Annotated in this window: 185 protein-coding genes and 1 tRNA gene (1 of these 186 running past the window's edge); 47 read left to right on the top strand and 139 right to left on the bottom strand. The window is 70.0% G+C overall.

Annotated features, from left to right (window positions below):
* Positions 1-400: 400 nt before the first annotated feature.
* The 21 genes from ACWIBS_RS12005 to infC all read right to left on the bottom strand — a co-directional run bounded on the left by ACWIBS_RS12005 (position 401) and on the right by infC (position 21499).
* Complete coding sequence (locus ACWIBS_RS12005; protein ID WP_376128173.1) at positions 401-1213, bottom strand: DUF4184 family protein; 813 nt, start codon at positions 1211-1213, stop codon at positions 401-403.
* 3 nt (positions 1214-1216) lie between these two features.
* A complete protein-coding gene (gene tyrS, locus ACWIBS_RS12000; protein ID WP_376128174.1) occupies positions 1217-2521 on the bottom strand; it encodes a tyrosine--tRNA ligase in 1305 nt (434 codons plus the stop codon).
* A 45-nt stretch (positions 2522-2566) separates the two neighbouring features.
* A complete protein-coding gene (locus ACWIBS_RS11995; RefSeq protein WP_376128176.1) occupies positions 2567-3277 on the bottom strand; it encodes a hypothetical protein in 711 nt (236 codons plus the stop codon).
* A complete protein-coding gene (locus ACWIBS_RS11990) occupies positions 3274-3921 on the bottom strand; it encodes a SatD family protein (RefSeq protein WP_376128178.1) in 648 nt (215 codons plus the stop codon). The genes ACWIBS_RS11995 and ACWIBS_RS11990 overlap by 4 nt, the downstream gene beginning before the upstream one ends.
* Positions 3922-3981: 60 nt before the next feature.
* Positions 3982-5427 (bottom strand): argininosuccinate lyase, encoded by a 1446-nt coding sequence (gene argH / locus ACWIBS_RS11985; protein WP_376128179.1) that lies wholly within the window; start codon positions 5425-5427, stop codon positions 3982-3984.
* Positions 5428-5436: 9 nt separating this feature from the next.
* Positions 5437-6552: a heparan-alpha-glucosaminide N-acetyltransferase domain-containing protein gene (locus ACWIBS_RS11980; protein ID WP_454137021.1), complete on the bottom strand. Its 1116-nt coding sequence runs from the start codon at positions 6550-6552 to the stop codon at positions 5437-5439.
* A 7-nt stretch (positions 6553-6559) separates the two neighbouring features.
* Positions 6560-7483, bottom strand: coding sequence for an ornithine carbamoyltransferase (gene argF / locus ACWIBS_RS11975; RefSeq protein ID WP_376128183.1), 924 nt, complete (start codon positions 7481-7483; stop codon positions 6560-6562).
* Positions 7480-8676: an acetylornithine transaminase gene (locus ACWIBS_RS11970; RefSeq protein WP_376128185.1), complete on the bottom strand. Its 1197-nt coding sequence runs from the start codon at positions 8674-8676 to the stop codon at positions 7480-7482. The genes argF and ACWIBS_RS11970 overlap by 4 nt, the downstream gene beginning before the upstream one ends.
* The gene (argB, locus tag ACWIBS_RS11965) at positions 8673-9572 is read right to left on the bottom strand and encodes an acetylglutamate kinase (RefSeq protein WP_376128187.1); all 900 of its coding nucleotides are present in this window, start codon (positions 9570-9572) and stop codon (positions 8673-8675) included. Before argB ends, ACWIBS_RS11970 begins: the two co-directional genes overlap by 4 nt.
* Positions 9573-9585: 13 nt before the next feature.
* Positions 9586-10743, bottom strand: a complete 1158-nt coding sequence (gene argJ / locus ACWIBS_RS11960) for a bifunctional glutamate N-acetyltransferase/amino-acid acetyltransferase ArgJ (protein ID WP_376128189.1) — start codon at positions 10741-10743, stop codon at positions 9586-9588.
* On the bottom strand, positions 10740-11915 hold the full coding sequence (locus tag ACWIBS_RS11955) for an N-acetyl-gamma-glutamyl-phosphate reductase (RefSeq protein ID WP_376128191.1): 1176 nt from the start codon (positions 11913-11915) through the stop codon (positions 10740-10742). The genes argJ and ACWIBS_RS11955 overlap by 4 nt, the downstream gene beginning before the upstream one ends.
* 251 nt (positions 11916-12166) lie before the next feature.
* A complete protein-coding gene (gene pheT, locus ACWIBS_RS11950) occupies positions 12167-14677 on the bottom strand; it encodes a phenylalanine--tRNA ligase subunit beta (RefSeq protein WP_376128193.1) in 2511 nt (836 codons plus the stop codon).
* Positions 14677-15726: a phenylalanine--tRNA ligase subunit alpha gene (gene pheS / locus ACWIBS_RS11945; RefSeq protein WP_376128195.1), complete on the bottom strand. Its 1050-nt coding sequence runs from the start codon at positions 15724-15726 to the stop codon at positions 14677-14679. Before pheS ends, pheT begins: the two co-directional genes overlap by 1 nt.
* A gap of 46 nt (positions 15727-15772) precedes the next feature.
* The gene (locus tag ACWIBS_RS11940) at positions 15773-16693 is read right to left on the bottom strand and encodes an amino acid ABC transporter permease (RefSeq protein WP_376128196.1); all 921 of its coding nucleotides are present in this window, start codon (positions 16691-16693) and stop codon (positions 15773-15775) included.
* Positions 16690-17337 carry an amino acid ABC transporter permease gene (locus ACWIBS_RS11935; protein WP_376128198.1) on the bottom strand — a complete coding sequence of 216 codons (648 nt, stop codon included), beginning with the start codon at positions 17335-17337 and terminating at the stop codon, positions 16690-16692. Before ACWIBS_RS11935 ends, ACWIBS_RS11940 begins: the two co-directional genes overlap by 4 nt.
* Positions 17338-17397: 60 nt before the next feature.
* Positions 17398-18306 carry a glutamate ABC transporter substrate-binding protein gene (locus ACWIBS_RS11930; RefSeq protein WP_376128200.1) on the bottom strand — a complete coding sequence of 303 codons (909 nt, stop codon included), beginning with the start codon at positions 18304-18306 and terminating at the stop codon, positions 17398-17400.
* A 61-nt stretch (positions 18307-18367) separates the two neighbouring features.
* Entirely contained in the window at positions 18368-19156 is a 789-nt protein-coding gene (locus ACWIBS_RS11925; RefSeq protein ID WP_376128202.1) for an amino acid ABC transporter ATP-binding protein, read from the bottom strand.
* Between the two features lie 72 nt (positions 19157-19228).
* A complete protein-coding gene (locus tag ACWIBS_RS11920; RefSeq protein WP_376128204.1) occupies positions 19229-20023 on the bottom strand; it encodes a TrmH family RNA methyltransferase in 795 nt (264 codons plus the stop codon).
* Positions 20024-20210: 187 nt separating this feature from the next.
* On the bottom strand, positions 20211-20594 hold the full coding sequence (gene rplT, locus ACWIBS_RS11915) for a 50S ribosomal protein L20 (RefSeq protein WP_376128206.1): 384 nt from the start codon (positions 20592-20594) through the stop codon (positions 20211-20213).
* A gap of 30 nt (positions 20595-20624) precedes the next feature.
* Entirely contained in the window at positions 20625-20819 is a 195-nt protein-coding gene (gene rpmI / locus ACWIBS_RS11910) for a 50S ribosomal protein L35 (RefSeq protein ID WP_376128208.1), read from the bottom strand.
* Positions 20820-20887: 68 nt separating this feature from the next.
* Positions 20888-21499, bottom strand: coding sequence for a translation initiation factor IF-3 (infC, locus tag ACWIBS_RS11905; RefSeq protein WP_376128227.1), 612 nt, complete (start codon positions 21497-21499; stop codon positions 20888-20890).
* A gap of 249 nt (positions 21500-21748) precedes the next feature.
* Here infC and ACWIBS_RS11900 point away from each other — a divergent pair, with 249 nt between their 5' ends.
* Entirely contained in the window at positions 21749-22165 is a 417-nt protein-coding gene (locus ACWIBS_RS11900) for a DUF1844 domain-containing protein (protein ID WP_376128210.1), read from the top strand.
* 3 nt (positions 22166-22168) lie between these two features.
* Here ACWIBS_RS11900 and ACWIBS_RS11895 read toward each other — a convergent pair whose 3' ends face one another.
* The 6 genes from ACWIBS_RS11895 to ACWIBS_RS11870 form a co-directional block, all read right to left on the bottom strand.
* Positions 22169-22951, bottom strand: a complete 783-nt coding sequence (locus ACWIBS_RS11895) for an SseB family protein (protein ID WP_376128212.1) — start codon at positions 22949-22951, stop codon at positions 22169-22171.
* Positions 22935-23681, bottom strand: coding sequence for a bifunctional 1-(5-phosphoribosyl)-5-((5-phosphoribosylamino)methylideneamino)imidazole-4-carboxamide isomerase/phosphoribosylanthranilate isomerase PriA (gene priA / locus ACWIBS_RS11890; RefSeq protein ID WP_376128213.1), 747 nt, complete (start codon positions 23679-23681; stop codon positions 22935-22937). Before priA ends, ACWIBS_RS11895 begins: the two co-directional genes overlap by 17 nt.
* A gap of 51 nt (positions 23682-23732) precedes the next feature.
* Positions 23733-24383: an imidazole glycerol phosphate synthase subunit HisH gene (gene hisH, locus ACWIBS_RS11885; RefSeq protein WP_376128214.1), complete on the bottom strand. Its 651-nt coding sequence runs from the start codon at positions 24381-24383 to the stop codon at positions 23733-23735.
* Complete coding sequence (gene hisB / locus ACWIBS_RS11880; protein WP_376128216.1) at positions 24380-24994, bottom strand: imidazoleglycerol-phosphate dehydratase HisB; 615 nt, start codon at positions 24992-24994, stop codon at positions 24380-24382. The genes hisH and hisB overlap by 4 nt, the downstream gene beginning before the upstream one ends.
* Complete coding sequence (locus ACWIBS_RS11875) at positions 24991-26028, bottom strand: histidinol-phosphate transaminase (RefSeq protein WP_376128229.1); 1038 nt, start codon at positions 26026-26028, stop codon at positions 24991-24993. Before ACWIBS_RS11875 ends, hisB begins: the two co-directional genes overlap by 4 nt.
* Positions 26029-26121: 93 nt before the next feature.
* A complete protein-coding gene (locus ACWIBS_RS11870; protein ID WP_376128218.1) occupies positions 26122-26478 on the bottom strand; it encodes a LysM peptidoglycan-binding domain-containing protein in 357 nt (118 codons plus the stop codon).
* Positions 26479-26709: 231 nt separating this feature from the next.
* On the opposite strand from ACWIBS_RS11870, the gene lexA reads away from it, so the two are divergent.
* Both lexA and ACWIBS_RS11860 read left to right on the top strand, forming a co-directional pair.
* On the top strand, positions 26710-27390 hold the full coding sequence (lexA, locus tag ACWIBS_RS11865; RefSeq protein ID WP_376128220.1) for a transcriptional repressor LexA: 681 nt from the start codon (positions 26710-26712) through the stop codon (positions 27388-27390).
* A 34-nt stretch (positions 27391-27424) separates the two neighbouring features.
* Positions 27425-29341, top strand: a complete 1917-nt coding sequence (locus tag ACWIBS_RS11860) for a S9 family peptidase (protein WP_454137020.1) — start codon at positions 27425-27427, stop codon at positions 29339-29341.
* A 9-nt stretch (positions 29342-29350) separates the two neighbouring features.
* Here the strand turns inward: ACWIBS_RS11860 and hflX are convergent, their stop codons facing one another.
* Positions 29351-30877, bottom strand: a complete 1527-nt coding sequence (hflX, locus tag ACWIBS_RS11855; protein WP_376131384.1) for a GTPase HflX — start codon at positions 30875-30877, stop codon at positions 29351-29353.
* A 118-nt stretch (positions 30878-30995) separates the two neighbouring features.
* On the opposite strand from hflX, the gene ACWIBS_RS11850 reads away from it, so the two are divergent.
* Entirely contained in the window at positions 30996-31637 is a 642-nt protein-coding gene (locus tag ACWIBS_RS11850; protein ID WP_376131382.1) for a class I SAM-dependent methyltransferase, read from the top strand.
* A gap of 6 nt (positions 31638-31643) precedes the next feature.
* On the opposite strand, the gene dapF is transcribed toward ACWIBS_RS11850, so the two are convergent.
* The 15 genes from dapF to ACWIBS_RS11775 form a co-directional block, all read right to left on the bottom strand.
* Positions 31644-32498: a diaminopimelate epimerase gene (dapF, locus tag ACWIBS_RS11845; RefSeq protein ID WP_376131379.1), complete on the bottom strand. Its 855-nt coding sequence runs from the start codon at positions 32496-32498 to the stop codon at positions 31644-31646.
* Positions 32499-32507: 9 nt separating this feature from the next.
* Positions 32508-33428, bottom strand: a complete 921-nt coding sequence (gene miaA / locus ACWIBS_RS11840) for a tRNA (adenosine(37)-N6)-dimethylallyltransferase MiaA (protein WP_376131376.1) — start codon at positions 33426-33428, stop codon at positions 32508-32510.
* Between the two features lie 143 nt (positions 33429-33571).
* On the bottom strand, positions 33572-35119 hold the full coding sequence (gene miaB, locus ACWIBS_RS11835; RefSeq protein ID WP_376131374.1) for a tRNA (N6-isopentenyl adenosine(37)-C2)-methylthiotransferase MiaB: 1548 nt from the start codon (positions 35117-35119) through the stop codon (positions 33572-33574).
* A 55-nt stretch (positions 35120-35174) separates the two neighbouring features.
* Positions 35175-35870, bottom strand: coding sequence for a regulatory protein RecX (locus ACWIBS_RS11830; protein WP_454137019.1), 696 nt, complete (start codon positions 35868-35870; stop codon positions 35175-35177).
* A gap of 57 nt (positions 35871-35927) precedes the next feature.
* Positions 35928-36980: a recombinase RecA gene (gene recA, locus ACWIBS_RS11825; RefSeq protein WP_376130570.1), complete on the bottom strand. Its 1053-nt coding sequence runs from the start codon at positions 36978-36980 to the stop codon at positions 35928-35930.
* Positions 36981-37221: 241 nt separating this feature from the next.
* Complete coding sequence (locus ACWIBS_RS11820; protein ID WP_454137018.1) at positions 37222-37446, bottom strand: DUF3046 domain-containing protein; 225 nt, start codon at positions 37444-37446, stop codon at positions 37222-37224.
* Positions 37447-37467: 21 nt separating this feature from the next.
* Complete coding sequence (locus ACWIBS_RS11815) at positions 37468-37776, bottom strand: helix-turn-helix domain-containing protein (RefSeq protein ID WP_376130564.1); 309 nt, start codon at positions 37774-37776, stop codon at positions 37468-37470.
* Between the two features lie 136 nt (positions 37777-37912).
* On the bottom strand, positions 37913-38380 hold the full coding sequence (locus tag ACWIBS_RS11810; protein WP_376130561.1) for a CinA family protein: 468 nt from the start codon (positions 38378-38380) through the stop codon (positions 37913-37915).
* Positions 38377-38943 carry a CDP-diacylglycerol--glycerol-3-phosphate 3-phosphatidyltransferase gene (gene pgsA, locus ACWIBS_RS11805; protein ID WP_376130558.1) on the bottom strand — a complete coding sequence of 189 codons (567 nt, stop codon included), beginning with the start codon at positions 38941-38943 and terminating at the stop codon, positions 38377-38379. Before pgsA ends, ACWIBS_RS11810 begins: the two co-directional genes overlap by 4 nt.
* 29 nt (positions 38944-38972) lie before the next feature.
* Positions 38973-41645, bottom strand: coding sequence for an FtsK/SpoIIIE family DNA translocase (locus ACWIBS_RS11800; protein WP_376130556.1), 2673 nt, complete (start codon positions 41643-41645; stop codon positions 38973-38975).
* Between the two features lie 106 nt (positions 41646-41751).
* Positions 41752-43428, bottom strand: a complete 1677-nt coding sequence (locus ACWIBS_RS11795; protein WP_376130553.1) for a ribonuclease J — start codon at positions 43426-43428, stop codon at positions 41752-41754.
* A 94-nt stretch (positions 43429-43522) separates the two neighbouring features.
* Positions 43523-44500 (bottom strand): 4-hydroxy-tetrahydrodipicolinate synthase, encoded by a 978-nt coding sequence (gene dapA / locus ACWIBS_RS11790; RefSeq protein WP_376130550.1) that lies wholly within the window; start codon positions 44498-44500, stop codon positions 43523-43525.
* A 48-nt stretch (positions 44501-44548) separates the two neighbouring features.
* Positions 44549-45310 (bottom strand): SDR family NAD(P)-dependent oxidoreductase, encoded by a 762-nt coding sequence (locus ACWIBS_RS11785; RefSeq protein WP_376130547.1) that lies wholly within the window; start codon positions 45308-45310, stop codon positions 44549-44551.
* 9 nt (positions 45311-45319) lie between these two features.
* A complete protein-coding gene (locus ACWIBS_RS11780) occupies positions 45320-45820 on the bottom strand; it encodes a dihydrofolate reductase (protein ID WP_376130544.1) in 501 nt (166 codons plus the stop codon).
* The gene (locus tag ACWIBS_RS11775) at positions 45817-46626 is read right to left on the bottom strand and encodes a thymidylate synthase (RefSeq protein ID WP_376130541.1); all 810 of its coding nucleotides are present in this window, start codon (positions 46624-46626) and stop codon (positions 45817-45819) included. Before ACWIBS_RS11775 ends, ACWIBS_RS11780 begins: the two co-directional genes overlap by 4 nt.
* Before the next feature lie 125 nt (positions 46627-46751).
* On the opposite strand from ACWIBS_RS11775, the gene ACWIBS_RS11770 reads away from it, so the two are divergent.
* Together ACWIBS_RS11770 and ACWIBS_RS11765 are read left to right on the top strand one after the other, a co-directional pair.
* Positions 46752-47177, top strand: a complete 426-nt coding sequence (locus ACWIBS_RS11770; RefSeq protein WP_376130539.1) for an OsmC family peroxiredoxin — start codon at positions 46752-46754, stop codon at positions 47175-47177.
* Positions 47170-48090, top strand: a complete 921-nt coding sequence (locus ACWIBS_RS11765) for a TIGR01777 family oxidoreductase (protein WP_376130536.1) — start codon at positions 47170-47172, stop codon at positions 48088-48090. The genes ACWIBS_RS11770 and ACWIBS_RS11765 overlap by 8 nt, the downstream gene beginning before the upstream one ends.
* On the opposite strand, the gene ACWIBS_RS11760 is transcribed toward ACWIBS_RS11765, so the two are convergent.
* The 5 genes from ACWIBS_RS11760 to ACWIBS_RS11740 form a co-directional block, all read right to left on the bottom strand.
* Positions 48091-48531, bottom strand: coding sequence for a hypothetical protein (locus ACWIBS_RS11760; protein ID WP_376130533.1), 441 nt, complete (start codon positions 48529-48531; stop codon positions 48091-48093).
* A complete protein-coding gene (gene dapB, locus ACWIBS_RS11755) occupies positions 48528-49268 on the bottom strand; it encodes a 4-hydroxy-tetrahydrodipicolinate reductase (RefSeq protein ID WP_376130530.1) in 741 nt (246 codons plus the stop codon). The genes ACWIBS_RS11760 and dapB overlap by 4 nt, the downstream gene beginning before the upstream one ends.
* A gap of 92 nt (positions 49269-49360) precedes the next feature.
* Entirely contained in the window at positions 49361-49963 is a 603-nt protein-coding gene (locus tag ACWIBS_RS11750) for a histidine phosphatase family protein (protein ID WP_376130527.1), read from the bottom strand.
* Positions 49964-50048: 85 nt separating this feature from the next.
* The gene (locus ACWIBS_RS11745) at positions 50049-51089 is read right to left on the bottom strand and encodes an aldo/keto reductase (RefSeq protein WP_376130525.1); all 1041 of its coding nucleotides are present in this window, start codon (positions 51087-51089) and stop codon (positions 50049-50051) included.
* Between the two features lie 234 nt (positions 51090-51323).
* Positions 51324-53582, bottom strand: a complete 2259-nt coding sequence (locus tag ACWIBS_RS11740; protein WP_376130522.1) for a polyribonucleotide nucleotidyltransferase — start codon at positions 53580-53582, stop codon at positions 51324-51326.
* A 322-nt stretch (positions 53583-53904) separates the two neighbouring features.
* On the opposite strand from ACWIBS_RS11740, the gene ACWIBS_RS11735 reads away from it, so the two are divergent.
* Together ACWIBS_RS11735 and ACWIBS_RS11730 are read left to right on the top strand one after the other, a co-directional pair.
* Complete coding sequence (locus tag ACWIBS_RS11735) at positions 53905-54081, top strand: DUF5302 domain-containing protein (protein ID WP_376130519.1); 177 nt, start codon at positions 53905-53907, stop codon at positions 54079-54081.
* A 12-nt stretch (positions 54082-54093) separates the two neighbouring features.
* Entirely contained in the window at positions 54094-54228 is a 135-nt protein-coding gene (locus ACWIBS_RS11730) for a hypothetical protein (RefSeq protein ID WP_376130516.1), read from the top strand.
* A gap of 98 nt (positions 54229-54326) precedes the next feature.
* Here ACWIBS_RS11730 and ACWIBS_RS11725 read toward each other — a convergent pair whose 3' ends face one another.
* Positions 54327-54986: a CE1759 family FMN reductase gene (locus ACWIBS_RS11725; protein WP_376130513.1), complete on the bottom strand. Its 660-nt coding sequence runs from the start codon at positions 54984-54986 to the stop codon at positions 54327-54329.
* A gap of 1 nt (position 54987) precedes the next feature.
* Positions 54988-56220, bottom strand: a complete 1233-nt coding sequence (locus tag ACWIBS_RS11720) for an LLM class flavin-dependent oxidoreductase (RefSeq protein ID WP_376130510.1) — start codon at positions 56218-56220, stop codon at positions 54988-54990.
* 155 nt (positions 56221-56375) lie between these two features.
* On the opposite strand from ACWIBS_RS11720, the gene ACWIBS_RS11715 reads away from it, so the two are divergent.
* Positions 56376-57554 carry an acyltransferase family protein gene (locus ACWIBS_RS11715; protein ID WP_376130507.1) on the top strand — a complete coding sequence of 393 codons (1179 nt, stop codon included), beginning with the start codon at positions 56376-56378 and terminating at the stop codon, positions 57552-57554.
* On the opposite strand, the gene ACWIBS_RS11710 is transcribed toward ACWIBS_RS11715, so the two are convergent.
* A complete protein-coding gene (locus ACWIBS_RS11710) occupies positions 57542-58006 on the bottom strand; it encodes a hypothetical protein (protein WP_376130504.1) in 465 nt (154 codons plus the stop codon). The two genes, ACWIBS_RS11715 and ACWIBS_RS11710, sit on opposite strands and share 13 nt — an antisense overlap.
* A gap of 74 nt (positions 58007-58080) precedes the next feature.
* Here ACWIBS_RS11710 and ACWIBS_RS11705 point away from each other — a divergent pair, with 74 nt between their 5' ends.
* Positions 58081-59097 (top strand): isopenicillin N synthase family dioxygenase, encoded by a 1017-nt coding sequence (locus tag ACWIBS_RS11705; protein WP_376130501.1) that lies wholly within the window; start codon positions 58081-58083, stop codon positions 59095-59097.
* A 185-nt stretch (positions 59098-59282) separates the two neighbouring features.
* Here ACWIBS_RS11705 and rpsO read toward each other — a convergent pair whose 3' ends face one another.
* Positions 59283-59552: a 30S ribosomal protein S15 gene (rpsO, locus tag ACWIBS_RS11700; RefSeq protein ID WP_376130499.1), complete on the bottom strand. Its 270-nt coding sequence runs from the start codon at positions 59550-59552 to the stop codon at positions 59283-59285.
* Positions 59553-59773: 221 nt separating this feature from the next.
* On the opposite strand from rpsO, the gene ACWIBS_RS11695 reads away from it, so the two are divergent.
* Positions 59774-60715 carry a DMT family transporter gene (locus ACWIBS_RS11695; protein WP_376130496.1) on the top strand — a complete coding sequence of 314 codons (942 nt, stop codon included), beginning with the start codon at positions 59774-59776 and terminating at the stop codon, positions 60713-60715.
* 63 nt (positions 60716-60778) lie between these two features.
* Here the strand turns inward: ACWIBS_RS11695 and ACWIBS_RS11690 are convergent, their stop codons facing one another.
* The 3 genes from ACWIBS_RS11690 to ACWIBS_RS11680 all read right to left on the bottom strand — a co-directional run bounded on the left by ACWIBS_RS11690 (position 60779) and on the right by ACWIBS_RS11680 (position 63257).
* Entirely contained in the window at positions 60779-61339 is a 561-nt protein-coding gene (locus ACWIBS_RS11690) for a YceI family protein (RefSeq protein ID WP_376130493.1), read from the bottom strand.
* Positions 61340-61490: 151 nt separating this feature from the next.
* On the bottom strand, positions 61491-61859 hold the full coding sequence (locus tag ACWIBS_RS11685; protein WP_376130490.1) for an FKBP-type peptidyl-prolyl cis-trans isomerase: 369 nt from the start codon (positions 61857-61859) through the stop codon (positions 61491-61493).
* 186 nt (positions 61860-62045) lie between these two features.
* Positions 62046-63257, bottom strand: a complete 1212-nt coding sequence (locus tag ACWIBS_RS11680; protein ID WP_376130487.1) for a PrsW family intramembrane metalloprotease — start codon at positions 63255-63257, stop codon at positions 62046-62048.
* A 64-nt stretch (positions 63258-63321) separates the two neighbouring features.
* On the opposite strand from ACWIBS_RS11680, the gene ACWIBS_RS11675 reads away from it, so the two are divergent.
* On the top strand, positions 63322-64188 hold the full coding sequence (locus ACWIBS_RS11675) for a fumarylacetoacetate hydrolase family protein (RefSeq protein ID WP_376130484.1): 867 nt from the start codon (positions 63322-63324) through the stop codon (positions 64186-64188).
* 47 nt (positions 64189-64235) lie between these two features.
* On the opposite strand, the gene ACWIBS_RS11670 is transcribed toward ACWIBS_RS11675, so the two are convergent.
* The 5 genes from ACWIBS_RS11670 to ACWIBS_RS11650 all read right to left on the bottom strand — a co-directional run bounded on the left by ACWIBS_RS11670 (position 64236) and on the right by ACWIBS_RS11650 (position 68894).
* Complete coding sequence (locus ACWIBS_RS11670; RefSeq protein WP_376130727.1) at positions 64236-64625, bottom strand: DUF4190 domain-containing protein; 390 nt, start codon at positions 64623-64625, stop codon at positions 64236-64238.
* Positions 64626-64699: 74 nt separating this feature from the next.
* Entirely contained in the window at positions 64700-66172 is a 1473-nt protein-coding gene (locus ACWIBS_RS11665) for an aspartate ammonia-lyase (protein WP_376130730.1), read from the bottom strand.
* A 117-nt stretch (positions 66173-66289) separates the two neighbouring features.
* Positions 66290-67258: a phosphodiesterase gene (locus tag ACWIBS_RS11660; protein ID WP_376130733.1), complete on the bottom strand. Its 969-nt coding sequence runs from the start codon at positions 67256-67258 to the stop codon at positions 66290-66292.
* 29 nt (positions 67259-67287) lie between these two features.
* Positions 67288-67620, bottom strand: a complete 333-nt coding sequence (locus ACWIBS_RS11655) for a peptidase (RefSeq protein ID WP_376130736.1) — start codon at positions 67618-67620, stop codon at positions 67288-67290.
* Positions 67617-68894 carry an inorganic phosphate transporter gene (locus ACWIBS_RS11650; protein WP_376130739.1) on the bottom strand — a complete coding sequence of 426 codons (1278 nt, stop codon included), beginning with the start codon at positions 68892-68894 and terminating at the stop codon, positions 67617-67619. The genes ACWIBS_RS11655 and ACWIBS_RS11650 overlap by 4 nt, the downstream gene beginning before the upstream one ends.
* 157 nt (positions 68895-69051) lie before the next feature.
* Here ACWIBS_RS11650 and ACWIBS_RS11645 point away from each other — a divergent pair, with 157 nt between their 5' ends.
* Positions 69052-71166 carry a S9 family peptidase gene (locus ACWIBS_RS11645; RefSeq protein WP_376130742.1) on the top strand — a complete coding sequence of 705 codons (2115 nt, stop codon included), beginning with the start codon at positions 69052-69054 and terminating at the stop codon, positions 71164-71166.
* A 222-nt stretch (positions 71167-71388) separates the two neighbouring features.
* Here the strand turns inward: ACWIBS_RS11645 and ACWIBS_RS11640 are convergent, their stop codons facing one another.
* From ACWIBS_RS11640 to coaBC, 7 genes are all read right to left on the bottom strand, one after another.
* Positions 71389-72363, bottom strand: a complete 975-nt coding sequence (locus tag ACWIBS_RS11640; RefSeq protein ID WP_376130745.1) for a hypothetical protein — start codon at positions 72361-72363, stop codon at positions 71389-71391.
* A 426-nt stretch (positions 72364-72789) separates the two neighbouring features.
* On the bottom strand, positions 72790-73818 hold the full coding sequence (locus tag ACWIBS_RS11635) for an ATP-dependent 6-phosphofructokinase (protein WP_376130748.1): 1029 nt from the start codon (positions 73816-73818) through the stop codon (positions 72790-72792).
* Between the two features lie 98 nt (positions 73819-73916).
* On the bottom strand, positions 73917-74975 hold the full coding sequence (locus ACWIBS_RS11630) for a hypothetical protein (protein WP_376130751.1): 1059 nt from the start codon (positions 74973-74975) through the stop codon (positions 73917-73919).
* A 24-nt stretch (positions 74976-74999) separates the two neighbouring features.
* Positions 75000-77162 (bottom strand): DEAD/DEAH box helicase, encoded by a 2163-nt coding sequence (locus ACWIBS_RS11625; protein ID WP_376130754.1) that lies wholly within the window; start codon positions 77160-77162, stop codon positions 75000-75002.
* A gap of 195 nt (positions 77163-77357) precedes the next feature.
* On the bottom strand, positions 77358-77999 hold the full coding sequence (locus tag ACWIBS_RS11620) for a hypothetical protein (RefSeq protein ID WP_376130757.1): 642 nt from the start codon (positions 77997-77999) through the stop codon (positions 77358-77360).
* Positions 78000-78033: 34 nt separating this feature from the next.
* Positions 78034-78933, bottom strand: a complete 900-nt coding sequence (locus ACWIBS_RS11615) for a glycerophosphodiester phosphodiesterase (protein WP_376130760.1) — start codon at positions 78931-78933, stop codon at positions 78034-78036.
* A gap of 75 nt (positions 78934-79008) precedes the next feature.
* Positions 79009-80229 carry a bifunctional phosphopantothenoylcysteine decarboxylase/phosphopantothenate--cysteine ligase CoaBC gene (coaBC, locus tag ACWIBS_RS11610; protein ID WP_376130763.1) on the bottom strand — a complete coding sequence of 407 codons (1221 nt, stop codon included), beginning with the start codon at positions 80227-80229 and terminating at the stop codon, positions 79009-79011.
* 44 nt (positions 80230-80273) lie between these two features.
* Here coaBC and ACWIBS_RS11605 point away from each other — a divergent pair, with 44 nt between their 5' ends.
* Complete coding sequence (locus ACWIBS_RS11605) at positions 80274-80990, top strand: NRDE family protein (RefSeq protein WP_376130766.1); 717 nt, start codon at positions 80274-80276, stop codon at positions 80988-80990.
* Positions 80991-81477: 487 nt separating this feature from the next.
* Here the strand turns inward: ACWIBS_RS11605 and ACWIBS_RS11600 are convergent, their stop codons facing one another.
* The 8 genes from ACWIBS_RS11600 to truB form a co-directional block, all read right to left on the bottom strand.
* Positions 81478-82341: an aldehyde dehydrogenase family protein gene (locus ACWIBS_RS11600; RefSeq protein WP_376130769.1), complete on the bottom strand. Its 864-nt coding sequence runs from the start codon at positions 82339-82341 to the stop codon at positions 81478-81480.
* Positions 82338-83780, bottom strand: coding sequence for an aldehyde dehydrogenase family protein (locus tag ACWIBS_RS11595; RefSeq protein WP_376130772.1), 1443 nt, complete (start codon positions 83778-83780; stop codon positions 82338-82340). The genes ACWIBS_RS11600 and ACWIBS_RS11595 overlap by 4 nt, the downstream gene beginning before the upstream one ends.
* Positions 83781-83835: 55 nt before the next feature.
* Positions 83836-84843: a deoxyribose-phosphate aldolase gene (deoC, locus tag ACWIBS_RS11590; protein ID WP_376130775.1), complete on the bottom strand. Its 1008-nt coding sequence runs from the start codon at positions 84841-84843 to the stop codon at positions 83836-83838.
* A gap of 119 nt (positions 84844-84962) precedes the next feature.
* Positions 84963-85685, bottom strand: a complete 723-nt coding sequence (locus tag ACWIBS_RS11585; protein ID WP_376130777.1) for a hypothetical protein — start codon at positions 85683-85685, stop codon at positions 84963-84965.
* Positions 85682-86641 (bottom strand): bifunctional riboflavin kinase/FAD synthetase, encoded by a 960-nt coding sequence (locus tag ACWIBS_RS11580; protein WP_376130780.1) that lies wholly within the window; start codon positions 86639-86641, stop codon positions 85682-85684. The genes ACWIBS_RS11585 and ACWIBS_RS11580 overlap by 4 nt, the downstream gene beginning before the upstream one ends.
* Entirely contained in the window at positions 86638-87075 is a 438-nt protein-coding gene (locus ACWIBS_RS11575; protein WP_376130783.1) for a hypothetical protein, read from the bottom strand. Before ACWIBS_RS11575 ends, ACWIBS_RS11580 begins: the two co-directional genes overlap by 4 nt.
* A 49-nt stretch (positions 87076-87124) precedes the next feature.
* The gene (locus ACWIBS_RS11570; RefSeq protein ID WP_376130786.1) at positions 87125-87493 is read right to left on the bottom strand and encodes a hypothetical protein; all 369 of its coding nucleotides are present in this window, start codon (positions 87491-87493) and stop codon (positions 87125-87127) included.
* Complete coding sequence (truB, locus tag ACWIBS_RS11565) at positions 87490-88518, bottom strand: tRNA pseudouridine(55) synthase TruB (RefSeq protein WP_376130789.1); 1029 nt, start codon at positions 88516-88518, stop codon at positions 87490-87492. The genes ACWIBS_RS11570 and truB overlap by 4 nt, the downstream gene beginning before the upstream one ends.
* Positions 88519-88671: 153 nt before the next feature.
* On the opposite strand from truB, the gene ACWIBS_RS11560 reads away from it, so the two are divergent.
* Positions 88672-89538 (top strand): HhH-GPD family protein, encoded by an 867-nt coding sequence (locus ACWIBS_RS11560; protein ID WP_376129884.1) that lies wholly within the window; start codon positions 88672-88674, stop codon positions 89536-89538.
* Positions 89539-89722: 184 nt separating this feature from the next.
* Here the strand turns inward: ACWIBS_RS11560 and rbfA are convergent, their stop codons facing one another.
* The 6 genes from rbfA to ACWIBS_RS11530 all read right to left on the bottom strand — a co-directional run bounded on the left by rbfA (position 89723) and on the right by ACWIBS_RS11530 (position 97341).
* Positions 89723-90154, bottom strand: a complete 432-nt coding sequence (gene rbfA / locus ACWIBS_RS11555) for a 30S ribosome-binding factor RbfA (protein WP_376129887.1) — start codon at positions 90152-90154, stop codon at positions 89723-89725.
* 56 nt (positions 90155-90210) lie between these two features.
* The gene (gene infB, locus ACWIBS_RS11550; RefSeq protein ID WP_376129890.1) at positions 90211-92991 is read right to left on the bottom strand and encodes a translation initiation factor IF-2; all 2781 of its coding nucleotides are present in this window, start codon (positions 92989-92991) and stop codon (positions 90211-90213) included.
* A 56-nt stretch (positions 92992-93047) separates the two neighbouring features.
* Entirely contained in the window at positions 93048-93320 is a 273-nt protein-coding gene (locus ACWIBS_RS11545) for a YlxR family protein (protein ID WP_376129893.1), read from the bottom strand.
* 32 nt (positions 93321-93352) lie between these two features.
* Complete coding sequence (nusA, locus tag ACWIBS_RS11540; RefSeq protein ID WP_376129896.1) at positions 93353-94342, bottom strand: transcription termination factor NusA; 990 nt, start codon at positions 94340-94342, stop codon at positions 93353-93355.
* Positions 94343-94429: 87 nt separating this feature from the next.
* Positions 94430-96265, bottom strand: a complete 1836-nt coding sequence (locus ACWIBS_RS11535; RefSeq protein WP_376129898.1) for a lipase family protein — start codon at positions 96263-96265, stop codon at positions 94430-94432.
* A gap of 41 nt (positions 96266-96306) precedes the next feature.
* Entirely contained in the window at positions 96307-97341 is a 1035-nt protein-coding gene (locus ACWIBS_RS11530; RefSeq protein ID WP_376129901.1) for an LOG family protein, read from the bottom strand.
* A 63-nt stretch (positions 97342-97404) separates the two neighbouring features.
* Here ACWIBS_RS11530 and ACWIBS_RS11525 point away from each other — a divergent pair, with 63 nt between their 5' ends.
* Both ACWIBS_RS11525 and ACWIBS_RS11520 read left to right on the top strand, forming a co-directional pair.
* The gene (locus ACWIBS_RS11525; RefSeq protein WP_376129904.1) at positions 97405-98235 is read left to right on the top strand and encodes a DUF1206 domain-containing protein; all 831 of its coding nucleotides are present in this window, start codon (positions 97405-97407) and stop codon (positions 98233-98235) included.
* A 62-nt stretch (positions 98236-98297) separates the two neighbouring features.
* Complete coding sequence (locus ACWIBS_RS11520; RefSeq protein ID WP_376129906.1) at positions 98298-98813, top strand: pyridoxamine 5'-phosphate oxidase family protein; 516 nt, start codon at positions 98298-98300, stop codon at positions 98811-98813.
* A gap of 15 nt (positions 98814-98828) precedes the next feature.
* On the opposite strand, the gene ACWIBS_RS11515 is transcribed toward ACWIBS_RS11520, so the two are convergent.
* Genes ACWIBS_RS11515 through ACWIBS_RS11500 form a run of 4 tightly spaced genes read right to left on the bottom strand, consistent with a single transcriptional unit; the run spans position 98829 to position 104969 of the window.
* A complete protein-coding gene (locus ACWIBS_RS11515) occupies positions 98829-100583 on the bottom strand; it encodes a proline--tRNA ligase (protein ID WP_376129909.1) in 1755 nt (584 codons plus the stop codon).
* A gap of 32 nt (positions 100584-100615) precedes the next feature.
* Positions 100616-101560 (bottom strand): DMT family transporter, encoded by a 945-nt coding sequence (locus tag ACWIBS_RS11510; protein ID WP_454137017.1) that lies wholly within the window; start codon positions 101558-101560, stop codon positions 100616-100618.
* A gap of 28 nt (positions 101561-101588) precedes the next feature.
* Positions 101589-103952 (bottom strand): transketolase-like TK C-terminal-containing protein, encoded by a 2364-nt coding sequence (locus ACWIBS_RS11505; protein ID WP_376129914.1) that lies wholly within the window; start codon positions 103950-103952, stop codon positions 101589-101591.
* 9 nt (positions 103953-103961) lie between these two features.
* A complete protein-coding gene (locus ACWIBS_RS11500) occupies positions 103962-104969 on the bottom strand; it encodes a 1-aminocyclopropane-1-carboxylate deaminase (protein WP_376129917.1) in 1008 nt (335 codons plus the stop codon).
* Between the two features lie 119 nt (positions 104970-105088).
* On the opposite strand from ACWIBS_RS11500, the gene ACWIBS_RS11495 reads away from it, so the two are divergent.
* The gene (locus ACWIBS_RS11495) at positions 105089-105742 is read left to right on the top strand and encodes a GntR family transcriptional regulator (protein WP_376129920.1); all 654 of its coding nucleotides are present in this window, start codon (positions 105089-105091) and stop codon (positions 105740-105742) included.
* A 12-nt stretch (positions 105743-105754) separates the two neighbouring features.
* Here ACWIBS_RS11495 and ispG read toward each other — a convergent pair whose 3' ends face one another.
* On the bottom strand, positions 105755-106906 hold the full coding sequence (gene ispG / locus ACWIBS_RS11490) for a flavodoxin-dependent (E)-4-hydroxy-3-methylbut-2-enyl-diphosphate synthase (protein WP_376129923.1): 1152 nt from the start codon (positions 106904-106906) through the stop codon (positions 105755-105757).
* A gap of 193 nt (positions 106907-107099) precedes the next feature.
* On the opposite strand from ispG, the gene ACWIBS_RS11485 reads away from it, so the two are divergent.
* Complete coding sequence (locus tag ACWIBS_RS11485) at positions 107100-109127, top strand: anthranilate synthase family protein (protein ID WP_376129926.1); 2028 nt, start codon at positions 107100-107102, stop codon at positions 109125-109127.
* Between the two features lie 66 nt (positions 109128-109193).
* Here ACWIBS_RS11485 and ACWIBS_RS11480 read toward each other — a convergent pair whose 3' ends face one another.
* Positions 109194-110513 carry a M50 family metallopeptidase gene (locus ACWIBS_RS11480; protein ID WP_376129928.1) on the bottom strand — a complete coding sequence of 440 codons (1320 nt, stop codon included), beginning with the start codon at positions 110511-110513 and terminating at the stop codon, positions 109194-109196.
* 79 nt (positions 110514-110592) lie between these two features.
* On the opposite strand from ACWIBS_RS11480, the gene ACWIBS_RS11475 reads away from it, so the two are divergent.
* From ACWIBS_RS11475 to ACWIBS_RS11465, 3 genes are all read left to right on the top strand, one after another.
* Positions 110593-111168, top strand: coding sequence for a hypothetical protein (locus ACWIBS_RS11475; RefSeq protein WP_376129930.1), 576 nt, complete (start codon positions 110593-110595; stop codon positions 111166-111168).
* A 93-nt stretch (positions 111169-111261) separates the two neighbouring features.
* The gene (locus ACWIBS_RS11470; RefSeq protein ID WP_376129933.1) at positions 111262-111972 is read left to right on the top strand and encodes a YcnI family copper-binding membrane protein; all 711 of its coding nucleotides are present in this window, start codon (positions 111262-111264) and stop codon (positions 111970-111972) included.
* 70 nt (positions 111973-112042) lie between these two features.
* On the top strand, positions 112043-113701 hold the full coding sequence (locus tag ACWIBS_RS11465; RefSeq protein WP_376129936.1) for a Mur ligase family protein: 1659 nt from the start codon (positions 112043-112045) through the stop codon (positions 113699-113701).
* A 507-nt stretch (positions 113702-114208) separates the two neighbouring features.
* Here the strand turns inward: ACWIBS_RS11465 and ACWIBS_RS11460 are convergent.
* Together ACWIBS_RS11460 and ACWIBS_RS11455 are read right to left on the bottom strand one after the other, a co-directional pair.
* A complete protein-coding gene (locus ACWIBS_RS11460) occupies positions 114209-115297 on the bottom strand; it encodes a 1-deoxy-D-xylulose-5-phosphate reductoisomerase (protein ID WP_376129939.1) in 1089 nt (362 codons plus the stop codon).
* A gap of 53 nt (positions 115298-115350) precedes the next feature.
* Positions 115351-116298: an FKBP-type peptidyl-prolyl cis-trans isomerase gene (locus ACWIBS_RS11455; RefSeq protein ID WP_376129942.1), complete on the bottom strand. Its 948-nt coding sequence runs from the start codon at positions 116296-116298 to the stop codon at positions 115351-115353.
* A 112-nt stretch (positions 116299-116410) separates the two neighbouring features.
* Here ACWIBS_RS11455 and ACWIBS_RS11450 point away from each other — a divergent pair, with 112 nt between their 5' ends.
* Positions 116411-117187 carry a lysophospholipid acyltransferase family protein gene (locus ACWIBS_RS11450; protein WP_376129945.1) on the top strand — a complete coding sequence of 259 codons (777 nt, stop codon included), beginning with the start codon at positions 116411-116413 and terminating at the stop codon, positions 117185-117187.
* Here ACWIBS_RS11450 and ACWIBS_RS11445 read toward each other — a convergent pair.
* Entirely contained in the window at positions 117156-117653 is a 498-nt protein-coding gene (locus tag ACWIBS_RS11445) for an OsmC family protein (protein WP_376129948.1), read from the bottom strand. The genes ACWIBS_RS11450 and ACWIBS_RS11445 overlap by 32 nt on opposite strands.
* 51 nt (positions 117654-117704) lie before the next feature.
* Between ACWIBS_RS11445 and ACWIBS_RS11440 the strand changes: the two genes are divergently transcribed.
* Positions 117705-118694, top strand: a complete 990-nt coding sequence (locus ACWIBS_RS11440) for an asparaginase (protein ID WP_376129951.1) — start codon at positions 117705-117707, stop codon at positions 118692-118694.
* 55 nt (positions 118695-118749) lie between these two features.
* Positions 118750-119865 (top strand): alanine dehydrogenase, encoded by a 1116-nt coding sequence (gene ald / locus ACWIBS_RS11435; protein WP_376129953.1) that lies wholly within the window; start codon positions 118750-118752, stop codon positions 119863-119865.
* Positions 119866-120023: 158 nt separating this feature from the next.
* On the opposite strand, the gene ACWIBS_RS11430 is transcribed toward ald, so the two are convergent.
* From ACWIBS_RS11430 to prmC, 17 genes are all read right to left on the bottom strand, one after another.
* Positions 120024-122894 (bottom strand): FtsK/SpoIIIE domain-containing protein, encoded by a 2871-nt coding sequence (locus ACWIBS_RS11430; RefSeq protein ID WP_376129956.1) that lies wholly within the window; start codon positions 122892-122894, stop codon positions 120024-120026.
* Positions 122895-122987: 93 nt separating this feature from the next.
* Positions 122988-123758 (bottom strand): PP2C family protein-serine/threonine phosphatase, encoded by a 771-nt coding sequence (locus ACWIBS_RS11425; protein WP_376129958.1) that lies wholly within the window; start codon positions 123756-123758, stop codon positions 122988-122990.
* Positions 123759-123931: 173 nt separating this feature from the next.
* Entirely contained in the window at positions 123932-124924 is a 993-nt protein-coding gene (locus ACWIBS_RS11420) for an aldo/keto reductase (protein ID WP_376129961.1), read from the bottom strand.
* Between the two features lie 128 nt (positions 124925-125052).
* Entirely contained in the window at positions 125053-125925 is an 873-nt protein-coding gene (locus tag ACWIBS_RS11415) for a large exoprotein (protein WP_376129768.1), read from the bottom strand.
* Between the two features lie 152 nt (positions 125926-126077).
* Positions 126078-126827 (bottom strand): YaaA family protein, encoded by a 750-nt coding sequence (locus ACWIBS_RS11410; protein ID WP_376129765.1) that lies wholly within the window; start codon positions 126825-126827, stop codon positions 126078-126080.
* A 67-nt stretch (positions 126828-126894) separates the two neighbouring features.
* Positions 126895-127155 (bottom strand): F0F1 ATP synthase subunit epsilon, encoded by a 261-nt coding sequence (locus tag ACWIBS_RS11405; RefSeq protein ID WP_376129762.1) that lies wholly within the window; start codon positions 127153-127155, stop codon positions 126895-126897.
* 2 nt (positions 127156-127157) lie between these two features.
* On the bottom strand, positions 127158-128606 hold the full coding sequence (gene atpD, locus ACWIBS_RS11400; protein WP_376129758.1) for a F0F1 ATP synthase subunit beta: 1449 nt from the start codon (positions 128604-128606) through the stop codon (positions 127158-127160).
* Between the two features lie 22 nt (positions 128607-128628).
* Positions 128629-129525 (bottom strand): F0F1 ATP synthase subunit gamma, encoded by an 897-nt coding sequence (locus ACWIBS_RS11395; RefSeq protein ID WP_376129755.1) that lies wholly within the window; start codon positions 129523-129525, stop codon positions 128629-128631.
* A 20-nt stretch (positions 129526-129545) separates the two neighbouring features.
* Positions 129546-131186, bottom strand: a complete 1641-nt coding sequence (gene atpA, locus ACWIBS_RS11390) for a F0F1 ATP synthase subunit alpha (RefSeq protein WP_376129753.1) — start codon at positions 131184-131186, stop codon at positions 129546-129548.
* A gap of 83 nt (positions 131187-131269) precedes the next feature.
* Positions 131270-132061 carry a F0F1 ATP synthase subunit delta gene (locus tag ACWIBS_RS11385; RefSeq protein ID WP_376129750.1) on the bottom strand — a complete coding sequence of 264 codons (792 nt, stop codon included), beginning with the start codon at positions 132059-132061 and terminating at the stop codon, positions 131270-131272.
* A complete protein-coding gene (locus ACWIBS_RS11380; RefSeq protein WP_376129747.1) occupies positions 132061-132612 on the bottom strand; it encodes a F0F1 ATP synthase subunit B in 552 nt (183 codons plus the stop codon). The genes ACWIBS_RS11385 and ACWIBS_RS11380 overlap by 1 nt, the downstream gene beginning before the upstream one ends.
* Positions 132613-132640: 28 nt before the next feature.
* Entirely contained in the window at positions 132641-132877 is a 237-nt protein-coding gene (atpE, locus tag ACWIBS_RS11375; RefSeq protein ID WP_141882353.1) for an ATP synthase F0 subunit C, read from the bottom strand.
* Between the two features lie 46 nt (positions 132878-132923).
* Positions 132924-133697, bottom strand: a complete 774-nt coding sequence (gene atpB / locus ACWIBS_RS11370; protein ID WP_376129744.1) for a F0F1 ATP synthase subunit A — start codon at positions 133695-133697, stop codon at positions 132924-132926.
* 148 nt (positions 133698-133845) lie between these two features.
* Positions 133846-134373: a hypothetical protein gene (locus tag ACWIBS_RS11365; protein WP_376129741.1), complete on the bottom strand. Its 528-nt coding sequence runs from the start codon at positions 134371-134373 to the stop codon at positions 133846-133848.
* Positions 134370-135530 (bottom strand): MraY family glycosyltransferase, encoded by a 1161-nt coding sequence (locus ACWIBS_RS11360; protein WP_376129739.1) that lies wholly within the window; start codon positions 135528-135530, stop codon positions 134370-134372. The genes ACWIBS_RS11365 and ACWIBS_RS11360 overlap by 4 nt, the downstream gene beginning before the upstream one ends.
* Positions 135527-136222, bottom strand: coding sequence for an L-threonylcarbamoyladenylate synthase (locus tag ACWIBS_RS11355; protein WP_376129736.1), 696 nt, complete (start codon positions 136220-136222; stop codon positions 135527-135529). The genes ACWIBS_RS11360 and ACWIBS_RS11355 overlap by 4 nt, the downstream gene beginning before the upstream one ends.
* Positions 136223-136266: 44 nt before the next feature.
* The gene (gene prmC / locus ACWIBS_RS11350) at positions 136267-137136 is read right to left on the bottom strand and encodes a peptide chain release factor N(5)-glutamine methyltransferase (protein WP_376129733.1); all 870 of its coding nucleotides are present in this window, start codon (positions 137134-137136) and stop codon (positions 136267-136269) included.
* 101 nt (positions 137137-137237) lie between these two features.
* Between prmC and cysK the strand changes: the two genes are divergently transcribed.
* Positions 137238-138176, top strand: a complete 939-nt coding sequence (cysK, locus tag ACWIBS_RS11345) for a cysteine synthase A (protein ID WP_376129781.1) — start codon at positions 137238-137240, stop codon at positions 138174-138176.
* Positions 138177-138186: 10 nt separating this feature from the next.
* Positions 138187-138747 carry a serine O-acetyltransferase EpsC gene (epsC, locus tag ACWIBS_RS11340; RefSeq protein WP_376129730.1) on the top strand — a complete coding sequence of 187 codons (561 nt, stop codon included), beginning with the start codon at positions 138187-138189 and terminating at the stop codon, positions 138745-138747.
* 466 nt (positions 138748-139213) lie between these two features.
* On the opposite strand, the gene ACWIBS_RS11335 is transcribed toward epsC, so the two are convergent.
* The 11 genes from ACWIBS_RS11335 to ACWIBS_RS11285 form a co-directional block, all read right to left on the bottom strand.
* Positions 139214-139618: a hypothetical protein gene (locus ACWIBS_RS11335; RefSeq protein ID WP_376129779.1), complete on the bottom strand. Its 405-nt coding sequence runs from the start codon at positions 139616-139618 to the stop codon at positions 139214-139216.
* A gap of 162 nt (positions 139619-139780) precedes the next feature.
* Positions 139781-140752, bottom strand: a complete 972-nt coding sequence (locus tag ACWIBS_RS11330; protein WP_376129727.1) for a hypothetical protein — start codon at positions 140750-140752, stop codon at positions 139781-139783.
* Between the two features lie 439 nt (positions 140753-141191).
* Complete coding sequence (prfA, locus tag ACWIBS_RS11325; protein WP_376129776.1) at positions 141192-142268, bottom strand: peptide chain release factor 1; 1077 nt, start codon at positions 142266-142268, stop codon at positions 141192-141194.
* A gap of 180 nt (positions 142269-142448) precedes the next feature.
* A complete protein-coding gene (rho, locus tag ACWIBS_RS11320; protein WP_376129724.1) occupies positions 142449-144704 on the bottom strand; it encodes a transcription termination factor Rho in 2256 nt (751 codons plus the stop codon).
* A 183-nt stretch (positions 144705-144887) separates the two neighbouring features.
* Positions 144888-145826, bottom strand: coding sequence for a homoserine kinase (thrB, locus tag ACWIBS_RS11315; RefSeq protein ID WP_376129721.1), 939 nt, complete (start codon positions 145824-145826; stop codon positions 144888-144890).
* On the bottom strand, positions 145823-146911 hold the full coding sequence (thrC, locus tag ACWIBS_RS11310) for a threonine synthase (protein ID WP_376129718.1): 1089 nt from the start codon (positions 146909-146911) through the stop codon (positions 145823-145825). Before thrC ends, thrB begins: the two co-directional genes overlap by 4 nt.
* A 1-nt stretch (position 146912) precedes the next feature.
* On the bottom strand, positions 146913-148256 hold the full coding sequence (locus tag ACWIBS_RS11305; RefSeq protein ID WP_376129715.1) for a homoserine dehydrogenase: 1344 nt from the start codon (positions 148254-148256) through the stop codon (positions 146913-146915).
* Positions 148253-149683 carry a diaminopimelate decarboxylase gene (gene lysA / locus ACWIBS_RS11300; protein ID WP_454137022.1) on the bottom strand — a complete coding sequence of 477 codons (1431 nt, stop codon included), beginning with the start codon at positions 149681-149683 and terminating at the stop codon, positions 148253-148255. The genes ACWIBS_RS11305 and lysA overlap by 4 nt, the downstream gene beginning before the upstream one ends.
* Positions 149684-149806: 123 nt before the next feature.
* A complete protein-coding gene (locus ACWIBS_RS11295; RefSeq protein WP_376129712.1) occupies positions 149807-150583 on the bottom strand; it encodes an LmeA family phospholipid-binding protein in 777 nt (258 codons plus the stop codon).
* Between the two features lie 4 nt (positions 150584-150587).
* Positions 150588-152285: an arginine--tRNA ligase gene (gene argS / locus ACWIBS_RS11290; RefSeq protein ID WP_376129709.1), complete on the bottom strand. Its 1698-nt coding sequence runs from the start codon at positions 152283-152285 to the stop codon at positions 150588-150590.
* Positions 152286-152309: 24 nt separating this feature from the next.
* A complete protein-coding gene (locus ACWIBS_RS11285; RefSeq protein WP_376129707.1) occupies positions 152310-154826 on the bottom strand; it encodes a LuxR C-terminal-related transcriptional regulator in 2517 nt (838 codons plus the stop codon).
* A gap of 174 nt (positions 154827-155000) precedes the next feature.
* Between ACWIBS_RS11285 and ACWIBS_RS11280 the strand changes: the two genes are divergently transcribed.
* Positions 155001-155076: transfer RNA gene (locus tag ACWIBS_RS11280), tRNA-Arg, on the top strand.
* 86 nt (positions 155077-155162) lie between these two features.
* Positions 155163-155645 carry a hypothetical protein gene (locus tag ACWIBS_RS11275; RefSeq protein WP_454137005.1) on the top strand — a complete coding sequence of 161 codons (483 nt, stop codon included), beginning with the start codon at positions 155163-155165 and terminating at the stop codon, positions 155643-155645.
* A 152-nt stretch (positions 155646-155797) separates the two neighbouring features.
* On the opposite strand, the gene ACWIBS_RS11270 is transcribed toward ACWIBS_RS11275, so the two are convergent.
* From ACWIBS_RS11270 to ACWIBS_RS11240, 7 genes are all read right to left on the bottom strand, one after another.
* Complete coding sequence (locus ACWIBS_RS11270; RefSeq protein ID WP_376129702.1) at positions 155798-155920, bottom strand: hypothetical protein; 123 nt, start codon at positions 155918-155920, stop codon at positions 155798-155800.
* A complete protein-coding gene (locus ACWIBS_RS11265; protein ID WP_376129699.1) occupies positions 155901-156671 on the bottom strand; it encodes a nucleotidyl transferase AbiEii/AbiGii toxin family protein in 771 nt (256 codons plus the stop codon). Before ACWIBS_RS11265 ends, ACWIBS_RS11270 begins: the two co-directional genes overlap by 20 nt.
* Positions 156664-157314: a type IV toxin-antitoxin system AbiEi family antitoxin domain-containing protein gene (locus ACWIBS_RS11260; protein ID WP_376129696.1), complete on the bottom strand. Its 651-nt coding sequence runs from the start codon at positions 157312-157314 to the stop codon at positions 156664-156666. Before ACWIBS_RS11260 ends, ACWIBS_RS11265 begins: the two co-directional genes overlap by 8 nt.
* A gap of 301 nt (positions 157315-157615) precedes the next feature.
* Positions 157616-158788, bottom strand: a complete 1173-nt coding sequence (locus ACWIBS_RS11255; RefSeq protein ID WP_454137002.1) for an amidohydrolase family protein — start codon at positions 158786-158788, stop codon at positions 157616-157618.
* A 109-nt stretch (positions 158789-158897) separates the two neighbouring features.
* Positions 158898-159719, bottom strand: coding sequence for a CPBP family intramembrane glutamic endopeptidase (locus tag ACWIBS_RS11250; protein ID WP_376129770.1), 822 nt, complete (start codon positions 159717-159719; stop codon positions 158898-158900).
* A 71-nt stretch (positions 159720-159790) separates the two neighbouring features.
* Positions 159791-160528 (bottom strand): tRNA (guanosine(46)-N7)-methyltransferase TrmB, encoded by a 738-nt coding sequence (gene trmB, locus ACWIBS_RS11245; protein WP_376129691.1) that lies wholly within the window; start codon positions 160526-160528, stop codon positions 159791-159793.
* A 30-nt stretch (positions 160529-160558) separates the two neighbouring features.
* Positions 160559-161395 carry a DUF3097 domain-containing protein gene (locus ACWIBS_RS11240; RefSeq protein WP_376129688.1) on the bottom strand — a complete coding sequence of 279 codons (837 nt, stop codon included), beginning with the start codon at positions 161393-161395 and terminating at the stop codon, positions 160559-160561.
* A 189-nt stretch (positions 161396-161584) separates the two neighbouring features.
* Between ACWIBS_RS11240 and ACWIBS_RS11235 the strand changes: the two genes are divergently transcribed.
* The 4 genes from ACWIBS_RS11235 (at position 161585) to ACWIBS_RS11220 (ending at position 165861) form a co-directional block, all read left to right on the top strand.
* Positions 161585-163600 (top strand): TPM domain-containing protein, encoded by a 2016-nt coding sequence (locus tag ACWIBS_RS11235; RefSeq protein WP_376129685.1) that lies wholly within the window; start codon positions 161585-161587, stop codon positions 163598-163600.
* A 73-nt stretch (positions 163601-163673) separates the two neighbouring features.
* Positions 163674-164411 carry a PspA/IM30 family protein gene (locus tag ACWIBS_RS11230; RefSeq protein WP_376129682.1) on the top strand — a complete coding sequence of 246 codons (738 nt, stop codon included), beginning with the start codon at positions 163674-163676 and terminating at the stop codon, positions 164409-164411.
* A 143-nt stretch (positions 164412-164554) separates the two neighbouring features.
* Complete coding sequence (locus ACWIBS_RS11225) at positions 164555-165376, top strand: arginase family protein (protein WP_376131141.1); 822 nt, start codon at positions 164555-164557, stop codon at positions 165374-165376.
* Entirely contained in the window at positions 165373-165861 is a 489-nt protein-coding gene (locus ACWIBS_RS11220; protein WP_376131143.1) for a Fe-S oxidoreductase, read from the top strand. Before ACWIBS_RS11225 ends, ACWIBS_RS11220 begins: the two co-directional genes overlap by 4 nt.
* 8 nt (positions 165862-165869) lie before the next feature.
* Here the strand turns inward: ACWIBS_RS11220 and ACWIBS_RS11215 are convergent, their stop codons facing one another.
* From ACWIBS_RS11215 to ACWIBS_RS11205, 3 genes are read right to left on the bottom strand one after another with little or no spacing between them, the layout of a single operon-like run.
* Positions 165870-166352 (bottom strand): SIP domain-containing protein, encoded by a 483-nt coding sequence (locus ACWIBS_RS11215; protein ID WP_376131146.1) that lies wholly within the window; start codon positions 166350-166352, stop codon positions 165870-165872.
* A 55-nt stretch (positions 166353-166407) separates the two neighbouring features.
* Positions 166408-167139, bottom strand: a complete 732-nt coding sequence (locus ACWIBS_RS11210) for a tyrosine-protein phosphatase (RefSeq protein WP_376131149.1) — start codon at positions 167137-167139, stop codon at positions 166408-166410.
* A 5-nt stretch (positions 167140-167144) separates the two neighbouring features.
* Complete coding sequence (locus tag ACWIBS_RS11205) at positions 167145-167621, bottom strand: carboxymuconolactone decarboxylase family protein (RefSeq protein WP_376131152.1); 477 nt, start codon at positions 167619-167621, stop codon at positions 167145-167147.
* Between the two features lie 192 nt (positions 167622-167813).
* On the opposite strand from ACWIBS_RS11205, the gene ACWIBS_RS11200 reads away from it, so the two are divergent.
* The 7 genes from ACWIBS_RS11200 to ACWIBS_RS11170 are packed head-to-tail and all read left to right on the top strand — an operon-like array spanning position 167814 to position 174148.
* Positions 167814-169316: an ABC transporter substrate-binding protein gene (locus ACWIBS_RS11200; RefSeq protein WP_376131154.1), complete on the top strand. Its 1503-nt coding sequence runs from the start codon at positions 167814-167816 to the stop codon at positions 169314-169316.
* The gene (locus ACWIBS_RS11195; protein WP_376131157.1) at positions 169313-170263 is read left to right on the top strand and encodes an ABC transporter permease; all 951 of its coding nucleotides are present in this window, start codon (positions 169313-169315) and stop codon (positions 170261-170263) included. Before ACWIBS_RS11200 ends, ACWIBS_RS11195 begins: the two co-directional genes overlap by 4 nt.
* The gene (locus tag ACWIBS_RS11190) at positions 170260-171165 is read left to right on the top strand and encodes an ABC transporter permease (protein ID WP_376131160.1); all 906 of its coding nucleotides are present in this window, start codon (positions 170260-170262) and stop codon (positions 171163-171165) included. Before ACWIBS_RS11195 ends, ACWIBS_RS11190 begins: the two co-directional genes overlap by 4 nt.
* The gene (locus tag ACWIBS_RS11185) at positions 171162-171950 is read left to right on the top strand and encodes an ATP-binding cassette domain-containing protein (protein WP_376131163.1); all 789 of its coding nucleotides are present in this window, start codon (positions 171162-171164) and stop codon (positions 171948-171950) included. Before ACWIBS_RS11190 ends, ACWIBS_RS11185 begins: the two co-directional genes overlap by 4 nt.
* On the top strand, positions 171947-172753 hold the full coding sequence (locus ACWIBS_RS11180; RefSeq protein ID WP_376131166.1) for an ABC transporter ATP-binding protein: 807 nt from the start codon (positions 171947-171949) through the stop codon (positions 172751-172753). Before ACWIBS_RS11185 ends, ACWIBS_RS11180 begins: the two co-directional genes overlap by 4 nt.
* A 38-nt stretch (positions 172754-172791) precedes the next feature.
* Positions 172792-173856 carry a M4 family metallopeptidase gene (locus ACWIBS_RS11175; RefSeq protein ID WP_376131169.1) on the top strand — a complete coding sequence of 355 codons (1065 nt, stop codon included), beginning with the start codon at positions 172792-172794 and terminating at the stop codon, positions 173854-173856.
* Between the two features lie 4 nt (positions 173857-173860).
* A complete protein-coding gene (locus ACWIBS_RS11170) occupies positions 173861-174148 on the top strand; it encodes a protealysin inhibitor emfourin (RefSeq protein ID WP_376131172.1) in 288 nt (95 codons plus the stop codon).
* 74 nt (positions 174149-174222) lie between these two features.
* Here ACWIBS_RS11170 and ACWIBS_RS11165 read toward each other — a convergent pair whose 3' ends face one another.
* Together ACWIBS_RS11165 and ACWIBS_RS11160 are read right to left on the bottom strand one after the other, a co-directional pair.
* Positions 174223-174933 carry a uracil-DNA glycosylase gene (locus ACWIBS_RS11165; protein WP_376131175.1) on the bottom strand — a complete coding sequence of 237 codons (711 nt, stop codon included), beginning with the start codon at positions 174931-174933 and terminating at the stop codon, positions 174223-174225.
* Between the two features lie 8 nt (positions 174934-174941).
* The gene (locus tag ACWIBS_RS11160) at positions 174942-175730 is read right to left on the bottom strand and encodes an SDR family oxidoreductase (RefSeq protein ID WP_376131178.1); all 789 of its coding nucleotides are present in this window, start codon (positions 175728-175730) and stop codon (positions 174942-174944) included.
* Positions 175731-175865: 135 nt separating this feature from the next.
* Here ACWIBS_RS11160 and ACWIBS_RS11155 point away from each other — a divergent pair, with 135 nt between their 5' ends.
* Entirely contained in the window at positions 175866-177188 is a 1323-nt protein-coding gene (locus tag ACWIBS_RS11155; RefSeq protein ID WP_376131180.1) for a bifunctional o-acetylhomoserine/o-acetylserine sulfhydrylase, read from the top strand.
* Between the two features lie 150 nt (positions 177189-177338).
* On the top strand, positions 177339-178541 hold the full coding sequence (gene metX / locus ACWIBS_RS11150; protein WP_376129785.1) for a homoserine O-acetyltransferase MetX: 1203 nt from the start codon (positions 177339-177341) through the stop codon (positions 178539-178541).
* On the opposite strand, the gene ACWIBS_RS11145 is transcribed toward metX, so the two are convergent.
* Genes ACWIBS_RS11145 through ACWIBS_RS11125 form a run of 5 tightly spaced genes read right to left on the bottom strand, consistent with a single transcriptional unit; the run spans position 178542 to position 182986 of the window.
* Positions 178542-179285 (bottom strand): NUDIX hydrolase, encoded by a 744-nt coding sequence (locus ACWIBS_RS11145; protein ID WP_376129788.1) that lies wholly within the window; start codon positions 179283-179285, stop codon positions 178542-178544.
* On the bottom strand, positions 179282-180529 hold the full coding sequence (locus ACWIBS_RS11140) for an MFS transporter (RefSeq protein WP_376129875.1): 1248 nt from the start codon (positions 180527-180529) through the stop codon (positions 179282-179284). The genes ACWIBS_RS11145 and ACWIBS_RS11140 overlap by 4 nt, the downstream gene beginning before the upstream one ends.
* A gap of 50 nt (positions 180530-180579) precedes the next feature.
* Positions 180580-180894 carry a thiamine-binding protein gene (locus tag ACWIBS_RS11135; protein ID WP_376129791.1) on the bottom strand — a complete coding sequence of 105 codons (315 nt, stop codon included), beginning with the start codon at positions 180892-180894 and terminating at the stop codon, positions 180580-180582.
* Positions 180891-182129, bottom strand: coding sequence for a glycosyltransferase 87 family protein (locus ACWIBS_RS11130; RefSeq protein WP_376129794.1), 1239 nt, complete (start codon positions 182127-182129; stop codon positions 180891-180893). Before ACWIBS_RS11130 ends, ACWIBS_RS11135 begins: the two co-directional genes overlap by 4 nt.
* 32 nt (positions 182130-182161) lie before the next feature.
* Complete coding sequence (locus tag ACWIBS_RS11125; protein WP_376129797.1) at positions 182162-182986, bottom strand: ADP-dependent NAD(P)H-hydrate dehydratase; 825 nt, start codon at positions 182984-182986, stop codon at positions 182162-182164.
* Between the two features lie 27 nt (positions 182987-183013).
* Between ACWIBS_RS11125 and ACWIBS_RS11120 the strand changes: the two genes are divergently transcribed.
* Complete coding sequence (locus tag ACWIBS_RS11120; protein WP_376129800.1) at positions 183014-184087, top strand: NADH:flavin oxidoreductase/NADH oxidase; 1074 nt, start codon at positions 183014-183016, stop codon at positions 184085-184087.
* Positions 184088-184114: 27 nt separating this feature from the next.
* Here the strand turns inward: ACWIBS_RS11120 and ACWIBS_RS11115 are convergent, their stop codons facing one another.
* Positions 184115-185173: a hemolysin family protein gene (locus ACWIBS_RS11115; RefSeq protein WP_376129802.1), complete on the bottom strand. Its 1059-nt coding sequence runs from the start codon at positions 185171-185173 to the stop codon at positions 184115-184117.
* Positions 185170-186501: a hemolysin family protein gene (locus tag ACWIBS_RS11110; protein ID WP_376129878.1), complete on the bottom strand. Its 1332-nt coding sequence runs from the start codon at positions 186499-186501 to the stop codon at positions 185170-185172. The genes ACWIBS_RS11115 and ACWIBS_RS11110 overlap by 4 nt, the downstream gene beginning before the upstream one ends.
* Positions 186502-187286: 785 nt before the next feature.
* Between ACWIBS_RS11110 and ACWIBS_RS11105 the strand changes: the two genes are divergently transcribed.
* Positions 187287-188237: a hypothetical protein gene (locus tag ACWIBS_RS11105; RefSeq protein WP_376129805.1), complete on the top strand. Its 951-nt coding sequence runs from the start codon at positions 187287-187289 to the stop codon at positions 188235-188237.
* Between the two features lie 197 nt (positions 188238-188434).
* On the opposite strand, the gene guaB1 is transcribed toward ACWIBS_RS11105, so the two are convergent.
* Positions 188435-189889, bottom strand: coding sequence for a GMP reductase (guaB1, locus tag ACWIBS_RS11100; RefSeq protein ID WP_376129808.1), 1455 nt, complete (start codon positions 189887-189889; stop codon positions 188435-188437).
* 186 nt (positions 189890-190075) lie between these two features.
* On the opposite strand from guaB1, the gene ACWIBS_RS11095 reads away from it, so the two are divergent.
* Positions 190076-193777, top strand: a complete 3702-nt coding sequence (locus ACWIBS_RS11095; RefSeq protein WP_376129811.1) for a multifunctional oxoglutarate decarboxylase/oxoglutarate dehydrogenase thiamine pyrophosphate-binding subunit/dihydrolipoyllysine-residue succinyltransferase subunit — start codon at positions 190076-190078, stop codon at positions 193775-193777.
* Positions 193778-193834: 57 nt separating this feature from the next.
* Here ACWIBS_RS11095 and ACWIBS_RS11090 read toward each other — a convergent pair whose 3' ends face one another.
* Entirely contained in the window at positions 193835-194497 is a 663-nt protein-coding gene (locus ACWIBS_RS11090; RefSeq protein ID WP_376129814.1) for a response regulator, read from the bottom strand.
* Between the two features lie 252 nt (positions 194498-194749).
* Here ACWIBS_RS11090 and ACWIBS_RS11085 point away from each other — a divergent pair, with 252 nt between their 5' ends.
* A complete protein-coding gene (locus ACWIBS_RS11085; RefSeq protein ID WP_376129817.1) occupies positions 194750-195913 on the top strand; it encodes a sensor histidine kinase in 1164 nt (387 codons plus the stop codon).
* Between the two features lie 54 nt (positions 195914-195967).
* Positions 195968-196059, top strand: the 5' end (the start) of a protein-coding gene (locus tag ACWIBS_RS11080) for a GOLPH3/VPS74 family protein (RefSeq protein ID WP_376129819.1). 586 nt of this gene lie beyond the right edge of the window; only the first 92 of its 678 coding nucleotides appear in the window; the start codon lies at positions 195968-195970; its stop codon lies off the right edge, out of view.

Below are 196059 nucleotides of genomic sequence, written 5' to 3'. Positions count from 1 at the left end.
GGTAATTTGGCATTTGACAAGTGCACGCTGTTGAGTTCTCAAGGATCGGATGCTCCTGCTACTCGGCCTCTCAGCTCCGCCCGCAGGGCAACTTCTCTATCTTACCCCTCTCGCTCTGCTTGTCAAATCGGCTCACCGTGACTGTTTCAGAGTCTCCGGTCAGCACTCTTCGCAAGCTTCGAGGAGTGGGATCCTCCATCCTAGACCCGAAGGCCGCGATCCTCAAGAGGATAAGAATGGGGCTGGTTCTCCACTTGAGGGGGGTAAGGCTCTCGGCCTCTCCGCTTCCCTGTGGGGCGAACGAGTACTAAGTTACGTGGCTCCCAGAGGTACGGCAAATCTTGCTCGCATCCCGGGCGTGTCGCCGCATGATTCCGCGATTTCCCGCCGGCACACTCGATCACCGGCCGACACGGCGCAGGGCTGACCGCCGTACCTGGGCGAGGATCGCCAACGCGACAGTGGCCGCACCCCACACGGCGCACGCGGGCGGAAGCACGCGGTACGCCAGGTGCGCCGCCGTGAAGTCCTCGTCGAGCGGCCCGAACTGCGCGAGCCCCCAGCACCATCCGCCGATGAGGATCGCCGGCAGCGAGAGCCACCACGCTCCGCGCACCCACGCGGGGAGAACGCGCACGACCGGTGCGACAGCATCCGCTCGAACGAACCAGACGAGCATCCAGGCACCGATGATCGCGAGTCCGAGCACGCTGGATCCGTGCTGGAGCCAGGCATACCCCGCCAGCGGACCCCACCGCTCGTCGAGCATCGGGACGAGGTCCACGCCCCAGCGCCCTTCGTGGGTGAACAGGTCCCACACGATGTGGGTCACGACGCCGAACACGAGCGAGAGGATCGTCATCGTGAGCGCGCGCCCCGAGAAGCCGCCCGATCTCGCGTATCCGATGGTCTCGCGCAGGGCGCCGGCCACGGGGGCATCCCATTCGCCGGGAAGCCTCTCGGCGAGCCGGCGCGGTGACAGCTCGCGCACCGCCGGCCGCAGCAGGCAGCGCCAGACGAGCAGAAGGACGAAAGCGAGCAGGACGGTCGCCGCGATCCAGGTCAGGTCATGCGTGCGGCCGTAGTGCAACGGCAGTCCCCGGACGAACAGCGGCAGATCCGGGGTCATCGCCCCGATCGCGATCGCCGCCGGCACGAGCGGCGTCCGTACGAACGGCAGCGCGACGACAGCGTGGCTCGGGGTGAACGGCATTCCTCAGGCGTCGACGAAGACGCCGGCCAGCGTCTTCTTGCCGCGGCGCAGCACAGACACCCCGCCGGGAAGCGCCCCCGTGATTTCGGCATCCTCGCCCGCGACCTTGACGCCGTCGACCGAGACACCACCCTGCGCGATGGCGCGGCGGGCTTCGGACAGGCTTGCGACGAGTCCCGTCTCGACGAGCGCCTGGGTCACGGCGGTCCCGCGGGGAACGCTCGTGTTCGGCAGCTCATCGAGCGCCGTGCGCAGCGTCGCCGCGTCGAGCGCGTGCAGATCCCCCTGACCGAAAAGCGCATCGGATGCCGCGATCACGGCCGACGTCGCCTCGACACCGTGCACGTAGGTCGTGACCTCGCGGGCGAGCCGGCGCTGCGCCTCGCGGCGGAACGGTTCGGCGGCGACGAGCCGCTCGTACTCCTCGATCTCGTCGCGCGTGAGGAACGTGAACACCTTGAGTCGCGAGACGACGTCGGCATCGTCGGTGTTGAGCCAGAACTGGTACATCCGGTACGGGCTGCACATCGTGGCATCCAGCCAGATCGCATTGCCTTCGCTCTTGCCGAACTTGGTGCCGTCGCTGTTGGTGATCAGCGGCGTGCCGATGGCGTGCACCGCCACACCCTCGACGCGGTGGATCAGATCCGTGCCGCTGGTGAGATTGCCCCACTGGTCGCTGCCGCCCGTCTGCAGCACGCAGTCGTACTGGCGGTGAAGCTCGAGGTAGTCCATGCCCTGCAGGATCTGGTAGCTGAACTCGGTGTAGCTGATGCCGGCCTCGGAGTTCAGACGGGCCGCGACGGCATCCTTCTTGAGCATCGTGCCGACGCGGTAGTGCTTGCCGACCTCGCGAAGGAAGTCGATCGCGCTCAGCGGCGCGGTCCAGTCGAGGTTGTTGACCAGGCGCGCCGCGTTGTCGCCGTCGAAGCTGAGGAATCGCTCGACCTGCGAGCGCAGACGCGTGACCCACTCCTCGATCGTCTCGCGCGTGTTCAGAGTGCGCTCGGCCGACGGACGCGGATCGCCGATGAGGCCCGTGGACCCGCCGACCAGTCCGAGCGGCTTGTGGCCGGCCAGCTGCAGTCGGCGCAGCAGAAGCAGCTGGACGAGATTGCCCAGGTGAAGACTCGGCGCGGTCGGATCGAAGCCGCAGTAATACGTGATCGGGTCACCCGAGAGCAGCGCGCGCAGCGCATCCTGATCGGTGGACACATGCACGAGTCCGCGCCAGACGATTTCGTCCCAGACGTTCTCGAACGTCGGATCGTTGGCAGGCGCGGTCGCGCTCACGAGGCTGGATGACACGCGTTTCAGGCTATCAGCGGCGACGGATGCCACGGACAGAGGTCGTCAGCGCGCCGCCCACCAGACGAGCAACGCCGCGGCGAGGGCGAGCACCCAGCTGACGAGACTGCCGACGAGGAAGAACTCGGCTCGGTTGCCGTCGGTGCTGTCGCGCGAGATCTCGGGGAAGCGGACGATGCCCTTCGCCGCGAGGACGGCGGCGATGAGGGTGTACGCGCCCGTGAGCATGAGTGCGAAGACGATCACGCGCTCCAGCGGCCCGATGAGACGCCCGCCTTTGAGTCCGCCTGCAGCTGGGGCCTCGGTCTCGTCCGGGACCGCCGTGTGCTCGGCGCGCAAAGCCGTGCGCACGACGATGTTGCTGGATTCGAGCAGGAACGCCACGGCGCCGACAACGAGCACGAGCAGGTCCACAGGCACGCTCTCGCCGGGTGCCGGCAGCGCCCACAGCGTGTCGAAAGCGGTCGTCGCCGCTCGCGGACCGGCGACGATGACGGCCCCCGCCAAGGCGGCCCCGAACAGACCGACGGGCCACAGCCCGGCCCGGGCCCCGCCTCGAGCGGGCATCGTGAGCACCCACGCCGCCGCGACGGCGAGCGCGACCAGACCCCAGACGGCGGCGTCGACGAGCACCGCGACGAGGAAGATCACCACCGCGGCGAGCGCCATTGCGATCCAACGGCGCCGCGTGGTCTGGAATTGGCGGATCAGGTCGGCGACGCCGACCGCAAGGAGCGCGAGGCCGGCCGCGATCATGTGCGCACCTCGCGGGCGAGCTGCGCGAGCCCCTCGATGATCGAGCCGGCGCCGGCGGTCGCGAGGGCCTGTGACACGGCCGATTGGCTGATGCCCTCCGCCCGCGCGAGGTCGGCCTGCGTCTGACCGCGACACCGGCCGTAGGTCAGGCGACGGGCGCGTGCGCTCATGGCGCCCACGACGTGGTCGCGCGACAGCGCGTAGGCGTTCGCGAGCCGGACGGTCTGTGCCATGGCGGCATCATGCCCTGCCGCGGCGGCGACCCACGTGCGCGCGCTCGGCGCGGTGCGCTTCTGCAGGCCGTGGACGATCTCGATCGCGTCGCGCGCCGCCCACCAGCCGGGACCCTCGGGGATGCTGCCGGCGGCAGTCCGCACGACCTCGAGATCGCCGACCCCGACGCCGAAGCGGCATTCGATGCCCTCGGGCAGCGCGAGCCGCAGCAGCAGGAGCGAGGTGAGAGCGGCGTCCAGCGTCGGATAGGTCGCCTGCTGTTCATCACCGACAGTCGGGTGCAGGGGGTCCAGCGCGAGAGGGAAGTGGGCGTGCACGCCCGCGATCGTGTCGTCGAGATCGCGCTGCGCATGGTCGCGGTCGGGAAGTCGGCGCGACCCGATGATGTCGGCGATGACAGCGATCTGCATAGGATCAGGCTATAGCTTATGTATGCAAATGAAAAGCCTAGGGCTTATTTATCTGGATGATCAGTTCAGACCGAGAACGCGGGCTGCGGACTGCACGCGCTCGACCAGCTGTGCACGTTGCTCGGCGACCCGCTCGGGCGCTGTTCCGCCGACCCCATCGCGGCTCGCGACGGAGCCCTCGATCGTGAGCACGCTGCGTACGTCGGGGTTCAGATGCGCCGACACCTCGGCGAGAAGGTCGTCCGAGGCATCCTCGAGTCCGATCCCCCGCGTCTCGCACGCGCGCACGAGCGAACCCGAGATCTCATGCGCGTCGCGGAAGGGGACTCCGCGCTTGACGAGCCACTCGGCGACGTCGGTCGCGAGTGAGAAGCCCTGCGGTGCGAGCTCCGCCATGCGATCGGTGTCGAACCGCATGGTCGCGACCATGCCCGCGAACGCCGGCAGCACCGTCTCGAGCGTGCGCACCGAGTCGAACACGGGTTCCTTGTCTTCCTGCAGGTCGCGGTTGTACGCCAGCGGAAGAGCCTTGAGCGTGGCGAGGAGACCGGAGAGGTTGCCGATGAGCCGGCCGGCTTTGCCTCGCGCCAGCTCGGCGATGTCGGGGTTCTTCTTCTGGGGCATGATGCTGGAGCCGGTCGAGTAGCGGTCGTCGAGCGTGACGAAGCCGAACTCCCGCGTGTTCCACAGGATGATCTCTTCGGCGAACCGCGACAGATCGACGCCGATCATCGCCGCGATGAAGGCGAACTCCGCCACGACGTCGCGGGCCGACGTTCCATCGATCGAGTTCTCGGCGGGCCGATCGAGGCCGAGTTCGGTCGCGACGAGCTGAGGATCGAGCCCGAGGGTCGATCCCGCGAGGGCGCCTCCGCCGTACGGCGAGACGGCGGCACGGGCCGCCCAGTCGCGCAGCCTCTCGACCTCGCGCACGAGCGGCCAGGCATGCGCCTGCAGGTGGTGGGCGAGCAGGACCGGCTGCGCGTGCTGCAGGTGCGTGCGTCCCGGCATGATGGCCGCGGAATGGGCCTCTGCCTGCGCGACGATCGCGTCGACGACGCGCAGGATGTCGCGCGCGATCGTGCGCGCATGGTCGAGCAGATACATCCGCACGAGCGTCGCGATCTGGTCGTTGCGGCTGCGGCCGGCGCGCAGCTTGCCGCCGAGCTCGGGACCCAGCTCGGCGATGAGCGCCTGCTCCAGTGCGCCGTGCACGTCTTCGTCCGATTCGGCAGCGACGAGGGTGCCGTCGGCGACACCGCGCGCCAGTGCGTCGAGGCCCACGTGCATCGCGTGCTCTTCGTCGACGGTGAGGTACCCTGCCGCGGCGAGCGCTTTCGCGTGCGCGTGCGATCCCGCGATGTCGTACAGTGCGAGGTCCCAGTCGAAGTGCGTCGAGCGGCTCAGCACGACCAGCTCGGGGGCCGGTCCCGAGGCGAATCGCGCTCCCCACAGTGCGCCCTCGTTGGTGCCGTGGCCATCGGTCGTCGGGGTGTCGTCGCTCACTCCGACAGCCTATCGGCGCGACCGCGGGCGATCGCCGCCGGAGCGCACGACGAGCCGGGCGACGCGGTCGAGCACCCACTCGAGCGGACCGCGCCCGATGAGCAGCGCCCACACCGTGCAGGCGGCGACGAGGATGAGCGTCATGGGCCAGAACGGCTCGAGCGCCCGGAAGCCGCCGAGATCCCCCGCGCGCCCGAGGACCACGGTCGCGATGACAGCCCAGGCGACCAGCTGAGCCGTGTAGGCCGTGAGCGGCATCGCCCCCACCGCCCGCAGCGGCAGCACGACCCAGGTCACGGCCGTGCGGCACAGCAGCAGGCATCCGCCGATCACCGCGATGGCGAACCCGCCCGACCCGATCACCTCGAACAGTCCGCTCGAATGGGGATCGACCCGCAGCGCTCCCTCGGTCGCCTCGATGCCGCGCCCGACACCGTAGCCGAAGAGAGACAGCACGCTCCCCCACAGCAGCATCCGGAATTGGACACGCGCGCGGCGGATGTCGGCTCGCGCGACGCCGAGCCCCGCCAGGACGAAGGCGATCCAGACCGTGAAGGGATAGTGCCAGCCCAGGGCGAGCGACAGGTCGTTGCCCGCAACGCTCGACCACACGGGCAGCCCGTCGAGCAGGAACTGCACGAACGGCATGATGACGCCGAGCGCTCCCGCGAGCACGAGCAGGGTGCGGGCGCCGAACGACACGAAGGCGAGCGCGACCAGGAACATGATCGCGTAGGCCGGCAGAATGACGTAGACGGGGACACCTGTCTCGATGAGCAGGATGCCGAGGATCCACAGCAGCCCCGCCCGCACGGCGAGGCGCAGCCGCGCGATCATCATGGGCGATCCTCGCAGCGGCGTCGCTCCCCCGGTCACGAGGCCGATCGAGACGCCCGCGAGGGTCGCGAACAGGATCGACGAGCGCCCGTCGACCACGGCGATCCACGAGTCGGGTTCGGGCCACTCGAACGCGACGTCGATGGCGATGAGGTGGGCCGTCAGCATGCCGATCACGGCGAGGCCGCGAGCGAGGTCGATGCCGGCGACTCGCGCCGCGCCGTTCAACCGCTCCCAGCGCGACGCGAGCCACGCGCGGGAGGCCGTCGAAGACCGGTTCACCGTCATGAGCGGATCAGGGCTGCCGGAGCAGCCAGACCAGGAGGGCCTTCTGCGCGTGCAGGCGGTTCTCCGCCTCGTCCCAGACGACGCTCTGCGGGCCGTCGATGACCTCGGAATCGACTTCGTAGCCGCGATCGGCCGGCAGGCAGTGGATGAAGATGGCGTCGGAATCGGCGAGCTGCATGAACTCCTCGGTCACCTTGTAGGCGCCGAGATCGCGCAGCCGCGCGAGCTTCTCTTCTTCTTTGCCCATCGACACCCACGTGTCGGTCACGATGACATCGGCACCTGCGGCCGCCTCGTTGGGATCGGTATACAGAGTCACCGACCCCCCGGTCTCGGCGGCACGGCGGTCGGCATCGGCGACGACGTCGTCGCGCGGAGCGTACTCTTCGGGCGATGCGACGCGGACGTGCATTCCGGCCGTCGCCCCCGCCAGGACGTAGGAGTGCGCCATGTTCGACTTGCCGTCCCCGAAGAAAGCGAGGGTCAACCCCTTCAGCTCGCCCTTGTGCTCGCGGATCGTCAGCAGGTCAGCCAGCAGCTGGCACGGGTGGAAGTCGTCCGAGAGTGCGTTCACGACGGGCACGCGCGTGCCCCGCGCCATCTCCTCGAGACCCGATTGCGCGTAGGTGCGCCACACGATCGCGGCGACCTGGCGTTCGAGGACGCGCGCCGTGTCGGAGGGGGTCTCCTTGCCGCCGAGCTGACTGTTGGCCGTCGAGATGATGAGCGGCGATCCGCCCAGATCGGCGATGCCGACCGCGAAGGAGACCCGCGTCCTCGTCGACGACTTGTCGAAGATGACGGCGACGGTCTGCGGCCCCGCGAGGCTCTTGTCGGCCCAGCGGTCCTGCTTGAGAGCGAGGGCGAGATCGAGGATCTCGCTCTGCTCGGCCTGCGTCAGATCGTCGTCGCGGAGCAGATGACGGGTCATGCGGTTCCTTCCAGGTCTGCCTCGACGGCCGACAGGGCTGCCGCGAAGAGCGTCTCGAACTCGTCGAGCTCGACGTCGCCGATGTTCAGTGCCGGCACGAGCCGGATAGTGGAGTCGTTCGGGGCGTTGACGATGAGCCCGCGGTGCAGCGCGGCGTCGACGACCTGCTTCGCGACGGGATGCCGCAGGCTCACGCCGATGAGCAGCCCGAGGCCGCGGCATCCGGTCACGAGCGGTGAGTCGATGCCCGCGATGATCCGCCTCAGCTGCGCGCCGCGCTCGGCGGCGTTGGCGAGGAGGTCCGCCCGCTCGATCTCGCCGAGCACGGCGTTGGCCGCAGCGGTGCCGAGCGCGTTGCCGCCGAACGTCGTGCCGTGCGTGCCCGGGTAGAACAGCTCGCTGGCCGGCTCGAACGTGATGAGCGCGCCGATGGGGAAGCCGCCGCCGATGCCCTTGGCGACCGTGATCGCGTCGGGCACGATGCCGGCGCGCTGGAAGGCGAACCACTCCCCCGTGCGCCCCGCGCCGGTCTGGATCTCGTCGATCACGAGCAGCGCGCCGTGCCGAGCGGTGAGCTCACGGGCCGCTTCGAGGTAGCCGGCGGGAAGCTCGACGACGCCCGCTTCGCCCTTGACCGGTTCGATGAACAGGGCGGCCACCCGATCGTCGATCGCCGCTTCGAGCGCTTCGACGGTCGAGTCGATGAACTCGACGCCCGGCGTCATCGGCAGGAACGGCTCCTGCATCGCGGGCTTGCCCGTCAGTGCGAGCGTGCCCATCGTGCGACCGTGGAAGGCGTCGGTGAGCGCCAGGATGCGCGGACGTTCCGCGCCGCCGTGCAAACGGGCGAGCTTGAAGGCGGCCTCGTTGGCCTCGGCACCGGAGTTGCCGAAGTACACCCGGCCCGCGTCGCCCGTGCCCGCGAGGCGCTTGAGCCGCGCGGCGAGCTCGAGCTGCGGCGGCGTGGCGAAGAAGTTCGAGACGTGCGTGAGGGTCGCCGCCTGCGACGCGACGGCGTCGACGAAGACGGGGTGCGCATGGCCGAGTGAGGTGACGGCGATGCCCGCGAGGAAGTCCAGGTAGCGGCGGTCGTCGGCGTCCCACACGTGCGAGCCCTCGCCGCGGACGAGCATCGCCATCCGCGGTGCGAAGCTGCGGACGAGGTCTCGTCCTTCGTCGTCCTGCCAGGTCATGCGCTGACCACCTCTGTTCCGATTCCTTTGCTGGTGAAGATCTCGACGAGCACCGAGTGCGGCACCCGTCCGTCGATGATCGCGGCGGTCTCGACGCCGCCCTCGACCGCCTCGAGGCACGCGTTCATCTTCGGGATCATCCCTGATTCCAGCTGCGGCAGCATGTCGCGCAGCGCGGTCGAGGTGATGTGCGAGACGAGCGAGTCGCGGTTCGGCCAGTCGGCATAGAGGCCGGCGACGTCGGTCAGGATGACGAGCTTCGCGGCGCCCAGAGCAACGGCGAGCGCGGATGCCGCGGCATCCGCGTTCACGTTGAGCGAGTGTCCGGCCTGGTCGAGGTCGGGCGCGATCGATGAGACGACGGGGATCCGTCCCGCGGCGATCTGGTCGAGCACCTGCTGCGGGTCGACATGGACGACATCGCCGACTCGGCCGAGGTCGTGTTCGATCCCCTCGATCACGACGCCGCGGCGCCGTCCGCCGAACAGCCCCGCGTCCTCACCGCTCAATCCCGTCGCGACGGGGCCGTGCGCGTTGATCTTGCTCACGAGCTGCGGATTGATCTGCCCGGTCAGCACCATGCGCACGACCGAGATGGCCTCCGTGCTCGTGACACGGTAGCCGCCCTTGAACTCGCTCGGGATCTCGAGGCGATCGAGCATCGACGAGATCTGCGGGCCTCCCCCGTGCACGACGACCGGCTTGACCCCGACATACCGGAGATAGGCGATGTCGGCGGCGAAGGCGTCCTGCAGCTCCTCGGAGACCATCGCGTTGCCGCCGTACTTGATGACGATGATCTGGTCGCGGAAGCGGCGCAGCCACGGCAGGGACTCGATGAGCGTCGCCGCCTTCACGCTCGCCTCGGCGGGGTCGGTGTCCTGGATGTCGGTCATGAGGCCTGCTTGTTCATGAGGAGTACGCGCTGTTCTCGTGGACGTAGTCGTGCGTGAGGTCGTTCGTGTAGATCGTCGCCGCGGCAGCGCCCGTCTTGAGGTCGATCAGCAGGGCCGTCGCGCGCGGCGTCAGGTCGACGTCGTCGCGCGGCCGGTCGGGTCCGCCTTGCGTGCACACCCGCACGCCGTTCATCCACACGTCCACGTCGTACGGATCGAAGGCCGCGGCGGTCGTGCCGATGGCGGCGAGCACGCGTCCCCAGTTCGGGTCGTTGCCGAAGACCGCCGCTTTGAAGAGATTGTTGCGGGCGACCGAGCGGCCCACCTCGACCGCGTCGTCTTCGGATGCCGCGCCGATGACCTGGATCGTGATGTCGTGCCCCGCGCCCTCGGCGTCACCCTGCAGCTGCACGGCGAGGTCGGTGCACACGTCGATGAGCGCCTGGCGGAACGCATCCGGATCCGGCGTCACGCCGGAGGCCCCGCTCACCATGAGGGTGACCTGGTCGTTCGTGGACATGCAGCCGTCCGAGTCGAGCCGGTCGAAGCTCATGCGCGTCGCCGCCCGGAGGTGGGCATCGGCTTCGGCGGCCGTCAGGACGGCGTCGGTCGTGAGGACCACGAGCATCGTCGCGAGGCCGGGTGCCAGCATCCCGGCGCCCTTCGCGATCCCGCCGATGGCCCAGCCGTCACCGGCGACCGAGGTCGTCTTGGCGCGCGAGTCGGTCGTCATGATGGCTTCGGATGCCGCGGCTCCGCCGTCGTCCGAGAGTTCGGCGATCGCCTGCTCGGTGCCGGCGAGCACCTTCGCGCGGAAGACCTCGTCGCCCGTGCCGATGAGCCCCGTCGAGCACACCTGGATGTCGCCCGCGCTCACTCCGAGGAGCGTCGCCGCCTTCTCGGCCGTCTCGTGCGTCGTCTGGAACCCGAACGCGCCCGTGAAGCAGTTCGCGCCGCCGGAGTTGAGCACGATCGCCTCGACGACACCGTCTTGGATGGCCCGCTCCGACCACAGGATGGGGTTGGCCTTCGCGCGGTTGCTCGTGAACACCGCCGCGCCCACCTTGAGCGGACCGCGGTTGACGACGACGGCGACATCGGGCTTGCCCGTCGATTTGAGTCCGGCGGCGACTCCGGCCGCTTCGAAACCCCGGGGTGTCGTGACGCTCACGGCGCGACTCCGTTCACGCTCAGCGCCGTGGCTTCGGCGAGCCCGAGCGCGATGTTCATGGACTGCACGGCGGCACCCGCCGTGCCCTTGGTGAGATTGTCGACGGCGGTGACGACGACGACGCGGTTCGCCGGCCGATCGATCGCGAGGCCCATGAGGGCGGTGTTGGCGCCGATGACGTCGGCGGTGCGCGGGAACTGCCCCTCCGGCAGGAGCTGCACGAACGTCTCACCGCCGTAGGCCGCCTGCCACGCGTCGCGGATCGCCGCGTCGGACGCTCCCGGCACGATCGGCGCGGTCGACGTCGCGAGGATGCCGCGCGCCATGGGCACGATGACGGGCGTGAACGAGACGCGGATCCCCTCGTCAGCCGCCCCGGCCCCTGAGCGTGTTGCCCCGGTCCCTGAGCTTGCGCCCCCGGTCCCTGAGCTTGCCGAAGGGTCGCCCCCGGTCCCTGAGCGTGCACCCCCGGTCCCTGAGCTTGCCGAAGGGTCGCCCCTCCGCGCCGCGGCGAGCGCCTGCCGGATCTCGGGGATGTGCCGGTGCGTGCCGCCGACGGCGTAGGGATTGGCCGTGCCGAGGATCTCGCTGGCCAGAAGGTTCGTCTTGAGGCTCTTGCCCGCGCCGCTGGGTCCGACCGCGAGCACGGTGACGATGTCGGACGGGTCGATGACGCCCGCTGCGACCCCGGGCGCAAGACTCAGGCTGACGGTCGAGGCGTTGCAGCCCGGAGCGGCGATGCGCGTCGCACCGACGAGCCGGTCGCGCTGCTTCGTACCGGCAACCGGCAGCTCCGGCACCCCGTACACCCACGGCTCGTGGAAGTCGCCGCCGTAGAAGTGGTCCCAGTCCGTGACGGATTCGAGCCGGTGGTCGGCGCCGGCGTCGATCACGAGCGCCGTGTCACCGAGGGCGTCGGTGTACTGGCCGGACTGACCGTGCGGCAGGGCGAGGAAGACGATGTCGTGCCCCGCGAGGACCTCGGGCGTCGTCTCGCGCAGCGTCAGATGCGCGAGCGAGCGCACGTGCGGCTGGTGCTGGATGAGCGGCTGTCCCGCGTTCGAATGCGCGGTCACGGTGCGGATCTCGACGTCGGGATGCGCGGCGAGTATCCGAAGGATCTCACCGCCCGCATAGCCGGATGCGCCGGAGACGGCGACCGAATATGTCATGGATTCCACCTTAGAGTCTGGGGTCGGGTGCCGGTGGCGGCGACGCCCGCGTCCCACGACATCGTCGGGGGCCCGCCGCACGGCGGATCGCGGGGTCGTCTAGAGTCGGCGGCCGCCCAGACGTCGGCGCGCGGGTGCCGGGCCCGCGCCGTTCAGCGCGCTCGAGAACCGCGTGAGGAGCGGGAGCATCGCCGAAGGCATGCGCCGACGATAGCCCTCGAACCGCGGCATCCGCAACTCGCCGTTGCGGGTCACTCGCGCAAGGTCGCGCCGAAACGGTCGGCGGCGATGGCGAGGCCCGCGAGCTTCGCGTCCGTCGCCTCGGCGGCCGTGAGTGTGCGATCGGGCGCCCGGAAGCGCAGCGCGAACGTCAGGCTCTTACTCCCTTCGGGCACACCCGCGCCGCGGTAGTCATCGACGAGGCGCAGCGATTCGAGCAGCTCCCCCGCCCCTTCGACGAGCGCCGCGCGCACCTCGGCGGCGGCGAGGTCGTCGGCGACGACGAGTGAGATGTCCTGCGTCGCAGCCGGGTATCCCGAGAGGGATGCCGCGACCACGCGCTCGCCCGCGAGCTGCAGCACGAGGTCGAGGTCGAGCTCGGCGACGACGACGCGGCCATGCAGGTCGACCGCCTCGGCGACGGCGGGCAGCACTTCGCCGACGTAGCCGACCGCGGTGCTTCCGACCGAGAGGATGCCGGTGCGACCGGGGTGCAGGGCCGCACGCTGAGCCTGGGCGACCTCGATATCGACGCCCGCCGCGTGCGCGATCGTGCGGACGGCGTCGAGGGCGTCAGCGATGCCCGCCGTGACGGCGGGCTGTCCGGGCTGCTTCGCGACGACCGTGCCGGTGAGCAGCACCGCGACGTGCCGAGGCTGCGCGGGGATCGATGCGTCGATCTCGGTGAGCGTCGCTGCGTCGGGACGAACCGCCAGCGGCGGTACGGCCGTCGTGCCGTAGTCGCGACCCGGCTCGGGCAGGAACACGGTGCCGGTCTCGAACAGAGCGAGGTCGGTGAGACCGCGCGACTGGTTGCGGTGCGCGACCTGCAGCAGAGCGGGCACAAGCGAGCGGCGCAAGAACGGATGCTGTCCGTCGAGCGGGTTCGCGAGCTTGACCGAAGGCACGTGCTCGCCGGACGCCGACCCGTGCAGGTCATTGTCGGCCTCGGTCGTGAAGGGGAAGGACGGGGTCTCGACATAGCCGGCCGCGGCGAGCGCGTTCGCGACGCGGCGGCGGCCCTGCTGGGCGAGCGTGAGCCCGCGACCCGACGGCGGCGTCGGCAGCACCGAGGGGATGCGGTCGTACCCCTCGATGCGGGCGACCTCTTCGGCGAGAGTCCACTTGTCGGTGAGGTCGGGGCGCCAGGACGGCGGGATGACGATCCACTCCCCGTCACGCTCGGTGACGTCGCATCCGATCATCTCGAGGGCCGCGACGATCTCCTCACGGGTGTAGTCGACGCCGATGAGCCCCTCGACGAACCCGGCCGGAAGCGCGACTCCCGCGATCTGGACGTCAGCGAACAGCGCGCCGCCGACGGCGGTGTCCAGCGTGCCGCCGGCGTACTCGACCATGAGGTCGGCAACGCGTCGCGCCGCCACGAAGGGCACGAGCGGGTCGACGCCGCGCTCGAAGCGCCGCGACGCTTCGCTGGGCAGCTTGTGACGACGGGCCGTACGCGCGATCGAGACGGTGTCGAAGATCGCCGCTTCGATGAGCACGTTCCGCGTGGCATCCGACATCTCGGTCGTGCCGCCGCCCATGACGCCGGCCAGACCGATGGGACCGGACTCATCCGTGATGAGCAGGTCCTCCGTGCTGAGCGTGCGCACCTTGCCGTCGAGCGTCTCGAGCGTCTCGCCCTCGGTCGCGCGGCGCACCGTGATGCCGCCCGTGAGCCGGTCGAGGTCGTAGCCGTGGATCGGCTGGCCGAGCTCGAGCATGACGTAGTTGGTGATGTCGATGAGGACGCCGAGCGAGCGGATGCCGGCGAGCGTGAGCCGTGCGACCATCCATGCCGGGGTGGGCTTGGTCGGGTCGACGTCGCGCACGATGCGCACGGCGAACTCCGACGCGCCGACGCGCCCGCGGATGGGCGCATCGTCGCGAACGGCGACCGCGAAGCCCTCGGCGGGCTGCTGCAGGTCACCCCACTCGCGCAGACCCGGGTCGCGGAACGCCGCGCCCGTGGCGTGCGCGTACTCGCGGGCGATGCCGCGCAGCGAGAGGGCGTACCCCCGGTCGGGGGTCACGTTGACCTCGACGGCGACATCATCGAGTCCGAGCAGGGCGATCGCATCCGTGCCCGAGGGCGCATCGATGCCGAGCTCGACCAGGCGCAGGATGCCGGCGTGCTCGTCGCCGAGTCCGAGCTCCTTGGCCGAGGCGATCATGCCGTCCGAGACGTGCCCGTAGGTCTTGCGCGCCGCGATCGGGAAGGGTCCGGGGAGGACCGAGCCCGGCAGGGTCACGACGACCTTGTCGCCGGCGAAGAAGTTGTGCGCGCCGCACACGATGCCGCGCACTCCCCCGTGCTCGGTGCCGACGTCGACCTGGCACCAGCGGATCGTCTTGCCGTTGGACTGCGGTTCGTCGACGTACTCGACGACCTCACCGACGACGATGGGGCCGGACAGCTCGAATCCGTGCACGTCCTCCTCTTCGAAGCCGACGGACACGAGCGCCGCCAGGACGTCTTCGGGCGTGGCATCCGCCGCGACATCGACGTACTCACGCAACCACGAAAGCGGGACGCGCATCAGACCACCATTCCGAACTGCTCACTGAAGCGGACATCGCCCTCGGCCATGTCGCGCATGTCCTGGACGTCACTGCGGAACATGAGCGTGCGCTCGATGCCCATGCCGAAAGCGAAGCCGGAGTACTCCTCCGGGTCGATCCCCGCCGCGCGCAGCACGTTGGGGTTGACCATGCCGCATCCGCCCCACTCGATCCAGCGCGCGCCGCCCGTGAAGGTCGGGTGCCACAGGTCGAGCTCGGCCGACGGCTCGGTGAAGGGGAAGTAGTTGGCGCGGAAGCGCGTCTTGGCCTCGGGGCCGAAGAGCACCTTCGCGGCGTGATCGAGCGTGCCCTTGAGGTGGGCCATCGTGATGCCCTTGTCGATGACGAGGCCCTCGAACTGCGTGAACACCGGAAGATGCGTCGCGTCGAACTCGTCGGTGCGGTACACCCGCCCGGGGCACAGCACGTAGATCGGCAGGTCGCGCTCGAGCATCGAGCGCACCTGGACGGGGCTCGTGTGCGTGCGCATGACGAGATGCCGGGCGACCGGGTCGACGAAGAAGGTGTCCTGCATCTGACGTGCCGGGTGGTCGACGTCGAAGTTCAGGGCGTCGAAGTTGTACCACTCGTGCTCGAGCTCGGGGCCCTCGGCGATCTCCCACCCCATGCCGACGAAGATGTCGGCGATCTGCTCCTGCAACAGCGAGATCGGATGCCGCGCACCGACGCGGGCACGCGCGGCGAGGGCCGTGATGTCGATCCGCTCGGCTTCGAGCTGAGCCGCGGTCTCGGCCGCGACGAGCTCCTGCTCGCGGGCGGCGAGCGCCTGCGTCACCCGCCCGCGCGCCTGCCCGACGAGCTTGCCGAACTCGGCCTTGCGCTCGTTCGGGACATTGCGCAGCTGGGCGTTGAGCCGGGCGAGCGGTGAGCCTTCGGCGGAGTGCGCCGATCGGGCGGACTTCAGCGCGGCGGTGTCACCCGCTGCGGCGATGGCTTCGAGCGCGGCCTGCACCGCGGCATCCACCGCCTCGGGCGTGATCGTGGGGTTCTCGGGTGCGTCGGACACGAGAACCGAGTCTACCGACGCGCGGCAGACGTCAGCGCGCGGCGGGTCAGGCGCCTCGGGTGTCGTTGCGCTGCGTGTCGCGTTCGCGCTGCGTGATGATGAGCTCGGTGTCGGTCGTCTCCTGCAGCAGCGGATCGATCGTCGTCTGAGCCGCAGCGATCCGCGGCGAGCGGCGCATGCGCACCTCGAGCCACTTCGCGAAGCCGGACAGGATGAGGCAGAACGAGATGTAGATCACCGCGATCACGATGCCCGCCTGCAGGATCGGGCGGTCGTACTGTGCCTGGCTTCCCAGCAGACGGCCGAAGTAGAGCAGTTCGTTGTAGGTGATGATCGAACCGAGAGCCGTGTCCTTGAGCGTCACGACGAGCTGCGCGACGATGACGGGCAGCATGGCACGCACCGCCTGCGGCAGCAGGATGAGGCGCATGACGCCGTTCTTGCGCAGACCGATCGCATAGCCCGCTTCGCGCTGGCCGCGTGGGACGGACTCGACGCCGGCGCGGAAGACCTCGGCCAGCACCGAGCCGTTGTAGACCGTGAGCGCGATCACGACCGCCCAATACGGGTCCATCTTCACCCCGATGACGGGGAGCCCGTAGAACAGCAGCATCATGAGGATCAGCACGGGCACCGCCCGGAAGATCTCGACGAGGAAGACGAAGGGCGCACGCACCCACGCGTGATCGGACAGCCGGCCGATCGCGAGCGTGAACCCGACGACGAGGCTGAGCACCGCGGCGAGGGCGAAGGCGGCGAGCGTGCGGCCGGCGGCGGCGGCGATCTGCTCCCACACCGAGGCGAAGGTGAAGATATACCACTTCTCGGGCGACAGCTGCCCCGTGATGAACATCTGATAGACGACGAATCCGATGACGGCGACGATCGCGAGCACCGTCACGATGCCGAGGATCCGGTTGCGGATGACAGCCCGAGGGCCGGGCAGGTCGTACAGGACGGAACTCATCGCACGATCCTCCAACGGTTCTCGAGTGTTCGCTGCAGCCAGGACAGGAGCAGTACCAGGACGACGAAGACCGCCGCGACCCAGAGCAGGACGACCAGCGCGTTCTCTCCGCGCTCGGAGAGGTTGGCCCGGATGATTCCGAGCTCAGCCACCGAGAAGCCCGCCGCAACCGTCGTGTTCTTCAGCAACGCGATGAGCACGCTCATCATGGGCGGCACGACGGAGCGGAACGCCTGGGGAAGCACGACGAGCGTCATCACCTGACCGAAGCCCAGACCGAGCGCACGGGCGGCTTCGGCCTGACCGAGAGGAACGGTGTTGACACCGGCGCGCAGCACCTCGGCGACGTAGGTCGCCGTGTAGATGCCCAGCGCCCATATCGCCAGAACCGTGTATCCGGGGTTCCACAGACCGAGCTGCGGGTAGGCGAGGGCGAAGAAGAAGAAGACCAGCGTGAGAGGGGTGTTGCGCACGACATTTACGTAGAGCGTGCCGACGCCGCGCGCGATGGGTATGGGCGAGACGCGCATCGCGCCCACGAGGGTTCCGAGGACGAGCGCCATCACGCCACCCGCGAAGAACAGCAGGAGCGTGTTGCTCAGCGCCTGTCCCCAAAGGTCCCAGTTGTCGAAAATGACGCCCACGTGCGTCCCCTCTTCAGAGTGGGTCGGGCGCCCGCGGAACGGACGCCCGACCAGGATCGATCAGTACGCGTCTACCGCGGGCTGCTCGACCACGATGCCGGATGCGCCGAGGTTCCGGTCGAAGATCGCCTGCCAGATCTCCCCGCCATCCGTGAACAGCGTGTTGATGTGCGAGCGCAGCGCGTCGTCGCCCTTGGGCACGCCCACGCCGTAGCGCTCCTCGCTGAACGGTTCGCCGACGACCTTGATCTCGTCGGGGTACAGCGCGGCGTAGCCGATGAGGATGGCCTGGTCCGTCGTGACGGCGTCGACCTGTCCGTTCATGAGGGCTTCGACGCAGAGCGAGTAGACGTCGAACTCCGTCGTGGGGACATCAGGGAAGTTCTCCTTGATGTTCTGGATCGGAGTCGAACCCGTTGCCGAGCACACGTTGGTGTCGGAGCCGAGGTCGTCCTCGCTGGTGATGTCGCTGTCGGCTGCCACGAGCAGGCCCTGACCGGTGATGAAGTACGGTCCGGCGAAGTCGATCGACTCCTTGCGGCTGTCGGTGATCGAGTAGGTGCCGACGTAGTAGTCGATGTCGCCGTTCATGATCGCCTGCTCGCGGTTGGCCGAGGCGATCGGCTTGAACTCGATGTCCGCTTCGTCGAAACCGAGCGAGGCGGCGATCCAACGCGCGATGTCGACGTCGAAGCCGCTGCGCTCGTTCGTCGTGACGTCGAGGAAGCCGAGACCCGGCTGGTCCTCCTTGACACCGACGACGACGCCACCGCGGCTCGTCATGGCATCGAACGTGGGGCTGTCGTCGATCGAGACGTCTTCGGCGACGGTGAACCAGGCCGTGCCTTCGTCAGTTCCGTCTCCGCCGTCTTCGGGGGCCGTGCCCGGCGTGCCGCTGTTGCACGCCGTCAGGGCGAGCGCCGCGATGGCGAGTCCGGCGAATGCGCCGCCGATACGTGTTCTGCGCATGTGATCCTCCTGGGTTTCGTATGCGTTTTGTGCGCCGCGCCCGGTGCTGGGGGCGCGGGGTCTAGTGGGTGAGCAGCTTCGAGAGGAAGTCCTTCGCCCGGTCGCTCCGCGGGTTGGTGAAGAACTCCTCGGGCGTGCCCTCTTCGACGATGAGCCCGTCGGCCATGAACACGACGCGATCGGCCGCCTTGCGGGCGAAGCCCATCTCGTGCGTCACGACGATCATGGTCATGCCGTCGTGCGCGAGGCCGACCATGACATCGAGCACTTCGTTGATCATCTCGGGGTCGAGCGCGCTCGTCGGCTCGTCGAACAGCATGACCTTCGGCTGCATCGCGAGGGCCCGCGCGATCGCCACGCGCTGCTGCTGCCCGCCCGAGAGCTGTGCCGGGAGCTTGGACGCCTGGTGGCCGACCCCCACGCGATCGAGCAGCTGCGTGGCGAGCTTGTCGGCATCCGCCTTCTTCATGCCCTTGACCTTGAGCGGGCCGAGCGTGACGTTCTCGAGGATCGTGAGGTGCGAGAAGAGGTTGAACGACTGGAACACCATGCCGACGTCTGCGCGCAGCGCGGCGAGCCCCTTGCCCTCTTTGGGCAGCTCTTTGCCGTCGATCGTGATGCTGCCGCTCGTGATCGTCTCGAGCCGGTTGATCGTGCGGCACAGCGTCGACTTGCCCGAGCCGGACGGCCCGATCACGACGACGACCTCACCGCGGTTCACGGTGAGGTTGATGTCGGTGAGCGCCTGGAAATCGCCGTAGTGCTTCTGCACGTCGGTGATCTCGACGAGCGGGTCACCCCGCCTGACGCTGATGTTCGACGTCTTCGGCGCAGCATCGGAGGTCGTCATATCGACACCCTACGGGTGCGTGCCGACGCGATGCAGGTGTCGCCACCGAGCTTTATCGATCCGTGACCGGAGTCACGCGCGCTGCGCGAAGGCCGTCTCGTACAGGCAGACGCTCGCGGCGGTCGCGAGGTTCAGCGATTCGGCGGCACCGTAGATGGGCAGTCGCAGCGACAGATCGACCAGGGCGAGCGCCTCGTCGTCGAGGCCGCGCGCCTCGTTTCCGAACAGCCACGCCGTGGGTTCTGCCAGCAGCGTCCGCGCCGCGAGGAAGTCCTCTCCTCCGACGTCGGCCGCGATGACGCGCACGTCCGCCGCGCGTGCCCGTTCGATCGCCACGCTGAGGTCGACGCCGACGGCGACGGGAAGGTGGAAGAGCGAGCCGGTCGTGGCGCGGACGACCTTGGGGTTGTAGGGATCGACCGTGCGACCGGTCAGCACGACGGCGTCGGCTCCGGCGGCATCCGCTGCTCGGATGATCGTGCCGAGGTTGCCGGGGTCGCGCACTTCCTCGCAGATCACGACGAGGCGGGGGGATGCCGCGAACACATCGCGCACCGATGTCGGCGTCTGGCGGGCGACGGCGACGATGCCCTGCGGCGTGACCGTGTCGGCCATGGCGTCGAGCACGGCTTCGGTCGTGAAGACGACCTCGACGCCGGCGTCGGTCGCGGCGTCGCGGATGTCGGTGTGCTTCTCGAACGCCGTGGGTGTCGCGAACACCTCGACGAGCGTGTCCGGGCGGTAGGCGAGCGCTTCGCGCGCGGCCTGCGGTCCTTCGAGCAGGAAGAGCCCGGTCTCCTGGCGCGCACTGCGTTTGGTCAGCTTGGCCACCGCGCGTACTCGGGGCGACCGCGGGTTCTCGAGCACGCTCTCAGCATAGATCCCGCGGTGACCGCGAGACCGCATCGGAGCGCCGAGACCGTGGGGTTCACCCGCAGTCTCGGCCTCCCCCTGCAGTCTCGCGGTCATGGGGACGGGGAACGGCGAAGGGCGCCCTCCCGGAGGAGGACGCCCTTCGATGTGCGCCTGCGGCGCTCCGCGATGACCGGGTCGGTCAGGCGCTCTTGGGCGCGTTGACGTTCTCGGGCAGCGCCTTGCGCGCGGTCTCGACGAGCGACGCGAACGTGGCCGGCTCGTTCACCGCGAGCTCGGCGAGCATGCGGCGATCGACCTGCACGCCCGCGAGGCCGAGGCCCTGGATGAAGCGGTTGTACGTGATGCCGTTCTGGCGGGCAGCGGCGTTGATGCGCTGGATCCACAGGCGGCGGAAGTCGCCCTTGCGCTTGCGGCGGTCGCGGTACGCGTAGACGAGCGAGTGGGTGACCTGCTCCTTCGCCTTGCGGTACAGGCGCGAACGCTGACCCCGGTATCCGGAGGCGCGTTCGAGGATGACGCGACGCTTCTTCTGGGCGTTGACGGCCCGCTTGACTCTAGCCATTTCGTTTCGTTCCTATTCGTGCGAGAGCGCTCAGAGACCGAGGAGCTTCTTGGCGACCTTGGCGTCGCCGGGAGCCAGGATCTTGTCGGCGGACAGACGGCGCGTGCGCTTGGTCGGCTTGCCCTCGAAGTTGTGGCGGAGGTTCGCCTGCTGCCTCATGATCTTGCCGCTGCCGGTGACCTTGAAACGCTTCTTGGCACCCGAGTGGGTCTTCTGCTTCGGCATTTCTCTTCCTTCGTTGTCTTTCCCGCCGGGGCGGGAGTCGTAACCCGCCGGAGCGGGAATCTGCGGGCCTATGCGGCGTCGGTGTCTTCGTCCGACGAGCCCGAGCGAGAAGAACGTGCTGCCTCTTTGTTGGCGGCGCGCTGGGCGTTCTGCTCGGTCTTCACTTCGGACTTGTTCTTGTGCGGTGCGATCACCATGACCATGTTCCGCCCGTCGATCGTGGGGCTCGACTCGACCGTTCCGAACTCGGCGACATCCTCGGCGAACTTGCGCAGCAGACGCACGCCCTGCTCGGGACGCGACTGCTCACGACCGCGGAACAGGATCATCGCCTTCACCTTGTCGCCGGTCTTGAGGAAGCCCTCGGCGCGCTTGCGCTTGGTCTGGTAGTCGTGCGCGTCGATCTTCAGCCGGAAGCGGACCTCTTTGAGGACCGTGTTCGCCTGGTTGCGACGTGCTTCCTTGGCCTTCTGCGCTGCCTCGTACTTGAACTTGCCGTAGTCCATGATCTTGACCACGGGAGGCTTCGAGTTCGGGGCCACCTCGACGAGATCAAGGTCAGCCTCCTGCGCCAGACGCAGCGCCACTTCGATGCGGACGACGCCGACCTGCTCTCCGGCGGGACCCACGAGACGGACCTCGGGGACGCGGATGCGGTCATTGGTACGGGGATCGCTGATGCGGAGCTCCTCTTATCGTGCGGGGTGTCGGCACCGCGGCACGGGTGTGTCGCGGGCGGAAGAGGAGCATTCCACCCAGACGGCGCGAGCGCCGGCTTGCTGCACCCTGACTGCCCCGTGCGTTTGTGCGCGCGGGGCGGAGTGCAAGACCCGGTAGCCTGGAGCGGCAAGCGCGGGTGGGATGTGATCCACTTTCCACTCCGGAGCAGAACGCTCCGAAGACCGCCACAGTCTAGCAGAAAGAGTCGCGTGAACACGATTCGGGATGACGAAGCACAGGATGCCGCGCGCGGTGACGACGACGACGAGCGGCACCGCCGCTGGGAGGAGCAGGAGCGCGCAGCCTCGTCGGCGACCCGCGACATCGCCGACGTCCCCGCCGTCGAGATCATCACGACGGCGGCCGTGCACCTCATGAGCGCCGCAGCGGTCAAGGTCGGCCTCGCCGACGATCCCGCGGCGCAGACCGACCTCGACGAAGGGCGCAAGCTCATCAACGCGCTCGCGGGCCTCATCACCGCCGGCGCTCCGGAGATCAGCGACATGCACGCGCGCTCGCTGCGCGACGGTCTGCGCTCGCTCCAGCTCGCCTTCCGCGAGGCCTCGGTCATCGAAGACCCGATCGGCAAGGGCCCCGGCGAGAAGTGGACCGGCCCGGTCACCTGACGATCAGCCGCGGACGAGCTTGACCGTCAGCGAGTCCACGAGCACCGCGATCCGGTCATCGGCTGCCCATCGGGATGCCAGCCGGGACAGCACGGCGTCGAGGGCGCTCGCGTCGAGCCCGTCGATGAGGTGCAGTCTCACGACGAGCTCCGGGCCGCGCAGCCTGGCCGTGGGATCGCCGGGCTCGACGGACAGGTCGAGCACCGCGAGCTCTCCCCCGATGCTCTCGGCCAGCCCCGCGAAGACCTCGGGCGACGAGAAGCTCGGCTCCCACGCGTGCCCCTGCGCGATCGCCCACACGGCGGGGCGGCGCAGCACGAGCTCGGTCGGCGAGGTCGGGTCGATCACGATCAGGTCGGTGTCATCGTCGACGGCGGCCACCGCCGTGCGCACGCCGTCGGCCGGCACGGGCCGAGCCGCGGCATCCCATCGGGACATCGTCTCGACCGAGGTGAACACGGGCAGCACACGTCGTCCGTCAGGAGCTGCGACCGTGACGATCGAGAGCTCCTGCGTCTTGTCGACGACGTGGCCGTGCGGTCCGATCCCCTCGTCGCCCTTCTCGGCGACGAGCGGGATCAGCAGGCGGGCTCGGCGGTACGCTTCGACGATCGCCGTCTGATCGCCGGCGCCGGCGCGGAACGCCTGCAGCGCCGCGAGCAGCTGCGGGTCGGCGGACCCGTCGTCGTGCGTGTGCGGATTGGCCTGGAAACTGCGCCCCTCCCACGGAACCCCCGCGGAGTCCGACAGGTGCGCGTCGTGGCAGCCCTCAGCGTCCTGCGACATCCAGCGCCTCGGCGAGCGTGAACGCTCCCGCGTAGAGCGCCTTGCCGACGATCGCGCCTTCGACGCCGAGCGAGACGAGCTCCCGCAGCGCCGCGATGTCGTCGAGGCTCGAGACGCCGCCCGAGGCGATGACCGGTTTGGGCGTGCGCGAGGTCATCTCACGCAGCAGCTCGAGGTTCGGGCCGTTCAGCATGCCGTCCTTCGTGACGTCGGTCACGACGTAGCGGCTGCACCCGGCCTCTTCGAGACGCTCGAGGACGGCCCACAGGTCGCCGCCTTCGCGCGTCCAGCCGCGCGCGGCGAGCGTCGTGCCGCGCACGTCGAGGCCGACGGCCACGAACTCGCCGTAGCGGCTGATGACCGACGCCGCCCATTCGGGGTTCTCGAGCGCCGCCGTGCCGAGGTTGACGCGGGATGCACCGGATTCGAGCGCCGATTCGAGCGAGCGGTCGTCGCGGATACCGCCGGACACCTCGACCTGCACGCCCTTGACGTGCTTGATGACCTTGCGCAGCACGGCGGCGTTGCTGCCGCGCCCGAAGGCCGCATCGAGATCGACCAGGTGAATCCACTGCGCGCCCTGCTCGGCCCAGTCGTGGGCCGCGTCGATCGGGTCGCCGTAGCTCGTCTCGGTGCCGGCCTCACCCTGGGTGAGCCGGACGGCCTTGCCGCCTGCCACGTCGACGGCGGGAAGCAGGATCAGTTCGGGTGTGGACGCGAAATCGTTCATGGCTCCTCGTGTGGGACTCTCACGCGGCCGGACGGCGCGGACGACACGACTTCAGAGGCTAGTCGCGCCGAGGCCGTCGACCCAATTCGACAGCAGGCGGATGCCGGCGGAGCCCGACTTCTCGGGATGGAACTGCGTCGCCGAGAGCGGGCCGTTCTCGACGGCGGCGAGGAAACGCCCGCCGTGCGTCGCCCACGTCAGGGTCGGCGCCGCGAAGGGCTCCTGCGGCTCGAGCTGCCACTGCTGCGCGGCGAAGGAGTGCACGAAGTAGAAGCGCTCCTGCTCGATCCCGGCGAACAGCCGCGAGCCGGGCGCGGCATCGACGGTGTTCCACCCCATGTGCGGCAGCACGGGCGCATCGAGCTCGGTGACCGCACCGGGCCACTCCCCGAGACCCTCGGTGACGGTCCCGCGTTCGAGGCCCCGCTCGAACAGCACCTGCATCCCGACGCAGATCCCGAGCACGGGCCGGCCGCCGGCCAGCCGTCGGTCGATGATCTCCTCGCCGCGGATGGCGCGCAGTGCCTGCATGACGGCGGCGAACGCCCCGACGCCGGGCACGAGCAGCCCGTCAGCGTCGAGCGCGAGACCGCGATCGGCGGTGAGTCGCGCGTCGGCCCCCGCGAGCGTCAGCGCTTTGACGGCGGAATGGACGTTTCCCGAGCCGTAGTCGAGGACCGCGACGAGCGGGCGAGAGGTCACAGAGCACCCTTCGTGCTCGGGATGCCCTCGACGAGCGGGTCGCGGGCCTTGGCCTGGCGGAATGCGCGCGCGAACGCTTTGTACTCGGCCTCGGCGATGTGGTGCGGGTCGCGCCCGGCCAGGAGCCTGATGTGCGTCGTGAGCCCCGCGTGGAACGAGATCGCCTCGAACGTGTGGCGCACCAGCGAGCCGGTGAAGTGACCGCCGATGAGGTGGAGCTCGAAGCCCGCGGGCTCGCCCGTGTGCACGAGGAAAGGACGCCCGCTGATGTCGACGACCGCCTGCGCGAGTGCCTCGTCGAGCGGCACGAGCGCGTCGCCGTACCGCGAGATGCCCGCCTTGTCGCCGAGCGCCTCACCGATCGCCTGCCCGAGGACGATCGAGACGTCCTCCACGGTGTGGTGGGCGTCGATGTGGGTGTCGCCCGAGGCGCGCACCGTCAGATCCGTCAGGGAGTGCTTCGCGAACGCCGTCAGCATGTGGTCGAAGAACGGCACCGTCGTGTCGATGTGACTGCGCCCGGTTCCGTCGAGGTCGAGCTCGAGCTCGACGGTGGACTCGCTCGTCGCGCGTCGGGCGGAGGCGACGCGGTGGTCGTCAGGACGGGTCATGCGGTCGATTCTATCGAGGCCAGCGCGTCGAGGAACGCCGTCGTCTCGTCTTCGGTGCCCGCCGTCACCCGCAGGTGGTGCGGGATCCCGACGTCGCGGATGAGGACACCCTGCTCGTACAGTGCACGCCACACGGCCGCGGGGTCATCGACTCCCCCGAACAGCACGAAGTTCGTCCAGGATTCGTGCGGCGCGTACCCGAGCGCCTCGACCGTCGCCGAGATGCGATCGCGCTGAACGATGATCTCGTCGACCATGCTGAGCATGACGGGAGCGTGGCGCAGCGCGGCCGTCGCCGCCGCCTGGGTGAGAGCGCTCAAGTGATACGGCAGCCGGACGAGACGCAGCGCATCGATGACGGCCTCGTCAGCGGCGAGGTATCCCACTCTCGCGCCGGCGAAGGCGAACGCCTTGCTCATGGTGCGCGAGACGATGAGTCGCTCGCGCCCGGGCAGGAGCGTCACGGCCGAGGCGGACCCGTGGGGGGCGAACTCCTGATAGGCCTCGTCGACGACGACGACGCCCGCCGTGGCGTTGTAGACGGCCTCGACGACGTCGAGAGGCAGCGGAGTGCCCGTGGGGTTGTTCGGTGCGCACAGGAACACGACGTCGGCCTGGGCCCGTGCGACCTGGGATGCCGCGTCGTCGGCCGTGATCGTGAAGTCCGGCTCGCGCGTGCCGCCCGTCCACGATGCTCCGGTCGCGCGCGCGAGCAGCGGGTACATCGAGTACGTGGGAGCGAAGCCGAAGGCCGTGCGCCCCGGCCCGCCGAAGGCCTGCAGCACGTGCTGGAGCACTTCGTTGGATCCGTTGGCGGCCCAGATCTGGTCGGCGGTGAGCCCGTGCCCGAGGTACTCCGCGAACCCTTCGCGCAGTCCGACGAACTCGCGATCGGGGTAGCGGTTCACATCGTGCAACGCGATCGCGACGGAGTCGAGGATGTCGTCGGCGACCTCTTGCGGCACGGGGTGCGTGTTCTCGTTGACGTTCAGCGCGACGGAAAGCGGCGCTTGCGGTGCACCGTAGGGCGTCATGCCCCGCAGATCGTCTCGGATGGGCAGTGCGTCGAGGCGGGAGGTCACGCAGGCAATCGTAGGCCGCTTCACGCGCGGTGGCGCCTCGGAGCGTCAGCCGGCGGGTGCGTACTCGGCGGGAATCGCGAGCGACTGGCCGAGCTCGATCGCGCCGCCCGGCAGCGCGTTCAGTCGTGCGATCGCATCGACGACGTCGCGCGGATCGTGTTGCGGAGCAACGGACTGCGCGATCGACCAGAGCGTGTCGCCGTACGTCACGGTCACGGTCGCGAACGTCGCCGACGCGCCACCGCTGTCGCGCGACGCGACAGCCGAGCCGCCGCTCAGCACGGCGAGCGCCAGCAGTCCGGCCAGAGGCAGCGCTGCCGCACTCGCGAGCACGCGGCGGCCGCGCGCCGTGGTGCGCAGACGGGTGCGGGACGAGGGAGCGGGGATGGCGATGGCGGTCATGCGGTTCCTCCTGGTGGGAAGGTTCGCATCCGACTTTCGGCCGGGAAAGCCGGATGCGAACTCCTGTTCCGAAGCTATCTTCGATGCTGGACGGTGTCAACCCCGAGCCGGATCGTGCGATGTTCGAACGCGACACGCGGAACTCGTGCCCCCTGAACCCCGCAGAACCGGATACGGTTTCGATGTGGCCACCCCACCACGGGCCTCCGACATTCGAAGACAGGAGTCGATATGAGCGACGCAGGCGGGCGCGAGAAGCCGCAGACGCGACGACGGAAGAGTCTCAGCGACAAGCAGCTGGCGATCCTCGAGGTCATCCAGCGGTCGATCGCGCGGCACGGCTACCCCCCGAGCATGCGCGAGATCGGCGACGCCGTCGGGCTCAAGTCGCTCTCGAGCGTGACGCATCAGCTCAATCAGCTCGAGCTGAGCGGGTACCTGCGCCGCGATGCCGGGAAGACCCGCGCGATGGAGGTGCTCATCGACCTGCCCGGCAGTGCGGCCGAGAACCCCGCCGATGCTGCGCCGTCGGTGGGCGACGCCGCGCTCGTACCGCTCGTCGGCCGCATCGCGGCGGGCGTGCCGATCACCGCTGATCAGCACATCGACGAGATCTTCCCCCTGCCCCGGCAGCTCGTCGGCAAGGGCGACCTGTTCATGCTGCGCGTCTCGGGCGACTCGATGATCGATGCCGCGATCTGCGACGGCGACTGGGTCGTCGTGCGTTCGCAGGCGACGGCCGACAACGGCGAGATCGTGGCGGCGATGCTCGACGGCGAGGCGACCGTGAAGACCTTCCGTCAGCGCGACGGTCACACCTGGCTCCTCCCCCGCAACTCCGCGTTCGAGCCGATCCTCGGCGACGACGCCGTCGTGCTCGGCAAGGTCGTCGCGGTCCTGCGCGCCGTCTGAGCCGCTTGTCCGCGGCACGGCTTAGCGTGGAGGGGTGACGACTCCTTACGGCTCCTGGCCTTCCCCTCTGACCGCTGCGGCCGTGTCCGCCGCTTCGCCCCGCATCGAAGGCGCCCGCCTCGTCGGCGACGACGTGTGGTGGGGTGAGGGCGTCCCCGAAGAGGCCGGCCGCACGACGGTGCGCAGACGCACGGCATCCGGCGGAGTGGAAGACCTCCTCCCGGCACCCTGGAGCGCGCGGTCGAGCGTGCACGAGTACGGGGGCGGGTCGTGGACGGCCACCGACGACGGGGCGCTCGTGTTCGTCGAGAAGACCGACCAGCGCGTCCGGCTGCTCCGTCCCGGGGGTGAGCTCCTCGCGCTCACGCCGCCGGGTGACGTCGACGTGCGCTTCGGCGGCCTGACCGTGCAGTCGGGTCGGCTGCTGGCGGTGCGCGAAGCGCACGGGGCCGGCCCGACCCCCGCGCGAGACATCGTCGAGATTCCTCTCGACGGGTCGGCGGGCGACGACGCCGCTGCGATCGTGTCGCTCGCGGGAGGCACCGATTTCGTCGCGCATCCGGCGCTCAGCCCCGACGGGACGCACCTCGCGTGGGTCGCGTGGAACCATCCCGACATGCCGTGGGATCGCGCACAGCTGCGCGTCAGCGCGCTCGACGGGGGCGCCGCGACGGTCTTCGACGAAGGCGCCTCCCCCCTCCAGCCCGTGTGGCTGGGCGACGACGAACTGCTCTACGCCGATGACCCGACCGGGCGCTGGAACCTGTACCGTCGCCGGCTCGGCACCGCGCCGAGCCCCGTGGCCCCCGTCGACGCCGATACCGGCGGCGGTATCTGGGTGCTCGGCACCCGGTGGTTCGCCCCCGTCGACGGCGGTCGCGTCGTCGCCGTGCGGACGCACGGCGGCGACGAGGTCGTCGTCGTCGACCTCGCGGACGGCACGGCGACTCCGCTCGGCCTGCCCGTTTCGGCGAACGCGTCGATCGAGGACGTCTCGGGAACGCGCGTGCTCGTGAGCGGTGCCGACACCGTCTCGGGACCGGCGCTGTGGCTGGTCGACGTCGACGACCCCGCCGGCGCCCGAGTCGTCCGCGGCGGTGAGACCGCGTGGGGACGCGAATGGATGCCGCAGCCCCGCGCCGTCACGTTCGACGGCCCGCACGGCCCCGTGCACGCGTTCGACTATCCCCCGACGAATCCGCGGGCGACCGCCCCCGCAGACGAGCTGCCGCCGTACGTCGTGTTCGTGCACGGCGGCCCGACGGCGCATTCCGGACCGGCGGCCTCCGGCAAGGTCGCCTACCTCACGAGCCGCGGCATCGGCGTGCTCGACGTGAACTACGGTGGCTCCACGGGATACGGGCGCGCCTACCGTGAACGGCTGCGCGGACAGTGGGGCGTCGTCGACGTCGATGATGTCGCGGCGGCGGCCGCCGGGTTGGCAGCATCCGGTGTCGCCGACTCCGCGCGCATCGCGATCGCGGGAGGATCGGCCGGCGGGTGGACGGTGCTCGCCGCCGTCACGCGCACCGACGCGTTCTCGGCGGGGATCTCACGCTACGGCGTGGGAGATGCGCGTTCCCTCGCGGCCGACACGCACGACTTCGAGGCACGCTATCTCGACGGGCTCATCGGCCCCCTGCCCGAGGCCGAAGACGTCTACATCGAGCGATCGCCGCTCAGCCGTCCCGCACTGTTCCGTGTGCCGCTGCTGCTGCTGCAGGGCGCCGATGACCGGGTCGTGCCGCCGGCGCAGTCCGAAGCGGTGCGCGACGCTCTCGCGGCGCACGGCGTGCCGCACGCGTATGTGCTCTACGAGGGCGAGGGCCACGGTTTCCGCAAGGCCGAGACGGTCGTGCACGCGCTCGAGACCGAACTGGCGTTCCTGGGCGCCGTGTTCGGCTTCACGCCGCCGGATGTGCCGCCCGTCACACTCGCGACGGGCGACTGACGGCGCCGCTCAGGCGGGGAAGACCGCGAGTTCGGCGGCGAGGCGCTCGTTCACGTGCGCGTGCAGATAGGTCCCCTCGCCACGGTGCTCCTGGTCGAGGATGATCCCCGTCTCGTGGGCGGCCGAGATGAGGTCGCCGCGGTCGTAGGGCACGATCGCGCGCACTTCGACGGCGGGCAGAGGCAGCGCCTCTTCGATCACGGCGCGCAGCTCTTCGAGGCCCTCGCCCGTGCGGGACGAGACGAAGTGCGCATTCGGCTCGAGGCCGCGCAGCACGAGACGGCTGTCGTCGTCGACGAGGTCGGCCTTGTTGAACACCACGATCTCACGCGTCTCGCGCGCCCCCACGTCGCCGATCACGTCGCGGACGGTCGCGAGCTGCGCGGCGGGATCGGGGTGGGAGGCGTCCACGACGTGCAGCAGCACATCCGCTTCGCCGACCTCTTCGAGCGTCGAACGGAACGCCTCGACGAGCTGGTGCGGCAGGTTGCGCACGAACCCGACGGTGTCGGTGAGCGTGTAGACGCGTCCGTCCGAGGTCTGCGAACGTCGCACCGACGTGTCCAGCGTCGCGAACAGCGCGTTCTCGACGAGTACGCCGGCGCGCGTCAGCCGGTTGAGCAGGCTCGACTTGCCCGCGTTCGTGTAGCCGGCGATCGCGACGGCGGGAATCGTGTTGCGCTTGCGCTCGGCGCGCTTGGCATCGCGCGCGGGAGCGAAGTCGCGGATCTGGCGGCGCAGCTGCGCCATGCGGGTTCGGATGCGACGCCGGTCGAGCTCGATCTTGGTCTCGCCCGGACCGCGTGAGCCCATGCCGGCCCCGCCCGCGCCGACCTGCCCACCGGCCTGACGGCTCATCGAGTCGCCCCAGCCGCGCAGTCGCGGCAACAGGTACTCGAGCTGAGCCAGTTCGACCTGGGCCTTGCCCTCACGGCTCTTGGCGTGCTGGCTGAAGATGTCGAGGATCACCGTCGTGCGGTCGATCACCTTGACCTTGACGACGTCCTCGAGCGCACGGCGCTGGCTGGGCGCGAGCTCGGTGTCGGCGATGACCGTGTCCGCGCCGACGGCGGCGACGATGTCACGCAGCTCTTCGGCCTTGCCGCGTCCGACATAGGTCGCGGGGTCGGGATGGGGTCGGCGCTGCATGACCGCGTCGAGGACGACGGCACCGGCGGTCTCGGCGAGCGCAGCGAGCTCGCGCAGCGAGTTCTCGGCATCCGCCTGCTCTCCCTGCGGGTGCACGCCCACGAGTACGACGTTCTCGAGACGCAGCTGCCGGTACTCGACCTCGGTGACGTCGTCGAGTTCGGTCGACAGGCCCGGAACGCGGCGCAGCGCTGCGCGCTCCTCACGGTCCCACTGCTCGCCGTCGGCGTCGGTCCGGGCGACGGTCGTGTCATCTTGCAGCGCCTGCGCGGAACCGAACACGCGAACCCCCGACCGCGCATCGGCGCGCGCCAGCACGCGATCCACCGCGTCGATCTCTTCGAGCGGCGTCTCGTCGGTGCTGCCGGGTGTCGTCGTATCGGTCATGTGTTCCTTTCGGATGCCGCCCGGAAGGGGCGGCATGTGATTCGTCATGCACGGCGGGCGATCGCCCGAGGATTCTAGCCTCCCCCCTGTGAGGCCACCTCCGCTACGCTCGTCACTCATGGGGAGCGAGCATTACTTCAGCGCCACCCCCGCAAGTCCCGAGAACCTGCGTCGGATCCGCGCCACCCTCGCGGGCAGGGAGGTCGAGGTCACGACGGCCGGCGGAGTGTTCAGCCCCGCGCACGTCGATGCGGGAACGAGCGTCCTTCTGGCGAACAGTCCTGCCGCGCCGCCGGGCGGCCAGCTGCTGGATCTCGGATGCGGGTGGGGGCCGATCGCGCTGAGCCTCGCGCTGGAATCGCCGCACGCGACCGTGTGGGCCGTCGATGTGAACGAGCGCGCCCTCGATCTCGTGCGACGAAACGCCCAGTCGCTCGGGCTCGAGAACGTCAACGCCGTGCGCCCCGAAGATGTTCCCGACGATGTCGTCTTCCGCACGATCCGCTCCAACCCGCCCATCCGCGTCGGCAAGAGCGAACTGCACGGACTGCTCGAGCGGTGGATCCCCCGGCTGGACGATCGCTCGGACGCGTGGCTGGTCGTGCAGCGCAACCTCGGCTCGGACTCACTGCAGCGCTGGCTCGCGGCGACGTTCGCGCCGGGCTACAGCGTGCATCGTGCCGCGACGGGACGCGGGTTCCGCGTCCTCCGGGTGCGCCGGCACGGGATGCCGCCGAGCGAGCCCATCACGCTGCCCTGAGCAGGCTCAGGCCAGCGTCACCTCGCCCGAGTAGACGAGCGTCGCGGGACCCGCGAGATAGACCCGGCCGGCGCTCATCCGCACGCCGAGACGGCCACCGGGCACGTCGACCGTCCACTGGTCGGGCGCCGTCGGTCCTGCCCATTCGCGCACCGCGAGGGCCGAGGCTGCGACCCCCGTGCCGCAGCTGAGCGTCTCGCCGACGCCCCGTTCGAACACGCGCATGCGGATCGAGCCGACGCCATCGTGCACGAGCGGGTCGCTCGGCACGACGAACTCGATGTTCGCGCCCGCCGGCGGCTCGGGGTTCAGCTGCGGGCGCGCCGTGAGATCGAGGGCGTCGAGCTCCTCGGTGTCGGGCAGCGCGACGACGACGTGCGGATTGCCGACGTCGATGCCCATCCCCGGGCGCGGCGCGCCCACTCCGCGCGCTCGCACGAGCACGTCGGGTTCGACGCGCCAGGTGCCGAGATCCACCTCGAAGCCGCGATCGCTGCGGGTGACGGTCTTGGTGCCCGCGCGCGTTGCGACCGGCAGCGGGTCAGCGGCATCCGCCCAGCCGACCTCGGTGAGGTACCGCGCGAACACGCGCACCCCGTTGCCGCACATCTCGGCCTTCGAACCGTCGGCGTTGCGGTAGTCCATGAACCAGGTGACCCCGGATGCGGCCGCCTCGACGCCCTCGTCGATCGCATCCGTGCGCACGACACGCAGGATCCCGTCGGCGCCGATGCCGAAGCGTCGGTCGCAGAGCACGGCGATCTGGTCGTCCGAGAGGTCGAGGGCACCGTCCGGGTCGGGGATCACGACGAAGTCGTTCCCCGTGCCGTGGCCCTTCGTGAAGGCGATCGTCTGGGGCACCGGTTCAGCCTAGCGGCGCACGGCCACGCCGGCGGCGGGAACGCCGGGCTCGACCCAGGTGACGTCGTCGTAGCGCCGGAACCACGAGACCTGGCGGCGGGCGTAGCGCCGCGTGAGCGCCTGCGTCTGCGCGATCGCCTCTTCGCGCGTCAGATCCCCGGCCAGCTCGGACAGCGCCTGCGCGTAACCGATCGCCCGACGGGCCGTGACGCCCTGCTCGAGGCCCTGGTCGCGCAGCATCCGCACCTCGTCGAGGAGCCCGTCGCGCCACATGCCCTCGACGCGGGCATCCAGACGTGCGACGAGCAGCTCACGCGGCACCCCGACGCCGATCACCCGCGTGTGCGGATGCCACAGCACGGGCGCGTCGGGAAGCGCGGCGCCGTGCGTGCGCTCCCCCTGCTCGAGCACCTCGAGGGCGCGCACGACGCGTCGGCCGTTGCGCGGGTCGACCTTCGCAGCGGTCGCGGGGTCGGCCTCGCGCAGCCGTGCGAACAGCACTCCCGGTCCGTGCTCGTCGAGCTCGGCCTCGAGTCGGGCCCGCACGGCGGCATCGCGCGGCGGAAACCGGAAGTCGTACAGCACGCTGGAGACATACAGCCCCGAGCCGCCCACGAGGATCGCATCGGCCCCGCGTGCGTGGATCGCCGTGATCGCTGCGCGCGCGGCTTCCTGATACCAGGCCACCGCCGCTTCATCGGTGACCTCGAGCACGTCGAGCAGATGATGCGGGATGCCGCGCCGCTCTGCCGCGGGCAGCTTGGCGGTTCCGACGTCCATCCCGCGGTAGAGCTGCATCGCGTCGGCGTTGACGATCTCGGCGGAACGGCCTTGCTCGGCGAGCTCCTCTGCCAGCGAGAGCGAGAGCGCCGTCTTTCCGGTTCCGGTCGCCCCGACGACAGCCCACAGCCGCGCGGTCGTTTCAGGCATTCGGGGTCGCTTCCGTCCCGCGCGCGCTCAGCGAACGTGCGCGCGCGCGGGGTACGGCCTGGCCGGGCGCCCGGCCACCGGCGGGGTGCGGGTGCCGGGCGCGAGAGCGAGCGTGCCGGGCCTGGGCGGGCGAACGCACGGTCCTACGCGGGTCGCAGGGTGGGCAGCCCGAGCGCGACGGGGCGCGGAGCTCCACCGGCACCCGCGGGGGCGGGCACGCCGCACGAGTCGGCCTGGGCGCGGTCCCACGCATCGCCCGAGCGGGTGCGCCGGATACGCAGCGGCGCGCCGTCGGGCGAGTCCGCGAGCAGGTGGAACGGGGCGGCGTGCGTCACGACGACCGAGACGACGTCGCCCGGACGCGGCGTCTCCGACCCGTCCGGAACCTCGAAGTGCACGAGCCGGTTGTCTTCGGCGCGGCCCGTGAGCCGGTGCGTCGCGGCGTCCTTCTTGCCCTCACCCGTCGAGACGAGCACCTGCAGCTCACGACCCAGCTGCTTCTCGTTCTCTTCGTGCGAGATACGGTCCTGCAGCGCGGCGAGCCGCTCGTAACGCTCTTGGACGACGGCCTTGGGCACTTGGTCGGGCATGGTCGCTGCGGGCGTGCCCTCGCGGATCGAGTACTGGAAGGTGAACGCGCTCGCGAAGCGCGCCTGCTCGACGACGCGCATCGTCTCTTCGAAGTCCTCGTCGGTCTCGCCGGGAAAGCCCACGATGATGTCGGTCGAGATCGCGGCGTCCGGAATCTTGGCGCGCACGCGGTCGAGGATGCCGAGGAACCGCGCACTGCGGTACGACCGACGCATCGCTTTGAGGATGCGGTCGCTGCCGGACTGCAGCGGCATGTGCAGCTGCGGCATGACGGCGGGGGTCTCGGCCATGGCGTCGATGACGTCATCGGTGAACGCGGCCGGGTGCGGGCTCGTGAAGCGGATCCGCTCGAGGCCGGGGATCTCCCCCGCCGCACGCAGCAGTTTGCCGAAGGCCTGACGGTCGCCGAACTCGACGCCGTACGAATTGACGTTCTGTCCCAGGAGGGTCACCTCCATCGCTCCGTCGTCGACGAGCAGTCGGATCTCACCCAGGATGTCGCCCGGGCGGCGGTCCTTCTCTTTGCCGCGCAGGCTCGGCACGATGCAGAACGTGCAGGTGTTGTTGCAGCCGACCGAGATCGACACCCAGCCGCTGTAGACGCTGTCGCGCTTGGTGGGCAGCGTCGACGGGAACACCTCGAGGGCCTCGAGGATCTCCAGCTCGGCCTCACCGTTGTGGCGTGCGCGCTCGAGCATGCCCGGCAGCGAACCCATGTTGTGCGTGCCGAAGACGACGTCGACCCAGGGCGCCTTCTGCAGCACGGCGTCCTTGTCCATCTGCGCGAGACACCCGCCGACGGCGATCTGCATGCCCTCGTGCTTGTCCTTGCGGGACTTCAGGTGTCCCAGCGTGCCGTAGAGCTTGCCCGCGGCGTTGTCGCGCACGGCGCACGTGTTGATGACGATGACGTCGGCCTCGGCACCCGACTCGGCACGGACGTAGCCGGCGCTCTCGAGCGACCCCGAGAGCCGCTCGGAGTCGTGCACGTTCATCTGGCAGCCGAAGGTGCGCACTTCGTAGGTGCGGGCGCCGCCGTCGGCCGCGCGCGCGGCGTCGGACGGCGCGATGAGCGTCGGGGTGGTGGAGGGGGTCGTCATGATCCGCCCATTCTACGATCCGGCGCGGCGCGTGGCGCCGCCGGGACGCTCAGCGTCAGCGGAACCGCACGCCCGATGCCGAGCCGGTCTCATCGAGGGCCTGCTTCGCCGCGCTCAGCGCGGTGCTGCCGGAGTATCCCCTGCGCGCCAACTGCCCCATGAGCCGCCGCACGGCGGTGTCGCGATCGAGTGAGGCGAGGCTCCTGGCCTTGCCGCGGGCGAACTCGAGTGCGCGCTCGGCGTCGTCGTCGGGAAGCGAGGCGATCGCGACGTCGGCGATGTCGCGGGGAATGCCGCGCTTGGCAAGGGTCTGGGCGATGACGTGTCGTCCCTGCCCCTTGCGCTCGACAGCCGTGTACACGAGCTGATCAGCCAGCGCGGCATCGTCGAGGTAGCCGCGGCGAAGGAAGAGCTCCAGCAGGCGATCGACGGCGGCTGCATCGAGATCCTGCGCCACGACGACAGCGCGTGCTTCGCGCACCGACAGCGAGCGGGTGCGCAGCTTCTTGAGCAGCACCTTCTCTGCGGCGTCGGCCGCGGCCGACGCGTCGTCGCCCTCGTCATCGCCGATGTCGTACGGGTTCGGCTCGACCCACGTGGCATGCCACGCCGGCTCATCTGTCACCGTCTCGACCGAAGGCGGCGGCGCCGGCTGTTCCGGCGCCGCCCGCACCGTGTTCGGCCGTGCCGTGTCACGACCGAACAGCGGGATGACGGGGGCGAGCGCATCCCGCTCGCCCCCGTCACTCATCGCTCAGCCTGGTTGTCGACCGACGTCGAGGCATGGTTGCCGAGCTGCGCCGAGGCATCAGGCCGGTCGCCGCGCGGCCAGTTCGTCAGCGGCCGCCGCATCGACGGATTTGGGCTGGCCGATGCCGAGCTTCGCCTTGATCTTCGATTCGATGTCGGCTGCCATGTCGGGGTTCTTGAGAAGGAAGTTGCGGGCGTTCTCTTTGCCCTGCCCCAGCTGCTCGCCGTCGTAGGTGTACCAGGCGCCGGACTTCTTGACGATGGCGTGCTCGACACCGAAGTCGATGAGGCTTCCTTCGCGCGAGATTCCGACGCCATAGAGGATGTCGAACTCCGCCTGCTTGAACGGCGGGGCCATCTTGTTCTTGACGACCTTGACGCGCGTGCGGTTTCCGACCGCATCGGTGCCGTCTTTCAGGGTCTCGATCCGGCGGATGTCGAGACGCACCGACGCGTAGAACTTGAGCGCCTTGCCGCCCGCGGTCGTCTCGGGCGAACCGAAGAAGACACCGATCTTCTCGCGCAGCTGGTTGATGAAGATCATCGTCGTGTTGGTCTGGTTGAGACCACCCGTCAGCTTGCGCAGGGCCTGCGACATGAGGCGCGCCTGCAGACCGACGTGCGAGTCGCCCATGTCGCCCTCGATCTCGGCCTTCGGCACGAGGGCGGCCACCGAGTCGATCACGACGAGGTCGATCGCACCGGATCGCACGAGCATGTCGGCGATCTCGAGCGCCTGCTCGCCCGTGTCGGGCTGCGACACGAGGAGGGCATCGATGTCGACGCCGAGCTTCTGCGCGTAATCGGGGTCGAGCGCATGCTCGGCATCGATGAACGCGGCGATTCCGCCCGCGCGCTGCGCGTTGGCGATCGCGTGCAGGGTGAGCGTCGTCTTTCCCGACGACTCCGGGCCGTAGATCTCGATGATGCGCCCACGGGGCAGACCGCCGATACCGAGCGCGACATCGAGCGCGATGGAGCCGGTCGAGACGACCTCGACGGGCGCGCGCTCGTCGCTGCCCAGGCGCATGACCGAGCCCTTCCCGAACTGTCGGTCGATCTGGGCGAGGGCCGATTCGAGGGCCTTCTCGCGGTCAGCGGGTGATGGCATGGCGTGCTCCTTGTGCTCTGTCCGTCTCCGGAGGTCCGTCGCCTGTAGGCTGCCGCGCCCCGAACCGGGAGGCTCGAGAACTGCGGCAAGGCGTGTGGTGTCGTTCGACGTGTTCCACGGTAGGCAGGGGCTCCGACATCGGCCGGGGCTCTCGGCGTTCCGTGGAAGACACGCCCTCGACACCCGCTGTGGAGGAGCCTACGTCGACATCGAACGAATCTTCGACGACACGCCGGTGCGCTCAGTGGCGCTTCGGCTCCAGCCGCCCCACGCCATGGCGCCGTTCGAGGGGAACGTCCATCTCGGCGCACAAGGCGAGCCAGATGTCCTTCGGCGGCACGCCGGCCGCGAGCGCATCAGTGCCGGTGCGCCCGCCCACTCCGCCGAGCGACAGGTCGGAGAGCAGCGACTCACCGCGCGCGCCGAACTCGTCGGCGACGGCGCGCAAGAACTCACTGCGTCGCACGAGCGCGGTCGATCCCGCGCGTCAGCGCAGCGAGAGCTCGGGGCCGACCTCGGCGACGAGATCGTCGGGAACGACGTCGGGGAAGCCGTGCAGTCCCTCGAGGACTGAGATGCGATCGCCGACCTCGCGCATGATGGTCGAGATGGGCACGTCCAGTGCCTCGGCGACCGAGGCGAGGATCTCGCTCGATGCTTCCTTCTGGCCTCGCTCGACCTCGCTGAGGTAGCCGAGCGCAACGCTCGCGCGACCGGCAACCTGACGGAGGGTGCGGCCCTTCTGCTGGCGGAAGTCACGCAGGACTTCGCCGATCTCTTGGCGAACCAGGATCATTTTCAGGCCCCCTCCCTTTCGCATTCCGTCCGATGTCCGGGTGGACAACGGTACAACATCGGCTGTTTCCAATCTAATCCCGCGGGCTGTGGAATGGGTGGGAATCGCCGTACAACGAAGAGCCTCGACGAGGCGGTCACAGCTCCTGCAGACAGGTCGCGAGCGCCTTGCGGACGGCTGCGGCGCGGATCTCCGCGCGGTCACCGGGCACGTGCGTCCGCACCGCCGTGCTGCCGGCCGGCGTGACGACCGAGATGCACACCGTGCCGACCGGCTGGCCGTCCTGCGGCTCGGGGCCGGCGACACCCGTGGTCGCGACGCCGACATCCGCGTCCAGCAGACGACGCGCCCCCTCGGCCATCTGCTGGGCGACGGCCGGATCCACGGCGCCGCGCGATGCCAGGAGGTCGCCGTCGACACCGAGCACATCCCGCTTGACGTCGGTCGCGTACGCGACGACGCCGCCGCGCATCGACGCCGACGCTCCCGGAACGTCGATCAGCGCCGACGCGACCAGCCCGCCCGTCAGCGACTCCGCCACGGCGATCGTCCAGCCGCGGGCGGCGAGCCGTCGCAGGATCGCAGGCGCAGCGGCATCCGTCATCGCCGTCGCGCGCGTGCGCCGCGCACTTCGGACACGATGTAGTCGATCCCGCTCGCGATCGTCAGCGCGACCGCGATCGCCATCGTGACGCCGTTGACCCAGAAGATCCACTCCCCCACGAGCGTCCACAGCGGCAGCAGCGCGAGCGAGAGCGCCACGGCTTGAGCGACCGTCTTCAGCTTGCCCATCCAGGCGGCCGCGAGCACGTGGTCGCTGACGACGGCGAAGCGATAGACCGTGATCCCGACCTCGCGCACGAGCACGACGATCGTGATCCACCACGGAAGCTCACCGAGGATCGACAGCCCGACGAACGCCAGTCCCGTGAGCACTTTGTCGGCGATGGGGTCGAGCAGCTTGCCGAGATCCGTGACGATGTCGTGCTTGCGTGCGAGATACCCGTCGATCCCGTCGGTCGCGATCGCGACGATGAACAGCGCGGCAGCCCACCACCGGAGTGCGCCGTCGGCGCCCCCGTCGGCCAGCAGCATCCACAGGAAGACCGGAGCGCACAGGATCCGCACGATCGTGATCGCGTTGGGCAGTTGCCTCGGGATCGCCATGCGCCGAGCCTACCGGCCGCGCCGCGAGGTCAATCGCGCCCCGTGAGTCCCCACGCGTCTTCGGAGCCCTCGTCACTCTCGACGACCTCGTAGCCGTCGAACTGGGTCTCTGCCGCGTCGGGCCCGTAGGGATCGGATGCCGCCGGTTCGGGCACGTCGTCACCGCGAAGCCGTGCGAGCACGCCCGGCAGCTGCTCGTTCGTGACGAGCACGTCGCGGGCCTTGGACCCCTCGGAGGGGCCGACGATCTCGCGCGATTCGAGCAGATCCATGAGTCGCCCGGCCTTCGCGAAGCCGACCCGCAGCTTGCGCTGCAGCATCGAGGTCGAGCCGAACTGCGTCGAGACGATGAGCTCGGCCGCCGCCAGGAGCAGCTCGAGGTCGTCGCCGATGTCGGCATCGATCTCTTTCTTCTCGACGACGGCCGCGACATCGGAGCGGTACTCGGGTCGCGCCTGGTTCGTGACGTGCTTGACGACCTTCTCGATCTCGGCTTCGCTCACCCACGCGCCCTGCACACGCAGAGCCTTCGACGTGCCCATCGGCAGGAAGAGCCCGTCACCCTGCCCGATGAGCCGATCGGCACCGGGCTGGTCGAGGATGACGCGCGAATCCGTGACGCTCGTGACGGCGAAGGCGAGACGGGAGGGGACGTTCGCCTTGATGAGCCCCGTCACGACGTCGACCGAAGGCCGTTGCGTCGCGAGGACCAGGTGGATGCCGCTCGCTCGGGCGAGCTGCGTGATGCGGACGATCGAGTCCTCGACGTCGCGGGGAGCCACCATCATGAGGTCTGCGAGCTCGTCGACGACGACGAGCAGGTACGGGTACGGCTTGAGCACGCGCTCGCTGCCCGCGGGCAGCTGGATCTCGTCGGCGACGACCGCCTTGTTGAAGTCGTCGATGTGGCGGAAGCCGAACGACGCGAGGTCGTCGTAGCGCATGTCCATCTCTTTCACGACCCACTGCAGCGCCTCTGCGGCCTTCTTGGGGTTCGTGATGATCGGGGTGATGAGATGCGGTACGCCGGCGTACGAGGTCAGCTCGACCCGCTTCGGGTCGATCAGCACCATGCGCACGTCGGTCGGCTTGGCGCACATGAGCAGACTCGTGATCATCGAGTTCACGAAGCTCGACTTGCCCGACCCGGTCGAGCCCGCGACCAGCAGGTGGGGCATCTTCGCGAGGTTCGCCACGACGTAACCGCCGCCGACGTCCTTTCCGACGCCGATCGTCATGGGGTGCGTCGATCGCACGGCGTTCTGCGAGCGCAGGACGTCGCCGAGCGTCACGATCTCGCGGTCGGCGTTGGGGATCTCGACGCCGATCGCGCTCTTGCCGGGGATCGGCGCGAGGATGCGCACCTCGTTCGAGGCGACCGCGTAGGCGATGTTGTTCGTGAGCGCTGTGATGCGCTCGACCTTGACGCCGGGACCGACCTCGATCTCGTACTGCGTGACCGTCGGCCCGCGGGAGAAACCCGTGACCTTGGCGTCGACGGAGAACTGCTCGAAGACGTTCGTGATGGCACGCACGACGGTGTCGTTGGCCTCGGACCGCGCCTTGTGCGGCGTTCCCGCCGCCAGCGCATCGACCGAGGGCAGCCGGTAGTCGGCCGAGGACTGCGGGCCGTCCGTGCCCACGCCGTCGAGTCCCGGCAGCATGCCGTCGTCGGCCTGGTCGTGCGTGTCGTCGTCGCGCAGGCCCGTGCCCGAGCGCTTCGCAGCCTTCGCCGCCGACAGCACGGCAGGGTCGATGACCTCGGTGAGGGCGTCGGTCGTCGGCACCGGCGGCGGCGGCGAGGGCGGTGCGATGGCCTGCTCGAACCCGCCCTGGGGCGATCCGACCGGCAGCAGCTCGGTGAGATCCTGCGACCCGAGGCCGTCTTCGGGGTCTTTCTCGCGACCGGTCTTGTTGCGACGCCACCACGGCAGTGCCGAATCTTCCCCGTCGCCCTCGGGGGTCTCGGTGAACTCGACGGTGGACTTGGGGGCACGCGGTTCGGCGCCGAACATCCAGGCGTAGAGCTCGCCCAGGCGGTGGCCGATCCGGTTCGGCGGCGTCTTGGTGATGATCAGGATGCTCAGCACGGCCAGCAGCGACAGCACGATGTACGCGCCGACGTCGGTCAGCAGCATCGCGACGGGCTCGCCGATCATCCAGCCGAACAGGCCTCCCGCTTCGCTGAGAGCGGGCAGTCCGGAGTTCGGCTGCGGGCGGCCTCCCGCGACGTGGCAGAAGCCCGCGACGGTCCATACGAGCAGGCCGAAGCCGATGCCGATGCGGCCGTTGTCATGGACGGAAGACGGATGCCGGAAGAGCCAGCCGGCGAGCACGAGAAGCAGGACGGGCAGCACGAACGCCTCGCGGCCGAGCAGTCCGCCCACGCTGTAGGCGCTGATCGTCGCGGCGACGTCGCTGCCGATGAAGAACCACTCGTTGACGGCACCGGCGACGGCGAGCAGCACGAGCAGGAACGGGAAGCCGTCGCGGCGCTGGTCCTTCTCGAGCGTCTCGGGGCCGAACGTGCGGAACAGCCCGCCCGTCGCGTGAGCGACGGCGAGCCAGGCGCGGACGAATCCGGACGGTCGTTCGTCGTCGCCGACGTATCGCTTGGGCGCCGGCTCGGGTTTGCGGGCGCGCGACGACGATCCGCGTGCGGGCGCACGACCATTCTTGGTCGGGCTTGAGCTCCTGGCCATTCCCCCACGGTACGCGCCGCCTCGGACAATTCCGGGAGCGACGCGACCCTTCGGGACGGTCGGGGAGCCGCGAATCAGTCGACGACGCGCTGGGCGCGCGGCATCCTCACGCCTCGATGACGAGCGGAACGATCATCGGTCGGCGGCGCAGCGACTGGTTCACCCAGCGCCCGATCGTGCGGCGCACGACCTGCGCGAGCGCGTGCTGATCGCGCACGCCCGACTGCGCCGCCTCGGCGAGCGCTGCCGCGATCTTGGGCTTGACGCTGTCGAACACGGCGTCGTCCTCGGCGAAGCCGCGGGCGTGGATGTCGGGTCCCGAGATGACCTTGCCCGTCGTGGCGTCGACGACGACGATGACCGAGATGAAGCCCTCTTCGCCCAGGATGCGGCGGTCCTTGAGGTCGGCGTCGGTGATCTCGCCGACGCTCGAGCCGTCGACGTAGACGAAGCCGAGATCGAGCTGGCCGACGACCTCGACGTCACCGTCGCGCAGATCCATCACGGTGCCGTTCTCGGCGATGATCGTGCGCTCGGGGGCGATCCCCGTCTCCTGCGCCAGGCGGGCGTTGGCCATGAGGTGGCGGTACTCGCCGTGCACGGGCAGGACGTTGCGGGGCTTGAGGATGTTGTAGCAGTACAGCAGCTCGCCGGCGGCGGCGTGACCGGACACGTGCACTTTGGCATTGCCCTTGTGCACGACGTTGGCGCCGAGCTTGGTCAGCCCGTCGATGACGCGGTAGATCGCGTTCTCGTTTCCCGGAATGAGGCTCGAGGCGAGGATGACGGTGTCGCCCTCGCCCGGCTCGATCTCGTGATCGAGGTTCGCCATGCGGCTGAGCACGGCCATCGGCTCGCCCTGCGACCCCGTCGACATGTACACGATCTCGTTGTCGGGCAGGTGGCGCGCCTTCTTGTAGTCGATCAGCACGCCCTCGGGCACCTTGAGGTAGCCGAGGTCTTCGGCGATCGTCATGTTGCGCACCATGCTGCGACCCAGAAGTGCCACGCGGCGACCGTGCGCCGCCGCGGCATCCAGAACCTGCTGCACACGGTGGATGTGGCTGGAGAAGCTCGCGACGACGACGCGTCGCGGGGCACGGCCGATGACCTGATCGAGGACCGGTCCGATCTCACGCTCGAGCGGAGTGAAGCCCGGCACATCGGCGTTCGTCGAGTCGACGAGGAACAGGTCGATGCCCTCTTCGCCGAGCCGCGAGAAGGCCCGCAGGTCGGTCAGCCGGCCATCGAGCGGCAGCTGGTCCATCTTGAAGTCGCCGGTCGCCAGCGCCATCCCCGCGGGGGTGCGGATCGCGACGGCGAGAGCGTCGGGGATCGAGTGGTTCACCGCGACGAACTCGAGGTCGAACGGTCCGAGCTGCTCGCGCTCGCCCTCTTTCACCGTGAGGGTGAAGGGCTTGATCCGGTGCTCTTTGAGCTTCGCCTCGGTGAGGGCGAGCGTGAGCCCCGATCCGATCAGGGGGATGTCGCGCTTGAGGCGCAGCAGGTACGGCACGGCGCCGATGTGGTCCTCGTGACCGTGCGTGAGCACGACCCCCACGACGTCGTCGAGTCGATCCTTGATCGGCTCGAAGTCGGGCAGGATCAGGTCGACGCCCGGCTGGTGCTCTTCGGGGAACAGCACTCCGCAGTCGACGATGAGGAGCTTGCCCTCGTATTCGAAGACCGTCATGTTGCGGCCCACCTCGCCGAGGCCGCCGATCGGCGTGATCCGCAGGGTCCCCTTCTCGAGAGCGGGCGGGTCGAACGGACTGTTGGGCATGGTGTGCCTCCTCGGTTGTCGACGACCTCTTCAGGCCGACGAGCCGGATGCCGCGGCATCCGGGAATGTGTCTGTCACCGCCGTCGCGGCGGAATCATCTGGTCGTTCCGGACACCTTCGGCAGCGCGCCGCCGGCGGCGGCGTTGCGGTCGGGGCGGAAGTTCGAGAAGTCGGTGCCGGGCACATCGGACACGAGCGCGAGCTCGTCTTCGATCTTGGCGGCCTCCCACTCCTCGGGCCCCACGAGCGGGAGCCGGACGCGCGGACTCGAGATGCGACCGAGCCCGTGCAGGATGTACTTCGCCGCGACGGTGCCCGGCACGTGCGTCATGACGGCGCGCACGAGCGGCTCGAGCTGCTTGTGCGCCGCCGTCGCCTTGTGCAGGTCCCCCGCGTTGACGGCGTCGATGATGACGCGGTACGGTGCTGCCGCGACGTTGGCCGTCACGCCGATGAGGCCCGCCGCACCGATCGCCAGGTGCGGCAGCACGTTGGCGTCGTCGCCCGAGAAGTACATCAGGTCGGTCTGGTTGAGCACGCGGCTCACCTCGCTGAAGTCGCCCTTGGCGTCTTTGATCGCGAGGATGTTGGGGTGCTTGGCCAGGCGCAGGATGGTCTCGTACTTGATCGGAACCCCCGTGCGCCCGGGGATGTCGTAGAGGATGACCGGCAGATCGGTCGCGTCCGCGACGAGGCGGAAGTGCGTCAGGATGCCCGCCTGCGTGGGCTTGTTGTAGTACGGCGTGACGATCATGATGCCGTCGGCGCCCGCGCGCTCGCTCGCCTTGTACAGCTCGATCGCATGGGCGGTCTCGTTCGAGCCGCCGCCCGTGATGATCTTGGCGCGGCCGGCGGAGACGTCCTTGCCGACCTCGACGAGGCGGATCTTCTCGACGTCGGTGAGGGTCGAGGTCTCGCCCGTCGTGCCGGTGACGACGATGCCGTCGGCGCCGGCGGTGATGACGTCGTCGATGTGCTTCTCGACGGCGGGCCAGTCGACTTCGCCGTCGGCCGTCATGGGGGTGACGAGCGCGACGAGCACCTGACCGAAGGGATTGCCGGAGTGCGTCATGCATTCAGGCTAGCGGGAGCACGAGCCGCCCGGCGACGCACTGCCCGGTCAGCGCCCCGTGCTGCCGGCCCTGGCGGCGAGCGGTGCCGGCACGAACCGCGTCAGCGCGACGAGCAGCTTGTACTTCAGCGAAGGCACCGACACGGCCTTGCTGCGCGCCGCGTCGCGCAGCGAGGCCGCGACGACCTGCCGCGCATCGAGCCACATCCAGCCCGGCACGCCCTCCCGCCCCGGCGGCAGGCCCGCGCGCTCGTGGAAGTTCGTGTGGGTGAACCCGGGGCAGACCGCCGTCACGGTCACACCGCGAGGCGCGTAGACGCCGTTCGCCCAGCGGCTGAAGCTCACGACCCAGCCCTTCACCGCACCGTACGTCGAACGCGGGATGAACGCCGCGACCGACGCGATGTTGATGATGCGCCCGCTCCCCCGCGCCAGCATCGGCCCCAGTGCCGCGTGCATCAGCCGCATCGGCACCTCGACGTGCAGCTCCAGGTGCCGGGCCTCGTCGTCGATGTGGTTGCGCTCGAAGGCGAGCGGCAGGCCGTATCCCGCGTTGTTGACGAGCAGCTGGACGGGCCTGGTCGCATCGAGCAGCCGCGCCTCGACCTTCTCGCGCTGGCGAGGCTCGAGCAGGTCTGCGACGAGCACTTCCACCGCGACGCCGTTGACGCGCCGCTGTTCGGCCGCGAGCGCCTCGAGCGCGTCGCGGTCCCGTGCGACGAGCACGAGGTCCGCACCGCGGGCGGCCAGCTGACGCGCGTATTCGGCGCCGAGACCCGAGCTCGCTCCGGTGATGAGGGCGATCGTCATGCCGACAGCCTACGAGCGCGGCTCCAGCTTCAGGAAGCGGAACCGGATGCCGGTGCGCGAGGTGCGCCATCCCTCGGCCGGCTCGACGTCGACGACCCGCCACCCCTCGCGGTCCGGCGCGAACGTGTCGCCGTCGACCTCGAGGTCGAGCTCGGTGACCTCGAGCAGATCCGCCCGCGCGATGGCTTCGCGAAAGAGCGCTCCCCCGCCGATCACCCACGCGCGTTCCGGCCCCGCGAGCGCGAGGGCCTCGTCGAGGGATGCCGCCCGCTCAGCGCCGTCGGCCCGCCACTGCCCGTTGCGGGTCACGACGATGTTGCGACGACCCGGCAGCGGCCGGAACCGGTCGGGAAAGGACTCCCACGTGCGCCGGCCCATGACGACGGGCGATCCCATCGTGACCGCCTTGAAATGCGCGAGGTCCTCGGGCACGTGCCACGGCATGCCGCCGTCGGCGCCGATCACGCGGTCGGCCGCCTCGGCCCAGACGAGCCCGACGCGCGCGGTCATACCGCCACCGCGGCGCGGATGGCCGGGTGGTGCCGGTAGTCCTCGACGGCGAAGTCCTCGTACGTGTAGTCGAAGATCGACTCCGGTGTGCGCGTGAGGCGCAGTGCCGGAAGCGGGTACGGGTCGCGGCTGAGCTGCTCGCGCACCTGCTCGAGGTGGTTGTCGTAGATGTGGCAGTCACCGCCCGTCCACACGAAATCTCCGGGTTCGAGCCCCGTCTGCTGGGCGATCATGATCGTCAGCAGCGCGTACGACGCGATGTTGAACGGCACCCCCAGGAACATGTCGGCGCTGCGCTGGTAGAGCTGGCACGACAGCTTGCCGTCGGCGACGTAGAACTGGAAGAGCGCGTGGCACGGTGCGAGCGCCATCTCCGGGATGTCGGCCGGATTCCACGCCGACACGATGAGGCGCCGCGAGTCCGGGTCAGCGCCGATCTGCTCGATGACCTCCGAGATCTGGTCGATCTGACCGCCGTCGGGCGTCGGCCACGACCGCCACTGCACACCGTAGACGGGGCCGAGTTCGCCCGCGGCATCCGCCCATTCGTCCCAGATGGTGACGCCGTTGCTCTGCAACCACCCGACGTTCGACTCGCCGCGCAGGAACCACAGCAACTCGTAGGCGATCGACTTGAAGTGCACGCGCTTGGTCGTGATGAGCGGGAAGCCCTGCGAGAGGTCGTAGCGCAGCTGACGCCCGAAGACGCTCGTCGTGCCCGTGCCCGTCCGGTCGTCCTTGTGGGTCCCGTGGTCGAGCACGTCGCGGAGCAGGTCTTCGTAGGGGGTGGGGATCGCCGTCGTCACGGCTGCCACGATACCCGCGCCACGGTGCCCGCGGGCTGTCGCCCACCGTCGCGCCGCCGCGCGGGGGTCGTTAGGCTGGCGACGTGGCGTCCGGAGCGCGGAGGCCCCGACCATGGGAGGTTCTGATGACTGTCACGAGCGAAGCCACCACCGCATGGAGGGGCGGTCTGACCGACGGATCCGGCGAAGTCACCTTCGTCTCGTCGGGCCTGGGCACCTTCGACATCAACTGGAAGGCCCGCAGCGAGGGCTCGACGTCGGTCACGACGCCCGAAGAGCTCATCGCCGCGGCGCACGCGTCGTGCTTCAGCATGGCGCTCTCGCACGCTCTGGCGGGCAACGGCACTCCTCCCGACTCGGTCGACACGACGGCATCCGTCACGTTCAAGCCGGGCACGGGCATCACGGGAAGCCACCTCAACGTCAACGCCGTGGTCCCCGGCCTTTCGAGCGAGGACTTCGAGCGCCTCGCCGAAGAGGCGAAGACGGGATGCCCCGTCTCGCAGGCCCTCGCCGGGATCGACATCACCCTCGAGGCGACGCTTGCCTGATTCTCCGACGAACCCGCGGCGCATCGTCGTCGCGGGTTCTTCCGGGCTCATCGGCACCGCCCTCGTCGACAGCCTGCGCGCCGACGGCGTGGAGGTCACCCGCCTTGTGCGGCGGGCGCCTCGCGCGGCCGACGAGATCGAATGGCTGACGGATGCCACGCCCCTCGATCCGGCCGTGCTCGAGGGCGCCGACGCCGTCGTCGGCCTCAACGGGGCGAGCATCGGCCGCTTCCCGTGGACGAAGCGGTATAAGAACACACTGCTGTGGTCGCGGATCACGCCGACCCGCGCGCTGGCCCGCGCCCTTCGCGACCTCGGCGCCGACGCGCCCGCGTTCGTGTCCGCCTCGGCCGTCGGCTGGTACGGCTCCGCCCCCGGCGTCGCGCTCACCGAGGATGCGCCGCGCGGTGAGTCGTTCCTGGCCGATCTGTGCGGCGAGTGGGAGTCCGCGGCGCGTGCGGCCGGAGCGCAGGCGCGCGTCACGACGCTGCGGACCGCGCCCATCGTGCACGCGCGCGGCGTGCTGGCGCCTCTCCTGCTGCTCACGAAGCTCGGGATCAGCGGACCGATCGGCCGCGGCACGCAGGCCTGGCCGTGGATCTCGCTCGATGACGAGGTGCGCGCGATCCGGCACGTGATCGATTCGGGCACGACGGGACCGGTGAACCTGACCGGGCCGACGCGAGCCACGGCGAACGACCTCGGCTTCGCCCTCGCGATGCGCATGAATCGGCCGTACCTGCTGCGCGCGCCGGTTCCGGCCATCAAGCTCGTCCTGGGCGCGGATGCCACGGACGCTTTGCTCACGGCGGACATGCACGTCGTCCCCGATGTGCTCGAGCGCAGCGGATTCCGTTTCCGGCATACGACGGTCGAAGAGGCGGTCGCGGCGGCGGTGCCGGCCGCGATGTGATCAGGCTCGGCGTTCGAGCCGCACCGCGCTGCGCACGGCCTCGCGCGCCCGCTTGCGGTCGCCGGACGCGTCGTACGCGAGGCCGAGGCGGTACCACGCTCGCCAGTCGTCGGGGTGCGCCTCGACGTCGGCGCGGTAGACCGGGAAGACGGCATCCGCTTCGTCGCGCAGCACCCGCCCGCTCGGACGCACGGCGACCTGCTCGGCGGGCAGCGCGTCTTCTTTCTCGAGGCGAGTGCCGAGCTGCTGCGCGCGCACACCGAACCACAGCTCGCGCCCGAGCGCCCACATCGCCACGAGCGGAACGACGACGAGCGCAGCGCCCATCGCGACCCCCAGGGGGTGACCGCTGAACATCAGCTGCACGCCGCGGTATCCGGCGATGACGATGTACAGCACGAGCAGCACCGCCATGACGGCGACACCCAGACGCGCGCTCATGCGCCGACCTTCATGTTCAAGAACGCATCCAGCCCCACGACGACACCCGTCGCGTCGCGGGCAGCGGTCAGGGCGATCCGGATGCCGGGGCCATAGGCCTGCGCCGGCTCGACGGTGTCGTGCACGATCGTGAGCGACTCACCGGGTCCGGACAGGACCGACTCTTGCCGGGCGATGACGCCCGGCCGCCGCAAGGAGTGGACGGGAACGCTCGCGACCTGCTGGCCGCGCGCCCGCTGGTCCACGTGCGGTGCTTCGACGGGGCCGACCTCGGAGCGCGCAGCGGCGATCAGCTCGGCCGTGCGCACGGCCGTGCCGCTGGGCGAGTCGATCTTGGTGTCACGGTGCGCCTCGATGATCTCGGCCGAGGGGAAGAACGGCGCGGCGGCGGCGGCGAGGGCCGACCCGAGCACGGAGCCGATCGAGAAGTTCGGGATGAAGACGGCGCCCGTGCCGGCGGCCTCGACGAGCGGTCGCACGAGCGCGATGCGCTCCGACGACCAGCCCGACGTGCCCACGAGCACGTTGACGCCGCGCTCGATCGCGGCGCGCACGACCTCGATCGAGACGGCCGGGGTGGACGCGTCGACGACGAGGTCGGTGTCGTCGATCTCGTCGAGGGACGATGCCGAGGACAGCACGGCGGTGACCTCGAACCCCTCTTCGGACTCGACCACCTCGCGGATGATGGCACCGAGCTTGCCGGTTCCCCCCACGATGGCCACACGCGTCGTCATATCTTCCATCCTAGGCTTCGGCCCGCGCCGCGGATTCCTCCACGACGCCCCGACGCCACCCGCGGGCACGGCGGCGTGCTCGATGCTGCAGGCTAGATCGGCGGCGGCTCGGGCAGACCGGTGCGCAGTTCGAAGGGCAGGTGCTCGAGGTCGTTGTGCGAGAGCAGCGTCCAGGGTCGGCCCTGCTTCTGCGAGAGCACCGTGAGCCCGCAGTTCGCCTGGTTGAGTGTCATCCAGCGCCACTCCGGCGCTTGCAGCACTTCGCGGACGAACCAGGCGATGACGAAGTTGTGCGTGATGAGCAGTTCGTGCACCTCGCCGCTCTTGCGCACGAGGTACTCGGCGACCGCGTCGCCCATCTGCGCACGGCCCGCCTCGACCTCGGCCTCGGTGACGGCCCCGAAGAAGGGTTCGTAACCGGCAGGGGTGTCCTCGGTCATGCCGGTCGGGAAACAGTCGAACAGCAGTGCCGACGGCTGCGGCGAGAGCGCGGGCATCCGCTCTGCCACGACGCTCGCCGTCTCGGCCGCGCGCATCAGCGGCGAATGCCAGACGGCGTCGAAGGGGACGCCCGATAGCCGGTCGGCGAGCAGAGCCGCCTGACGGCGACCGCGCGGCGACAGCGGGCCATCGGTGAGGCCGTGTTCCGCATCCTGATGCTCGCCATGCCGCACAAGATAGATGTAGTGCGTCACGCTCATCACTCCGTTGAGGGTTTGGGGCCCTGCAGGGCGCCCTTCCACCCTATGTCACGGTTCGCGGGGCACGGCCGCTCATGACTTACTCCGACGCGCGGGCGATGTCGGCCAGCTGCGCACGATTGAGGTTGACGCCGACGCCCTGCACGAGTTCTTCGACGTGGCTCGGGGCGTAGGCGTTGATGATCGGCGCCGTGACGAGCTTCTGCGCGAGCAGCCACGCCACCGCGACGGCGGCATCGGGCACGCCGAGCTCGGCGCCGACGAAATCGAGTGCCCGCAGAGTGCGGTTGCCCCGGCGGTTGAGGTTCGCGGCGATCTGCGCGCCACGCACCGACTGACTCCCGCGCGTGCGCGTGCGATGGCGCCCCGCGAGGAAACCGTGCTCGAGCGCGTGCGACGGCGTCACGGCGATGTTCTGCGCTCCCGCGACGAGGCGCAGGTCGTGGTCGAACTCGTGGCGACGCACGATGTTGAACGGAACGTCAAGCACCGTGACGCGCGGGAACCCGGCCGAGGCGAAGATGCGGGCCTCGACGAGTTGTGCGGCCGTGTATCCGACGGCGCCGATGGCGCGGACCTTGCCCGCCCCGATCAGCCACTCCGCCGTCGCGAGGGTGTCGTCGAGCGGCGCCGTCGCATCCGTCGTCGCGTCGAGGTAGAGCACGTCGATGCGATCCGTGCGCAGTCTCGCGAGCGAGGCTTCGACGGAGCGGACGAGGCTCACCGCGCCGAGGCCGGGATTGTCGGGGTGACCGCCGACCCGCACGGCCAGCACGACGTCGTCTCGCAGTCCGCGGGAGTGCGTCCACTGGCCGATGATGTGCTCGCTGCGCCCGCCCGAGAACCGATCGGAGGTGTGCACGATGTTGCCGCCGCGCTCGACGTAGGCATCGAGGATCTCGTGGCTCGACTCGAGATCGACGTTCCAGCCGAACTCGGCCCCGCCGAGGATCAGCGGGAAGACATCGAGTCCCGACTCGCCCAGCGGCACCCGCACGCCGTGCCCGATGGGCGGGCCCTGCACGGGAATCGGAGCGGAGGGATGCAGGAACGGTGAACCCGGGACCGTGGTCCGGGCCCTCGGCGCGGAGACCTCAGGGCCGCCGCCGAACGCATTCATCTTCCACCCCCGTACACCGGCGTACCGTCGAGGAACCTGCGTGACGTTCGCCCGCTGCACCCCCCGGCGCGTACTTAGAGGGTAAGGCAGAGCACGGACACGACCGCGAGGACGGGCATCCGGTCGGTAAACATTTCATAACGTTCTCGTTGCCGGTGTCGGCGCACACCCCGAAGACGACGGATGCCCGCCCCCGATGTGGGGAGCGGGCATCCGGTCGGACAGCGGAAGGACTCAGTCCTCGGCGGGCGCCTCGGCGGCGGCCTCGGCGGCCTCCTCTTCGACGACGGGCTCGAGCGAGAGCTTGCCGCGGTCATCGATCTTGGTGATGCGGACAAGCAGCTTCTGACCCACCGACAGCACGTCGTCGACGTTCTCGACCCGCTTGCCGCCGGCGAGCTTGCGAACCTCGCTGACGTGCAGCAGGCCGTCCTTGCCGGGCAGGAGCGAGATGAACGCGCCGAACGTCGCGATCTTGACGACGGTTCCGAGGAACTGCTCGCCGATCTCGGGGTTCGTCGGGTTCGCGATCGCGTTGACCTGTGCACGCGCGGCCTCGGCCGCGGGTCCGTCGGTCGCACCGATGTAGACGGTGCCGTCCTCTTCGATCGAGATCTGCGCGCCGGTCTCGTCCTGGATCGCGTTGATCGTCTTGCCCTTGGGCCCGATGAGCTCACCGATCTTGTCGACCGGGATCTGCACGCTGATGACGCGCGGAGCGGTCGGCGCCATCTCGTCGGGGCCGTCGATGGCCGCGTTGAGCACACCGAGGATCGTCAGACGCGCTTCCTTGGCCTGCGTGAGCGCCGCCGAGAGCACCGACGACGGGATGCCGTCGAGCTTCGTGTCGAGCTGGATCGCCGTGACGAACTCGCTCGTGCCGGCGACCTTGAAGTCCATGTCACCGAGGGCGTCTTCGGCGCCGAGGATGTCGGTCAGCGCGGCGTAGCGCGTCTGCCCGTCGACCTCGTCCGAGACGAGTCCCATCGCGATGCCCGCGACGGCCGCGCGCAGCGGGACGCCCGCGTTGAGCAACGACAGGGTCGAGGCGCAGACGGCACCCATCGAGGTCGAGCCGTTCGAGCTCAAAGCCTCGGACACCTGACGGATCGCGTACGGGAACTCCTCGCGCGTGGGCAGCACGGGCATGAGCGCGCGCTCGGCCAGGAAGCCGTGCCCGATCTCGCGCCGCTTCGGGCTGCCGACCCGGCCGGTCTCACCGGTCGAGTAGGGCGGGAAGTTGTAGTGGTGCATGTAGCGCTTGCTCGTCGTGGGCGACAGCGAGTCGATCTGCTGCTCCATCTTGAGCATGTTGAGCGTCGTGACGCCGAGGATCTGCGTCTCGCCGCGCTGGAAGATCGCCGAGCCGTGCACGCGCGGGATGACCTGGACCTCGGCATCGAGCGCGCGGATGTCCGCGAGACCACGACCGTCGATGCGGGCGCCTTCGGTGAGGATGCGGCCGCGCACGATCTTCTTCGTGACGGACTTGTACGCCGCCGAGAACTCCAGCGGAGCCGCGGCGGGAAGCTCGTTCGCTTCGGTCGCCGCGATCAGCTCAGCCTTGACGCGGTCCTTGAGGGCGTCGTCAGCGGAGTTGCGCTCGGTCTTGTCGGCGATCTGGTAGATGCCCGCCAGCTCGTCGTGCGCGCGGGTCGCGACGAAGTCGTAGACCTCGGAGCTGTACGGCGGGAAGACGGGGTAGGGCTGGATCTCCTTCGCCGCCGAGTTCGCGAGCACGTTCTGCGCCGCGACCAGCTCGGTGATGAACGGCTTGGCCGCTTCCAGACCCTCGGCCACGACCTCTTCGCTCGGCTTGGTGGCGCCGGCCTTGATGAGGTTCCAGCTGTTCTCGGTCGCCTCGGCCTCGACCATCATGATCGCGACCTCGCCGTCGGGGCGAACACGGCCCGCGACCATGAGGTCGAAGACGGCCTGCTCGACCTGCTCGGCGTTGGGGAACGCGACCCACTGGTCGGCGTGCTCGCCCTGGCCCGGGATGAGCGCGAGACGCACGCCGGCGATCGGGCCGGAGAACGGCAGGCCCGAGATCTGAGTGGACATCGACGCGGCGTTGATCGCGAGGGCGTCGTAGTACTCGCCCGGTGCGATCGAGAGCACCGTGATGACGATCTGGACTTCGTTGCGCAGCCCCTCGACGAACGACGGGCGCAGCGGCCGGTCGATCAGGCGGCAGACCAGGATCGCCTCGGTCGAGGGACGACCCTCGCGCCGGAAGAACGAGCCGGGGATCTTCCCGGCGGCGTACGAGCGCTCCTCGACGTCGACCGTCAGCGGGAAGAAGTCGAAGCCTTCGCGCGGGTGCTTTCCGGCACTCGTGGCCGAGAGGAGCATCGTCTCCTCGTCGAGATAGGCGGCGACTGCGCCCTGTGCCTGCTGTGCGAGGCGTCCGGCCTCGAACCGGATCGTGCGGGTGCCGAAGCGTCCATTGTCGAGGACGGCTTCGGAAGCGGTGATTTCAGGACCTTCCAAGAGGTCTCTCCTTCTTTGTTTAGGCTCGCGGGTCCGTGTGACGCGCGAGCTTCGCGAAGGAGCAGGAACAGGCAGATTATCGGCGCACGCGAAGATTCCGCGAGACCGCCTGCGCTGGCCACCAGGAGAAAGTCACCCGGCGCACGATGCGACGAGGAACCCACTACAGGGGACCAGCTTGCTGCCGGCCTGCTCCATGAGCTCATGTTGAATTGAGCGGATGCCGCATGGGCAACCTCATCGAGCCTACCAGTGCGGCGGGGCGGTATCCTCTGCGCGTCCCGTGTGGCGTCGTGCTGTCGGCCGTGGGAAGGTGGGGAGCATGAGCACCGACGACGCAACCACCCCCTCCGAGGAGATGAAGCGCAAGTTCAAGGAGGCGCTCGAGAAGAAGAACGCGCATCATCGCGAAGGCGAGGCGCACCTGGACGGTGATTCGGCCGTCCACGGCACGCACTCCGCGAAGACCAAGCGCGAGTTCCGGCGCAAGAGCGGCTGAGGAGGCACGACCGTGGTTTTCGATCCCACCTTCAACGAGATCTCGAAAGAGGCAGACGAGCTGCCCGACCTGAACGGTTCGGACGGCGAGCCGCCGTTCGAGGGCGAACAGCCCGCCGACGATCTTCCGCCCTTCGGCAAGGAGTGACGGCGCCTCTGTCGCCGACCGCCCGTGAGTCCAGCCTCCCACGGCTCGAGAGCGCGTGGGAGAGCTGAACAGCGGGTGGCGGTGAACCTCGCCGCGGACTACTCCCCCGCGAGACCACCCAGCAGGTGTCCGAAGGAGCGGCCTTCTCCGAGGTAGTTCGCGGGGTCGAACGGATCGCTCGATGTCGCCGGCGCCTTGCGTGCGATGGCCTCGGCCAGCTCGCGCGCACCGCGCTCGATGCGTGCGGCCAGCGGCGCGACGTCGTCTGCCGCCGCGCCCCAGTCGCTCGACGCGGCGAAGACCCCCGTCGACACGGGCTCGGTGTGCAGGTAGGCGAACAGCGGCCGGATCGCATAGTCGATCGCGAGCGAATGACGGGCCGTTCCGCCGTTGGCCCCGATGAGCACGGGCTTTCCGGCCAGGGCGTCGGGATCGAGCACGTCGATGAACGACTTGAACAGGCCCGAATAGCTCGTCGAGAAGATGGGCGTCACGGCGATGACCGCGTCGGCTGAGACGACGGTGTTGATCATCGACTCGAGCGGAGCCGGCGCGAAGCCGGTGAGCAGGTTGTTCGTGACGTCGTGCGCGTAGTCGCGCAGCTCGAACGTGTCGAACGTCGCCTCGATCTGCTGCCCATCGCGCAGCGCCGTCGCGGTCGCGGCGACGAGCCGGTCGGCGAGCATGCGCGTCGACGAGGGATTCGACAGTCCTGCCGAGACGACGGCGATCCGTCGAGGTGCGGTGCTGCTGGTCATGTCAGGCCTCCTGCCGTGTCGCGGCCGCGCCGAATGCCGAACCGACCGGCGCCGGGGCGTCCTGGTACGGCGAACCGCCCGTGAGGTTGTCGCCGCGGTTGGCTGCGGGTCGCGCTTCGCGCGCCGGCCCGTCGCCGTAGATCGCCGTGACGCGCGCCGCGTGGGTCGGTGCATCCGGAACGTCGGCGGGGCGGTTCTGCTGGAGTTCCCGGCGCAGCACGGGCACGACCTCGCCGCCGAGCAGGTCGAGCTGCTCGAGCACCGTCTTGAGCGGGAGCCCCGCGTGGTCCATGAGGAACAGCTGACGCTGGAAGTCGCCGTACAGGTCGCGCATGCCGGCGTACCGGTCGATGACATGCTGCGGCGACCCGACCGTGAGCGGGGTCATCTCGCTGAAGTCCTCGAGGCTCGGTCCGTGGCCGTAGACGGGGGCGTTGTCGAAGTAGGGGCGGAACGCGCGCACGGCGTCCTGCGAGTTCTTCGCCATGAACGCCTGCCCCCCGATGCCCACGATCGCCTGTTCGGGCGTGCCATGGCCGTAGTGCGCGTAGCGCTGTCGATACAGCGCGATGAGGCGCTGGTAGTGCTCGGCCGGCCAGAAGATGTTGTTCGCGAAGAAGCCGTCGCCGTAATAGGCCGCCTGCTCGGCGATCTCAGGCGTGCGGATCGAGCCGTGCCAGACGAACGGCGCGACGCCGTCGAGCGGGCGCGGCGTCGACGTGAAGCCCTGCAGGGGCGTGCGGAACTTGCCTTCCCAGTCCACGACGTCCTCGTGCCACAGGCGGTGCAGCAGGTTGTAGCTCTCGATCGCGAGCGGCAGGCCCTGCCGGATGTCCTTGCCGAACCACGGATAGACGGGGCCGGTGTTGCCGCGCCCGAGCATGAGGTCCATGCGGCCGCCCGAGAGGTGCTGCAGCATCGCATAGTCCTCGGCGATCTTCACGGGGTCGTTCGTCGTGATGAGCGTCGTCGCCGTCGACAGCACGAGCCGCTCGGTCTGCGCCGCGATGTAGGCCAGCGTCGTCGTGGGGCTCGACGACCAGAACGGCGGGTTGTGGTGCTCGCCCAGCGCATAGACGTCGAGTCCGACGGCTTCGGCGTGGCGGGCGATCGTGACGGCGTCGCGGATCTTCTCCGCTTCGCTCGGGGTCTGTCCCGTCGTCGGGTCCTGCGTGATGTCGCTGACCGAGAAGATGCCGAACTGGATGCCCGACCCGGTGGTGTTGTCGCTCACGATCCCTCTTCCGTCTCCGAGTGTCTTCGACACCCATTATGTATGCACGTGAATGTAATCGGTCCAACGCGGTGGCGCACGGGATATTCCCGACGGATGCCGCGACCCCCGGCATCCGCGAGATGTCGGGCCCCAGGATAAGCTGACGACGCGTCATGACGGATCCCTCGAATGCGGCCGCCGCCGCCCAATCGCGCTCCCCCGCGACGGGGACGATCGATTCCCCGCGCCCGAAGCCGCGCACCCCGTTCTGGGACAACGCCCGCTTCGCGTGCATCGTGCTCGTCGTGCTCGGCCACGCGATCCAGCGGCTGACGTACGACTCCGACATCGCGCTCGGCCTGTATCTCGTCGTGTATGCGTTCCACATGCCGGCGTTCGCCATCATCTCGGGCTACTTCTCGAAGTCGGATTCGCCGGGCGCCCGGCAGATGGCGCGCGTCATCACCGACATCCTGGTGCCGTACGTCATCTTCGAGACGCTGTGGACCCTGACGAAGTGGCTCGTCGAGGGGCAGGCCAATCCCAACCCGACGCAGCCCTCGTGGACGCTGTGGTTCCTGCTCGCGCTCGGGATCTTCCGGCTCGTTCTGCCGTACCTCGCGCTGCTGCGCTGGCCGCTGGCGTGGACCGTCGCGATCTCGATCGGCGCGGGGTATCTGCCCAACGTCGATTCGACCTTCTCACTGTCGCGCACGCTCGGACTGCTGCCGTTCTTCGCGCTGGGCTGGTGGCTGCGCGAACGCGGCATCGTCGAACGGCTCGGACTGCTGCGGCGGCGCCCGTGGTGGACGATCGCCGCTTCGATCGCCGTGTTCGTCGTCGCGGGGCTGACCGCGTGGCTGCTGATCGACACGTGGCGCGACATGAACCTGCGCGAGTGGCTGTTCTACAACGACAACTACGCCACGCTCGGCGGCACCGAGTGGTGGGCCGGCGGCGTGCGCCTCGCCCTGATCGCCGTCGCCCTCGTGCTGTGCACGGCGTTCTTCGCGCTGCTCCCCCGCGAGGCGCGCTTCTGGACGCACTTCGGCCAGTACACGATGTACGTGTACCTGCTGCACTCCTTCGTGCTCTACCCCTTCCGCGAGTCGGGCGTGCTGCGCAACCTCGAGCCGACATGGCTGTGGTTGCCGATCGTCGTCGTCGCATCGGTGCTCATCGCGCTGGGCTTGGCGACCAAGCCTGTGCGATTCGTGTTCCGGCCGCTCATCGAGCCGCGGCCCGCGTGGCTGTTCGCCGACAGGTCGCTCGCCCGCCGCGAGAAGCGTGGGACCGACCCGACCGGATCTCGCCGCTCACGCAAGCGGCGGCATCCGCTTCACGAGCGCTGAATCGCCTCGGGCGCGAGTCGGATGCCGCGGGCCACACGCACGATCCACACGACGAGCAGCAGCACGATCGCGACATCGGCGGCGATGTAGCCGTAATGAAGCCACGACGGCCCCGGGTCGCCGCCCGCCATCACGATGTCGCTGCGCGCGTTGAGGGCCGGCCGGATGAGCAGTGTCTGCACCGCGAGCACGACCCACAGGGCGCCCAGCTGCGCCCAGCCGGCGCGGTCGATGCGCGGCACGGGGATCGCCACGAGCGTGAGGGCGACCAGCAGTACCCAGCCCGCGATGGCGAGCGCCGTGAAGACGAGGCGTCCGACCCCGAGCCCCAGCGGAAGAGTGATCCCGGGCGCGAGGAACTTCAGCGGCGTCTCGATGAACGACAGCCCCACGATGAGGCCGAGCCACAGCGTGGGGACGATGAGACGCAGAACGAGCAGCAGACGGGGCATGACTTCCACGGTACTGCGCCATCCGGAGGTGAAACATTGGCCCGCGGGGTGGCGAATCCATTTACGCTCGACACATGAGCGACCTGAACCTGCCCGTACTCGACCTCTCCGAGCTCGACAAGGGGCCCGAAGCGGCGGCGTGCTTCCGCGACGACCTGCGGGCCGCGACGCACGAGGTCGGCTTCTTCTATCTGGTCGGCACCGGGATCCCGGCCGATCTCGAGGCACGCCTGCATCAGGCGGCGATCGACTTCTTCGCCCTTCCCGAAGAGGACAAGCTCGCGATCGAGAACCTCAAGAGCCCGCACTTCCGCGGCTACACCCGCATCGGCGGCGAGCTGACGCAGGGGCGCATCGACTGGCGCGAGCAGATCGACATCGGGCCCGAGCGCGAGGCCGTGACCGACCCCGACGCGCCCGACTTCGCCCGCCTCATCGGACCGAACCTGTGGCCCGCGGCTCAGCCGGAACTGCGCACGGTCGTCGAGGAGTGGCAGGAGCACCTCAGCCGCGTCGCCCGCAAGCTGCTGCGCGCGTGGTCGCTCGCGCTCGGCGCCGACGAGACCCACTTCGATCAGCATTTCGGTGAGCCGGCGACGCTCATGAAGATCGTCCGCTACCCCGGCAAGGACGACCCGACGCCGCAGCAGGGAGTCGGCGCGCACAAGGATGCCGGCGTGCTGACGCTCCTGTGGGTCGAGCCCGGCAAGGGCGGCCTGCAGGTCGAGCGCGACGACGAATGGGTCGACGCGCCGCCCGTGCCCGGCGCCTTCGTCGTCAACATCGGCGAGATGCTCGAGTACGCCACGCAGGGATACCTGACCGCGACCAACCATCGCGTCGTGTCGCCGCAGGCGCCCGACCACCGCATCTCGGTGCCGTTCTTCTTCAACCCCGCCCTCGACGCGCAGCTGCCCGTCATCCAGCTGCCGCCCGAGCTCGCCGCCGAGGCCCGCGGCGTGGCCCAGGACCCGGACAATCCGATCCACGACCTGTACGGCGAGAACGCGATCAAGTGGCGCCTGCGCGCTCACCCCGATGTCGCGGCCATCCACCACGCCGACCTCGTCGCCGCCCGCTCCTCCTCCTGACGCCGCCCCGCGGCATCCCGCACCTGACCGCGGGTGGAACGAACGAAGGCCTCCCCACACCGTGGGGAGGCCTTCCAAGAATGTTCTGCGCGATTGAACGCTGGTCGAATGCCTTATCGACGCAGACCGTGTCTCGATACGCGCCTCAGAGAGGCACGACTCGACGAACAGTCTCGGTCTTCGCCTTAGCGGCGCAGACCGAGACGCTCGATGAGCGAGCGGTAACGGTTGATGTCGATGTCCTGGAGGTAACCCAGGAGACGGCGGCGCTGACCGACGAGCAGGAACAGCCCACGACGCGAGTGGTGGTCGTGCTTGTGCTGCTTCAGGTGCTCGGTGAGGTCCTTGATGCGCTGCGTCAGCATCGCGACCTGCACCTCGGGGGATCCGGTGTCACCGGGGTGCGTCGCGTACTCTTCGATGATCGCCTTCTTGACGTCTGCTTCCAGTGCCATAGATTCGATCCCCTCTCTGCTTGTTGCGCGGTGCCCGTCACCTGATGTGCGAGCTCTCTTCATCCGCGGCCGATCCAACGGCAACCTCCAGAGTCTACCAGCGTTGGCGGACGAGCGGATGCCGCGCCCCGGCCGCAGCCGGACGGACACGCGACAGCGGATTTCGGACGACGCATCCGGGGCCGGACCGGTACCGCCCCGGCGGGCCCTAGAGTCGCTCCGTGACCACGACGCTGTCCTCCCCTCCTGATGCGCCGACGACGAGCTCGAACGCCTCGATCGCGGTGCAGTTCGTGCTGTGCGGCCTGGTGTGGGGATCGAGCTTCCTGTTCATGAAGGTCGCCCTGGAGGGGATCTCGCCCGCGCAGGTCGTGTGGTCCCGGCTCATCCTGGGCGGCCTCACGCTCGGACTGTTCGTGCTCCTGCGTCGCGACCGGCTCCCCCGCCGGATCGGCGTGTGGCTGCACATGACGGTACTCGCCGTGTCGTTCTGCGTCGTGCCGTTCATGCTCTTCTCGTGGGCGCAGCAGCACGTGACGAGCGGTCTCGCGAGCATCTACAACGCCACGACGCCGCTCATGACGGCGGTCATGGCCTGGCTCGTCTTCCGTGTCGAGAAGCTGCGCCCGGGCCAGATCGCGGGCATCGTGCTCGGCATCCTGGGCGTCATGCTGATCATCGCGCCGTGGCAGGGGCTCGACTTCTCGCAGAGCGTGATCGCCCAGCTCGCGATCCTCGGCGCGACGGCCTGCTACGGCTTCAGCCTCGCCTACATGCGACGGTTCGTCTCGAACACGGGCATGAGCCCGCTCGTGTTCTCGTTCCTCAACATCGGGATCGCGGCCGCGATCATGGCACTGCTCACACCCGCTCTCGTACTGACCCCCGTCGCCCTCGATCCATGGGTCGTCGCGAGCGTCCTGCTCCTCGGCTGCGTCGGCACGGGCGTCGCATACGTGTGGAATCAGAACACGCTGCGCGCGTGGGGGCCGACGCGCGCGTCGACCGTCACCTACATGTCACCCGTCGTCGGGGTCGTGCTGGGCATCATCGTGCTCGGCGAATCGCTCGGCTGGAACGAGCCGATCGGAGCGCTCGTCGTGTTCGCCGGCATCCTGCTGGTGCAGGACCGCCTGAAGCCCATCCGACGCGCCCGGACATGACGAACGGGCGGATGCCGCTCCTCGGCGCCGTCGGCGCGCTGCGGCATCCACCCGTTCGAAGGCTCACTCGCCCTGGAGTGCACCCTGCAGGTCGAGCGTGATCGTGACGTCCTTGCCGACGAGCACGCCACCGGTCTCGAGCGCGGCGTTCCAGGTGAGGCCGAAGTCCTCGCGGTTGATGACGGTCTTCGCCGTCGCACCAGCTTTGTAGTTCCCCCACGGGTCCGACCCGAAGCCGCCGAAATCGAACTCGAACGTGACGGGCTTGGTCGTGCCGCGGATCGTGAGGTCGCCGTCGACCAGGAAGTCATCGCCCTCGAGGCGGACACCCGTCGAGACGAAGTCGATCGTGGGGTAGGTCTCGACGTCGAAGAAGTCGGCGGAGCGCAGGTGCTGATCGCGGCCGTCGTCCTTCGTCGACAGCGACGCGGCATCGACCTGGGCCGTGACGGTCGTCTCGAGAGGGTTCTCAGGGGCGACGATCGTGGCGCTCTTGACGCCGAAGGCGCCCCGGACCTTGGAGATCATCATGTGGCGGACGCTGAATGCGACCTCGCTGTGGGACGGGTCGAGGACCCAGGTCCCGACCTTGTAGCCGGGGATCTCGGTGGTGGTGACGGACATTCTTCTCCTCCATGTGCTCGGCCGACGATTGCGGCATGTGAAGGTCAACGCCCCGGCGCGGCAGATCTATTCCCCTGCATGGAAATTTCTTTCCCGCGGAACGACGAAGGCGGATGCCGCGTGGGCACCCGCCTTCGTCGAGGTCAGGTCGTCAGGCGACGTCGATGAGGTCGATGACGAAGATGAGCGTCTTGCCGCCCAGGAAGTGGCCTCCCGCGGGACCGTACGCCAGGTGCGGCGGGACGACGAGCTCGCGACGACCGCCGACCTTCATGCCCGGGATGCCGTCCTGCCATCCCTGGATCAGCCCGCGCAGCGGGAACTGGATGCTCTCGCCGCGGCCCCATGACGAGTCGAACTCCTCGCCGGACTCGTACTCGACCCCCGCGTAGTGGACGGTCACGGTGTCGCCGGGCTGGGCCTCGGCGCCGTCGCCGGTGATGATGTCACGGATGACGAGGTCGGTCGGAGCCGGACCCTCGGGTGCGTCGATCTCGGGCTTGGTGCGGTCGTCAGTCATGCATCCATCCAACCGTGCGAGCACGCGGTGGTCAATGTGAGCAGCGGGACGAACTCAGCGCCCGGTGCCGCGGCGATGCCTGCGTGTCCAACCGGGCGCTGAGTTGATCTGCCCTCAGCTTGCCCAGCGCTCCAAACTCTGTCAATACCCCCTCGGCGGCCGTCGCCTGCCGTCGCGTGATGCGGATCAGGGTGCGAACAGCGCGGCGCGCGCGGCGGCCGTGCGGGCGAGCAGGACGTGCTCGTCTTCGCGGGCGTGCGGATCCCGGCCCGTGATCGCCCGCTGCCGCGCAGCCGCAAGGGCCGTGGCATCCGAGATGAAGTCGCGCATGAGGGGTCGCCGATCGCCGCGCAGCGTCGCCGCCCATGCGAGAGCGGCTCTGCGCCCGGCCGATGTCGCCAGCATGTCGGCCTCTTGCGGCGTGAACCACCCGGCCGTGGCGTAGTCGCCGAGGCGCGCACGCGTCAGCCGCGCTTCTTCTCGTCGCAGGGCGACCACCCCGAGGATGAACACGACGAAGAGGGGCACCTGCAGCGTCCAGTACAGCGCGAAGAAGTCGCCGAGCAGCGCCGAGCCGTTCCACAGGGCGTGCAACACGATCGCGCCCGCGAGACCGAGCAGCAGCGGGCCGAGGGCGGCACGCGCCGGCACTCCGCGGCGGGCGGCGAGGCCCAGCGCGAAGCCCGTCACCGCGGTGAACATGACGTGGGCGAACGGCGAGAGGATGCCGCGCACGAAGAACGTGACCGACGTGTCGGCTGCGCCTCCCTCGATCAGACTGACCGCGAAGTACTGGATGTTCTCGGTGAAGGCGAAGCCGGCGCCGACCAGCGCGCCGTAGACGACACCGTCGACCGGTCCGTCGAACGCCCGGCGCGCCGAGGCGAAGATGAGGAACAGGCCGAGGCCCTTCGCGACCTCCTCGACGATCGGCGCCTGGATGACCGCCGACGCGACATCGGAGTCGAACACGCTTCCCGCCCCGAAACCGACCACGAGCAGCAGGTCGACCCCGAGCGCGATGCCGACCGCGGCGATCGCACCCCACGCGACGGCGAAGACCACCAAGCTCATCGGCTCGGGCTCCCAGCGGTCGACGATGCGGATCGCCACGAGCACCCCGGCGAGCGGGATGAGCGCGAGCACCATGCCGACGATCGACGCACCCGGGCCGAGGGCATTCAGAAAGTACGCGACGAGGGCGACGAACACGACGATCAGCAGCCCGATCGCCCAGACGGGCGCCGAACGGCCCTTGCGAGGCCGCACCGGAAGAACGGCCGGGATCGCCTCGACGGGAGGGATCGCCGCCGGTGCCGCGTGGGGCGGTTGAGCCAGTGACGACGCGAACTCGGGCGGCGTCAGCGAAGGGCGCGGACGGGTGGGGTCCATCGTCATGCGCACCAGCCTATGTGCCCGCCACACGCGGCCGATGTCGCTGCCGGCGCGGTAGTTTAGAAGGATGCGTTTTGCCCACGTGGTCGCTTCTGGCGCCACTCGACCCCAGCTCGCCATCGTGGAAGACGCGGAAGCCGTCATCGTCGAGGACCTCTTCCCCGGAGCCCCCCGGGTGCTCGAGGACCTCATCGCGGGCGGAGACGACCTGCTCGACCGGGTGCGCGAGGCGAATCGCACGTCAGCCACGCGGCATCCGCTCGTCGATGTCGGTTTCGCGTCGGCGCTGCTCACCCCGCCCGTCGTGCTCGCGGTCGGGCTCAACTACGCGGCGCACTCGAGCGAGCTGGGGCTGAAGACGGACTCGACGCCGACCGTCTTCGTGCTCTGGCCGAATTCCCTCGCGGCGCACGACGCGACCGCCGTGTGGCCGCGCTCGCTGAGCGAGTCCGTCGACTACGAGGCCGAGCTCGGCGTCATCATCGGCCGCGCGGCGAAAGACGTCTCTCCCGAGGACGCCCTCGACCACGTGTGGGGCTACACCGTCGTCAACGACATCACGGCGCGCGACATCCAGTACTCCGAGGCGCAGTGGTCACGCTGCAAGTCGTTCGACGGCTTCACGCCGACGGGCCCGTTCGTCGTGACCGCCGACGAGATCCCCGATCCGCAGGATTTGCGCATCTGGACGGTGCTGGACGGCCACACGATGCAGGATGCCACGACCGGCCAGATGGTCCGGCCCGTGTCCGCCCTGGTCTCGCACCTGTCGAAGTCGGCGACGCTTCTGCCGGGCACCCTCATCTCGACGGGGAGCCCCGGCGGTGCGGGCTACAGCCGCGACCCGCAGGTGTTCCTGCGCGACCGCTCCACCGTCACGGTCGGCATCGACGGGATCGGCGAGCTGACGACCCACTGCCGCATCCTGGACTGACGTGAAAGGGCGACCCGCTCACGCGGGTCGCCCTTCTCGTCGGCGAATCAGTCGCAGGTGATCGTGCCACCCGTGCTGAGCTCGTACACGCCGGGTTCCATGCCGTTGCACAGATCCGCGACGGCGTTCAGCGAGAACATGATCACGGCGATCACGATGATGGCCGAGACGACGAGCAGCACGGCGCCGACGATGATCGCGGCGATCGCCCAGCCGTTCTTGTGGCCGGCCTTCTTGCTCTGCACGAGCGCGATGATGCCGAGGATGATCCCGACGATCTGCACGAAGAAGGCCACGGCGAACGCGACGATGCCGAGGGTCTTTCCCGGCACGGTCGGCTGTGCGGGCGGAGCTGCTCCGGGCGGAGGAGCGGGCGCGTACTGCGGTGCGCCTGCCGCCGGCGGCGGCGTGGTTCCGGGCGTGTTCGGATCGGTCATGCGATTCCCCCTGGTTGGATCTGACGTCGTCCAGCGTATCGAGGGCGACACCCCCGGTGTGGGATGCGGGGCGGTCAGGCTTCTTCGGACGCGACGATGTCCTCGGCGCTCTGCACGATCGGGATCGCCGCCGTGACCGCCTCGAGCCCCGACAGACGCGCGGGCGAGAGCTGCTTGGCCACCTCTTCGGCCGACATCAGCTCGGCCTCGACGACGAGGTCGGCGACGCTGCGGCCGGTGAGGAGGGCGGTCTTGGCCAGCGCTGCGGCCGCGGAGTAGCCGATGAACGGCGTGAGGGCCGTGATGACGCCCACCGACGACCCCACCATGGCGCCCAGCCGGGCACGGTTGGCCGTGATGCCGTCGACGCAGTTGACGCGCAGGGTCCACATCGCGCGGCGCATCCAGGTGATCGACTGGAAGATCGAGTGCGCCATGACAGGCTCGAAGGCGTTCAGCTGCAGCTGCCCGCCCTCGGCCGCCATCGTGACGGTGAGATCGGCGCCGGCGACCGCGAAGGCGACCTGGTTGACGACCTCGGGGATGACCGGGTTCACCTTGCCGGGCATGATGCTCGAGCCGGCCTGCTGCGCGGGCAGGTTGATCTCGCCGAGGCCGGCCTGCGGCCCTGACGACAGCAGACGCAGATCGTTGCAGATCTTCGAGAGCTTGATCGCGTTGCGCTTGAGCGAGGACGAGAACGACATGAAGGCGCCCGTGTCGCTCGTCGATTCGACGAGGTCGGTCGCGAGTTCGATGTCGAGTCCGCTGATCTCGCGCAGGTGCCGCAGGACCGTGTTGCTGTACTCGGGGTGAGTCGTGATCCCCGTGCCGATCGCGGTGGCGCCGAGATTGATCTCGTGGAGCAGCTTCGCGTTCTCCGTGAGGCGACTGTGGTCTTCGGTGAGCGTCGTGGCGAACCCGTTGAACTCCTGCCCGAGCGTCATCGGAACGGCGTCCTGCAGCTGCGTGCGCCCGACCTTGAGGATGTCGTGGAACTCGTCGGCCTTGTTCAGGAACGCGTTGCGCAGCAGGTCGAGCTCGTCGAGCAGCGTCTTGAGGTCGAGGCTCAAGCCGATCTTGATCGCCGTCGGGTACACGTCGTTGGTCGATTGGCTGCGGTTGGTGTGGTCGATCGGCGACAGGAACGCGTAGTCGCCCTTCTCGCGCCCGGCGAGTTCGAGCGCGATGTTGGTGATGACCTCGTTCGCGTTCATGTTCGTCGACGTGCCCGCGCCACCCTGGATGACGCCCACGACGAACTGATCGTGGTGCTGGCCGTCGATGACGAGCTGCGCCGCGCGGTCGATGAGGTCGGCTCGCTCGTGATCGAGCACGCCGATCTCGCGGTTCGCGCGCGCTGAGGCCTGCTTGACCATCGCGAGCGCGACGACGAGGTCGCGATACACCGAGATGGGACGCTTCGAGATCGGGAAGTTCGCCAACGCACGGGCGGTATGCACGCCCCAGTACGCATCGGCGGGGATCTCGAGCGATCCCAGCGAATCGGTTTCGGTACGGGTGAGCGGCGTCGCGTCGGCAGTCATTCGGGCGTCCTTGTAGGTCACGACTCTGTGGGAGGGGATGCCCCCGAGCCTACCCGCGCGCCGGTGTCCGCGAACCGTCCCGGGCGGCGGGTCGCTCGCCTCGACTGTACGAGGCGGCTACGGCGCGCGCTTGCGGGAGAACGCTTCGAGCCGTTCGGCCGGCGACAGCGCCGCCATGCGGTCGAGCCACTCCTGCGAGAAGCCGTCGGACGTCGGGGAGTCCAGCACGGGGACGACCGAATGCGTGATCGTCTCGTCGTACACGTGCACGAGGTGGAAGGACTGCCCCGCATCGGTGCCGTTGACCTCGGCGGCGGGCCGGGTGAGGTTCATCGTGTAGCACGTCGCGGCCGCGACGCTCACGGGAATGCCGGCGAACGTGCCGCTCGTCGAGTAGTGCAGGTGGCCGCCGAGGACGGCCCGCACGTCGGTGCCCGCGATGACCTCGGCGAAGCGGTGCTGTTCACGCAGTTCGAGGATGTCGAACAGCCGCACGTGCGATGGCAGCGGCGGATGATGCAGAGCCAGGATGGTGCCCAAGGGTGCCGGTTCGGCGAGCACATCGCGCAGCCAGGCGAGCTGCGCATCGTCGAGCTCGCCGTGATGCCAGCCGGGCACGGTCGTGTCGAGGGCGACGAGGCGCAGCCCCCCGAGGTCCCACGCCCCCGTCACGGCGTCTTCGGTCGGGGCGAGGCCGAGCAGCGCTTCGCGCAGCGCGGGGCGCTCGTCGTGGTTGCCGGCGACCCACACGATCGGGGCGCCCAGACGCTCGGCGACGGGCTCGACCGCAGTGCGCAGCGCGCGGTAGGCCTCGGGCTCGCCGAGGTCGGTCAGGTCGCCCGTGAAGACGATCGCGTCGGGCCGCAGTCGCATCCGCTCGACCGCTTCGAGCGTGCGCACGAGGTTCGCCTCGGTGTCGATCCGGCCCGCGAGCGGCGCGTTGCCGGCGAGCAGGTGCGTGTCGCTCAGGTGCAGGATCGTCCGCCGGGCGGGCGGGTACTGGCCGAACTGCACGGGCGCCGAGTCCCCGGTGGCAGCGTCCTCGGGCGACGCGAGCGGGGCGCCTGGAGGTGGGGTCGTGACCATGAGGTCAGCCTACGGCGACCCTGCGACGCTCAGTGGTTGAAGACGATGAGCAGGATGCCGCCGAGCACGGCCAGCGAGCAGAGTCCGAAGCATCCGTAGGCGCCCACGAGCGCGAGGCGCTTCTGCCCCTCGGTCAGTGGGCTCTTTCGGGCGGCCTTCGCGGCGGCCTTCTCGGCCCGGCGTGCCTCCTTCTCGGTGATCACCGTGATCGCGTCGGTGAACTCGGCCGGCGCGACGACCGGCGCCCTGCCGGCGCGCACGAGCAGGCGCAGCCCGACGGCGTACGAGGTGACGACGAGCACTCCGGCGATGAGGCTCGCGGCGAAGACCTCGAGGAAGGCGATCCAGTCGATCGTGATCACCGGTTCTGCTCCTTCTTCGCCGCCGCGCGCTTGGCCTTGCGTTCTGCGTGCTCGACGGCGGCGACGCGGCGGGCCTCTTCGCGCGCGACCGCCCGCTGCCGGCGGGTGGGGGGCGGGTTGCGCTTGACCTTGACGGCCCGGCCGGACTCGGCCACATCGCTCATCGCGTTGGCGGAGTCGACGACGTTCCGTCGCGAGCGCCAGAACAGTCCGAGGATGATGACGAGCGCGATCACGGCGTCGATCAGGACGCCCCACGTGCCCAGCCACACCACGACGAGAGCCGCCAGCGCGCCGACCGCTCCCGAGGCGGGGAGGGTCAGCAGCCAGCCGATCATGATGCGGCCGACCGTGCGCCAGCGCACCTTGGATCCGCGCCTGCCGAGCCCCGAGCCGATGACCGAGCCCGAGGCGACCTGCGTCGTCGACAGCGCGAAGCCGAGGGCGCTCGAGGCGAGGATCGTCGCCGCCGTCGACGTCTCGGCCGCGAAGCCCTGCGCGGGCTTGACGTCGGTGAGGCCCTTGCCCAGCGTGCGGATGATGCGCCAGCCGCCCATGTAAGTACCGAGCGCGATCGTGACGGCGCACGCGACGATGACCCACAGCTGCGGGTCGGGGTTCGCGGTGGACTGCCAGCCGACCGTGATGAGCGCCAGGGTGATGACGCCCATCGTCTTCTGGGCGTCATTGGTGCCGTGGGCGAGCGCCACGAGCGAGGACGTGAAGATCTGCCCCCACCGGAAGCCGTCGCGTCCGTCGGGCTTGGTGTCGTAACGGCGCGTGATGGCATACGCGAGCTTCGTCACGGTGTAGGCGATGATGCCGGCCGTCAGCGGTGCGATGAGGGCGGGCAGGATCACCTTGCTCATGACGACGCCGAAGTCGATCGCCATGGCGCTCGCGCCGACGAGCGTGGCTCCGATGAGTCCGCCGAACAGGGCATGCGATGACGACGAGGGAAGCCCGAGCAGCCACGTCAGCATGTTCCAGGTGATGGCGCCGATCAGTCCCGCGAAGATGATCGAGGGAAACACGGTCGCCGAGATCTCGTCTTCGCGGATCATTCCGCCCGAGATGGTCCGCGCGACCTCGGTCGACAGGAACGCGCCGACGAGGTTCAGGATGGCGGCGAGCAGCACGGCGGTGCGGGGCTTGAGCGCGCCCGTCGCGATGGGCGTGGCCATCGCGTTCGCGGTGTCGTGGAACCCGTTGGTGAAGTCGAAGAAGAGTGCCAGTGCGATGACCAGCACGATGATGAGGGCTGCGGCTTCCACGTTCGCTTTCGTATGAGGATGTGATGCCGAAGATATCGACGTGACGAACGAACAGTTCACCCAGAATTCAGGAACCGGCAACCGGCCAGAAAGAATCCTGACACCGGGTCCGCCCGCGGTCAACTCGACTCGTCGCGGCGGCGGCTAACGTTGTGCCGTGACCGCTCACGAATCCGCCCTGCCTGCCCCCGTCGCGTCGCCGCGTGTCTCGGTGCGCTCGCACCACGCAGACGCTGTGGAAGACCGCTACGAATGGCTCCGCGACAAGGACGATGCCGATGTCATCGCGCATCTCGAAGCCGAGAACGCCTACACCGATGCACGCACGGCGCATCTCGCCGATCTGCGTGAGCGGATCTTCGACGAGATCAAGGGCCGCACGCTCGAGACCGATCTGTCGGTGCCGGTGCGGCGCGGGCAGTGGTGGTACTACGGACGCACCGTGGAGGGCGAGCAGTACGGCATCCAATGCCGCGCTCCCCTCGCCTCGCCCGACGACTGGACGCCGCCGTCGCTCTCTCCCGACACCGATGTGCCCGGCGAGCAGGTGGTGCTCGATGGGAACGCCGAGGCCGAGGGCCACGAGTTCTTCTCGCTCGGCAGCTTCGAGGTCACGTCCGACGGCACGCGCCTGCTGTACGGCATCGATCACGCCGGAGACGAGCGCTACACGATCCGCGTCCGCGACCTCGTGACGGGCGAGCAGCTGCCCGATGAGATCCCCGACACGTTCGCCGGCGCGACGTTCTCACCCGACGGCCGCTTCATCGTCTACACGACGGTCGACGACGCCTGGCGGCCCGACACGGTGTGGCTGCACGAGCTCGGCACGCCCGTCTCCTCCGACCAGAAGCTGTTCCACGAGCCCGACGAGCGGTATTGGGTCGGAGCGGGCTTCACCCGCAGCGACCGCTACCTCGTGATCGGGCTCGGGTCCTCGATCACGTCCGAGGAGTGGCTCCTCGACGCCGACGACCTCCGCGGCGAGCCCCGCGTCGTGTGGCCGCGCACCGAGGGCATCGAGTACGACTCCGACCACGCGGTGATCGACGGCGAGGATGTGCTGTTCATCCTGCACAACGACGAAGCCCTCGATTTCGAACTCGTCCGCGTCGCGGCATCCGACCCGGGCGGCGAGCGCACGGTCATCGTGCCGCATCGCGCGGGTGAGCGCCTGCTCGGCCTGTCGACCTTCCGCGACTGGGGCGTGCTCGGGTACCGCCGCGGCGGACTCGCGCGGCTCGGCCTGCTCGACTACGCCACGGGCGACGTCGACGAGATCGCGTTCAACGAGCCGCTGTACGCCGCGGGAGCGTCGGGCAACCCGGAATGGGCGCCCCCGATGCTGCGCATCGCCTTCGCGTCGTTCGTGACGCCCGGCACTGTCTACGACTACGACCTCGCCTCGAAGCGGATGCACCTGCGCAAGCGGCAGCCGGTCCTGGGCGGCTACGACCCCGCCGACTACGCGCAGGCGCGCGTGTGGGCGACGGCGCAGGACGGTGCCCGGATCCCCGTCTCGCTCGTGTGGAAGCGCTCGTTCGGCGAAGCCGGTGCCGCGCCGCGCCCCGTGCACCTCTACGGGTACGGCTCGTACGAGCACTCGATCGAGCCGGGGTTCTCGGTCGCACGTCTGTCCGAGCTCGACCGCGGTGTCATGTTCGCCGTCGCACACGTGCGCGGCGGCGGCGAGATGGGACGCCAGTGGTACGAAGACGGCAAGCTGCTGAACAAGCGCAACACGTTCACCGACTTCGTCGCCTGCGCCCGCCACCTGATCGACGAGGGGTACACGACACCGGCGCAGCTGATCGGTGAAGGCGGCTCGGCGGGCGGGCTGCTGATGGGCGCCGTCGCCAACCTCGCCCCCGAGCTGTTCGCCGGCATCCTCGCCGACGTGCCTTTCGTCGACGCGCTCACGACGATCCTCGACCCGTCGCTGCCCCTCACCGTCATCGAGTGGGACGAGTGGGGCGACCCGCTGCACGACCCCGGCGTGTACGCGTACATGAAGACGTACTCGCCGTACGAGAACGTGCGGGAGGGGGTCGCCTACCCCCGCATCCTCGCCGTCACGTCGCTCAACGACACGCGTGTGATGTACGTCGAGCCGACGAAGTGGGTCGCCCGCCTGCGCGAGGTGGGAGCCGACGCGCTCCTCAAGTGCGAGATGGTCGCCGGTCACGGCGGCGTGAGCGGTCGCTACAACGCCTGGCGCGAGCGCGCGTTCGAGCTCGCGTGGATGCTCGACGTGGTCGGCGTGGCCGACTGACCGGCCCCGGGTGGCGGCCCGCGCGGGCGGGCGGGCGGGCGGCACGCGGGCGTCGGCGCCGGGCGGGCGATCCGGCCCCGCGCGGGCGCGGCGTCGCGCGGGCGGATCCGGCCCCGCGCGGGAGCCCGTGAGGGCGTCGGGACCGCGCGGGCGGGCTCGGCGTCGCGCGGGCGCGCAATCCGGCCCCGGATCGCCGAACCGTACCGTTTCCGTCGAACCCGACTACGACGACGTCCCGTTCGACGAAACAGGTCGGGTTCGTTTCGGCGGCAGCGAGCGCGGGTTGGCGGCGAGCGTCGCGAGCATCGAAGAGTGCCGCGGACGAACGGGCGCGAGGCCTGCAGCGCGCAGCTTGGCGTCCAGCGGTTCGACTCGGAGCGTATCCGCCCAATCCCAGCGGCCGAAGCCGTTGACCCGGGGTCGCAGGCGGTCCTCACGCTTCTTCTCGCGGACGAAGTGCGCCCTCATCGCCGCGCGATTCGAGGCGTCGTACTTGCCATACCCGTCCGACTCGCCGATGACCCGCGCCGTTCGGAAGAAGAAGTCCACGCGGTCTGTACCGTCGTCGTGTTCGAACTCGACCTGCAGTTCGGGCCGTTCGTACCCGAGCCACTCGATCACCGCACGGCTGACGGACTCACCCGACGATTCCGCTTCAGCTGTCGCGCGCTCTTGGACCCAGTCGAGTTGACGGATGCCGCGGCGATTCGCCTGCGCTCGACCGGCGGCGCTGAAGTCGATCGCCGCATCCGTGCCGCCGTGTCGCAGCGCGGCATCGGCGACGGCGAGCGCAAACGCGGGCGGAAGCACCCGCACCAGGTCGACGGCGGTGTCCGTGAGCGCGGTCGCGCACACGCCTTCGACGACGTCGATTCGGCGGCCGTCGCGAGCTCCGTGGACGATGACATCACCACGGCGACGGGTGGTGGCATCCGGACTCAGCAGGTGGATGTGACGGGCTTCTCCGAAGGTCGGAAGCCCATGAAGGGCCGCGGCAGACTCGAGGCAGAACACCGGCTCGTTCCACGTGATGGCGACAGCGTGTACGCGCAGCAGGTACCGATCCCACGGTTGCAGCGCTCGCCACACCGCTGCGTCCACGTAGACACCCGGGCGCACGCGGTGGTGATCCCTTCGACGCACGAGAGCCGGGTGCTCGCGCGCGAGCACAAGTGTGGCGGGCGGAGTAAGCAGCATCCCTCCACTATCGCCGCGCGGGATCGCGATCTGCTTCCCCGTCCGCCATCTGTGGCCGCTCTGCTCTCGCGCACACCTGTGGAGGAACACACGCGGTGACATCGAACCGCACCGACCCCGTCGAACCGTACGTCGACGAAGTCCGGTTCGACGGAATGGGTCGGGTTCGTGGCATACCCGGAAACGGGCGACGGATGCCGCGGCTCGCGCGACGCGCAGGGCCGCGCAGGCGAGGCCCCGAGCCATGGTGCTAGATACCCGAACCGTACCGATCTCGTCGAACCGCACGTCGACGAAGTCCGGTTCGACGGAATGGGTCGGGTTCGGCGCCAGATGCCCGACGCCCGACGCCCGACGCCCGACGCCCGACGCCCGACGCCCACCCGGCGCCCAAGCCCGACGCCCGCCCGTCCCGCCCCCGCAAGGTCAGCCGAAGAGGGCGGCGGCCTCTTCGTAGCGGTACAGCGGCACGGTGTTGAGCTCGCCGAGGGCCTCGGCGAAGGGTACGCGCACGATGTCGGTGCCGCGCAGCGCCACCATCTGCCCCCACGCCTCGTCGACGAGGGCGTCGGCGGTGTGCAGCCCGAGCCGCGTCGCGAGCACGCGGTCGAAGCCCGACGGCGACCCGCCGCGCTGGATGTGGCCGAGCACCGTCGAGCGCGTCTCGATGCCGGTCAGGCGCTCGATCTCGGGCGCCAGGACCTCGCCGATCCCGCCGAGCCGGGGGCGGTTGAAGGCGTCGAGACCCTTGTCGCTGTAGGCCTCGTCCATGCCCTTGAGGGTGAAGCCCTCCGACACGACGACCAACGGCGCGCGACCGCGGTCGTGCGCGCGCATGACCTGCGCCGTGATCTCGTCGATCGACAGCGGCACCTCGGGGATGCAGATGACGTGGGCGCCGGCCGCGACGCCGGCGTGCAGCGCGATCCAGCCGACGTGGCGGCCCATGACCTCGGCGATCATGCAGCGCTGGTGCGAGTCCCCCGTCGTGCGCAGACGGTCCATCGCGTCGGTCGCGATGTTGACGGCGGTGTCGAACCCGAAGGAGTAGTCCGTCGCGCGCAGGTCGTTGTCGATCGTCTTGGGCACGCCCATGACGTTGATGCCGTCCTTCGCGAGCCGGTCGGCGGCGGCGAGCGTGCCCTCGCCTCCGATCGCGACGATGCCGTCGATGCGGTGGCCGTACAGCGTCTTGGCGATGTTCTCGGCGCCGCCGCGCGGCCCCTCGTACGGGTTCGTCCGCGACGTGCCGAGGATCGTGCCGCCGACCTTCGACAGACCCTTGACCTCGTGCCGCGTGAGCGGGAAGAAGTCGGCGTCGACGACGCCGCGCCACCCGTCGCGGATTCCGACGAACTCGAGATCGTAGGTCGTCGTTCCCTTGAGCACGATGCCGCGGATGACGGCGTTGAGCCCGGGGCAGTCGCCGCCGCTGGTCAGGATGCCGATCTTCATGCTGTGGTCCTTGCTGTCGGTACGTGGGTACGGCGACGGTGCCGGTTCGACACTATCGCCGCTCGAGCAGAGGATGCCAGACGTCCGGCGTCGCGCGATCAGGCTCGGTGCCAGTCATCCGCGTCGCGCATCCATTCGACGGACGGACCCGCCACCAGGGTCCGGGCGAACCAGTACGTCGCGTCGGGCGCCCACCCCGCGATGACGCTCCCCCACCCGTCATCGACGTCGAGCAGCCGCGTCGCCGCCTCGAGATACCCGGCCACCGTGAGGTGCACGCCGTCTGCCACGGCGGCGACGAACTCCCAGTCCGGCTGCACCCACCCGCCGTCGCGCCCCGTGACCCGGTGCCAGTCGTGTCGCCGCGACGCGGTCACGATGAGCGGATGCCGCCGGCACAGGTCGATCCACGCGTCCGCGCCGTCGATCTCGAGGACACGAGCGGATGCCGGCAGCACGGGCGACGCGATCGCGGTATCCCAGCCGCCGAAGTCCTCGACGGACCACAACTCCGACGGGCCGATGCGCCCGAGGCTTCGCGTCGAGTGCAGGACCGCTGAGGGCGTGGACCACCACGTGCCGCTGAAGCGCGCGGTCGCGTCGGCCGGCCGCTCGCGCGCAGCATCCACCTCTTCGGCGCGAACAGCGGAGCCCCACGCGGCGAGCGCCGCCGCGGGATCGTCGTTCGTCGCCGACCCGGCGCCCCAGTGCACCGCCCACTGGTCGCTCAGCGCAACGCCCGAGCGCCACCACTGCGCGTGCGGCGAGGCGGCGATCATCTCGGCGACGCGCGTGAGCACCGGACGCAGCTCATCCGTCGCGGCGAGCGCGTCTGCGCCGTTCGGAGCCTGCCAGTACATCGCATGGTCGACGGATGCCCTCAGCGCCAGACGCAGTGAGCGCTCGGTCGGCTCTGGAGCATCGAGTGTCGCGAGGGCGGATGCCGCTTCCTCCGGCGAGACCACGATCTCGGTGGGCTTGGCGTCACCGCCGATCGTGAACAGCGTGCCGGGATCCGGGTCGAGCGCACGCGTCGCCCAGAAGTAGGCCGTCGTCACCGCGTCGTCACCGCCGGACCACGCGCCTTCGAGCAGGTACTCCAGGCACAGCCGCCGCCCACGCGGACCCGCGAGCAGGGCCGAAGGGTCGAGAGCCATGCCCTCGACCCTAGCGACGCGAGGTCACTCCCCGCCGAGCGCCTGACGCAGCAGGTGCATGAGCGCCGACAGCTGCACGGAGTCGCTCGATTGCGGGTCGAGCGCTTCGCCGTCGAGGGCTCGCGCGGCGAGACCCTGCTTCGAGTCGATGAGCTCGGCGATCTTCGTGTCGATCGTGTGCGCCGCGATGATCCGCCACGCCGTGACGGGCTCGTCCTGACCGATGCGGTGCACGCGGTCGATCGCCTGCGTCTGCTCGGCAGCCGTCCACGACAGCTCCGCGAGCACGACGTTCGACGACGCCTGCATGTTGACGCCGACGCCGGCGGCCGTGAGCGAGCAGACCGCGATGCCGACCGAGGGGTCGTTGTTGAAGTCGTCGATCGCCTGCTGGCGCGCCGTCGTCGTCTGATCGCCGCGCAGCGACACCGTCTTGAGTCCCGCCGCGGCGAAGTGCGCCTCGGCGGCATCCATCACATCGATGTGCTTCGCGAAGAAGACGACCTTGCCGACCGAGCGCTGCAGCTGCGCGGCGTAGTCCGCCGCGAGCACGGCCTTGGCCTGGCCGATCCGCCGCACCATCGTGAAGACGTTCTCCGACCCCGTGCCGGCGGCTTTGGACTCTTCGAGCTCGTTGTGGGCGACCAGACGCACGATGTCGTCGTCGACCTCGCCGGGTGCGAGGCCCCGGTCGCCGCGAGCCTCGATGATGCGGCGGTACTTCGCCGCGAGGCGCTCGCCGAGCTCGCGCTCGGCTTCGCGGATCGACCGGCCGAAGTCGTCGTCGAGCTCGACCGGAAGGTCGGCGACGAGCTTGTCGGGAAGGTCGGCTGCGACGTCCTTCTTGCGGCGGCGCACGATCCCCATCGAGATGACGGCCTCGCGCGCTTCGGGATAGAACGCCTTGTCGGCCGGGGTGAGTCCCGTGTCGTCGAGCTTCTCCATCAGCAGAGGGCCCGGCTTCTCACCGTTGGTCCACCCCAGGAAACGCCAGATCGCGTCGAAGTCCTCGACGTCGTTGATGAGCGGCGTTCCGGTGAGGGCCATGAGCAGCGGGTCGCGCACCTGCTCGCGGATGCGCGTCGCGAGGGCGAGCACGTTCTGCGAGCGCTGCGACGACAGGTTCTTGATGAAGTGCGCCTCGTCGACGACCATGCCCTGCAGCCCGATCGACGAGAGCCACGACAGGTGCCGGTCGAGGATCTCGTAGTTGACGATGAAGACGTCGGCGAACGCGTCGATGTCCTCGCCGTCGCCCGAGATGACGGTCGCCCGGCGCTGCGGCGTCCACCGCTCGACCTCGCGGGCCCAGTTCATCTTGACGACGTTCGGCACGACGACCAGCAGCGGGTAGGCGCCGGCGACGGATGCTGCGAGCACCGACTCCGCCGTCTTGCCCAGGCCCGGCTCGTCGGCGAGCAGGAAGGTGCGGTGCCCGTCGCGCACGGATTCGAGGAAGCGCGACTGGTGCACCATGACCTCGAGCCCCTTGGGCGAGATCCGGTCGAACTCGGGCACGGGCGGGAGGGGCATCGTGGCCGATCCGCCACCGGCGCCGGTCTCGAAGGCCTTGTACAGGGGGCCCATGAGCTCCCATCCGTCGAGTCGGCGGCGCGGCGTCTCTTTGGGCGCGCGCAGCGTGAGGTCCGGCTCGAGGAAGGGGCTGGCTTCGCGGCGGGCCTCGACGCGCGGCGGGATCACCTGCCGCTCGGCGAGAGCGGCCGGGACCACGGGGGCCGCGACGGGTGCGGCATCCGTGATGATGAGCTCGTCGGGTGCGAGCTCGGCACCCGACTCGAGCAGCCAGTCGCGGCGCATGCGCTTGGCGACCGGCGACGTCGCCTGGTCGACCTCGAGCAGCTGGATGAGCGATGTGTCGCGCGCCGCCGTCTTGGCGAGGATCGTCGCGACGCCGTCGAGCCGCTTGAGCAGTTCGGAGCGCGGGCTGTCGCCGAGCGACGTGTCGGCCTTCACTCGCGCGCGCTCTTCGCGCACGAGGAACGCGATGACCTGGAACTTCACACGGTTGGTCGGGCCGAGCTTGCCGCGCTGCGACTTCGCCTCGACCTCGCGCACCTTGCGAGCGAGGATCGGGATGATGGGCGCTTCGTCATCGCGCCGAGATGACGAGGCGGGCTTGCGTCGCCGCTGCGACGACTTGCCGGTGGTCGATGCCGTGGTCGGCATGCTCCTCCTGAGGATCTGCGCCGGATACTCCGGCGGAACCGGTCGAGACCGGCGAGGCTTGTGCTTCCGCGGGCGGCTGGGCTGCCGTCACTGACACGGACGGGATCTCGCCACCTCCGGCCGCGGGCACTCGCTTCTGCGAGCTGCGACATCGGGGGCGGGCTCCCCGGCGACCATCCTAGCGCGTCGAGACGCTCAGTCCCACAGCGACCGGACGATGTCTTCCGTGTACCCCTCGGGCGAGACATTGATCCAGCGCGTCGAGATCCACCCGTCGCCGCCGATGTAGTGCGTCTCGCCGAGCCTGACGATCTCGTCGTCCTGCGTGATCATCTCCTGCTCGATCCGGTGGATCGTGCCCTCGCCGAGATCCTCGGCCGCGAACCCCTCCCGCTCGAACGCCTGGAAGAGGGCATCGCGCTGCTCGGCGGTCACGATCGTCACGTTCGTCGCGATCCCGCGCTCGGACGGCGGGCCCCACGTGCAGCGCAGCGTCTCGGCGGCGGCGGACAGGATCTCGATCGCCTCGACGTTCTGGGTCGACAGCATCGTGATGCCGGGGTCGTTGAGCGGTGGGACCTCGGCCTCGAGGGTCGCGAGCATCTCGGGCGAGTAGATCGCCTCGCATGCCGACGGCAGCACGAGGTCGCCGATGGGATCGCCCGTGACGGACGGCGTGGCCGAGGGAGTCGTCGTCGCGGTGGGCGAGGTCGACGGCGACGGCGACCCGGACGAGGTCGGACCGGGCTCGGGCTGGCACCCGGTCGTCAGGATCGCGAGGGCGATCGCCGAGACGACGGCCGAGACGCGCACGAGGGGACGGCGACGCGATGACATGGGAACCTCCCGAGGCGGATGCGACGCCCCGACCCTACCGCTCGCCGGCGACCGCCTGCTGCCACTCGGACAGCGTGCCGGGATCGTCGGTCACGATCCCGTCGACGCCCAGGGCTGTGACGGCGTCCCAGTGCGTGTCGGAGTTGAGCGTGTAGACCACGACCCGCAAGCCCTCGGCGTGCGCTTCGTCGACGATGCCGGGCTGTTCGAGCACGGCGCTGCGGCTCACGACGATGCCGCGCGCTCCCGCCTCGGCCGCCGCGCGCACGACGTCGGGGGGAAGCTGGCGCAGGATGAGCAGCCGCGGAGCCAGATCGGAGGCGTCCGCCGCGAGCGCAAGGGTGCGGGCGTCGAAGCTGGACAGCGCGACGCGGCGCTCGATGTCGCGCGCTTCGAGTTCGTCGACGAGACGGGCGAGGGATGCCGCATCCCACTCCCCCTTCAGCTCGAGCAGCGCCCGTTGCGGCGTCTCGGCGAGCACATCGAGGAACTCCGCGACGGTCGGCACACGGGTGCCGGCGTAGTCCGGGTGGAACCAGGCCCCCGCGTCGAGCTCGCGGATCTGCGCGAGCGTCAGCGCCTCGACCCGCCCCTGCCCGTCGGTCGTGCGATCCACCGTCGCGTCGTGCATCAGCACGGCGTGGCCGTCGAGCGTCAGTGCGACATCGACCTCGACGTAGTCGAACCCGGCGGCGAGCGCCGCCGAGATCGCCGGCAGCGTGTTCTCGGGCGCCGTCGCACCACCACCGCGGTGGCTCGCGATGAACGCCGCATCCCCCGGCGCGCGCGGATCTCCGAGCAGCTCGGTCGTGCCGACCCGCGCGGGAGTCGCCCCCACGAGCGCGATGAGCACGCTCACGATCGACAGCACGCAGACGACGACGAGCGCTCGCATCCGATCGCCCTGACGGGCGGATGCGGATCGGTCGGGCATCGGGCGGGTCCTCCTGCTTCGCGGCATCGTCTTCGACGCCGTGCGACCACCCTAGCCCCAGTCGTTACCTTTTCGTTATGTCTTTTCTCGCGAACTGCGGATCGTGTCCCAGAGCGCGTCGGCGACGGCGCGCTTGGACCCTTTCGCGCTCGCGGCGATCCGGCCCGCGGCATCCAAGATCACGACATCGTTTCCCTCGGCCTCGAAGCCCTTCTTCCAGCCGACCTCGTTGACGACGAGCAGGTCGGTGCCCTTGCGCGCGGCCTTGCGGCGCCCGCGGTCGAGCAGCGAGTCCCCGTCACCGGGCGTCTCCGCCGCGAACCCGACGATCGTCTGCCGCTCGCGGCGACCACGCGCGAGCGCCGCGAGGATGTCGTCGTTCTCGACGAGATGCAGGGTCATGCCGCCGTCGGCGTCCTCCTTCGCGAGCTTGCGGTCCGCCACGTCGGCGACCCGGTAGTCGGACACCGCCGCTGCCATGACGACGACGTCGGCACTCGCGGCCGCCGGCCCCATGGCGTCCTGCAACTCGGCCGCCGTGCCCACGCGCACGATCCGCACGCGGGGATGAGCGGATGCTGCCGCCAGCACGCCGTCATCGACGTGAGCCGCGACGAGCTCCACCTCGGCACCGCGGTCGGCGGCGGCGAGGGCGACGGCGACCCCCTGTCGACCGCTCGACCGATTGCCGATGAAGCGCACGGGGTCGATCGGCTCGCGTGTGCCCCCCGTGCTCACGGCGACCCGCAGCCCCGCGAGATCGCGCGCATCGGAACCGACCGCGGCGAGCGCCGCCGCGACGATGGCCTCGGGATCCGACATCCGGCCGGGACCGGTGTCGCCGCCCGTGAGCGCCCCGTCATCCGGCCCGACGATCGTGACCCCGCGCGCCTGGAGGGTCTGGATATTGGCGACGGTCGCGGGGTGCCGCCACATCTCGGTGTGCATGGCGGGCGCCACGACGACCGGTGCCACCGTGGCGAGTAGGGTTGTTCCGAGGAGATCGTCCGCGAGTCCCGTGGCCATCTTCGCGAGGCTGTTCGCCGTCGCAGGCGCCACGATGACGAGGTCGGCCGACTGGCCGAGCGAGACGTGACGCACGCGGGCGACATCGTCGTGGACGGAGGTCGTCACGGGATTGCGGCTGATCGACTCCCAGGTCGGCAACCCGACGAACCGCACGGCATCGGCCGTCGGCACGACGTGCACGTCGTGCCCCTCCAGAACCAGGAGGCGCACGAGATGCACCGTCTTGTAGGCGGCGATCCCGCCGGTGACTCCGACCACGACGAACATCATCCGATCTTGGCACGACCGCGCCCGACGAGACAGGAGACCGCATGTGCACCGTCGTCATCCGTGTACCCGATGCACCGGGTGAGGCGATCCGTCTGCTCGCGATCCGCGACGAAGACCCCGCGCGTCCCTGGAATCCACTCGGGCGCTGGTGGCCCGAGCAGCACGAGGGCGTCGTCGGCGTCCGTGACGTCCGGGCGGGCGGGGCATGGCTCGCAGCCGACGCCGACACGCGGCGGCTCGCCGTGCTGCTCAACCGCGCCGACGTCTCGGCGCGACCCGAGTCCGAGCTGGAGTCGCGCGGCGGCATCGTGCTGGATTCGGTCGCGGGCCGCTCCCCCGCCAGGTCCCCCGCGACGCACGGGTTCAACCTCGTCGAGGTCGGACCGGGGAGTGCGCGGGTGTCATCGTGGGACGGCGATCGCCTGCGCACGCAACGGCTCGCTCCCGGCACGCACATGATCGCGCACGGCGACGTCGACGATGCCACGACACCGCGCATCGCGCATTGGCTCGACCACTTCCGCGCGGCCGAACCGGGCGCGGACGCCGCGTGGTGGCATCCGTGGCTCTCGGTCCTGGAGCGCTCGACCGAGCTTCCGAGCACCGACGACCGCGCGATCATCCGCGACAACCGCCCGTACGGCTATCCGACGCTGTCGCTGCTCGCGTGCGTCGCGCAGGTCTCACCGGCAGGTCTTGACGTGCACTACGGCGAACTCGCCGTTCCCGGCGCCTGGGGCGGCCTCACCCTCTCGTAGCCGCTCCCTCTACCCTCTTGGGCGCCGAACTACCCCCCTTGGTCGCCGAACCGTACCGTTCCCGTCGAACCGTACGTCGAGGCGGTGCGGTACGACGCGATCGGTACGGTTCGACGGATGCTGCCGGTCCGTCTACCCCCTGGGCGCCGAATTACCCCCCTTGTTGGCCGAACCGTACCGTTCCCGTCGAACCGTACGTCGAGGCGGTGCGGTTCGACGGGATCGATATGGTTCGACGGATGCTGCCGGTCCGTCTACCCCCGTGGTCGCCGAATTACCCCCCTTGTTGGCCGAACCGTACCGTTCCCGTCGAACCGTACGTCGAGGCGGTGCGGTTCGACGTGATCAGTACGGTTCGACGAATGCAGCCGCTCCGGACACCGACGCACGGCGCAATCGATACGGTTCGACGGATGCCGCCGCTCCGGACACCGACGCACGGCGCGATCGGTACGGTTCGACGGATGCCGCCGCTCCGGCGGACGCGTCAGATGAGGGACTTGGTGTGCCAGACGGTCTTCGTCTCGGTGAAGGCGGCGATGCGCGCGAGCGCGGGAGCCGCGGCATCCGGACCGTTCTCGGGAGGGAGCACGCGCGTCAGCGTCTCGGCGGCGGCGATCTGCAGATCGATCCAGTCGAGATCGCCCGCACCCACGAGGTCGAGGGCGTTGACGTCGGGGTGCGACGCGAGCCACGGCGCGATCTCGGCGGGCGAGCCCGTGAGCACGTTGACGACTCCTCCTGGCACGTCCGACGTCGCGAGCACCTCGGCCAGCGAGATCGCCGAGAGCGGGAAACGCTCGGATGCCACGACGACGACCGCGTTGCCCGTCACGAGTGCGGGCGCAATGGCCGACACGAGTCCGACGAGCGCGGTGTCCTGCGGAGCGACGACGCCGACGACGCCCGTCGGCTCGGGCACCGAGATGTTGAAGTACGGACCGGCGACGGGATTGCCGTTGCCGGCGACCTGGGCGAACTTGTCGCACCAGCCCGCGTACCAGACCCAGCGGTCGATCGCCTCGTCGACCTCGGCGCCGGCGGCCGACGACGACACCCCGGTCTGCGCGATGATCTCGTCGATGAACTGCGCGCGGCGTCCCTCGAGGATCTCGGCGACACGGTAGAGCACCTGTCCGCGGTTGTAGGCGGTCGCCCCCGACCAGCCCTTCACGGCTCCGCGGGCGGCGACGACGGCGTCTCGCGCGTCCTTGCGGGATCCGAGCGCGGCATTCGCGAGGAAGTCGCCCTTCTTCGAGAGCACCTCATAGGTGCGCCCGGACTCGCTGCGCGGGAACTTTCCGCCGATGTAGAGCTTGTACGTCTTCGGCACAGTCAGCCGCTTGCTCACGCTGTGCCTCCCTTCAGGTAGGCGAGGAGGCCGTGCCGGCCGCCCTCACGGCCGTAGCCGGACTCCTTGTATCCGCCGAACGGCGACGACGGGTCGAAGCGGTTGAACGTGTTCGCCCACACGACGCCGGCGCGAAGGCGATCGGCGACCGCGAGGATGCGGGACCCCTTGTCGGTCCAGATGCCGGCGGACAGCCCGTACGGCGTGTTGTTGGCCTTGTCGATCGCCTCGGCGGGCGTGCGGAAGGTCAGCACCGACAGCACCGGTCCGAAGATCTCGTCGCGCGCGATGCGGTGCGACGCCTGCACGTTCGTGAAGATCGTCGGGGCGAACCAGAAGCCGTTGTCGGGGATGACGCACGGCGCGCTCCAGCGTTCGGCGCCCTCTTCTTCGCCGATGCTGCTGAGCTCGCGGATGCGCTCGAGCTGCTCGCGCGAGTTGATCGCGCCGATGTCGGTGTTCTTGTCGAGCGGATCGCCCAGACGCAGCGTCGACAGTCGCTCCTTGAGCCGATCGACGACCTCGTCGTGCACCGATTCCTGCACGAGCAGACGGCTGCCCGCGCAGCAGACGTGCCCCTGGTTGAAGAAGATGCCGTTGACGATGCCCTCGATCGCCTGATCGACGGGCGCGTCTTCGAAGACGATGTTCGCCGCCTTGCCGCCGAGCTCGAGCGTGAGCTTCTTGTCGGTTCCGGCGACCGCCTTGGCGATCTCACGGCCGACGGCGGTCGAGCCGGTGAAGGCGACCTTGTTCACGTCGGGATGCCGCACGAGTGCCGCGCCCGTCGCTCCCGCGCCCGTCACGATGTTGACGACACCGGGCGGCAGGTCGGCCTGCTGCAGGATCTCGGCGAAGATGAGCGCCGACAGCGGAGTGGTCTCGGCGGGCTTGATCACGACGGTGTTGCCGGCCGCGAGCGCCGGGGCGATCTTCCACGCGAGCATGAGCAGCGGGAAGTTCCACGGGATGACCTGCGCCGCGACGCCGAGCGGTCTCGGGTTCGCGCCCAGCCCCGCATGGTCGAGCTTGTCGGCCCAGCCCGCGTAGTAGAAGAACCATGCCGCCACCAGCGGCACGTCGACGTCGCGGCTCTCCTTGATGGGCTTGCCGTTGTCGAGGCTCTCGGCGACGGCGAGCTCCCGTGCGCGCTCCTGCACGAGCCGGGCGATGCGGAAGAGGTACTTGCCGCGGTCGCGGCCGCTCATGCGGGACCAGGTCTTGTCGTAGGCACGGCGTGCGGCTGCGACGGCGGTGTCGACATCGGCCTCGGTCGCCGCCGCGATCGTGGTGATGTGCGATTCGTCGGCGGGTGAGATCGTCGCGAACGACTCCCCCGATCCGTCGCGGAACTCGCCGTCGATGAAGAGCCCGTAGGCGTCTCGCAGGTTGAGCACCGCGCGCGACTCCGGCGCGGGTGCGTACTCGAGGAATGTCATTTCTCTCCCGGGTGCTGCTCGTCGGCAGGCTCGGGGACCGCCCGTGCGGTGCCCATCAGTCGATCGTCACGTAGTCGGCACCGGAGTAGTGTCCGGTCGTCAGCTTCTGGCGCTGCAGCAGCACATCGTTGAGCAGGCTCGATGCGCCGTAGCGGAAGAGGTGGGGCTGCAGCCACTCCTCGCCCACGGTCTCAGCGACCGTCACGAGGTACTTGATCGCGTCTTTCGACGTTCGGATGCCGCCTGCCGGCTTCACGCCGATCTTCTCGCCCGTCGCGCGATACCAGTCGCGCACGACCTCGAGCATGAGAAGAGTCGTCGGCAGGGTCGCGGCGGGCTGCACCTTGCCCGTCGACGTCTTGATGAAGTCACCGCCCGCGAGGATGGCAAGCCACGACGCGCGCTTGATGTTGTCGTAGGTGTTGAGCTCACCCGTCTCGAGGATGACCTTGAGCGACGCGAACGTGCCGTCTTCGCGACGGCACGCCTGCTTGACCTGCGCGATCTGGTCGAAGACGAGGCCGTAGCGCCCCGCGAGGAACGCACCGCGGTCGATGACCATGTCGATCTCGTCGGCGCCGTGCGCGACCGCCTCTGCGGTGTCGGCGAGCTTGATCGCCAGCGACGCGCGGCCGCTCGGGAACGCCGTGGCGACGGCCGCGACGCTCACTCCGCCGTCGTCGGGGTCGCCGTGCGCGGAGCCGAGGGCCGAGACGGCGTCCGGCACCATGTCGCCATAGACGCACACGGCCGCGACGCGCGGGCAGGTCGGGTCCGCGGCATCCGGGTTCAGGGCTTTCGCGACGAGGGAGCGCACCTTGCCGGGGGTGTCGGCGCCCTCGAGCGTCGTCAGATCGATGAGCGAGATGATCTTGTCGAGGGCCCACGCCTTCGACGACGTCTTGATGGACCGCGTGCCCAGCGCCGCCGCGCGCTGTTCGAGCCCCACGGCGTCGACACCCGGAAGCCCGTGCAGGTAGCGTCGCAGCGTCGTGTCGTCGGGCTCGCCGCCGAGCAGTTCGACGGCGCGCTCGGGGAGCGTCTGCAGGTCGGATCGGCTCATGGTTCTCCCTGTGGCGTGCGGTGCGACGGACCGGCCCGTTCGCAAGCGTCGAGCCTACCCGCCGTGGACGGACGAGAACGCTGTCTGGCCTCGATCGTAGAGCCGCCTCGAGCGCAGGTCTATGCGCGCGGAGCAGCCAGCAGCTCGTCGACGAGAGCGTCCGGGGAGATACCGCGTCGCGCGGCTTCCGCGTCGAGGCGCTCGACGGCCTGCCGCGACAGCGAGCCGGCGGTCGGCCGTTCCCGCAGCAGCAGCGAGATGACCGGCACGACGATCGCGCCCAGCGCCGCGAGGATCGCGAAGATCCCCAGCACTCGTGCGTACGCGTCGTCGTCGATCGTCTCGCCCCACCAGATGAGGTAGACGGTCAAGCCGAGCACGACGGCGAAGAAGCCGAGGGTGATGATGAGACCCCATCGCACAGCCGGCTGCCGGCGATCTGCGAGCAGAAGGAGCAGCGAGGCCAATGCGAACGCCGCGGTCATGGCGATGCCCGTCCCGGCCACACGCCACAGGTTGTCGGACACCTCCCACGACGCCGGTTCGTACCAGAGCAGGAGCACCACGAGCGCGGCGGCGATGACCGACACCGCCGCACCGATCAGGCCGAAGGCCTGCAGGCGGCGCCCCGCGAGGGCGACGCAGCAGAGGACCGCGACGCTGAAGGCTCCGATGACCGCCGTCGTGCCGAGCACGCGTGCGCCCATCTCATCGAGCGAGCCGCCGAGGAGGACCGCGATGCCGCCGACGGCGGCCGCGCCGAACGAGACGACGATGATGCCGACGATGATCTTGCGCGCGAGGGAGACTGTGCCGCGGTTCGTGCGCTCGTCATCGGTCATGTCAGTGTTCGCCTCACCCGTTCGACGTCATCGGTCATCTGATCGATGAGGGCGTCGATGCCCTCGAACGCGACCATACCGCGCACGCGGTCGGTGAACTGCACCTCGACGCGGTGACCGTACAGATCGAGGTCGGTCTCGTCGAGCACGTGGGCTTCGACCTGCCGCACGGGCACATCGTCGAATGTCGGGTTCGTGCCGACGCTGATGGCCGCAGGATGGCGGACACCCGGGCGCAGGCCGTCGGCGGAGGTCTCATCGACGAGCCACCCCGCATAGACGCCGTCGGCGGGCACGAAGCCCTCGAGGTCGGGGGCGAGGTTCGCCGTCGGAAAGCCCATCTCGCGACCGCGCTTGAGCCCATGCACGACCTCTCCCCACACCGCGTGCGGCCGGCCGAGCAGCTTCGCCGCCGTCGCGACCTCGCCCTCGGCGAGGAGCTCGCGCACCCACGTCGACGACACGCGCCGGTCGCTCTCGACGGCGCGCACGTCGTCGACGACCTGCATCTCGAAGCCGAACTCGCGGCCCAGCTCGCACAGCACCTCGACCGTGCCGGCTCCGCCGCGGCCGAAGCGGAAGTCGCCGCCCACGAGAACCACCCGCGCGCCGAGCGCATCGACGAGCACCTGCTCGACGAAATCGCGCGGGGTGAGGTCGGCCAGAGCGCGGTCGAACGTCAGCATGAGGGTCGCGTCGACCCCGGTCCGCTCGATCAGCTGCAGCTTCTGGTTGACGCCGACGAGCGTCGGGGGGCAGATGTCCGGCCGCAGCAGAGCGAGGGGGTTGCGGTCGAACGTCACCGCGACGACGCGCGCGCCGCTGGCGGCAGCATCCACTCTGGCCCGATCGATGACGGCGCGATGACCCGCGTGCATGCCGTCGAACTTGCCGATCGCGACGATCGACGGGCCGAACCCGGCGGGCACCTCGGCTGGGGAGCGGAAGATCATCATGGCGCGGCCACGACCCGGTCGGCGGCCGTCTGACGTGTGCGGTGGGTGATGAGCCACCACAGTCCGAGGAAGGGCAGAACGAGCGGCACGAAGACGTAGCCGAGTCCGAACCACGACCACACGGTCGGGTGTCCGAAGATCTCGGGGACGACGAGCGACAGCGTGCCCACGACGAGCACGCCGAGCAACTCGAACACGATCGCAGCCCAGGCGATGCGATACCACGTGCGCGATCGTGAGAACACGAGCGCGAGCGTCGCGAGGATGTAGACGACGGCCGCCAGCGCGGACAGCGAATACGCGAGCGGTGCCTCGTCGAATTCGCGGACGATCTGGACGAAGGAGCGACCGGTGGCGGCGAGCGCCATGACCGCGTAGACGATCACGAGCACGCGGCCGATGCCGGTCATGCGGGGGCGAGCAGGCGACGACATGACTTGTCAATCCTAGGGCGGATGCCGCACCCTCGCGGCGCGCGCGGTTTCACGCGACCTGAACCGTCCAGATGACCTGCATGCGCCACACCATGACGGCGACCGACAGGGCCGCGACGCCCATGATGACGGTGCTCCAGCGGCTGCGCTCGAGGAGGGCCCAGAAAGCTGCGGCCGGCGGCAGGATGACGGCCGAGACGAGGTACACCCACAGTTCGAGAAGGCTCCCCGTCGGGGGGTTGCCCGCCAGCGGCGAGACGATCGCGCTGACGACCTGCGCGATGAGCAGCAGTTCGATCAGCGCCAGCGCGCCGACCGTCAGGTCGCTCGGACGCCGCCCGGCGAGCCCCAGAACGACGCACAGCAGCCCCGCCACGACGGCGACCGCCACCTGAGCGATCGAGAACCACAGGATCATCCGGCTGCCTCCTCGGGCATGTTCATGGTGCTCTTGACGTCGGCCCCGCGCTTTTCGACGATTCCGACGAGGCCGCCGTCGGGCGCGACGGCGGCCGTAGGCGATGCGGGCAGACGGGATGCGGCATCCGCGAGTCGCTTGCCGTGACGCAGGTCGCGCGCCTCGTCCTCGGTCACGTCGAGGCGACCCAGGACGGCGACCGCCGCGGCGGCGGGGGTCAGCGCGTCGGCTTCGGCGAGATCGTCGATGAGCGCCGCCTGCGCGAGGGGGAACGGCCCGATGCGGGTGCGCCGCAGCGCGGTGAGGTGCCCGCCGACGCCGAGAGCCGCACCGAGGTCACGCGCGAGGGCGCGGATGTACGTGCCGCTCGAGCAGTCCACGACGACATCGAGGTCGATCGCCCCCTGGGGCGACCCTGGCCCGGTCCCTGAGCCCGTCGCGTCCCCGGTCCCTGAGCCGGCGTCCCCGGTCCCTGAGCCGGCGTCCCCGGTCCCGGAGCCGGCAGCCCCGGTCCCTGAGCCGGCTTCCCCGGTCCCTGAGCTCGTCGAAGGGCGGCGCACCTCGTGCACGTCGAACCGGGACACGGTGACCTCGCGCGACTTCAGCTGCACCGCTTCACCGGAGCGAGCGAGGTCGTACGCCCGCCGGCCGTCGACCTTGATCGCCGAGTACGTGCTCGGCACCTGCGAGATCAGTCCCGTGAGGCCGGCGACGGCGCCCGCGATGGCGGTGTCGTCGAGGCCCGCGGCATCCGTCGTCGCCATGATCTCGCCCTCGGCATCGTCGGTGTCCGTCGAGACCCCGAGCCGGATCGTCGCCTCGTAGGTCTTGTCGAGGCCGACGATGTAGGTGAGCAGGCGCGTGGCGCCCTCGACGCCGAGCACGAGGAGCCCCGTCGCCATCGGGTCGAGCGTGCCGGCGTGCCCGACCTTGCGCGTGCCGAAGGCGCGGCGGGCGCGCGCGACGACGTCGTGGCTCGTGATCCCCTGCGGCTTGTCGACGAGGACGATGCGGGGCGCGGGCATACCCTCCAGCTTACGACGCCCTCCGGGGCCGACAGACGTGACCGCGAGACCGCAACGGCGCGCCGAGACCGTGGGTATCACCCGCAGTCTCGGCGCGCCGTTGCAGTCTCGCGGGTAGGGGGTGGGGGTGGATCGAGGCTTAGGCTGGCGGGCGTGCCCGACCTCACGACGCCGCTCATCGCGTGGTACCGGCTGAACGCGCGCGACCTGCCGTGGCGCCGGACGGGATACGGCGCGTGGGGCATCCTCGTCAGCGAGTTCATGCTGCAGCAGACGCCGGTCGCCCGTGTCATTCCGCTCCTGACCGCCTGGCTCGAGCGCTGGCCGACCCCCTCGGCACTGGCCGCGGCCGCGCCCGCCGACGCCGTGCGCGAGTGGGCCAACCTCGGGTATCCCCGGCGCGCCCTGTGGCTGCACCGCGCCGCGACCGAGATCCGCGACCGCCACGACGACACCGTGCCCCGCGACGTCGACGCCCTCCTCGCCCTCACCGGCATCGGCGACTACACGGCGCGCGCCGTCGCCGTCTTCGCGTACGGCGACCGGCACCCCGTCGTCGACACGAACACGCGACGAGTGCTGGCCCGCGCCGTCGACGGTCGAAGCCAGCCCGGACCTCCGTCCACGCGCGATCTCGCTGCGATGGAGGCGATCCTCCCCACCGACGACGCGGAAGCCGCGATCGTCAACGCCGCGACGATGGAGCTCGGCGCCGTCGTCTGTACGGCGCGGGCACCCCGGTGCGGCGTGTGCCCCGTCGCCGACCGGTGCGCCTGGCGCGCTGCGGGATACCCCGACACGGGCGACGCGCGTCGCCGGCAGGCGCGTTACGAGGGCAGCGACCGGCAGGCGCGCGGCGCGGTCCTGAAGACACTGCGGGATGCCGCCGGCCACAGCGCGCCGCTGGCCGAGGTGATCCCCGACTGGGCGGACGCGCTCCAGCGCGACAGAGCGATCGACTCGCTCATCGCCGACGGCCTCGTCGAGGCCGCGGACGGCGTGCTCGCGCTCCCCCGCTGACTGCTGCGCAGCATCCGCTCTCCGTCTGACGAACGGCGTGGGCTCGGTTCAGCTGCCCCGGACTGCCGCAGGACAGCCGATTGAGGCGACCGAGCGGCCGAAGCGGGCATCGGGCGGCACGCACGCCACCCGGAAACGACGAGAGAGCGGATGCCGCGTGGCATCCGCTCTCATCGCGACACAGCTAGTCCTCGTCGTGCTCGCGCGGTTTGAGGTAGGGGTCCGCGTCCCCCGCGTACGTCGCGGAGTCCGCGAGTCCCGCGACGGCTTCATCGCGTTCCCGCGCTTCACGCAGCAGGTCGGCGATGTGGCCGGCGTTCTCGGGGATCGCGTCGGGGATGAATTCGAGCGACGGCGTGAGCCGCACGTTGAGGTGCTTGCCCACTTCGGAGCGCAGCATCCCCGTCGCCGACTTCAATGCCTCGGCCGAAGCGGCACGCTCCTCATCAGAACCGAGCACCGTGTAGAAGACCGACGCGTGCTGCAGGTCGCCCGTGACGCGCACGTCGGTGATCGTGACGAAGCCCAGTCGCGGGTCGCGCAGGCCCTTCTCGAGGCGCTCGGCGAGGATCACGCGGATCCGGTCACCCAGACGTGCCTGACGTTCCGATGCCATGTCTTTCCCTCCCTACGAGTGAGGGGACGCCCGAAGGCGCCCCTCACCACGTGTGACTAGCCGCGAGGCTTCTCGACCATTTCGGTGGTCTCGATCTCGTCGCCCACCTGGATGTCGTTGTACTTGCCGAGGCCGATACCGGCTTCGAAGTCCGTGCGGACCTCGGTGACGTCGTCCTTGAAGCGGCGCAGCGAGTCGATGGCCAGGCCATCGGCGATCACGACGCCGTCGCGGATGACGCGCGCCTTGGCGTTGCGCGTGATCGTGCCCGAGCGGACGATGACACCGGCGATGTTGCCGTACTTCGAGGAGCGGAACACCTCGCGGATCTCGGCGACACCCGACTGGACCTCTTCGTACTCCGGCTTGAGCAGGCCCTTGAGCGACTGCTCGACATCGTCGATCGCGTTGTAGATGACCGAGTAGAACCGGACGTCCACGCCTTCGCGGGCGGCGCGCTCGCGCGCCTTCGTGTCGGGGCGAACGTTGAACCCGATGACGATCGCGTTGTCGATCGTCGCGAGGTTGATGTCGGACTCGGTGATCGCGCCGACGCCGCGGTGGATGATCCGCAGCTGGACGGAGTCGTCGACCTCGATCTTGAGCAGCGATTCCTCGAGCGCCTCGACGGCACCCGACACGTCGCCCTTGATGATGAGGTTGAGCGACTCGACCTTGCCCTCTTCGAGAGCCCGCGTGAAGTCCTCGAGCGAGATGCGCTTGCGAGCCTTCGCGAGCTGCGCGTTGCGCTCGGCGGCCTCACGCTTCTCGGCGATCTGGCGGGCCATGCGGTCCTCGTCGGTGACGATGAACACGTCACCGGCGCGGGGCACCGAGTTCAGACCCTGCACCTGGACCGGACGCGACGGGTATGCCTCGTCGACCGCATCGCCGTTCTCGTCGATCATGGCGCGCACGCGGCCGTAGGCCGTGCCCGCGACGATCGCATCGCCGACGCGCAGCGTGCCGGACTGGATGAGCACGGTGGCCACGGAACCGCGACCCTTGTCGAGCTTCGCTTCGATCGCGATGCCGCGCGCAGCCTTGTTCGGGTTCGCCGTGAGGTCGAGACCTGCGTCGGCGGTGAGCAGCACGGCGTCCAGAAGCTCCTGGATGCCGGTGCCGTTGCGCGCCGAGATGTCGACGAACATGACATCGCCGCCGTACTCCTCGGCGACCAGTCCGTACTCGGTGAGCTGCTGACGCACCCGCGCGGGGTTCGCCTCGGGCTTGTCGACCTTGTTGACCGCGACCACGACCGGCACGTTCGCCGCCTGAGCGTGGTTCAGAGCCTCCACCGTCTGGGGCATGATGCCGTCGTCGGCGGCGACCACGAGGACCGCGATGTCGGTGACCTGCGCACCACGGGCACGCATGGCGGTGAACGCCTCGTGACCGGGGGTGTCGATGAAGGTCAGCGCGCGCTCGATGCCGTCGTGCTCGGTCCAGACCTGGTACGCACCGATGTGCTGCGTGATGCCTCCGGCCTCACCGGCGACCACGTTGGTCTGGCGGATCGCGTCGAGGGTACGGGTCTTACCGTGGTCGACGTGACCCATGACCGTGACGACGGGCGGACGGATCTCGAGGTCGTCTTCGCTCTCCGCCTCGAGTTCGGCCTCGAGGTCGAGACCGAAGCCTTCGAGGAGCTCTTTGTCCTCGTCCTCGGGCGAGACCATCTGGATCTTGTAGCCGAGTTCGGCACCCAGAACCTCGAACGTCGCCTCATCGAGCGACTCGGTGGCCGTGGCCATCTCACCGAGGTTGAACAGGATGGTCACGAGCGTGCCGGGCTGAACGGTGTAGCCGCGCAGCGCCTCGAGCTTGTCGGCGAAGTCGGCGATGGATGCACCGCGGCGAAGGCGGATGATCTCGCCGTTGCCCTTCGAGACGTTGACGCCGCCGACGACCGGCGCCGACCGCATCTCGAATTCTTGCCGCTTCGCCCTACGCGACTTGCGCTGCTTGGACTTGCCGCCGCCCTTGCCGAAGGCGCCCGCGGTTCCACCGCCGGGGCCACGGCCACGACCGCCACCGCCACCGGGACGACCGGCGAAACCGCCGACCGGACCACCGGGACGCTGGAAGCCACCGCCGGCGCCGCCCGGACGGCCGGGACCGCCGGGACGCTGCTGGAACGGTGCGCCGGGACGACCGCCACCGCCGGGACGACCGCCCTGACGGGGGGCGCCGGGACGCGGCGCGCCGGGACGCGGAGCCTGCGGACGCGGGATGTTGCCGGGGTTCGGGCGCTGGCCCATGCCCTGCGCCGATGCGAACGGGTTGTTGCCCGGACGCGGGCCGGCGGGCCGCTGGCCCATGCCCTGCGCCGACGCGAACGGGTTGTTGCCCGGACGCGGCGTGCCGCCCGGACGCGGCGGCTGCGGCGTCGCTGCGCCGGGGGTGCCGGCGCCGGGGTCGGTCGGCGCGGCGGGCGCAGCGGGAGCCTCGGCGGCCGGAGCCGCGGGAGCGGCCGGAGCCGGAGCCGCCGGAGCGGGAGCGGCCGGAGCCGGTGCTGCCGGAGCGGGAGTGGCCGGAGCCGGTGCTGCCGGAGCGGGGGCTGCCGAAGCAGGGGGTGCCGGAGCGGGCGCCGCGGGGCGCGCCGGGCCGGGACGACCCGCGGGACGTGCGGGAGCGGGCTTGCTCTCCGCCGCCTCAGCGGGTTTGGCGCCGTCTGCTTGCAGAGCGGCGCGAAGCTTGCGGGCCACGGGGGGCTCGATCGTCGACGAGGGGCTCTTGACGAATTCGCCGAGCTCCTTCAGCTTGGCGAGGGCCGCCTTGCTGTCGACACCGAGTTCCGATGCGATCTCGTGGACGCGGGGTTTGGCGTTTGCCACAGTTCTCCTGTCTGGGATCTGCCCAGACAGGACAGACCATTACTCGCGGACGGGTCTCATTTCGAGCCGTTCACTTTGTTTCCATAGCCATTCAGCCGTTTCTCGATGGTCTGCGTGTCAGGCTGCCCTGACACACGGAGTGCACGCACGAAGGCACGGCGCCGAAGGGCGGCATCCATGCACTCATGTGTGTCGTGCACCCAGGCGCCTCGCCCCGGAAGAATCGCCCGCTCGTCGGGGACGAGGGTTGATTCGATGGAAACCACCCTGAGAAGAGTGGACCGTGGCGCGCGCATGCGGCATCCGACACACGTTCGTACGGGCTCCATGGTACACCTCGGGGCTGAACGCCCGGTGCGCGTCAGCTCTCTTCCAGGATGGAGTCGGGCTGGATGTCGATCTTCGCGCCGGTGAGCTTCGCGGCGAGGCGCGCGTTCTGCCCCTCTTTGCCGATCGCGAGCGACAGCTGATAGTCGGGAACCAGCGCGCGCACGGCTTTGCTGGCGACATCGAGCACGAAGCTCGAGGTGACCTTGGCGGGCGAGAGCGCGTTCGCGACGAACTTCGGCAGCTCGGGGTCGTAGTCGACGATGTCGATCTTCTCGCCGCTCAGCTCTTCGGTGACGGCGCGTACGCGCCGTCCCAGTTCGCCGATGCAGGCGCCCTTCGCGTTGATCGTGGGGTCGTTCGCCTTGACCGCGATCTTCGTCCGGTGTCCGGCTTCGCGGGCGAGTGAGACGATCTCGACGAGGCCGGAGGCGATCTCGGGAACCTCGAGGGCGAAGAGCTTCCGCACCAGGCCCGGGTGCGTGCGCGAAACGGTGATCTGGGGGCCCTTCGTGCCCCGCGAGACCGACGTGACGTAGACGCGCACGCGCGTGCCGTGCGCGTAGTCCTCGCTGGGCACCTGCTCTTCGGGCGGCAGGATCGCCTCGACGGTGCCGAGGTCGACGTGCACCATGCGGGGGTTCGGCCCCTGCTGCACGACACCGGCGACGATGTCGCCTTCGCGCCCGCGGAACTCGCCCAGCACGGCGTCGTCGGCGATGTCGCGCAGACGCTGGCTGATGACCTGCTTGGCGGCGAACGCGGCGATGCGCCCGAAGTCCTCGGGCGTGGATTCCTCTTCGCCGATGACGACGTCTTCCTCATCGAGCAGCGGAACGAAGACCGAGACGTGACCCGTCTTGCGGTCGAGCTCTGCGCGCGCACCGGCGGGGAGCTCGCCATCGGGCGAAGTGTGCTTGGCGTAGGCGGTCAGGATCGCCTGCTCGATGATGCGAACGAGTTCGTCGAAGGGGATCTCCTTCTCGCGTTCGACGGTCCTCAGCAGTCCGAGATCGATGTCCACGATGGGCCTCCGTATTCAGCTCTCACCGGCGCGTCGAGCATGCCGGAACCATATGACTTTACCGGATGCCGCGACGCCCGGCCACGCTCACCGGTGGCAGTCATCGAGCGGCAGGTCCCGCCCGCCCAGCACCGCATCCGTCCACGAGATGAGCAGCGGCAGGAACCGCGAGCGCGGCAGCAGGGTGCCCAGATGGTCGTATCCGCTGTACACGGCCCAGCGCACCTGCTCGCCGTCGGCGCACAGCCGCTGCACGAACTCCTCCTGCAGTCGCGGGGGGATGACCTCGTCGCTGTCGCCCCACGTGACGAGGATCGGCGTGTCCCACGGCCCCGTCGCGGCGTTCTCGGCGAGCCGCTCGCCGAGGGCGCCCGCCGTCAGGTCGCCGATGTACAGCGGCCGGTCCTCGGACACCCCCAGAGCCGTCGCGACCGACACGATGACGCCCGGCTCTTCGGGGCAGCGCTGCGTCATCTCGCGCACGATCGTCTCGGCCCCCGTCGCGACGTACCGCGTCAGGTCGACGTCGGCGTACGTGTCGGCGTACGGCACGAGAACCCACGACGTGAGGATCGTCAGCAGCGCGTCGCCGCCGCTCTGCAGCATCTCTTCGGCGAGCGCGAGCGGCTCGGCGACGGGCGCGAGCACGGCCGTGCCGCGGATGTCGATCTCGGGCGCGTACTTCTCGGCGATCTGCGACATCCACAGAGCCGCGTGCCCGCCTTGAGAGTGGCCCCAGGCGACGGTGCGGGGCGAGAGGATCGATCCCTCGAGCTCGCGTGCGGCCAGCACGGCGTCCAGCGACGAACGCGCTTCACCGCGACCGATCAGGTACGGGAAGGTCCCCGGCGCCCCCTGGCCCGAGTAGTCCGAGGCGACGACGATCCAGCCGTTCGCGAGCGCCCGATCCAGACCCGGGATCGCCCAGCGCGTCGCCGACGCGTCGCGCAGGCTCGGGGCGCAGCCGCGCGCGACGCCGGTCGTGCCGTGATTCCAGGCGATGACAGGGCGCGCTCCGGGCGGACGATCCTCGGGCACGATGACGAGCGCGCTCGCCACGGCCGCGCGGCCGAGGGCGTCGCTGGTGGTGTACAGGATGCGGGTCACGTCAGCCCCGGGCGGATGCTGCCCCACGAAATCGTCGGAGCGGATGAGACGACCGTGGTCGTACGGAACGAGATCGGGCGGGTCGTAGAACGCGTCGACGACGTTGGCGCCATCCTGCAGCCAGTCGTTGAGCCACCATCCGCCCGACGCCGTGACGACGAGGAGGGCGGCGAGCGCATAGCGGCCCGCGGCCGCCCAGACGCGCACCCGCCGGCTGCGCCGCTGCCCCGTCTCGCCCGCCGGCGCCGGTTCGGACGTGCCGTGCCGGAATCCCCGCACGGCGCGCACGAGGGTCGTGATGCCGAAGAGGATCGTGCGCACACCGAACACGAGCGCGACGACGAGCACCGTGACATCGGGCCAGGTCAGGGCGAGCACGCCGAACGCGATCTGCGCCCCGGCCCAGGCGAACGCGAGGACGCGCCTGCTCGCACCGCCCCGGGTGAACGCATCGAAGAGCGACGCGAGTCCGCCGAGGATGAGCAGGTAGGCGAGCACGACGGGAAGCAGCTCGAGCGTCCGCCCGAACCCGACGAGCACCGCGACCCCGAGCACGATCCACACGCCGGCGAACACTTTGCGCGGCCATGTCGTCGCGCGGCGGCCCGCGAGGTCGGCGACACCCGAGACGACAGCGCTCAGCCCGACGTACACCGTCAGGATGACCAGCGACGTGAGCGGTCGCGTGACGATGAGCAACCCGAGCAGCAGCGCGAGCGAACCGACGAGCATGAGCACGAGCGGCGGCGCGTTCGCCACGAGGCGCGGCAGTGCGCTCCACCGGGCGGCGGTTCCCGCCTCACGCTCGCGAGTCACCGTCCCGATTGTAGATCGGCTCGCGCGTCTCGGAGTCTGCGTCAGCCGGCCGTGCCGAACGCGTTGACGGCGCGGATCAGCCGGTACAGCGAGCCGACCTGGAACTGGTCGAACACCAGCACGAGGCGCGGCAGGTCGACGCGGTCGTCGTCTTCGCGCTCCGGCCGCAGGGCTTCCGTGCGCTCGATGCGCCCTTCGGCCGCGAGGAATCCGAAGCGTTCGTTGAGCTCGTCGATCTCGGCATCCGTCGGCTCGTTGCGCAAGCGCAGCACGAGCCGGTGGCCGACCCAGCGCAGCGAGTCGTAGTTGCGCCAGAAGCCGGTGATCTCGGAGGCGGCGACCTCGACGGAGTCGGTGATCAGCACGCGGTCGAAGTCGTCGGGCGAGATGACCCCCGATGCGACGAGCTCGTCCTCGACGAAACGCCGCAGACCCGCCCAGAACGTGCCGCCGGGAGCGTCGAGCAGGACGATCGGCGTCGGGTCGGCTTTGCCCGTCTGCTGCAGCGTGAGCAGCTCGAACATCTCGTCGAGTGTGCCGAATCCCCCGGGAACGCAGACGAACCCGTGGGACTCCTTCACGAGCATGAGCTTGCGCGTGAAGAAGTACTTCATCGTGACGTTGTTCGCCGCGGTCGAGATGACGGCGTTCGGCTTCTCTTCGAACGGCAGCCGGATCGACACCCCGAGGGATCGCTCGACGCCCGCGCCTTCGGCGGCGGCCTGCATGATGCCCGGCCCCGCGCCCGTCACGACCATCCACCCGCGCTCCGCGAGCGCTGCCGCGACATCGGATGCCTGACGGTAGAGCGCGTCCTCGGCGCGCGTGCGCGCCGAGCCGAAGATCGTCACCTTCGGCACGTCCTCGTAGGGAGCGAAGAGACGGAACGCCGTGCGCATCTCGGTGAGCGCCGCCGACGTGATCTTGAGGTTGAGCCGGTCGGACTCGTCCAGCCCGAGACCGATGCCGGTCACGAGGATGCGCGCGACGAGGTCCTCGTTCTCACGGATGCCGGCATCCGCGATCGCCTCGCGGATGCGGTCGGTGACTTCGGGGGGAACGGCGGTGTCGGACATGACTCCAGCGTCGCATGATCCGGCGCCGCTGGGCTCGCCCGAGGGCCGATCTATGCTGGCCCCGTGCCCTCCGCGCCCGCTGTGAAGTCCGCCGCCCGAGAGGCGGCATCCAATCCGGTGCTGCGCTTCCTCGCTCGCGCGGGGTATGTCGCCAACGGAATCGTGCACGTGCTCATCGGGGCCATCGTGCTCGCGATCGCCTTCGGGGCGTCCGGTGAAGGGGACCAGGCCGGCGCTCTCAAGGCACTCGCCTCAGCGCCGCTCGGATTCATCCTGCTGTGGGTCATCGCCGTCGCGCTTGCGGCCCTGGGCGTCTGGCACGCTTTCGCGGGGATCATCGCCAGGGCTCCACGCGACGACGTGAAGGGCGCGGCGAAGAAGTGGGCTCGGCGCGTGTCGGAATGGGGCCAGGCCGTGGTCTTCCTCACGCTCGGGGTCATCACCGCCGCCGTCGCACTGGGGGCTCGCCCCGACGCCGAGAAGACGGCGGAATCGGCGAGTCGCGGCGTGCTGCAGCTTCCGGGAGGGCCGTTCGTGCTCGGCCTCACGGGGCTGGGGATCGCCATCGGAGGCATCGCCTTCATCGTGATGGGCCTGCTGCGCAGCTTCCGGAAGCGCATGGACCTGCCCGACGGCAAACGCGGCCGCGGGCTCACGGTGGCCGGGATCGTCGGGTTCATCGCGAAGGGCGTCTCACTGGGGGTCGTGGGGGTCCTCGTGCTCGTCGCCGCCGTGCGGCAGGACGCCGACGCCGCGGGCGGGCTCGACGGCGCGATCGACGCCCTCCTGGAGCTCTACCTCGGCCCGCTTCTGGCGGGCCTGGTGGGTGCCGGCTTCGTCGTGTACGGCGTCTTCACCGTGTTCCGCGCCCGTTACGCGCGCCTGGACGGGTAGGCGGCGCCGCCCGGGCTGTCAATCCCCTCGCACCGGTACGACCATGCCGCGAGGGTGGAGTCATGACAGACAGCGAAGCGCAGGAAGTGACCGGAACCGAGGCGATCGCGCGTGTGAAGGAGCTCGTCGAGGACATCGATCTGACGATGCTCACGACTCAGGATGCCGCGGGGCACCTCGTGGCCCGGCCGATGAGCACGAGACAGATGGACGACAGCGGAGCCATCTGGTTCTTCACCCTCGAGGAGACCAAGAAGGTCGATGAAGCGGAGGCCGAGCGTGATGTGGGCCTGTCCTACATCGACCCCAAGGGGCACCGCTATGTGTCGATAGCCGGCAAGGCGAGCGTCATCGGCGACCGCGCCAAGATGGAGGAGCTGTACACCTCGTCGCTCGACATCTGGTTCGAAGACGGCCTGCAGACCCCCGGCATCACCCTGCTGCGGGTGACCCCCGTGGAGTGCGAGTTCTGGGAGCCCAAGAACGGCGTGCTGGTCACGGCGGCGGGCATGCTGAAGGCGCTCATCACGCGCGACGCCCCCGACGACACGATGCGCCACGGGCGGGTGCGGTTCTGAGCGACCGACCCCGACTCAGCCGCGCAGGCGGCTGACCGCCTCGTCCGCCAGAACGACCTCGCGGTCTCCCGTGCGGCGGTCCCACAGCTCGACCTGGCCGTCGGCGGCACCGCGGCCGACGATCACGATGCGGGGCACGCCGACGAGCTCTGCGTCGCCGAACTTGACACCGGGTGACACCTTCGGGCGGTCGTCGTAGAGCACGTCGAAGCCCGCGGCCTCGAGATCGGCGGACACTGTCTCGGCGAGCTCGAAGGCTGCGGCATCCCGCCCTGTCGCGACCACGTGCACGTCGAACGGCGCGACAGAGGTCGGCCAGACGAGGCCCTTGTCGTCGTTGTTGAGCTCGGCGATGATCGCGAGGATGCGGGTGATGCCGATGCCGTACGAGCCCATCGTGACGGTCACGAGCTTGCCGTTCTCGTCGAGCACCTTGAGCCCGAGCGCTTCGGCGTACTTGCGGCCGAGCTGGAAGACGTGGCCGATCTCCATGCCGCGCGCGAGCTCGACGGGACCGGAGCCGTCCGGCGCGGGGTCGCCCTCGCGCACCGTGGCGACTTCGATGAAACCGTCGGCTGTGAAGTCGCGGCCCGCGACGAGCGAGTGCACGTGCTTCTGGTCGATGTTGGCGCCGGTGATCCAGCTCGTGCCGTCGACGACGCGCGGATCGAGCAGATAGCGGATGCCGGTGGCCGATTCTTCGCCGAGGATCGGACCCGTCTCGGACCACGGCCCGATGTACCCCTTCACCAGCAGCGGGTGGCGCTCGAAGTCCTCGGGGCTCGCCTGCTCGACCTCGGCGGGGGCGAAGGCGACCTCGACGCGTTTGGCGTCGACGTCGCGGTCGCCCGGAAGCCCGATGACGACCATCTCGCGGGTGCCATCGAGGTGCTTCAGGGTGAGCACGACGTTCTTGAGGGTGTCTGCTGAGGTGTACTCCCCCTCGAGCACGGCGTTCGAGTGCGCGACGAGGGTGTCGATCGTGGGGGTGTCGGGCGAGTCGAAGATGACCGGGGCGGGCAGTCCGTCGAACGGAATCGGGTCGGGCACGATCGTCGTGAACGCCTCGACGTTGGCGGCGTAGCCGCCGGCCGAGCGGACGAAGGTGTCTTCGCCCACGGGCGTCGGGTGCAGGAACTCCTCAGATCGGGAGCCGCCCATGGCACCGGCATCCGCCTGCACGATGACGTATTCGAGGCCGAGGCGCTGGAAGATGCGCTCGTACGCGTCGCGCTGCGCCTGGTAGCTCGTGTCGAGACCGGCGTCACTCGCGTCGAACGAGTACGCGTCCTTCATCGTGAACTCGCGGCCGCGCAGGAGTCCCGCGCGGGGGCGGGCTTCGTCGCGGTACTTGTCCTGGATCTGGTAGATCGTCAGCGGCAGGTCCTTGTACGACGAGTACAGGTCCTTCACGAGCAGCGTGAAGACCTCTTCGTGCGTCGGTGCGAGGAGGTAATCGGCGCCCTTGCGGTCCTGCAGGCGGAAGAGCGCGTCGCCGTACTCCTCCCATCGGCCGGTCTGCTCGTAGGGCTCCCGCGGCAGGAGTGCCGGGAAGTGCACCTCGTAGGCGCCCGCCGCCGCCATCTCGTCGCGGACGACCTGCTCGATCTTGGCTTTGACCTTCAGACCGAGCGGCAGCCACGCGAACACGCCCGGCGCCTGACGCCGGATGTATCCGGCGCGCACGAGCAGCCGATGGCTCGTGACCTCGGCATCGGCGGGATCTTCGCGGAGCGTGCGGAGGAAGAAGTGCGAGAGACGGGTGACCACGAGCGACAAGCTTAGTTGCGGCGGGTGTGCGGCTACTGACCGGGACCGGAGATGGCGGTCGGCGGGGACTTCGCGAGTGACAGCACACCCGCGACGGCACCCGCGCCGGCGAGAAGGAAGACCGGGATGCTCCACAGCGGCGCGCCCGCGGCCTCCTGCAGCACCGTGATCCCGAGCACCACCGCGACGAACGGGTCGATCACCGTCAGACCGCCCACGACCACTTGAGGGCTGTTTCCCGTGTGCGCCGTCTGGACGTAGTAGATCGACAACCCGCCGGCGACCACGATGCCCGCGACACAGCCGAGCGTGAGGAAGTTCGCGGAGTCGATCGCGAAGTCGTGCCCGTGCAGCATCGTCTGGATCCGAAGGATGACGGTCTTTCCGAGCGTCGCGACGAACGCCGAGAACACGCCCCCGAGGATGACGAAGACGATCGGCGCGACACGGTGACCGCGACGCCACAGGCGCACGGCGGCCGTCCCTGATCCCACGAGCGCGAGCACGACGCCGAGCACGACGAGGACGGCGATCAGCTGCCCGTCGGTGATCGTGGTCTGCCGGCTGACGACGGCCGCGACGGTGACGAACGCCGACAGGCTGACAACGCACAGCGCGATCGACAGCACCTCCCGGCGCGAGGGGGCGCGCTTGGTCGTCCACGCCGCGAGCAGCGACGAGAAGACGAGGGCGACGACGCCGACGGGCTGCACGACCATGAGCGGCGCGAAGGCGAGCGCGCCGAGCTGCACGAGGATCGACAGCACGTAGAGCACGGTTCCGATGAGCCAGACCGGCGTGCGGATGAGCCCCCAGAATTGCCCCGCGCTGAGGGTCTGCCCGGCGTTCGCGCGCTGACTGACCCCTCGCGCCTGCAACATGTTGCCGACGCTCAGGAGCGCAGCGGAGAGGACGGCGAGTGCGATGCCGACGACCGGCAGAGACGTGATCGTCGACACAACGCTCCGTTCGGGCAAGCGGGGATCTCAGGATACCCGCCGCGGCTCACCGTCCGAGCAGGTCCAGCGCCGCGTTCACGATGCTGTCCGCGTCGATGCCGTGCAGGACATATGCATCCTCGAGGCTCGACGACTGGCCGAACTCGCTCACGCCGAGACTGCGCATGCGGTCCCCGCGGATGGCCGACAGGAACGACAGCGTGTGCGGATGCCCATCCATGACCGCGACGATCGGCGCCGCCCGAGATGCCGGGAAGAGCTGATCCGCGATCGCGCTGCGCGACGAGGGGTCGATCGTCTCGCGGTTCTGCAGCGAGCGGAACACCAGGTCGGGGCTCGTGAGACATACGACACCGGCGGCGATGCCCGCCGCCTCGAGCGTCTCCGCCGCGGCGAGCACCTCGGGCATGATCGCTCCGACGCCGACGAGCGTGACCCGCTCGTCCGGGCCCGCGTCGACGAGGCGATACCCGCCCGCGACGACCTGCCGCCGCCGGCGCTCCCGCAGCACCGCATCCTCGGGCAGCTGCGCGAGCGCCTGATCGATCGGCCGTGTCGTGAGCCGGAAGTACGCCGACGTGCCGCCGGGCGTGCCGATCCGGCTCATCGCCTCGAGCATCGTCCACTCGAGGTCTTGCGCGAACGCCGGCTCCCAGGCGATGCAGCCGGGCTGCTCCAGACCGATCGACGGGGTCGTGATCGACTGGTGCGCGCCGCCTTCGGGCGCGAGCGTCACCCCCGACGGCGTTCCCACGAGGATGGATTGGCCTCCCGCGTAGATGCCGTACGACCACGGCTCCAAGGCACGGTTGACGAACGGGTCGTAGATCGTCGCGATCGGGATGACGGGCTGTCCCCACCTGCTCCACGTCGCGCCGAGCTCTCCCGCGAGGCTCACGAGGTTGACTTCGGCGATGCCCAACTCGATGTGCTGGCCGCTCGGGGTCTCGGACCACTTCAGCAGCCGGTCGGCGTCGTCGGCGAACCAGTCGCGACGCTCCCCCACCGACCAGACGCCCGTCTTGTTGATCCAGCCGCCCAGGTTCGTCGAGGACGCGACGTCGGGGCTCAGCGTCACGACGCGCCGCGCCGCGTCGGGGGCGGCGCGGGTGAAGTCCGAGAGGAACCGACCCAGAGCCGCCTGCGTCGAGATGACGGCACGGTAGCCCCACGGCAGCGACGGCGGCACCGCGACCGGCTCGGCGAGCGCGATCTCGGGGCGGCGGAGCCGCTCGGCGGCCGCGGCGATGACGGTCTGCTCGTCGGTCCCTTCACCGAACGCCCGCCACGGGTCGTCGAGCGTCGTGCCGGACAGTGTCGCGAGCTCATCGAGCTGTGCTGCGTTGAGCTGTGCGGAATGGTTGTTCGGGTGCCCCTCGGTCGCGAGGCCACGGCCCTTCACGGTGTACGCGAAGATGACCGACGGGCGCGAGGGATCGATCTGCTCGTAGGTGTCCAGCAGCATCCGGATGTCGTGTCCGCCGAGGTCGCGGATCGCGGCCGCGAGCTCCTGCTCTCCGAGGGCGTCGATGCATGCCCGCAGCCCGTCCGACGGCTCGGCACCCGCGACGCGCGCCGCGAGTTCTGACGGATGCGACCGCAGCAGGCGCTGATACTCCTCGTTCGGCATCGACTCGAGCCGCTCGCGAAGCTCGTCGCCGCCCGGCCGCTCGAAGATCTCGCGGATGCGCCGACCCCATTTGACCGTGAGCACCTGCCAGCCCGCCGCGGCGAACATGCCCTGCAGCCGCTGGATCTGGATGTCGGGGATGATGCGGTCCAGCGACTGCCGGTTGAGGTCGACGATCCACAGCAGCTCCCCCATGCGGGAGACCTGCGGGTCGCAGATGGCCTCCCACACGGCGCCCTCGTCGAGTTCGGCGTCGCCGAGCAGCGAGATGAAGCGGCCCGATCGTGGCGTCTCGGGAAACTGGTCGCGCAGGTACCGGTGCGACAACGCCGCCCAGATCGGTGCCGTCGCGCCGATCCCGACACTGCCGGTCGAGAAGTCGACCGTGTCGGGGTCCTTCGTGCGGCTCGGGTAGCTCTGCAGTCCGCCCTTCTCGCGCAGCCGGGGCAGGTACGACGCGTCGAGCCCGCCGAGGAGGTAGTTGATCGCGTGCAGCGCGGGTGACGCGTGCGGTTTGACCGAGATGCGGTCGTCGGCGGTGAGCTCCGAGAACCACAACGACGTCATGATCCCCACCATCGACGCGCTCGACGCCTGATGGCCGCCGACCTTGACTCCGGAGGGATTCGGGCGTCCGCGGTTCGCGCCGTCGACGATCGCGGTCGACAGCCACAGCACGCGCTGCGCGATGCGATCGAGCACATCGTCGCCGAGCGAGGCGGCGGCCGAGAGCGGGCGGTCGTTGACGGAAGGGGCGACGGCGTCGTCGATGTCAGTCACCACGGAAGACTAACGAAACAGTCCGCTGTATGCGTTGAGCGCCAGCTGGCCGCCGAGGTGCGCGTAGAGCACGTTGCTCGTCGCGGGGATCTCCTTCGACGTCACGAGGTCGATGAGGCCCGCGAGCGACTTGCCCTCGTAGACCGTGTCGGTGATCATCGCCTCGAGCGAGCCGCCCAGCCGGATCGCCTCGAGCGTCGATTCGACGGGGATGCCGTAGAGGTCGCCCGCCCACCCTTCGAGGACCGTGATCTCGTCGTCGCGCAGCTCGCGGCCGAGCCCGATGAGTTCGGCGGTGTTGCGGGCGATGCGCTCGACCTGCGCGCGGGTCTTGTCGATCGTCGCGGACGCGTCGATCCCGATGACGCGGCGGGGGCGGTCCTGACCGGCGAACCCGGCGATCATGCCGGCGTGCGTCGACCCGGTGACGGTGCAGACGATGATCGTGTCGAAGAAGACGCCGAGGTCGCGCTCCTGCTGCTCGACCTCGGAGGCCCAGTTCGCGAAACCGAGGCCGCCCAGCGGGTGGTCCGACGCTCCCGCCGGGATCGCGTAGGGCTTGCCGCCCTCGGCGACGACCTCGTCGATCGCCTGCTGCCAGCTCGATCGGATGCCGATGTCGAAGCCCGCCGCGTCGAGGGTGACCTTCGCGCCCATGATGCGCGAGAGCTGGATGTTGCCGACCCGGTCGCTCAGGGGGTCGGGCCACTCGACCCAGTTCTCCTGCACGAGGCGGGCCTTGAGGCCGAGCTTCGCGGCGACGGCCGCCACCTGGCGCGTGTGGTTGGACTGGTAACCGCCGATCGAGACGAGGGTGTCGGCGCCCTGCGCGAGGGCTTCGGGCACGAGGTATTCGAGCTTGCGCGTCTTGTTGCCGCCGAAGGCGAGGCCGCTGTTGACGTCTTCGCGCTTGGCCCAGATCTGCGCGCCCCCGAGGTGCTGCGTCAGGCGGGGCAGGTGCTGGATGGGGCTGGGCCCGAAGGTGAGCGGGTACCGCTCGAAGTCTGTGATGGCCATGTCGTCCTCGTCAGGTCGTGGGGTGAATTGCGGCCACCGTAGCGCAATATCCTGGATATTGCATTTCGGATGCCGCATCCTGACGTAGAATGCGAGGACCGACCGTCCGGAGGCGCCCTATGCCCGTCCCCTCTGCCAGCCCTGTGCCGGCGCGCGAACTCCTGCGCGACAACGTGTACGCCGCGCTGCGGGACGCGATCGTCGACGGCACGCTCGCTCCCGGCGAGCGTCTGCGCGACACCGAGATCGAGGCATGGCTCGGGGTCAGCCGCACTCCGATCCGCGAGGCGCTGCTGCGCCTCGAACGTGCCGGCCTCGTCGTCTCGCAGCCGGGACGCGCGACGATCATCGCCCCGTTCGACGCGGGCTCGACGCGCAGCGCACAGCAGGTCGCGGCATCCATGCACGAACTGGCCGCGCGCCTGGCCGTGCCGATCATGACGTCGGCTCAGCTCGACGAGCTGTCGGCGGCCAACGAGGCGTTCGCCGCGGCGATCGGCGCCGGCGACACCGAGACGGCGCTCGCAGCGGACGACCGGTTCCACGACGTCTTCGTGCGCGCATGCGGCAACCCCATGGTCGCCGAGGTGCTCGAGATCGCCACTCCCCTGCTGCGTCGCGTCGAGCGGTTGCGTTTCGGGTCCCTCTCGGGACGAGACTCCGTCGATCAGCACGCCGACATCATCGCCGCGGCCGGCGCGCGCGATGTCGAGGGCACGGCCAGGCTGTGCCGTGAGAACTGGCTGTCGCTGAGCTACGTCAGCGAGGAGTGAGCGCGGTCGGCGTCAGCTCGTGACGACCTGCGCCGTTCCCACCGCCGCATCCGGCCCCATCTCGGCGGCGATGCGGTTCGCCTCTTCGATGAGGGTTGCGACGATCTCGGACTCGGGGACCGTCTTGATGACCTGACCCTTGACGAAGATCTGCCCCTTGCCGTTGCCGGAGGCCACTCCGAGGTCGGCTTCACGCGCTTCGCCGGGACCGTTCACGACGCAGCCCATGACCGCGACGCGCAGGGGAACCGTCATGTCCTTCAAGCCTTCGGTCACGCTGTCGGCGAGCGAGTAGACATCGACCTGGGCACGGCCGCACGACGGGCACGACACGATCTCGAGCTTGCGCTCGCGCAGATTGAGCGACTGCAGGATCTGGTGGCCGACCTTGACCTCTTCGGCCGGCGGCGCCGAGAGGGACACGCGGATCGTGTCGCCGATGCCCTCGGCGAGCAGGATCCCGAACGCCGTGGCGGACTTGATCGTTCCCTGGAAGGCTGGGCCGGCCTCGGTGACGCCGAGGTGCAGAGGCCAGTCGCCCCGCTCGGCGAGCAGGCGATACGCCTTGACCATGACGATCGGGTCGTTGTGCTTGACCGAGATCTTGAAGTCGTGGAAGTCGTGCTCCTCGAACAGCGACGCCTCCCACACGGCGCTCTCCATGAGGGCTTCAGGGGTCGCCTTCCCGTACTTCTCGAGCAGACGCTTGTCGAGCGATCCCGCGTTCACGCCGATGCGCAGCGACACTCCCGCAGCCTTCGCGGCGGCGGCGATGTCGCCCACCTTGTCGTCGAACTGGCGGATGTTGCCGGGATTGACGCGCACGGCGGCGCAGCCGGCGTCGATCGCCTGGAAGACGTACTTCGGCTGGAAGTGGATGTCGGCGATGACGGGGATCTGGCTCTTCGCCGCGATGATGTGCAGCACGTCGGCGTCATCCTGCGACGGCACCGCGACGCGCACGATCTCGCAGCCCGATGCGGTGAGCTCGGCGATCTGCTGCAGCGTCGCATTGATGTTGGTCGTCGGAGTCGTCGTCATGGACTGGACACTGACCGGCGCGTTGCCGCCGACGAGCACCTTGCCGACCTTGATCTGGCGGCTCTTGCGACGCGGGGAGAGGAGTTCCGGCACGCGTGGCATTCCGAGGTTCACTGCTGGCACGCTCTCAAGCCTACGGCGCGGGGGGCGAGGTGGCCTGACAGGGCGCCGAGAGAGGCGGCTGTGGTAGTTTCGGCGCATGCCCGCGAACCTCACTTGGTGGCCCGTCTCTTAGGCGGGTGTTCGTGCGACGACAGACCGCCCCCGGGCGGTCTTCTTCGTGTAGGGCGACCGCCCGCACGACGAAAGACCGACGATGACCGGGTCCGATTCCTCCACCATCGGGGAGCTCGCAGCACGCGGCATCCCCTTCGCCCTCCTCGCACGCGACGGCGAGACCGTCGAGCTGCTCACGGGTGACGTCGTCGACGTCGAGCTTCTCGCGGACATCCCTCTCGAAGACCCCGACGGAGCGCCGCGCGAAGTGCTCGCGCTCGTGCCGTACCGCCAGGTGCGCGAACGCGGCTTCACGTGCCACGACGACGACGCGCCGCTGCGCTGCCTCGTGGTCGCGGCGCACGAGCACCTGCCGCGCGATGAGGTCATCGCCGCGCTGCCGTCCGCACCGGTCCCGCTCGGCGATGCCGGGTTCGACATCTCCGACGACGACTACGCCGACATCGTGCGCCGCGTCATCTCGGACGAGATCGGCAGCGGAGAGGGCGCGAACTTCGTCATCCGCCGCGACTTCACCGCGAGCGTCGAGACGGATGCCGCGACGGCGGCCCTCACCTGGTTCCGTGCCCTGCTCGAGCACGAGCGCGGCGCGTACTGGACGTTCGCCGTCGTGACGCCCGGGCACGTGGCCGTCGGCGCGAGCCCCGAGGCGCACGTCAGCGCACGCGGCGGCATCGTGACGATGAATCCGATCTCGGGCACATTCCGCCACCCCGAAGGCGGTGCGACCGAGGAGTCCCTCGCCGAGTTCCTGCGCTCGACGAAAGAGACCGAAGAGCTCTTCATGGTCGTCGACGAAGAGCTCAAGATGATGAGCGCCGTCTGCTCGGACGGCGGGCGCATCACGGGACCGCACCTGAAGGAGATGTCCCGCCTCACGCACACCGAGTACGTCCTTCGCGGGCGCAGCACGATGGACCCGCGTGACATCCTGCGCGAGACGATGTTCGCGCCGACGGTCACCGGGTCGCCCATGCAGAACGCGTGCACGGTCATCGAGCGGCACGAGCAGACACCGCGCGGCTACTACTCGGGCGTCGCGGCGCTGTTCACGCCCGCGAGTTCGGTCGCCGACCCTTCGACAAGCTCAGGGACCGCTCCGACGAGCTCAGGGACCGCTCCGACAAGCTTAGGGACCGCTCCGACAAGCTCAGGGACCGCTCCGACGAGCTCAGGGGCCGCGTCGCCCCCCGAACCGCGACCGACGCACGATCTCGACGCGCCGATCCTCATCCGCACGGCCTATCTCGCCGACGGGCGCCTGCGCGTTCCCGTGGGCGCGACGCTCGTGCGGCACTCCGACCCCGACGGTGAGGTCGGCGAGACGCACGGCAAGGCCGCCGGAGTGCTCGGTGCCATCGGAGCCGTCGCGCGCGCAGGCGCCGTGCAGGCGGCATCCATCGACGAAGACGAGCCCGCCGCCGAGCCCCGCCGACTGTCGGACGATCCCGAGATCAGCGCACTGCTGCAATCCCGCAACGCGCGCCTCGCGCAGTTCTGGCTCGATCCGCAGGATCCCGACGGCGACGGCCCGTTCGCCACGCGCACTGCCATCGTCGTGGACGCGGAGGACCGTTTCACGACGATGCTCGCCCACCAGCTGAGGCGACTCGGCCTCGTCGTCGAGATCGCCGCATGGGATGCCGTCACCGACGCGCAGTTCGACGAAGCAGAGCTCGTGGTCGCGGGACCGGGGCCCGGTGATCCCCGCGACGCCGGCAGCCCGCGCATGACGCGCATGCGTGAGATCGTCGCGCGGCGCCGCGTGCAGGGGCGTCCGCTCCTGGCCGTCTGCCTCAGCCATCAGATCCTGGCCGATTCGCTCGGGATCGAGCTCGCGCCGCTCGCCTCACCGCACCAGGGCATGCAGAAGACCGTCGACGTCTTCGGCGAGCCCGCGTCGATCGGCTTCTACAACACGTTCACGGCACGCGTGCCCGCGGGCACGACGCGCGTCGGAGAGGCCGAGATCGCCGCCGACGCCACGGGCGACGTGTACGCGCTGCGCGGCGCGGGTTTCGCCTCGGTGCAGGGCCACCTCGAGTCGATCCTGTCGCGCGACGGCATCGCGACGCTCGAGCGTCTCGTCGCCCACGCCCTGCGCTGACGCGCCGCTGGCGACGCGGAGGGTCACGCGGCGCCGGGGCCCGGCTGACCGATTCGGTCACGCAACTCAGAACAGCGATATGGGGTTGAACAGGTCGGCGAGGATCAGCACGCCGCCCATCACGAGCAGCGCGACGAAGACGGCGAGCGTCACGGGCACGAGCTTCGTCGCATCGACGGGCCGGGGTGGCGGGCGCCGGAAGAGCTTCGCCCACATGCGCTTGAGGCCGTCCCAGAGGGCGACCACGACGTGCCCGCCGTCCAGCGGCAGCAGCGGGATCAGGTTGAAGACGAAAAGCGCGATGTTGAGCGATGCGAGCAGCCCCAAGAAACCCGACACGCGGTTGAGGATCGGAGACTCCGCCGCCGCGACCTCTCCGGCCAGGCGCCCGGCCCCCACGATGCTGAGAGGACCGTTGGGATCACGCTCCTCCCCCGTCACGAGCGCGACGCCGGTCTCCCAGATCTTCACCGGCAGCTGCCAGATGATGCCGGCGACGGCGCCGACGTTCTCGACGGCGGCCTGCGGCCCGGCCCAGATCGGCTGACGCACGTAGTCGACGGTCGGGCCGATGCCGACGAAGCCCACCTCGGCGTACTGCACGTCGCCGGCGGCATCCAGAATCGGGTATCCCCGGTCGTCGGTCACGGGCTGCTCGACCGACAGCGGGGTCACCCGCAGAGTCTGCTCGGCGCCGTCGCGTTCGATCAGGATCGGGATCGTCGTGCCCGCCGAGGCGCGGATGATGTCGGATGCCTCGGCGAAGGTCGACACGGGTGTTCCGTCGACAGCGAGGAGCACGTCGCCCGGCAGCACCCCGGCATCGGCCGCGGGCGCGCGCGGATCGGACGGCTCGCACTGCGTGCGCTCGGACGACGCGGGGATGACGCACTCGCTGACGCGGGCGATCGAGGTCGTGGCGCTCTGTACGCCGATGCCGCTCAGCAGGATCGCGAAGAGCACGATCGCGAAGAGGAAGTTCATGATCGGTCCGCCGAGCATGATGACGATGCGCTTCCACACCGGCAGGCGGTAGAAGACGCCGTCCTCGGCACCCGCCTCGAGCGTCTCGTCGTTCGCGGCACGGGCATCCTGCACCATCGTCGCGAAGAAGCCGCCGCCGGCGCGACCGCTGCGCTCCGCTGGCGAGGGCGGGTACATGCCCGCCATCGAGATGTAGCCGCCGAGCGGGATCGCCTTGACGCCGTACTCGGTCTCACCGCGGCGCCGTGACCACAGGGTCGGCCCGAATCCGACCATGTACTGGCCGACGCGTACGCCGAACCGCTTGGCCGGCACGAGGTGCCCGATCTCGTGGAGGGCGATCGACACCGCGAGCCCGACGACGAGCAGGACGACGCCGATCACGAACGCGAGGAACTCCACACGCACACGGTACCGGCGCGCGCCTTTGCGTTGGCTCGGAACCCTCCCGTGCTCTACTCTGACGATCGGAGAGGATCCCATGCACGCGCGCCACACCCGAACGCTGCGCGGCGCTGCCGCTTCGGCGGTCGCGACGTGGACGGCCGCCGTGTCGCACACGGTCGGTGGCGGCGAAGCGCCCGCGCCTCTTCTGCTGCTGGTGATCACGATCCTCGCCGTCCCGGTCGCGGTCGCCCTCGCCGGGCGCAGGCTCGGCCTCGTCCGCCTCTCGCTCACGGTTCTGGCCGCACAGGTGCTCCTCCACGTCGCCTTCGCAGCGACGGCGGGCACGGGCGGCACGGTGCTCGGCCACGTCCACGGCCGCACGGAGACGTTCGGTCCTGGTGCGGCATCCGTCGCTCCCGATGTCGCCATGCTGATCGCACACGTCGCCGCGGCGATCTTCACAGTCGCGCTCCTCCACCGCGGCGAACGGATGCTGCGGGCTCTGGGCCGCGGCATCGCCCGGCTCGTCGCGCTGCCGAGCGAGGTCGTGATCCCCTCGTGGCCTGCCGTGCGGACGCGCGCCGCTCTTCGCCGCGTTGCGCCCCTGCGGCGCCTCCTCACCGACGTCGTCTCCCCGCGGGGCCCACCCGCCGTCGTCACCGCAGCCTGAGGGCTGCACAGCTCCTCGTCGCGTTGCGACGAGGAAACCCTCGCGCACGCCCGCATCCGGGCGGCGCTCACCGACGACGAAAGAGACCATCGCATGACCACTTCCCGCTTTTCCCGCCTGCTCGCCACCGGAATCATCGGCGGCGTCGCCCTCGCCGTGGCGATCCCCGTCGCCGCATCCGCGCACGTGCACGTCAATCCCGGCGCGGTGTCGGCCGGCGCGACCGAGACGCTCACGTTCTCGTTCTCGCACGGCTGCGACGGCTCGCCCACGACGGCCCTCGTGATCACGATCCCCGACGGCGTGGGCAACGCGACGCCGATCATGCAGGGCGGCTGGAGCGTCTCGCGCGAGGACGGCGCCGACGGCATCCCCGAGACGATCACCTTCACGGCCGACTCGCCGATCGACGACGCGATCAAGGCCACCGTCTCGTTCGACGCGCTCTTCAACGAAGACACCGCGGGCACGACGCTCGCCTTCCCGGTCCGCCAGGACTGCGTCGAAGGCGTGAACGACTGGAACGAGATCGCCGAAGAGGGTCAGGACCCGCATGACCTGCCCTCACCCGCGCCGCTCGTCGAGGTCGGAGAGGTCGCCGCGGGCGACGACGGTCACGGGCACGGCGACGCGGAGGACACGCACGCCGAAGAGGAGACCGCCAACGCTCACGACGGGGAGGCCGTTCCGATCTCCGCTCCCGCCGACGACACGACGGCGCGCTGGCTCGCGGGCGGCGCGCTCGTCGCGGCCCTCGCGGCGCTCGGCGTCGCGCTCGTGCGCGGCCGCTCACCGAAGCGCTGAGCCCGTCCCGGGAAGGCCGAACACCCGGCCTTCCCGGGTTGCTCCGCGCGGGTGCTTAGATGGATCTGCCATGCCCAGCGATGCCCCTTCCCCGAACCTTCCGCCCGTCCTCCGCCCGGACGCCCCGCCCGCCCACGCGCTCGATGATCTCGCGGCCCGTTTCGACGCCGACGTACGCGGCTCGACGGCCGGCATCCTGCTCACGGGCCTGACGCTCGCGACAGCCGACCTGCGCCCCGGCGACCTGTTCGTCGCCGCGCAGGGCGGCACGCGACACGGCGCCGAATTCGCCGCCGCGGCAGCGGCGAAGGGCGCGGTCGCGATCGTGACGGATGCCGCCGGAGCCGACCGCGCCGCGGCATCCGATCTTCCCGTGCTCGTCGTCGACGACCCGCGAGGGCTGCTGGGCGACCTGTCCGCCTGGGTCTACGGGACAGGGCGCGACGATGACCTGCCGATCCTGTTCGGCACGACCGGGACCAACGGCAAGACGAGCGTGTCGCACCTGCTCGAGGGGATCCTCGGCCAGCTCGGCGTGGTGACGGGGCTGTCGTCGACGGCGGAGCGTCACATCGCGGGGCAGGTCGTCGTGTCACGGCTGACGACCCCCGAGGCATACGAGATGCACTCCCTGCTCGCCCTCATGCGCGAACGGGGGGTCGAGGCGGTCGCCGTCGAAGTGAGCGCGCAGGCGCTCAGCCGCCGTCGCGTCGACGGACTCGTGTTCGACGTGGCCGGCTTCACGAACCTCACGCACGACCACCTCGACGACTACGCGGACATGCGCGAGTACTTCGAGGCGAAGATGCCGCTGTTCCGGCCCGACCGGGCGCGGCGCGCCGTCATCTGCATCGACCATGCGTCGGGGGCCGAGATCCTCGCGCGCAGCGAGATCCCCGCACTCACGGTCGGCACGCCGGCTGTCGCAGCCGATCCGGATGCCGCGCGCGCGGCCGACTGGGTCGTCGAGGTGCTCGCGGAGCGCCCGGACGGCACGCGCTTCCGTCTCACGGGCCCGGAGGGACGCACCCTCACCACGGTGGTGCCGGTCATCGGCACGCACATGGCGGCGAACGCGGCGCTCGCGATCGTCATGATCCTCGAGGGCGGATACGCGTGGGAGCGCGTCCGCGAAGCCCTCGACGGGGGTCGCATCGAGGCGTACCTGCCCGGCCGCACCGAGCTCGTCTCGGGCGAGCGCGGTCCCGCCGTGTACGTCGACTTCGGGCACACGCCCGACGCCTTCGAGAAGACGCTCGCGGCGGTGCGCCGCGTGACGCCCGGCAAGGTCGTCATGGTCGTCGGAGCCGACGGGGACCGCGACGCGACCAAGCGCCACGACATGGGCCGCACGTCGGCCGAGGGCAGCGACATCCTCGTCATCACCGATCACCATCCGCGGTTCGAGGACCCCGAGTCGATCCGCGCCACCCTCATCGAAGGCGCGCGACGCGCGCGGCCCGACGCCGAGATCCACGAATACACGCCGCCCGAGCGAGCGATCATCGAGGCGATCGCCCTCGTCGGAGAAGGCGACGGCATCCTGTGGGCGGGGCCGGGGCACCAGGACTACCGGGACATCCGCGGCAACCGTGCGCCGTACTCCGCTCGCGAGCTGGCTCGTCGCGCCCTGCGCGCCGCCGGCTGGCCCGTGCCCGAACCGCGATGGCCCGTGCCGTACCCCGACGACGAGACTCCCCCGTCGGATCCGCTGCGCCCCGCCTTCTGACCCTGACTCCCTCGGCCCGCGCCCGCGCGGTCGCGGCGCCGCGCCGCCGTAGCGGTACGGCGGCCGCGCCCCGCACCGCCGTAACCTCTCTGTTCACTTGCGCCCTGTGTCAGCGCCCAACGGCGTGTCGCCGACAAAGCACGCAAGTCAACGTGAGGGGATGCACCGCACCCGCACCCGCACCGCGCGCCGCGCCCGCACCGCGACCCGACGCGCCGACGCCCGCCGCGGCGCCGTACTCTCTCTGTTCACTTGCGCCCTATGTCAGCGCCCAACGGCGTGTCGCTGACATAGGGCGCAAGTCAACGTGGGGGGGGGAAGCCGGCCGCACCTGCCCCCGCGACGCACGCCGCCCGCGCGCCGCGCCCGCACCGCGACCCGACGCGCCAGCGCGCACCACGCCGCGGCGCCGTACCCTCTCTGTTCACTTGCGCCCTATGTCAGCGCCCAACGGCGTGTCGCCGACAAAGCACGCAAGTCAACGTGAAGGGAGAGGGAGGGGGCGCCTCAGCGAGCGGATGCGGCGATCGCGCGATCTGCCGCCGCCCTCGCCCACGTCTCGGCGTCGGTGAGCGATGCCCGGGTGAGCTCGTCGGGCGCTTCGTGCAGCTCGACGACGCGCTCGACGGTCTCGACGATGCCGGGAAACGACAAGCGCCCCTCGTGGAACGCATCGACGGCCTGTTCGTTGGCCGCATTGAAGACGGCAGGGTACGTACCGCCCGCGCGTCCGACGCGCTTCGCGAGCGAGACCGCAGGAAACGCGTCGCCGTCGAGCGGCTCGAACGTCCAGGACACGGCGCTCGACCAGTCCAACGGCGCCCCGACCCCCGCGATGCGGCGAGGCCAGTCCAGACCGAGCGAGATCGGCAGCCGCATGTCGGGCGGAGACGCCTGCAGGATCGTGGATCCGTCCGTGAACTCCACCATCGAGTGCACGATCGACTGGGGATGCACGACCACGTCGATGTCGCCGTAGGGCACGCCGAACAGCAGGTGCGCCTCGATCACCTCGAGGCCCTTGTTGACGAGCGTCGCAGAATTGGTCGTCACGACGCGTCCCATGTCCCACGTGGGGTGCGCGAGGGCCTCGGCGGGGGTCACGGCGCTGAGCGCGTCACGCGAGCGACCGCGGAACGGACCACCGGATGCCGTCAGCACGAGGCGGCGCACTTCGTGACGCTCGCCGGCGCGCAGCGCCTGGGCGATGGCGGAATGCTCCGAGTCGACCGGCACGATCTGACCGGGCGCGGCGATCGATGTGACGAGCTCACCGCCGACGATGAGCGATTCCTTGTTGGCGAGTGCGAGCGTACGCCCGGCTTCGAGCGCGGCGAGCGTGGGGCCCAGTCCCACCGACCCGGTGATGCCGTTCAGCACGACGTCGGCGTCGACGTCGCGCACGAGCTGCTCCGCCTCGACGGCGCCGAGCGCTGTGTGCTCGACACCGAACTCGTCGGCCTGCGCCGCGAGTGTGACGCGATTCGAGCCCGCGGACAGTCCGACCACCTCGAAGCGGCCGGGGTTGCCGCGTATGACGTCGAGGGCCTGGGTGCCGATCGAACCGGTGGAGCCGAGGATCAGGACGCGACGCATCCCGTCAGCTTAGACGCGGGCCGGCGCGGTCACCCGCCCGACCCGCGTCGAGGTCACTGAGTGGCGGGGGTGGCGACGGCGAGGATGTCGACGACGAACACCAGGGTCTGACCGGTCAGATCCTCTTCATTGATCTCGCCTTCGCCGTACGCGGCCGAGGGCGGAAGCACAGCGATGACCTGAGAACCGACCGTCTCGCCGATGACGGCGTCCGCGAAGCCCTGCACGACACCGCCGCTCGTCGAGAAGCTGAACGGCTGGCTGCCCCAGCTCTGGTCGAAGACCTCGCCGTCGTTCCACGAGACGCCGTGGTACTGCACGAGCACGGCGTCGCCTTCCTTCACCTCGACGCCGTCGCCCTTCTTGAGCGTGGCCTTGTCGAACTCGGTCGGGATGTCACCCTCGGGCAGCGTCACGGTCGGTGCACCCGACTCGTCGAGCTCGACGGTCGGGAAGCCGTCGACGGGGTCCTGCTCTTCGCCCCAGGCGACCGACTCACTCGTGCCGAGCACGTCGAGAACCCAGATGGCGGCAGGCGAGCCCTGCGACTCGGGAAGCGACATCACGATGCGCGAGCCGACGGTGGCGCATCCGAAGAACTGGTCGGGGCCGGTGCCGACCGAGACCTGGACGGGCAGCAGGTCTTCGCCGTAGCCCTCGGTTCCGGTCTCTTCACCGGTCGACGCGTCGAAGACGGTCAGAGCGTAGGTCACGAGGTCGCCGTCCGAGAGCGGGTCACCGTCGCCCTCCGTGAGCACGAGGCGCTCGGCGGTCTCGACGGTCAGCGGCGCATCGAACTCGAGCGTCGCGGACTCGCCGACCTCACCACCCACCTCGAGCGATTCGACGATCGGTCCGGAGGGCTGTGCCACCGAGCACAGGTCACCGCCCGCATCCGCGGACGACGTCGGCGTGGCTTCGGGATCGGCCGAGCCACAGCCCGCGAGGGCGAGCAGCGCGACGGCGGAGACGGAAAGAGCGGCGAGGGAGCGGATGCGCACGGAGGAACCTCGTGTTCGATAGGCGGGAGGTCCCATCTTTCCGCATTCTTCCTTTGCCCCGGCTGTGAAGGACATGCCCAGCCCGGCATGCGGCCGGGAGTAGCCTCGTCCGGTGACTTCTGCCGACGTACCTGAGCCCGCCGACAGCGCTGCCGGTGAGCCGGCGCGTCGCATGGGCGCGACGTACGCGCTCGGACGCATGGTCCTCACTCCCCTCGCGCGCGTCATGTACCGCCCGCGGGTCATCGGCAAAGAGAATGTGCCCCGCACGGGCCCGGTCATCTTCGCGAGCAATCATCTGTCGTTCATCGACTCGATCGCGATCCCGGTCGCCGCTCCCCGTCCCGTGCACTTCCTCGCCAAGTCGAGCTACTTCGACGGCACGGGCGTCAAAGGGTGGGTCTCGCGCACGTTCTTCACGGCGATCGGCGCGATTCCCGTGCAGCGCGGTGCCGGACAGGCCGCACTCGATGCCCTCGATCAGCAGCGGCAGCTGCTGGAGGACGGTCGCGCCGTCGCGCTCTATCCCGAGGGCACACGGTCGCTCGACGGACGCCTGTACAAGGGCCGCACGGGTGTCGCCTTCCTCGCCCTGCAGACGGGCGCTCCGGTCGTTCCCGTCGGCCTGATCGGCACCGACAAGGTGATGCCCGTCGGCGCCTCGGCGCCGTCACTCAAGCACCGCGTGACCGTCAAGTTCGGCGAACCGCTCGATCTCTCGCACGCGGGCCCCGCGACGTCGGGCCGCGCGCGTCGTGTCGCGACCGACGAGATCATGGCGGCGATCCACGCGCTGTCGGGCCAGGAGCTCGCGAACGCCTACAACGAGATGCCCGCGCAGAACCCGATCGAGCGGATCAAGCAGGTCCTTCCGCACGAGCGTCGCTGACGACCTCGATCGTCGGCTCGTGACGCACGGGGAAGTTCACGGAGTTCGCGATGAAGCACCACTCCGCCGCTTGCGCGTGGGCCGCTGTCGCAGCATCCGTCATCGATGCGTCCGCAACCGTGACGCGCGGACGCAGCACAACCTCGCGGAACGCTCCCCCGCCGCGGCCGTCCTGCACCATGACGCCCGTCGCGTCGTCCTCGTACGCGACGACGACGACTCCGGCCTGAACGCACGCGTGCAGATAGGACAGCAGGTGACATTCGCTCAGTGCGGACAGCAGCAGGTCCTCGGGGTTCCAGCGCGACGGGTCTCCGCGAAAGGGCTTGTCCGCCGACGCGAGCAGCGGGGGCTTCCCGTCGATCTCGAGGGTGACGCTGCGGTCGTAATCCCGATATCCCGACGTGCCCGTTCCACGGTCGCCCGTCCACGTGCTTCGCACGGAGTATCGATGCTCGCCCCACATGCGACACAGTCTGGCACGCGCTCGCCCTCCTCGCGGCGATAGGATTTTCGGATGCCGCAGACCTTTCCCCTGACGGGAGCCGTCGAGCTCGCCGTCGTCGAACGCAGCGGCTTCGTCGAGTCCCGGCACGCCGGGGTCGCCATCACGCTGGCCCCCGACGGCACCGTCGTCGACAAGTTCGGCGACGTCTCGGCGCTGTTCCTCCCCCGCTCCAGCCTCAAGCCCCTGCAGGCGCTCGCGTGCCTCACCGCGGGGGCCACGCTCGAGGGCGAACAGCTCGGGCTCGCGACGGCGAGCCACTCCGGCACGGACCGTCACGTCGACGTCGTGCGTGACATGCTCTCGGCCGTGGGGCTCGGTGAAGACGACCTCGGCTGCCCGCCCGCGTGGCCGATCGACCCCGCCACGCGCAACAGCCTGGTGCGCGACCTCGGCCAGCCGGCATCCGTGCGCATGAGCTGTTCGGGCAAGCACGCGGCAATGCTCGCCGCGAGCGTGGCGAACGGCTGGGACCCTGCCTCGTACCTCGATCTCAATCATCCCGTTCAGATGCATATCCGCGAAGTGATCGAACGCCTGACCGGTGAGAAGATCGCGGCGAGCGCCGTCGACGGCTGCGGGGCGCCGATCTACGCTCTCACCGTCTTCGGATTCGCGCGCGCGCTGCACCGCATCGGAACGGCGTCGACGACATCGCCGTTCGCGCTGCACCGCAGCGCCGGGGCGCTCGTGCAGGCGGTGCGCGCGCACCCGTGGACGATCGATGGTCCCGGGCGTCCCGACACCGTGGCCATCGAGCAGCTCGGCGTCTTCGCCAAGAGCGGCGCGGAGGGTGTCATGGCGATGGTCGCTCCCGACGGCACGACGACGGTCGTCAAGGTGCTCGACGGCTCGGGTCGCGCCGGCACCGCGGTCGCGCTGCGGCTGCTCGAGCGTGCCGGCTCGCTGTCGGCGCAGGATGTCGCCGACACCATGTCCAAGCTTCCGCTCGCCGTGCACGGCGGCGGTACCACCGTCGGGGCCATCCGCCCCTCGGTCTGACCGCTCTCACCCAGAGCATCGAGCGCTCCAACGGCGGAGCGGAGAGGAATACACGATGCGCATCAGCATCCCCACCGAGATCAAGAACAACGAGTACCGCGTTGCGATGACGCCCGCGGGCGTCCACGACCTGGTCGCCGCGGGCCACGAGGTGTTCGTGCAGCGCGGCGCCGGGGTCGGCTCGTCGATGCCCGACACCGAGTACGAGGCTGCCGGTGCCACGATGCTCGACGATGCCGCCGAGGTCTGGGCGCGCGCCGAGCTGCTCCTCAAGGTCAAGGAGCCCATCGCGAGCGAGTACGGCTACTTCCGCGACGACCTCGTGCTCTTCACCTACCTCCATCTGGCGGCGGATCGGCCGCTCACCGAGCGCCTCGTCGCCGACGGCGTGACGGCGATCGCCTACGAGACCGTGCAGCTCCCGGGCGGCGGACTACCCCTGCTCGCGCCGATGAGCGAGGTCGCCGGTCGGCTCGCGCCGACGGTCGGCGCGGCCACCCTCATGCGCTCGGCCGGCGGGTTGGGGCTGCTCATGTCGGGAGTGCCGGGCACCCGCCCCGCCGCCGTCACCGTCATCGGCGGCGGCGTCGCCGGAGCCAACGCCGCCGTCATCGCCGTGGGCATGGGCGCCGACGTCACGATCTTCGACACGAACGTTCAGCGCCTGCGCTACCTCGATGATCACTTCCAGGGTCGCGTCAAGACCGCGGCATCCAATCCCTTCGATCTGGACCGCGCGGTCGTCGGATCGGATCTGGTCATCGGGTCGGTGCTCATTCCGGGGGCGAAGGCGCCCAAGCTCGTCACGAACGACATGGTGGCGCGGATGCGCCCCGGTTCGGTGCTCGTGGACATCGCCGTCGACCAGGGCGGCTGCTTCGCCGACACCCGTCCGACCACGCACGCCGACCCGACGTTCCCTGTGCACGGCAGCGTCTTCTACTGCGTCGCGAATATGCCCGGCGCCGTGCCGAACACGTCGACGTCAGCCCTCACGAACGCGACCCTGCCGTACATCCGGCAGATCGCGCGGCACGGCTGGCGCGATGCGCTCCGCGCGGATGCTGCGCTCGCGGGCGGGCTCAACACGGTCGGCGGCAGCGTGGTCAACGCCGGCGTCGCGAACGCCCACTCGCTCGATCTCGCGCCTCTCGCCGACGCACTGGTCTGACCACGGTGATCGCGTTGTCGAGGATCGAGGCGTCGGAGAGGTAGGCGTTCCACGGCGCGAGCCGCATCGGCGCGCAGAGCGGTGCGATCGACGTCATCGCACAGGCGTACGGAGCGCGCCTGCGGTCCTCGAGCCGTCCGGACCCACTGCGCGTGCGCTCACCGGACGCCGGGTCCGGGTCCGGGTCCGGGTCCGGGTCCGGGTCCGGGTCCGGGTCCGGGAAGGACGATCCGCACGGCTTCGCCGCCCTGCGACAGCAGCCACGCGCGGCCGGCACCGGGCAGCGCGTACGGCGGCAGGTCGCGGCTTCCGCTCAGCGCGCGATACTCGGCGGCGCACGACGTGTCGATGACGAGGTCGTGATCGGCGCGCACGCGCGCGAGCAGCCGCCACTCGCGCTGCCATTCGTCGGGATCGCCCATGAGCACGACGGGCCCGTACGCGGTCACGGACGGGTCGGCAGCGTATTCATCGAGCGAGAGCGAGCGGATGCCGCTGTCCGACCACACGTCGAACGCGGGCCGCGCCGCGGCACGACGCCGCGTCACGAACCCCGTCAGGGACGCGTGCGGCGTCCACGGCGGGGCGGGCACCGCGGGGGCGGCTGCCGTGACCTGGACGCCGTCCGGCACGGCGACCTGTACGGCGAGAGCGCCGAGCCGTCCTCGCCCGGGCGGCGCGTCGACCGTGTGATGCGCGGGGTCCCCGCCCGCCGCGAGGTGCTCGGCACGCGATGCCGTCGCCAGGACGAGGCGCCGCGGCAGAATCTCGCCGAGCCGCGCCGCGGCGCCCGTGAGGCGCTGGGTCGTCGCGACGATGAGGTTTCCCGTCGCCCCTGCGCCGCGGAACAGCAGCTCGAGGCGTTCCAGCACGACCTGCGCGTGGTCCGGCGAGAGACGGGCGGGCACGGTGTCGAGATCGTCGACGATGATGACGGCGCCGTGCGGCGGCGGGTCGTCGATGAGTGCGGCGACGGAGTCCCACGTGGACTCGCCGTCGCCGGCCACGCGACGCACGACTCGAGCCTGCTCCGCGATCGTGTCGAGCACCGTCGTCTTTCCCGAGCCAGGTCCGCCGACGACGAGCAATCCACGATCGACGAGACGGAGTCCGACCGCGCGCTGCCGCTGGCGTTCCGGCTCATCCGCGATGCCGATGAGCAGCTGAGACTCTTCGCGGTCGCCGGCCATGACCCTCGCGTCCGCGAGCGAGATGGATTCGGGCAGGTCCGGCAGCCAGGGGCGGCGCGGTGCCGGACCTGTGGCGCGTCCGGCCACGGCTGAGATGTCGGCCGCGCACGTCAGCGCGATGCGGACGCGGTGCGGGCTCGCGTCGGCTGCCCGCCGGATCAGTGCGAGACCGCGCGAGGCGACGCCACCGGGGAGCACCGCCGCCTCGTCGGTGCCGATCAGCGCACGACTGTCGGCGGCATCCGTCACCCGCAGGCTGAGACGCAGCGGACAGTTCGCCAGCAGGCTGTCGCGGATGACACCGGCCGCCCGCTGCGTGCCGAGGATGAGATGCAGTCCGAGTGCTCGTCCGCGCGCGGCGATGTCGCCGAAGACGGCGTGGAGTTCGGGATGCTCCGCGAGCAGTGCCGCGAACTCGTCGACGACCACGACGAGTCGCGGCAGCTCGACGCGCTCGTCGAGGATGTCACGGGCACCGCACCGCGCGAGTTCGGCCTCCCGCCACCGGATCTCGGCGCGCAGGCTCTCGATCGCCCGGCGGGCACCCGACCCGTCGAGGTCGGTGATGACGCCCGTGACGTGCGGGAGACCCCGCAGCGCGTCGAATGCCGTGCCGCCCTTGAAGTCGGCCAGCAGAAAGCTCACGTCGCGCGTCGAGCGGCCTGCGGCCAGTGCCAGCACCCACGTGATGAGCAGCTCGCTCTTGCCCGATCCCGTGACACCCGCCACGACGGCATGCGGACCGTCCGCGACGAGATCGATCGCGAACGGCTGCCGCCCTGCGACACCGACGACCGCGTCGAGCGCGCTCCGCCCCGCAGCGGAGGGACCCGGTGCGACATCGGCGAAACGTACGGGCTCGTCACGGTGGGACGTGAGGCCGAGGGTCCGCGCGGCGCGGTCGGCCAGCTCCGTCGCGATCGCGGTCGCCTGCTCGATGCCGACCGCTTCGACCGCGACGTCCCGCACGCCTGTTCCGTCATCGAGGAGCGCGCGATCGAGTGACGACACCGACAGGCGCGCGCGACAGCCGGGAGGCGGATCGGCGCCCGGCGCGATGACGGCGATCGTCACGTCGGCACTGGGCGACAGCGGCTCCGCCGTCACGGCGAGGGTTCGTCCCGTCGTCGCGTGGCAGTGCGGCAGCTCGCGCACCCACGCGAGGTCGGCCGGGATCGGACCCACGATCCGCAGTATCCCGGGCGCCGTGGCGAGACACAGCTGCAGCACGAGAGCTCGATGGACGGCCGCGACGAGGGCCGGACCGCCCGTGATGGCGAGGCCGTCGTCGGCCGCCACGAGCACGGGCGCTCCGGGCAGGCGCGCCGCCCGCGCGCGCAGGGTCGTGGCCTGCGCATCGCCCGCTCCGCCGCTCACGCTGAGGCCGCTGGCCACGTCGCCCGTGCCGACGACGAGCGCGCCGGATCGGTCCGACAGCTCGCGCCACACGTCGCCGTCGCGCGCCGCGAACCCCGCGACGTCGGGATGCCGCGCCCATCGGTGCCGACGCTCGCCGTCCTGCCGGCGCTCGATCGACCGGGTGACTCGATCGCGAGCGACAGCGGCCGCCTCAGCGGCCCTCTTCTTCTCGCGCCGCGCCCCACGCCGCCCGTCGACGACACTCGCCACGGCGATGAGCGGTCCGAGCCCGGCCAGCAGAAGCGCGAAGAGCGATCCGGTCACGAGCCAGAGCACGACAGCGCCGATGACCGGCACGGTCGATGCGATGAGCGGCAGCGGCGGACGGGCAGGTGGTGTCCATGCGTCAGGCAGGATCAGCGGCTCGGCGTCGTCGAGTTCGTCGATGAAGGCTCGGCGGGGTGCGGTGGCGGTCGTCACCCGCCCATTCCACGCCCTTCGCCGACGTGCGGCATCCCAGGCCGACCGGATGTGGAGAACTCCGCGCCCGATCCCCGCTGTGGAGGAACCGGGTCAGTCGGTACTCGTTCGCGCGACGTCGAGCACGATGATCGTGATGTTGTCGCGCCCGCCGTTCTCGAGCGCCGCGTCGAGCATCGCCTGCGCAGCATCCGCGGGATCGGCGTTCTCGCCGAGGAAGTGCTGGATCCCGTAGTCGGTGAGCTCTTTCGTCAGGCCGTCGGAGCAGATGACGAATCGGTCCCCGTCGGCCACCTCGAGTCGCACGTAGTCGGGAGTCACGCCGTCGCTCGGACCGACGGCACGGGTGATGACGTTGCCGTACGGGTGGTTCTCGGCTTCTTCGGGGCTCAGCCTGCCCGCCGCGATGAGCTCCTGCACGACCGAGTGGTCCGTCGTGATCTGCGCGATCGTGCCGTCGCGCAGCAGGTAGACGCGCGAATCGCCGATGTTCAGGGTGACCCAGTGCGGGGCGACGCCGGACACGTCGAGGTAGACGCCCGTCACGGTCGTACCCGTGCCTTCGTCGGTCGCCTCGGGGTGTGCCGATATGTCCTTCACGGCGCGGGCGAGGGCCTTCTCGATCGACCGGGGGGTGACCGCGTCACCGAGCGCGCCGAGGCGGTCGACGGCGCTCGCGCTGGCGATCTCACCGCCGATGTGCCCGCCCATGCCGTCGGCGACGATGAAGAGCGGGAAGCGGGTGAGCAGGGCGTCCTGATTGATCTCGCGACGACGGCCGCGATGCGTGATCGCCGCCCAGGACAGGTCGATTCGACCACCGGGGACCGTGACGGCGCAGGATTGCGTCGTTGTGTCGGGCACTCGCCGTCCTCCCCGTGAACCGGTCGCCTGGTCCGCCGGAGCGGCCGGACCGGCGTGCTCACATCCTAGTGGGTTCGCAGGCAGCGCCAGCGGCGCCGGTCGATCCGCAACGTGCTTCGCGCCCGTCGAACCGACTCGGGATGCCGCGCTGTCGCTCTGACGTCCCGGTCGATTCAGACCTGGGCGCCGGGGTCCTCGGGCAGCGGGAACAGTGCATCGATCGCCGCGATGTCGTCGGCGGTCGGGCTCCAGGCCGTCGCGGCGGCCGCGTTGGACTCGACCTGCTCGGGGCTCGTCGCACCCGCGATGACGCTCGCGAGCCCCGGACGCGCGAGAAACCAGCCGAACGTCGCCTGCAGCATCGTGATGCCGCGTTCGTCGCAGAACGCCTGATAGGCCTCGAGGGTGTCCCACGGTGCATCCCGCCAGACGTGTTCGCGCTGCCGCATGATGCGCGTGTCGGCGGGTGCGTGCTCCCGCGAGAACTTGCCGGTGAGCAGTCCGTTGTGCAGCGGGAAGTACGGAAGGAACCCGAGCCCGAACCGGTCGACTGCGGGCAGCACGTCGCGCTCGGCCGCGCGTGCCAGCAGGCTGTAGTGATTCTGCGCGGATACGAAAGGGATGCCGGCGCGCTCGGCGGCGACGTAGTGTGCCTCGGCGATCTGCCAGCCTGAGAGGTTCGAGTGGCCGATGTAGCGGATCTTGCCCTCTCGGACGAGGTCGCCGAGCGCATCGAGGGTCTCTTCGATCGGCGTCGCCGGGTCGGGGGTGTGCAGCTGATAGAGGTCGATCCAGTCGGTCCTGAGGCGCGTCAGCGACCCCTCGACGGCGCGGCGGATGTACGCCCGCGATGCCTTCGCGCCCGACACCGGATACCCCATGTCTCGACCGTGGTGCCCGAACTTCGTCGCCAGCACGACGTCGTCGCGGCGCCCCTGCAGCGCCTCGCCCATGAGGCTCTCGGACAGTCCCGGCTCGCGGCCATACATGTCGGCGGTGTCGAGGAACGTGACGCCGCTGGCGATCGCGGCATCCAGAACGGCGCGCGTTCCCTCGAGCGTCTCAGTCTTCGCGCCCTCGCGACCGAAGTTGTTGCAGCCGAGACCGACGGACGAAACGAGGAGACCGGATGCACCGACGCGGCGCGCGGGGATGTCAGAAGCCATGTGCTCGAGGCTAGCGGAGACCGCGAGACTGCAACGGGGCGCCGAGACAGCGGGGTTTGCCCGCTGTCTCGGCCTGCCGATGCAGTCTCGCGGGACACGGCGCCCCCGCGGATGCGGGGGCGCCGGGGTCAGGGTCGCGGTGCGTCGGGAGCGTCCGGTCCGGCGGGGGGCTTGGGCGACGCGGGAGGCTCAGGCGACGCGGGAGGCTCAGGCGACGCGGGAGGCTCAGGCGACGCGGGGGGCTCGGGCGACGCGGGAGGCTCGGGCGATGCCGGGGGCTCAGCGGACGCGGGCGGCGCGGGCGGAGGCGTGTAGCCCGAAGGCGGCGCCGGGGGCGGCGCGTAACCCGCGGGCGGCACGGGCGGAGGCGTGTAGCCGGTCGGAGGTGCCGCGGGCGGCTGGTATCCGGGCGAGGGCTGGTAGCCCGCGGGCGGAGCCTGGTAGCCGGCGGTCGGCTGCCCGTAGGCGGACCCACCGACGGGGGCACCCGGCTGCACCGGAATGCCCTGCCACACGACGTTGTCCTTGAGGAACGAGTTCACCCACGGAGCGGGGCGGATACCGGGGTTCCACGCCGACGACGAGAAGGCGAGGATGCCGAGCCAGATGAGTGAGCCGACACCCGGAATGAGCCACAGCAGCAGGAACGGCCAGTCCTTGCCGAGCTTGAGCCCGACGCGCCAGCCGACCAGGACAGCGGCCGCCACCGCGACGATGCTGAAGATCCAGCCGATGAGCGGGATCTGGCCGAGCAGCGACGAGGCGACGATCGCGCCGAGCATGACCCACGGAGAAAGGTCACCGAGCTTGGCGAAGACCATGACGTTGTAGATCGGCACCCATGCGCGCCACTTGCCTTCCACACCGGCTTTTTCGAAGATCTTCATCAGGAACCACGACGAGATGAGATATCCCGCGAGTGCGAAGATCAGAAGGAACGGAAGAATCAGCAGGAGCCAGGCGAACGCCCACGCCCCGCCGTAGTCGTAGTAATCAGACAAGAGACGGCCTCCTAGACCGCTGGTGTCGATACGCGTGTTTTCACGGCACCGGCGAGCAGAGCGCCCGCGGCGTACATGCTAGCGACACTCCGCGTCCGCGCGCGTGCGCAACGTGCGTTTCGGGGGGATCACCCCCGGCCGGCGACCGGCGTTCAGGCGAAAAGTTCGAGCTCGCCGGAGGCGCCGTCGCGGATACGCAGCCCCGCCGCCTCGCACCAGCGCACGAAGCCACGACGCGAGCCGATGCGCGGGCGCGTCGTCGCGAGACTCCGCACGAGGAGCCCCTTCGCACGCTTGTTGAAGTGGTTCAGAGCGCGGGCGGTTCCGTCCGCGCCCTCCGTGACGACACGCACATACGCCGACTCCGCATCGGCCGGCACGGGCCCGAGTGCGACGTACGCTTCGGAGCGCAGATCGAGCAGGAACGGCGTCGACGTCTCGGCGAACGCCGCCGTGACGGCATCCGCCCATTCCCGTCGCAGCGGCGCGAGCCCCGGAAGCGACGCGCCCGCCGCGAGCCGATAGGCCGGAATCGGGTCGAGGGCGCCGACCGGACCGAACGGCGCCGAGTGGATGAGTACGTGACGCCCGAGCCACCGGCGTGCGGCAGGGTCGATCGATCCGGCATCCAGGGCGTCGTACAGCACGCCGGTGTAGCGATCGACGGCAGGCATCGTCGATGCACTGTGCAGGGCGGCGTTCACGCCGACCTCGTCTACCTGACGGGCGCTGAGCTTCAGGACGCGCGCGGCCTCATCGGGGTCGGCGGAAAGGCCCACGAGCGCGGCCGTGACCCGCTCGCGCTGCGGTTGCAAGCCGGGCAGGGCCAGCCGTGCGAGGTCGAGCGGCCCCCCGGTTCCCCCCGGGCGCTTCGTCTCGGAGGGTGGCAGCAGCACGAGCATGATCAGATGACCTCACGAAAAGGCGAACGCCGCCCGGCGGACCGGGCGGCGTTCGAGGTGTCAGCGTTCAGGAGATGAGCGCCGCGTTGCCCGCGACGATCGTCAGCTCGTCACCCGACATCGAAAGGAAGCCGGATTCGGCGTTCGCGACGATCTTCGTCCCCGAGGTCTCGGTGATGCGCACCTGCCCCTCGGCGAGGATCGCGAGCACGGGCTCGTGACCGGGCATGAAGCCGATCTCGCCCAGCACGGTCTTGGCGACGACGATCGACGCCTCCCCCGACCAGACCTCCGCGTCCGCGGAGACGAGACTCACGTTGAGCGGCATGATCAGCCGTTCTCCTTCTGGATGCGTGCCCACTGCTCTTCGACGTCGGAGATGCCGCCGACGTTGAAGAACGCCTGCTCGGCGACGTGGTCGAAGTCACCCTTGACGATGGCGTCGAACGACTCGATCGTCTCCTTGATCGGAACCGTCGATCCCTCGACACCGGTGAACTTCTTGGCCATGTAGGTGTTCTGCGAGAGGAACTGCTGGATGCGGCGTGCACGCGACACGACGATCTTGTCCTCTTCGGAGAGCTCGTCGACACCGAGGATCGCGATGATCTCCTGCAGTTCCTTGTTCTTCTGGAGGATCTGCTTGACGGCGGTCGCCACACGGTAGTGGTCGTCACCGATGTAGCGCGGGTCCAGGATGCGGCTCGTCGAGGACAGCGGGTCGACGGCGGGGTACAGACCCTTCGACGCGATCTCACGCGAGAGCTCGGTCGTGGCGTCGAGGTGCGCGAACGTCGTCGCCGGTGCCGGGTCGGTGTAGTCGTCGGCGGGGACGTAGATGGCCTGCAGCGAGGTGATCGAGTGACCGCGCGTCGAGGTGATGCGCTCCTGGAGCACACCCATCTCGTCGGCGAGGTTCGGCTGGTAACCCACGGCCGACGGCATACGGCCGAGCAGCGTCGAGACCTCGGAACCGGCCTGCGTGAAGCGGAAGATGTTGTCGATGAACAACAGCACGTCCTGCTTCTGCACGTCGCGGAAGTACTCCGCCATCGTCAGCGCCGACAGGGCGACGCGCAGACGCGTTCCCGGCGGCTCGTCCATCTGGCCGAAGACGAGGGCGGTCTTGTCGAAGACGCCGGCTTCGTCCATCTCGGCGATGAGGTCGTTGCCCTCACGCGTGCGCTCGCCGACACCGGCGAACACCGAGACGCCACCGTGGTCCTGCGCGACGCGCTGGATCATCTCCTGGATGAGGACGGTCTTGCCGACGCCGGCACCGCCGAAGAGGCCGATCTTTCCACCCTGCACGTACGGGGTGAGCAGGTCGATGACCTTGATGCCGGTCTCGAACATCTGCGTCTTCGACTCGAGCTGGTCGAAGTTCGGCGCCTTGCGGTGGATGGGCCAGCGCTCGGTGATCTCGATCTTCTCGCCGGGCTCGGCGTTGAGGATGTCACCCGTGACGTTGAAGACCTTGCCCTTGGTGACGTCGCCGACCGGAACAGTGATCTGCTCGCCGGTGTTGCGCACCTCCTGGCCGCGGACGATGCCGTCCGTGGGCTTGAGGGCGATCGCCCGGACGAGGTCGTCACCGAGGTGCTGAGCGACCTCGAGCGTGATCTCGTTGGACTCGCCGTCGATGACGATCGTCGTCTTCAGCGCGTTGTAGATGTCGGGGATCGCATCGTGCGGGAACTCGATGTCGACGACCGGGCCGGTGACCCGCGCGACGCGGCCGACGACGGAGGTGTCCGTCTTTTCAGCGGTGAGGCTCATGGCTTCTTCTCTTTCGTGGGATCTATTTGCCGGACGAGAGCGCGTCGGCGCCGCCGACGATCTCGGCGATCTGCTGCGTGATCTCGGCCTGGCGTGCGTTGTTGCGCAGGCGCGTGTAGTCGGTGATGAGCTTGTCGGCGTTGTCGCTCGCAGACTTCATCGCCTTCTGCGTCGCGGCGTGCTTGGCCGCCGACGACTGCAGGAGGGCGTTGAACACGCGGCTCTGGATGTACACCGGCAGGAGGGCATCGAGCACGACGGATGCGTCAGGCTCGAACTCGTACAGCGGGTACACCTGCGCCGACGTCTCTTCTTCGGCTTCGACGACCTCGAGCGGCAGCAGGCGAACCTGCTCCGGCGTCTGGGTCATCATGCTGACGAACCGGTTGTAGACGAGGTGGATCTCGTCGACTCCGCCGTCCTGCCCGCTGCGGTCGTACGAGTCCAGCAGCACGGCTGCGATCTCTTCGGCCGTCGAGAAGTGCGGCGTGTCGGTGTCGCCCGTCCATTCGGCGGCAGCATCCATCCGACGGAACTGGAAGTATCCGACGGCCTTGCGGCCCACCAGGTAGAACACCGGCTCCTTGCCCTGCTGACGCAGGAGCTCGGCCAGCTCGAGACCCTCTCGGAGGATCTGCGAGTTGAAGGCGCCCGCCAGGCCGCGGTCCGACGTGAAGATCACGACGGCGGAGCGACGGATCGTCTCGCGTTCGACGGTCAGCGGGTGGTCGATGTTGGAGTGTGTCGCCACGGCGGAGACGGCCCGTGTCACGGCCCTCGCGAAGGGCGACGACGCGCGAACACGCGCCATCGCCTTCTGGATACGCGAAGCCGCGATGAGTTCCATCGCCTTCGTGATCTTCTTGGTCGTCTGAGCAGAACTGATCTTCTGCTTGTAGACCCGCAGTTGTGCGCCCATGGTTCCTGTCCAGCCCGCGGTTAGCGGCGGCCCTTGACGATCTTCTCCTGGTTCACGTCGTCCGCCGCAGCGGCCGCGACCTCTTCGTGTCCCGGCTTGCCGATCGCCTGGCCCTTGCCCGCCCGGAACTCGAGGATGAACTCATCGGTCTTCTTGTCGAGCTCGGCGACGGTCGCGTCATCGAGGACGTTGGTCTCGCGGAGCGTGTCGAGGATCGACGTGTTCCGGCGCAGGTAGTCCAGCAGCTCGCGCTCGAAGGACAGCACGTCTTCGACCTCGAGCGTGTCGAGCTTGCCGTTCGTGCCGGCCCAGATCGAGACGACCTGCTCCTCGACGGGGTACGGCGAGTACTGCGGCTGCTTGAGCAGCTCGGTCAGTCGCGCACCGCGCGCCAGCTGACGACGGGATGCCGCATCCAAGTCGCTCGCGAACATCGCGAACGCCTCGAGAGAGCGGTACTGCGCCAGTTCGAGCTTGAGCGTTCCCGACACCTTCTTGATCGACTTGACCTGAGCGTCACCGCCGACTCGCGAGACCGAGATGCCGACGTCGACAGCGGGACGCTGGTTGGCGTTGAACAGGTCGGACTGCAGGAAGATCTGGCCGTCGGTGATCGAGATCACGTTGGTCGGGATGTAGGCCGAGACGTCGTTGGCCTTCGTCTCGATGATGGGCAGACCCGTCATCGAACCGGCACCCAGCTCGTCGGAGAGCTTCGCGCAACGCTCGAGCAGACGCGAGTGCAGGTAGAAGACGTCACCCGGGTAGGCCTCACGGCCCGGCGGGCGGCGCAGCAGCAGCGACACGGCGCGGTAGGCCTCGGCCTGCTTCGACAGGTCGTCGAAGATGATCAGGACGTGCTTGCCGTCGTACATCCAGTGCTGGCCGATGGCCGAGCCGGTGTACGGAGCGAGGTACTTGAAGCCGGCGGGGTCGGATGCGGGAGCGGCGACGATCGTCGTGTACTCCATCGCGCCGGCGTCTTCGAGCGCGCCCTTGACGGAGGCGATCGTCGAGCCCTTCTGACCGATCGCGACGTAGATGCAGCGCACCTGCTTCGACGGGTCGCCCGAGGCCCAGTTGGCCTTCTGGTTGATGATCGTGTCGATCGCCAGGGCCGTCTTGCCGGTCTGGCGGTCACCGATGATGAGCTGACGCTGACCGCGGCCGACGGGGATCATGGCGTCGATCGCCTTGATGCCGGTCTGGAGGGGCTCGTGCACGCTCTTGCGCTGCATGACGCCGGGCGCCTGCAGCTCGAGCGCGCGACGGCCGTCGACGGGCGAAATCTCGCCGAGACCGTCGATCGGGTTGCCGAGCGGGTCGACGACGCGGCCGAGGAAGCCGTCGCCGACGGCGACCGACAGGACCTCGCCGGAGCGCGTGACCTGCTGGCCGGCTTCGATGCCGGAGAACTCGCCGAGCACGACGACACCGATCTCGTGCTCGTCGAGGTTCTGTGCGAGGCCCAGCGTGCCGTTCGCGAAGGTCACGAGCTCGTTCGCCATGACGCCGGGCAGGCCCTCGACGTGCGCGATGCCGTCGGCGGCGTCGATGACGGTGCCGACCTCGGTCGCCGCGGCCCCGGTGGGCTCGTACGCGGCGACGAAATCCTTCAGCGCGTCACGGATGACGTCGGGGCTGATTGACAGTTCTGCCATTGTCTTCCCTTTGTTTTCACTACGGTGTGGGGCGTCGGCCCCGAAGTCTCCGCCGGTTCGGCTGAACCGGCGGGAAGTCTGTACTACCCCGCGAGCCGCTGCCGCAGGTCGGCCAGCCGTGACGACACGCTCGCGTCGATCACATCGTCGGCGATCTGCACGCGCAGGCCGCCGACCACCGAAGGGTCGACGACGGTGTTGAGCGCCACGGCCGCACCGTAGCGCTGCGCGAGCAGCGAGGCGAGGCGGGTGGACTGCGTCTCGCTCAGCGGTACGGCCGTGACGACCGTCGCGACCTTGCGGCCCCGCTGATCGGCGACGAGGCGTTCCGCGCGGGCGAGCATCTGACGCACACGCCGCTCACGCGGCTGCTGCACGAGCGAGGACACGATGAGCGTCGTCGCCGGGTGCGCGCGCGAGCCGAGGAGCTTCTCGATGAGAGCGCCCTTCGCCGACGCGTCGCCCAGGCGGCTGCCCAGAGCGAGCTCGAGTTCGGGGTTCTCGGCGACCGTGCGGGAGAACCGGAACAGCTCCCCCTCGACGTCGGCACCGGCTGTCGCCAGCGCCGTGACGCGGACGGCGAGCTCCTCGATGCCGTCGATGAGATCCGACGCCGAGGACCACCGCTGATCGACCGCGCTGGTCAGCAGCGAGAGCGTCGTCGCCGACAGCGCCGATGCGAAGACATCGGTGACGACCTTGCGCCGTGCAGCGGGCGCTGCGGCGGAGTCGGCGAGCGCGCCGCTCAGCTGCGACGAGTCGCCGACGGCCCGCGCCGCGGCGAACAGCTCGCGGGCGACGTCGAGATCGACTCCCGACGCGGCGTCGAGCGCCGCCGTCGTCGCCGCGAGGGCCTGAGTGGTCGCGCTGCCCATTACGCCTTTGCTCCTTCGGACGCCTCGAGGTCGGCGAGGAAGCGGTCCACGACCGCCTGTGCCTTCGCGTCGTCCGAGAGCGTTTCGCCGATGACTCCGCCGGCGAGGTCGAGGGCGAGCGTGCCCACCTCGCTGCGCAGCGACACCAGGGTGCTCTGACGCTCGGCTTCGATCTGCGCGTGCGCGGACGCGGTCACGCGGGCCGCCTCGGCGGTTGCGCTCTCCTTCGCCTCGCTGACGATCTTCTTGCCATCTTCACGCGCGGCGTCGCGGATCTCTCCGGCTTCCTTGCGGGCGTCGGCGAGCTGCGCCGTGTACTCGGCCAGCGCGGCCTCGGCCTTGCGCTGTGCCTCGTCGGCCTTGGCGATGTTGCCTTCGATCGCAACGGCACGCTGGTCGAGCATCGTCTTCATCTTGGGAAGGGCGACCTTCCAGAAGACGAAGAGGATGACGACGAAGCAAACCGCTGACCAGATGATGTCGTACCACGCGGGGATGAGCGGGTTGTACTCGCCCTCTTCCGCGGCGTACGTGACAAGAGCGTTCAGCATCCTGTCTCCTTAAGACTGGTGGGAGGGATCAGTAGCCGAAGATGAAGGCGGTGGCGATGCCGATGAAGGCGAGTGCCTCGGTGAAGGCGATACCGATCCACATGAGGACCTGCAGGCGGCCGGCCAGCTCGGGCTGACGGGCGACGCCCTCGATCGTCTTGCCGACGACGATGCCCACGCCGATGGCGGGACCGATGGCGGCGAGGCCGTAGCCGACGGTTGCGATCGAACCGGAGACCTGGGCGAGAACCGTAGTTGCGTCCACGGGGGTGTTTCCTTTCGGTTGGGTGGGTAGGCGCGAGCCTGCCCGCTCAGTGCTCTTCAGCCACCGCGAGCTGGATGTAGACCGCGGTGAGGATGGCGAAGACGTATGCCTGGAGGAAGGCGACCAGCAGCTCGAATGCTGTGAAGGCGAAGCCGAAGGCGAGGGAGCCTGCAGCCAGCGCCGACCACCACCCGCCGAGGTCCAGGAGGAAGAAGTGGGTCGCTGCGAAGAACAGGACCAGCATGAGGTGACCGACCATGAGGTTCATGAGCAGTCGGAGGGTCAGCGTCACGGGCCGGATGATGAACGTCGAGATGAACTCGAGCGGCGTGACGATGATGTAGAGAACCGGCGGAACGCCCGAGGGGAACAGCGCGTTCTTGAAGAAGTTCTTCGGGCTCTTCTTGACACCCGCGTAGATGAACGTGAAGTAGCTCACCAGCGCGAGCAGCAGCGGCACCGCGATGATGCCCGTGCCGGGCATGTTCAGGAACGGGATGACCCCGGTCAGGTTCATGAACAGGATCATGAAGAACATGGTCGTGAGGATGGGCAGGAACCGCTGGCCGTCCTTCTTGCCCAGGAGGTCTTCGGCGATGTTGACGCGGACGAAGTCCAGGCCCATCTCGACGAGGCTCTGGAAACGGCCGGGCACGAGCTTCATGCGCCGGGTGCCGATCCAGAAGACCAGCACGACGGCGATGGTCGCGATGATCTGGACCATGTGGATCCGGTTGAACTCGAACCCACCGATCGTGAAGATCGCTTCGGGGAAGAATTCCGTGATCGAGGGTCCGTGGAACTCGGGTCCCTCGTCCACGGTGGCGTGGGCGATCAGGGTCGCAGCTTGAGTAATCAGCGCGGGCTCCAGCTTCGGGGCACCGGTCTAGGACCGTTGCGACGATGGTCGGTGAGCGTCACTCCGCAAGCACTCGGAAACCGAGCGGGCGGGCGCGGGATCCAGCCTATCAAACCTTGGAGCCACCTGAATCCGCATCCGGTCCCTTGTTCTCGTCGAGCACCGGTGCGGAATGAGGCGCAGCATCCGGATCAGACGTCGGCAGCGTCACGTCGCTCACGTGCGGGATGCGCATGCGCAGCATGACGACGACGTCGATCGCGAGGGCGGCCAGCACGCTCACGACGACGGCGACGAAGAAGATCGTGGGATGCATCCACGGTTGGTCGCGGAGAACGAGCAGCAGGACGATGAACACGATGAACTTGAGGATCCAGCCGCCCATCACGATGCCGAAGAAGAGCGGCACGTAGATCGGATCGCCGTACCACCGGTTGGCGATCAGGATGCTCGTGCCCGTGATGGCGAGGAAGATCGCCGCCAGGAGGACACCCGCCAGTGCACTCCACAGTCCGTCGGTGCCGGCGATGAGGAAGCCGAGGACCGCGCCGACGACGGCGAGGACCGCCGTCACGACGGCGGACCACAGCAGGGTGGTGCGCAGGATCGGGGTGCTCGAAACCGGGCTGGTGCTCATCGGGCGTTCTCCTGGGGTCTGGCGGCGACCGGCGAGCGCCGGCGCGAGGGAAGGAAGGTCAGCACGAGGCACACCGCGACGCCGACGACGCCGAAGGCGACCCCGAACAGGTAGTCCCCCGGCCAATCGGACTGAGTGCCGATGTACATCAGCAGGAAGCCGAGGCTCACGACGGCCGTCCACGCGTAGAAGATCAGCACGGCGTCGCGATCGGTGTGGCCCATGTCGAGCATGCGGTGGTGCAGGTGCTTGCGATCGGGAGAGAACGGCGACTTGCCCTTGCTGACGCGACGGATGACGGCCAACCCGAAATCCAGCAGCGGCAGCAGCACGACCACGATCGGCAGCAGGATCGGGATGAAGGCACCCAGCAGCTGCGACCGGCCGAACTCGTCGGGGTCGAGCATGGACGGCTCGAGCTGTCCCGTGATCGCGATCGCCGACGTCGCCATGAGCAGCCCGAGCAGGAGGGCACCCGAATCGCCCATGAACAGCTTCGCGGGGCTCCAGTTCATGGGCAGGAATCCGATGCAGACGCCGATCAGGACCGCGGCGATGAACGAGGCGAGGTTGAAGTAGGTGCTGGCGCCGGTGTCGCGGGCGAACAGGTACGAGTACGCGAAGAACACGACGTTGGCGATGAGGCAGACACCGGCGACGAGACCGTCGAGACCATCGATGAAGTTGACGGCGTTCATCACGACGACGATCGCGAAGACCGTGAGGGTGAAGCTCATCCAGCCCGACCACACCGTCATGCCGCCGATCGGCAGGGCGTAGATCTGCAGTCCACCGAACCACGCGATGCAGCCGGCCGCGAGGAACTGCGCCCCGAGCTTGATCATCCAGTCGAGGTCCCAGAGGTCATCGGCGACGCCGACGACGACGATGAGCAGGGTCGCCGCGAGGATCGCCCAGATGCGCTCGGGCGCCGCCCACACGAGCTCGAAGAAGGGGTTCTGGGCTGAGACGAGGAAGGCCGCCGTCACCCCGAGGAACATCGCGATGCCGCCGAGCCGCGGCGTCGGCTGCTTGTGCACGTCGCGTTCGCGGATCCCCGGATACAGCTTGTACTTCAGGCTCAGCCGCCACACACCCCACGAGAGCGCGAAGGTGAGCGCCGCGGTGAGGATGATCGTGAAGATGTATTGCTTCACGCGCCCTCGCCGTCGCCGTGCTCCTCGGGGTCGGGTTCGAGGAGATCGCCGATGACGGCACGCAGGCGCGCGCGGTCGACGGCGCCGTCGCGCAGGACCCGCACGAGAGGCCGGGTTCCGCCGACGAAGCTCGTCGCGTCGATGATCGTCGACGCGATCCCCGTCGCGGACGGTCCGCCGTCGAGGTAGACGTCGACCGCATCGCCCAGCATCTGCTGCGCCTGGTGGATCATCACGGCCGCCGACTCGCCCGTGCGGTTCGCGCTCGAGACGGCGAGTGGGCCGGTCTCGGCGAGGAGCTCGAGGGCGATGCGGTGGTCGGGCATCCGGACCGCGACGGTGCCGTGGGTCTCACCGAGATCCCACGTGAGCGACGGCTGGGCCGGCATGACGATCGTGAGACCGCCCGGCCAGAACTCCTCGACGAGCCGCTCCACGGGCTCGGGCACGTCGGCGACGAGCGCCCGCAGCGTGTCGATGCCCGGCACGAGCACGGGCGGCGGCGACTGACGGCCCCTCCCCTTGGCGTCGAGCAGCCGCTGCACGGCGGCGGCCGAGAACGCGTCGGCACCGACGCCGTACACGGTGTCGGTGGGCAGGACGATGAGCCCGCCGCGTGCCACGGCGCGTCGCGCCTCGCGCATGCCGGGGAGCAGCTGCGACTCGTCGCGGCAGTCGAAGAGGGAGGACATGACCCGGACAGTCTAATCAGCGCGGGCCGGTGTTCCCCTGTGGCTCAGGGCCGCACGGCCGTCGTCGCGCGATCGCGCATCGTCAGATCGGGGTGGGTCGCCGTGGAGCGCCATCCGTCGGCGGCGAGCAGCTGCCGGATCGGCGCGCCCTGCCATTCCCCGTGCTCGATGACGATCATGCCGCCCGGGTGCGCGAGGCGCAGGCCCACACGACTGAGCACCCGCACGACGTCGAGGCCGTCCGCACCCCCGTAGAGCGCGGCCGGTGGGTCGTACATCCGCACTTCGGGATCCCGTGGGATCGCGGCATCCGGCACGTAGGGAGGATTGGATGCCACGACCGAGACGGACCCGTCGAGCTCGGGGAACGCCTCGGCGAGGTCGACGAAGGTCAGGCGCGCGTTGTCGGCGCCGACATCCTCGAAGTTCCGTGTCGTCCAGCCGAACGCGTCGGCGGAGTTCTCGGCCGCGTGCACCAGGGCGTGCGGCACTTCGGTCGCCATCGCGAGGGCGATGGCTCCGCTGCCCGTTCCGAGATCGACCGCGATCGGAGCGGGGGATGCCGCGGCGCGCAGCGCGTCGATCGCGAGCTGCGCGACGATCTCGGTCTCGGGGCGCGGCACGAAAACACCCGGGCCCACCTTCAGCTCGAGGTGGCGGAAGGGCGCCGTGCCGGTCAGGTGCTGGAGCGGCTCCCTCGTCGCGCGTCGAGCGATGAGCGCGTCGTAGCGCGCAGCATCCGTCGGTGAGATCTCGTCGCCGCGCACGAGCGCGGCCTGCACGCTTCCGCGGTTCGTGCCCAGCACGTGCGCCGCGAGCAGTTCGGCGTCGACGACGGGCTCGGCGACGCCGGCCTGCGCGAGGGACTCGACACCGCGACGGACGACGGCGGAGAGCGCGGAAGGTGTGTCCATGAGCTGACCAGCCTATCCGCGGCGTGGCGTCATACTCGGCCCGGGTGCCCCGCGCTCCTCTAGGCTGGATGACGGTCACGATCCTCCCCGAAAGGCCCGACATGCCCGGTATTCATTCCGACATCACGACTGCGTTCGGCAACACCCCGCTGGTTCGCCTCAATCGGGTCACCGACGGCGCTGTGGCCGAGGTGTACGCCAAGCTCGAGTTCTTCAACCCCGCATCGAGCGTCAAAGACCGCCTCGGCATCGCGCTCATCGACGCCGCTGAGGCTTCGGGCGAGCTGACGCCCGGCGGCACGATCGTCGAGTCCACGAGCGGCAACACCGGTATCGCGCTCGCGATGGTCGGCGCGGCGCGCGGCTACCGCGTCATCCTCACGATGCCGGCGTCGATGTCGAAGGAGCGCCGCGTGCTGCTGAAGGCCTTCGGTGCGGAGCTCGTGCTGACCGACCCGACCAAGGGCATGGCTCTCGCGGTCGACGAGGCCAAGCGCATCGTCGAAGAGACGCCCGGTGCCGTGTGGGTGCGCCAGTTCGAGAACGAGGCGAACCCCGCGATCCACCGCGCGACGACCGCCGAGGAGATCTGGCGCGACACCGACGGCGAGGTCGACGTGTTCGTCGCCGGCATCGGCACGGGCGGCACGGTCACCGGCGTCGGTCAGGTGCTCAAGGAGCGCAAGCCCGGCGTGCAGATCGTGGCCGTCGAGCCGAAGGACTCCCCCATCCTCACCGAGGGTCACCCCGGCCCCCACAAGATCCAGGGCATTGGTCCGAACTTCGTCCCGGCCATCCTCGACCGCGACGTCCTCGACGAGGTCATCGCCGTCGAGTTCGAGCCGTCGCTCGCGCTCGCGCGCGACCTCGCGGCGAAGGAAGGACTGCTCGTGGGCATGTCCTCGGGTGCCGCCGTCTGGGCCGCACTCGAGGTGGCCAAGCGTCCCGAGAACGCCGGCAAGAAGATCGTCGTCGTCCTGCCCGACACGGGCGAGCGCTACCTCACGACGGCGCTGTTCGAAGACCTGCGCGAGGACTGACGTGGGGCCTGTGGCTCGCATCCGCGAGGACATCGCCGCGGCACGGCTGCGTGATCCCGCGGCGCGGGGCGGCCTCGAGATCGCGGTGCTGTACTCGGGCCTGCACGCCGTCTGGGCCTACCGGGTGTGGCACGCGCTCTGGCGGCGCGGTCTGCGTTTCCTCCCGCGCGCCGGCTCGCAGCTGACCCGCTGGCTCACCGGCATCGAGATCCACCCCGGCGCGGTCATCGGACGCCGGTTCTTCATCGACCACGGCATGGGCGTCGTGATCGGCGAGACCGCCGAGGTGGGCGACGACGTCATGCTGTACCACAGCGTGACGCTCGGCGGCCGTCAGCGCGAAGGCGGCAAGCGCCACCCCACGCTCGAAGACGGCGTCGCTGTCGGCGCGGGGGCGAAGATCCTCGGCCCCATCACGATCGGCGCGCACTCCGTCGTGGGCGCCAACGCCGTCGTCACGAAGGACGCGCCGCCCGACAGCGTTCTGGTCGGTGTGCCGGCCAAGCCGCGTACCCGCCGCGCCGGCGAGGAGACCCGCTCGATCCTGATGGCGCCCGAGTACTCGATCTGACCTGCGCTGACCTCGGCGCACGTGCGCCGCTTCGCCCGTCGACGTGCGCGCGCTGCGGCGCCTCCATCGTTGACTTGCGCGCTCTGCGGCGCCTCCATCGGTTGACTTGCGTCCTCTGCGGCGACACGACGGCGTGTCGCACGCACGAGGCGCAAGTCGAAGACGCTGCTTCGCCCCTCGATGTGCGCGCGCTGCGGCGCCCCCATCGGTTCACTTGCGCGCTTTGCGGCGCCGTCCTCGGTTGGACGTGCGCCCACTGCGGCGCCTCCATCGTTGACTTGCGTCCTCTGCGGCGACACGACGGCGTGTCGCACGCACGAGGCGCAAGTCGACGATCGGGAGCGGGCGTGTGCGCGGATCACGGGGCAGGCCTTCGCCGGCCGCGAGCGCGGGGCGCGGCATCCACCTCGCTGCGCGCCGTGACCGAAGCGGGCAGCGCGCTGCGACCTCGAGCGGTGGTGACGGCCTACTCGCCCTTTCCGCGCCTGGCGTCGAGCTTCCTCTTGATGAAGATCGCGGGCAGGAGCCACGTCGCGAGTGCAGTGAACAGCCACACGATGACGGGCGCGAGAAGCCAGGTCCACCACGGCGCGCCGATCGTCAATCCCGCGCCCGGGATGAGCACGACGACGAGCAGCGCGACGAACGTCGAGACGATGCCGATGCCGCCGAGCAGGGCCGGCGCGTTGCGCTGCGCGACGCGCGCGAGCCACGGCGCGAGCACGCTCTGCAACACCGCGAAGATGACGATCGCGAGGAGGAAGCCCCACCAGCTGCGCCACTCGATATGGAAGCCCGGGAGGATGAGGCTGGCCGCGATGAGGCCGACAGCAGCGGATGCCAGGAAGATACCCGCGCGGATGAGAAACATGATCACGCCCCCGAACCTAGCGCCACTGCCGTCCGTGCGTGGTGCCGATGATGCCCCGCCCCACTCACCGACTTGCGCCCTGTGCGGCGACACACCGGCGCGCCTCGCGCACAGGGCGCAAGTCAGCACCCGGGGCGAGAACGAACGGGGGGGACGCGGTGGTCAGCGAGCGGCACGGAGAGCGGCGCGCACGCGCGCGACGAAGCCCGCCGGGTCGGCGAACAGCTGCGCTCGAGTGACCCGGATGACGCGCCACCCAGCGCGGACGACATCGTCGTGCTTCTCGATGTCGCGCTGCCACTGCGCGGCGTCGGTCCGGTGATGGTCGCCCTCGTACTCGATCGCGATCTTCGCCGCCGGGTACGCGGCATCCACACAACCGAGGAAGCGTCGGTGGTCGTCGTACACGTCATGGTCCAGAACGGGCTCGGGCAGACCGCCGTCGACGATCGTCAGCCGCATCCACGTCTCCATGCGCGATGATGCGCCTTCGCGCACCCGATCGAGCGCGGCTCTCAGCGCGACCACTCCCCTCCGTCGCGACGGGATCGATGCCGCGAGCATGGCGCGTGAGGCGAGGGCCGGAGCGAGGACCCGCGATGTCGGGCCCGGCAACCGATCGATGCGTACGATCGCGTCCGCAGCGGCGACCAGATCATACGGATGCCGCAGCACGGCGCCGAGCAGAGCCCACGTCGTCGCCGGCGCAGTAAGCGCGAGACCGTGATCGGGATGTGTGCGTCGCACGACTCCGCGCGGATGGAGCTGATGACCGCGCACACCGTTCGCGCAGTGAGCTCGCCGCGGGGCGAGCACGGAGACGTCGATGTCGGCATCGGGCAGCTGCGGGAGCGGGATGCCCCACAGCACGGCCGCTGTCGTGTGCGAGAAGAAGTCATGCGTCGACATGAGCGGCACGAACCGCTGCGCCGCCCGCGTGATCTGCTGGCGCCTCGCCGCCGCCGGGTGCGCGTCATCCGTCGTCACGTCCTTGAGGGCGCGCACCCCGCGGAACGGGCGGTCGAAAAAGGGGTCGTCGACGTCGGTTCGCGTGAAGCCGTTGCGAAGGGCATCGCCGACGCGGAACGGCTCGAGGGGGTCGAATGCTTCAGAGGGGTCGCCGTGCAGTTCCACCCGCCGAAGATGTCACATTCGCCGTCATGCCCCGCGACGTTCTCCACACCCCGCCGCCCCACCCGTCCACTTGCGCCTTATGTGGGCGACGCGCCGGCGTGTCGTGCACATAGGACGCAAGTCAACAACGGGGCGCGGCGGAGCTCGTGACGGCGAACGGCGCGGATGCTGCCGCGACAGAAGCGTCGCGGGCATGCAGCAACGCGCCGGGCGTGTCATCGGCAAAAGGCGCAAGTTAACAACGGGGCGCGGGTCCGGCGCCCCGGGACCCGCGCCCCGTACCCGCCCCCACCCAACCCGTCCACTTGCGCCCTATGCAGCAACACGCGGGCGTGTCGCGCGCACAGGGCGCAAGTCGACAACGGGGTGGCACCAATCGGCGACGCCGAGCGGCGCGGGAGCGGCGCGGGAGCGGCGGCGGCGGCGGCGGCGAACGCGATCAGTCGGCGGCGAGGGCCGCGAGGCGCGCCTCTTCGTCGGCCTGGACGGCCGACTCCACGATCGGGCCGAGGGCGCCGTCCATGACCTGGTCGAGGTTGTAGGCCTTGTACCCCGTGCGGTGATCCGCGATGCGGTTCTCGGGGAAGTTGTACGTGCGGATGCGCTCCGACCGATCCATGCCGCGGATCTGCGATCGACGGGCATCGGATGCCGCGGCATCGAGCTCTTCCTGCTGCCTGGCCAGCAGCCGGGCCCGAAGCACCCGCATCCCCGCTTCGCGGTTCTGCAGCTGCGACTTCTCATTCTGCATCGACACGACGATGCCGGTGGGCACGTGCGTGATGCGCACGGCGGAGTCGGTCGTGTTGACCGACTGCCCGCCCGGACCCGATGAGCGGTACACGTCGATCTTCAGGTCGTTGGGGTCGATGTGGATCTCTTCGGGCTCGTCGACCTCGGGAAAGACGAGCACGCCCGTCGTCGAGGTGTGGATGCGCCCCTGCGACTCCGTCGCGGGCACCCGCTGCACGCGGTGCACACCGCCCTCGTACTTCAGGTGCGCCCACACACCCTGCGACGGATCCGAAGACGAGCCCTTGATGGCGACCTGCACGTCCTTGTAGCCGCCCAGGTCGGACTCGTTGCGCTCGAGAAGCTCGGTCTTCCAACCCATCGAGGCGGCGTACTGCACGTACATGCGCAGCAGATCGGCCGCGAACAGCGCCGACTCGGCACCGCCCTCGCCCTGCTTGATCTCCATGATGACGTCCCGCGCATCGTCGGGATCGCGCGGGATTAGCAGCCGCCGCAGGCGCTCCTGCGCCTGGGCGAGATGCTCCTCGAGCGCGGGCACCTCTTCGGCGAACGCGTCGTCTTCCTTCGCGAGTTCGCGCGCGGCATCCAGATCATCGGATGCCGCGACCCAGTCCTCGTACGCCTTCACGATGCGCGACAACTCGGCGTAGCGCCGGTTGACCCGCTTCGCCCGGGCGGGGTCGGCGTGCACGGCCGGGTCGGAGAGCTCCTCCTGGACGGCACGGTGCTCTTCGATCAGGCCCTTGACCGACTCGAACATCTCCACCCTTCGACAGGCTCAGGGAACACGACAAGCTCAGGGAACACGACAAGCTCAGGGAACACGACAGGCTCAAGGAACACGCCACGCTCTGGAAACACGACTAGCTCAGAGAACACGACACGCTCTCGAAACACGCCACGCTCAGGGAACACGACAGCCTCAGAGAACAGGATCGGCTCAGCGGATGCTGTTGTCGTGCGCGCCGCTGCCGTGTGCATCGCGCGCGGGAGCCGGGATCGACTTCTGCATCTGCACGAGGAACTCGACGTTGGACTGCGTCTCCTTGAGCTTGCCCAGCACGACCTCGAGGGCCTGCTGCGTGTCCAGGCCCGCGAGGGCGCGACGCAGCTTCCACGTGATCTTGACCTCATCGGGCGAGAGCAGCATCTCTTCGCGGCGCGTGGACGATGCATTGACGTCGACGGCCGGGAAGATCCGCTTGTCGGCCAGGTGACGCGACAGTCGCAGCTCGCTGTTGCCGGTGCCCTTGAACTCCTCGAAGATGACCTCGTCCATCTTGGACCCGGTCTCGACGAGCGCCGTCGCGAGGATCGTGAGCGATCCGCCGTTCTCGATGTTCCGAGCGGCTCCGAAGAAGCGCTTGGGCGGGTAGAGCGCCGACGCGTCGACGCCACCGGACAGCACGCGGCCCGAGGTCGGCGCCGAGATGTTGTAGGCACGGCCGAGGCGCGTGATCGAGTCGAGCAGCACGACCACGTCGCGACCGAGTTCGACGAGGCGCTTCGCCCGCTCGATGGCGAGCTCGGCGACCGTCGTGTGGTCCTCGGCGGGACGATCGAAGGTCGAGGCGATGACCTCGCCCTTCACCGTGCGCTGCATGTCGGTGACCTCTTCGGGGCGCTCGTCGACGAGCACGACCATGAGGTGGACCTCGGGGTTGTTCGTCGCGATGGCGTTGGCGATCTGCTGCAGCACGATCGTCTTGCCGGCCTTGGGCGGCGCGACGATCAGGCCGCGCTGTCCCTTGCCGACGGGTGCGACGAGGTCGATGATGCGCTGCGTGAGCTTCTCGGGCGCCGTCTCGAGGCGCAGGCGCTCCTGCGGGTAGAGCGGGGTGAGCTTGCCGAACTCGACGCGCGTCGCGGCGTCGTCGACCGAGAGGCCGTTGATCGAGTCGACCTTGACGAGCGCGTTGTACTTCTGGCGGCTGGACTGCTCGCCCTCGCGCGGCTGCTTGATCGAGCCGACGACGGCGTCGCCCTTACGCATGTTGTACTTCTTGACCTGCCCCAGCGACACGTAGACGTCGCTCGGGCCGGGCAGGTAGCCCGAGGTGCGCACGAAGGCGTAGTTGTCGAGCACGTCGAGGACACCGGCGATCGGGATCAGGACGTCGTCCTCGCCGATCTCGGTCTCGAACTCGTCGCCCTGACCGCTGGTCTGCCCGCGGCGCTTGTTGCGCTGACGGTTGCGTCCGCCGCCCTTGTCGCCGTCGTCATCGGAATCGGATGCCTCGGCCTGAGGCTGCGGCGCGTTCTGGGCCTGCTGGTCCTTGCCGCCGCCTTGACCGTTGCCACTGCCGTTGCGGTTGCGACTGCGGCTGCGGCTGCGGCTGCGACCGCGCCCCGTGCCCTCGTTCTGCTGGTCGCCGTCGTCGCTCTTGTCGGCGTCGGCGTCGGCCTTCTCCCCCGCGGAAGCATCCTTCCCTGCAGAAGCGTCCTTCCCCGCGGAAGCATTCTTCCCGGCGGACGCGTCCTTCCTCGCGGAAGCGCCCCTCCCCGCGGAGGCGTCCTTCGCAGCCGAGGCGGTGTCCTTCTCTGCGGAGGCGTCATGGTCGGCGGCGGTCGCTTCGGTCGCCGTTGCCTCGCCGTCGACATCGGCCTTGCCGGACGTCGGCGCGTCTGCGGCAGGTGCGACGTCGTCCTTGACCGAGTCGGCGTCGGCCTGGTCGGCCGCGGCCTTCTCCGCCGCGGCCTTCTCGGCGTCGGCCTTCGTCGCGCGCGATCGGCGCGGGGCGCGTTTGGCGGGCGTCTTCGCTGCGGGCGCTTCTTCCGCGGCGGGGGCTTGCGCAGCCTCCGTCGCTGCCGGAGCCTCGGCGGCGGGCGCCGCGGCATCGTCGGTCGCGGGCGCAGCGTCGGCCGCGAGGGCCTCGGCGACGGGCGGCACGTCGCTGCTCTTGGCGCGGCGCGGGGCGCGCTTGCGGACGGGCTTGGTCACCGGCGCGGTGTCGGCCGCGGGTGAATCCTCTCCCGCCTCGGCGATCGCCTCGACCGGGGCGGAGACGTCGCTCGCGGCGGCGGGCGGCGCCGCGTCGACGACGGGGGCGCGCTGGGCTTCAGCCGCGACGACCTCTTCGGTCGTGGCGGCGGGCTCTGCGGCGGACTGGGCCGCCGTGACGTCCGGCGTCTGCTCGGGCGCATCCGTGCGCTCGTCGGCCTGGGCGTCGGTGTGGATCTCGGAGATGGACTCCACGAGTTCTCCCTTGTGAATACGAATGGATGTGCACGATCGCGCGCCGACACATACGGCAAGTTGCCGTTCCGTGTCGTCCTCAGCGGACTCATGTGCGGTTCCTGACGGAACCGCTCGAGACGAACTCAGAGACCGATCACGGAAGGCGTGCGGTGGTTTCGCAGAATGCGACGGAGGCCAGATTCACGTTTGCGTGGAGTCCTCCGCGTGCTCCCTCACTGTACCACCCTTGACGTCGACGGCGAGCATGAGGGCCTCCCAGGGAGTGTCGCTCGACTGCGCCGCGAGGGCGGCCGCGTCCAGGCGCGCACCGGGGCCGTCGGCGAGCACGAGCACGCTAGGGCCGGCTCCCGAGACGACGGCGGCGTACCCTGCGTCGCGCAGTCGCCGCACGAGCCGGTCCGTCTCGGGCATGGCCTGGGCGCGGTAGTTCTGGTGCAGCCGATCGGCGGTCGCCGCGAAGAGCAGCTCGGGGCTCTGCGTGAGCGCGGCGATAAGCAGCGCCGAGCGCGAGACATTGAAGACGGCGTCTTCGCGGGGCACCTGCAGCGGCTGCAGGCTGCGGGCGACCTTCGTCGACATCGTGAAATCGGGCACGAGCACGAGCGGGGCGACACCGCGGTTGACGAGCAGTTTCTTGTGCTGCGGGCCGCCCTCGTCGACCCACGCGATCGTGAGTCCGCCGAACAGGGCCGGTGCGACGTTGTCGGGGTGGCCTTCGAGCTCGGTCGCGAGCCGCAGCAGCGTGTCGTCGTCGAGGTCGACGATGCCGGCGAGCAGGCCCTTCGCCGCGAGCAGCCCCGACACGACGGCGGCGCCGGACGAGCCGAGACCGCGCCCGTGCGGGATGACGTTGTGCGATTCGAGGCGGAGCCCCGGCATCCGCTGCCCGACGGCGTCGAAGGCGTACGCGATCGTGGAGACGACGAGGTTCGACGCGTCGCGGGGCACGTCGTCGGCACCCGCGCCGTGCACGTCGATCTCGAGCCGGCCTTCGTCAAGCGCCGTCACGATGAGTTCGTCGTACACGCTCAGCGCGAGGCCGAGCGTGTCGAAGCCCGGACCCAGGTTCGCGCTCGTGGCGGGGACGCGGACGAGCAGCGGCCCCTCCGGCTGTGTCACGCGGTCGCCTCGGTGCGCGACAGCCCCAGGACCGATGCCACCTCCGACGTCGCCGCATCGACGACGGTCGGCTCGACGGTCGAGCCGTCGGCATTGCGCAGCGCCCACTGCGGGTCCTTCAGGCCGTGGCCCGTGACCGTCAGCACGACACGCGCGCCCTCCGGCACCGCGCCGGCCTCGGCACGGTCCAGCAGACCCGCGACGCTGATCGCCGAGGCGGGCTCGACGAACACGCCGACCTCACCGGCCAGGAGCTTCTGCGCCGCGAGGATGCGGTCGTCGTCGATCGCGCCGAACCAGCCGTTCGTGGCGTCGCGCGCCTCGAGGGCGAACTCCCACGAGGCGGGATTGCCGATGCGGATCGCGCTGGCGACCGTCTCGGGGTTCTTCACGACCTCGCCGCGCACGAGCGGGGCCGATCCTTCGGCCTGGAAGCCGAACATCCGCGGCACCCGGGTCGAGACACCGCGCGCCGCCTCTTCGCGATAGCCGCGGGAGTACGCCGTGTAGTTGCCGGCGTTGCCGACGGGGATGAAGTGGAAGTCGGGGGCGTCGCCGAGCTGCTCGACGATCTCGTAAGCCGCCGTCTTCTGCCCCTCGATCCGGTCGGGGTTGACCGAGTTGACCAGGTGCACGGGGTAGTCGTCGGCGAGCTCGCGCGCGATCTCGAGGCAGTCGTCGAAGTTGCCGCGGACCTGGATGAGCTGCCCGCCGTGCACGACCGCCTGGCTGAGCTTGCCCATCGCGATCTTGCCCTCGGGCACGAGCACGGCGGCGGTGATGCCGGCGTGCGCGGCGTATGCGGCGGCAGAGGCGGACGTGTTGCCCGTCGACGCGCAGATGACGGCCTTCGCACCGTGCTCGACGGCGCGCGAGAGCGCGACCGTCATGCCGCGGTCCTTGAACGACCCGGTCGGGTTCATGCCCTCGAATTTGACCCACACGTCGGCGCCCGTGCGGCGCGACAGCGACGGGGCCGGGATGAGCGGCGTGCCGCCCTCGCCGAGGGTGACGACGGTCGAGGCGTCGGTCACGCCCAGACGGTCGGCGTATTCGCGCAGGACTCCGCGCCACAGATGTGCCATGTCAGTCTCCTTCCACGCGCAGGACCGAGACGACGCGCTCTACGACGCCGCTCTCGGCGAGGCGGCCGACCGTCTCGCTGAGGTCCTGCTCCAGTGCCTTGTGAGTGCCGATGACGAGGCGGGCGACACCGGGGCCGCCGTTGGGCTCGCGCAGGACCGTCTGCTCGACGGTCGCGATCGACACACGCCCCTCGCTCAGCACGCCCGCGACGGTTGCGAGCACGCCGGGCCGGTCGTCGACCTCGAGCGTGATCTGGTAGCGCGTCGTGACGCGGCCGATCGGCACGATCGGCAGGTTCGCGCGCGTCGACTCGCCGACTCCGACGCCGCCCGCGATGTGGCGGCGCGCCGCCGAGACGACATCGCCGAGCACGGCCGAGGCGGTCTGCACGCCACCGGCGCCCGCGCCGTAGAACATCAGGTTGCCGGCCGCTTCGGCCTGCACGAAGACGGCGTTGTTCGCGCCGTGCACGCTCGCGAGCGGGTGGGCGCGGTCGACCAGCGCGGGATAGACCCGCACCGAGATGGCGTCGCGCGGCGCGACATCGCTCTGCGGCACCCCGGATGCGGAGGCGTCGAGGCGTTCGCACACGGCGAGCAGCTTGATGACGTAGCCGGCGTTGCGCGCGGCATCCATCATCGCCTTGTCGACCGTCGTGATGCCCTCGCGGTGCACCGTTTCCAGCGGAACGGTCGTGTGGAAGGCGAGGGAGGCGAGGATCGCGGCCTTCTGCGCCGCGTCGAAGCCCTCGACGTCGGCGGTCGGGTCCGCTTCGGCGTAGCCGAGCGCCTGGGCGTCGGCCAGCACGTCGGCGAACTCGGCGCCCTCGGTGTCCATGCGGTCGAGGATGTAGTTCGTCGTGCCGTTGACGATGCCCATGATGCGCTGCACGCGGTCGCCGGCGAGCGAGTCGCGCAGCGGCCGGATGATGGGGATGGCGCCGGCTGCTGCGGCCTCGTAGTAGACGGATGCGCCCACCTGGTCGGCGGCGTCGAAGATCTCGGGGCCGTGCGTCGCGAGGAGCGCCTTGTTGGCCGTCACGACGTCCGCACCGGAGTTGATCGCCTGCAGGATGTACGTACGCGCCGGTTCGATGCCGCCCATGAGCTCGATCACGATGTCGGCGCCCATGATGAGGGTCTCGGCGTCGGTCGTGAACAGGTCGCGGGGCAGGTCGGTCTCGCGCGGGGCATCGAGATCGCGCACGGCGATCCCGGCGAGCTCGAGCGTCGCACCGGAGCGGTCGGCGAGCTCGTCACCATGCCGCAGCAACAGCGCGGCGACCTGGGAGCCCACGGCTCCCGCACCCAGCAGGGCGACCCGAAGGCGGCGGTAGTCGGTCATACGTTCCTTTCCATCGAGGTGGCGAGCCCCGCATCGCGGGCGAGCAGATCGTCGATCGACTCGCCGCGCACGATGACGCGGGCTTCTCCCCCGCGCACCGCCACGACGGGCGGGCGCGGCACGTAGTTGTAGTTGCTGGCGAGCGAGAAGCAGTACGCCCCCGTCGCCGGCACGGCGAGCAGGTCGCCGCGGGTCACGTCGGCGGGCAGGTATTCGCGGTCGACGACGATGTCGCCCGATTCGCAGTGCTTACCCACGACGCGCGCGAGCACCGGTGCCGCGTCGCTGCACCGTGAGGCGATGCGCGCGGAGTACTGCGCGCCGTAGAGCGCGGGTCGCGCGTTGTCGCTCATGCCGCCGTCGACGCTCACATACAGGCGCGTCGCGCCGCCGTCGAGCGCGACGGGCTTGGTCGTGCCGACCTCGTACAGCGTCACGCCCGCGGGCCCCACGATCGCGCGGCCCGGTTCGAACGCGAGATCCGGCATCGGGATGCCACGGGCCTCGCACTCGTTCGCGACGGCCTCGACGATCCCGGCCGCGAGCGCGGCGATGGGCGTCGGATCATCGGCCGAGGTGTAGGCGATCCCGAAGCCGCCCCCGAGATTGAGCACGGGAAGGTCGGCGTCTTTGCGCAGCCGTGCGTGCAGACCGACCAGGCGCGCGGCCGATTCGCGGAACCCGGCGGTGCCGAAGATCTGCGAGCCGATGTGGCCGTGCAGTCCGACGAGCTCGAGCCCCGGCGTCTCACGGACGCGAGCGGCCACGGCGGGCGCGCTTTCCAGCGTGAACCCGAACTTCTGGTCTTCGTGAGCCGTCGCGAGGAAGTCGTGCGTCTCGGCGTGCACGCCGCTGTTGACCCGGATGAACACGGGCTGGGTCGCCCCGCGCCGCGCGACGATCTCCGCAAGGCGGTCGACCTCGTCGAGACTGTCGAGCACGATCGAGCCGACGCCCACCTCGACGGCGCGGTCGAGCTCGGCGCGCGACTTGTTGTTGCCGTGGAAGGCGAGCCGCTTCGGGTCGGCGCCCGCCGCGAGCGCGACGGCCAGTTCGCCGCCCGTGCAGACGTCGACCGAGAGTCCCTCATCGAGCACCCACCGCACGACCTCGGTCGAGAGGAACGCCTTGCCGGCGTAATAGACGCGCGCCGCGGCGCCATGGGCCGCCGCGGCATCGCCGAACGCGGCGAGCGTGCGCCGCGCGCGTGTGCGCACTTCTTCTTCGTCGAACACGTACAGGGGCGTGCCGAAGCGTGCCGCGAGCTCGGTCACCGGCATCCCGGCGATGTGGACGATGCCGTCGGCGTCGCGCGCCGCGTTCGCGGGCCACACTCCGGCGGCGAGCGCGTTGACGTCGTGGGGCACGGAGAGCCAGTCGGAAGCCGGCGTACGGGAGGGCGAGGCGATGGACACGGGGGAACCAATCGGGTGGAAGCTTCGGCGCGGCGCCACCGGGGATCGCCCGGAATCGGCGGCTGCCGCGAGCGGTCGACGCACACGCCGGGCAGTGGTAGCAAGTCTAGAGCACGCCGGTTCCCGCCCGGATCGTCAGCACGTGCCCTTCTCGAGCAGCGCGCGATCGCGCAGGATCGCATCCGCGATCGCGAAGCGCGCGACGAGCTCGTCGTCGTCGACGGCGACATCGGTGAGCGTCATCCCGGCGGGAAGGTACTGGGCGATGCAGACCGGCCAGTCCCGCAGTACGGCGTTGGAGAGGATGCCGAACTGCCGCCGCAGTTCGTCGGCGGTGACATCGGCACCCGCGACCTGGATCGACGCCGGCGTCAGCACGAGCGCACCGTCGTCGGCGCTCGGGGTGAGGGACACTCCGATCGGCACGGCCGCGCCGAAGAGCGAGAGCTCGACCGTCGCGGTCACATCGGGAGCGGCGATGCCGAGGGCCTCGACGGGGAACTCCTCGACGCTCGACATGAGGTGGCGCAGGTCTTCGTCGTCGACGCGCACGAGCGCTGTCGCGTTGCGCACGTCGCCGCCGCGGATCGGCACGTCGAAGGCGGCGACCTCGACGTCGCCGCGGAAGGCGCCCAGTTCGACGTCGTCGGAGCGGACGCCGATCTCGCCGAGTCGTCCGCCGATGAGCTGCGGCAGGACGGGCCCCGGCAGGTCGACATCGATCACCTGGTCGGACGGCAGGGCGAGATTCGAGATCACCTGCGTGCGGATCGTGCGCTCGACGACGGTACGGGCGATGGCCTCACCGGCGAACCATGCCCCGACGGCCAGCAGCGCGACGATCGCGATCACGACGACCCAGCCGCGACCGCGGCGGGCCGGACGCGCGGCGGGTGTCGGGGCGGATGCCACGTCGCTACATCCGCTCGGGCGCCGAGACGCCGAGCAGGGTCAGGCCGTTGCGCAGCACCTGTCCCGTCGCGTCGTTGAGCCACAGGCGCGTGCGGTGCACGGTCTCGACCGGCTCGTCGCCGAGCGGGATGACGCGGCAGTTGTCGTACCAGCGGTGGTAGAGGCCCGCGAGCTCCTCGAGGTAGCGGGCCACGCGGTGCGGCTCGCGCACGTCGGCGGCGTAGGCGACGATGCGGGGGAACTCCTGCAGCGCGCCCAGCAGCGCCGACTCGGTCTCGTGATCGAGCAGCTCGGGCGCGAATTCCGAACGGTCGACGCCGGATGCCGCGGCGTTGCGCGCGACGTTGAACGTGCGGGCGTGGGCGTACTGCACGTAGAAGACCGGGTTGTCGTTCGTGCGCTTGCGCAGGATCTCGGGATCGAGCGTGAGCGGAGAGTCGGCGGGGTAGCGCGCGAGCGAATAGCGCAGGGCATCCGTTCCGATCCATTCGCGCAGGTCGTCGAGCTCGATGATGTTGCCGGCGCGCTTGGACAGGCGCGCGCCGTTGATGGACACGAGCTGGCCGATGAGCACCTCGATGGCGGTGTCCGGATCGTCGCCGGCGGCACCGGCGAGTGCCTTGAGACGGTGCACATATCCGTGGTGATCGGCGCCGAGCAGGTAGATCTTGTGCGCGAAGCCGCGGTCGCCCTTGTTCAGGTAGTAGGCGGCATCGGCGGCGAAATAGGTGTACTCCCCCGTCGAGCGGCGGATGACGCGGTCCTTGTCGTCCCCGAACTCGGTTGTGCGCACCCAGACGGCGCCCCCCTCGTCGAAGACGTGGCCCTGCGTGCGCAGACGGTCCACCGCGGCATCGACGAGGCTCGGTGCACCGTCGCCGTCCTTCGCGTGCAGGGTGCGCTCCGAGAACCACACGTCGAAATGCACGTTGAACTGCTCGAGCGACATCTGGATGTCCGCCAGCTGCCGGCGGTACGCGATCTCGGTCGCGACGGCGAGCTGCTGCTCGCGCGGCAGCGACATGACGGAGCCCGACGCACCCGCGACACCCGCCTCCTCGGCGGGTGTCGCGGTGACGTGATCGGCCAGCACCTGGATGTACGAACCGGCGTAGCCGTCGTCGGGGGTCGGTTCGCCGTGCATCGCGGCGAGCACGGAGCGACCGAATCGCTCCATCTGGGCGCCGGCGTCGTTGATGTAGAACTCCCGGGCCACCGTCGCCCCGCTCACGGCGAGCAGCCTGCCGATCGCGTCGCCGAGCGCGGCCCAGCGCGTGTGACCGATATGCAGGGGGCCCGTCGGGTTGGCGCTGACGAACTCGAGATTGATCGTGTTGCCGCGCTGGGACTCGTTCGAGCCGAACGCCGCGCCCGCCTCGACGATCGTCCGCGCGAGTGCGCCGGCGGCGGCGGCGTCCAGTCGGATGTTGATGAACCCGGGACCGGCCACCTCAACGCTCGCGATGCCGTCGACCCGTTCGAGACCGGCGGCGATCTCGGCGGCGAACTCGCGGGGGTTCGCCCCGACGGCCTTGGCGAGCTTGAGCGCGGCGTTGGAGGCCCAGTCGCCGTGATCACGGTTCTTGGGCCGGTCGAGCGGAAGATCCACGGGCGTCAGCCCCTCGGAGGAACCGGGGCGCCGCGACTCGGCGAGCGGGGCGACGACGGCGAGCAGTGCGGCGGAGAGGGCTTCGGGATCCATAGCCCGCTCATTCTACGGGCGCGCTCAGGCACTGACCTCCTGGCCGAGCAGGAAGGGCTTGATGTCCTGGCGACGCTTGAGCCCGGTCTTGCGCAGCAGTCGCGAGACGTGCGACTCGACGGTGCGCACCGAGACGACGAGCGCCTCGGCGATGACGGGGTTCGTCAGGCCCGACGCGATGAGCTCGGCGATCTCGAGTTCGCGCGGGGTGAGGTCTTCGGGCGACATCGCGACGCTCGGACGACCCTCTCCCGCGTGCATCCGTTCACGCAGCCCTTCGATCGGCGCCGCGAGACCGGCCGCTTCGGGCGTCTGCCCGAAGACCCCCGCCGCGAGGTCGACGCAGAACACGGCCTCGCGAGTGCGACCGGCGTGGTCGAGCTGCTCGACGAGCCGGACGACCTCGTCGACGTCGCGGTCGACGAGCGCCTTCGCGAAGTCCGCCTGGCGCACGAGCACGGGTGCCGTCACCGAGCGCGCACGAGCGCCGACGCGCTGCCAGTTCCGTTTCGTCGGCGCGTACTGCAGCCCTTCGAGGTAGGCGCGGGCCGCCGAGAGCACCGCGCCGCGCTGCCACATCGCGTCGCCGGCATCGAAGCAGGCCCGCGCTGCGGCGGACGCTCCCTCGTCGACGGCGGCGAGGCGTGCATGGGCCAGTCCCGAGCACTGGCCGATGAGCGGACCGTCGCACAGACCCGCGGCATCCACGTCGGCGAGCGACTGCTCCATGAGCGCGCGCTGTCCGCGTCTGGCCGCCATCTCGGCGGCCATGGTCTTGAGCCCGATGAACGACAGCGGCGGATACAGCGTGGGAAGCCCCAGGAACGACGATTCGGCGAGGAGGTGCTCGGCATCGTCGAGGCGGCGATCGAGCAGCGCCGTGAGGGTGGCGAGGAAGGCATGGATCCGGATGCGGGGCGCGTCGAAGTCGCGCCGGGCGGCGGCGAGGCCGTGCGCGGCGATGCGATCCGCGACGGCGATCCGGTCGGCGACGAGGTGCGCGATGACGGTGAGGGCGTCGGCGAGCGGATCGGGGGTCGGGTCGAACGCCGCCATCTGCGCCAGGGCCACGTCGGCGTCGTCGCTGCGGCCGCGGGCGAGCAGCCAGAACGCGCGGGCCCGCATCACGGCGGCGCGGGCCGACGGGGACATCGGCTGCAGATCGACGCCGGCGAGCGGGTCCTCGGTCGGCACCGTGAGGAACGAGCTCTCCAGCTCGGCCGCCCGGCCGAGCAGCAGCCCGCCCTCTCTCGGGAGCTGCGCGGCGCGAGCCCGCAGCTCGTGCACGGCGACGGCGGCGTCACGGTTCACCGCGCACCGTGCGACCTCCCATTCGGCGAGCACGCGCTCGGAGCCGTCCATGCCGTGCACCGCCCCGATGAGGGCGTCGAGTTCGTCGACATCGTGGGCGCCGTCGACTTCGAGCGCCGTCAGCAGCGCCGTCGCGGTCGACAGACTCGGATCGGTGTGCCACGCTTCGCGTGCCTGCAGCGTGCGCCGCCTCGTCTTCTCGTGCACGAGACGCACGAAGACCGCCGAATCGCCCGGCATGTCGGGCTGGTCCGGATCGAACGCGGGTCCGGCCGAGAGCAGATCGTCCAGTCGCGCCAGCAGCTCCGATCGGCGGCCCGCGAGGGCGTCGTGCCGGAAGTGCTCGACGAGGATCGGCGGGCGCACGGAGACCACCTTGCTGCCGCCGACGTCGACGACCGCGAGGAACGAGCGTTCTTCCAGCTCGCTGATCCGGTCGAGCCCGACGGCGGTCGCGGCGGTCGAGATCGTCGCCGGGCCGAGCACCGCGAGGATCTCGAGCGCCTCGACGGCGTCCTGCTCGAGCGGGTGCAGGATGACATCGGCCATGAGCCGCAGCGACGGGCTCCACAGCGACCCCGTCGCCCGCCCGATCCCGTCTTCGACCGTGAACCGCCCGTCTCTGCGCGCCGCGTCGACGACGGCGGCCGCCAGGCCGATGTTGCCGCCGGACTTGGCGAAGACGCGGCTGAGCGAACCCGGCTCGATCCGGAACCCGAGGTGGGCTTCGAGGGCGGTCTCGAGTTCGCCGTAGGCCATGCCCGGAAGCCGCATCGCGTAGGTCGTCGTGAAGGCTCCGACCGGCTTGACGAGCGCGTGCCGCGACCTGTGGATCAGGCGGGACGACAGCACCGGCACGCGGGCGCGGGTCTGCACGGCCCGGATGACGCCGCCCGAAGCCTCGTCGAGCACGTCGCCGTCATCGACGACGATGAGGGTGCGCCCGGGAACGACGGCGTCGGCGAGCGCCGTCACCGCCGCCGCGATGCTCGTGCCCCTGGCATCCGGACTCGCCGCGACCCCCGCGATCGCGAGGGCGACCAGCGGTGTCTTGGCGAACGCGTTCTGACCGTCGACCTGGATGACCCGCCAGCCGAGGGCCGTGAAGTAATCCCTGATCCGGTTCAGGAAATGGGTGCGGCCGCAGCCATGCTCGCCCTCGACATCGAGGCTTCGGCCGCTGTGCAGCACGTCGACGGCGGCCAGGAAGAGTTCGTTCCGAGTGTTCATCGACGCGCACCTCCACGCGCTACCGCTCGGTGTTCTCGACGCGCCATCGCGCCGTAGACACGGACGGTACACCTGCGGCAGGCGCCGACCCCAGGACTGCAGCCTCGCGACTTGATCCTTCGTCGCGCCCCGGCGCGTGGGCCGGTCACGTCGGTGATAACCTCGATCCGGCACGCCTCCGTAGCTCAGGGGATAGAGCGTTGGTTTCCGGTACCAAAGGTCGCAGGTTCGATTCCTGTCGGGGGCACCAGTCGTGACAAGGGGGTCGCGGGGCATGCAGTCCTCGCGGTCCCTCTCTCGTGACAGCACTTCGACAACATCTGCGGCGCGCTCCGCGTGATCGAGGGCGGCCGCGATGTTGTCGAGATCGTCGTCGGAGCGGTCGGCCAACGTGTCGAGCGTCATCGCTGCCCACGCGGCCGTGTGCCGCAGGTCGTGAGCGTGTCCTCCGACTCGCTACGATGCACTCTCGCCACCTGGGACGCAGCTGGCTACGAGCCCGACACAGCCATGCAGCTCGACATCCGGTACAGCAGCACACTCCCCATCGAACGAATGACCACCGCCGACCGCACAAGCGTCGACGGACTCATCCGCCTCACGATCCAGAGCACGTGCACAGTCCAACCCGAACGACACGCCGGATGCACCTGCCCAGCCCGCACGATCGACGACCGGCTCTCGTGCCACCAAACGGTCTTCGACAGCTCACTGGGGCCGCGGCTGCATAGCCGCGATCTCCGCTTCGATCTCCTCGATTCGGTCTCGCATCACGCCGTCGACGATTCCTCCTGGGACTGCGAGTCGATCGAGTACTAATTGCCGTCGCTCATCTTCTAACTCGCGAATGCGGGCGTCGCGGTCCGAGTGATCGGTCATGTGACCCAGCTTGCACGACCTCAGCGCGCGAGGCGAATACCGATGGCGCACAGTCGAAAACCGGCATATGCGCTGCCTCGCTGGAGTCAGCGTCAGCGTCTGCGCACGTGGCCTGGTGCGCGCACGCCGTTGTCGACGATGAGCTGCGTGCCGAAGGCCGCACCACGATCTTCGACCTCGACCAGACCGTCGTCGTCACGACGAGAGCGCTGCAATCGCTTCGTTCACGACGTTCGCTGCGTGCTCTGACGTCGCCGCGATGACGCACTGATGTGCGAGCGACCCCTCCCAATCACGCTCGCTTGGCACCTGGGCGAAGGAGATTCTCGAGAGAGTCGTGTGTTGGCCGTAGCGGCAATACAGCGCGGCGGCAGCCTCGTTGATCCAGCCCCTCTCCGCCAGAGCCCATAGGTCGTACAGGTCGCGTGGTGCGTGCCGGTCCTCCCAGGTGGCGAGCTTGGAGGCGACGAATGCTGGCGGCGTGAGCACCTGGAGCCTCGCGGGCGGGGCGTCGCTGTACCGATGCTCCAAGTCAATGAACTGCCGCGGCCGCGGCGGGTAACCCTCCGAGGTCAGCAGCTGCACCCGGATGCGCGTGCCCTTCACCTCAAGGATCGACGGCTGCGAGTGCGGGGCTTCACCGAGGGGCGGAATGAACGTCACAGCGCCCAGGGTGCGCCGGAACCGCCGCTGGACCTCCGCCTGGATCCGCGCGCCCACCTCACGCCGGTTGCCGAGTGCGATCAGGTCGATGTCCTCAGACAGCCGCAGCTCCGGCAGCAGCGTTCGAGAGAGCGCCGTCCCTCCGAAGAAGACGACATCACCCTGCGCGGCCGCCGCGATCGCGGCCAGTCCGTGCGAGATGACGTGATCGCGGACGACCTGCTGGGCGCCGACGCCGAACTGCTCCTCGACCGCGCGGCGCTCCTGCGGATCGAGAACGCCGGGGATCGTCCGGTCAGGCAACGAAGAGTCCGTTCCTGAGATCGCGGACCATGTCTCGCACGGCGCCGTTAGCCCGGCCGTACCACTCGCAGACTTCTGCCAGATCGTCGCCGCTTACCTGCCCGCGGAAATTACGCGCGGCATCACGAGCCGCATCCGGCAGCTTGCCCTGGTTCGGCCTCATGAGCAGGTCGTACATCGTCTGACGCGGCGTGGTGACCAGGCCCTCGCCGAGCTCGGTGTCCTCGAGCTGTGCCTCCATCCGGTCGAGCTCGCGAGGGATCATGTGCACGGTGCCTCCGCCGTCGAGCCTCACGGGCTGTCGGAGCTTGGGCACCGCAACCGTCGTGACCGCGATCGCGCGTGGGATCGCCGTCCAATGGCGGGCAGCGCCGAGGCCCATGAGGATAGCGTTGCGCTCTCCGAACCGAGCGGTTGCTACCGCCAGGCCAGCCGCCTCGATCGTCGGCTTCCAGGTGCGACCGTCCTCACCGCCGGGCGGCACCGTGTACACGCCCTTGGCGATCCGGGCGACCGCTCCCTGCTCGGCGAGCCTGTCGAGGGCACGCCAGACGTTGCTGCCGAGCTCCTGGAGGTCCGCATAGCGTACCGTCCGCAGCGGAGCGCGCTCCATTCTGCGGAGCAGTTCGACGTCGGCCAGCATTCCACCACCTACTTTGTCTATCCCAGTATACGCAAGCGGTATACCTGGATAAAGTAAGTCACCGAGTTGTCGGCGAAACGCTACCGCTGGGGCGGGTCGCTAGTGAGGTACCCCTTCACGGCGGCACTGCCGGATCGATGCGGCGTGGCAGCACTCGCGAACTCATCGATCTCGGGCAGCGTTACGCCGACGCTCAGCCATCGATGCGTGGTGCGGGTCGTCCCAGACACAACCGGTGCGACTGTTCGCGCAGCACGGGACGCCTGAGACGCGCGAGACGTCGGCGGTGGCTCACCCCGCGTCAGGCGGTGAAGACGACGCCAGCGCGCACGGTCGCGCGGCGCGCGGCGGGCTCCCACAGCGCGGAAGGCTCCGCGACGGGATCGGCGCTGAGGACGAGAGCGTCGCCGAAGGCGCCGACGCCGAGATGACCGAGCCGCGCATCGCCGATCAGCTCGGCGTTGACCTCGGTCATGGCCTTCAGCGTCGCCGCCGCGCCGCTCGCCTCGACCTGAAGGCGCACTCCGCTGAGCTGCTCGTCCTCGAGGTCTCCCATCAGGTCGCTGCCGAAGCCGACCCGCACGCCGGCGGCGAGCGCGAGCTGCACGGCCTCCTGCCCCTTCGACAGCACTTCGTCGTTCTTCGCGAGCCGGACCGCGTCGAGGCCGATCTCGGCGCCGCGCTTGTCCATCGCATAGTAGGCGGCGAGCGTGGGCACGAGGAAGGCGCCGCGCTCGGCCATCCGGGCTGCGGTCGCCGCGTCGATGAGGTTGCCGTGCTCGATCGAGCGCACACCGTTGTCGATGGAGTGCATCACCGCCTCGGACGAATAGGCGTGCGCGGCGACATAGCTGCCGCGCCGACGGGCCTCCTCCGTCACGACACGAAGCTCTTCGGGCGAGTACTGCGGCACCCGGATGGGGTCGGTCATCGTGAACACGCCGCCGGAGGTCATGACCTTGATGGCGTGAGCGCCGGTGCGCAGCCGCTCCCGCACGGCGACGCGCAGCGCGTCGACGCCGTCCACGACCTCGCACATGTGCCCGTGCGAGAAGCAGACGTCGACGTCGGCGGAGCGCGGGTCGCCGTGACCGCCGGTCTGGCTGAGCGCGGGGCCGGTGAAGTGGTAGCGCGGTGACGGGAAGTGTCCTGCATCGATCGCGCGCGCGAGCCCGATGTCGCCGCCGGCGACGTCGCGCACGGTCGTGAAGCCGCGCCGCAAGGCGCTCTCGAGGCGTCGCGCGCCATTGATCGCGGCGTAGCTGAGCATGCCGCGCTCGTTCTCGAATCCGTCCATGCTGGTCGCGTAGGCGTGGAAGTGGGCGTCGATCAGACCCGGGACCACCCACGATCCGTCGCCGTCGAAGACGTCGGCGCCCTCGACGGGCCCCTCGGCGACGAGTCCGTCCACGATGGCGATGTCGCGCACCTCGAACCCGCGTCCGGTCCAGACGTTCGCTCCACGGATGGTCAAGGATTTCGCGTGCATTCGGTTCGCACCCTTCGGGTCATGCGGTGATCGGCTCACCACAGCACGCTACCGGCAGCCGGCCCCCCGCGGCGCCGGCCGCGGGGACGAGTGTTCAGACGAGGAAGAGGCCGTCGAGCACGCCGGGGTTGTGCGCGTGCACGAGCACGAGGAACACGACGGCGTCGAACAGCAGATGCACCGTCACGACGTACGCGAGCGATCGCGTGCGCAGGAAGATGAAGCCCTGCAGCAACGCGAACGGGATCGTGAGGAGCGGTCCCCATGCCTGGTAGCCGAGCTCCCACAGGAACGAGACGAAGACGATCGACTGCAGGATGTTCGCCTGCCACGCGGGAAAGTGCCGGCGCAGCAGGGCGAAGCAGGTGCAGATGAAGAACAGCTCGTCCCAGATGCCCACGGCGCCGACGCCGACGAAGAGGCGTGCGATGAGGTCGGGGGTGTCCACGACGGGCCAGTTGGCGTACACGCCCGACGTGATGAAGTAGAACGGCAGGATCAGCCAGCCGAGCACGAGCACGCCCGCGAGCCACGACCACTGGAACCAGCTCCATCGCTGTCCCCCGCGCCAGGGGAACCGGATCGCGTCGTCGCGGTACACCCACCGGGACACCACGTACGGCACGACGACGGCACCGCCCAGGGCGAGCGCGAAGCGCACCATGGCGAGGTTGTCCAGCTCGGCCTTGAGCGGGATCACGCTGACGATGAGCAGCCCGATCGCGATGAGCGACAGATCGCGCACGAGACTCGGGGGGCGAGCGGATGCCGCACCCTCGCCCGGCACGACGGCGTGGGTCCGAGACGCGACAGCGGCGGCGGCGAGGCCGGCGGCGAGCAGCACCCAGCCCAGCCACGCGATCTGCACGACGAAGAAGGCCGGCGCGGCGAGACAGACCAGCAGCGCCGGCAGCAGGTTCCAGGACCAGGCGGGGTGGGCGACGTCGGGCGCGGCGGAATGGGCGCGCCCTCGACGGTCGGCGCGGATCACGGGGTGTCCCGGCGCACGTAGGCGAGATCGCGGATGTCGCGCCCCACCCGGATGCCCTTGCGCTCGAACGCCGTCAGCACGCGCCCGTCGAATCTCGGCGCCCAGTCCCCGTCGAAGGAGCGCTCGAACGCCGGCGCGGCATCCATCACGACGCGCATCTGCACGGCGTAGTCCTCCCAGTCGGTCGCGAGGCGCAGCGTCCCTCCGACCCGCAGGGCGCCGGCGGCGAGCGCGGCGAACTCGTCGGTCACCAGGCGGCGCTTGGTGTGCTTGTTCTTGTGCCACGGGTCGGGGAAGAACACCCACAGCTCATCGACGGATGCCGGTGGCAGCAGGTGCTGCAGCACTTCGGGTGCGTTCGCCTCGACGAGGCGAAGATTGTCCACGCCGGCACGCTCAGCATCGAGCATCGTCCGGGCGAGGCCCGCGCGGAAGACCTCGATCGCGAGGAAGTCGTCCTCCGGGCGGGACGACGCGGCGTGCACGATCGCGTGCCCCTGGCCCGAGCCGATCTCGGCCATGAGCCGTGCGCGGCGCCCCCACACCGCCTCGGGGTCGATGGCCGTGCCGGGACGGATGCTCGTGACGGCGGCATCCCGTTCCACGTCGAGGACCATGCGGGGTGCGAGCTCGGCCCACGCGCGGTCCTGCCCGTCGGTCATGCGTCCGCTGCGTCGCACGAACGAGACGGGGCGATCGCGGAAGCGGGGGCGGGGGGCGGCGGGGTCGGACACCTCCCCAGGCTACCGAGCGACTCGTGCGGGTCAGGGCACCGTCACGAAGTCGATGAGCTCCTCGACCCTGCCGAGAAGGGCCGGATCCAGATCGCGGAAGGTCGTCACCGACGCCAGGATGCGCTGCCAGGCACGGGCGAGATCGGTCTGATCCTCCGCGGGCCACCCGAGAGCGCGGCAGACGCCGACCTTGTAGTCGATGCCGCGCGGCACGTCGGGCCAGCGCGGGATGCCGACCGAGGCCGGGAGCACGCACTGCCACACATCGACGTAGGGGTGCCCGACGATCCGCACGTGCGCTCCGTGCGGTCCGCGCTCAACGGCCTGAGCGATGCGCGTCTCCTTCGACCCGGGCACGAGGTGGTCCACGAGCACGCCGTAGCGGCGGTCGGGTGACGGCGGGTCCGACTCGAGCACCTCGGCGAGCAGGTCGACGCCCTGCAGGTACTCCACGACGACGCCTTCGACACGCAGGTCGTGGCCCCACACCTTTTCGACGAGCTCGGCGTCGTGGCGTCCTTCGACGAGGATGCGACTGGCCCGTGCGACGCGGGCCCGGCCGTCCGGCGCCGCGAACGAGCCCGAAGCGGTCCGTGTGCGCGGCGCGGGGCCTTTCCGCGTCGGCGCGACGAGCACGACATCGGCGCCGTCGATCAGGAAGCCCGCGCCGAGCGGGAACAGACGGCGGCGACCGCCGCGGTCCTCGAGTTCGACCACGCCCGAGGACAGGCCGACGATCGCGCCGCAGTATCCGTCGGCGGCGACCTCGACGACGAGGTCCCGCTCCGCCTCGACCCGTGGGACCGGCTTCGCGGCGCGCTCCCGCCATCCGGCTGCGAGCACGTCCGTGCCATAGCGATCGTCCATCGTGCGCCCTCCGAATGCGCAAGGCTACGCGAACGGCCCGGTCCCCTGTCCCCGACCCGCCGCCCTCGAGACGGATGCCGCCCGTTCGCTGTGCGCGTCCGGTGGAGGCCGCCCTGACCTACCGGGTCGCGCGCGGGGCTGAATAGACTCGTGAGGGGCGTTGTCTCATCGCCCGAGAAGGGGGACTCGATGCGTTCGCGATGGACCGCAGCCCTCGCGACGGCGTTCGCCCTGGCCCTCACGGGCACCGCGACCGCCGCGTGGGCGACCGACCCGGTGCCGCTGGGCGAGGGCTTCGTGTACGACGATCCGGGCGTGCTGTCGTCGTCCGAGACCGCGACCGTCGAAGAGCGTCTCGAGCAGCTCGCCGCCGACTCGCCCGTGAGCTTGTGGGTCGTCTACGTCGATCGCTTCACGAGCCCGAGCGATGCCCAGGAATGGGCGAACGCCACCGCGACCTCCAACGGGCTCGGCCCGAACCAGTACCTGCTCGCGATCGCCGTCGAGCAGCGCAACTACTATCTCTCCGGCGACTCCCAGGGCCCGGTCGGCTTCGACACGCTCGGCACGATCGAGCAGGAGCGGATCTACCCGGAGCTCGTCGACGAGGACTGGGCCGGCGCCGCCATCGCGGCTGCCGACGGACTGCAGGATGCCGCGACCGGCGGCAGCGGCGGCGGCGCAGCATCCGCCGACAACTCGACAGGCGTGAGCATCGTCATCGGCGTCATCGTCGTCGGCGCGATCGGAGTCATCGTCTGGCTCGTCATCCGCTCCCGCCGCAAGAAGGGCTCGGCGAGCCGTCCCGTCGAACAGGTCAGCACCGAAGAGCTCGAACGGCGCGCGGCATCGGCCCTCGTGCAGACCGACGACGCGATCCGCACGAGCGAGCAGGAGCTCGGCTTCGCGAAGGCGCAGTTCGGCGACGCGGCGGCGGCCGAGTTCGAGAGCACCCTCGCGGCGGCGAAGGAAGGCCTCAATCGCGCCTTCACCTTCAAGCAGCAGCTCGACGACGAGATCCCGGACACCCCCGAGCAGACGCGCGAGTGGAACATCGAGATCATCCGGCTGTGCGATGAGGCGAACACGAGCCTCGATGCCAAGGCCGCCGCGTTCGACGAGCTGCGAAAGCTCGAGCAGAACGCGCCCGAAGCCCTCGCGCGCGTGCAGGGCGAGCGCGCCCAGGTCGCCGCGGCGCTCGACGAGGCGACGGCGCACCTGCACTCCCTGTCGGATTCGTACGCGCGCGAAGCCCTCGTGACCGTCGCCGACAACCCGCAGCAGGCCCGGCAGCGCATCGCGTTCGCCGACGAGCAGCTGTCGGCGGCGGCTGCGGCGATCGCCGCCGGCAGCGGCGGCGAAGCGGCCGTCGGCATCCGTGCGGCCGAAGAAGCCGTCGGGCAGGCGGCCCTGCTCGAGCAGGCCATCGACAAGCTGGGCGCCGACCTCGCCGAGGGCGAGAAGAGCGCCGCACGACTGGTCGCCGAGCTCGAGCGCGACGTCGCTGCCGCCTCTGCCCTCCCCGACGATGACGGACGGCTCGCCCCCGTGATCGCTGCAACCCGGCAGCAGATCGAGAGCGCGCGAACGCACCTCTCGGGCACCGACAGGCGACCGCTGTTCGCGCTCGAGGGTCTCGAATCCGCCAATCAGCAGATCGACGCGATCGTGCAGGGTGTGCGGGATGCCGCGGCGCAAGCCGAACGCGCCCGCCAGATGGTGGGTCAGGTCATCCTGCAGGCGCAGGCGCAGGTCTCCACCGCCGAGGACTACATCACGGCCCGCCGCGGTGCGATCGGCGCTCAGGCCCGTACGCGCCTGGCCGAAGCGGGCGCATCCCTCGTGCAGGCGCAGCAGCTGCAGCAGGTGGACCCCGATCGGGCGATGCAGTCCGCACAGCGCGCCCAGCAGCTCGCCGCGCAGGCGATCCAGCACGCCCAGAACGATGTCGGCGGCTTCCAGGGCGGCGGCATGTACGGCGGCGGATCAGGGGGCGGCGACAACCTGCTCGGCGCCATGCTCGGCGGCATCGTCATCAACTCGCTCCTCGGCGGCGGCTCCTCCGGGCGCTCCCGCCGTTCGTCGGGCGGCTTCGGCGGCGGCTTCAGCGGCGGAAGCCGCAGTCGCGCAGGCGGCGGCGGGTTCCGCACCGGCAGCTTCGGCGGGGGCGGTACCCGCTCGCGCCGGGGAGGAGGACGCTTCTGACCGCCGCACGCCCGACACCCGGCATCCGATCTCTCTCGACCTCGAAACCAACCCTCGATAGGAAGGACACCTGATGGCAAAGCAGTCCATCTTCGGTCGCATCTCGACGCTCGTACGCGCCAACATCAACGCAATCCTCGACCAGGCCGAGGACCCGCAGAAGATGCTCGACCAGCTCGTCCGCGATTACACCAACTCGATCGCCGACGCCGAGTCGGCCATCGCCGAGACCATCGGCAACCTGCGTCTGCTCGAGCGCGACCACCAGGAAGACGTGCAGGCGGCGCAGGAATGGGGCAACAAGGCCCTCGCCGCGAGCCGAAAGGCCGACGAGCTGCGCGGATCGGGCAACACGTCCGACGCCGACAAGTTCGACAACCTCGCCAAGATCGCGCTGCAGCGCCAGATCAGCGAAGAGAACGAAGCCCGCGCCATCGCTCCGGCGATCGCGTCGCAGAACGAGGTCGTCGACAAGCTCAAGGACGGCCTCAACGGCATGAAGCACAAGCTCGAGCAGCTTCGGTCGAAGCGCTCCGAGCTGCTCGCCCGCTCGAAGACCGCCGAGGCCCAGAACAAGGTGCACGACGCCGTCAAGTCGATCGACGTCATGGACCCGACGAGCGAGCTCGGTCGCTTCGAGGACAAGGTGCGCCGCCAGGAGGCTCTCGCCGCCGGCAAGCAGGAGCTCGCCGCGTCGACTCTCGACGCGCAGTTCAACCAGCTCGACGACATCGGCGAGCTCACCGAGGTCGAAGCGCGCCTGGCCGCGCTCAAGGTGGGCGGCTCGCCGCAGGCGGCGATCGAGGACTGAGCACACGCGCGACGGTTCACGCGTATGAGACCCGCACTCGCGCACGCACTTCGCGTGCGCGAGTGCGGGTTTTCTGCGCGCGGCCGGCCGCCGCTGCACGACGACCATCCGGATGTGCCGCCAGGGTGGAGGATGATGGACGGATGACCCGTTACATCGTGGTTCCGCAATGGCAGGGCAGCCCGTCCTCACGCGCGATGCAGCTGATCGACGGTGCACAGGCGATCGCCGGTGACCTGCCGCGATCGGCGACGACCGTCGTCGAGGTGCCCGCCGAGGCGGGAGAGTCGCTCGACACGGGCGTGCGACGCCTGAGTTCGCTGCGCCGCGTGCGCGAGCAGGTCGCCGCCGCCCTCGAACCGCACACCGAGCCCGTGCTGCTGGTGGGCGGCGATTGCGGTGTCGCGGCCGCCGCGATCGCCCATGCCGCCACGCGCACGGCGAAGCTCGCTGTCGTCTGGTTCGACGCGCACGCCGATTTCAACACGCCCGACTCGTCGCCCTCGGGCGCCTACTCGGGCATGGTGCTGCGCTCCATCGCGGGCGACGGCGAGCAGAGCCTGGGCCTGACCCCGGGCATCGTCCCGCCCGAGCGCATCGTGCTCGCCGGCGCGCGTTCGTTCGACGAGGCCGAGGTGCGGGCGATCGACGACCTCGACGTGCGGATGCTGCCGGTCGATGCCCTGCGCGACCCCGAGGCTCTCGCCGATGCGGTGCGCGCCACCGGCGCCGATGCCGTGTTCGTGCACGTCGATGTCGACGTGCTCGACCCCGCGGAGCTGACCGGCAACGCGCATCCCGAGCCGTTCGGAGTCACCGTCGCCGAGCTCACGGCCGCGATCGGCGCCGTGCGCGCCGTGCTGCCCCTCGCGGGGTCCTCGCTCGCGGGTTACTCGCCCGCGTCGGCGGAGACCGCCGACGACGACCTCGGCGCGCTGCTGCGCGTCATCGGTGCGCTCGCGTGACGCCGATCGCGACGCCTCCCGCGGGCTGGGAGCGCGCCGCCGAGCGCGCGGTCGCACGCGGTCGCACGATCGACCGGCTGATCCCCCGCATCCTGCTCGACTCCCCCATCAGCCGCCTCGGCTACCTGTACGGCACGACCGTCGGCTGGATCTGGGGCACGCTGTGGAGCACGGGGCGCATCGAGAGGCGCGCCGGTCTGTGGGTGTTCCGCGGCCTGCCGGCCTGGGCCTTCCCGCGCGGCGGCGTGTGCGTCGGCGGTTGCTTCCTGACCGGCGACGGGCGGATCAGCGAGCACGTGCTGCGGCACGAGACCGTGCACAAGCGGCAGTGGCAGCGGTACGGCTTCCTGATGCCGGTGCTCTATGCGCTGGCCGGGCGCGATCCGCTGCGCAACCGGTTCGAGATCGAGGCCGGGCTCGAAGACGGCAACTACGTCGCGCGCAGCGTCGCAGGCGCGCATCGAGACGTGCGCACGACGCGATGAGGCGTGCGCTACCGCGAGCCGCCCGCGGGGGCCAGCCCGTACTTCGCGGGCGTGTGGATGGCCGCCGCAGCGATGCCGTTGCGCGTCGTGAGGTGGTCGACGATGTCGGCCGTGCCGAGATAGCCGCCGAGCAGGTGGATGCGGGTCTCATCGTCGGCGCCGCAGAGCATCTCGTCGGCCCACGCCGTGACGGCACGCGCGAGGGCCTGGCCTGCCGCGCACCCGCGCCCCGTGCCCGGATCCCCCGAACGGCGGGCGCGGTCGAGCCAGGTCAGCGTCATGCGCGCGGGGACGACGATGTCGGCCTGCCACGTGGCATCCGGAATCTCGATGAAGACGCGACCCGTCGAACACAGCGGGAGCGTCGCGAGCAGAGTCTCGAGCTCGGTGAGCGAGGTCTCGTCGGCCGTGATGAGGTGCTGCACACGCGTATGCCGCGATGCACGGCATGCCGACGCGCTGTGCGCAGTCTCGTTCCCCGGGGTGCTCATGATGCTTCGACTATACCCGAATGTAGGCATGCCTAACCTGACATGGGGAAGATTCTCACCCGACGAGGATGCGACGCAGTTCGACGATCTCGTCATCGCCCAGGCCGTGCGCGCGCAGGTATTCGCCGGGTGATCCGTAGACCTCGTCGACGCGCGCGAGAGCATCGTGCATGACGTGCGCGGGCGAACGGGTCGCGAGCTCTTCGAGGTGCACCGCTTCGGGATGCTGCGCACGCAGCCAGGCGAGCACCTGTCGGTTGCGCCGCTCGGGCAGGAGCGTCTCGGAGCGTGCGTAGTCCGCCACGACGGCGTCGGCGTCGACGCCTGCGGCGGCGAGCGTGAGGGCGACTGTGACTCCCGTGCGATCCTTGCCGACCGTGCAGTGCACGAGCACGGGCTGGTCGGTGACGATGCCGCGGACGACATCGACGACACCCTCCGACGAGTCCTCGAGCAGCAGGCGGTACATGTCGGCGAGGCTCAGGTCCTGCTCGAAGAACGACGCGACCGAGCCGAGGAACAGCGGCACGCGCTGCACTTCGATCCCGAGCCCGTCGATGAGGCTCGGCGCCGAGGACACCTCGTCCTCGTCGCGCAGGTCGATGACGCGGCGGATGCCGAGGGTCCCCAGCGAGGCCCGTCCGGAATCGTCGACGCGCGCGAGATTGCCCGAGCGGAAGAGCACGCCCGATCGCGTCTGTGCGCCGCCGGCGGGCAGACCGCCGACGTCGCGGAAGTTCGTCGCCCCCGAGACCAGGACGGCGTCCTCGTCGGCCCGACGGTCCATGCCCGTCACGTCTGTTCGGCGCCGCGCGGCGGCACGGGATACCGGCCGGCGATCGTGATGCGATTGAACGCGTTGATCGTCACGAGCAGCCAGCTCAGGGCGACGTACTCCTTCTCGCTGAGGATGCTCCCCACCCGGTCGTAGACGTCGTCGGGGATGCCGTCCTCGTGGATGAAGGTGAAGGCCTCGGCCAGTTCGAGGCCGGCGCGCTCGCGCTCGCTGAAGACACCTGAGTCGCGCCATGCCGCGATCTGGGCGATGACGTCGGCGTCGACGCCCGCCGCGACGGCGCGGTCCACGTGCACGCGCACGCAGTAGGCGCAGCCGTTCAGCTGCGACGCGTGGATCTGCACGATCTCTTTGATGCGGGCGTCCAGACCCGCTTCGGCGGCGATCCCGCCGACGGTCTTGGCCAGCCCGTCGAGCGCGGCGTAGGCCTCACGGGCGGATCGGGACAGGTGCACCCGCGGCTCAGGAGTCATGCTGCCAGCGTACTCACGGCCCGCCGCAGACGGCTCCCCTCCCGCGCCCGGATCAGCCCGCCCCGCGCGTCACGGATTGTTCTGGCGGGCCCGGGGAACTCTAGGCTTGTCTCCGCACTGGTCGAACCTGCCGATCACCCACCTCGAGGCCGGCATCCGAACAGCATCGGATGCCCCTCCGAAAGGACTCGCATGCACCGCCGCACAGCCTTCGCCGCCGGCCTCGTCGTCACGGGAGCGCTGCTCCTCAGCTCGTGCGCGAGCCCAGACCCGGCGCCGACGTCGACGGGCTCCCCCGACGCCGACGCATCGGTCGCGATCCGGCTCGTGCTCGAACCGGGCAACCTCGACATCCGCGAGACCGCGGGAGCGGCGCTGGACCAGATCCTGATGGACAACATCTACCAGGGGCTCGTCGCGCGCACACCCGAGCAGGACATCGTGCCCGCCCTCGCCGAGGACTGGGCCGTCTCGCCCGACGGGCTCGAGTACACCTTCACGGTGCGCGAGGGGGTCCTCTTCCACGACGGTCAGGAACTCACGGCGCAAGATGTCGTGTGGTCGCTGGAGACCCGCAAGGCCACCCCCGCATGGCGGGACTCCGGGCGCCTCGCCAACGTGACCTCGATCACGGCCGACGGCCAAGAGGTCACGCTCAGCCTCGAGGAGCCCGACTCCAGCCTGCTGTGGAACCTCACGGGCCGTGCGGGCGTCATCCTCAAGCAGGACGACACCGTCGACTACAAGACGTCGGCCAACGGCACGGGACCGTTCACCTTCGGCACGTGGCGCCAGGGCGACAGCATCACGTTCGACCGCAACCCCGAGTACTGGGGCGATGCCGCGGGCGTCGCGGAGGTCGTCTTCGACTACATCCCCGACAACCAGGCGGCCCTCAACGCCGCCCTCGCGAACGAGATCGACGTCGTGACGGGCTTCGACGCCAACCTGGCCGAGCAGATCGAGGCCGGCGGCGACTTCACCGTCGTGCTCGGGCAGTCCACCGACAAGGGCACGCTCGCGATGAACCAGACGTCCGGCCCGCTCGCCGACGAGCGCGTGCGCCAGGCGATCCGACAGGCGATCGACCACGACGCCTTCGTCGAAGCCCTCGCGTCGGGCTCGACGCTCTACGGCCCGATCCCCGAGCTCGACCCCGGCTGGGAGGACCTCGCCGACGTCGCCCCCCACGACCCCGCTGCCGCGCGCGAGCTGCTCGCCGAGGCCGGAGCCGAGGACATCGACCTCACCCTGACGATCCCGAACTTCTACGCCACGACGATCCCGCAGATCCTCGTGTCGAACCTGCACGAAGTGGGCATCACGCTCGAAGTCGAGTCGGTGGACTTCCCGACGTGGCTGACCGATGTGTACACGAACAAGGATTACGAGCTCAGCTTCGTGCTGCACACCGAAGCACGCGACTTCGAGAACTGGGCCGATCCCGACTACTACTTCACCTACGACAACCCCGAGGTGCAGGAGCTGTTCGCCCAGTCCCTCGCGGCGGTCGACGAAGCCGAGGCCTCACGACTGCTGGCCGAGGCCGGTCGCCTCGTGTCGGAAGACGCGGCCGCCGATTGGCTGTTCAGCGGCGCCTCCGTCGTCGCCGTGGGCACTAACATCGCGAGTATGCCCTCGATCAACGTGAACGAGCGCCTCAACCTGGCAGAGCTGACCAAGAGCGACGGGTGATCCGGTACGCGCTGACGCGGTCGGCCCTGCTCATCGTCGGGCTGTTCGTCGCCAGCGTCCTGATCTTCCTGACGCTGCGCGTGCTTCCGGGTGACGTCGCGCAGCTCATCGCCGGGGTGGGCAGCTCCCCCGCGCAGGTCGACGCGATCCGCGCGCAGCTGGGCCTGGATCGGCCCCTCACGGCGCAGTACGCAGACTGGATCGGCGGCATCTTCCGCGGTGACCTCGGCACGTCGCTGCTGACGGGGTCGGGCGTCGTCGACGAACTCGTCGAGAAGTCCCAGGTGACGGTGCCCCTGGGCATCATGTCGATGGTCATCGCGCTGCTCATCAGCGTGCCGTTCGGTGTGCTGTCGGCGATGCGCCGTGGCCGCGCCGACGGCACGGCACTGAACGTCGGCGCACAGCTGCTCGCCGCCGTGCCCGTCGTGTGGGCCGGCATGATGCTCGTCGTCGTCTTCGCCGTCTGGCTCGGGTGGCTTCCCGCGCAGGGGTTCCCCCGGGCGGGGTGGAACGAGCCGGGGGCGGCGTTGCGGTCGCTCCTGCTGCCCGCGCTCACGATCGGCATCGTCGAGGGAGCCATGCTGCTGCGGTTCGTGCGCAGCGCGACGCTGCAGGCCGTCGGGCAGGACTTCGTGCGCACCGCCGCCGCGAAAGGGCTCACCCGCAACGCCGCGCTCATCCGGCACGGGCTTCCGGTCGTCGGCCTGTCGGTCATCACGGTGCTCGGTCTGCAGGTCGCGGGCATCATCGTCGGCGCCGTCGTGATCGAGCAGCTGTTCACCCTGCCCGGAGTCGGTCGCATGCTCGTGGCCGACGTCGGCGCGCGTGATCTGCCCAAGGTGCAGGGCGAGCTGCTCGTGCTCACCGGCTTCGTGCTCATCGTCGGATTCCTCGTCGACCTCGCGCACCGCGCGATCGACCCCCGCCAGCGGGAGGCATCGTGACACGAACGGATGCCGCACCGGGCCGCTGGGCATGGCTCGGCCGGCTGTGGCGCCTGACGACGGGGCGGTTCGGCCTCATCGTCGTGGCCGCGATCGCCCTCACGGCCCTCGTCGCGGGAGTGTGGACGCCGTTCGATCCGCAGCAGGTCGCCATCTCGAACCGCTGGGCGGGGCCGGGCTGGCCGCACCTGCTCGGCACCGACGGATCGGGGCGCGACATCCTGAGCCTCATCATGGCGGGCTCGCGCACGGCGATCTTCGTCGCCGTCGGGGCGGGCATCATCGCGACCGTCATCGGCGTCTCGCTCGCTGCGCTCGGCGCGCTCACGGCACGGTGGGTGCGCGAATCGGTCGCCGTCTTCGTCGACATCCTGATCGCCTTCCCCGTGCTCATCATCGCCATGATGATCTCGGCCGTGTGGGGCGGAGGCCTGTGGGTCGTCATCTGGGCGGTCGGGATCGGATTCGGGGTCAACATCGCGCGGGTGACCCGGCCCGAGCTCCGTCGCGTCCTGCACAGCGACTTCGTGCTCGCGGGGCGTGCGTCGGGCCTGAACCCCGCCCAGAACCTGTTCCGGCACCTGCTCCCCAACGTCGCACCCGTCTTCATCGTGCAGCTGTCGTGGGGCATGGCCGTCGCGATCCTCGCCGAGGCGGGGCTGTCGTACCTCGGCTTCGGCGCGCCCGTCACCGAGCCGTCGTGGGGCGTCCTGCTGCGCGATCTGCAGGCCTACATCACGGTGCATCCGCTCTCGGTGGTCTGGCCGGGACTCGCGATCACCCTGACCGTCCTCGGGCTCAATCTGCTCGGCGACGGCCTGCGCGAGGCGACCGACCCGACCCTCAGCCGCGGCGCCGCGCGACGCGCCGCCCGCATCCCCGTGCCGGAGGTGGTCGCGTGAGCCTCGAAGTGACCGATCTCGTGATCGAGATCGCCGGGCGACGCGTCGTCGACGGCGCATCGTTCGCGGTGCCCGACGGAGCCCGCCTCGGCCTCATCGGCGAGTCCGGGTCGGGCAAGTCGCTCACGGCACTGGCGATCCTGGGCCTCCTCCCCGACGAGGCGAGTGCGACCGGGTCGATCCGCTGGAACGGGCGCGAGCTGCTCGGCCTGAGCGACCGTGAGCTCGCCGAGATCCGCGGCGATGAGATCGGGATCGTCTTCCAAGAGCCGCGCACGGCGCTCAATCCGATCCGCACGGTCGGCAGGCAGATCGCCGAGTCCGTGCGGATCCACGAGCGCGCATCGAAGAAGGATGCCGCCGCTCGCGCGGTCGTCGAGGCGGCGCGCGTCGCGCTGCCCGATCCCGCCCGCATCGTCTCGCGCTACCCGCACCAGCTCTCGGGCGGGCAGCGTCAGCGGGTCGCCATCGCGATGGCGCTCGCATGCCGCCCGCGCCTGCTCATCGCCGATGAGCCGACGACGGCCCTCGACGTGACGATCCAGTCCGAGATCCTCGAGCTGCTGCACTCCCTCGTGAAGGACGACGGCATGTCGCTCGTCTTCATCACGCACGACCTCGCGGTGCTGTCGCGGATCGCGACGCACGGCATCGTCCTCGAGCACGGCCGCGTCGTCGAGGACGCCCCCGTGGCGCAGCTGCTCACGGCACCGGCATCCGTCGTGACGGAGGGGCTCCTGCGCGATGCGACGGCGACGCTGTGGCGACCCGGGGTCGACCGATGAGCGCCGGATCCGACGTGCTGCTGCGCGGGCGCGGGCTCACGCGCCGACACGCGGTGCCGAAGCGGACCCTGTTCGAGAAGCGCACCTTCACGACGGCTCTCGACGACGCCGACGTCGATGTGCGCGAAGGCTCCGCGCTGGGGATCATCGGCGAATCGGGATCGGGCAAGTCGACGCTCGTGCGGCTGCTGCTCGCTCTCGACACCCCCACGGCGGGGACGGTCGAGTTCGACGGCCGCCGCGTCGATGCGAGGGCGCCGGCTCGTGCGCTGCACTGGCTGCGCCGCGAGACGGGGATCGTCTTCCAGGATCCGTACGCGTCGCTGGATCCGCGCATGAGCATCGGCCGGATCATCGGCGAGCCGCTGTGGGCGCTGGGCATCGACGGCGATCGCCGCTCCCGCGTGCGGGAGGTGCTCTCGCAGGTCGGCCTCGAGGCCGACATGGCCGCGCGGTTCCCGCACGAGTTCTCCGGCGGTCAACGCCAGCGCATCGCCCTGGCGCGCGCCATCGTGCATCGGCCGCGGCTGCTGATCGGCGACGAGCCGCTGTCGGCGCTCGATGTCACGGTGCGCGCGCAGATCCTCGCCCTCATCGCCGAGATGCGCGAGCGCGACGGCCTCACCCTCGTGCTCGTCTCGCACGATATCGGCGTCGTGCAGAACCTCTGCGACGAGGTCATCGTCATGAAGGACGGCAGCATCGTCGAAGAGGGCCCCACCGAGAAGGTGCTGCTGCAGCCGCAGGTGTCGTACACGCGGCGACTCCTCGCCTCGATCCCCGTCATCGACCCCGACACCTGACCTGCCGCGATGTCCGGCGCCGGGGCTACTCTCGCAGCATGACAGCGATCGTCCCTCCGTACCTGCTCGCCCGCATCGCCGCGGTGCAGGAGCCGCAGTGGGCCCGGGCGGCCGCGGCCGCCCGGGCGACGCTCCTCGCGTCGCGCGACTACCGCCCGCAGCGCACTCGGCTTCAGCTCTCGATCGACGAAGACGGCTCGCTCGTGGTCGAGACGGCGCCCGGTCCCGACCGCACGATCTCAGACGCGCAGAACCGCGAGACGCTGCCGGGGGTGCACGTGCGCGGCGAAGACGACCCCGCGTCGGGCGACGCCGCCGTCGACGAGGCGTTCGACGGCCTCGGCATCACGTTCGACTTCTTGTGGGATGCCTTCGCCCGCAACGGTCTCGACGGGCTCGGGGGTGAGCTGCTGGCGACGGTGCACTACGGCAGCGATTACGACAACGCGTTCTGGAACGGCGAACGCATGGTGTTCGGCGACGGCGACGGCGAGGTGTTCACGGGATTCACCCGGTCGCTGACGGTCATCGCGCACGAGCTCGCGCACGGCATCGTCGAGTCCTCGGGCGGACTCGAGTACCGCGACCAGTCCGGCGCGCTGAACGAGTCGGTCGCCGACGTGCTGGGTGTCCTCGCCGAGCAGCACCATCTGGGCCAGACCGCCGACGACGCGACATGGCTGGTCGGCGAGGGTATCTTCACCGATGCCGTCGAAGGCCACGCGCTGCGCTCGCTCGCGGCACCGGGAACCGCCTATGACGACGACGTCCTCGGCCGTGACCCGCAGCCGGCGCACATGCGCGACTTCATCGTGACGCCCGACGACAACGGCGGGGTGCACATCAACTCCGGCATCCCCAACCACGCGTTCTATCTCGTCGCGACGGCGCTCGGCGGGCGGGCGTGGGAGCGCGCCGGCCGCATCTGGTACCGCGCGCTGACGTCGGGCACGCTCGCCCCCGATGCCGACTTCGTCGCGTTCGCCGACGCGACGGTGCGGGCCTCGGCGGCGGAGTACGGTGAGGAGTCAGAGGAGGTCGCCGCCGTCCGCGCCGGCTGGGCGGGCGTCGGCGTCGATGTGGATGCAACGCACGCAGCCTGACCCGGTGCCCGTCGTCGTGGTCACCCGCACGGGCGGGGTCGCGGGTATGCGCCGCGCGTGGCGCGCCGAGCCCGGCCCCGACGAGGCGCCCGTGCTCATCGAGCTCATCGAGCAGTGCCCGTGGGACGCCGTGGCCGACCCGTGCGATCCGCCGCGCGGGGCGGATCGCTTCGTCTGGCGCATCCACGCCCGCTGCGACGACGACCGCGAGCATGACGCCGAGCTCGCCGACGCCGAGCTCACGGGCGCGTGGCGCGCGCTCGTCGACGCCGTCCGGGCCTGGGGGTCGTGAGCCGCCGGCCGGTCCGCGCACCGGAGAGAACGAGCGTGTCGCGGACGACAGCGCGCCGGGAGAGAACGAGCGCGTCAGCCGGCCGTGCCGGGCGGAGCGGACACGCGCCAGTCGACGGGCTCGGCACCCCGCTCCGCGAGGAGTGCGTTGGCCCGCGAGAAGGGGCGCGACCCGAAGAAGCCGCGGCTCGCCGAAAGGGGTGACGGGTGCGGCGATTCGACGACGGGCGTCGCACCGAGGAGCGGGCGCAGGCCCGCGGCATCCCTCCCCCAGAGGATCGCCACGAGCGGCGTGTCGCGGGCGACGAGCGTGCGGATCGCGTGCTCGGTGACACGCTCCCAGCCCCAGCCGCGGTGCGACGCGGGTTGTCCGGGCGCGACGGTGAGCACGCGGTTGAGCAGCATGACCCCCTGATCGCTCCACGCGGACAGATCGCCGTGCGGCGCGGGCGGCAGGCCCAAGTCGGTCTCGAGCTCGCGGTAGATGTTGGTCAGGCTGCGCGGCAGCGGACGCACGCCGCTCTCGACGGCGAACGAGAGCCCGATGGGGTGGCCGGGCGTGGGATAGGGATCCTGCCCGACGATGAGCACGCGCACATCGGCGAGGGGACGCTGGAACGCCCGCAGCACGCGCTCCCCCGCCGGCAGGTAGCCGCGCCCCGCCGCGACCTCGCCCCGCAGCCGCTCACCGAGCGCCGCGATGTCGTCGGCGACCGGCGCGAGCGCGTCGGCCCACCCGGGATCCATCAGACCGGCGGCCGCGAGCTCGGGCAGGGTCGTCGCCACCGCGGTGCTCAGTCCTCGCGGCCGCCGCGCACCGTGAGGGTGCCGCGCGCGAGCAGGTGCTGCGCCGACTGGGCGACGGGGCGCATCGTGACGAGGTCGAGATTGACGTGACCGGGTGCATCGAGCGCGTACGCGATGACATCGGCGACGTCGTCGGCCGTGAGCGGATCCGCCACGCCCTCGTACACGCGTTCGGCCGCGGCCCGATTGCCGCCGAGCCGGTTGACCGTGAACTCGGGCGTGTAGACCATGCCGGGCGCGATCTCGATGACGCGGATGGGCTCGCCGTTGAGTTCGAGGCGCAGGGCATGCGCGAGCATCGCCTCGCCGGCCTTCGCGGCGTTGTATCCGGCGCCGCCGGCGTAGGCGTTGTGGGCCGCGGTGGAGGTGACGAACAGCGTGTCGGCGTGACCGTCGGATGCCGCGGCGTCACGCAGCAGCGGAAGGATCGCGGCGACGACGCGCTGCGCCGACAGCACGTTGACATCGAACATCCACTGCCAGTCCTCGACGCGTCCGTCCTCGACGCGGTCCGTGCCGCGTGCACCGCCGGCGACGTGCACCAGCGCGTGCACGGGGCCCGTGTCGGCGAGCCAGTCCGCGAGCGCCGCGACGTCGGCGTCGCGGGTCAGATCCGCGGCGAACGCGGCGATGCCGATCTCGGCCTCGAGCTTCGCGAGCCGTTCGGCGCGTCGTGCGACGCCCACGACATCCCATCCGCGCGCGCGCAGCGCACGCGCCGCCGCTTCGCCGATCCCCGAACTCGCACCCGTCACGACTGCACGCCTGGTAACCATGCCTCCACGCTACCCGCCGACGTTACGTAACATTTCCCCCGCGTTGTCCGTCGCCCGCCGCCGCCCTACGCTCGGATGAGGTCGCGGCCCGTGCCGCGCCTCCACCAGCCACCACCCGAACCTTCAGGAGCACTCATGTCCGCACCCGAGAACTGGCGCTTCGAAACCAAGCAGATCCACTCGGGCGCCGCGCCCGACCCGACGACCAAGTCGCGGGCGACGCCGATCTATCAGACCACCGCCTACGTCTTCGACAACACCGAGCACGCCGCGAACCTGTTCGCCCTCGCCGAGTTCGGCAACATCTACACGCGCATCCAGAACCCGACGCAGGACGTCGTCGAGCAGCGACTCGCGGCGCTCGAGGGCGGCACGGGAGCACTCCTGCTCGCCAGCGGGCAGTCGGCGACGACCTTCGCGATCCTCAACATCGCACAGGCCGGCGACCACTTCGTCTCGTCGAGCTCGATCTACGGCGGCACCTACAACCTGTTCAAGTTCACCCTGGCCAAGCTCGGCGTCGACGTGACGTTCGTCGACGATCAGGACGACCCCGAGGAGTGGCGCCGCGCGATCCGGCCGAACACGAAGCTGCTGTTCGCCGAGACGATCGGCAACCCGAAGATCAACGTGCTCGACATCCGCACGGTCGCCGACATCGCCCACGAGAACGGCCTGCCGCTCATCGTCGACAACACGATCGCGACGCCGTACCTCATCAAGCCGTTCGAGCACGGCGCCGACATCGTCGTGCACTCGGCGACGAAGTTCCTCGGCGGACACGGCACCACGATGGCCGGTGTCATCATCGACGGCGGCACGTTCGAGTGGTCCAAGAACGTCGAGAAGTTCCCCGGTCTCACCGAGCCCGATGAGAGCTACCACGGCGCGAGCTACACGGCGGCCGTGGGCGACGGCCTCGCCTACATCATCAAGGCACGCGTGCAGCTGCTGCGCGACCTGGGGCCCGCCATCGCGCCGCAGAGCGCCTGGAACCTCATCCAGGGCATCGAGACGCTGTCGCTGCGCATCGAGCGCCACGTGCAGAACGCGCAGGAGATCGCCGAGTGGCTCGAGAGCCTCGACGACATCGCGTCGGTGAACTACTCCGGGCTGCCGACCTCGCCCTGGTACGACGTGGCGAACACCTACGCGCCGAAGGGCGTGGGCGCCGTGCTCTCGTTCGAGCTCAAGGGCGGCGTCGACGCGGGGCGCGAGTTCGTCAACTCGCTCACGCTGTTCAGCCACGTCGCCAACATCGGCGACGTGCGCTCGCTCGTCATCCACCCCGCGTCGACGACCCACTCGCAGCTCACGCCCGAGGAGCAGCTCGCCGGCGGAGTGACGCCCGGCCTCGTACGCCTTTCGGTCGGGCTCGAGAACATCGACGACATCAAGGCCGACCTCGAGCAGGCGCTCGCCGCCGCGCGCCGCCTCTCGGAGGCCGCCCGCGCCTGACCCCTCCTCCCGCGAGACTGCAACGGCGCGCCGAGACCGTGGGGTTCACCCGCAGTCTCGGCGCGCCGTTGCAGTCTCGCGGGGAGAAGCCGGGGCGGGGGCGACGTAACACGGGGCGGCGGTCGGCCGGGGCGGGAGAGAATGGCACCCATGGACTGGCAGACCTCGGAGGACACCGTTCCCTCCGCTCCCGTCACCGAGGCGGACGCTCGGATGCTGCTGGGGCGGCCTCCCGCGACGGGGGCCTGGCGTGACGGTGATCCGGTCGGCGACCGGCACTTCGCGTCGTTCGGTCCGTTCCGCACCGAGGGCGGCGCGGAACTGCCGGGCTACCGCCTGGCGTACGAGACGTGGGGCGAGCTGTCACCGCAGCGCGACAACGCGGTCCTCATCCTGCACGCCCTCACCGGCGACAGCCACGTGCGCGGCGCCGCCGCCCCCGGCCACCCCACGTCGGGCTGGTGGGAGTCGATCGTCGGACCCGGCGCGCCCATCGACACCGACCGCTGGTTCGTCGTGGCCCCCAACATGCTGGGCGGATGCCAGGGCTCGACCGGCCCCTCGAGCATCGCGCCCGACGGCTACGAATGGGCGGGGCGATTCCCGTACCTGACGATCCGCGACCAGGTCGCCGCGCAGCTTCCGCTGACGGACGCGCTCGGCATCGACGCGTGGGCGGGCGTCATCGGCGGATCGATGGGCGGGATGCACGCTCTCGAGTGGGCGATCGGTCATCCGGAGCGCGTCGAGCGACTGGCCGTCCTGTCGGCGCCGCCCATCAACACCGCCGACCAGATCGCCCTCAACTCGGTGCAGCTCGAGGCGATCCGCATCGACCCGCGCTTCCAGAACGGCGAATACTACGACTCGGGCGACGGCGACGGGCCGCACCGCGGGCTCGCGCTCGCGCGGCGCATGGCACTGCTGAACTACCGCTCCCCCACCGAGCTCAATCAGCGCTTCCAGCGCTCGTGGCAGTCGGTCGTCAGTCCCCTCGGGCACGGGGGCCGGTTCGCCGTGGAGTCCTACCTCGACTTCCACGGCAACAAGTTCACGCGCCGCTTCGACGCCAACAGCTACCTGACGCTCGTCGAGGCGATGAACTCGCACGACATCGGACGCGACCGCGGCGGCGTCGAGGACGCCCTGGCACGTGTCACGGCGACCACGCTCGTGCTCGGCATCGACAGTGACCGCCTCTTCCCGATCGACGGTCAGCAGCGCATCGGGCGCGGCATCCGCACGCTCGTCGACGACGGCGTCGTGGTGCTGGCGAGCGACTTCGGCCACGACGGGTTCCTCATCGAGACCGCCGCCGTCGGCGCGCATCTGCGACGCCTGCTGGCCGCCTGATCAGTCGGTGCGGATGTAGGTCCACGGCAGCGCGCCGACTTCGAGGCGGTGCCGGGCCGTGCCCGCCCGCGGGGCGTCGGGATCGAACTCGGCGTCTTCGGGCCACAGCATGAACGGCCCGTTCGGCCCCGTACGCGCGACGGAGTCGAAGCGGCGCAGCCCACCGAGTCGTGCGGCGCCGAGCGCGCCCTCGGCCGAGACCTCGTGCTCGAAGCCGTGCAGGGTGACCCAGGTCGGCGGATACAGCGTCGCCTCGCCGCGCGCGTGTCGCTCCAGCAGCCTGCCGGGACGCACCCACTCCGCGGCGACGGCCTCGTGTTCGGAGAGCACGAGGTCGACACCGGATGCCGCCGCGACGAAGAACCACGTGCGGATGCGCAGCGGGATCCCGGGCGGGGGATCCCAGATCGACAGCGGCACGAGGGAGTCGGGGGCGAGCGTGAGCCCCGTCTCCTCCCACGTCTCGCGCACGGCGGCGCGACGCACGACGGCTTCTTCCGGTTCGTCGGCGCTCTCGCGGTCGGCATCGTCCAGCTTGCCCCCGGGAAAGACCCACGCCCCCGCGAACGAGCCCCGATCGGGACGCTGGATGACGAGCACTTCGGCGCCGTCCGTGCCGTCGCGCACGACCACGACCGTCGCAGCGACGGGGATGTCGGGGTCGTCGGCGTCGGCGGGGCGGCGCGGCCGCGCTCCGTCGACCGCGTCGGAGATCACGCGCGCGGCTTCGTCATGGCGGGTCACCCGCCCAGCCTATGCGGCAGTCGCGCCGCACCTCGCCCGGCCGCGACGCGGCGGCGCTCGAGCGACAGGCTCACGGCGGCGAGCAGGACACCGCCGACGGCGAGCAGGACTCCGGCCCACGCGGGGGCGGTGAAGCCCCATCCCGCCGCGATCACGGTGCCGCCGACGAAAGCCCCGATGCTGTTGCCGAGATTGAGCGACGAGTGGTTGACGGCGGCGGCGATCGACTGGTTGTCTTCGGCGACATCCATGAGCCGCGTCTGGATCGTGGGCACGAGCACCGACGAGACCAGTCCCGTCAAGAAGACGAAGAGCCCGAGCGTCCAGATCCACTGCGCCGTGAGCGCGACGAGGATCAGCACGACCGCGAGCGCGATGAGCCCGCCGAGCAGGGAGCGTTTGAGGTCGACGTCGGCGAGATGTCCGCCGATGATGTTGCCGATCATCATGCCCACGCCCATCAGCATGAGCACGATGGGCACGACCCACGCCGGCGACCCCGTGAGCTCGGTCACCATCGGCGCGACGTAGCTGTACACGGCGAAGAATCCGCCGAACCCGACCGACCCGATCGCGAGCGCGAACCACACCTGGCCGATCCGGAACACCTTGAGCTCCGCACGGAACGTGCGTCCGGGGTCTCCCGCGTGCCGCGGCACCGAGAAGGCGATGGCGATCGTGGCGACGGCGAAGATCGCCGCGACGACGAGGAAGGCCGCACGCCATCCCGCTTGCTGCCCCAGGAATGTGCCCAGCGGCACGCCCGCGACGTTCGCGACGGTCAGGCCCGTGAGCACGAACGCGACGCCCTTGGCGCGTTTGCCGGGACCGAGGACGTCGGCGGCGACGAGGGCGCCGATGCCGAAGTATGCGCCGTGCGGCAGGCCCGCGACGAAGCGCGACGCGGCGACGAGCTCGAACGTCGGCATGACGAGCGTCAGGGCGTTGCCCACCGTCAAGGCGAGAGCCAGCCCGATCATGACGCGGTGGCGCGGATGCCTGGCGACCAGGCCCGCGATCGTGGGGGCGCCGACGACGACGCCGAGCGCGTAGAGCGTGATGAGCCAGCCGGCCTGCGCGATCGCGTCGTCCTGGCTCGCCGACCACGTCGCCGGCAGCAGGTCCTGCGCGATGTCGGGCAGCAGGCCCATGACGACGAACTCGGTCATGCCGATGCCGAAGCTGCCGATGGCGAGGGAAAGGAGCGCCCACCTCGCCGCACCCCTCCTCGGCGGAGAGGAGATCACCGGGTCATGTTAGCCGCGTCGCGGCACCCGCGGCGAATCGATTCGACTCAGTCGGTCTCGTCGGCGTCGATCGCGGCTTCGAGGCGCTCCACCTTGGCGTCGAGCTCGCCCGTCCACCCCGGCCGGATGTCGGCTTTCAGCACGAGCGAGACGCGCGATCCGAACGGCATGACGGCCTCGGTCGCGCGGCGCACGACGTCGAACACGTCGTCCCACTCCCCCTCGATCTCGGTGAACATCGAGGTCGTGCGGTGCGGCAGGCCGCTCGCGCGCACGACGCGCACGGCGGCGGCGACGGCGTCGTGCACCGAGCCGTCGGTCGAGCCGGTGCCGCTGGGGGCGACCGAGAAGGCGATGATCATGGTGTTACCTCCGGTTTTCGTGGGGTCCCGACGAGAGCGGATGCCGCGCGGCGGCCCCGAACGAGACGGATCAGCCGCACGACGGTCCAGACGAAGAGCACGATCAGAAGCGCGTTGCGGACGGTCAGGATGCCGACCGCGACGGGGTCGGCCGAGAGCACTTCGCCGTACGTGAGCGGGTAGACCACCTGCGTCAGCGCCGCGAGCAGGAGCCCGAGCGCCGCGGGTCGGCGCCAGCGATCCCGCGCGATCACCAGGCCGACGACGAGCGGCGCGATGAGCCACGTGAGGTACTGCGGTGAGCCGACCTTGTTGAAGACGATGAAGGCGAGCACGAGGGCCAGCGCGAGCGGCGGGAAGAGCGCGACGAAAGGCGCCCCTCGCCGGGCGGCGATCGCCCCGAGCACCGCCACGGCGACGAGCACGGCGATCAGAAGCGGCGTCATGACGGCGATGACGGTGTCGACCTGCGGGCCGGTGACCTGGAAGGTGAGGATGACGGGGTCGTAATAGACGGATGCACCGGGCGCGCGCGCGGCCGCGAGCCACAGGTAGAGCATGCTGACGGGCGCTTCGACCTGCAGGCCCCGTCCCGTCTGCGCCGTCACGAAGCCGAGGGCGTGCGGGGCTCCGCCGAGCAGGGCGACCGTCACGAGCGCGAGGGCGCTCACGATGAGGGCCCCGCAGACGACCGCCACGCGGCGCCGCACCGCGAGGAAGGCCGCGGCGAGCAGCGCTGCGGGCCACACCTTGATCCAGGTCGCGACGGCGAGCAGCACCGAGGCGAGCCAGGGCCGGCCGACGAGCCACAGGCAGCCCGCCACGGCGAGCGGCACCGTGACGGCGTCGAGCCGGTACATCCCGACGGGACCGAGCAGCAGGGCGAACGCGAGCCAGAACCACGCGGCGTGCCGGCGTCCGCGCGATCGCGCATCCCCGACGAGCATCCTGAAGGCGAGCGCATCGCACGCCGTCACGAGTAGGGCCCACGCGATCTCGTATCCCGCGATCCACTCGAGGGCCTGCGCGGCCAGCAGCGGCAGGAGGGCGACCGGCGGATAGATCCAGTCCTCGGCGATTCCCGGGATGCCGCGCCCGTCGAGCGCTTGCAGCGCCCACGGTTCGTAGACGAGATAGACGTCGCCCATGGGCTGATGGGGCAGGGCGAAGCCGAGGCCGGCGACGACGATGTGCACGAGCGCGAACGCGACCCACAGCACTGCCCGCCTCGACACGCTCCCATCGTAGGGGGTGGCCGCCGAGGCGCTCAGGAGTGCGCGAGCACGCCGCCGATCGCGCGCGGAAGCGCCTCGGCGACATCCAGCGCCGTGAGCGGACCGCCGCGCGGACCGAGAGCGGATGCCGCGACCCGAGCGGCGCGAGCGTGCAGCCACGCGGCCGAGGCCGCGAGGTGCGGCAGCGGCGGAGCGGCATCCGGAACCGCGTGAGCAGCAGCGACGAGCGCGCCGAGGACGCCGCCGAGCACATCGCCCGTCCCGGCCGTCGCGAGCCACGGCACGTCGACGTCGACGTCGATGACCTCGGACCCGTCGGCGATGAGCGTCATCGCCCCCTTGAGCAGCACGACCCCGCCCAATTTGCGCGCCGTCTCGGCGACGTCGGTGCGTCGATCGCCCGTGCCGTCGCCGAGCCCGAGCGCCGCTCGCAGCACGGCGTGTTCCCGCGCGTGCGGTGTCACGATGAGCGGCGCGGATGCCCCGGGAGCGAGGTCGAGGGCACCGGCGTCGAGCACGACGGGCTCGTTCTGTGCCAGGATTCCGCGGATCGCCGCCGTCTCGTCGGCGTCGCGGGTCGCGGAATCCGTGCCCGAGCCGATGAGCCAGGCCTGCACCCGCCCCGGTGCCGTGACCGTCTCGGGGCGCCGTGCCAGCACGGGATCCGCGGCCGCGCCGAGGTAGCGCACCATGCCCAGACCCGTGCGCCACGCCGCCTCCACACCGAGCACGGCGGCGCCGGGATAGACGCGCGAGCCGGTGCGCACACCCAGCACGCCCCGGGAATACTTGTCATCGGAGTGCGTCGGCAGACGCACGACGCCGGCGACATCCCGCTCGGTCCACTCGCGAGTCATGCCGACACCCTACCCGCGGAGCTTTCCATGACCCTGTTGTTCTCTTCCCTCACGATCGGCCGGCACACGGCGCGAAACCGGCTGTGGGTCGCGCCGATGTGCCAGTACAGCGCCGTCGACGGTCTGCCGCAGGAGTGGCACCACGTGCACCTCGCGCAGTTCGCGTCGGGTGGCGCGGGCATCGTCATCGCCGAAGCCACGGCCGTGTCGCCCGAGGCACGCATCTCGCCCGACGACACGGGCCTGTGGAACGACGAGCAGAGGGATGCGTGGGCGCCGATCGCCGCCGCCATCCGCTCGCGCGGCGCTCTCGCGGGCATTCAGCTCGCGCACGCGGGGCGCAAAGCCTCGACGTGGTCTCCGCTCATCGCGGGCACGTACGGCAGCGTCGGCCTGCGCGACGGCGGATGGCGGACGGTCGCTCCGTCGGCGATCACGTTCGAGGGATACGCCGTGCCCGAGGCGCTCGATCTCGCGGGCATCGACACCGTCGTCGCCGATTTCGCCGCCGCGGCACGACGGGCCGCCGACGCGGGGTTCGAGGTGATCGAGATCCACGGCGGTCACGGCTACCTGCTGCACCAGTTCCTCTCGACGCTGGCCAACCGCCGCGACGACGACTACGGCGGACCCCTCGAGAACCGCGCTCGCCTGCTGTTGCGCGTCGTCGACGCCGTACGCGCCGAGACGCCCGAGGTCGCCCTGGTCGTGCGCATGTCCGCGACCGACTGGACGGCGGGCGGGTGGAGCGTGGAAGAGACCGCGACCGTCGCGCGCTGGTGCGCCGACCGTGGCGCCGACTTCTTCGACATCTCCAGCGGCGGCACCGTGCCCGGCGAGCGCATCCCCGTCAGCCGCGGCTACCAGGTGCCACTCGCGGCGCGCGTGCGGCGCGACGCCGACGTGCCCGTGAGCGCGGTCGGCCTGATCGCCGACGGCGCTCACGCCGAGGCGATCCTGCAGGCCGGCGACGCGGATGCCGTCATGGCCGCGCGCGAGTGGATGCGCGACCCGCACTTCGCGCTGCGCGCGTCGCTCGAGCTGGGCGTCGACCTGCGGTACTGGCCCGTGCAGTACGCGCGGGCCCGCCGCTCCCTCTGACGGGCGGCGGGCCGGCGGCATCCGCTGTCAGTAGCTGCGGCGACGCGTCGCGTCCTGCACTTCGCCGATGAGCTCCTCGATGATGTCCTCGAGGAACAGCACCGCCGTCGTCGTGCCCTCGGCGTCGCGCACGCGGGCGAGGTGGCGCCCGGCGCGCCGCATGACGGCGAGCGCGTCTTCGAGGTCGGTCGTCTCGAGCACGGGCACCATGTGATGGATGCGCTTGGCCGGAAGCGGCCGCGCGACCTCGGTTGCGGCATCCGGTCCTTCGGCGGCACGCAGGATGTCCTTGAGGTGCACGTAGCCGACCGGATCGCCGGAGTCATCGACGATGACGTAGCGCGAGAAGCCGTGCTTGGCGACGGCGCGCTCGATCTCGGCCGCCGTCGTGCGCTCGGGCAGCGTGACGAGCTTGTCGAGCGGCAGGGCGATGTCCTTGGCCTTCTTGTCGGTGAACTCCAGCGCCGCCGAGACGGCGCCCGACGTGTCGTCGAGCATGCCCTCGATGCGCGACTGGTTCACGATCGTCGCGACCTCGTCGAGCGTGAAGGTCGAGGCGGCCTCGTCCTTCGGCTCGACGCGGAACAGGCGCAGCACGTGGTTCGCGACCCAGTTGAGCGACACGATGATCGGATAGAAGAGCTTCGAGACCCAGACGAGCGGGGTCGCGAGCATGAGCACGGCGCGATCGGGCACCGAGAACGCGAGGTTCTTCGGCACCATCTCGCCGAACACGACGTGCAGGTACGACACGATGAGCAGCGCGATCACGAACGCGATGACGTCGACCGTTCCCTCCGCGAGTCCGGTGAGACCCAGCGGTCCTGCGAGCAGGTGGTGGATCGCCGGCTCGGAGACGTTCAGGATGAGCAGCGAGCAGATCGTGATGCCGAGCTGGCTCGTCGCGAGCATGAGGGTCGCATGCTCCATGGCGTACAGCGCGGTCTTGGCCGAGCGCGAGCCCTTCTCGGCGCGCGGCTCGATCTGCGAGCGCTTGGCGGAGATGACGGCGAATTCGGCGCCGACGAAGAAGGCGTTGGCGATGAGCAGCACCACCAGCCAGGCGATTCCGGCCCAGTCGTTCATCGACGATCACCCCCTTCCTCCGTGGCGTGGGCGTGCGGCATCGGCTCCGGCGTGAAGCGGATGCGGTCGACCCGGCGCCCGTCCATCCGCTGCACCTCGATCGTCCCATCGTCGATGCGCAGCGAGTCCCCCGCGGCGGGCACGCGCTCGAGCACGCTCATGACGTAGCCGCCCACGGTGTCGTACACGTCTCCTTCGGGAATGCGGATGCCGGTGCGATCGAGCAGTTCGTCGGGTCGCAGTTCGCCGGGGAAGATGATCGAGTCCTGCGAGCGGACGATGCCGGCCCGGCGACGGTCGTGTTCGTCGAGGACTTCACCGACGATCTCTTCGACGAGGTCTTCCAGCGTCACGACTCCGGCCGTGCCGCCGTACTCGTCGACGACGATCGCCATCTGGTAGCCGCGGGCACGCAGCTCGGACATGAGCACGTCGAGGTGCACGGCTTCGGGCACGCGCAGCGGCTCGGTCGCGAGCGCCGCGGCGGGCACGTCGTTGCGACGTTCGCGCGGCACGCCGACCGCGGCCTTGAGGTGCACGATGCCCGTGATGTCGTCCATTGACTCGTCGTAGACCGGAAAGCGGCTGTTGCCCGTGCGGCGTGCGAGCTGGATGACGTCCTCGGCCGAGTCGTCGGCGGCGAGCGCGTGCACGCTGGGGCGCGGGGTCATGACGTCCGAGGCCGACAGGCGCGCGAAGGTCAGCGTGCGATCGAGCAGCGACGCGGTGTCCTCCTCGAGCACGCCGGCGCTCGCCGAGCGGCGCACGAGGCTCGACAGCTCTTCGGCCGTGCGCGCGCCGGACAGCTCTTCCTTGGGCTCGATGCCCATGGACCGCAGCACGCCGTTGGCGCTGCCGTTGAGCACGACGATCGCGGGGCGGAAGACCGTCGTGAACGCCGTCTGGAACGGGATCACGAGCTTGGCGGTCTGCCGCGGCACGGCGAGGGCGAAGTTCTTCGGCACGAGTTCGCCGACGATCATCGACAGGATGGTCGCGAACGTCACCGCGATGACGACGGCGAAGGGGCTCGCGAACCCCTCGGGCCACCCCCATGCCGCGAAGACGGGACGCAGCAGGTTCGAGATCGCCGGCTCCATCGTGTAGCCGGTGAGCAGCGTCGTGAGCGTGATGCCCAACTGGGCACTGGACAGGTGCGTCGAGGTGATCTTGAGCGCGCTGATCGTCAGAGACAGACGCGTCTCACCCGCCGCGCGGCGCTTCTCGAGCTCGGCGCGATCGAGGTTCACGAGCGCGAACTCGCTCGCGACGAACAAGCCTGTTCCGATCGTGAGGAGGAGCCCCACGCCCAAGAGGACATAGTCCATCACGCGTCACCCCTCTGCGAGCGGTGTACGGGAGCGCGGGGCGTACATCTACTGGGGGGGTCGTCCATTGTGCGCGCAAGTCTACGGGACCGCGCGCGGTCGCTGCGCCGTCGCGCGCCGCGCTCACGCGCGCCCGCCGTCGCGCTTCCGGGTTCGAGCGTCCGGGTTCGAGCGTCCGGGTTCGAGCGTCCGGGGTCGGGCGTCCGGGGTCGGGCGTCCGGCGTCGTCGCGCGCCGCGCCGTCGCGCGTCCGGGTCCGGGTCTTCCGCCCGGCGCTACCGAAACCTGCCCACGCCACCGTATGTTCGGGCGCGCCTGCAGGTTTCGGTAGCGCGGCCACTCAGCGCGAGCGGTTCCTCCCCGACCGCCCGCCGAGCGCTGCGCTCACGCGCACCCGCCGTCGCGCGTCCGGGTTCGCGCGTCCGGGTCCGGGTCTTCCGCCCGGCGCTACCGAAACCTGTCCACGCCACCGCTTGTTCGGGCGCGCCTGCAGGTTTCGGTAGCGCGGCCACTCAGCGCGAGCGGTTCCTCCCCCGGCGGCCCAACGAGCGCTGCGCTCACGCGCACCCGCCGTCGCGCGTCCGGGTTCGCGCGTCCGGGTTCGGGTCTTCCGCCTGGCGCTACCGAAACCTGCCCACGCCACCGTATGTTCGGGCGCGCCTGCAGGTTTCGGTAGCGCGGCCCCTCAGCGCGAGCGGTTCCTCCCCCGGCCGCCCGGCGAGCGCTCTATCCCCGGGTGCGCGCAGAGTGCGCGCGGTACCGCTCGATGGCGGCGAGGGTGGGGTCGTGACCCTACAACCCACGATCCAGGTGCACCGCCGTCGCGACCAGCTCGACCGCGTCGATGACCGGCGCCTGCTCATCGCGACGACGTCAGGTCGATGGCACCGCGTCACGGCCGGTGCATACGTCTCCACGTCCGAGTGGCTCGCGCTCAAACCTCATCAGCAGCACCTGGTTCGCGTGCGCGAGGTTTCTCGACGGATGCGCAAACCCGCGGTCCTGTCCCACGCTGCGGCCGCGGCGATCCTGGGCATCGATCTGCTCGGGGACTGGCCCACCCTGGTCGACGTCCGCACGGACCGGACGAGCGGGGGCCGGACGCACGGCGCGATCCGTCGACACGGGCTCGGACTCGCGGACGTCGAGATCGAGCAGTGGGAGGGCGGACACTGGATCACGACGGCGACGCAGACGGCGCTCGATCTCGCGCGCTCGCTGACGTTCACGAAGGCCGTCGCCGCCGTCGACCAGGCTCTGTGGGCGCGCCGCGAAGGAGGGCCGCTGACCACGAAGGAGGAGTTGCTCGCGCAGTTCGAGAAGGCGACGCCGACGCGCGGAGACCACAAAGTGCGCCGCGTGCTCGAGGCCGCTACAGACCTCGCCGACAACGTGCGAGAGACCGAGAGCCGCGTGATCATCGCTCAGCTGGGCTTTCCCACCCCGCGCCTGCAGGAGCGACGAGAGCTCGCAAGCGGTCGGATCGTGTTCGGCGACTTCTACTTTCCCGAGCACGATCACTGGGGTGAGCTCGACGGGCGAGGCAAGTACATGAGCCCAGAATTCTCCGGCGACCGCGACGCATCGGAGATCGTGATCGACGAGAAGGATCGAGAGAACGAGATCCGCCGCGAAGTGCGCGGCTTCTCGCGCTGGCAACCATCCGATATCACTCCCCGGCGCCTCTACGACATCATCACCGGCGACGGGCTCCCCAGCCGCCTCCCGCGCCCCTGATCTGTGCCGCGGATCGGTGACCCTCCCGTCGCGCTACCGAAACCTGCACCCGCGGGTGAAGTTACGGGCGCGCGCGCAGGTTTCGGTAGCGCGACCCAGCGGACAACCGCGACCCAGCGGACGAGCGCGACCCAGCGGACGAGCGCGACCCAGCGGACGACCGCGAACCACCCGACGACCCCGAACCGCGAACCGCGTCACCAGCTGACGGGGAGCGCCTTGCCCTCGTCATAGCCGGCGGCAGACTGCAGGCCGACCCGGGCGCGGTCGTGGAACTCGGCGAGCGTCGTCGCGCCGGCGTACGTGAGCGAGGAGCGCACGCCCGACGTGATCATGTCGACGAGGTCCTCGATGCCGGGGCGAAGCGGGTCGAGGTAGATCTTCGACGACGAGATCCCCTCGGCGAACAGCTCCCTGCGCGCGAGGTCGTACGGGTCGAGCCGTGCGAACCGCGAGTGCACGGCTTTCGTCGAGGCCATCCCCCACGATTCCTTGTAGGTGCGCCCCGCCGCATCGACCAGCAGCTCGCCGGGAGCCTCGATCGTTCCGGCGAACCACGACCCGATCATGACGGATGCCGCTCCCGCGGCCAGCGCGAGCGCGACATCGCGCGGATACCGCACGCCGCCGTCGGCCCACACGTGCGCCCCCATGACGCGGGCCGCCTCCGCCGTTTCGAGCACGGCCGAGAACTGCGGCCGCCCGACGGCGGTCATCATCCGCGTCGTGCACATCGCACCGGGACCGACGCCGACCTTGAGGATGTCGGCGCCGGCGGCGACGAGGTCGTACACGCCCTCGGGGGTCACGACGTTGCCCGCCACGAGCGGGATGCCCAGGTCGAGCTGAGCGACGGTGTGCAGGGCGCGCAGCATGGCGTCCTGGTGTCCGTGGGCGGTGTCGACGACGAGCACGTCGACGCCGGCCGCGGCGAGCGCCTTCGCCTTGGCGGCGACGTCGCCGTTGATGCCGACGGCCGCGGCGACGATGAGCCGGCCGTCGCGGTCGACCGCGGGCCGGTAGATCGTGGAGCGCAGCGCGCTGCGGCGCGAGAGCGTCCCCACGAGGTGCCCGTGGTCGAGGACGCACACCGTCTCGGCCCCGGCGGCGACGATGAGGTCGAAGGCATGGCGGGCGTCCTGCACCGACTCCGCGTCGATGGATGCCGCGCGGTCGCGGGCGAGATCGCCCAGGCGCGCGTCGGCGAGAGCCGTGGCCAGTCGTGTCGCGGGAACGACGCCGACGATGTCGTCGTCGTCGACCGCGGTCGACGTTCGGGCGACGACGATGCCGTGGCCCTCGGTCGCCGGCAGCAGGCGCGACGCGTCGGCGACCGTCGCCTCGGGGGGCAGGACGAGGGGCGTGTCCCAGATGACCGGCTGCGCCTTGACCCATCGGATGGCGGCGTCGAGCTCCTGCAGCGGCATGTCCTGCGGCAGCACGCCGAGGCCGCCGCGCCGGGCGAGGGTGGCCGCGAGTCTGGCGCCCGTGACCGAGTTCATGTTCGCCGACACGAGCGGGATGGTCGCGCTCGTGCCGTCGCCGGGCGAGAGATCGACGTCGAGTCTGCTCGTGACGGCCGACCGGCGCGGCACGAGGAAGACGTCCGAGTACGTCAGGTCGACCGCCGGCTGCTCACCGTAGAACTCCATGTCCACCGAGGGTAGTCAGTCTTCCTGAGCGGAAAAGAGGCGAGTTCTTACTCCGAGGTCGCGCCAGGACACCGAGTCCGACCGCCCAGACTGGGTTAGGCTTGACTGTCGTGCGCGCGGGTGGATTTCGGCGCCGCCTCACGACCACTTCACCACCACTTCACCGACGAAAGCAGGCGATCGAGAGTGTCGACTCAGGCGACAGGCCCCGGGGTTTCGAACGAAGGAGAGTTCGGAGCGAACGAGTGGCTCGTCGAGGAGCTGTACGAGCAGTTCACCATCGATCCCAACTCCGTCGACAAGGCGTGGTGGCCCATTCTCCAGGACTACCGACCCGCCGGTCAGGACGCCTCCGCGGCGGCATCGGCGCCGGCGGCATCCCGTCCCGCCGGGGCGGAACCTGCCCCGGTGACGGCACCCCTTCCCGTCATCGGAACGCAGCCGGTGGCCAAGACCACGGCGCGGCCGGCAGCGGCTCAGCCGATCCCCGCGCAGGCTCCCAAGGTCGTGCCGTCGACGGCAGAGGCGCCCGAAGACGACTCGGACGACCAGGACAAGGTGACGCCGCTGCGCGGCCTGCCCAAGACCCTCGCGGCCAACATGGACGAGTCACTCACGGTCCCGACCGCGACGAGCGTGCGCACCGTGCCGGCCAAGCTCATGATCGACAACCGCATCGTGATCAACAACCACATGTCGCGCACCCGCGGCGGCAAGGTGAGCTTCACGCACCTGATCGGGTGGGCGATGATCCGGGCTCTGAAGCAGTTCCCGAGCCAGAACGTGTTCTACGCCGAAGTCGACGGCAAGCCCTCCGTCGTCGCGCCGACCCACATCAACCTGGGCATCGCGATCGACCTGCCCAAGCCCGACGGCTCGCGAGCTCTGCTCGTTCCGAGCATCAAGCGTGCCGAGTCGCTGACGTTCAACGAGTTCCTCGCCTCGTACGAAGACCTCGTCAAGCGCGCTCGCGCCAACAAGCTGACGGCATCCGATTTCCAGGGCACGACGATCTCGCTCACGAACCCGGGTGGCATCGGCACGGTCCACTCCGTCCCCCGTCTGATGAAGGGGCAGGGATGCATCGTGGGCGCCGGCGCCCTGGAGTACCCCGCCGAGTTCCAGGGGTCGAGCGAGAAGACGCTCGTGAACCTCGGCATCGGCAAGACGATCACGCTGACGAGCACGTACGACCACCGCGTCATCCAGGGTGCCGGTTCGGGCGAGTTCCTCAAGATCGTCCATGAGCTGCTCACGGGCCAGCGCGACTTCTACCAGGAGATCTTCGCGGCCCTGCGCATCCCGTACGACCCGATCCACTGGGCCAGCGACATCAACGTCGACCTCGCCGAGCGCGTTGACAAGACGGCGCGCGTGCAGGAGCTCATCAACTCCTTCCGCGTGCGCGGTCACCTCATGGCCGACACCGATCCGCTCGAGTACGTGCAGCGCACGCACCCCGACCTCGAGATCGAGAGCCACGGCCTGACGTTCTGGGACCTCGACCGCGAGTTCGTCACGAACGGCTTCGGCGGCAAGCGCCAGATGAAGCTGCGCGACGTGCTGGGCGTGCTGCGCGACTCGTACTGCCGCACGATCGGCATCGAGTACATGCACATCCAGGATCCGACGCAGCGCGCGTGGTTCCAGGAGAACCTCGAGGTCAAATACCAGAAGCCCGGCCACGACGAGCAGATGCGGATCCTCGACAAGCTCAACCAGGCCGAGGCGTTCGAGACGTTCCTGCAGACGAAATACGTCGGCCAGAAGCGCTTCAGTCTCGAAGGCGGCGAATCGCTCATCCCGCTCCTCGACGAGATCCTGCAGGGCGCCGCCGCGGCGGGCCTCGACGGTGCCGCGATCGGCATGGCTCACCGCGGTCGTCTCAACGTGCTGACGAACATCGCCGGAAAGACCTACGGCCAGGTGTTCCGTGAGTTCGAGGGCTCGGTCGCGATCGGGTCGAAGAGCGGCTCGGGCGATGTCAAGTACCACCTCGGCACCGAGGGCACCTTCGTCGCCGACGGCAAGCAGGAGCTGCCGGTCTACCTCGCCGCCAACCCGTCGCACCTCGAGACCGTCGACGGCGTGCTCGAGGGCATCGTCCGCGCGAAGCAGGATCGCAAGCCCATCGGCACGTTCGCCTGGCTGCCGATCCTCGTGCACGGCGACGCGGCCTTCGCCGGCCAGGGCGTCGTCGTCGAGACGCTGCAGATGTCGCAGCTGCGCGGCTACCGCACGGGCGGCACGGTCCACGTCGTGGTGAACAACCAGGTGGGCTTCACGACGACGCCGCAGGATGCCCGCACCTCGGTCTACGCGACGGATGTCGCCAAGACCATCCAGGCCCCCGTCTTCCACGTGAACGGCGACGACCCCGAAGCGGTGACGCGCGTCGCACAGCTCGCCTTCGCCTACCGCGAGCGGTTCCACCGCGACGTCGTCGTCGACCTCGTCTGCTACCGCCGCCGCGGTCACAACGAGGGCGACGACCCGTCGATGACGCAGCCCCTCATGACGAACCTCATCGAGGCGAAGCGCTCCGTGCGACGCCTCTATACCGAGGCCCTCGTCGGTCGCGGCGACATCACCGAAGAGGAGTACGAGAAGTCGAAGAAGGACTTCCAGCACCGCCTCGAGATCGCCTTCACCGAGACGCACGAGGCCGAGACGGGTTCGAACACGATCGTGTTGGATGCCGAGGCTCCGGTCCCCGTCGGCGAGCCCGAGACGACCGCGGTCTCGCGGGATGTGGTCAGCCTCATCGGTGACACCTTCGTCAACAAGCCCGAGGGCTTCACGGTGCACACCAAGCTGCAGCAGCTTCTCGACAAGCGCCTCGACATGAGCCGGAACGGCTCGATCGACTGGGGTTTCGGCGAGCTGCTGGCGTTCGGTTCGCTGCTGCTCGAGAAGACCAACGTCCGTCTCGTCGGTCAGGACGCGCGCCGCGGCACCTTCGTGCAGCGCCACGCCGTGCTGCACGACCGCGCCAACGGCCAGGAATGGATCCCGCTGTCGAACCTGAGCGAGGATCAGGGCCGCTTCTGGGTGTACGACTCGCTGCTCAGCGAGTACGCCGCGATGGCGTTCGAGTACGGCTACTCGGTCGAGTGCGCTGACGCGCTCGTGCTGTGGGAGGCGCAGTTCGGCGACTTCGCGAACGGCGCCCAGTCGGTCATCGACGAGTACCTCTCGTCGGCCGACCAGAAGTGGGGCCAGCAGTCGAGCGTCGTGCTGCTGCTCCCCCACGGCTACGAGGGCCAGGGCCCGGACCACTCTTCGGCGCGCATCGAGCGCTACCTGCAGATGTGCGCGCAGGAGAACATGACGGTGGCTCGTCCCTCGACGCCCGCGTCGTACTTCCACCTCCTGCGTCGTCAGGCCTACGCACGCCCGCGTCGCCCGCTCGTCGTCTTCACGCCGAAGGCGATGCTGCGTCTGCGCGGTGCGACGAGCCCCGTCGAGGACTTCCTGACGGGCCGCTTCGAGCCGGTCCTGGACGATGAGCGCGGCATCGACAAGAGCGGTGTGACGCGCGTTCTGCTGCACTCGGGAAAGATCCACTGGGATCTGAAGGCCGAGCTCGACAAGAACCCGAACCCCGCGATCGCCCTCGTGCGCCTCGAGCAGTTCTACCCGGCGCCGATCGACGACCTCAGGGCCGTCATCGCCGCCTATCCCGACGCCGAGCTCGTGTGGGTGCAGGACGAGCCCGAGAACCAGGGCGCGTGGCCGTTCATCGCACTCGATGTCGTGCCGCAGCTGAACGGGCGCACGATCCGTCTCGTGTCGCGTCCCGCTGCCGCCTCGACGGCGACCGGGTCGCCCAAGGTGCACGCGACCGAGCAGGCCGCGCTCATCCAGGAAGCACTCTCGAAGGACTGATCCGCAGAGATCGGGAAGGGCCGCCCTCCGGGGCGGCCCTTCGTCGTGCGGTAGCCGTCAGTCCAAGCGGACCACGCCGGCGCGCACGGCGCGGATGAGGACTTGCACGCGGTCGCGCGCGTTCCACTTGGCCATGACGTTGCTGAGGTGGGACTTCACCGTCGCTTCGGACACACTCTCGCGCCGGGCGATCTCGCCGTTGGACAAGCCCTGTGCGAGCAGTTCGACCATCTGAGACTCGCGAGGAGTGAGACGCTCCTCCGGGGTGAGGGCGTCGGCGGGGGCAGAGGTGGAGGCCTCGACGATCGTCGACACAAGGAGCGAGCTCACCGCCGGCGACAGCACGCGCAGCCCTCGGTGAACCTCGCGCACCGCCGCGACGATGTCCTGCGGGTCCGAGTCCTTGAGGAGGTAGCCCGTCGCGCCGGCGACGAGCATCGGCAGCACGGTCTGCATCGTGCCGAAGGTCGTGACGGCGAGCACCTTGGTCTCGGGCATTTCGCGGGTCAGCTGCGTCGTCGCCGCGACACCGTCGAGGTTCGGCATGTGGATGTCCATGAGCACGACATCGGGCTTCAGCATCCGGGTCTGCTCGATCGCATCGGCGCCGTCGACGGCTGTTCCGACCACCTCGATGTCCTCGGCTTCTTCGAGGAACATCGTCAGCGCGCGGCGGAGAAGGAACTCATCATCGGCGACGAGGACGCTGATCGAGGCCACCCGTCCATCCTAGAGGCGGGCGAAACGCCGCCCCCGGACCCCCTACGAAAGTCGTAGACGCCCTCGGCGTGCGACGGATGCGCCGCATCGGTCGGCCCGACAGAATCACCATAAGCCTCGAGCACACCCGAGCCGAGAGGAGGAGACCCATGTTCACGACATCCATCTGGAGCGCGATCTGCCGTCTCATCGGCGCTTGCAGCTGACGGCTGCACCGCGACGGGGCGCGGTCACTTTCAGGATAATGAAGCGGTGACCCGCCCCCAGATATCGCGTGCGCGCCGGCTGTTCCGCACGGCGGGGTCGCAGCGCCCCACGCGCGTCGAGCGCGTGGCGATCATCGGCGTCGTGACGGCGGCCGCCCTCGCCTCCGTGCTGCTGTGGGCGTTCGACGGGTTCGTCGATCCCGCGTCGTTCTTCTTCGACGTTCTTCTCACGCTCGCCTTCCTTCCCCTGCTGTGGAACCCGACGCTGACCGCGCTCGCCCTGTTCGCACTGATGGCGGTCTCGCCGTTCGCCGACGAGCAGCAGGTTGCGCTCTTGGGGCTCGCCATCGGCTGCCTCGTGGTCGTGCGGTACTGCCCCGCGCGCATACAGGCGGTCTACCTCGTGCTCTTCCTCGCGGCAGCCGGCGGCGTGCACCGCTTCGACCAGCGCCCGGACTCCGTGGCGATGTTCAGCGCCGTGCTCATCGTCGCCGCCGGGGCGAGCGCCGTCGGAGTCGTGCTGCGCGCCCTCGTGGCGCGCGCGGGCAGCATCGGCGAGGAGCTCGTCGATGCTCGGCGGATGAACGTCGAGCTCGTCCGCGAGGAGCGGCAGCGCATCGCCGATGACCTGCACGACGTCGTCGCGCACGACCTCACGGTGATCGCGATGCACGCACGGCTGCTGGATCGCACCGATGACCCCGACGAGCGATCGCAGTCGCAAGAGGCGATCCTCGCCTCGGCAAAGCAAGCGCTGGTCGACCTGCGACGCGTCGTCGATATCGCAGCGGACAACCGCGAAGATGCGGCGCGCTCGACGGACCACAGTCTCGCGGCCGCGGTCGAGAGCTTCCGCACCGCGCTCGAACACGCGGGCTACGACGTCGCGGTCCGCGTGAACGCGGCCGCCGACGAACTGGACCTCTTGACGGTGAGCACCCTCGAGCGCATCATCCGCGAAGCCGCGACCAACATCATGAAGCACGCGCCGGCCCCGCAGCACGTGGAGCTGAGCGTCGCCCGCGGCGGGGAGGGCGTCGTGCTGCGCATCAGGAACACTCTCGCGGCGACCGTCGGCGCCCCGAAGCTGCCCGGCAGCGGATATGGCACTGCACGCATGCGTGAGCGAACGGCACTGCGCGGGGGCACGTTCTCCTCGGGCGCGCACGAGGGCGACTGGCTGCTCGAGGCCCGGTTCCCCGCGCACTGACCCCCTACTTTCGTCGCATTGTCCGCACGATGACGGCTTCGTACGCTCGAAGGCATGGACCGTACGATCACGGAGCAGATCCTCCTGCTCACGGCCGACCGACGCGGATGGCTCCACCGCAGCGACGCCACCGAGGCCCTCGTGGG

Source organism: Microbacterium sp. NPDC055442, assembly GCF_053644215.1.
This window is presented reverse-complemented; position numbering and strand designations above follow the sequence as displayed.

Excerpts from the sequence above, each read along its gene's own strand:
- ACWIBS_RS12005 (WP_376128173.1), bottom strand. The coding sequence starts at position 1,213 with ATGCCGTTCACCCCGAGCCACGCTGTCGTCGCGCTGCCGTTCGTACGG.
- ACWIBS_RS11995 (WP_376128176.1), bottom strand. The coding sequence starts at position 3,277 with ATGATCGCGGCCGGCCTCGCGCTCCTTGCGGTCGGCGTCGCCGACCTG.
- ACWIBS_RS11990 (WP_376128178.1), bottom strand. The coding sequence starts at position 3,921 with ATGCAGATCGCTGTCATCGCCGACATCATCGGGTCGCGCCGACTTCCC.
- ACWIBS_RS11980 (WP_454137021.1), bottom strand. The coding sequence starts at position 6,552 with ATGACGGTGAACCGGTCTTCGACGGCCTCCCGCGCGTGGCTCGCGTCG.
- argF (WP_376128183.1), bottom strand. The coding sequence starts at position 7,483 with ATGACCCGTCATCTGCTCCGCGACGACGATCTGACGCAGGCCGAGCAG.
- ACWIBS_RS11970 (WP_376128185.1), bottom strand. The coding sequence starts at position 8,676 with ATGACCTGGCAGGACGACGAAGGACGAGACCTCGTCCGCAGCTTCGCA.
- argB (WP_376128187.1), bottom strand. The coding sequence starts at position 9,572 with ATGACCGACATCCAGGACACCGACCCCGCCGAGGCGAGCGTGAAGGCG.
- ACWIBS_RS11955 (WP_376128191.1), bottom strand. The coding sequence starts at position 11,915 with ATGACATATTCGGTCGCCGTCTCCGGCGCATCCGGCTATGCGGGCGGT.
- pheT (WP_376128193.1), bottom strand. The coding sequence starts at position 14,677 with ATGCGCGTCCCGCTTTCGTGGTTGCGTGAGTACGTCGATGTCGCGGCG.
- ACWIBS_RS11940 (WP_376128196.1), bottom strand. The coding sequence starts at position 16,693 with ATGAGTTCCGTCCTGTACGACCTGCCCGGCCCTCGGGCTGTCATCCGC.
- ACWIBS_RS11930 (WP_376128200.1), bottom strand. The coding sequence starts at position 18,306 with ATGCGCAGAACACGTATCGGCGGCGCATTCGCCGGACTCGCCATCGCG.
- ACWIBS_RS11925 (WP_376128202.1), bottom strand. The coding sequence starts at position 19,156 with ATGACGACCTCCGATGCTGCGCCGAAGACGTCGAACATCAGCGTCAGG.
- rplT (WP_376128206.1), bottom strand. The coding sequence starts at position 20,594 with ATGGCTAGAGTCAAGCGGGCCGTCAACGCCCAGAAGAAGCGTCGCGTC.
- rpmI (WP_376128208.1), bottom strand. The coding sequence starts at position 20,819 with ATGCCGAAGCAGAAGACCCACTCGGGTGCCAAGAAGCGTTTCAAGGTC.
- ACWIBS_RS11895 (WP_376128212.1), bottom strand. The coding sequence starts at position 22,951 with ATGTCGCAGGACGCTGAGGGCTGCCACGACGCGCACCTGTCGGACTCC.
- priA (WP_376128213.1), bottom strand. The coding sequence starts at position 23,681 with ATGAACGATTTCGCGTCCACACCCGAACTGATCCTGCTTCCCGCCGTC.
- hisB (WP_376128216.1), bottom strand. The coding sequence starts at position 24,994 with ATGACCCGTCCTGACGACCACCGCGTCGCCTCCGCCCGACGCGCGACG.
- ACWIBS_RS11875 (WP_376128229.1), bottom strand. The coding sequence starts at position 26,028 with ATGACGCCCTACGGTGCACCGCAAGCGCCGCTTTCCGTCGCGCTGAAC.
- ACWIBS_RS11870 (WP_376128218.1), bottom strand. The coding sequence starts at position 26,478 with ATGACCGCCATCGCCATCCCCGCTCCCTCGTCCCGCACCCGTCTGCGC.
- lexA (WP_376128220.1), top strand. The coding sequence starts at position 26,710 with ATGAGCGACGCAGGCGGGCGCGAGAAGCCGCAGACGCGACGACGGAAG.
- hflX (WP_376131384.1), bottom strand. The coding sequence starts at position 30,877 with ATGACCGATACGACGACACCCGGCAGCACCGACGAGACGCCGCTCGAA.
- ACWIBS_RS11850 (WP_376131382.1), top strand. The coding sequence starts at position 30,996 with ATGGGGAGCGAGCATTACTTCAGCGCCACCCCCGCAAGTCCCGAGAAC.
- miaA (WP_376131376.1), bottom strand. The coding sequence starts at position 33,428 with ATGCCTGAAACGACCGCGCGGCTGTGGGCTGTCGTCGGGGCGACCGGA.
- miaB (WP_376131374.1), bottom strand. The coding sequence starts at position 35,119 with ATGACGACCCCCTCCACCACCCCGACGCTCATCGCGCCGTCCGACGCC.
- ACWIBS_RS11830 (WP_454137019.1), bottom strand. The coding sequence starts at position 35,870 with ATGAGTGACGGGGGCGAGCGGGATGCGCTCGCCCCCGTCATCCCGCTG.
- recA (WP_376130570.1), bottom strand. The coding sequence starts at position 36,980 with ATGCCATCACCCGCTGACCGCGAGAAGGCCCTCGAATCGGCCCTCGCC.
- ACWIBS_RS11815 (WP_376130564.1), bottom strand. The coding sequence starts at position 37,776 with ATGATCCTGGTTCGCCAAGAGATCGGCGAAGTCCTGCGTGACTTCCGC.
- ACWIBS_RS11810 (WP_376130561.1), bottom strand. The coding sequence starts at position 38,380 with ATGACGGATGCCGCTGCGCCTGCGATCCTGCGACGGCTCGCCGCCCGC.
- pgsA (WP_376130558.1), bottom strand. The coding sequence starts at position 38,943 with ATGGCGATCCCGAGGCAACTGCCCAACGCGATCACGATCGTGCGGATC.
- ACWIBS_RS11800 (WP_376130556.1), bottom strand. The coding sequence starts at position 41,645 with ATGGCCAGGAGCTCAAGCCCGACCAAGAATGGTCGTGCGCCCGCACGC.
- ACWIBS_RS11795 (WP_376130553.1), bottom strand. The coding sequence starts at position 43,428 with ATGCCCAACAGTCCGTTCGACCCGCCCGCTCTCGAGAAGGGGACCCTG.
- dapA (WP_376130550.1), bottom strand. The coding sequence starts at position 44,500 with ATGACGCACTCCGGCAATCCCTTCGGTCAGGTGCTCGTCGCGCTCGTC.
- ACWIBS_RS11785 (WP_376130547.1), bottom strand. The coding sequence starts at position 45,310 with ATGACGATCGCCCTCATCACCGGAGCGAGCTCGGGTCTCGGCGCCGAA.
- ACWIBS_RS11780 (WP_376130544.1), bottom strand. The coding sequence starts at position 45,820 with ATGACCGCGCGCGTCGGGCTCGTCTGGGCCGAGGCGGCCGACCGCGTG.
- ACWIBS_RS11770 (WP_376130539.1), top strand. The coding sequence starts at position 46,752 with ATGACTGTCACGAGCGAAGCCACCACCGCATGGAGGGGCGGTCTGACC.
- ACWIBS_RS11760 (WP_376130533.1), bottom strand. The coding sequence starts at position 48,531 with ATGAGCGCGCGTCTGGGTGTCGCCGTCATGGCGGTGCTGCTCGTGCTG.
- dapB (WP_376130530.1), bottom strand. The coding sequence starts at position 49,268 with ATGACGACGCGTGTGGCCATCGTGGGGGGAACCGGCAAGCTCGGTGCC.
- ACWIBS_RS11745 (WP_376130525.1), bottom strand. The coding sequence starts at position 51,089 with ATGAATGCGTTCGGCGGCGGCCCTGAGGTCTCCGCGCCGAGGGCCCGG.
- ACWIBS_RS11735 (WP_376130519.1), top strand. The coding sequence starts at position 53,905 with ATGAGCACCGACGACGCAACCACCCCCTCCGAGGAGATGAAGCGCAAG.
- ACWIBS_RS11725 (WP_376130513.1), bottom strand. The coding sequence starts at position 54,986 with ATGACCAGCAGCACCGCACCTCGACGGATCGCCGTCGTCTCGGCAGGA.
- ACWIBS_RS11715 (WP_376130507.1), top strand. The coding sequence starts at position 56,376 with ATGACGGATCCCTCGAATGCGGCCGCCGCCGCCCAATCGCGCTCCCCC.
- ACWIBS_RS11710 (WP_376130504.1), bottom strand. The coding sequence starts at position 58,006 with ATGCCCCGTCTGCTGCTCGTTCTGCGTCTCATCGTCCCCACGCTGTGG.
- ACWIBS_RS11705 (WP_376130501.1), top strand. The coding sequence starts at position 58,081 with ATGAGCGACCTGAACCTGCCCGTACTCGACCTCTCCGAGCTCGACAAG.
- rpsO (WP_376130499.1), bottom strand. The coding sequence starts at position 59,552 with ATGGCACTGGAAGCAGACGTCAAGAAGGCGATCATCGAAGAGTACGCG.
- ACWIBS_RS11690 (WP_376130493.1), bottom strand. The coding sequence starts at position 61,339 with ATGTCCGTCACCACCACCGAGATCCCCGGCTACAAGGTCGGGACCTGG.
- ACWIBS_RS11685 (WP_376130490.1), bottom strand. The coding sequence starts at position 61,859 with ATGACTGACGACCGCACCAAGCCCGAGATCGACGCACCCGAGGGTCCG.
- ACWIBS_RS11680 (WP_376130487.1), bottom strand. The coding sequence starts at position 63,257 with ATGACGATGGACCCCACCCGTCCGCGCCCTTCGCTGACGCCGCCCGAG.
- ACWIBS_RS11675 (WP_376130484.1), top strand. The coding sequence starts at position 63,322 with ATGCGTTTTGCCCACGTGGTCGCTTCTGGCGCCACTCGACCCCAGCTC.
- ACWIBS_RS11670 (WP_376130727.1), bottom strand. The coding sequence starts at position 64,625 with ATGACCGATCCGAACACGCCCGGAACCACGCCGCCGCCGGCGGCAGGC.
- ACWIBS_RS11665 (WP_376130730.1), bottom strand. The coding sequence starts at position 66,172 with ATGACTGCCGACGCGACGCCGCTCACCCGTACCGAAACCGATTCGCTG.
- ACWIBS_RS11660 (WP_376130733.1), bottom strand. The coding sequence starts at position 67,258 with ATGGTCACGACCCCACCTCCAGGCGCCCCGCTCGCGTCGCCCGAGGAC.
- ACWIBS_RS11640 (WP_376130745.1), bottom strand. The coding sequence starts at position 72,363 with ATGCTGCTTACTCCGCCCGCCACACTTGTGCTCGCGCGCGAGCACCCG.
- ACWIBS_RS11635 (WP_376130748.1), bottom strand. The coding sequence starts at position 73,818 with ATGAAGATCGGCATCCTGACCAGCGGCGGCGACTGCCCCGGGCTCAAC.
- ACWIBS_RS11630 (WP_376130751.1), bottom strand. The coding sequence starts at position 74,975 with ATGGCTCTCGACCCTTCGGCCCTGCTCGCGGGTCCGCGTGGGCGGCGG.
- ACWIBS_RS11625 (WP_376130754.1), bottom strand. The coding sequence starts at position 77,162 with ATGCCGACCACGGCATCGACCACCGGCAAGTCGTCGCAGCGGCGACGC.
- ACWIBS_RS11620 (WP_376130757.1), bottom strand. The coding sequence starts at position 77,999 with ATGTCATCGCGTCGCCGTCCCCTCGTGCGCGTCTCGGCCGTCGTCTCG.
- ACWIBS_RS11615 (WP_376130760.1), bottom strand. The coding sequence starts at position 78,933 with ATGCCCGACCGATCCGCATCCGCCCGTCAGGGCGATCGGATGCGAGCG.
- coaBC (WP_376130763.1), bottom strand. The coding sequence starts at position 80,229 with ATGTTCGTCGTGGTCGGAGTCACCGGCGGGATCGCCGCCTACAAGACG.
- ACWIBS_RS11605 (WP_376130766.1), top strand. The coding sequence starts at position 80,274 with ATGTGCACCGTCGTCATCCGTGTACCCGATGCACCGGGTGAGGCGATC.
- ACWIBS_RS11595 (WP_376130772.1), bottom strand. The coding sequence starts at position 83,780 with ATGACATTCCTCGAGTACGCACCCGCGCCGGAGTCGCGCGCGGTGCTC.
- deoC (WP_376130775.1), bottom strand. The coding sequence starts at position 84,843 with ATGAGCCGATCCGACCTGCAGACGCTCCCCGAGCGCGCCGTCGAACTG.
- ACWIBS_RS11585 (WP_376130777.1), bottom strand. The coding sequence starts at position 85,685 with ATGACCGATGACGAGCGCACGAACCGCGGCACAGTCTCCCTCGCGCGC.
- ACWIBS_RS11580 (WP_376130780.1), bottom strand. The coding sequence starts at position 86,641 with ATGATGATCTTCCGCTCCCCAGCCGAGGTGCCCGCCGGGTTCGGCCCG.
- ACWIBS_RS11575 (WP_376130783.1), bottom strand. The coding sequence starts at position 87,075 with ATGTCGTCGCCTGCTCGCCCCCGCATGACCGGCATCGGCCGCGTGCTC.
- ACWIBS_RS11570 (WP_376130786.1), bottom strand. The coding sequence starts at position 87,493 with ATGATCCTGTGGTTCTCGATCGCTCAGGTGGCGGTCGCCGTCGTGGCG.
- truB (WP_376130789.1), bottom strand. The coding sequence starts at position 88,518 with ATGCCCGCGCCCCGCATCGTCCTCGTCGACAAGCCGCAGGGGATCACG.
- rbfA (WP_376129887.1), bottom strand. The coding sequence starts at position 90,154 with ATGGCATCGGAACGTCAGGCACGTCTGGGTGACCGGATCCGCGTGATC.
- ACWIBS_RS11545 (WP_376129893.1), bottom strand. The coding sequence starts at position 93,320 with ATGGAGCCCGTACGAACGTGTGTCGGATGCCGCATGCGCGCGCCACGG.
- ACWIBS_RS11530 (WP_376129901.1), bottom strand. The coding sequence starts at position 97,341 with ATGTCCGACACCGCCGTTCCCCCCGAAGTCACCGACCGCATCCGCGAG.
- ACWIBS_RS11520 (WP_376129906.1), top strand. The coding sequence starts at position 98,298 with ATGACAGACAGCGAAGCGCAGGAAGTGACCGGAACCGAGGCGATCGCG.
- ACWIBS_RS11500 (WP_376129917.1), bottom strand. The coding sequence starts at position 104,969 with ATGGCCATCACAGACTTCGAGCGGTACCCGCTCACCTTCGGGCCCAGC.
- ACWIBS_RS11495 (WP_376129920.1), top strand. The coding sequence starts at position 105,089 with ATGCCCGTCCCCTCTGCCAGCCCTGTGCCGGCGCGCGAACTCCTGCGC.
- ACWIBS_RS11485 (WP_376129926.1), top strand. The coding sequence starts at position 107,100 with ATGACCGGGTCCGATTCCTCCACCATCGGGGAGCTCGCAGCACGCGGC.
- ACWIBS_RS11475 (WP_376129930.1), top strand. The coding sequence starts at position 110,593 with ATGCACGCGCGCCACACCCGAACGCTGCGCGGCGCTGCCGCTTCGGCG.
- ACWIBS_RS11470 (WP_376129933.1), top strand. The coding sequence starts at position 111,262 with ATGACCACTTCCCGCTTTTCCCGCCTGCTCGCCACCGGAATCATCGGC.
- ACWIBS_RS11465 (WP_376129936.1), top strand. The coding sequence starts at position 112,043 with ATGCCCAGCGATGCCCCTTCCCCGAACCTTCCGCCCGTCCTCCGCCCG.
- ACWIBS_RS11460 (WP_376129939.1), bottom strand. The coding sequence starts at position 115,297 with ATGCGTCGCGTCCTGATCCTCGGCTCCACCGGTTCGATCGGCACCCAG.
- ACWIBS_RS11445 (WP_376129948.1), bottom strand. The coding sequence starts at position 117,653 with ATGTGGGGCGAGCATCGATACTCCGTGCGAAGCACGTGGACGGGCGAC.
- ACWIBS_RS11440 (WP_376129951.1), top strand. The coding sequence starts at position 117,705 with ATGCCGCAGACCTTTCCCCTGACGGGAGCCGTCGAGCTCGCCGTCGTC.
- ald (WP_376129953.1), top strand. The coding sequence starts at position 118,750 with ATGCGCATCAGCATCCCCACCGAGATCAAGAACAACGAGTACCGCGTT.
- ACWIBS_RS11420 (WP_376129961.1), bottom strand. The coding sequence starts at position 124,924 with ATGGCTTCTGACATCCCCGCGCGCCGCGTCGGTGCATCCGGTCTCCTC.
- ACWIBS_RS11410 (WP_376129765.1), bottom strand. The coding sequence starts at position 126,827 with ATGCTCGTGCTGCTGCCACCCTCCGAGACGAAGCGCCCGGGGGGAACC.
- ACWIBS_RS11405 (WP_376129762.1), bottom strand. The coding sequence starts at position 127,155 with ATGCCGCTCAACGTGAGTCTCGTCTCCGCGGACGCGGAGGTCTGGTCG.
- atpD (WP_376129758.1), bottom strand. The coding sequence starts at position 128,606 with ATGAGCCTCACCGCTGAAAAGACGGACACCTCCGTCGTCGGCCGCGTC.
- ACWIBS_RS11395 (WP_376129755.1), bottom strand. The coding sequence starts at position 129,525 with ATGGGCGCACAACTGCGGGTCTACAAGCAGAAGATCAGTTCTGCTCAG.
- atpA (WP_376129753.1), bottom strand. The coding sequence starts at position 131,186 with ATGGCAGAACTGTCAATCAGCCCCGACGTCATCCGTGACGCGCTGAAG.
- ACWIBS_RS11385 (WP_376129750.1), bottom strand. The coding sequence starts at position 132,061 with ATGGGCAGCGCGACCACTCAGGCCCTCGCGGCGACGACGGCGGCGCTC.
- ACWIBS_RS11380 (WP_376129747.1), bottom strand. The coding sequence starts at position 132,612 with ATGCTGAACGCTCTTGTCACGTACGCCGCGGAAGAGGGCGAGTACAAC.
- ACWIBS_RS11365 (WP_376129741.1), bottom strand. The coding sequence starts at position 134,373 with ATGAGCACCAGCCCGGTTTCGAGCACCCCGATCCTGCGCACCACCCTG.
- ACWIBS_RS11355 (WP_376129736.1), bottom strand. The coding sequence starts at position 136,222 with ATGTCCTCCCTCTTCGACTGCCGCGACGAGTCGCAGCTGCTCCCCGGC.
- prmC (WP_376129733.1), bottom strand. The coding sequence starts at position 137,136 with ATGGACACACCTTCCGCGCTCTCCGCCGTCGTCCGTCGCGGTGTCGAG.
- cysK (WP_376129781.1), top strand. The coding sequence starts at position 137,238 with ATGCCCGGTATTCATTCCGACATCACGACTGCGTTCGGCAACACCCCG.
- ACWIBS_RS11335 (WP_376129779.1), bottom strand. The coding sequence starts at position 139,618 with ATGTTTCTCATCCGCGCGGGTATCTTCCTGGCATCCGCTGCTGTCGGC.
- prfA (WP_376129776.1), bottom strand. The coding sequence starts at position 142,268 with ATGTTCGAGTCGGTCAAGGGCCTGATCGAAGAGCACCGTGCCGTCCAG.
- thrC (WP_376129718.1), bottom strand. The coding sequence starts at position 146,911 with ATGGCACATCTGTGGCGCGGAGTCCTGCGCGAATACGCCGACCGTCTG.
- ACWIBS_RS11305 (WP_376129715.1), bottom strand. The coding sequence starts at position 148,256 with ATGACCGACTACCGCCGCCTTCGGGTCGCCCTGCTGGGTGCGGGAGCC.
- argS (WP_376129709.1), bottom strand. The coding sequence starts at position 152,285 with ATGGATCCCGAAGCCCTCTCCGCCGCACTGCTCGCCGTCGTCGCCCCG.
- ACWIBS_RS11285 (WP_376129707.1), bottom strand. The coding sequence starts at position 154,826 with ATGAACACTCGGAACGAACTCTTCCTGGCCGCCGTCGACGTGCTGCAC.
- ACWIBS_RS11260 (WP_376129696.1), bottom strand. The coding sequence starts at position 157,314 with ATGCTGGCCGACGTCGAACTGCTCCGCAGAATGGAGCGCGCTCCGCTG.
- ACWIBS_RS11240 (WP_376129688.1), bottom strand. The coding sequence starts at position 161,395 with ATGGACGATCGCTATGGCACGGACGTGCTCGCAGCCGGATGGCGGGAG.
- ACWIBS_RS11235 (WP_376129685.1), top strand. The coding sequence starts at position 161,585 with ATGCGTTCGCGATGGACCGCAGCCCTCGCGACGGCGTTCGCCCTGGCC.
- ACWIBS_RS11230 (WP_376129682.1), top strand. The coding sequence starts at position 163,674 with ATGGCAAAGCAGTCCATCTTCGGTCGCATCTCGACGCTCGTACGCGCC.
- ACWIBS_RS11225 (WP_376131141.1), top strand. The coding sequence starts at position 164,555 with ATGACCCGTTACATCGTGGTTCCGCAATGGCAGGGCAGCCCGTCCTCA.
- ACWIBS_RS11215 (WP_376131146.1), bottom strand. The coding sequence starts at position 166,352 with ATGAGCACCCCGGGGAACGAGACTGCGCACAGCGCGTCGGCATGCCGT.
- ACWIBS_RS11210 (WP_376131149.1), bottom strand. The coding sequence starts at position 167,139 with ATGGACCGTCGGGCCGACGAGGACGCCGTCCTGGTCTCGGGGGCGACG.
- ACWIBS_RS11205 (WP_376131152.1), bottom strand. The coding sequence starts at position 167,621 with ATGACTCCTGAGCCGCGGGTGCACCTGTCCCGATCCGCCCGTGAGGCC.
- ACWIBS_RS11200 (WP_376131154.1), top strand. The coding sequence starts at position 167,814 with ATGCACCGCCGCACAGCCTTCGCCGCCGGCCTCGTCGTCACGGGAGCG.
- ACWIBS_RS11180 (WP_376131166.1), top strand. The coding sequence starts at position 171,947 with ATGAGCGCCGGATCCGACGTGCTGCTGCGCGGGCGCGGGCTCACGCGC.
- ACWIBS_RS11175 (WP_376131169.1), top strand. The coding sequence starts at position 172,792 with ATGACAGCGATCGTCCCTCCGTACCTGCTCGCCCGCATCGCCGCGGTG.
- ACWIBS_RS11160 (WP_376131178.1), bottom strand. The coding sequence starts at position 175,730 with ATGGTTACCAGGCGTGCAGTCGTGACGGGTGCGAGTTCGGGGATCGGC.
- ACWIBS_RS11155 (WP_376131180.1), top strand. The coding sequence starts at position 175,866 with ATGTCCGCACCCGAGAACTGGCGCTTCGAAACCAAGCAGATCCACTCG.
- metX (WP_376129785.1), top strand. The coding sequence starts at position 177,339 with ATGGACTGGCAGACCTCGGAGGACACCGTTCCCTCCGCTCCCGTCACC.
- ACWIBS_RS11135 (WP_376129791.1), bottom strand. The coding sequence starts at position 180,894 with ATGATCATCGCCTTCTCGGTCGCCCCCAGCGGCACCGGCTCGACCGAC.
- ACWIBS_RS11125 (WP_376129797.1), bottom strand. The coding sequence starts at position 182,986 with ATGACTCGCGAGTGGACCGAGCGGGATGTCGCCGGCGTCGTGCGTCTG.
- ACWIBS_RS11120 (WP_376129800.1), top strand. The coding sequence starts at position 183,014 with ATGACCCTGTTGTTCTCTTCCCTCACGATCGGCCGGCACACGGCGCGA.
- ACWIBS_RS11115 (WP_376129802.1), bottom strand. The coding sequence starts at position 185,173 with ATGAACGACTGGGCCGGAATCGCCTGGCTGGTGGTGCTGCTCATCGCC.
- ACWIBS_RS11110 (WP_376129878.1), bottom strand. The coding sequence starts at position 186,501 with ATGGACTATGTCCTCTTGGGCGTGGGGCTCCTCCTCACGATCGGAACA.
- guaB1 (WP_376129808.1), bottom strand. The coding sequence starts at position 189,889 with ATGGAGTTCTACGGTGAGCAGCCGGCGGTCGACCTGACGTACTCGGAC.